At 73.7% G+C, this 227,798-nt stretch carries 200 protein-coding genes, 4 pseudogenes and 3 riboswitches (1 of these 207 running past the window's edge); of the genes and pseudogenes, 126 read left to right on the top strand and 78 right to left on the bottom strand.

Annotated elements, in window-relative coordinates; translation table 11 throughout:
* Positions 1-400 precede the first annotated feature (400 nt).
* Together AB0Q99_RS08965 and AB0Q99_RS08970 are read left to right on the top strand one after the other, a co-directional pair.
* Positions 401-2,164, top strand: a complete 1,764-nt coding sequence (locus AB0Q99_RS08965) for a carbohydrate-binding module family 20 domain-containing protein (RefSeq protein ID WP_363569646.1) — start codon at positions 401-403, stop codon at positions 2,162-2,164.
* Positions 2,165-2,323: 159 nt separating this feature from the next.
* Complete coding sequence (locus AB0Q99_RS08970; protein WP_363569647.1) at positions 2,324-2,545, top strand: hypothetical protein; 222 nt, start codon at positions 2,324-2,326, stop codon at positions 2,543-2,545.
* A gap of 31 nt (positions 2,546-2,576) precedes the next feature.
* Here AB0Q99_RS08970 and AB0Q99_RS08975 read toward each other — a convergent pair whose 3' ends face one another.
* Positions 2,577-3,320, bottom strand: coding sequence for an SDR family oxidoreductase (locus tag AB0Q99_RS08975; RefSeq protein ID WP_363569648.1), 744 nt, complete (start codon positions 3,318-3,320; stop codon positions 2,577-2,579).
* A gap of 469 nt (positions 3,321-3,789) precedes the next feature.
* Between AB0Q99_RS08975 and AB0Q99_RS08980 the strand changes: the two genes are divergently transcribed.
* Positions 3,790-4,839, top strand: coding sequence for an alpha/beta hydrolase-fold protein (locus AB0Q99_RS08980; protein WP_363569649.1), 1,050 nt, complete (start codon positions 3,790-3,792; stop codon positions 4,837-4,839).
* 105 nt (positions 4,840-4,944) lie between these two features.
* On the opposite strand, the gene AB0Q99_RS08985 is transcribed toward AB0Q99_RS08980, so the two are convergent.
* Positions 4,945-5,874, bottom strand: coding sequence for a hypothetical protein (locus tag AB0Q99_RS08985; protein ID WP_363569650.1), 930 nt, complete (start codon positions 5,872-5,874; stop codon positions 4,945-4,947).
* 150 nt (positions 5,875-6,024) lie between these two features.
* Positions 6,025-6,546 (bottom strand): SigE family RNA polymerase sigma factor, encoded by a 522-nt coding sequence (locus AB0Q99_RS08990; protein ID WP_363569651.1) that lies wholly within the window; start codon positions 6,544-6,546, stop codon positions 6,025-6,027.
* 224 nt (positions 6,547-6,770) lie between these two features.
* Between AB0Q99_RS08990 and AB0Q99_RS08995 the strand changes: the two genes are divergently transcribed.
* The 3 genes from AB0Q99_RS08995 (at position 6,771) to AB0Q99_RS09005 (ending at position 9,375) form a co-directional block, all read left to right on the top strand.
* On the top strand, positions 6,771-7,601 hold the full coding sequence (locus AB0Q99_RS08995) for a hemerythrin domain-containing protein (RefSeq protein ID WP_363569652.1): 831 nt from the start codon (positions 6,771-6,773) through the stop codon (positions 7,599-7,601).
* Between the two features lie 236 nt (positions 7,602-7,837).
* On the top strand, positions 7,838-8,275 hold the full coding sequence (locus tag AB0Q99_RS09000) for a hypothetical protein (protein ID WP_363569653.1): 438 nt from the start codon (positions 7,838-7,840) through the stop codon (positions 8,273-8,275).
* A 137-nt stretch (positions 8,276-8,412) separates the two neighbouring features.
* Entirely contained in the window at positions 8,413-9,375 is a 963-nt protein-coding gene (locus AB0Q99_RS09005; RefSeq protein WP_363569654.1) for a DUF1152 domain-containing protein, read from the top strand.
* Between the two features lie 90 nt (positions 9,376-9,465).
* Here the strand turns inward: AB0Q99_RS09005 and AB0Q99_RS09010 are convergent, their stop codons facing one another.
* Together AB0Q99_RS09010 and AB0Q99_RS09015 are read right to left on the bottom strand one after the other, a co-directional pair.
* Positions 9,466-10,011, bottom strand: coding sequence for a DUF1707 and FHA domain-containing protein (locus tag AB0Q99_RS09010; protein WP_363569655.1), 546 nt, complete (start codon positions 10,009-10,011; stop codon positions 9,466-9,468).
* A 156-nt stretch (positions 10,012-10,167) separates the two neighbouring features.
* Positions 10,168-10,728, bottom strand: coding sequence for a DUF1697 domain-containing protein (locus AB0Q99_RS09015; protein ID WP_363569656.1), 561 nt, complete (start codon positions 10,726-10,728; stop codon positions 10,168-10,170).
* 86 nt (positions 10,729-10,814) lie between these two features.
* Between AB0Q99_RS09015 and AB0Q99_RS09020 the strand changes: the two genes are divergently transcribed.
* A complete protein-coding gene (locus AB0Q99_RS09020) occupies positions 10,815-11,285 on the top strand; it encodes a pyridoxamine 5'-phosphate oxidase family protein (protein WP_363569657.1) in 471 nt (156 codons plus the stop codon).
* 60 nt (positions 11,286-11,345) lie between these two features.
* Here the strand turns inward: AB0Q99_RS09020 and AB0Q99_RS09025 are convergent, their stop codons facing one another.
* On the bottom strand, positions 11,346-11,702 hold the full coding sequence (locus tag AB0Q99_RS09025) for an arsenate reductase family protein (protein WP_363569658.1): 357 nt from the start codon (positions 11,700-11,702) through the stop codon (positions 11,346-11,348).
* Between the two features lie 176 nt (positions 11,703-11,878).
* On the opposite strand from AB0Q99_RS09025, the gene AB0Q99_RS09030 reads away from it, so the two are divergent.
* Together AB0Q99_RS09030 and AB0Q99_RS09035 are read left to right on the top strand one after the other, a co-directional pair.
* The gene (locus AB0Q99_RS09030; RefSeq protein ID WP_363569659.1) at positions 11,879-13,096 is read left to right on the top strand and encodes a cytochrome P450; all 1,218 of its coding nucleotides are present in this window, start codon (positions 11,879-11,881) and stop codon (positions 13,094-13,096) included.
* A gap of 203 nt (positions 13,097-13,299) precedes the next feature.
* On the top strand, positions 13,300-14,397 hold the full coding sequence (locus tag AB0Q99_RS09035; RefSeq protein WP_363569660.1) for a PP2C family protein-serine/threonine phosphatase: 1,098 nt from the start codon (positions 13,300-13,302) through the stop codon (positions 14,395-14,397).
* A 75-nt stretch (positions 14,398-14,472) separates the two neighbouring features.
* On the opposite strand, the gene AB0Q99_RS09040 is transcribed toward AB0Q99_RS09035, so the two are convergent.
* Complete coding sequence (locus tag AB0Q99_RS09040; RefSeq protein WP_363570028.1) at positions 14,473-17,481, bottom strand: AAA family ATPase; 3,009 nt, start codon at positions 17,479-17,481, stop codon at positions 14,473-14,475.
* 274 nt (positions 17,482-17,755) lie between these two features.
* Between AB0Q99_RS09040 and AB0Q99_RS09045 the strand changes: the two genes are divergently transcribed.
* Entirely contained in the window at positions 17,756-18,562 is an 807-nt protein-coding gene (locus AB0Q99_RS09045; RefSeq protein WP_363569661.1) for a helix-turn-helix transcriptional regulator, read from the top strand.
* Between the two features lie 110 nt (positions 18,563-18,672).
* Here the strand turns inward: AB0Q99_RS09045 and AB0Q99_RS09050 are convergent, their stop codons facing one another.
* From AB0Q99_RS09050 to AB0Q99_RS09090, 9 genes are all read right to left on the bottom strand, one after another.
* Positions 18,673-19,431 carry an ABC transporter permease gene (locus AB0Q99_RS09050; RefSeq protein ID WP_363569662.1) on the bottom strand — a complete coding sequence of 253 codons (759 nt, stop codon included), beginning with the start codon at positions 19,429-19,431 and terminating at the stop codon, positions 18,673-18,675.
* On the bottom strand, positions 19,428-20,402 hold the full coding sequence (locus AB0Q99_RS09055) for an ABC transporter ATP-binding protein (protein WP_363569663.1): 975 nt from the start codon (positions 20,400-20,402) through the stop codon (positions 19,428-19,430). Before AB0Q99_RS09055 ends, AB0Q99_RS09050 begins: the two co-directional genes overlap by 4 nt.
* On the bottom strand, positions 20,399-21,424 hold the full coding sequence (locus tag AB0Q99_RS09060; protein ID WP_363569664.1) for a thiopeptide-type bacteriocin biosynthesis protein: 1,026 nt from the start codon (positions 21,422-21,424) through the stop codon (positions 20,399-20,401). Before AB0Q99_RS09060 ends, AB0Q99_RS09055 begins: the two co-directional genes overlap by 4 nt.
* Positions 21,421-22,980 carry a hypothetical protein gene (locus tag AB0Q99_RS09065; protein ID WP_363569665.1) on the bottom strand — a complete coding sequence of 520 codons (1,560 nt, stop codon included), beginning with the start codon at positions 22,978-22,980 and terminating at the stop codon, positions 21,421-21,423. The genes AB0Q99_RS09060 and AB0Q99_RS09065 overlap by 4 nt, the downstream gene beginning before the upstream one ends.
* Positions 22,981-23,001: 21 nt before the next feature.
* The gene (locus tag AB0Q99_RS09070; RefSeq protein WP_363569666.1) at positions 23,002-25,041 is read right to left on the bottom strand and encodes a YcaO-like family protein; all 2,040 of its coding nucleotides are present in this window, start codon (positions 25,039-25,041) and stop codon (positions 23,002-23,004) included.
* The gene (locus AB0Q99_RS09075; protein WP_363569667.1) at positions 25,038-26,792 is read right to left on the bottom strand and encodes a hypothetical protein; all 1,755 of its coding nucleotides are present in this window, start codon (positions 26,790-26,792) and stop codon (positions 25,038-25,040) included. Before AB0Q99_RS09075 ends, AB0Q99_RS09070 begins: the two co-directional genes overlap by 4 nt.
* Positions 26,789-29,476 (bottom strand): lantibiotic dehydratase, encoded by a 2,688-nt coding sequence (locus AB0Q99_RS09080; protein ID WP_363569668.1) that lies wholly within the window; start codon positions 29,474-29,476, stop codon positions 26,789-26,791. The genes AB0Q99_RS09075 and AB0Q99_RS09080 overlap by 4 nt, the downstream gene beginning before the upstream one ends.
* Before the next feature lies 1 nt (position 29,477).
* Positions 29,478-30,506, bottom strand: coding sequence for a hypothetical protein (locus tag AB0Q99_RS09085; RefSeq protein WP_363569669.1), 1,029 nt, complete (start codon positions 30,504-30,506; stop codon positions 29,478-29,480).
* Positions 30,507-30,734: 228 nt separating this feature from the next.
* Positions 30,735-30,932, bottom strand: coding sequence for a hypothetical protein (locus AB0Q99_RS09090; RefSeq protein WP_363569670.1), 198 nt, complete (start codon positions 30,930-30,932; stop codon positions 30,735-30,737).
* A gap of 273 nt (positions 30,933-31,205) precedes the next feature.
* On the opposite strand from AB0Q99_RS09090, the pseudogene AB0Q99_RS09095 reads away from it, so the two are divergent.
* The 12 genes and pseudogenes from AB0Q99_RS09095 to AB0Q99_RS09150 form a co-directional block, all read left to right on the top strand.
* A pseudogene (locus AB0Q99_RS09095) lies at positions 31,206-31,829 on the top strand (ATP-binding cassette domain-containing protein); the annotation flags it as partial.
* 6 nt (positions 31,830-31,835) lie between these two features.
* A pseudogene (locus AB0Q99_RS09100) lies at positions 31,836-32,237 on the top strand (DUF4162 domain-containing protein); the annotation flags it as partial.
* Positions 32,234-32,995 (top strand): ABC transporter permease, encoded by a 762-nt coding sequence (locus AB0Q99_RS09105; protein WP_363569671.1) that lies wholly within the window; start codon positions 32,234-32,236, stop codon positions 32,993-32,995. The pseudogene AB0Q99_RS09100 and the gene AB0Q99_RS09105, both read left to right, overlap by 4 nt.
* Positions 32,992-34,350: a pitrilysin family protein gene (locus AB0Q99_RS09110; RefSeq protein ID WP_363569672.1), complete on the top strand. Its 1,359-nt coding sequence runs from the start codon at positions 32,992-32,994 to the stop codon at positions 34,348-34,350. The genes AB0Q99_RS09105 and AB0Q99_RS09110 overlap by 4 nt, the downstream gene beginning before the upstream one ends.
* Positions 34,350-35,642, top strand: coding sequence for an insulinase family protein (locus AB0Q99_RS09115; RefSeq protein ID WP_363569673.1), 1,293 nt, complete (start codon positions 34,350-34,352; stop codon positions 35,640-35,642). Before AB0Q99_RS09110 ends, AB0Q99_RS09115 begins: the two co-directional genes overlap by 1 nt.
* Before the next feature lie 15 nt (positions 35,643-35,657).
* Positions 35,658-36,773 (top strand): LLM class flavin-dependent oxidoreductase, encoded by a 1,116-nt coding sequence (locus AB0Q99_RS09120; protein WP_363569674.1) that lies wholly within the window; start codon positions 35,658-35,660, stop codon positions 36,771-36,773.
* On the top strand, positions 36,770-39,232 hold the full coding sequence (locus AB0Q99_RS09125; protein WP_363569675.1) for a hypothetical protein: 2,463 nt from the start codon (positions 36,770-36,772) through the stop codon (positions 39,230-39,232). The genes AB0Q99_RS09120 and AB0Q99_RS09125 overlap by 4 nt, the downstream gene beginning before the upstream one ends.
* On the top strand, positions 39,229-41,025 hold the full coding sequence (locus AB0Q99_RS09130; RefSeq protein WP_363569676.1) for a hypothetical protein: 1,797 nt from the start codon (positions 39,229-39,231) through the stop codon (positions 41,023-41,025). Before AB0Q99_RS09125 ends, AB0Q99_RS09130 begins: the two co-directional genes overlap by 4 nt.
* Positions 41,022-42,572 (top strand): hypothetical protein, encoded by a 1,551-nt coding sequence (locus AB0Q99_RS09135; RefSeq protein WP_363569677.1) that lies wholly within the window; start codon positions 41,022-41,024, stop codon positions 42,570-42,572. The genes AB0Q99_RS09130 and AB0Q99_RS09135 overlap by 4 nt, the downstream gene beginning before the upstream one ends.
* Before the next feature lie 663 nt (positions 42,573-43,235).
* The gene (locus tag AB0Q99_RS09140; protein WP_363569678.1) at positions 43,236-43,481 is read left to right on the top strand and encodes a hypothetical protein; all 246 of its coding nucleotides are present in this window, start codon (positions 43,236-43,238) and stop codon (positions 43,479-43,481) included.
* Between the two features lie 292 nt (positions 43,482-43,773).
* Positions 43,774-45,015, top strand: coding sequence for a 2-isopropylmalate synthase (locus AB0Q99_RS09145; RefSeq protein ID WP_363569679.1), 1,242 nt, complete (start codon positions 43,774-43,776; stop codon positions 45,013-45,015).
* Positions 45,016-45,029: 14 nt separating this feature from the next.
* Entirely contained in the window at positions 45,030-45,692 is a 663-nt protein-coding gene (locus AB0Q99_RS09150; RefSeq protein ID WP_363569680.1) for a hypothetical protein, read from the top strand.
* Positions 45,693-46,378: 686 nt separating this feature from the next.
* On the opposite strand, the gene AB0Q99_RS09155 is transcribed toward AB0Q99_RS09150, so the two are convergent.
* Positions 46,379-47,266 (bottom strand): LysR family transcriptional regulator, encoded by an 888-nt coding sequence (locus AB0Q99_RS09155; RefSeq protein ID WP_363569681.1) that lies wholly within the window; start codon positions 47,264-47,266, stop codon positions 46,379-46,381.
* A gap of 94 nt (positions 47,267-47,360) precedes the next feature.
* Between AB0Q99_RS09155 and AB0Q99_RS09160 the strand changes: the two genes are divergently transcribed.
* From AB0Q99_RS09160 to AB0Q99_RS09175, 4 genes and pseudogenes are all read left to right on the top strand, one after another.
* Positions 47,361-48,086: a hemerythrin domain-containing protein gene (locus tag AB0Q99_RS09160; protein WP_363569682.1), complete on the top strand. Its 726-nt coding sequence runs from the start codon at positions 47,361-47,363 to the stop codon at positions 48,084-48,086.
* Complete coding sequence (locus AB0Q99_RS09165) at positions 48,083-48,427, top strand: GNAT family N-acetyltransferase (protein ID WP_363569683.1); 345 nt, start codon at positions 48,083-48,085, stop codon at positions 48,425-48,427. The genes AB0Q99_RS09160 and AB0Q99_RS09165 overlap by 4 nt, the downstream gene beginning before the upstream one ends.
* 36 nt (positions 48,428-48,463) lie before the next feature.
* Positions 48,464-49,060, top strand: a complete 597-nt coding sequence (locus AB0Q99_RS09170; RefSeq protein ID WP_363569684.1) for a dihydrofolate reductase family protein — start codon at positions 48,464-48,466, stop codon at positions 49,058-49,060.
* A gap of 329 nt (positions 49,061-49,389) precedes the next feature.
* Positions 49,390-50,537: pseudogene (locus AB0Q99_RS09175) on the top strand (hypothetical protein).
* 246 nt (positions 50,538-50,783) lie between these two features.
* Here the strand turns inward: AB0Q99_RS09175 and glnA are convergent.
* Positions 50,784-52,196, bottom strand: a complete 1,413-nt coding sequence (gene glnA / locus AB0Q99_RS09180; RefSeq protein ID WP_363569685.1) for a type I glutamate--ammonia ligase — start codon at positions 52,194-52,196, stop codon at positions 50,784-50,786.
* Positions 52,197-52,483: 287 nt separating this feature from the next.
* Here glnA and AB0Q99_RS09185 point away from each other — a divergent pair, with 287 nt between their 5' ends.
* Positions 52,484-52,951 carry an RDD family protein gene (locus tag AB0Q99_RS09185; RefSeq protein WP_363569686.1) on the top strand — a complete coding sequence of 156 codons (468 nt, stop codon included), beginning with the start codon at positions 52,484-52,486 and terminating at the stop codon, positions 52,949-52,951.
* Between the two features lie 219 nt (positions 52,952-53,170).
* Here AB0Q99_RS09185 and AB0Q99_RS09190 read toward each other — a convergent pair whose 3' ends face one another.
* The 7 genes from AB0Q99_RS09190 to AB0Q99_RS09220 form a co-directional block, all read right to left on the bottom strand.
* Positions 53,171-53,860: a DUF4191 domain-containing protein gene (locus AB0Q99_RS09190; protein ID WP_363569687.1), complete on the bottom strand. Its 690-nt coding sequence runs from the start codon at positions 53,858-53,860 to the stop codon at positions 53,171-53,173.
* Positions 53,861-53,952: 92 nt separating this feature from the next.
* Complete coding sequence (locus tag AB0Q99_RS09195) at positions 53,953-54,183, bottom strand: hypothetical protein (protein ID WP_363569688.1); 231 nt, start codon at positions 54,181-54,183, stop codon at positions 53,953-53,955.
* 165 nt (positions 54,184-54,348) lie between these two features.
* On the bottom strand, positions 54,349-55,302 hold the full coding sequence (gene lipA / locus AB0Q99_RS09200; protein ID WP_363569689.1) for a lipoyl synthase: 954 nt from the start codon (positions 55,300-55,302) through the stop codon (positions 54,349-54,351).
* A 247-nt stretch (positions 55,303-55,549) separates the two neighbouring features.
* Entirely contained in the window at positions 55,550-56,347 is a 798-nt protein-coding gene (gene lipB, locus AB0Q99_RS09205; RefSeq protein WP_363569690.1) for a lipoyl(octanoyl) transferase LipB, read from the bottom strand.
* 68 nt (positions 56,348-56,415) lie between these two features.
* Positions 56,416-58,416: a GAF domain-containing protein gene (locus AB0Q99_RS09210; RefSeq protein WP_363569691.1), complete on the bottom strand. Its 2,001-nt coding sequence runs from the start codon at positions 58,414-58,416 to the stop codon at positions 56,416-56,418.
* A 130-nt stretch (positions 58,417-58,546) separates the two neighbouring features.
* A complete protein-coding gene (locus AB0Q99_RS09215) occupies positions 58,547-59,935 on the bottom strand; it encodes an MFS transporter (protein ID WP_363569692.1) in 1,389 nt (462 codons plus the stop codon).
* A gap of 240 nt (positions 59,936-60,175) precedes the next feature.
* Positions 60,176-60,937 carry a 3-hydroxybutyrate dehydrogenase gene (locus AB0Q99_RS09220; RefSeq protein ID WP_363569693.1) on the bottom strand — a complete coding sequence of 254 codons (762 nt, stop codon included), beginning with the start codon at positions 60,935-60,937 and terminating at the stop codon, positions 60,176-60,178.
* Positions 60,938-61,246: 309 nt separating this feature from the next.
* On the opposite strand from AB0Q99_RS09220, the gene AB0Q99_RS09225 reads away from it, so the two are divergent.
* A complete protein-coding gene (locus tag AB0Q99_RS09225) occupies positions 61,247-63,145 on the top strand; it encodes a tetratricopeptide repeat protein (protein WP_363569694.1) in 1,899 nt (632 codons plus the stop codon).
* Between the two features lie 333 nt (positions 63,146-63,478).
* On the opposite strand, the gene AB0Q99_RS09230 is transcribed toward AB0Q99_RS09225, so the two are convergent.
* Together AB0Q99_RS09230 and AB0Q99_RS09235 are read right to left on the bottom strand one after the other, a co-directional pair.
* Positions 63,479-64,810, bottom strand: coding sequence for an NAD(P)/FAD-dependent oxidoreductase (locus AB0Q99_RS09230; RefSeq protein ID WP_363569695.1), 1,332 nt, complete (start codon positions 64,808-64,810; stop codon positions 63,479-63,481).
* 357 nt (positions 64,811-65,167) lie between these two features.
* Positions 65,168-66,073, bottom strand: a complete 906-nt coding sequence (locus AB0Q99_RS09235) for a TIGR01777 family oxidoreductase (protein ID WP_363569698.1) — start codon at positions 66,071-66,073, stop codon at positions 65,168-65,170.
* 136 nt (positions 66,074-66,209) lie between these two features.
* On the opposite strand from AB0Q99_RS09235, the gene AB0Q99_RS09240 reads away from it, so the two are divergent.
* Together AB0Q99_RS09240 and AB0Q99_RS09245 are read left to right on the top strand one after the other, a co-directional pair.
* On the top strand, positions 66,210-66,707 hold the full coding sequence (locus AB0Q99_RS09240) for a GNAT family N-acetyltransferase (RefSeq protein ID WP_363569700.1): 498 nt from the start codon (positions 66,210-66,212) through the stop codon (positions 66,705-66,707).
* A 197-nt stretch (positions 66,708-66,904) separates the two neighbouring features.
* Positions 66,905-68,002, top strand: a complete 1,098-nt coding sequence (locus tag AB0Q99_RS09245) for a DUF2510 domain-containing protein (RefSeq protein WP_363569702.1) — start codon at positions 66,905-66,907, stop codon at positions 68,000-68,002.
* Between the two features lie 86 nt (positions 68,003-68,088).
* Here the strand turns inward: AB0Q99_RS09245 and AB0Q99_RS09250 are convergent, their stop codons facing one another.
* The 7 genes and pseudogenes from AB0Q99_RS09250 to cobU all read right to left on the bottom strand — a co-directional run.
* Complete coding sequence (locus tag AB0Q99_RS09250; protein ID WP_363569704.1) at positions 68,089-68,604, bottom strand: DUF4240 domain-containing protein; 516 nt, start codon at positions 68,602-68,604, stop codon at positions 68,089-68,091.
* 125 nt (positions 68,605-68,729) lie between these two features.
* Positions 68,730-70,538, bottom strand: coding sequence for a 2-oxoglutarate dehydrogenase, E2 component, dihydrolipoamide succinyltransferase (gene sucB / locus AB0Q99_RS09255; RefSeq protein ID WP_363569706.1), 1,809 nt, complete (start codon positions 70,536-70,538; stop codon positions 68,730-68,732).
* 81 nt (positions 70,539-70,619) lie between these two features.
* Positions 70,620-72,026, bottom strand: a complete 1,407-nt coding sequence (gene lpdA, locus AB0Q99_RS09260; protein ID WP_360207530.1) for a dihydrolipoyl dehydrogenase — start codon at positions 72,024-72,026, stop codon at positions 70,620-70,622.
* A 379-nt stretch (positions 72,027-72,405) separates the two neighbouring features.
* Positions 72,406-73,908, bottom strand: a complete 1,503-nt coding sequence (locus AB0Q99_RS09265; RefSeq protein ID WP_363569708.1) for a leucyl aminopeptidase — start codon at positions 73,906-73,908, stop codon at positions 72,406-72,408.
* A 257-nt stretch (positions 73,909-74,165) separates the two neighbouring features.
* Entirely contained in the window at positions 74,166-74,957 is a 792-nt protein-coding gene (locus AB0Q99_RS09270; RefSeq protein WP_363569710.1) for an adenosylcobinamide-GDP ribazoletransferase, read from the bottom strand.
* A 133-nt stretch (positions 74,958-75,090) separates the two neighbouring features.
* Positions 75,091-76,206: a nicotinate-nucleotide--dimethylbenzimidazole phosphoribosyltransferase gene (locus AB0Q99_RS09275; RefSeq protein WP_363569712.1), complete on the bottom strand. Its 1,116-nt coding sequence runs from the start codon at positions 76,204-76,206 to the stop codon at positions 75,091-75,093.
* Positions 76,207-76,234: 28 nt separating this feature from the next.
* A pseudogene (cobU, locus tag AB0Q99_RS09280) lies at positions 76,235-76,798 on the bottom strand (bifunctional adenosylcobinamide kinase/adenosylcobinamide-phosphate guanylyltransferase); the annotation flags it as partial.
* A gap of 106 nt (positions 76,799-76,904) precedes the next feature.
* On the opposite strand from cobU, the gene AB0Q99_RS09285 reads away from it, so the two are divergent.
* Positions 76,905-77,105, top strand: coding sequence for a hypothetical protein (locus tag AB0Q99_RS09285; RefSeq protein WP_363569713.1), 201 nt, complete (start codon positions 76,905-76,907; stop codon positions 77,103-77,105).
* Positions 77,106-77,206: 101 nt separating this feature from the next.
* Here the strand turns inward: AB0Q99_RS09285 and AB0Q99_RS09290 are convergent, their stop codons facing one another.
* Positions 77,207-77,947, bottom strand: a complete 741-nt coding sequence (locus AB0Q99_RS09290; protein ID WP_363570030.1) for a methyltransferase domain-containing protein — start codon at positions 77,945-77,947, stop codon at positions 77,207-77,209.
* A gap of 158 nt (positions 77,948-78,105) precedes the next feature.
* Positions 78,106-78,705: a DUF3043 domain-containing protein gene (locus AB0Q99_RS09295; protein ID WP_363569715.1), complete on the bottom strand. Its 600-nt coding sequence runs from the start codon at positions 78,703-78,705 to the stop codon at positions 78,106-78,108.
* 301 nt (positions 78,706-79,006) lie between these two features.
* On the opposite strand from AB0Q99_RS09295, the gene AB0Q99_RS09300 reads away from it, so the two are divergent.
* Together AB0Q99_RS09300 and AB0Q99_RS09305 are read left to right on the top strand one after the other, a co-directional pair.
* Positions 79,007-79,810, top strand: a complete 804-nt coding sequence (locus AB0Q99_RS09300; protein ID WP_363569717.1) for a PspA/IM30 family protein — start codon at positions 79,007-79,009, stop codon at positions 79,808-79,810.
* 38 nt (positions 79,811-79,848) lie between these two features.
* Entirely contained in the window at positions 79,849-80,142 is a 294-nt protein-coding gene (locus AB0Q99_RS09305; RefSeq protein ID WP_363569719.1) for a hypothetical protein, read from the top strand.
* Positions 80,143-80,224: 82 nt separating this feature from the next.
* Here AB0Q99_RS09305 and nadA read toward each other — a convergent pair whose 3' ends face one another.
* A complete protein-coding gene (nadA, locus tag AB0Q99_RS09310; RefSeq protein WP_363569721.1) occupies positions 80,225-81,409 on the bottom strand; it encodes a quinolinate synthase NadA in 1,185 nt (394 codons plus the stop codon).
* A gap of 219 nt (positions 81,410-81,628) precedes the next feature.
* On the opposite strand from nadA, the gene AB0Q99_RS09315 reads away from it, so the two are divergent.
* The 3 genes from AB0Q99_RS09315 (at position 81,629) to AB0Q99_RS09325 (ending at position 84,731) form a co-directional block, all read left to right on the top strand.
* Positions 81,629-82,552: an NADP-dependent oxidoreductase gene (locus tag AB0Q99_RS09315; protein WP_363569723.1), complete on the top strand. Its 924-nt coding sequence runs from the start codon at positions 81,629-81,631 to the stop codon at positions 82,550-82,552.
* Between the two features lie 151 nt (positions 82,553-82,703).
* Positions 82,704-83,168, top strand: a complete 465-nt coding sequence (locus tag AB0Q99_RS09320; RefSeq protein WP_350585565.1) for an Lrp/AsnC family transcriptional regulator — start codon at positions 82,704-82,706, stop codon at positions 83,166-83,168.
* 195 nt (positions 83,169-83,363) lie between these two features.
* Positions 83,364-84,731, top strand: coding sequence for a pyridoxal-dependent decarboxylase (locus AB0Q99_RS09325; RefSeq protein ID WP_363569725.1), 1,368 nt, complete (start codon positions 83,364-83,366; stop codon positions 84,729-84,731).
* A gap of 101 nt (positions 84,732-84,832) precedes the next feature.
* Here the strand turns inward: AB0Q99_RS09325 and AB0Q99_RS09330 are convergent, their stop codons facing one another.
* Entirely contained in the window at positions 84,833-85,693 is an 861-nt protein-coding gene (locus AB0Q99_RS09330; RefSeq protein ID WP_363569727.1) for a GNAT family N-acetyltransferase, read from the bottom strand.
* Between the two features lie 245 nt (positions 85,694-85,938).
* Between AB0Q99_RS09330 and erpA the strand changes: the two genes are divergently transcribed.
* Positions 85,939-86,292: an iron-sulfur cluster insertion protein ErpA gene (gene erpA / locus AB0Q99_RS09335; protein WP_049651846.1), complete on the top strand. Its 354-nt coding sequence runs from the start codon at positions 85,939-85,941 to the stop codon at positions 86,290-86,292.
* 74 nt (positions 86,293-86,366) lie between these two features.
* Here the strand turns inward: erpA and AB0Q99_RS09340 are convergent, their stop codons facing one another.
* Both AB0Q99_RS09340 and AB0Q99_RS09345 read right to left on the bottom strand, forming a co-directional pair.
* Complete coding sequence (locus AB0Q99_RS09340) at positions 86,367-87,056, bottom strand: hypothetical protein (RefSeq protein ID WP_363569729.1); 690 nt, start codon at positions 87,054-87,056, stop codon at positions 86,367-86,369.
* 103 nt (positions 87,057-87,159) lie between these two features.
* Entirely contained in the window at positions 87,160-87,366 is a 207-nt protein-coding gene (locus AB0Q99_RS09345; protein WP_363569731.1) for a hypothetical protein, read from the bottom strand.
* 278 nt (positions 87,367-87,644) lie between these two features.
* Here AB0Q99_RS09345 and AB0Q99_RS09350 point away from each other — a divergent pair, with 278 nt between their 5' ends.
* Positions 87,645-88,622 (top strand): carbohydrate kinase family protein, encoded by a 978-nt coding sequence (locus tag AB0Q99_RS09350; protein WP_363569733.1) that lies wholly within the window; start codon positions 87,645-87,647, stop codon positions 88,620-88,622.
* Here the strand turns inward: AB0Q99_RS09350 and AB0Q99_RS09355 are convergent.
* Positions 88,615-90,024, bottom strand: a complete 1,410-nt coding sequence (locus AB0Q99_RS09355; RefSeq protein WP_363569735.1) for an aminotransferase class V-fold PLP-dependent enzyme — start codon at positions 90,022-90,024, stop codon at positions 88,615-88,617. The genes AB0Q99_RS09350 and AB0Q99_RS09355 overlap by 8 nt on opposite strands.
* A 370-nt stretch (positions 90,025-90,394) precedes the next feature.
* Between AB0Q99_RS09355 and coxB the strand changes: the two genes are divergently transcribed.
* From coxB to AB0Q99_RS09375, 4 genes are all read left to right on the top strand, one after another.
* The gene (gene coxB, locus AB0Q99_RS09360; RefSeq protein WP_363569737.1) at positions 90,395-91,249 is read left to right on the top strand and encodes a cytochrome c oxidase subunit II; all 855 of its coding nucleotides are present in this window, start codon (positions 90,395-90,397) and stop codon (positions 91,247-91,249) included.
* A complete protein-coding gene (gene ctaD / locus AB0Q99_RS09365) occupies positions 91,246-93,021 on the top strand; it encodes a cytochrome c oxidase subunit I (protein ID WP_363569739.1) in 1,776 nt (591 codons plus the stop codon). Before coxB ends, ctaD begins: the two co-directional genes overlap by 4 nt.
* Complete coding sequence (locus AB0Q99_RS09370; RefSeq protein WP_355673330.1) at positions 93,021-93,437, top strand: cytochrome c oxidase subunit 4; 417 nt, start codon at positions 93,021-93,023, stop codon at positions 93,435-93,437. Before ctaD ends, AB0Q99_RS09370 begins: the two co-directional genes overlap by 1 nt.
* 170 nt (positions 93,438-93,607) lie before the next feature.
* Entirely contained in the window at positions 93,608-94,864 is a 1,257-nt protein-coding gene (locus AB0Q99_RS09375; RefSeq protein ID WP_363569742.1) for an Ig-like domain-containing protein, read from the top strand.
* Between the two features lie 29 nt (positions 94,865-94,893).
* Here the strand turns inward: AB0Q99_RS09375 and AB0Q99_RS09380 are convergent, their stop codons facing one another.
* From AB0Q99_RS09380 to AB0Q99_RS09400, 5 genes are all read right to left on the bottom strand, one after another.
* Positions 94,894-95,265, bottom strand: coding sequence for a GntR family transcriptional regulator (locus AB0Q99_RS09380; RefSeq protein ID WP_363569744.1), 372 nt, complete (start codon positions 95,263-95,265; stop codon positions 94,894-94,896).
* 129 nt (positions 95,266-95,394) lie between these two features.
* Positions 95,395-97,053 carry a cytochrome bc complex cytochrome b subunit gene (locus AB0Q99_RS09385; protein WP_363569746.1) on the bottom strand — a complete coding sequence of 553 codons (1,659 nt, stop codon included), beginning with the start codon at positions 97,051-97,053 and terminating at the stop codon, positions 95,395-95,397.
* The gene (locus AB0Q99_RS09390; protein WP_363569748.1) at positions 97,050-98,102 is read right to left on the bottom strand and encodes a Rieske 2Fe-2S domain-containing protein; all 1,053 of its coding nucleotides are present in this window, start codon (positions 98,100-98,102) and stop codon (positions 97,050-97,052) included. Before AB0Q99_RS09390 ends, AB0Q99_RS09385 begins: the two co-directional genes overlap by 4 nt.
* A gap of 8 nt (positions 98,103-98,110) precedes the next feature.
* Positions 98,111-98,920, bottom strand: a complete 810-nt coding sequence (locus AB0Q99_RS09395) for a c-type cytochrome (protein ID WP_363569750.1) — start codon at positions 98,918-98,920, stop codon at positions 98,111-98,113.
* A gap of 187 nt (positions 98,921-99,107) precedes the next feature.
* The gene (locus AB0Q99_RS09400) at positions 99,108-99,728 is read right to left on the bottom strand and encodes a heme-copper oxidase subunit III (protein WP_030240071.1); all 621 of its coding nucleotides are present in this window, start codon (positions 99,726-99,728) and stop codon (positions 99,108-99,110) included.
* A 396-nt stretch (positions 99,729-100,124) separates the two neighbouring features.
* Between AB0Q99_RS09400 and AB0Q99_RS09405 the strand changes: the two genes are divergently transcribed.
* From AB0Q99_RS09405 to AB0Q99_RS09415, 3 genes are all read left to right on the top strand, one after another.
* Positions 100,125-100,550, top strand: coding sequence for a hypothetical protein (locus AB0Q99_RS09405; protein WP_363569752.1), 426 nt, complete (start codon positions 100,125-100,127; stop codon positions 100,548-100,550).
* A gap of 122 nt (positions 100,551-100,672) precedes the next feature.
* The gene (trpD, locus tag AB0Q99_RS09410; RefSeq protein ID WP_363569754.1) at positions 100,673-101,749 is read left to right on the top strand and encodes an anthranilate phosphoribosyltransferase; all 1,077 of its coding nucleotides are present in this window, start codon (positions 100,673-100,675) and stop codon (positions 101,747-101,749) included.
* 143 nt (positions 101,750-101,892) lie between these two features.
* A riboswitch (SAM riboswitch) is annotated at positions 101,893-102,011 on the top strand.
* 51 nt (positions 102,012-102,062) lie between these two features.
* Positions 102,063-103,454, top strand: a complete 1,392-nt coding sequence (locus AB0Q99_RS09415) for an aminotransferase class V-fold PLP-dependent enzyme (RefSeq protein WP_363569756.1) — start codon at positions 102,063-102,065, stop codon at positions 103,452-103,454.
* Positions 103,455-103,467: 13 nt separating this feature from the next.
* On the opposite strand, the gene AB0Q99_RS09420 is transcribed toward AB0Q99_RS09415, so the two are convergent.
* Both AB0Q99_RS09420 and AB0Q99_RS09425 read right to left on the bottom strand, forming a co-directional pair.
* Positions 103,468-103,749 carry an Lrp/AsnC ligand binding domain-containing protein gene (locus tag AB0Q99_RS09420; RefSeq protein ID WP_189915153.1) on the bottom strand — a complete coding sequence of 94 codons (282 nt, stop codon included), beginning with the start codon at positions 103,747-103,749 and terminating at the stop codon, positions 103,468-103,470.
* Between the two features lie 41 nt (positions 103,750-103,790).
* Complete coding sequence (locus tag AB0Q99_RS09425; RefSeq protein ID WP_363569757.1) at positions 103,791-104,573, bottom strand: rhomboid family intramembrane serine protease; 783 nt, start codon at positions 104,571-104,573, stop codon at positions 103,791-103,793.
* Positions 104,574-104,774: 201 nt separating this feature from the next.
* Here AB0Q99_RS09425 and AB0Q99_RS09430 point away from each other — a divergent pair, with 201 nt between their 5' ends.
* The 6 genes from AB0Q99_RS09430 to AB0Q99_RS09455 all read left to right on the top strand — a co-directional run bounded on the left by AB0Q99_RS09430 (position 104,775) and on the right by AB0Q99_RS09455 (position 112,093).
* Entirely contained in the window at positions 104,775-105,038 is a 264-nt protein-coding gene (locus AB0Q99_RS09430; RefSeq protein WP_363569759.1) for a hypothetical protein, read from the top strand.
* A gap of 417 nt (positions 105,039-105,455) precedes the next feature.
* Positions 105,456-106,757, top strand: coding sequence for an NYN domain-containing protein (locus AB0Q99_RS09435; protein WP_363570032.1), 1,302 nt, complete (start codon positions 105,456-105,458; stop codon positions 106,755-106,757).
* 199 nt (positions 106,758-106,956) lie between these two features.
* Positions 106,957-107,994, top strand: coding sequence for an NlpC/P60 family protein (locus AB0Q99_RS09440; protein ID WP_363569761.1), 1,038 nt, complete (start codon positions 106,957-106,959; stop codon positions 107,992-107,994).
* A gap of 338 nt (positions 107,995-108,332) precedes the next feature.
* Positions 108,333-108,486: riboswitch (cyclic di-AMP (ydaO/yuaA leader) on the top strand.
* Between the two features lie 10 nt (positions 108,487-108,496).
* Positions 108,497-109,618 (top strand): NlpC/P60 family protein, encoded by a 1,122-nt coding sequence (locus AB0Q99_RS09445; RefSeq protein WP_363569763.1) that lies wholly within the window; start codon positions 108,497-108,499, stop codon positions 109,616-109,618.
* A gap of 226 nt (positions 109,619-109,844) precedes the next feature.
* Positions 109,845-110,891 carry an NlpC/P60 family protein gene (locus AB0Q99_RS09450; protein WP_363569765.1) on the top strand — a complete coding sequence of 349 codons (1,047 nt, stop codon included), beginning with the start codon at positions 109,845-109,847 and terminating at the stop codon, positions 110,889-110,891.
* A gap of 179 nt (positions 110,892-111,070) precedes the next feature.
* On the top strand, positions 111,071-112,093 hold the full coding sequence (locus AB0Q99_RS09455; RefSeq protein ID WP_363569767.1) for a hypothetical protein: 1,023 nt from the start codon (positions 111,071-111,073) through the stop codon (positions 112,091-112,093).
* Positions 112,094-112,128: 35 nt separating this feature from the next.
* Here the strand turns inward: AB0Q99_RS09455 and AB0Q99_RS09460 are convergent, their stop codons facing one another.
* Positions 112,129-113,499: a glycosyltransferase family 87 protein gene (locus tag AB0Q99_RS09460; RefSeq protein WP_363569769.1), complete on the bottom strand. Its 1,371-nt coding sequence runs from the start codon at positions 113,497-113,499 to the stop codon at positions 112,129-112,131.
* 233 nt (positions 113,500-113,732) lie between these two features.
* Here AB0Q99_RS09460 and AB0Q99_RS09465 point away from each other — a divergent pair, with 233 nt between their 5' ends.
* On the top strand, positions 113,733-114,869 hold the full coding sequence (locus AB0Q99_RS09465) for a glycosyltransferase family 4 protein (RefSeq protein WP_363569771.1): 1,137 nt from the start codon (positions 113,733-113,735) through the stop codon (positions 114,867-114,869).
* Between the two features lie 96 nt (positions 114,870-114,965).
* On the opposite strand, the gene AB0Q99_RS09470 is transcribed toward AB0Q99_RS09465, so the two are convergent.
* Positions 114,966-116,759 (bottom strand): long-chain fatty acid--CoA ligase, encoded by a 1,794-nt coding sequence (locus AB0Q99_RS09470; protein ID WP_363569773.1) that lies wholly within the window; start codon positions 116,757-116,759, stop codon positions 114,966-114,968.
* A 336-nt stretch (positions 116,760-117,095) separates the two neighbouring features.
* Here AB0Q99_RS09470 and AB0Q99_RS09475 point away from each other — a divergent pair, with 336 nt between their 5' ends.
* The 5 genes from AB0Q99_RS09475 to AB0Q99_RS09495 all read left to right on the top strand — a co-directional run bounded on the left by AB0Q99_RS09475 (position 117,096) and on the right by AB0Q99_RS09495 (position 121,474).
* A complete protein-coding gene (locus AB0Q99_RS09475) occupies positions 117,096-117,557 on the top strand; it encodes an SRPBCC family protein (RefSeq protein ID WP_363569775.1) in 462 nt (153 codons plus the stop codon).
* A 24-nt stretch (positions 117,558-117,581) separates the two neighbouring features.
* Entirely contained in the window at positions 117,582-118,754 is a 1,173-nt protein-coding gene (locus AB0Q99_RS09480) for an ArsA-related P-loop ATPase (RefSeq protein ID WP_363569777.1), read from the top strand.
* Between the two features lie 140 nt (positions 118,755-118,894).
* On the top strand, positions 118,895-119,326 hold the full coding sequence (locus AB0Q99_RS09485) for a DUF5304 family protein (protein WP_363569779.1): 432 nt from the start codon (positions 118,895-118,897) through the stop codon (positions 119,324-119,326).
* Positions 119,327-119,518: 192 nt separating this feature from the next.
* A complete protein-coding gene (locus AB0Q99_RS09490; protein WP_363569781.1) occupies positions 119,519-120,466 on the top strand; it encodes an ROK family glucokinase in 948 nt (315 codons plus the stop codon).
* Between the two features lie 234 nt (positions 120,467-120,700).
* Complete coding sequence (locus AB0Q99_RS09495) at positions 120,701-121,474, top strand: endonuclease/exonuclease/phosphatase family protein (RefSeq protein WP_363569783.1); 774 nt, start codon at positions 120,701-120,703, stop codon at positions 121,472-121,474.
* A gap of 95 nt (positions 121,475-121,569) precedes the next feature.
* On the opposite strand, the gene AB0Q99_RS09500 is transcribed toward AB0Q99_RS09495, so the two are convergent.
* Positions 121,570-122,064 (bottom strand): hypothetical protein, encoded by a 495-nt coding sequence (locus AB0Q99_RS09500; RefSeq protein ID WP_363570033.1) that lies wholly within the window; start codon positions 122,062-122,064, stop codon positions 121,570-121,572.
* Between the two features lie 304 nt (positions 122,065-122,368).
* The gene (locus AB0Q99_RS09505) at positions 122,369-123,163 is read right to left on the bottom strand and encodes an alpha/beta fold hydrolase (RefSeq protein ID WP_363569785.1); all 795 of its coding nucleotides are present in this window, start codon (positions 123,161-123,163) and stop codon (positions 122,369-122,371) included.
* A 222-nt stretch (positions 123,164-123,385) separates the two neighbouring features.
* Here AB0Q99_RS09505 and AB0Q99_RS09510 point away from each other — a divergent pair, with 222 nt between their 5' ends.
* From AB0Q99_RS09510 to AB0Q99_RS09520, 3 genes are read left to right on the top strand one after another with little or no spacing between them, the layout of a single operon-like run.
* The gene (locus AB0Q99_RS09510; protein ID WP_363570035.1) at positions 123,386-124,210 is read left to right on the top strand and encodes a lysophospholipid acyltransferase family protein; all 825 of its coding nucleotides are present in this window, start codon (positions 123,386-123,388) and stop codon (positions 124,208-124,210) included.
* Positions 124,211-124,240: 30 nt separating this feature from the next.
* A complete protein-coding gene (locus AB0Q99_RS09515) occupies positions 124,241-125,473 on the top strand; it encodes a DUF5931 domain-containing protein (protein ID WP_363569786.1) in 1,233 nt (410 codons plus the stop codon).
* 11 nt (positions 125,474-125,484) lie between these two features.
* Entirely contained in the window at positions 125,485-126,165 is a 681-nt protein-coding gene (locus AB0Q99_RS09520; RefSeq protein WP_363570037.1) for a response regulator transcription factor, read from the top strand.
* A gap of 51 nt (positions 126,166-126,216) precedes the next feature.
* On the opposite strand, the gene AB0Q99_RS09525 is transcribed toward AB0Q99_RS09520, so the two are convergent.
* The gene (locus AB0Q99_RS09525; RefSeq protein WP_363569788.1) at positions 126,217-128,154 is read right to left on the bottom strand and encodes an anthranilate synthase family protein; all 1,938 of its coding nucleotides are present in this window, start codon (positions 128,152-128,154) and stop codon (positions 126,217-126,219) included.
* Between the two features lie 299 nt (positions 128,155-128,453).
* Here AB0Q99_RS09525 and AB0Q99_RS09530 point away from each other — a divergent pair, with 299 nt between their 5' ends.
* Together AB0Q99_RS09530 and AB0Q99_RS09535 are read left to right on the top strand one after the other, a co-directional pair.
* Entirely contained in the window at positions 128,454-129,803 is a 1,350-nt protein-coding gene (locus AB0Q99_RS09530; protein ID WP_363569790.1) for a class II 3-deoxy-7-phosphoheptulonate synthase, read from the top strand.
* Between the two features lie 177 nt (positions 129,804-129,980).
* On the top strand, positions 129,981-130,283 hold the full coding sequence (locus AB0Q99_RS09535) for a (2Fe-2S)-binding protein (RefSeq protein ID WP_363569792.1): 303 nt from the start codon (positions 129,981-129,983) through the stop codon (positions 130,281-130,283).
* 4 nt (positions 130,284-130,287) lie between these two features.
* On the opposite strand, the gene bfr is transcribed toward AB0Q99_RS09535, so the two are convergent.
* Positions 130,288-130,767 (bottom strand): bacterioferritin, encoded by a 480-nt coding sequence (bfr, locus tag AB0Q99_RS09540; RefSeq protein WP_363569794.1) that lies wholly within the window; start codon positions 130,765-130,767, stop codon positions 130,288-130,290.
* A 228-nt stretch (positions 130,768-130,995) separates the two neighbouring features.
* On the opposite strand from bfr, the gene AB0Q99_RS09545 reads away from it, so the two are divergent.
* The gene (locus AB0Q99_RS09545; protein ID WP_363569795.1) at positions 130,996-131,625 is read left to right on the top strand and encodes a sulfite oxidase-like oxidoreductase; all 630 of its coding nucleotides are present in this window, start codon (positions 130,996-130,998) and stop codon (positions 131,623-131,625) included.
* 37 nt (positions 131,626-131,662) lie between these two features.
* Here AB0Q99_RS09545 and pknB read toward each other — a convergent pair whose 3' ends face one another.
* From pknB to thiO, 4 genes are all read right to left on the bottom strand, one after another.
* On the bottom strand, positions 131,663-133,441 hold the full coding sequence (gene pknB / locus AB0Q99_RS09550) for a Stk1 family PASTA domain-containing Ser/Thr kinase (protein WP_363570039.1): 1,779 nt from the start codon (positions 133,439-133,441) through the stop codon (positions 131,663-131,665).
* Positions 133,442-133,543: 102 nt separating this feature from the next.
* Positions 133,544-134,341, bottom strand: coding sequence for a thiazole synthase (locus AB0Q99_RS09555; protein ID WP_363569797.1), 798 nt, complete (start codon positions 134,339-134,341; stop codon positions 133,544-133,546).
* A gap of 1 nt (position 134,342) precedes the next feature.
* Positions 134,343-134,627 (bottom strand): sulfur carrier protein ThiS, encoded by a 285-nt coding sequence (gene thiS, locus AB0Q99_RS09560; RefSeq protein WP_363569799.1) that lies wholly within the window; start codon positions 134,625-134,627, stop codon positions 134,343-134,345.
* On the bottom strand, positions 134,624-135,805 hold the full coding sequence (thiO, locus tag AB0Q99_RS09565) for a glycine oxidase ThiO (RefSeq protein WP_363569800.1): 1,182 nt from the start codon (positions 135,803-135,805) through the stop codon (positions 134,624-134,626). The genes thiS and thiO overlap by 4 nt, the downstream gene beginning before the upstream one ends.
* Positions 135,800-135,912: riboswitch (TPP riboswitch) on the bottom strand. Its footprint overlaps the gene before it by 6 nt.
* A 105-nt stretch (positions 135,913-136,017) precedes the next feature.
* Here thiO and AB0Q99_RS09570 point away from each other — a divergent pair.
* The 3 genes from AB0Q99_RS09570 to thiE are packed head-to-tail and all read left to right on the top strand — an operon-like array spanning position 136,018 to position 138,284.
* Positions 136,018-137,226 carry an FAD-dependent oxidoreductase gene (locus AB0Q99_RS09570; RefSeq protein WP_363569802.1) on the top strand — a complete coding sequence of 403 codons (1,209 nt, stop codon included), beginning with the start codon at positions 136,018-136,020 and terminating at the stop codon, positions 137,224-137,226.
* 42 nt (positions 137,227-137,268) lie between these two features.
* Entirely contained in the window at positions 137,269-137,634 is a 366-nt protein-coding gene (locus AB0Q99_RS09575) for an Rv2175c family DNA-binding protein (protein WP_363569804.1), read from the top strand.
* A complete protein-coding gene (thiE, locus tag AB0Q99_RS09580; protein WP_363569806.1) occupies positions 137,634-138,284 on the top strand; it encodes a thiamine phosphate synthase in 651 nt (216 codons plus the stop codon). The genes AB0Q99_RS09575 and thiE overlap by 1 nt, the downstream gene beginning before the upstream one ends.
* Positions 138,285-138,355: 71 nt before the next feature.
* On the opposite strand, the gene AB0Q99_RS09585 is transcribed toward thiE, so the two are convergent.
* Positions 138,356-139,462 carry a polyprenyl synthetase family protein gene (locus AB0Q99_RS09585; protein ID WP_363569808.1) on the bottom strand — a complete coding sequence of 369 codons (1,107 nt, stop codon included), beginning with the start codon at positions 139,460-139,462 and terminating at the stop codon, positions 138,356-138,358.
* 228 nt (positions 139,463-139,690) lie between these two features.
* Here AB0Q99_RS09585 and metF point away from each other — a divergent pair, with 228 nt between their 5' ends.
* Together metF and AB0Q99_RS09595 are read left to right on the top strand one after the other, a co-directional pair.
* Positions 139,691-140,605: a methylenetetrahydrofolate reductase [NAD(P)H] gene (metF, locus tag AB0Q99_RS09590; protein ID WP_363569809.1), complete on the top strand. Its 915-nt coding sequence runs from the start codon at positions 139,691-139,693 to the stop codon at positions 140,603-140,605.
* Positions 140,606-140,873: 268 nt separating this feature from the next.
* Positions 140,874-141,770 (top strand): hypothetical protein, encoded by an 897-nt coding sequence (locus tag AB0Q99_RS09595; protein ID WP_363569811.1) that lies wholly within the window; start codon positions 140,874-140,876, stop codon positions 141,768-141,770.
* Positions 141,771-141,797: 27 nt separating this feature from the next.
* Here the strand turns inward: AB0Q99_RS09595 and AB0Q99_RS09600 are convergent, their stop codons facing one another.
* Together AB0Q99_RS09600 and AB0Q99_RS09605 are read right to left on the bottom strand one after the other, a co-directional pair.
* Positions 141,798-143,291 (bottom strand): FAD-dependent oxidoreductase, encoded by a 1,494-nt coding sequence (locus AB0Q99_RS09600; RefSeq protein WP_363569813.1) that lies wholly within the window; start codon positions 143,289-143,291, stop codon positions 141,798-141,800.
* A 77-nt stretch (positions 143,292-143,368) separates the two neighbouring features.
* Complete coding sequence (locus AB0Q99_RS09605) at positions 143,369-143,989, bottom strand: DUF4126 domain-containing protein (RefSeq protein ID WP_363569815.1); 621 nt, start codon at positions 143,987-143,989, stop codon at positions 143,369-143,371.
* 569 nt (positions 143,990-144,558) lie between these two features.
* On the opposite strand from AB0Q99_RS09605, the gene AB0Q99_RS09610 reads away from it, so the two are divergent.
* The 3 genes from AB0Q99_RS09610 (at position 144,559) to AB0Q99_RS09620 (ending at position 146,875) form a co-directional block, all read left to right on the top strand.
* Positions 144,559-145,140 (top strand): SAV_6107 family HEPN domain-containing protein, encoded by a 582-nt coding sequence (locus AB0Q99_RS09610; protein WP_363569817.1) that lies wholly within the window; start codon positions 144,559-144,561, stop codon positions 145,138-145,140.
* A 45-nt stretch (positions 145,141-145,185) separates the two neighbouring features.
* Positions 145,186-145,938 (top strand): methyltransferase domain-containing protein, encoded by a 753-nt coding sequence (locus tag AB0Q99_RS09615; RefSeq protein WP_363569819.1) that lies wholly within the window; start codon positions 145,186-145,188, stop codon positions 145,936-145,938.
* Between the two features lie 547 nt (positions 145,939-146,485).
* A complete protein-coding gene (locus AB0Q99_RS09620) occupies positions 146,486-146,875 on the top strand; it encodes a DUF3040 domain-containing protein (protein ID WP_363569821.1) in 390 nt (129 codons plus the stop codon).
* A 103-nt stretch (positions 146,876-146,978) separates the two neighbouring features.
* On the opposite strand, the gene AB0Q99_RS09625 is transcribed toward AB0Q99_RS09620, so the two are convergent.
* The 4 genes from AB0Q99_RS09625 to AB0Q99_RS09640 form a co-directional block, all read right to left on the bottom strand.
* Positions 146,979-149,474 (bottom strand): DUF3488 and transglutaminase-like domain-containing protein, encoded by a 2,496-nt coding sequence (locus tag AB0Q99_RS09625; protein ID WP_363569822.1) that lies wholly within the window; start codon positions 149,472-149,474, stop codon positions 146,979-146,981.
* The gene (locus AB0Q99_RS09630; protein WP_363569824.1) at positions 149,471-150,793 is read right to left on the bottom strand and encodes a DUF58 domain-containing protein; all 1,323 of its coding nucleotides are present in this window, start codon (positions 150,791-150,793) and stop codon (positions 149,471-149,473) included. The genes AB0Q99_RS09625 and AB0Q99_RS09630 overlap by 4 nt, the downstream gene beginning before the upstream one ends.
* 1 nt (position 150,794) lies before the next feature.
* The gene (locus AB0Q99_RS09635) at positions 150,795-151,742 is read right to left on the bottom strand and encodes a MoxR family ATPase (protein ID WP_363570041.1); all 948 of its coding nucleotides are present in this window, start codon (positions 151,740-151,742) and stop codon (positions 150,795-150,797) included.
* A gap of 434 nt (positions 151,743-152,176) precedes the next feature.
* Positions 152,177-152,719: a carbonic anhydrase gene (locus AB0Q99_RS09640; RefSeq protein WP_363569826.1), complete on the bottom strand. Its 543-nt coding sequence runs from the start codon at positions 152,717-152,719 to the stop codon at positions 152,177-152,179.
* A 539-nt stretch (positions 152,720-153,258) separates the two neighbouring features.
* On the opposite strand from AB0Q99_RS09640, the gene rsmH reads away from it, so the two are divergent.
* The 16 genes from rsmH (at position 153,259) to AB0Q99_RS09720 (ending at position 171,923) form a co-directional block, all read left to right on the top strand.
* Positions 153,259-154,233, top strand: a complete 975-nt coding sequence (gene rsmH / locus AB0Q99_RS09645; protein WP_363569828.1) for a 16S rRNA (cytosine(1402)-N(4))-methyltransferase RsmH — start codon at positions 153,259-153,261, stop codon at positions 154,231-154,233.
* A 106-nt stretch (positions 154,234-154,339) separates the two neighbouring features.
* Entirely contained in the window at positions 154,340-154,897 is a 558-nt protein-coding gene (locus AB0Q99_RS09650; RefSeq protein WP_363570043.1) for a cell division protein FtsL, read from the top strand.
* A complete protein-coding gene (locus AB0Q99_RS09655; RefSeq protein ID WP_363569830.1) occupies positions 154,894-157,161 on the top strand; it encodes a penicillin-binding transpeptidase domain-containing protein in 2,268 nt (755 codons plus the stop codon). The genes AB0Q99_RS09650 and AB0Q99_RS09655 overlap by 4 nt, the downstream gene beginning before the upstream one ends.
* 93 nt (positions 157,162-157,254) lie before the next feature.
* Complete coding sequence (locus AB0Q99_RS09660; protein ID WP_363569832.1) at positions 157,255-158,820, top strand: UDP-N-acetylmuramoyl-L-alanyl-D-glutamate--2,6-diaminopimelate ligase; 1,566 nt, start codon at positions 157,255-157,257, stop codon at positions 158,818-158,820.
* Positions 158,817-160,220, top strand: a complete 1,404-nt coding sequence (murF, locus tag AB0Q99_RS09665) for a UDP-N-acetylmuramoyl-tripeptide--D-alanyl-D-alanine ligase (protein WP_363569833.1) — start codon at positions 158,817-158,819, stop codon at positions 160,218-160,220. Before AB0Q99_RS09660 ends, murF begins: the two co-directional genes overlap by 4 nt.
* On the top strand, positions 160,217-161,281 hold the full coding sequence (gene mraY / locus AB0Q99_RS09670; RefSeq protein WP_363569835.1) for a phospho-N-acetylmuramoyl-pentapeptide-transferase: 1,065 nt from the start codon (positions 160,217-160,219) through the stop codon (positions 161,279-161,281). Before murF ends, mraY begins: the two co-directional genes overlap by 4 nt.
* On the top strand, positions 161,278-162,726 hold the full coding sequence (gene murD, locus AB0Q99_RS09675; protein ID WP_363569837.1) for a UDP-N-acetylmuramoyl-L-alanine--D-glutamate ligase: 1,449 nt from the start codon (positions 161,278-161,280) through the stop codon (positions 162,724-162,726). Before mraY ends, murD begins: the two co-directional genes overlap by 4 nt.
* Before the next feature lie 134 nt (positions 162,727-162,860).
* The gene (ftsW, locus tag AB0Q99_RS09680; protein ID WP_363569839.1) at positions 162,861-164,168 is read left to right on the top strand and encodes a putative lipid II flippase FtsW; all 1,308 of its coding nucleotides are present in this window, start codon (positions 162,861-162,863) and stop codon (positions 164,166-164,168) included.
* A gap of 6 nt (positions 164,169-164,174) precedes the next feature.
* Positions 164,175-165,281, top strand: coding sequence for an undecaprenyldiphospho-muramoylpentapeptide beta-N-acetylglucosaminyltransferase (gene murG / locus AB0Q99_RS09685; protein WP_363569841.1), 1,107 nt, complete (start codon positions 164,175-164,177; stop codon positions 165,279-165,281).
* Positions 165,274-166,050, top strand: coding sequence for an FtsQ-type POTRA domain-containing protein (locus AB0Q99_RS09690; RefSeq protein WP_363569842.1), 777 nt, complete (start codon positions 165,274-165,276; stop codon positions 166,048-166,050). The genes murG and AB0Q99_RS09690 overlap by 8 nt, the downstream gene beginning before the upstream one ends.
* Before the next feature lie 363 nt (positions 166,051-166,413).
* Positions 166,414-167,640, top strand: a complete 1,227-nt coding sequence (gene ftsZ, locus AB0Q99_RS09695; RefSeq protein WP_363569844.1) for a cell division protein FtsZ — start codon at positions 166,414-166,416, stop codon at positions 167,638-167,640.
* Positions 167,640-168,368, top strand: coding sequence for a peptidoglycan editing factor PgeF (gene pgeF, locus AB0Q99_RS09700; RefSeq protein WP_363570045.1), 729 nt, complete (start codon positions 167,640-167,642; stop codon positions 168,366-168,368). Before ftsZ ends, pgeF begins: the two co-directional genes overlap by 1 nt.
* Positions 168,368-169,156 (top strand): YggS family pyridoxal phosphate-dependent enzyme, encoded by a 789-nt coding sequence (locus tag AB0Q99_RS09705; RefSeq protein ID WP_363569846.1) that lies wholly within the window; start codon positions 168,368-168,370, stop codon positions 169,154-169,156. Before pgeF ends, AB0Q99_RS09705 begins: the two co-directional genes overlap by 1 nt.
* Positions 169,157-169,463: 307 nt before the next feature.
* Positions 169,464-170,078, top strand: coding sequence for a cell division protein SepF (sepF, locus tag AB0Q99_RS09710; protein WP_030060144.1), 615 nt, complete (start codon positions 169,464-169,466; stop codon positions 170,076-170,078).
* 100 nt (positions 170,079-170,178) lie between these two features.
* Entirely contained in the window at positions 170,179-170,460 is a 282-nt protein-coding gene (locus tag AB0Q99_RS09715) for a YggT family protein (RefSeq protein ID WP_030060143.1), read from the top strand.
* 59 nt (positions 170,461-170,519) lie between these two features.
* Positions 170,520-171,923: a DivIVA domain-containing protein gene (locus tag AB0Q99_RS09720; RefSeq protein ID WP_363569848.1), complete on the top strand. Its 1,404-nt coding sequence runs from the start codon at positions 170,520-170,522 to the stop codon at positions 171,921-171,923.
* A gap of 173 nt (positions 171,924-172,096) precedes the next feature.
* Here the strand turns inward: AB0Q99_RS09720 and ileS are convergent, their stop codons facing one another.
* A complete protein-coding gene (gene ileS, locus AB0Q99_RS09725) occupies positions 172,097-175,297 on the bottom strand; it encodes an isoleucine--tRNA ligase (RefSeq protein ID WP_363569850.1) in 3,201 nt (1,066 codons plus the stop codon).
* A 652-nt stretch (positions 175,298-175,949) separates the two neighbouring features.
* On the opposite strand from ileS, the gene AB0Q99_RS09730 reads away from it, so the two are divergent.
* The 10 genes from AB0Q99_RS09730 (at position 175,950) to AB0Q99_RS09775 (ending at position 187,719) form a co-directional block, all read left to right on the top strand.
* Positions 175,950-176,411 (top strand): TraR/DksA family transcriptional regulator, encoded by a 462-nt coding sequence (locus tag AB0Q99_RS09730; RefSeq protein ID WP_363569851.1) that lies wholly within the window; start codon positions 175,950-175,952, stop codon positions 176,409-176,411.
* Between the two features lie 252 nt (positions 176,412-176,663).
* On the top strand, positions 176,664-177,230 hold the full coding sequence (gene lspA, locus AB0Q99_RS09735) for a signal peptidase II (protein ID WP_363570047.1): 567 nt from the start codon (positions 176,664-176,666) through the stop codon (positions 177,228-177,230).
* Between the two features lie 61 nt (positions 177,231-177,291).
* Entirely contained in the window at positions 177,292-178,230 is a 939-nt protein-coding gene (locus AB0Q99_RS09740) for an RluA family pseudouridine synthase (RefSeq protein ID WP_363569853.1), read from the top strand.
* A 1-nt stretch (position 178,231) separates the two neighbouring features.
* Positions 178,232-178,717, top strand: a complete 486-nt coding sequence (locus AB0Q99_RS09745) for a GNAT family N-acetyltransferase (RefSeq protein WP_363569855.1) — start codon at positions 178,232-178,234, stop codon at positions 178,715-178,717.
* A 334-nt stretch (positions 178,718-179,051) separates the two neighbouring features.
* Positions 179,052-181,844 carry an alpha/beta fold hydrolase gene (locus AB0Q99_RS09750; protein WP_363569857.1) on the top strand — a complete coding sequence of 931 codons (2,793 nt, stop codon included), beginning with the start codon at positions 179,052-179,054 and terminating at the stop codon, positions 181,842-181,844.
* Positions 181,841-182,713, top strand: coding sequence for an ABC transporter permease (locus tag AB0Q99_RS09755; protein ID WP_363569859.1), 873 nt, complete (start codon positions 181,841-181,843; stop codon positions 182,711-182,713). Before AB0Q99_RS09750 ends, AB0Q99_RS09755 begins: the two co-directional genes overlap by 4 nt.
* A 118-nt stretch (positions 182,714-182,831) precedes the next feature.
* Positions 182,832-183,419: a dienelactone hydrolase family protein gene (locus tag AB0Q99_RS09760; protein WP_363569861.1), complete on the top strand. Its 588-nt coding sequence runs from the start codon at positions 182,832-182,834 to the stop codon at positions 183,417-183,419.
* 492 nt (positions 183,420-183,911) lie between these two features.
* Positions 183,912-185,639: a carbamoyltransferase C-terminal domain-containing protein gene (locus tag AB0Q99_RS09765; RefSeq protein WP_363569863.1), complete on the top strand. Its 1,728-nt coding sequence runs from the start codon at positions 183,912-183,914 to the stop codon at positions 185,637-185,639.
* 114 nt (positions 185,640-185,753) lie between these two features.
* A complete protein-coding gene (locus tag AB0Q99_RS09770) occupies positions 185,754-186,482 on the top strand; it encodes an HAD family phosphatase (protein WP_363569865.1) in 729 nt (242 codons plus the stop codon).
* Between the two features lie 115 nt (positions 186,483-186,597).
* Positions 186,598-187,719, top strand: a complete 1,122-nt coding sequence (locus AB0Q99_RS09775; protein WP_363569867.1) for an MFS transporter — start codon at positions 186,598-186,600, stop codon at positions 187,717-187,719.
* Between the two features lie 111 nt (positions 187,720-187,830).
* On the opposite strand, the gene AB0Q99_RS09780 is transcribed toward AB0Q99_RS09775, so the two are convergent.
* Both AB0Q99_RS09780 and AB0Q99_RS09785 read right to left on the bottom strand, forming a co-directional pair.
* Entirely contained in the window at positions 187,831-188,373 is a 543-nt protein-coding gene (locus AB0Q99_RS09780) for a HEAT repeat domain-containing protein (protein ID WP_363569869.1), read from the bottom strand.
* 147 nt (positions 188,374-188,520) lie between these two features.
* Entirely contained in the window at positions 188,521-189,300 is a 780-nt protein-coding gene (locus AB0Q99_RS09785; protein ID WP_363569871.1) for a VOC family protein, read from the bottom strand.
* A gap of 160 nt (positions 189,301-189,460) precedes the next feature.
* Between AB0Q99_RS09785 and AB0Q99_RS09790 the strand changes: the two genes are divergently transcribed.
* Complete coding sequence (locus AB0Q99_RS09790) at positions 189,461-190,639, top strand: GyrI-like domain-containing protein (protein ID WP_363569873.1); 1,179 nt, start codon at positions 189,461-189,463, stop codon at positions 190,637-190,639.
* Between the two features lie 83 nt (positions 190,640-190,722).
* Here the strand turns inward: AB0Q99_RS09790 and AB0Q99_RS09795 are convergent, their stop codons facing one another.
* A complete protein-coding gene (locus AB0Q99_RS09795; protein WP_363569874.1) occupies positions 190,723-191,487 on the bottom strand; it encodes an anti-sigma factor antagonist in 765 nt (254 codons plus the stop codon).
* Between the two features lie 453 nt (positions 191,488-191,940).
* On the opposite strand from AB0Q99_RS09795, the gene AB0Q99_RS09800 reads away from it, so the two are divergent.
* Both AB0Q99_RS09800 and dnaE read left to right on the top strand, forming a co-directional pair.
* Positions 191,941-192,843: a hypothetical protein gene (locus AB0Q99_RS09800; protein WP_363569876.1), complete on the top strand. Its 903-nt coding sequence runs from the start codon at positions 191,941-191,943 to the stop codon at positions 192,841-192,843.
* A 134-nt stretch (positions 192,844-192,977) separates the two neighbouring features.
* On the top strand, positions 192,978-196,511 hold the full coding sequence (dnaE, locus tag AB0Q99_RS09805; protein ID WP_363569878.1) for a DNA polymerase III subunit alpha: 3,534 nt from the start codon (positions 192,978-192,980) through the stop codon (positions 196,509-196,511).
* Between the two features lie 116 nt (positions 196,512-196,627).
* Here dnaE and AB0Q99_RS09810 read toward each other — a convergent pair whose 3' ends face one another.
* Positions 196,628-197,515 (bottom strand): LysR family transcriptional regulator, encoded by an 888-nt coding sequence (locus AB0Q99_RS09810; RefSeq protein WP_363569880.1) that lies wholly within the window; start codon positions 197,513-197,515, stop codon positions 196,628-196,630.
* Positions 197,516-197,586: 71 nt separating this feature from the next.
* Here AB0Q99_RS09810 and AB0Q99_RS09815 point away from each other — a divergent pair, with 71 nt between their 5' ends.
* The 6 genes from AB0Q99_RS09815 (at position 197,587) to AB0Q99_RS09840 (ending at position 204,109) form a co-directional block, all read left to right on the top strand.
* Entirely contained in the window at positions 197,587-198,477 is an 891-nt protein-coding gene (locus AB0Q99_RS09815) for a dihydrodipicolinate synthase family protein (RefSeq protein WP_363570049.1), read from the top strand.
* Between the two features lie 135 nt (positions 198,478-198,612).
* Positions 198,613-199,641, top strand: coding sequence for an aspartate-semialdehyde dehydrogenase (locus tag AB0Q99_RS09820; RefSeq protein ID WP_363569882.1), 1,029 nt, complete (start codon positions 198,613-198,615; stop codon positions 199,639-199,641).
* A gap of 354 nt (positions 199,642-199,995) precedes the next feature.
* Positions 199,996-201,360 carry an NYN domain-containing protein gene (locus AB0Q99_RS09825; protein WP_363569884.1) on the top strand — a complete coding sequence of 455 codons (1,365 nt, stop codon included), beginning with the start codon at positions 199,996-199,998 and terminating at the stop codon, positions 201,358-201,360.
* 179 nt (positions 201,361-201,539) lie between these two features.
* Positions 201,540-202,487: an ABC transporter ATP-binding protein gene (locus tag AB0Q99_RS09830; protein WP_363570051.1), complete on the top strand. Its 948-nt coding sequence runs from the start codon at positions 201,540-201,542 to the stop codon at positions 202,485-202,487.
* Positions 202,484-203,293: an ABC transporter permease gene (locus AB0Q99_RS09835; protein ID WP_363569886.1), complete on the top strand. Its 810-nt coding sequence runs from the start codon at positions 202,484-202,486 to the stop codon at positions 203,291-203,293. Before AB0Q99_RS09830 ends, AB0Q99_RS09835 begins: the two co-directional genes overlap by 4 nt.
* A 54-nt stretch (positions 203,294-203,347) precedes the next feature.
* Positions 203,348-204,109, top strand: coding sequence for a hypothetical protein (locus tag AB0Q99_RS09840; RefSeq protein WP_363569888.1), 762 nt, complete (start codon positions 203,348-203,350; stop codon positions 204,107-204,109).
* Positions 204,110-204,242: 133 nt separating this feature from the next.
* On the opposite strand, the gene ybaK is transcribed toward AB0Q99_RS09840, so the two are convergent.
* The 3 genes from ybaK to AB0Q99_RS09855 form a co-directional block, all read right to left on the bottom strand.
* Positions 204,243-204,737: a Cys-tRNA(Pro) deacylase gene (gene ybaK / locus AB0Q99_RS09845; protein WP_363569890.1), complete on the bottom strand. Its 495-nt coding sequence runs from the start codon at positions 204,735-204,737 to the stop codon at positions 204,243-204,245.
* A gap of 19 nt (positions 204,738-204,756) precedes the next feature.
* On the bottom strand, positions 204,757-205,485 hold the full coding sequence (locus AB0Q99_RS09850; protein ID WP_363569891.1) for an LON peptidase substrate-binding domain-containing protein: 729 nt from the start codon (positions 205,483-205,485) through the stop codon (positions 204,757-204,759).
* 101 nt (positions 205,486-205,586) lie between these two features.
* Positions 205,587-207,167, bottom strand: coding sequence for an oxidoreductase (locus AB0Q99_RS09855; protein WP_363569893.1), 1,581 nt, complete (start codon positions 207,165-207,167; stop codon positions 205,587-205,589).
* A gap of 90 nt (positions 207,168-207,257) precedes the next feature.
* On the opposite strand from AB0Q99_RS09855, the gene hisD reads away from it, so the two are divergent.
* The 8 genes from hisD to hisF all read left to right on the top strand — a co-directional run bounded on the left by hisD (position 207,258) and on the right by hisF (position 213,111).
* Entirely contained in the window at positions 207,258-208,592 is a 1,335-nt protein-coding gene (hisD, locus tag AB0Q99_RS09860; RefSeq protein ID WP_363569895.1) for a histidinol dehydrogenase, read from the top strand.
* Positions 208,589-209,689 (top strand): histidinol-phosphate transaminase, encoded by a 1,101-nt coding sequence (locus AB0Q99_RS09865; RefSeq protein WP_363569897.1) that lies wholly within the window; start codon positions 208,589-208,591, stop codon positions 209,687-209,689. Before hisD ends, AB0Q99_RS09865 begins: the two co-directional genes overlap by 4 nt.
* Before the next feature lie 5 nt (positions 209,690-209,694).
* Complete coding sequence (gene hisB, locus AB0Q99_RS09870) at positions 209,695-210,288, top strand: imidazoleglycerol-phosphate dehydratase HisB (protein WP_363569898.1); 594 nt, start codon at positions 209,695-209,697, stop codon at positions 210,286-210,288.
* On the top strand, positions 210,285-210,437 hold the full coding sequence (locus AB0Q99_RS09875; RefSeq protein WP_363569900.1) for a hypothetical protein: 153 nt from the start codon (positions 210,285-210,287) through the stop codon (positions 210,435-210,437). Before hisB ends, AB0Q99_RS09875 begins: the two co-directional genes overlap by 4 nt.
* A gap of 65 nt (positions 210,438-210,502) precedes the next feature.
* Complete coding sequence (gene hisH, locus AB0Q99_RS09880; protein WP_363569902.1) at positions 210,503-211,138, top strand: imidazole glycerol phosphate synthase subunit HisH; 636 nt, start codon at positions 210,503-210,505, stop codon at positions 211,136-211,138.
* Between the two features lie 19 nt (positions 211,139-211,157).
* Positions 211,158-211,883: a bifunctional 1-(5-phosphoribosyl)-5-((5-phosphoribosylamino)methylideneamino)imidazole-4-carboxamide isomerase/phosphoribosylanthranilate isomerase PriA gene (gene priA, locus AB0Q99_RS09885; RefSeq protein WP_363569904.1), complete on the top strand. Its 726-nt coding sequence runs from the start codon at positions 211,158-211,160 to the stop codon at positions 211,881-211,883.
* Positions 211,880-212,344 carry a RidA family protein gene (locus tag AB0Q99_RS09890; RefSeq protein ID WP_363569905.1) on the top strand — a complete coding sequence of 155 codons (465 nt, stop codon included), beginning with the start codon at positions 211,880-211,882 and terminating at the stop codon, positions 212,342-212,344. The genes priA and AB0Q99_RS09890 overlap by 4 nt, the downstream gene beginning before the upstream one ends.
* On the top strand, positions 212,341-213,111 hold the full coding sequence (gene hisF, locus AB0Q99_RS09895) for an imidazole glycerol phosphate synthase subunit HisF (RefSeq protein WP_363569907.1): 771 nt from the start codon (positions 212,341-212,343) through the stop codon (positions 213,109-213,111). Before AB0Q99_RS09890 ends, hisF begins: the two co-directional genes overlap by 4 nt.
* Positions 213,112-213,183: 72 nt before the next feature.
* Here the strand turns inward: hisF and AB0Q99_RS09900 are convergent, their stop codons facing one another.
* The 3 genes from AB0Q99_RS09900 to AB0Q99_RS09910 all read right to left on the bottom strand — a co-directional run bounded on the left by AB0Q99_RS09900 (position 213,184) and on the right by AB0Q99_RS09910 (position 215,787).
* Positions 213,184-213,963 carry a VOC family protein gene (locus AB0Q99_RS09900; RefSeq protein ID WP_363569909.1) on the bottom strand — a complete coding sequence of 260 codons (780 nt, stop codon included), beginning with the start codon at positions 213,961-213,963 and terminating at the stop codon, positions 213,184-213,186.
* 350 nt (positions 213,964-214,313) lie between these two features.
* Complete coding sequence (locus AB0Q99_RS09905; protein WP_363569911.1) at positions 214,314-215,303, bottom strand: radical SAM protein; 990 nt, start codon at positions 215,301-215,303, stop codon at positions 214,314-214,316.
* A 25-nt stretch (positions 215,304-215,328) separates the two neighbouring features.
* Positions 215,329-215,787 (bottom strand): ATP-binding protein, encoded by a 459-nt coding sequence (locus AB0Q99_RS09910; RefSeq protein WP_363569913.1) that lies wholly within the window; start codon positions 215,785-215,787, stop codon positions 215,329-215,331.
* A gap of 192 nt (positions 215,788-215,979) precedes the next feature.
* On the opposite strand from AB0Q99_RS09910, the gene AB0Q99_RS09915 reads away from it, so the two are divergent.
* Positions 215,980-217,332, top strand: a complete 1,353-nt coding sequence (locus AB0Q99_RS09915) for a tetratricopeptide repeat protein (RefSeq protein ID WP_363569915.1) — start codon at positions 215,980-215,982, stop codon at positions 217,330-217,332.
* A 30-nt stretch (positions 217,333-217,362) separates the two neighbouring features.
* Positions 217,363-217,890 (top strand): NUDIX domain-containing protein, encoded by a 528-nt coding sequence (locus tag AB0Q99_RS09920; RefSeq protein WP_363569917.1) that lies wholly within the window; start codon positions 217,363-217,365, stop codon positions 217,888-217,890.
* A 328-nt stretch (positions 217,891-218,218) separates the two neighbouring features.
* On the opposite strand, the gene AB0Q99_RS09925 is transcribed toward AB0Q99_RS09920, so the two are convergent.
* Both AB0Q99_RS09925 and AB0Q99_RS09930 read right to left on the bottom strand, forming a co-directional pair.
* The gene (locus tag AB0Q99_RS09925) at positions 218,219-218,863 is read right to left on the bottom strand and encodes a TIGR03085 family metal-binding protein (RefSeq protein ID WP_363569919.1); all 645 of its coding nucleotides are present in this window, start codon (positions 218,861-218,863) and stop codon (positions 218,219-218,221) included.
* A gap of 22 nt (positions 218,864-218,885) precedes the next feature.
* Positions 218,886-219,455: a hypothetical protein gene (locus AB0Q99_RS09930; RefSeq protein WP_363569921.1), complete on the bottom strand. Its 570-nt coding sequence runs from the start codon at positions 219,453-219,455 to the stop codon at positions 218,886-218,888.
* A 134-nt stretch (positions 219,456-219,589) separates the two neighbouring features.
* Here AB0Q99_RS09930 and hisI point away from each other — a divergent pair, with 134 nt between their 5' ends.
* From hisI to AB0Q99_RS09980, 10 genes are all read left to right on the top strand, one after another.
* Entirely contained in the window at positions 219,590-219,961 is a 372-nt protein-coding gene (hisI, locus tag AB0Q99_RS09935) for a phosphoribosyl-AMP cyclohydrolase (RefSeq protein ID WP_363569923.1), read from the top strand.
* Between the two features lie 49 nt (positions 219,962-220,010).
* Complete coding sequence (locus AB0Q99_RS09940; RefSeq protein WP_363569925.1) at positions 220,011-221,534, top strand: anthranilate synthase component I; 1,524 nt, start codon at positions 220,011-220,013, stop codon at positions 221,532-221,534.
* A gap of 21 nt (positions 221,535-221,555) precedes the next feature.
* Positions 221,556-222,134, top strand: coding sequence for a Uma2 family endonuclease (locus tag AB0Q99_RS09945; RefSeq protein ID WP_363569927.1), 579 nt, complete (start codon positions 221,556-221,558; stop codon positions 222,132-222,134).
* Positions 222,131-222,718: a TIGR02234 family membrane protein gene (locus tag AB0Q99_RS09950; RefSeq protein ID WP_363569929.1), complete on the top strand. Its 588-nt coding sequence runs from the start codon at positions 222,131-222,133 to the stop codon at positions 222,716-222,718. Before AB0Q99_RS09945 ends, AB0Q99_RS09950 begins: the two co-directional genes overlap by 4 nt.
* Before the next feature lie 208 nt (positions 222,719-222,926).
* Positions 222,927-223,196, top strand: a complete 270-nt coding sequence (locus tag AB0Q99_RS09955; RefSeq protein WP_363569931.1) for an HGxxPAAW family protein — start codon at positions 222,927-222,929, stop codon at positions 223,194-223,196.
* Positions 223,197-223,369: 173 nt separating this feature from the next.
* Entirely contained in the window at positions 223,370-223,771 is a 402-nt protein-coding gene (locus tag AB0Q99_RS09960) for a DUF2752 domain-containing protein (RefSeq protein WP_363570053.1), read from the top strand.
* A gap of 198 nt (positions 223,772-223,969) precedes the next feature.
* Complete coding sequence (gene trpC, locus AB0Q99_RS09965; protein ID WP_363569933.1) at positions 223,970-224,776, top strand: indole-3-glycerol phosphate synthase TrpC; 807 nt, start codon at positions 223,970-223,972, stop codon at positions 224,774-224,776.
* Between the two features lie 243 nt (positions 224,777-225,019).
* The gene (trpB, locus tag AB0Q99_RS09970; protein ID WP_363569935.1) at positions 225,020-226,300 is read left to right on the top strand and encodes a tryptophan synthase subunit beta; all 1,281 of its coding nucleotides are present in this window, start codon (positions 225,020-225,022) and stop codon (positions 226,298-226,300) included.
* A gap of 2 nt (positions 226,301-226,302) precedes the next feature.
* Complete coding sequence (trpA, locus tag AB0Q99_RS09975; RefSeq protein WP_363569937.1) at positions 226,303-227,112, top strand: tryptophan synthase subunit alpha; 810 nt, start codon at positions 226,303-226,305, stop codon at positions 227,110-227,112.
* 613 nt (positions 227,113-227,725) lie between these two features.
* A protein-coding gene (locus AB0Q99_RS09980; RefSeq protein WP_363569939.1) for a MauE/DoxX family redox-associated membrane protein crosses the window boundary here: on the top strand, positions 227,726-227,798 show its 5' end (the start). It continues 446 nt past the right edge of the window; 73 of the gene's 519 nt are visible here — the first part of the coding sequence; it begins with the start codon at positions 227,726-227,728; the stop codon falls past the right edge of the window.

The following is a 227,798-nucleotide window of genomic DNA, read 5'->3' on the forward strand; positions in this document are numbered from 1 at the left end:
CGGGCCAGACGGTCACCGTGAAGTTCACCGGCACCGAGGACTCCTCGCTGCAGACGAGCTTCGTGATCGACGACACCTCCGTCCAGACCGGCTGAGCCCGGGCCGGCTCCCGCTGAGGGACCGGTGAACCAGGACAGGTGAGGGGCCCGGCGGCTACGGCTGCCGGGCCCTTGTCGTGCTGAGCCCTTGTCGTGCCGGGCCCTTGTCGTGCCGGGCCCCGCTCCGGCGAGGCGGGAACGGTGGGGTGGGAACGGCGATGCAGAAACGTATCTGCGCAGGGTCTTGACGGTCTCTCCGGGTGACCCTAGGTTCAGCGCTGCAAGTTTCCGGCAAGTTACAGAAACTTCCTGCAGGCTTCATTCCCTGGCTGCCCCACCCCAGCCACCCCCCAGGAGACGACGTGGTCACCACCGCCCCCACCCTCCCCCGGCCTTCGGCCGGCGGGACCCCCAGGCGTGCCCGCACGGCCGGCGCTCTCGCCGCCTCGACGGCGCTCGCGCTCTCGCTCGGCACCACCCTCGGCGCCCCCGCCGCCCAGGCCGCCCCGCCCGCGAACAACGGCAAGGACGTCACCGCGACCCTCTTCGAGTGGCGCTTCGACTCCGTCGCCCAGGCCTGCACCTCGACGCTCGGCCCGAAGGGCTACGGCTTCGTCGAGGTCTCGCCGCCCCAGGAGCACATCCAGGGTCCGCAGTGGTGGACCTCCTACCAGCCGGTCAGCTACCGGATCGCCGGGCGGCTCGGTGACCGCACGTCCTTCAAGAACATGGTCGACACCTGCCACGCGGCCGGGGTCAAGGTGATCGCCGACGCGGTGGTCAACCACATGTCGGCCGGTTCCGGCACCGGCACCGGCGGCACCGCGTACAGCAAGTACACCTACCCGGGCACCTACCAGGACCAGGACTTCCACTCCTGCCGTCAGCCGATCAGCACCTACCAGGACCGCTCGAACGTCCAGAACTGCGAGCTGGTGAACCTCGCCGACCTGGACACCGGCAGCGCGTACGTCCAGAGCACCATCGCGCACTACCTGGACGACCTCGGTTCGCTCGGCGTGGACGGCTACCGGATCGACGCGGCCAAGCACATCGCCGCCGCCGACCTCGCCGCGATCAAGGCCAGGACGGCCAACCCCGGCGCCTACTGGGTCCAGGAGGTCATCTACGGCGCGGGCGAGCCGATCCAGCCCACCGAGTACACCGGCAACGGCGACGTGGACGAGTTCCGGGTCGGCACCGACCTCAAACGCGTCTTCGCGGGCGGCAAGCTCGCCGACCTCAACGGCTGGGGCGCCTCCTGGGGCTACCTGCCGAGCGGTCAGGCGCGCAGCTTCCTCGACAACTGGGACACCGAGCGCAACGGCTCCACCCTCAACTACACCTACGGCAACACCTACACGCTGGCCAACGTCTTCCTGCTGGCCTCCACGTACGGCTCGCCGAACATCTACTCCGGGTACGGCTTCACCAACAAGGACGACGGCCCGCCCAACGGCGGCACCGTCAACGCCTGCTACCAGGACGGCTGGAACTGCACCCACGCCTGGCGGCAGATCGCCAACATGGTCGGCTTCCGCAACGCCGTCGCGGGCACCGGGGTCACCGACTGGTGGTCCGACGGCAACAACGCGATCGCCTTCGGCCGCGGCAACAAGGGCTACGTCGCGCTGAACCACGAGAGCGGCGCGATCACCCGGACCTTCCAGACCGGGCTGCCGGCCGGCAGCTACTGCGACGTCCAGCACGGCGACCCGCAGCCGGGCGGCGGCTGCACCGGCCCGACCTACCAGGTCGGCGCGAACGGGCAGTTCACCGCGACGGTCGGCGCGGGCGACGCGGTCGCGCTGTACGTCCAGCCGGGGGCGAGCGTCTCCGGCGCCTCGTTCAACGTCAACGCGACCACCGTGTACGGCCAGGACGTCTACGTGGTCGGCGACGCCGCGGCGCTCGGCGGCTGGGACCCGGCGAAGGCGCTGCCGCTGTCCTCCGCCGGCTACCCGGTCTGGTCGCTCGCCCTCTCGCTGCCGGCCGGGACCTCCGTCCAGTACAAGTACCTCCGCAAGGACGCGAGCGGCGCGGTGACCTGGGAGTCCGGCGCCAACCGGACGGCCACCGTGCCGGCCGGCGGGGTCGTCACGCTGAACGACACCTGGCGGCCGTAGCCCGTCCCGGCCCACCTCGCCGTGATCGTGTCGCGTCCCCGTCGCGTCCCCGTCGCGTCCCCGGGAACCCCGTCAGCCTGGCCTGACGGGGTTCCCTCGTGCGGGTGGCCGTGCCGATTCAAACCTCGTCGGACGGACGGGCACTGGCACCATCGCGGCATGAGAACCACCCCCCTCGTCCTGGACCTCGAACTGTGCGGCGGCCGCTGGGACGGCCACCGCAAGCGCGTCAAGGCCGCCGCCCCGCCGCCCGCCCTGCGGATGGCGCTCCGCGCCGAGCTGCCCGCCGCCGAGAGCGGCGAGTACTGGCCCACCACCAGCGTCTACCGGCTGGACGAGGACGGCGGGGCGCTGCGCTACCGGCACTCGCACGACGAGTGACCGGCCGGGGACCGACCGGCCGGGGGTGGGGTCAGCCGCGCCCGATGTACGGCATGGCCGTCGCCATCACGGTGACGAACTGCACATTCGCCTCCGGCGGCAGCTCCGCCATGTGCCGCACGGTCCGGGCGACGTCGGCCACGTCCATGACCGGCTCGGGGGCGATCCGGCCGTCCGCCTGCCGGACGCCCGCGCCCATCGCCGCCGTCAGGTCCGTCGCCGCGTTGCCGATGTCGATCTGCCCGCAGGCGATCCGGTAGGGGCGGCCGTCCAGGGACAGCGACTTGGTCAGGCCGGTGACCGCGTGCTTGGTCGCGGTGTAGGCGATCGAGTGCGGGCGCGGGACGTGCGCGGCGATCGAGCCGTTGTTGACGATCCGGCCGCCCTGCGGGTCCTGGGCCTTCATCTGCCGGAACGCCGCCCGGGCGCAGAGGAAGGCACCGGTCAGGTTGAGGTCGACCACGGCCCGCCAGTCCTCGACCGCCAGCTCCTCCACCGGGACGGCCGGGCCGAAGCCGCCGGCGTTGTTGAACAGCAGGTCCACCCGGCCGTGGCGCTCGGCGGTCGCGGCGAACAGCGCGTCCACGGCGGCCGGGTCGGTGACGTCGGTCGGCACCACGTCGGCCGGGGCGCCGCAGAGCCGGGCGGTCTCGTGCAGCGGCCCGGGCCGCCGGCCGGCCAGCACGGGCAGCCAGCCGGCCGCGGCCAGCTCCACCGCCACGGCGCGGCCGACGCCGCTCCCGGCTCCGGTGACGACGGCGATCTGCTGGGGCATGGGGCTCTCCTCGGGGGTGGTGTCGCGGTGGTGCCGGTGCCGGTGCCGGTGTCGGTGTCAGTGGTGCTGCGGTGGTGCGGGTGCCGGTGGTGCCGTGGCTTGGTCGGTTCTTGGGCTTCGAGGAGATCGTTCCGGATCCGCAGGCCGACGTCACCGGTCGGAAGCACCCGAAATCCGGTGCCCGGACGGGGTCGTGGCGGTGACCCCCCGCCGCCCGGCCCCCGCCGTCCGGCGGGCGAGGTGAAGGGTTTTACCTGATCGCGAACAAACATTGGATTTCCGGTGGCCGACGCGCAACCGGGCCACCCCGGGCCACGTCATAAGATCGCAGGAAGGCGCGCCCCCGCGAGGGACGGCGGGCCACCGCTCCGGGGGCCGTACCAGCACCGTGTCCCCGGGTCTGTCCGGCCCCACCGGGGGGCCGCCGCCCGGTCAGACGGACCGGGCGCGACATGGTCGGAGAGTCCCCGTGCTTAGGCAGTCGTCCCGTTCCCGTGCCGTCCTGTCCGGCGCCGCCGTGCTCGCCCTGGCCGCCGCGCTCGCGGCCTGCGGCAGTTCCGGTGGTGGGAAGGGGGACAGCGCCACGTCGGGCGCCTCCCCGGCCGCGACCGGCGGTGCCGCGGGCACCCCGACGGCCGGCGGTTCGGCCACCCCGGACGGCGCGGCGCCCACGCCCGGCAAGGTGCTGATGCCGACCGGCCCGAACGCCAACCTCACCAAGGCCCGGGACACCGCGGCCGGACCGATCTTCCTGACCACCGTGACCGGCGCCAAGTCCGGCGTCTCCGGCAAGGTCTGGGTCTGGCTGCCGCCCGAGTACAACGACCCCAAGTTCGCCAAGACCGGCTTCCCGGTGCTCACCCTCTTCGCGGGCGGCCAGAGCAACGGCTACAACACCTGGACCGACAACCAGCTGCCGATCCAGGAGGAGAACGAGCGGCTGGTCAAGGAGGGCAAGGCCCACCCGTTCATCATGGTCATGCCGGTGCAGAACTTCAACGGCGACGAGAAGAACGCGCTGGACTGCTCCGACATCCCGGGCCAGCCCAAGATGGGCACCTGGATGGCCCAGGACATCCCGGACTTCGTCCGGGCCAACTTCCGCACCGTGCAGGGCCGCGACGGCTGGGGTGTGATGGGCGCCTCCACCGGCGGCTTCTGCAGCGCCAAGCTCGCCCTGCAGCACCCGGACGTCTACAAGGCCGCGGTGCCGATCGACGGCTACTTCATCCCGGACTCGGGCCTGTGGAAGGGCCACGACGCCGAGCGCGCGGCCAACAACCCCGACCTGCTGGTCGCCGAGGGCAAGGCCGACGTGAAGATGCTGGTCACCGCGGGCGGGGCCAACCCGTACGAGACCAAGGTGGTCAAGTCCTGGGTGGCCAAGGCCGCCGCGCCGGTGGGCATCACGTACTACGAGCAGCCCGGGGGCAAGCACCTGACCTCGGACTTCAAGAAGATGATCCCGGACACCCTGGAGTGGCTGAGCAAGAACCTGGCGGGGCCGGCGAACGACTGACGCCGGTCCGGGGCCGTACGGTCCGGTCCGGGCCGTCCGGAGCCGTCCGGGGCCGTGGGGGCGGCGCCCCCTGCGGCGGCCGGACCGCCCGGCGGCCGCGGGCGGTCAGGGGGTCGGCGACGGGGTGGAGGTCGCCGCCGGGCCGGAGGTCCCGGCGGGGCCGGTGATCGTGTCCCCCCAGCCGTCCCGGAGCGCCTGCAGGAACCCCGGCTGCCCGGCCAGGACCAGCAGCTGCGGCAGCGCCAGGGTCGGATCGTCCGGCCGCGGGTACGGCTGGGTCTCGGCCCGGACGAACAGCAGGGCGTACACCAGGCCGTCCGGGGCGACGACCCGGACCTCGGCCTCCTGGCCGCGCGCGGCGACCGACAGCGGGTGCAACGCCCAGACCACCGAGCCGTCCGGCAGCTTCGTGCCCACGCAGTCCTTGCCCTCCGGGCTCCTCGGGCCCCGGGTGCCCGAGCGCGGTCCGCACGGCGAGCCGGTGCCGCCGAGCGGTCCGGAGGGTCCCTCCAGGCGTCGGCTCACCCGGACCGTGCCGCCGTCCTTCCTGGTCAGCAGGAGGCTCTCCGGAGCGACGCCTCTGGCGACCGTCCAGATCTCCTCGGGCGGGTAGGCGCGCAGCAGGGCGAGCAGGCCCCGGCTGCCCTCCTGGGCCGTTCCGGTCGGGGTCGGGCCACCCGTCGCGTCGGCCGTTCCGCCGGCCGTCGGGGACGGCGCGGCCGAGGGCGAGGACGTCCCGGACGGGCTCGGCGCCGCGACCGGTACGCCGGGAGCGCCCGCCGCCGGGAGGAGCGCCCGGCCGGAGTCCTCCGCCGGGGTCCGCCCGCGGACCGCCCAGCCCGCCGTGGCCAGCAGGCCCACCGCGGTCGCGGTCGCGACCGTCGCCAGCAGGTGGCGCCGGCGGCGCAGCCGGGCGCCCGAGCGGCGGACCTCCGGCAGCAGTTCCGGGGGAGCGGCCGGCTCCGGCTGGTCCAGGACCGCGCGGAACAGCGCCCCCATGTCGTCGGCGTCGAACGCCGGATCGTCCCCGTTCAAACCCGCCTCCCTCTCGTCTCTCGTTCGTGCCGGGCGGCGGCCCGTGCCGCCCCGGTGTCCGGGTCCGGCGGGCTGCGCCCGGTTCGGTCCGTGCGTTCGGCCGGTCCCTGCTGCCCCCGCCGGTGCGTCCGGCCGGGCGTCCGCCCGGGCTCAGCTTGCCGCGATCTCCAGCAGCGAGTCGCCGAGGATCACGCGCAGTTGGGCCAGGCCCCGGCTGGTGTTGGACTTCACCGTGCCGGGGCTCTGCCGCAGGGCCGCCGCCGTCGCCTCGACCGACTGGTCCTCCCAGAACCGCAGCACCAGCGCCGCCCGGTAGGCCGGGCTGACCTGCGCCAGCGCGGCCAGCAGGGCCAGCCGGCGGGCCGGGTCGGCCGGGGCCGCGGCGCGCGGCCCGGTCGCCGGCGGCTCCGGGAGGTCCGGCGACGGCAGTTCGTGCGAGCGGCGCAGGCGCCGGGTGTCGATGTAGGTGCGGACCAGCGTGGTCCGGGCGTATCCGGCCGCGGACTCCGGATCGCGCAGGCGGTTCCAGCGCGCGTACAGCTTCACCAGTGTGGTCTGCGCCAGGTCCTCGGCGAGGTGCCAGTCGCCGCAGAGCAGGTAGCCGGTGCGGCGCAGCGCGGCGTACCGCCCCGAGACGAACTCGTCGAACGACTGCTCCTGCTCCGGTGACATGCGGCCTCGCTGTTCCCCTGGACTGCCCGGCGCGCCCGGTGCGCGCGCCCTCACCCGGTACCACGGGACGGTCGCCGGGGAGCGTTGCGTCCGCCGCGATAAACGCTCTGACCTGCGCGTCAATCGGACATTGATTCGCTCCTGATCGACTGCGGGCACCTTGGCTGGGGTGGTCCTCACCGGCCGCCACCACCCGTCCTGCCCCAAGCCGTGAAGAGAGTGCCATGCCGATCCACCTGCTGCCCCCGCCCGCCCCCGTCGTGCCCCCGCAGGGGCAGTCCGGCGCCGTCACCCGTGGCGCCGACGCGTGCGGGCGGACCGCGGACGACGACCCGGCCACCGTGCGGTTCGCCGGGCTGCGGCTGGTGCACGCCGCGCTGCGCCGCGACCTCGCCCGGCTGCCCAACGCGCTGCGGCTGCTCCAGCCCGACGAGGAGGACAAGGGGGAGGCGCTGCTGCGGCACTGGACCTTCCTGACCGCGATGCTGACCTGCCACCACGAGCAGCAGGACACCCGGATCTGGCCGATCGTGCGCCGCTTCGCGCCCGAGCTGCGGCTGCTGCTCAACTGGCTGGAGGCCGACCACCACAACCTCGACCACTCGTTCACCCGGGTCACCACGCTGGTCCGGATCGCCAGCCGGGACACCGGCAGCGCCTGGCCGGTCGCGTACGCGATGGAGGACCTGGCGGCCCGGCTGGAGACCCACCTGCGGATCGAGGAGCGCCAGTTGCTGCCCCGGATGGACCGGGTGGTCGCCGACGGATCCCGGCTCGGCGGCCTCGGTGAGCTGCTGGACCTGCTGCGCGTGGCGGACGGCCCCGGTACGGCGGACGCGCTGGCCTGGCTGCTGGACGGCGTCGAGCCCGCCGTGGTGGAGCGGCTGCTGGCCGAGTGCGACGACGATGTCGCCCGCAACTGGCCGCACTGGCAGGCCACGTACCAGCGCTGCACCGCGCCGCTGTGGGGGCCGGGCGACGGCGCGGCGGGCGGCGGGGGGAACCGCCTCGGGGGCGGCTTCGGCGGCGACGACCTGGGGAGCATCACCGACTGACCGCGGGCGTTTTCGCGGGCCGTCGATCTACGCGCGTGGCATGTGCCTCCGGCATCTGCGGGAGGCGTACCGGAGGCGTGGCGAACGGCCGGTCCGTCGGACAACTCCCTTGTGAACCTAGGGGATTCGACCCATCGTCCTCGGGTTCGACCGCCCGGCCGATCCGGGCCGCACCAGGGCAGTCCTCCCGTCGACGGTCGATGGCGGGGCATGCCCTGCTCACTACCGTTCGAGGCATGACCACGCCGAGCAGCACTGCCCAGGCCCACCGCGCCCGCTTCCGCACCGGCCCCCCGGCCCGCTTCCGGACCCGCTTCCGGACCCGCTTCCGGTTCGGCTCGACGATCCTCGCCGCCGGTGCCGTCCTGACGCTCGGCGCCGGACTGACCGCCTGTGAGGGCGGCGTGGCGCAATGCCTCGACGGCCACCAGTGCACCGTCGGCATCAGGACCGACGGCGCGGACGCCTCCACGACCGTCAGGGTCTTCGGCGGCGACAGCCCGCTGACGATGACGGTCGGTCACATCACCGACAGGTACGCCGAGGTGACCATCGGCGACACCGGGAAGACGGTCGACAAGGAGTCCGAGACCGCCGTCGGCAACGTCAAGGTCACCGTCCGCAAGGCGGACGAGGACGAGCACTTCGCCGAGATCCACGTCGAGCGCGGCTGACCCCCTTCCCCGGCGCCCACCCGTCGCCCTCGGCCCTTCCCGGCGCAGCCCCCGGATGCCTGTTCCCGCACGGCGGTCGAGCCACGTCGGCGGAGCGGACCCGGTCCGCTCGGTCCGCCCGGTGCTACCGTCCGCCGGTGACCTCACTGCTGCAACCCCCGCTGATCACCCGGCTGCTGGCCGCCGAGAGCATCCTGATCGCCGGAGCCGGCGGCGGATTCGACGTGTACGCCGGGCTGCCGATCGCCCTCGCCCTGCGCGCCGCGGGCAAGGAGGTGCACCTGGCCAACTTCTCCTTCACCCACCTCTACGGCCTGCCGCTGGAGGTGTGGGCGGATCCCGACGTGGCCGAGATCCGGCCGGACACCCCGGGCCCCGAGGGCTACTTCCCGGAGCGCACGCTGGCCCGCTGGCTGCACCGGCACGGGATGCCCGACACCGTGTGGGCCTTCCCGTCGGTGGGCGTGCAGCCGCTGCGCGACGGCTACCGCGCCCTCGTCGCCCGGCTGGGCATCGACGCCGTCCTGCTGGTGGACGGCGGCACCGACATCCTGATGCGCGGCGACGAAGCCGGACTCGGCACCCCCGAGGAGGACATGGCCAGCCTGGCGGCGGTGGCCGGGCTCACCGAGGTGTCCGAGCGGCTGGTCGCCTGCCTGGGCTTCGGCATCGACGCCTTCCACGGTGTCAACCACACGCTGGTGCTGGAGAACCTCGCCGCGCTGGACCGGGCCGGCGGCTACCTCGGCGCCTTCTCCATCCCGCGCGACAGCCGGGAGGGGGCGCTCTACCTGGACGCCGTCGAGCACGCCCGGGCCGCCTTCCCCGAGCACCCGAGCATCGTCAACGGCTCGGTGGCGGCGGCCCTGCGCGGCGAGTTCGGCGACGTCCGGTTCACCGACCGGACCAAGGGCAGCGACCTGTTCGTCAATCCGCTGATGGCGATCTACTTCGGGGTCACCGTCGAGGCGTTGGCCGCCGAACACCGCTACCTGGACCGGCTGGAGCGGACCGTGGTGACCCGCCAGATCGCCACCACCATCGCGGAGTTCCAGGACGAGCTGCCCCGGCAGCGGCCGCCCCGGCAGTTCCCGCACTGACCGGACGGGAAAGGCGGGGGCCGGGCGTCCGCCGGGCGTTCGTGCGGCGGCGGCTCAGCGGGTGACCCAGCGGGTGGCTCAGCGGGTGGCTCAAGGGGTGGCGAGCCGGAACTCCAGGTTCCCGAAGCGCACCTGGTCGCCCGGCCGGACCCGGACGCCGCCCGCGATCCGGCGCCCGTTGACGTGCGTGCCGTTGGTCGAGCCGAGGTCGTACAGCACCCAACCGCCGTCCTCCTGCCGGAGTTCGGCGTGCCGCCGGGAGACCGAGGCGTCGTGCAGCCGCAGCCCCGAGCCGGGGATCCGGCCGATCGTCAGCAGTGCCGCACCGGCCTGCGGCAGGCTCAGCCCGGGCAGCCGCTCGGTGCGCCAGGCCCGGTTCAGCCGGTCGCCGAAGCCGGAGACCCGGCCGACCGTGCGCAGGACGAACCGTTCGACCGGCCCACCGGTCGGCAGCCCGTCGACCGCCGCGTCCAACTCGCCGCGGCTGGTGGCCCGCAGGACGATGTCCATCCGACCGAGGAAGGTGTCGTGCGAGAGCCGCCCGCTGCCCGCGCCGTCCTTCAACACCCCGAGCGCCTGGTCCCGTTCGGCGTCGGAGGGCCGGACCCTGCCGGTCGGGAGCTCAGGTGTCGTCATGGCCGAATTGTCGGCTCGGCCGGCTCGGGCTGTCCAGATCACGCCGGGTGCGGGCGCGTGGTTCGTACGTCACGGCAGTCCAGACGTCCCCTCCGGCCACGCGGTTCCGCGTCGTTCCGCGTGGGTTCGCTCGGTTCCCGCAGGCCGTCCGGGCCGTCAGGCCTTGCGGGCGGCGGCCAGGATCTTCTCGGTGGTGTGCAGGAACCGGGAGGTGACCGAACCCCGGTAGGCCTTGCCGAACAGGTCCTTGCCGACCCACTTGCCGTCCCGCAGGTGGATCACGACGTAAGCGGCCCCCGGACCGGCGCCGAGCACCTCGACGTCGCCCTTCGGCGAGCGGTGCGGACGGGCGAGCTCGGCGGGCAGCGGCTCGGAGAGGAAGGCGACCAGCAGTCGGACGTCCGGGGTCACCTCGACGCCCCGGAACGGCTCGGCGGCGAGCAGGTCGGCGACCTCGTCCACCGTCCGCAGCATCACCGGCACCGGGTACCCGAGCGCCTGCTCCAGGTGCGCCTCGATCCGCCCGGTCAGCGCGGCGCGCTCGGGCCGGCCGGCGGGCCCGTCGGTGGTGAAGAAGACGTTGCCGCTCTGGATGTACGAGCGGACGCCCGTCAGCCCCAGCTCGGCGAAGAGCGCCCGCAACCGCTCCATCCTGACCGTCCGGCCGCCGACGTTGATGGCCCGCAGGAACGCGATGTACGTGGTCGTGGTGGTCACCCCGCCAGTGTGGCACCGACCTCTGACACCGGTCGTGCGGCGTCGTGCGGACGGCGCTCGTCAGTGCCCGGTGCCAGACTGGCGCCATGGCTACCTGGCAGGATTTCGAGCAGCAGGCTCCCGAGCTGGCACCCCTGGTACGGGCCCGGTTCGAGGCCGACAAGCACCACGTCCTGGCGACGCTGCGCAAGGACGGTTCGCCCCGGGTCAGCGGGACGGAGGTGGAGTTCGTCGGCGACGACCTGTGGATCGGGTCGATGTACGGCGCGGTCAAGGCGCGCGACCTCCAGCGCGACGCCCGCTTCGCCCTGCACGCGCACCCGGGGGACGAGACCATGGCCGGCGGGGACTCCAAGGTCGCCGGCCGGGCCTTCGAGATCACCGACGAGGCCGAACTCGCCGCGTTCGCCGCCGATCTGCCCGAGCCGCCGCCCACCCCGTTCCACGCCTTCCGGCTGGAGCTGGACCAGGTGGTGCACACCGCCGTCGAGGGCGAGCACCTGCTGGTCCGCAACTGGCACCCCGGCCTTCCGGTGGAGACGATCCGGGTGCACTGACGGCCGGCCTCACCGGGCGCCCGACCGGCCGACCGGTGGAGTCGGCCGGTCGGGCGGGGCCTACGGCAGGACGGACCTGAGGGCCTCGGGGGTGCGGGCCACGACGGCGTGCCCGTCGTCCGAGGTGATGATCGGGCGCTGGATCAGGATCGGGTGCTCGGCCATCGCCGCGATCCAGCGGGCCCGCTCGCCCGCCTCCCGGGGCCAGCCCTTCATCCCCAGGTCCTTCGCGGCCTGCTCGTCGATGCGGGTGATGTCCCACGGCTCCAGGCCCAGACGCTCCAGCACCTGCTCCAGCTCGGCCGCGGTCGGCGGGTCCTCCAGGTAGCGCCGCACGGTGTACTCGACGCCGGCGGCGGTCAGCCCGCCGAGCGCGGCCCGGCACTTGCCGCAGCGCGGGTTGATCCAGATCTCCATGCCGGCCAGCCTACCGAGCCGGTCCCGCCCGGCCCCGAACCCGCCTCGGCCCGCACCGGTCCGCACCGGTCGGCAGGTCGGCCGGGACCGCCCGTCCCGCGCGGGAACTCCGGCGCGCCCGCCGGTGGTTCACGAACCAGGACGGGCGATTCCGTCATCCGGGAGGGGAGAACCGCATGGACGGCGCGACGATCATCGAGCTGCTGACGGAGACCGCCGTGAAGGCCGACCCGTACCCGCTCTACGCGAAGGCACGCGAGCTGGGCCCGGTGGCTCCGGCCGGAGGCGGGGTGTTCGTGGTCAGCGGCTACGCGGCGGTCAACCGGGTGCTGCGCACGCCCGCCTTCGGCGTCGCCACCGCCGACATGATGGCGGGCCTGACCCCGGAGTTCCTCGCGCACCCCTCGATCGCCCTCTTCGGCCGCTCGATCCTGCAGCGCAACGCCCCCGACCAGCCCCGGGTCCGCTCGCTGATCGCCTCGGTGTTCACCGCCCGCCGGGTCGCCGCGCTGCGCCCCGCCGTGGAGGCGTCGGTGGCCCGGCTGCTGGACGGGATGGCCGAGCGGGGCGCCGACGGCTCGCCGGTGGACTTCATGGACGCCTTCGCCTACCGGCTGCCGGTCGGCGTGATCTGCGAGCTGCTCGGCGTGCCCGAGCGGGACCGCCACCGCTTCCGCGGCCTCGCCTCCGACCTGACCGCCGTCCTGGAGCTCAGCGGGGACCTCGGCGAACTGACCGAGGCCGACCGGGCGGCGGACGAGCTGTCCGGGTACTTCACCGAGCTGGCCGCCGAGCGGCTGGCCCGCCCGCAGGACGACCTGGTCAGCGACCTGGCCCGGGTCGCCGCCGAGGACAGCGGGCGGCTCTCCGCCGAGGAGCTGCTGGCCAACCTGGTGCTGCTGCTGGTGGCCGGCTTCGAGACCACCACCAACCTGCTCGGCAACGGCCTCGCCCTGCTGTTCCGCCACCCCGGGGCGGCCGCCGGGCTGCGCAACGGCGCGGTCACCCCGGCCGGCTTCGCCGACGAGGTGCTGCGCTTCGACTCCCCGGTGCAGGTCACCGGGCGGGTCGCGCTGGCGGAGGGCCTGGCCGTCGACGGGCTGCCCGTCCCGTTCGGCAGCCAGGTGACCCTGCTGATCGGTGCGGCCAACCGCGACCCGGCCCGGTACCAGCGCCCCGACGACTTCGACCCGACCCGCACCGACAGCCAGCCGCTCAGCTTCGGCGGCGGCCAGCACTTCTGCCTGGGCTCCCAGCTGGCCCGGCTGGAGGCGGAGGTCGCCGTGCCCGCCCTGCTCGACCGCTTCCCGCGGCTCGCCCCCGGCGGCGTCGCCACCCGGCGGGACCGGCTGGTCCTGCGCGGGTACGAGACCCTGCCGGTGACCGTGCGCTGACCTCGCTGACCCGTCCGGGGCGGGTCGGTCCGGTCTCGGGGCCGGGTCCGTCCGGTCCTTCGGAGGACGGTCCGGCGGGCGGTTCGGAGGACGGGACGTTCGGCCGTTCGTGACGGGGCCGTTCGTGGGAGAGCATGGAGGGGCGAAACCGGTCGTTCCGGGCCGATCCGCCCCGGAGCGGCCGCCGGTCAGGAGGTCCCGCCGTGCCCACAGCGCCCCGCCCGTCGCGCCCCGCCGCGCTGGAGCCCCGGGTGCCGCGCTGGGTCCTGTGGCTCCCGCTCGTGCTGCTGGCGCTGGACCTGATCGCGGAGGCCGTCGTCCCGGACGCCGTCGCCGCCGGCTTCCTGCTGACCGCGCTGCCCGTGGTGGCCGCGTTCAGCTACGGCCCGGTGCTGACCGCCACCACCACCGTCGGCTCCCTGGCCCTCCAGCTGGTCCTGGCCCTGCGCGCCGGCCACATCAACGAGCAGCACCACGTCTGGGTCTACATCGCCACCCTGCTCTCCGGGGTGATGGGCACCGCCCTGTCCTGGCAGCGCACCCGGCAGAACCGCAACCTGCTGCAGGCCAGGACCGTCGCCGAGACCCTGCAGCGGACGGTGCTGCGGCCGGTGCCCGAGCGGGCCGGCGGACTGCGGGTGGCCGGCGTCTACCGCTCGGCCCAGGCCGAGGTGCTGGTCGGCGGCGACCTGTACGAGGTGTGCGACACCCGCTTCGGCGTGCGGGTGCTGCTCGGCGACGTCCGCGGCAAGGGCCTCGGCGCGGTCCGGACCGTCGCCGACGTGCTCGGCGCGTTCCGGGCGGCCGCGTACGACACCCCGGGGCTGGTCGAGCTCGCCGACCAGCTGGACCGGGCGGTCCTGCGTGACGCCGCCGACCGCGGCGACGACGAGCTGTTCGCCACGGCCGTCCTGCTGCAGTACCGGCCGGGCTCCGACTGCGTGGAGATCGTCAACCGCGGCCACACCACCCCGCTGCTGCTGACCGGGCGCGGGATATCCCCGGTGCCCTGCGCGGACGAGCTGCCGCTGGGCCTCGGCCACCTCGGGCCCGTCGAGGAGCGCGGCAAGCCGATCGCCGTCGCCCTGCCCCCGGGCCACACCGTGGTGCTCTACACCGACGGCGTCAGCGAGGCCCGGGACGCCGACGGCGCGTTCTACCCGCTGGCGGCGCGCCTCGCGGCCCTCGGCACCACCGCGCCGGACCGGCTGGTCGCGTTCCTGGCCGAGGACGTCCACCAGTACGCCGGCCTGCTCGCCGACGACCTCGCCGTCCTCGCCCTCACCCCGGACGTCCCGTAGTCCGGACGTCCCGTAGTCCGGACGTCCCGTAGCCCGGACGCGCCTTGGCCGGGGTGTCCCGTGGCCCGGGCCGGTTCAGTCGGCCCGGCGGCTGTGTTCCAGGTTCAGCGCCGCCGCCAGCGCGGTGCGGGAGGCGACCCCGAGCTTCCGGTAGACCTTGGCCAGGTGGCTCTCCACGGTGCGCGGGCTGAGGAACAGGTCGGTCGCGATGTCCCGGGTCCGGGAGCCGGTGCGGACCAGTTCGGCGATCTGCCGCTCCCGGGTGGTGAGCGACTTGAGGATCTCGTCCACGGCGGAGGCGGCGCGGTCCTCCGCGGCCTCCTGCCGGACGGCCCCGACCCGCTCGCGGACCCGTTCCGCCCCGGTCTCGGCCGCCAGCGCGGCGGCCCGGCGCAGCCAGTGCTCGGCGTCGGCGGACCGGCCCAGGGCGTGGTGGAGCGGCGCGCCCAGCGCCAGCGTCCAGGCCTGCTGCACCCGGAACCCGGCGGCCCGCATCCGGTCGGCCGCGCGGGTGAACAGGAGCAGCGCCTCGGCGTGGTCGCCCCGGGCGGCCAGCAGCTCGGCGCGGGCCCGCTCCGCGAAGCCGAGCTGGGAGCCGATGGCGGTCCGCTCGGCCTCGACCAGCGCCCGGTCCGACCAGCGGGCCGCGGCGGGCAGGTCGCCGTCGCCCACGGCCGCGGCGGAGAGCGTGGCGAGCGCCCCGGGCAGCAGCACGGTGCCGATCCGGGAGAGGTCCTCGCCGCCGCCGTACTCCACGACCGTGCGACGGCACTCGGCGAACCGGCCGGCCGCGAGCAGGGTCTGGGACAGCACCATGGCGGCGCTGCAGTGCCACCAGGTGCGCGGGTACTCCCCGGCCCGGACGGCCAGGGTGGCGAGGTCGACGGCGAGGTCGGCGTCCCGGACGCCGTGCTGCCACTGCGCCGCCCCCGCCTCCAGGGCCAGCGCCAGGCCGAGCAGGTCCCGGTTGTCCAGCGTGCGGGCCGCGGCGGCGGCCTCCCGCGCCGCCGTCGCCGCCGCGACGAGGCTGCCGGTCCACAGCAGCCGGAAGCCCTCGCCGAGGACGAGGTGCGGCAGCAGGTGGCTCTGCCCGGAACGGCGGGCCAGGTCGAGCCCGCGCCGGAGGTGGCGGGCGGCGTCGGCGGGACGGTCGGTGAGCACCTCGGCCCAGCCGAGCTGGGCGAGCACCTCGACGTGCGGCACGAGGTCGGCGTCGGAGAGCCCGTCGACCAGGGCCGCGCCGCGGTCGAGCGAGCGCAGGGCGCCGCGGCCGTCGCCGGTCTGGGCGCGGCCGAGGCCGTCGAGGGCGCGCAGCGCGGCCTCGGTCGGGTGGTCGCCCAGCCGTCGGGCCTCCTCGGCGGCGGTGTCGATCCGGGCCGCGGCGGCCGGGTAGTCGCCGCTCAGCAGTGCGACGGTGCCGTACTCGTGCAGGAACTCGGCGTCGTCGGGCACGGCGGTCGGCCCCGGACCGGACGGCTCGGGACCGGACGGCCCCGGGCCGGACAGCTCGGCGATCAGGGCGGCGGCCTCCGCGTACCGGCCGAGCAGGCGCTCGGTGCGGGCGGTGAGGGTGACGCCCTCGGTGCGCAGCGCGCCGGGCTGCCGGGGGATCCGGCGCAGGGCGTCGTGCAGCAGCGCGCGGGCCTCGGGGAGCCGGCCGCAGGCGGTGAGGGCGCGGGCGCGCAGCAGCACCAGGCGCAGCCGCTGCTCGCGGGTGGACGGCCAGTCGGGCAGGCCCCGGTCGGCGGCCTCCAGCCAGCCGAGGACGCGTCGCGGCGTGTGGTGGAGGTACTCGGCGGCGGCCTGTTCGAGGAGGCGGACGGCGTCGTCGTCGGGGCCGCCGAGGCAGAGCGCGGCGTGCCGGGCGCGGTTGGCCAGCGGGCCGCCGGCCCGGGTGAGGCCGTCGAGGGCGCGGCGGTGGGCGCCGAGCCGCCAGACGGGTTCGGTGTGCTCGTGGACGATCCGGGCGAGCAGCGGGTGGCGCAGCTCGAAGAGCCCGGTGTCGGGGACGGGCCGCAGCAGGTCGCGGCGGACCAGGTCGGCGGTGGCGTGCCGGACCGGGTCGGGCCGGAGTCCGGCGACCAGGCCGAGGGTCTCCAGGCCGGTGCGGTCGCCGATCACGGCGGCGGCGTCGAGGACCAGGCGGGCGGAGCGGTCCAGCCCGGCGATCTCGCCGAGCAGGCCGCTGGTGATCGGTTCGGGCGGCCGGTCGGCGTGTTGGCCCGGGTGCAGCGGGTCGGTGTGCCGGGCGGCGGCGGCCAGGGCCAGCAGCAGGAGCGGGTTGCCGCCGCTCTGCCGGTGCAGCCGGTCCGCGTCGGCGTCGGTGGGCGCGGGGGTGTGGGCGGCGGTGAGCAGGTCGGCGCAGGCGCAGCGGTCGAGCGGGGCGAGCGGCAGCCGGACGACGGTCCCGGCGGTGGCGCCGTCGGCGAGCGCGCCGAGCAGCCGCAGCGGCGACTGGCGCGGCCGGTGGGCGAGCAGCAGGACGAAGGGCGCGGCGACCGGGTGCCGGATCAGGTAGTCGGTGAGTGCGGCGGAGGCGGGGTCGGCCCAGTGCATGTCGTCCAGGACGAGCACGGTGGGCTGCAGCCGGGCCGTCCGGTAGAGCAGTCGCCGTACCGCGCCGTACTGCTGGGCCCGGCCGTCGGGCTGTCCGTGGGGTTCGGGCCGCTCGTGGGGCGCGGTCGGGTGCGGGGTCGCGCCGGCCGGGGGCGCCGGCCGGCCGTCGGCCGGGTCGAGGTGGCCCGGCCCGAGCGCGGCCGCGAGTAACCGTCCTTCGCCGGCCGGGAGGTGCCGGTCGGTGCGGTCGAGGCGCCCGCTCAGCGCGTCCTGGTAGACGTGCAGGGGGACGGCCGACTCGGCTTCCGCGGCGCGCCCGGAGAGCACCCGGATCCCCCGGCGGGCCGCGCGCGAGACGAACTCGGCGATCAGCCGGGTCTTGCCGATGCCCGGGTCTCCCGGGACCTCGACGACCTGCCCGCGGACGGTGAGGCGGTCGAGCACGTCGTCCCACCGCCGGACCTCGATGCGCCGTCCGACCAGTCCGGTCGGTGCCGGTCGCCGTTCGGATTCCCACTTCCCGCTCAGCTCGCACCCCGCCTCAACACCCGCCGGTCATCGGCGGAGGCTGCCCCCGATCGGGACCGACCATACGGGGCGACACCGTTTCTGCGTAAGACCGTTTCAGTACTTCTACGGATACCCAGCGATCTTGGACGCGCATAGATTCCGGATCCGCGGATACTTCCGACCGCTCGTCAAGACCTTTCGCCTATGGGTCGATCCGATCTCCACCGCTTCACCACCGCACGCTACGAGCGGGGTCGGACAGCAGGCCTCACCGAGCCAAGGGGCAGAGCCAGTGACGTACGGATACCGTGAAGCCACCAGCTGGCAGCACGCGTTGGACACGACGATGGACCAACTGGCGGGACTGCTCCCGCTCCTGCAGGTCCTGCGGCAGGAACCGGCCGCGGCGCCGCCGGGCGGTGAGGGCCGGGGCGGCGTCGGCACGGTCGTCGAGGTGGCCGGGACGGAGGCGGTGCGCGGACTGCTGGGCAGCCTGGCCGCGCACGCCCGCTCCCAGGTCTCCTGGCTGAGCTCGATCGGGCAGGCCCCGGAGGAGTTCTTCCCGCTGCTGGCCAGATCCGCCGGCCTGCTCGCGCCGGGCGTGGGGTTACTGGCGGTGCTGGACCAGGGGCCCGGGGCGTCCCCCGCCGCCGGGCGGATCTTCCGGCTGTGCGACTCCGGTGGCGCGCGGGTGCGGGTCTCCGGGTCCCGGGTGCGGGACCTCCTGCTGGTCGACGGCGACGCGGTGGTCCTGCCGGACCGCACGCCCGGCGGGGAACTGCGGGTGACGGTCAGCCGGGATCCGGTGACCGTCGGGCTGGCGCAGCAGCTCTTCGAGGCGGTGTGGGTCCGGGCAGCCCCACCCCGCCGGGAGCCGGGCGCCGAGCCGTCGCCGCTGGTCGAGGACCGGGTGAAGCGCGAGATCCTGGCGCTGCTCGCGGCGGGCGCCAAGGACGAGCAGATCGCCCGGCGGACCGGCCTCTCGCTGCGGACCTGTCGCCGGCACGTGGCCGCGATCCTCCAGGAGCTGGGCGCGGTCAGCCGGTTCCAGGCGGGCGTGCAGGCGGTCGGGCTGGGGCTGGTCCGGCCGGAGTGCTGACCGGCCGGGGTGGCTGACCGGCCGGGCCGGGCCGCGGGAAGGAGCGGAAGGGCCCGACGGCCGCGGGGCGGTGTCCCGTGGCCGTCGGGCCCTTCAGGGTCCGGCGCGGATCAGGCCCGGACGGTGTCCCGGCGGTGCAGCCAGGCCGCTCCGACGGTGAACGCCGCCGTCCACAGCACGGCGTTGGCCACCGCGCCGAGCGACACCTCCCCGGTCAGCGGGGCGCGGGCCAGCTGCCCGACGCCGTACAGCGGGGTCAGGGCGGCGACCGTCCGCACGCCGTCCGGGAGCAGCGGCAGGGGGACGAACAGGCCGCCGAGCAGCGCGAGCAGGGCCAGCGCCGGGCCGACGAACTGCATCACGTTCTCCGACGGCAGCAGGTAGCCGACGAACAGTCCGAGCGCGGCGAAGGCGGCCGACCCGAGCCAGCCGATCAGCCCGGACAGCAGCCACACCCGCAGCGGCATCCGCACGCCGGAGGCGGCGCCGAGCAGGTACTGCACCACCACCGCCAGCAGCGCGATCGCCATGGCGGTGACCACCTTGACCGCGACGTACGCGATCGGCAGCAGCGGGGTGAGCCGCAGCTGACGGGTCCAGCCGACGCCGCGCTCCAGGGCGACCCCCGCCCCGCAGGAGGTGGCGGCGAGCATCGCCGCGTAGACGCCCATGTTGATCACGGTGAGCGGCAGCACGGCGATCCGGCCGGCCTGCCGCCCGCCGTTGGGCAGGCCGAAGCTGAGCAGGAACAGGGCGGGCATGGCCACGGTGAACAGGACGGTCCGGCGGTTGCGCAGGACGCGGCGGATCTCCAGGCGGACGGCGACCGGGTTCAGGCCGCCGAGGCGGGGCAGCGCGGGGGCGGTCATGAGGCGCTCCCGGCCGGCACGGCCTCCGCTGCGGCCGAGGCACCCGCTGCGGCGGAGGCGGCCGTGGCGGTGGAGCCGGTGAGGGCGAGGAAGGCGGTCTCCAGGCTCTGGCCGCTGATCTCCACGTCCCGGGCGGCCGTGGCGGTGAGCAGGTGCCGGGCCAGCGCGTCCGAGTCACGGGTGGTCACCAGCAGGGTGGGTCCGCGCAGTTCGGCGGACTCCACGCCGCGGAAGGCCCGCAGCGCCGCCAGATCGGCAGCGGGGTGGTGGGCGCGCACCAGACGGCCCGAGGCGAGGTTCTTCAGGGCGCCGGCCGGGCCGTCGGCGATCACCCGGCCGTGCGCCACCAGCACGATCCGGTCGGCGAACCGGTCCGCCTCGTCGAGGTAGTGGGTGGCGAACAGCACCGAACGGCCGGCGTCGGCGTCACGGCGGACGGCGGACCAGAACTCGTGGCGGCCCTCGACGTCCAGTCCGGCGGTCGGCTCGTCCAGCACGAGCAGCCGCGGCCGGGCGAGCAGGGCGAGCGCGAAGCGCAGCCGCTGCTGCTGGCCGCCGGAGCAGTCGCCGACCCGCCGGTCGGCCAGCGCGGTCAGGCCGGCCCGCTCCAGCACCCGGGCGGGCGGCGGAGCCTGCGGGTGGAGCGAGGCGATGAACTCGACGGTCTCGGCGACCGTGAAGTCGCGCAGCAGCCCGCCGCTCTGCAGCACGGCGGCCACCTCGCCGCGCCGGACGGCGGCGACCGGGCTCCGCCCGCACACCCGGACGGTGCCGGAGTCCGGCCGGTTGAGGCCCAGCACCAGGTCGATGGTGGTCGACTTGCCCGCCCCGTTCGGGCCGAGGAAGGCGACCATCTCGCCCGGACCGACCCGCAGCGACAGGCCGTCGACGGCGGTCACCTGGCCGAACGCCTTGCGGACGTCGGTCAGTTCGAGTACGGGCGGGTCGTCCGGGGCGGTCCCGAGGGTCACACTGCCGTCCTTTCGGCGAGGAGGTGGAGCAGGACGGCGGCGAGGAAGCCCTCGCGTCCGCCGCCGACCCCGAGCCGGTTCTGGGTCATGTGGAGGTGCGAGCCGAGGATCCGGGCGGCGCGGGCGGTGCCGTGCCGTTCGGTCCAGACCGGTACGGCGGCCCGTAGCCGGTCCGTCCAGGGTGACCACCGGCTGGGCGCGCCCTCCAGGACGGCCCGCAGCGCGTCGGCGGCCGGCCGGAGGCGTTCGGCCTGGGTGGCGGCGGCCCGCTCGAAGCGCTCGGCGGCGAGGTCGGCGGTGCCCCGGTCTTCGGTGGCGGGGTCGGCGGTGGCCCGGCGTTCGGTGGCCCGGTCTTCGGCGCCCGGGGTGCCGGCCGAGGCCGCCCAGGCCTGCCAGGAGTTCCGTACGGCGCGCAGCAGTTCGGCGCGGTCGCCGGGCCAGGTGCCGATGCCGGCCGCCATCGCCTCGACCCCGTCGGTGAGGTTGCGGCCGTGGCCGGCTCGGGCGCGGCAGGCGCGCAGCGCGACGACGCTGGAGGCGTGGAAGAGCTCCTCGCCGGCCGTCATGAACTCCTCGCCGCCGTAGCGCCGGTACTCCGGCTCGTACCGGGCCGGGTGGACGCCGTCCGCCCGCAGCGGCTCGATCGCCATCGGCCCGTCCGCCTCGCCGCGCCGGGCGATCGGGGCGGCGGTGGCCCGGTAGGCCTCGGGCGTGAACCGCTGCCCGTCCGGGACGGCGGAGCAGACGGCCGCCGTCCGGTCGGCGAGCGAGCCGGTCACCCACGTGGCCTGACGTTCCGTCAAGCCTGATATGCGCAACCGCAGATGGGGGCCGCCCTGCCAGTAGCGGAGGAAGAACCAGGGGCGGGGCGGCAGTCGGTGTTCCGCGTCCTCGTCCAGGAGCTGTCGGACGGTCGGGGCGGCGGCGGTGAGCAGCAGGTCCTCCAGGGCCTGCGGGTCGGGCGAGGCCACGTGCAGGTGCCAGCTGCGCCAGCCGCGGGCGTCGGGCACGGGGACGCTCATGACCGCAGGTCCAGGCTGGGGGCGGGGTGGCGGGCGGTGCCGCAGACCGTCATGAACACGGGGATGTCCTTTCGCTGGAGGCCGAACAGCGGCTGCACGTGGTGCTCGTCGAAGGAGCGGGCCGGGCGGGCGGCCAGACCGTGGGCGGAGGCGGCCAGGCACAGCCCGTGCATCGCCCAGCCCAGGCCGAGGTGGAGCAGGGCGAACGCGGCCGGGCCGTGGTCGGCCAGCAGGGCGTCCAGGTCGACCGAGAACAGCCAGGCGGAGGAGGCGTGCCGCACCCCGTTGTCGGTGTTGGGCGACGGCTGCTGGCCGAAGCCGGTCTGCAGCGCCGCCGGCAGCCGGGGCGCGGCCCGCCGCAGGACCACCCGGCCGTCCTCGACGGCGTACAGGCCCGTCGGGAGGCCGGCGACGCCGTCCAGCGCCACGGTGAGCCGCAGCCGGGCGACGACCTCGGCGAGCAGCGGGTGCGGCGGCGGTGTGAGCGTCCAGTCGAGCAGGTCCCGCAGTGCCTCGGCGGGGACCTCGGACGGCCGGAAGGCGAAGCCGTACCGCTGGTCGGGCATCCGGCCGGACGAGCGCCGCCACAGCACCTCGGCCCAGGTCGTGCCGGTGGCGGCGGACCGCGCGGGGCGCGTGAGGCGTGCCGGGCGCGCGGGAGCCGGGCGGGGCGGGGCGGCGGGCAGGCCGAGCCGTTCGGCGCTGACCGCCGCGGCCTCGGCCGTCCACGGGTCGTCCCGGTGCAGCAGCGCGTCCTGTTCGGCGGGGACGGCCGTGCCGGCGTCGGGCAGCGGGACGGAGGGCAGCGGGGTGAACGGGAGCGAGGCCGCGGGGGAGTCGGCGGCGCCGAGCCGGACCGGTACCGGGGCCGACCAGCGGCCCGCCCCGGCCGACCGGACCAGCGCGGCCCCGGCCGCGCAGGCGGCGCCGGACAGGTCGACGGCGGCCGGCACCCCGAACAGCTCGGCGGCCAGGCACAGCGCCCGCAGGTTGAAGCCGAGTTCGGTCTCGCACACCGCCCAGGTGAGCCGTCCGTACGCGGCGGGCAGGTCCTGGTAGCGGGCGGCCAGCACGACCGTGGTGCCCCCGGCCGCGTCGGCGGTCGGGTCCGCGCCCGGGGCCGGGAGGTCCGGGGCCGGGTCCGGGACGTCCAGGTCGACCAGGGCGTGCCGGTGCAGGTCGAGGTAGCGCGCGGGGCCCGCCCCGGCGAGGAACGCGTGCACCGGGAACCGGGCCCGGCCGGACGCGGCGACCCGGTGGTCGTTGTGCCGGTTGCCGGGCTCGCGCCGCTGCAGCCCGAAGGCGGTGAGCAGCAGGTGCCCGAGCGGGTCGTACCCGGGCCCGGGCGTGGTGGGCGGTGGCGTGCCCGGGTACGGGGTGCCGGCCAGCAGGGCGTGGGTGCCGAGCGGCAGCGGCCGCCCGTGCAGCGTCCGGGCGTGCGGCGGCGGCACGTTGGTGGTGGTCGGCTCGGCGTCGTCGACCAGGCGGCGCTCGCCCAGGCGGTGCCGGCCCACCCCCTGGAGGTAGGCGAAGCGCCGGATGTCGGTGGTGGTCATCGGGGTGTCCTCGGCGGGGAGTCAGGGGAACGGGTGCGGGTCCCGCAGCAGTTGGTCGGGGTCCGCGCCGGCGGTGGCGGCGGCGAGCCGCGGCAGCCCGGCGAGGCGCTGGTGGGCCAGCCCGAAGCAGACCGGCACGATGCCCGGCACCACGCACTTCACCACCGCGGTGCCGAGCGCCCGGTGGTCCGGGGTGGACTGGTCGACGGCGAGGATCCCGGTCAGCCCGGCGCGGCGGTAGAGCTCGACGACGAACTCCAGGGCCCCGGTGACGTCCCCGCCCGCGGCCTCGGTCAGCGGGCGCGGCCAGTCGCCGAAGCACTCGCTGAGCGGGCGGACCGGCCCGCCGAGCACCCGCTCCACCCGGGGCAGCAGTTCGGGGAAGGTGAACCGCCGCCAGTGGTGGGCGATCGACTCGACCAGCCACGGGTCCTCGACCATCGGCCGCAGCGGCTCCGGGTCCCAGGCGAGACCGGCCGCCACCAGCTGGGAGAGCTCCCAGAGCGCGGAGCGGACGGCCGCCTCCGGGTCGGGGTGGCAGCCGGCGGTGCTGAAGGAGGCGGGCAGCGCGCGGTCCGGGCGCACCGCGAGCGCCCAGACCACCGGGACGGCCAGGTCGGCGGTCGCGACCAGCAGGTGGACCCGGTAGCCGCGGTCCGAGGCCAGCCGCAGCATGGCGCGGGAGTCCGGGTCGCGGACCGAGGCGGGGTCGATCTCGGGCAGCGGCCGGGCCCCGTGCCAGGCCAGCAGGAAGGCGTCCCGCTCGGCGAGTTCGAGCAGCGAGTGCAGCGCCGCCTCCTCGAAGCTGTTGCCCAGCGCGCTGCCGCTGGAGGACTCCAGGAGGCAGCGGCGCGGCGGTTCCCGACCGGGTTCGGCGCGCAGCCCGTAGCCGTAGCGGTAGAAGCCGGCCTCGGCCGGGACCAGCACCGGCGGACCGCCGTCGAGCGGGCGCGACCACGTCCAGTCCAGCGCGGTGTCCTCGGTCCACGGGCGGACGCGGCTGGTGGCGGCGGCGTACTGACGGTCCGTGTGGACGCCCAGCCGGCGGACGTCCAGGGCCGGGACGCCGAGTTCGGTGAGCCGGCGGCGGGAGACCCCGGGCACGATCGGGGCGGTGTGCGGGTAGCCGCCGAACCGTTCCAGCGCCTCGTACATCCCGATCGCCTCGGCCTCGCGGAAGCGGCTGCCGCGGCCGATGCCCGGCGGCGTCCCGGCCAGCAGCTCGACCTCGGTCATCGGGTACGCCCCGGCCGAGTTGCGGGTCATCCGGACCACCGGTCCGAACCGGGCGTCGGCGATGGTGCGCCGCATCAGCTCGGCGTCGCCGTCGAAGGGGGCGCCCTGGCGGGTCGGCACGGCGGCCCGGGTGGGGCGGCGGGCCAGGGTGAGCGGGGGCGGTCCCGGATCGCCGGGCGCGGCGAGCAGCGGTGCGGCCTCCGGCGCGCACAGGCGGCAGCGGAAGGTCCGGGTGATCCGGTGGCGGGTGACCGCGCCGTCCGCCGAGACGCGGACCAGCTCGCCGGGGGCGAGCGGGGCGCTCGGGTCGAGCAGGGCGCCGACGGCCTCGCCCAGCCACGGCGGGAAGGCCGCCGCGCCGCTGCCGGAGCCGGAGCCGGTCTTGGTGCCGGTGCCGGTGGCGGAGTCGGAGCCGGTCCTGGTGTCGGTACCTGTGCCGGTGGCGCCGGTTCGGAGGGCCGGGCCGCCGGAACGCTCCCGGGCCGCGCGGTCCTGCTCGGGGCGCTGCTCGGCGGGGCCGCGCCGCTGGTCGGCGGCCGCCTGGACGCAGCCGGGGCAGGCCGACCGGCCGTCGACCGGCCACAGCGGGCCGATCTGGGCCTCGGTGGCGAACACCCGGACGGACAGCAGCGGGAGCCGCGCGGTACGGGCGGCGGCCATGGCCCGCCGCTCCCAGCCGTGGTCGAGGTCGGCGCGGGCGGCCAGCAGCAGGCCGGGCCGGGCGGCGGCCCAGCGCTGCCAGGGCCAGTCCGGGGCGCCGGGGCCGATCAGCGCGGCGGGTGCGGGGACGGCGGCGGACTCGGTGGCGGGCGCGGGGGCCGTCATGACAGCCGTACCGGGCCGAGGAACAGGGGGAGTTCGCCGAGCACGCCGTCGTGGCGCAGCCGCTCGCCGCGCAGCGCGCCGCCGCGGTCGGCGGCGGCCCGGCTCAGCTCCGCCGCCAGGGAGCGGACGGCGCCGCCGGGCGCCAGGGCGAGTTCGGCGGTGCCGACGGCCGGACCGACCGGACCTGCGGGGTCGGCGGGCCCGGCCAGCAGCGCCCGGGTCGCCGGATCGGCCTGGGCCTGGGCGACGGCGGCGGCGAGCGCGGTGCGGGTAGCGGCGGTGGGGGAGGGCCCCCACTCGGCCGCCCGGACCTCCCCGTCGGCGTCGGTGACCGCGGTCAACACCCAGGACAGGCCGGGCAGTCGGTGCCGGACCGCCCGTACGTTCCGCCCGAAGTACTCGTCGAGCAGGCTCCACAGGGTGCGCTGCTCGGCGGAGTCCAGGTCCGTCCAGCCGAGGACGGCCTCGGGGGCGAGGGCCAGGGCCTCGGGGCCGAGGACGCGCAGGGCGCCGTCGAGCAGCCAGTGGTCGCGGGTGGCGCCGGCCGCGGGGACGCCGGCGGTCGGGTCCCGGTGGAGGGCGGCGACCCGACGGGCGGCGGCGAGCATGGTGCTCAGCGAGGCCGACGGGCGGTCGGTGCCCCAGCCGGCCACCCGGACCGGCTGCTGCCCGGTGCGGGTACCGACCACGGTCGCGGTGGCCAGCGGGACCGGCACCTGCGGCAGGTCGAGGTCGCGGCCGCGCAGCCACAGGCCGCGGCGCGGGGCCTCCAGCGGCGCCCAGGCCGCGGTGAGCCGCTCGGCGGTGAGCGGCTCCTCGGCGGTCACGGCCCCGGTCGGAGCGGTGACGGCCCCCGTCGGAGCGGTGACGGCCCCGGTCGCGGCGGTGACGGCCTCCCAGCGGGGCAGCGGCGGGTCGGCGGGCGGTGCCAGCGCGGCGCTGCGGGCCTCGCGCCCGTACACGGCGGCCGGCGCGCGGCCCCGGTCCAGGCCGGACAGCTCCCCGAGCGCGGTGTGCGCGGCCAGCGCACCGGCCAGCAGCGCGCTCAGCGGTCGCGGCGCGGCGGACTCCGGGTCGGCTGCGGCCCACCCGGCGGCGCGGTGGACGGCGGCCGCGAAGGCGCCCGTCCCGGCCCCGGCCGCCGTCACGGCGCCGACCACGGCGGTTCGGGCACCCGCGTGGACCGGCAGGACGGCGGCGTCGGAGGGCAGGCCGGCGAGCGCCGCGTCGAGGTCCAGCGGCCGGTCGGCGTCGTCGACCAGCACCGTCAGGGCGTCCGCCGCCCCGCCGGAATCGGCGCGCACCCGCCCGATCCCGTACGCGGCGAGGCTGCGGGTCAGCACCTCCGCCGCCGGGCCGGCGCCGAGCACGGCCACCGTCGCGGCCCGCAGCTCGGCGAGCACCCGGTAGGGGTCGTCGCTGCGCGCCTCCAGGTAGCCGATCACCTCGGCGTGCCGGGCGGCGGCCGCCGGGTCGGGCTCGGGCACGGTGAGCGCGTCGAGGTCGAGCAGCACGTCCTGCGCGAGCAGGGTGCGCAGCACGTGCTCGACCACCGGCCGGGCCGGCTCGCCGCCCAGCGCGGCGATCAGGGCCTCGCTGTCGGTGCCCGCGTCGAGCAGGTCGATGCGGCTGTCCAGGAGCCGGTAGAGGGTGGGCGGGCCGGCCAGGACGAAGGCCTTCCCGGCGCGGGCGAAGTGCACGCCCTGCCGGACGGGCGCGAAGTGCGTGCCGGGGCGGAGCTTGACCCTCACTCGGCACCCCCGAGGCCGGAACCGGCGGCGGACCCGGGTCCGCCCCCCGGGCCGTGCCGCGGATCGCCTTCCGGATCGGGCCGCAGGTCGTACTCCAGCGCCCACTCGAAGGCGTGCACGCCGCCGCGCACCCCGGGCAGCGCCTCCTCCAGGTAGCCGGCCCCGCGCCGCTCCAGGAACCGGGGCAGCACCCGCACCATCAGGGCGCTGGCCAGGTCGACGTACTGCGGCTTCTCCAGCTTGCGGGCCTTGAGGTAGCGGCCGAGCCGGCTGTTGACGTCGTCGTCGCCGGCGCTGCGGCCGGACGGCAGCCCGAGCGGGGTCTTGAGCACGACCTCCTCCGGCACGCCGTGCGCGGCCCGCCAGGCGGTGAGGGCGAGCAACTGCTCGGCGTCGTCGGCCGGTTCGGCGGTCGGCAGGTCGGGTCCGGGGTACCAGCGGCGGCGCTGCAGGACGACGTCGCCGGCCAGCAACCGGGGGTAGGCCGTGGTGGCGTCGGTGCCGCCGAGCGCGGCGTGCAGCTGCCCGACCGGGTCGAAGGCGACCCGGCCGGTGTCGTACAGCCAGACGGCGAGGGTGAGCGGCGCGGGCTGGAGCTCGATCCACTTCATGCCGGTGGAGAGCACCCGCAGCGGGGTGCCGTCCCGGTCGAGCAGGCCGAGGCTGTCCGTCGCGGGGTCGTGGACCAGGCTGACGCCGGTCCACTCGTCCGGGGTGATCACCTCGTCGAGCAGCGGCATCCGGTGGTTGATGTTGGAGCGGTGCAGCCCGCGGTCCTCGGCGAGCCGCAGGCCGTCCGCGCCGAGCAGGTGGCGCAGCCGGGCGGCGACGTGCGCGGGGGCGTCCCCGCCGAGGGCGGCCTGGGCGCCGAGGAAGCGGGTGGCGAGCTGGCCGTGGCCGGTGTAGCAGGCGTTGAGCACCAGCCGGCCGTCGACCGGCTGGACCAGCAGGCCGTACGAGGCGGCGCGCAGCCGGAAGCGTTCGGGCAGGCCGTCGGCGAAGGAGGCCAGCCAGGCGGGGTCGAGGACGGTCTCCTCGCCGGTGGTGTCCCGGATCCGGCGGGCGATCCCGGCGAGGGCGTCCCGGCGGCGTTCCAGCAGCTCGCGCAGCGAGCCGTCGGCCGGGCCCCACGCGGCGGCGCGGTCCCGGGTGAGGTCCAGCTCCCGGGCGCGGACCAGGCCGACCAGCTCCTCGGCGTGGTCGAGCAGGTCGGCCCGGCCGCCGGGGCCGAAGCGGTCGGTGAAGGCGCGGACGAGCAGCGCCCGGATCTCGTGGTGGCGGTCGAAGAGGGACTGGAAGCGGGCGACCCGGCCGAGGTCGGCCAGGGCGTCGCGGTAGCCGTCGGGGGAGACGGTGGCGGGCGGCAGCAGGTAGTCCTCGTTGACGTGGCTGCGGGCGGGGCAGCTGCTCAGCTCGTTCAGCGCCTGCTCGACGGCCCGCACCCGGTGCAGGGCCGCCTGGCGGCCGGCCAGGTTCTCGTGCTCGACCCGGTGCAGCGCGGCGGCCAGCTCGTCGACCAGTTCGGCGGCGCGCGGGTGTCCGGCGCGCAGCAGCTCGGCGGCGGCGGGCAGCGGGTCGGCGCTCTGCTCGTCCAGGGCCGGCGCGGCGACCAGCGCCTGGGCCCGGACCAGCGCGTCGACCACCTCGCGGGCGGCGGCCGGCGGCACGTCGAGGCGGCGGGCGAGCTCGGCGACGAGCACCTCGGTGGAGACCGGCCCGAGGGCGGTGAGGCGCAGGACCGCGTCGAGCCGTTCGTCCACGGCGGTGGCGAGCATCCGGCGGGTGCCGCCGGCGCTGTGGCTGAACCGGACGGTGCCGCCGTCCCGGCGCAGCATCGGGTTGCGCTGGACGGCGGCGGGCGAGGGGGTGCCGTCCGGGGGCAGCAGGATGCCGTTCAGCAGGCCGGAGAGGAGCGCGCGGTCGGGGGTGGCGACGGAGACGGCGCGGCGGCGGTCGAACGGCGGGCGGTCCAGCCGGGGCCCGTCCTCGGACCAGGCGGCGAAGCCGACGGCGGTGAGCCGGGAGAGCGGGCTGACCCGGACCTGGGCCCGGGCGAAGTGCTGGAGGATGCCGCGCTCGGACTTGCGCTGGCGGGTGCCGGGGCGGCCGGGGACGGCCCGGTAGCGCTGGACGGCGTCCAGCACCTGGGGGGAGTTGAGGGCCAGTGAGAGCAGGAACGGTTCGGAGCCGGTCAGTTCGGCGAGCAGGGTGCGTTCCTCGGCGAGGAAGGTGTCCATCCCGGTGCGGATCGCGGTGCGGGCCAGCAGGCTGCGCTCCTGGGCGGCCAGCCAGGCGGCGGCGGTGGGCGGCAGCGCTCCGGGGAGGTCGGCGGGCTCGGGGTCGCGCCGGTTGAACACGGCGCGGCGCAGGGCGATCAGCCGTCGGCGTTCCTTGCCGGCGGCGGTGCCGATGAGCGCGTACAGCTCGTCGCCGGCGGCCTCGGCGAGTGCGGCGCGCTGCTGTTCGGCGCCGTGGAGCGCGCGCAGCGCGGTGCGCAGGGCGGGGCCGGCCAGCCGCCGGCCGGGGGTGGGGTTGATCCGGACCATGGGGTGGTCGGCGAGGACGAACGCGCCCTCCGGGCCGGTCGGCTCGGGGCCGGCGGCGGTCCGGAGGAGGTCCGCCGCGGGCCGGGCGGGGCCGGTGGCGGTCCCGGCGGCGGACCGGGTGAGGTCGGCGAGCGTCATGTCAGGCCAGCTCCCTGCTGAAGTCGCGGAGGCGTTCCACGGACGACTGTCCGGTGATCAGATCGGTCGCCTCGCCGAGTCCGTAGCAGAGGTAGTAGCGCTGCACGGGGGTGATGCCGAAGCAGGTGAGCGAGGTGTACAGCACGTTGAGGACGACGCGGTGCGCGATGTGCCGGTAGGAGGGGCGGAACAGCAGCCCGCTGTCCAGCACTTCGGCGATGAAGGGGCTGCGCACGGGGGTGCCCAGCGGCGGCTCCGAGACGTCCCCGGCCGCGCCCTGCAGGGTGCGTTCGTCGATCAGGCCGCTCGCGGTCAGCGCCTCGGCGACACCCCAGGCGTAGTACAGGGCGCGCTGCCACAGCAGCAGCGTCCCGTTGGTGACGGGCGCGGTCAGCGCGTCCTCGAAGAGCGCGCGGTCGGCGGCGAAGCGCTCGGCGAAGCGGGCCCGCAGGTCGACGTGGTTGCCGGTGGCCGAGGCGATGCCCTCGGCGTGCGAGCGGTACGGCAGCGCGCCGGCGCTGATGCCGCGCGGGTGGGCCCGGGCCAGCAGCGCCATCACCCGGGCGAGGTGCGGCAGCAGGTCGCCGTCGGGGGTGTGCGCGGAGGCGAGCACGGGCTCCAGGAAGCGGCCGGCGATCTGGTCGACGGCCTGGGCGAGAGCGGCCGGGTCGGGCTTGGGCCGGTGCGGGGCGATCTCGACGTGGCCCTGCCGGTACCGGGGCAGCAGCTCGGCCGAGACGTTCTCCCAGCGGGCGAGCTGCTCGGCGCGCCGCAGGTACGCGGCCTCGTCGGGGGCCTCGGCCCCCAGGGCGAGCGCCCGCCGGCCGGCTTCGGCGGCGAACCCGGCGGGTTCGACCGGCCGTTCGCCGTAGGGGCGGGCGACCACCTGCAGGTGGGAGCCGTTCAGCCAGCCCCGGCGGAGGTGGACCACGGGCAGCTGCTGCGAGTCCCTCAGCGCGGCCAGTGGCCCGCCGATCTCCCGCAGCAGCGCCCGCGGATTCTCCGAGTAGTCGAATATGCGAATGGCCACGCCCGGATCGATTGTTCTCATGACGACTCCAGGAATTACACGATTCGATTCACCAGCTGAAGCTGGATCGGCGCCCGTCGCTGGCCTCGGGGATTGTCACCGGAATGTTCTCCGACGTCTGGCTGTGAGCCGCCGAGACGGTTGTTCAGCCGGCTTTGGGGCCGGTTTTCGAGCTGGTTCTCGGGCCGGTCGTGAAACCGGTCGTGAAACCGGTCGCGGGACCGGCTGTCAGCAGCAGGAGGACGACGTCGACAGCGAGCCGCTGCCGTTGAGCGAGTCCTCGGTCAGGATCTCCTCGCCGTCCTCGGTGTACAGGACGACGACGACGAACGACGCGCCCATGTCGGGCAGCGCGACGGCGTCGTTGGCGTCCAGGACGCTGAGCTCGTTGATGTCGAAGGAACCGAAGTCGACCGCAGTGGCCATGGTTTTTCTCCTGTCGGATCTCGGTGTGGTGTCCGGTGACGAGCCATGAGCATGGTGGCCGCAACGGCCCCGCCGCAAGGGTTTCCGGGCGGCAGCAAAGTGCCGTGCCGGCCGCGCTGGCAGCTTCGTGTCAGGGCCCGGGAATTTGCTTTCCCGCTCTGGACCGGGGCTCCTCCGGTCGGGCAGCGTGAGGGCGTTTTCCGAGCCCGAGATCGGAGGGACAGTGTGATCAGCGCGCAGGGCCTCGCCCGCTCGTACCGCACCAGGACCGGCATGGTGGAGGCCGTCAAGGGCGTCGACCTCGACGTGGCCGAGGGGGAGGTGGTGGCCTTCCTGGGGCCGAACGGCGCCGGCAAGACGACCACCGTCCGGATGCTCACCACGCTGCTCGGACCCACCGCCGGCACCGCCCGGGTCGCGGGCCACGACGTGGTCTCCGAGCGCGCCGCGGTGCGGCGGCGGATCGGCTACGTCCCGCAGTCCACCGCGCCGAGCGACCACCGCATCCTGGACGAACTGGTCGTCCAGGGCCGGCTGCACGGCCTGACGGCCGCCCGGGCCGCGGCCCGGGCCGGGGAACTGGCCGAGACCTTCGAGCTCACCGCTTTCCTCGACCGCAGCCCGGCCAAGCTGTCCGGCGGCCAGCGGCGGCGCTTCGAGCTCGCGCTCGGCCTGGTCAACGATCCGGCGGTGCTCTTCCTGGACGAGCCCACCGCGGGCCTGGACCCGCAGAGCCGCGCCAACCTCTGGGACCACGTCCGCGCACTGCGTGCCGCCCACGGCACCACCGTGTTCCTGAGCACCCACTACCTGGACGAGGCGGACGTGCTCGCCGACCGGATCATCGTGCTGGACGGCGGCCGGGTGATCGCCTCGGACACCGCCGAAGCGCTCAAGGGCGGCCTCGGCGGCGACGTGGTCGTCCTGGAGACCGAGCAGATCAGCGACACGGCGGGTGTGGTCGCCCGGGTGGTGCCCGGCTCGGACCTCGACACCCGGCCCGGTGCGGTGCAGTTCCACGTCGCCCACGCGCAGCGGCTGCTGCCCGAACTGATGCGCGAACTCGACCGGGCCGGCGTCGAGTTGCAGTCGGTCGCGGTCAAGCGGCCGAGCCTGGACGACGTCTTCCTGCGGCTGACCGGGCGTTCGCTGCGCGAGGAGGGCCTGCCCGCGGGCGGGCCGGCCGAGGAGGCCCCGTCCGGCGCGACCGCCGCGTCCGGAGCGACCGCCGAGACCACCGAGACCGCCGAGACCCCCGCGCCCGCCGCGACCGACCCGCGCCCCACCGAGGTGACCTCCGCATGACCACCGCCGCCACCACCTGGATCATCTTCCGCCGCTCGATGCGCCACACCCTGCGCAACCCCGCCTGGGTCGTCTTCGGGCTGATGCAACCGCTGCTCTACCTGGTGCTGTTCGGCCCGCTGCTCACCCGGCTCGGCGGCGCCCCCGGCTTCGGCGGCGGCAACAGCTGGCGGATCTTCGTTCCCGGCCTGCTGGTCCAGCAGTGCATGTTCGCCGCCGTCTTCGTGGGCTTCGGGATCATCTCCGAGATCCGCTCCGGCGCGATCGACCGGATGAAGGTCACCGCGGCCGGTGAACTCGGCCTGCTGCTGGGCCGGATGGTCCGCGACACCGTGGTGCTCACCGTCCAGGCGGCCCTGCTGGTGTCCGGCGCGCTGCTGGCCGGGCTGCGTGCCTCCTTCGGCGGCGTGCTGCTCGCCTTCGCCCTGCTGGCCGTCCTCGGACTGGCCGTCTCCGGGCTCGCCTACGGTCTGGCGCTGCTGCTGAAGTCCGAGGAGGCGTACGGCCAGACGCTGAACACCCTGATGCTGCCCACCCTGCTGCTCTCCGGGGTGCTGCTGCCGCTGGCGCTCGCCCCGGGCTGGCTGGCGGGCCTGGCGAAGGCCAACCCGCTCTCCCACGTGGTCACCGCCGAACGCGCGCTGTTCGCCGGGGAGTTGACCTCCTCCGACACCGTGGTGGGCGCCCTGGTGGCGCTCGCCCTGGCCGGCCTGACCACCTGGTTCGGCCTCAAGGCCATCCGGAGCAACGGGTCATGACGGCACCCACCGCGGGCCTGACGGCGGAACCCACCGCGGACCTCGCCGCGGACACAGCCGCGGACACCACCTCGCTGCCCGTCGCACCGCCCGTCGCCCGCCCGGTGCGGTACCGGCTCGGCAACGGCCTGCGCCTGGTGGCCCTGCACGACCCGGGCAGCCGGGCCGTGGGCGTCGCCGTGGCGTACGGGGTCGGCTACCGCTCGGAGACCCGCTCCGGCTTCGCCCACCTCTTCGAGCACATGATGTTCCAGGGCGGCGCCCGGCTGCCCGCCCAGGCCCACGCCAGGCTGGTGCAGTCCCGGGGCGGGGCGTTCAACGGCACCACCTACCGCGACCACACCGCGTACTACCAGGCCCTGCCCGCCGAGGAGACGGAGCTCGGCCTGTTCCTGGAGGCGGACCGGATGGCCGCCCCGGCACTCACCGCCGAGAAGCTCGCCCGCCAGGTCGAGGTGATCGGCGAGGAGATCCGCCGCACCGTCCACAACCGCCCCTACGGCGGCTTCCCCACCTTCCAGCTGCCGGCCGCCGCCTTCGACCGCTTCGCCAACTCCCACGACGGCTTCGGCGACACCGCGTCGCTGGGCGAGGCCACGGTCGAGGACTGCGCCGCCTTCTTCGACACCCACTACGCGCCCGGCAACGCGGTGCTCGCGGTCTGCGGCCCGGTCCCGCCGGAGCGGGTCGCCGAACTCGCCGAGCGGCACTTCGGCCCGATCGCCGCCCGGCCGGTCCCGCCCCGGCCGGACCTGTCCGAGCCCGCGTGGACGGCCGACCGCACCGTCGAACGCACCGACCGGCTCGCCCCCGTCCCCGCCCTGGCCCTCGGCTGGCGGCTCCCGCCGGCCGGCGGCCGGGCGCACCTGGCGGCGGTGCTGCTGGCCGGGCTGCTCGGCGACGCGGACGCCGGCCGGCTGCGCCGACGGCTGGTCCGGGAGCGGCGGATGGCCGGCCAGGCCATCGCGATGGCCGGTCTGACCGGCCCGTTCGAGTCCGCGGACCCGGACCTCTTCCTGGTCAACGCGGTCTGCACGCCCGGCGTCCCGGTCGCCGCGGTCGAGGAGGCCGCCGCCGAGGAGCTCTCCGCGCTCGCCGCCGACGGGCCGGACGAGCAGGAACTGCGGCGCGCCGTCCGCAAGTTGTCGGCGGCCTGGTACCGCGACACCGACTCGGCCGGCTCCCGGGCCCGCCGCCTGGCCGGGTACGAACTGCTGCACGACGACGCCGCACTGGTGGCGGAGGCCCCGGACCGGCTCGCCTCGGTCACCGCCGAGGAGGTGCGCGCGGTCGCCGACACGATGGTCCGCGGCCACCGGACGTCCCTGCACCTGCTGCCCGCCACGGAGTCCTGATGACCGTCGAGACCCTGCCGCCGCTCCCGGCGCCGGGCCCGCCCCCGCCGATCGCCGAACCGGACCTCGTCGACGTCGAACTGCCCACCGGGCTGCGCCTGGTCGCCGTCCGCCGGCCGACCGTCCCGCTGGTGCAGCTGCGCCTCGGGGTGCCCTTCGGCGGGGCGACGCCCGCCCACACCGCCGCCGCCGAACTGCTCGCCGCCACCCTGACGGCCGGCACGGCAGCGCGCGACCGGGCCGCGCTGGACGGCCGACTGGCCGACAGCGGAGGCACGTTGCGCACCGTCGTCGGCCCGGAGACGCTCCGGGTCAGCGGCCAGGCGCTCGCCGCGGCCCTGCCCGGGCTGCTCGCCGTGCTCGCCGACTGCCTGGCCGGCGCCGCCTACCCCGCCGCCGTGGTGGAGGCCGAACGGGCCCGGCTGCTCGACCGGGTCCGGATCACCGAGGCGATGCCCGCCCGCGCGGCCCGCACCGCCCTGCTGCGGCACTGCTTCGGCGACCACCCGGCCACCCGGGAGACCCCGGCCGCGGCGGAGGTGGCCGCCGTCCGGGCGGACGACCTGGCCGCGCTGCACCGCAGCCACCTGGTGCCCCGGGGCTCCGTCCTGGTCCTGGTCGGCGACCTCGACCCGGCCGCCACCGCCGAGCTGGCCGCCCGGCTGTTCGACGGCTGGCGGGCACCCGGCCCGGTCAGCCGCCCCGAGCCGCTGCCGCCGGTCAAGGGCGACGGCGAGCCCGTCGTCGTCCACCGCCCGGGCCTGCGCCAGTGCGAGGCCCGGTTCGCCACCGACGGCCTGCCCCCGGACCACCCCGGACGCGCCGCCCTGCACCTCGCCGAACAGGTCTTCGGCGGCTCGTTCTCCGCCCGGCTGACCCAGCACCTGCGCGAACGCCGGGGCTGGATCTACAGCGGGCACTCCGCCGTCGAACCGCGCCTGAGCTCCACCCTGGTCACCCTGCAGTTCGCCAGCGGCCCGCAGCACGCCCGGGCCGCCGTCGAGGAGACCCTCGACGAACTCGGCCGGCTGTCCGGTGACCGGCCGCCCACCGCCGAGGAGATCGCCGACGCCCGCGGCCACGCCGCCGGCCTCGCCGCCATCACCGCCTCCACCCAGGCGGGCCTCGCCGACGCGCTGCACACCGCCGTACTCGCCGGGCTCGGCCCGCACTGGCCCGCCCACCACGCGGACCGCCTGCGCACCGTCCCCGACGACGAGGTGCGCGCGGCCGCCGCCCGTCTGCGCCCCGAATCCTTCGCCGTCGTCCTGCTCGCCCCCGAGCCGGCCTGAACCCACGGAGCTCCCATGCGCTTCGGCGTCTCCTTCCTGCCCGACGCCTCCCCCGAGACCAAGTCGCCCGGCGACTACTACGCCGAGGTGTTCGCGCTCTGCCGCACCGCCGACCTGGCCGGTCTCGACTACGTCAAGATGACCGAGCACTACCTGCACCCGTACGGCGGCTACTGCCCCAGCCCGCTCACCTTCCTGGCCGCGGTCGCCGCCCAGACCACCGACATCCGGCTGATCACCGGCTGCACCCTGCCGGTCTTCCACCACCCGGTGAAGCTCGCCTCGTACATCGCCATGGTCGACGCGATCAGCCGCGGCCGGCTGGAGGTCGGCTTCGCCCGCGCCTACCTGCCGCACGAGTTCGAGACCTTCCAGATCCCGATGGACGGCAGCCGCGAACGCTTCGAGGCCACCATCGCCGCCGTCCACCGGCTGCTCACCGAGGAGCGGGTCACCGAGGACACCCCGTACTTCCGCTTCCGCGACGCCACCGTCCTGCCCCGGCCCACCCAGGCCCCCCGCCCGCCGTTCTGGGTCGCGGCCGTGCAGACCCCGGCCAGCTTCCAGCGCATCGGCGAACTCGGGCACGGCCTGCTGATCACGCCGACCGGGCGGCACTTCGACACCTCGCTGGTCGACCGCTACCGCGAGTCCTTCGCCGCCCACCACCCCGGCGAGCGGCCGCGGGTGATGGCCAGCCTGCCGCTGCTGGTCGCCGAGACCGACCAGAAGGCCCGGGAGATCGCCGACCCGTACCTCGACCAGTACCTCCGGGTCTGGGGCTCCGCGCTGGACACCTGGGACGACACCGTCTCCACCGACTACGCCCAGTACACCGGGCTCGGCAGCGTGGTGCGCACCATGACGGCCAAGGACCTGCGCTCCACCGACACCGCCTTCGTCGGCTCGCCCGAGCACATCGCCGACCTGGTCGGGCGGTTCGACGAGCGGATCGGGCTGGACGGCATCCTGTGGCAGGTCGACTTCGGCGGGCTCGGCGGCGCGGACGCCGAGCGGAGCCTCGACCTGTTCGTCGAGCGGGTGCGGCCGCAGTTCACCGGGGCGGTCGCTTCGGTCGGTGCCCCCGCGGGAGTCGCCGGAACTGCGGGAGTCGCCGGGGTCGCGGGATGAGCGGCGCCCTCGCCCCCGCGTCGACGGCCCGGCCGTCCGTGCTCGCCGACCCGCTCGTGGTCCTGACCGACCGGCTGCCGGCCCGCCGGATCTCCGCCCGCCGTCTGCGTGCCGCGCTGCGCGCGCTGGCCCTGGCCGCCGTCCCGAACGGCGTTCCGGGCGGAACACCCGACGGTGTCCCGGGCGGTGCCCCCGACGGCGCCGCCCGCGCCGAACGCGCCGTGCTGGACCGGTACGGCGCCGCGCTCGACGCCGAACGCGAAGCCGTGCGCCGTGCCGCCGCCGACGAGCGCTTCCGCGCCCCCGCCGCGTTCGACCCGGACGGCACCGCGCAGGCCGTCGCCGCCTGTCTGGCCGGCGACGCCGCGGGGGAGGAGCGGCTGGCCGAGGCCATCGCCCGCGCCCTGCACCGCGGCGGCCCGCCCACCGGGCACACCGCGCTGGCCCTCGGGCACTGGGCCGCCGACACCGAGGCCGACGCCGACGCCGACGCCGACGCCGAGGCCGGCACCGACACCGACACCGACACCGCCGTACCCGGCCCGGATCCGGACGGCGGCCGGTCCGCGCTCGGCCTCGACCGCACCCTGGTGTCGCTGGCCGCCAGCACCCTGCTCCACCCCCCGACCGGCACCGCCCTGCCCCCGACCCTGCGCCCCAACTGGACCCTGCGCCAGGTCCGCGCCCAGGCCCGCTTCCACCGCCGGGACGGAGAGCAACTGCGCCTGGTCGCCGTCCCGGTCACCCGGCGGATCCGGCTGCTGCTGACCCTGCTGGAGTCCGGCGCGCTGCCCACCGGCCGTCTGATCGCCGAACTCACCGCCCGCCTGGACGGCGACGCGGCGGGCGCCGAGCAGACCGTCCATGACGCCGTCCGGGCCCAACTGCTCGTCGCCGGACCGGTGTTCGACGAACAGGCCGCCGATCCGCTGGCCGAGGCCACCGCCCTCGCCGCCGACCGGGACCACCCCGCCGCCCCGGTGCTGGCCGCGATCCGGGCCGAACTCGACGCCGCCCGCGCCGCCGACTCCGTCCGCCGGGCCGAGGCCGTCCAGCACCTCAAGCCGCTCCAGGCGCGGTTGAACCGGCTGCTGACCCACCCGATCCGCCTGCACGCCGTCGAGGAGCACACCCTCCCACCGGTCGCCGTCGCCCCCGGCCGCTACCGGGACGCCCTCGCCGACCTCGCCGCCATCACCGCCTGGGCCGCCCTCTTCGACCGGGTGCACGAGGCCCGGGCGATGCTCACCACGGCCTTCGTGGACCGCTTCGGCCCCGGCGCGCACGTCCCCCTCGTCGACCACGCAGCCGACCTGGTCACCATGGTCGGCCGCCGCGCACTCCTGCTGGACGAGCGGAACGCCGCCGACTTCGGCCCCGCCGACGGCTCGCTCGCCGAGCTGCTGCGGCTGCGCGCCGACTCCCTCCGGCACGTCACCGCCGGCATCCTCGCCGCCGACGGCGAGGCCCGCCTCGCCCCCGGCCCGCTCGCCGCCCATGCCGAGCGGCTGCCCGAGCGCTTCCGCCGCCCGACCGCCGACTACGCGGTGCTCGTCCGCCCCGGCGGCGCCGGGCTGCTCACCGTCGAGGCGATCCACCCGGCCGAGGCGTCCCCCGCCCTCCGGCTGGCCGACCGGGCCGGGCTGGAGCGCACCGGCGCCCGGCTCGCCGCCCGGGCGGCCGCCCACGGCACCGTCCTGGTGGAGGACCGCGGCCTGCACGGCGTCGGCCACCACCACCGCCCCGCCGTCCCGGGCGCCGCCCCCTTCGGTGCCGAGGACTGGCTGCACGTCACCCTGGCCCACCGCCGGGACACCGACGAACTGGAGCTGCTGGACCGTTCCGGCCGGCCGGTCCAGGTGCTGTCCGCCGCCCACGCCCAGCCCGAGCGGTTGCCCGCCCCGCTGAAGATCGCCCTCTGGCTGCACGGCGCCGGCCGCCCCGCGCTCGACCCGCTGGGCACGGCCGCCGCCGTCCTGCGCGAGCGCGGCGCCACCGACACCCTCGCCCTGCCCCGGCTGCGGGTCGGCCGGGTGGTCCTGCAACCCGCCCGCTGGTACCCCGGTGCGGACCTGCCGCAGCCCGCCGGACCGGTCGCCGGGCCCGCCGACCTCACCGCCCTCGCCCGCTGGCGCGGACGGCACGGGGTGCCGGACGAACTGGTCGCGGTCGGCCCGCTGCCCGAGGAGGCGGGCGACCCGGGCGTGCCCGGCTTCTCGCCCGCCGACCAGGCCCCGCCGCGCCGCCGCCGCTACGTCGACCTGGCGAGCGCCCTGCTGGCGTCCGGCGTCTCCGTCGTCGGCGCTGGGGCGGCGAACACCGCGGGCTGGCTGGAGGAGGCCCTTCCGGGCGTCGGCCCCGGCCACGGCACCGCCTGGATGCTGGAGTACCGGTCCTGGTCCGACGGACCGGACCGGGGCGAGGGACCGGACCGGACCGACCGGACGGAGCGGGGATGAGGGCACGACTGCGCCCGGGCACCCACTTCCTCCCCACCACCAAGGGCCTGCGCTGCCTGCGCGGGGAGCACTCCGTCCTGCTGGCCGGTCCGCCCGCCCTCCACCGGCTGGTGGACGGCCTGCTGGCCGAGCTCTGCGACGGCGCCGACACCGACACCCTGGTCGCCCGCCTCGGCGACGAGTCCGCCCGGCCGGTGCTCGACCGTCTGCTGCACGCGCTGGTCGAGCACGGCCTGATGTTCGACCTCGACGCGGGCGGCCCGGTGCCCGACCCGGCCACCGCGGCCCGCTTCGAGGACGTGCTGGCGCACCTGGAGGAGCACTGCGCCGATCCGTACGCGGCCTTCGCCCGGTTGCGCCGCGCCGGCGTCCGGGTGCTCGGCGACACCCCGGAGGGCGCACCCGCCGTCGCGAGCGCCGTCCGCTCCCTGGCGGCCCACGCGATCGGCGCCGGTGAGCCTGGTGCCGATGCGATCGGCACCGACGAGCCAGGCACCGACGAGCCCGGCACCGACGAGCCCGAGCCGCTTCCGGACGCGGCGATCGCCGTCGTCCGCGACCCGGCCGACCTCCCCGCCCAGCTCGCCGCGCTCCCGCCCGGCACCCCGTACGTCCCCGTGCTGACCGCACCCGGCCGGATCCTGGTCGGCCCGGTCCTGCCCGCCGGCGAGCGGGCGGAGCGCTTCGAGCACGCCGTCGCCCGGGCCGACGCCTGGCGCGAACTCGACCCGCTCGGCCCGCCGCCGGCGCGGCTCGGCGCGGCCCTGGCCGGCGCCCTCGCCGCCCGCCGCCTGCTGGACCTGCTGGCCGGTACCGGCCGGGACGACGGCGCGCTCCTGCTGGTCCACGGCCGTACGGCGGAGACCACCCGGATCGACCTCGCCCCCGCCCCCGCTCAGGCCGCCACCGAAGTCGACCTGACGATCCATCAACTCCTCGATGTGGAAACCCATCCGGACCCGACCGCGGAAAGCCTGGCCGTCGCCGCGGAGCGCCTCACCACCCCCTGGACCGGCCTCGCCCGCGGCCCCGAACCCGGCGACACCCCGGTCCTCCCCTTCCACCTCGCGGCCTTCCACCCCCTCGCACCCCCGGCCGCCGGGCCGCTCACCGGCTGGGGCACCGACCCTGCGGAGGCCAGGACCGACGGCCTGCTGCGGGTCCTGCGCCACACCGTCGCCGCCGACCCGCTCGCCGCCCGCCCGCCCGCCGCCGACCCGCCCGCCGCGCCCTGGAGCCCCGGTGCCGGCACCGGCGCACACCGCTGGCTGCTCGATGGCCTGCTGCGCCTGATCGGCCGTGAACTGACCCTCGCCCACGCCGGTTCGGCACTCTCCTGGGAGCAGCTGCCGCCCGCCGCCCGCGGCCGCTGGCGCGCCCTGGACGACTGGTACGACCGACCGTCGGTGCTGCTGGGTCACACCGCGCCCGGCCTCGACTGGTGCGTGGTCTCGGTGCGCGCGGCCGACGGCGAGGTGCTGGCCGCCGAGTGGGGTCCGTCACCCGCCACCGCCGCCCACCACGCCCTCGGCGAAGCCCTCGCCGGCCTCCAGCGGGGCGCCAAGCCTGGCCCGCCCGGCGCCGCGTTCCCGGTCACCGGCACCCGGGCGCTCGAACACACGGCGGCCGACCGCCTGGGCGGCCTGTTCGACCGGCTGACCGGGTCGAGCCCGCTGGCCGGGCGAACCGTCGCCGCCCGCCGCCTGTCGGCCGACCCGGCCGCCGGCCCGCTGCCCGACGCCCTGGCCTGCGGCCGGGTGTGGCTCGCCGAACCCCCGCGGAGGACCCCGTGACGACCTCGACCGACGTGCTGCGCTTCGCCCTCCGCCAGGGCCCGCTGCGCGGCCTGCTGCACACCCCCGTCGAGGTCGACGAACGCGTCCCGACCACGGCCCTGCTGCCGCCCGCCGCCGCCAGGACCGACCGGGGCCGCCCGCTGCCGTCCACCGCCCACACCCTGTCGGCCGGGGCCGAGTACCCGGCCGGCCGGCTCTCCCCGGACGGCCCTGACCTCCTCGGCCGCGTCCTCGCCACCGCCTTCGGCGTGCTGCGCCGCGAACCCTCCAACCCGGCCAACGACCACCGGGTGACGGCCTCGGTGCGCAGCAAGTTCCCGGTCCACGTCCTGGTGGTCCCGCCCGGCGCCGACCACCCGGGCTACCTCGACCCGTACCGCCACGCGCTGGTCGACCTCGCGCTCGACGCCCCGGTCCTGGCCGGCCCGGTGGCCGCCCTCCGCCCGGCCGCCGGCGACGCCGTCGTCCTGCTCGCCGCCCGCCACACCGACCTCCCGACGGCGTACGGCGCCCTGCGCTGCGCACTCGGGGACCTGGAGACGGGCATCCAGCTGCGCAGCCTGCTGGTCACGGCGGAACTGTTCGGCGTCCGGGCGAGCGTGGCCACCACCGGCCCGGCGGTGTCAGCGGCGGCCGAGCTCAACGCGGCTACCGGCCCCGGCAGTTGGGGCGCTCCGGTGGTGGTCGTCCTGCACGGCGTCGGCGCCCCGGCCGGGTCGGCCGACCTCGACCCGGCCGGCGGCGGCGCGGACGCCGCGGGCGACGAACGGCTGCGCGTCGAGTCGCTCCACCCCTCGCTCGCCGAGTGCGCGGTGGCCATCCGCCCCCGCCTGGAACGCCCCCGCCCGGAACGTCCGCACGGCCTGGGTCCGGGCCCGGCCGAGACCACCGGCCCGGCGATCCCCGCCCTCCCCGCGCCCCCCGGCGGCGGCCCCGGCTGGGAGCGGGTCTGGTGGAACCGCTCCGCCGGCCGCGTCCCGGCCCCCCTGAGCGGCTTCTCGGCCCGCCCGGTCACCCGGGGCGAGGACTGCCTGCGCGACCTGCTCGCCTGGTCCGCCGTCCCCGCCCCCGACGGCCCGCTGCGCGAGGTCGCCGAACGCGTCCGGCTCACCCTGGTCCCGCAGGGACTGGCCGGCCTGCCGGTCGGCCGCTACGGCGTCTCCGACGGCCGCCTCACCGCGCGGGCACTCGACCCGACCCTCCCGCGCCGCATCGAGCAGGGCTTCGGCTACCCGCTGTCCGCCACCAACGACTGCGGCGTCCGGCACGCCCTCGCCGTCCTGGTGCTCTCCGCCGACCTCGGCTCGATCGTCCGCGACCTCGGCCCGGCCGCCTGGGGCCTGCTCCAGGTCTGGTGCGGCTGGGCCGCCCACGGCGTCAGCCTCGCCGCCGCCGCCCACGACCTCTTCGCCCGCCCCGCCCGCTCCTACGACGAGCACCACCTCTCCGCCCTCCTCGACCTCCCCCGCCAGGAGTCCCCGGTCCTCCTCCTCGTCTGCGGCAAGTCCCGCTACACCGAACCCGCCCTCGACCTCCGCACCTGACACCACCCACCCCACGACCCCGAAGCCCCTGGCCCCGGCCACCAGGAGCCCCCGCCACCCGCAGCCGGTTCGACCGACATCGGCAAGACCGGTGCGACCTACCAGCCCCCGCCGTCCCGGGCAGCCCGGGAAGACAGGTCCCATCGGTGCTTGAGGCCGTCTTCCGAGGGCACCTCGCCTTCATCGTCACCGCACTCGTCATCACCGCCGCGCGGGCGCCGTCGCAGCCCGGCTCGCCCGGGCGCGGTCCGACCGGCCGACCCTGATCGCGACGCGATCGACATCGCAACCGCCTATGTCCGTCAGCACTTTCCCGCAGACCTGTCCGGCCGAGCTGCCCGGCGTCACGGTCCCGCGCGACACCGCCGGCAGGACCGCGTCGAGCCTCCTCCCGCTGTGCCGCGAGGCAGAGGTCGGCGAACTCCTCGCCGTCCGCCACGACGCCGCCTGGAGGCCCGTCTGGCGAACCGTCGTCACCTGTGCCGACACCAGCGAAGATCACCATCGACGCCGCCTCGGGTGCGGTCGAGTCACGCCAGACCTTCCGCGCACCCCCGAGGCCCCCAGCACCCGCGACAACCGGAAGCACTTCCCCCACCCCCCAACAGGCCGGTGAGCGGCGGGCGCTGACGGTCGCGACCGCCCGTGCGTCTCATCCGGCGGATGACGACGTACATCCAGACCTTGCACGACGTTGACGACTTCTCCTACGGCAACGGGTTGCTCAACGCGCTGCACTGGATGCTGCAGGGCCACCGTCACACTGCACGGAAGCTGGCCGGTCAGTGGCGTCGTGGGCCGGTGTACGTGACCGATGCCCGCGATCCGAGTATCGCCGCCGCCACCGCGCCCGACGCGCAGGATGTGGACCTGGACCCCGTCGAACCGAGCCCGGCGGCCTGCTGCTGACGCAACCGCGGCTTGCGTCAACCGCGAGCGGAGGGCCTGTTCGATCCGCCGGCGGGCCGGGGTCACGCTCACAGGGCTCCACGGCAGATCACCGGCTTCGACCGGCCGGCACGTGGATCACTTGAGGCGGCGGTAACGGGTGCCGCCGCCGGCAGGGCGCTGCTGTCAGGTCGGCGCGGGGTGATGCCGTGTCATCGCCGTTATCCCGGACCTGGTCTACGATCCGCCCGAGTAGATCTTGACGTATCGCGGTGCGCGGATGCCGTGCCGTGCCGGGACAGGGGCTGGGGCGTTGTCGCCGATAGACGTGGTACGGGAGTCGGCCCGGGCCGGGCGGGTCGTGCTGTTCGAGGAGTCGGCGCGGGACGGTGCTCAGGCCAAGACGTTGATGAGTGCCGACTTCCGGGTCCGGCTGGCGCGGGAGCAGGGGGCGGTGTTCGGGGCGGACGGGCCTCGGCACGTGGTGTTCGCGGCCGGGTTCCCCGCGGTGTGCGGGCAGGAGTTCGAGGCGACGCGTCAGGTCGCCCTGGAGGCACAGGACTCGGTCAGTCCGTCGGCGATCTGCCGGGGCACGGTGACGGACGTGCGGCTGGCGCTGAGCGCGGTGCGGGGCGCGGCGCACGCGCGGGTCATGGTGATCGTGGCCGCTTCCGAGGCCACCGCCCGCGCCCTGGTGCACAGCGGCGCCCGCCAGGCCCTGGACGCCGGTCTGGACGTGGTCAAGGAAGCGGTGGGTCTGGCGGACGGCATCGCGGTGGATGTGTGCCTGGTGGACGTGCCCCGCGCGGACCACGCCCTGGTGGCCGAGTACGCCGGCGCGATGACCGGCCAGGGGGCGGGGACGATCGTGCTGGCCGACACGGTCGGCGACCTGCTGCCCGGCCAGACCCGGGAGTTGTTCCAGCGGGTCGCCGCCGGCGCGGGGCCCGAGGCGGTCCTGGTCTCGCACCTGCACAACGACCTCGGCCTCGGGCTGGCCAACACCCTGGCCGCCCTGGAGAGCGGGGTACGGGTGGCGGCGTGCTCGTGGCTGGGCATGGCCGAGCGAAGCGGCATGACCGCCACCGAGCAGCTGCTCTTCCTCCTCGCGTACGACCGGGCCAAGGCCGAGCAGGTCCTGGGGCCCGGCTGCGAGCCGTGGTGGACGCAGCCGGACCTGACCCGGCTGCCGGGGATCGCGCGGATGGTGTCCGCCGAGACCGGGGTGCCGCTCACCGTCACCACCCCCATCGTGGGCACCGGCGTCGCCACCATCTCCACCGGCACCCCCTTCACACACCCCCAGACCTTCCAGCCCTACGACCCCCGACAGCACCTCGGCCTGGCACCGACCGTGGTCCTCACCCACCTCGCCAGCCACCGCGTGCTACGCGCGGTCGCCGAGCGACTCGGCCACCATCTGGACCCGGCCCAGACCCGCACCGCACTGGCCTGGGTCAAGGACCGCGCCTACCGCCAGAGCCACGCCGTCGTCGCCGACGCGGACTTCGCCGCCTACCTCGACGGCCTGACCGCCGCCACGCCCGGATCATGAACGGACCCGCCCCCATGCCGGCCACCACCTCGCTCGACACCAGTGCCGCCACCCGCGCCCTGACGGCCGGACGGGCCGTCATCCTGCCCAACCCCAGCCCCCTGACCTACGTCGTCACCGCCACCACCCCCCAGGCCGTCAACAACGCCAAGGGCCGCCCCACCGACCAGGAAGTCGCCCTGTGGGTCCACGACGACACCACCTGGACCGGCCTCACCACACAACTCGACCTGGCACCGGCCGCCCTGCGCACCGCGCTCACCCTGCTGCGCGACCACCTGGTCACCCTCCTGGTACCGGTACGCACCGACACCCCGCCACCGGGCTGGACCACCCCCGCCCTCCGCGACGGACACCTCCTGCTCTTCGGCGCCCGCTGGCAACCCCTGACCCCGCTGCTCACGCTCTTCCCACGCCTGTACGTCAGCAGCGCCAACCGCACCGGACACCCACCCGCCGCCACCGCCCCCCAGGCAACCGCCATGTTCGGACCCGACACCCCCGTCACCGACGCCGACACCCTGCGCCACACCGACACCCCCCACGCCGCCACCACCATGCTGCGCATCACCCCCGACGGGGACCTGGCCCACATCCGCCACGGAGCCCAGGACCAGGCCCACGACTCGGACCCCAGCCGCTACCTGGCACACCTGCGCACGGCGACAGCCTGTTGAGATCCCCGACCCCCGCCACAGGGGCACGCTTCCCCCCGTCGTGGTTTCGTGACCTCCGCCGGGGCGCAGTGCCGTCCGGCGGGGAGCACGGGCCCCGGTCAATCCGGCGGCCAAGTCCTCGGTGCCTTCGATCGGGCCGATGCGCGCTAGTCACGGGGCCCGACGGTCGATAGGGAGAGTGGCTGGCGAGCGGTGGTTCCGCCGGATCGAGGTGGCCAACCGAGCGGACGACGATCTGGGCCCCGTCGCTCGGTGTAGCTGGAGCGACGGGGCCCAGATGGCGAACCCCTACTGATGACCCGTCAGTCCAGGTCGGGCCCGGTGCACGACGGGTGCACACGAGGACGAGGACGGACGAGAATCGCCGAGAGCTCATGAGAGGCGTTTTCGCAGCTCAGAGGACGTGTGACGATGGTTTGTCGAGCAGGGCCAACAGCCTCGATCTAGAGGTCGTAGTAGTACTCGAACATGCCTCTGAGCTGCGGAAATGATGGGCTCATGGAAGGTCATTTCACAACCAGTGCACACGCGGCGGCCTCAACGGATGAAGTGCGCTGAGAAGGACCGAGCAGTGACGAGGGATTGCGTCGGTTGGTCGCTGTAGGGCGCTACGCAGTGCTACCGAGCGAGGCTGTCCCAGGACGAGGCAGCCGACTGACCGCCAGAGCCCTAAGCCTCCGTTCGCGTCAGAATCGGAACACGCCGAGATCTCGCACCGTGTCGGCCAGGGCGCGGATGAGGTCGTTCTCGGATTCGGTCCGCCAGACCAGGGCGAAGGTCATGGTCGTCAGGTCGGGGACGGGAAGCCATCGGATGTTCGACAGACCCCAGTACCTGGTGACATGGCCTGGGAAGCCGTGGATGATCTCGCCCATGCCGACCAGGTTGATCAGCTCGTCGGCATGGTCCGCGGACGCGATGCGCTCGATCGGCCGGCCTCGTGGGGTGTGGAAGGGCAGGTAACTGTCCTCCCAGTAGTCCGGCATGCCGAGGGCAGTGCCGTGCGGGAAGTCGGCGAACAGCTCCAGTGGCACGGAGTCCCGTCCCGCGAGCCGGTGGTCGGCGGCCACGGCAAGGATCCGGGAGTCGGTGCACAGGGCCGGCCCGACGGTGAAGTCCGGCTCTTCCACAGGCAGCCAGGGGACAACGACGTCGGTGGCACCGTTGCGGAGCTGGCCGAACACGTCGGTGAAGGTTGCCTGGCGGATCTGGAGTCCCCATTGCGGGTACCGCGCGCGGAACGCCTTCCAGTAGGGGTGCAGATCGACGAGGTTGAAGGGCAGCAGGCTGACGCGGAGCCGTGCGGTGATGCCGTGGGCTGCCAGCCGGGCGCGCTCCAGGGATTCGTGCAGGCCCGCGTAGACCGGTTGCAGATCGTCGCGGAACTGCCGGCCGACCTCGGTCAGGCGCACCGTGCGGCTGGTGCGGGTGAAGAGCTCGGCGCCGATGCGCCGCTCCTGCTGCTTGATGGCCTGACTCACACGTGCCGCGGAGACGTGCAGCCGCTGTGCGGTCCGTCCGAAATGCAGTTCCTCGGCCAGTACCAGGAAGATCTCGATGTCCCGCAGCTCCACCGGCTCCCCAGCCCTCCATCGTTAACCCGGCGGTTATCGAACAGCGCGGAACTCTACCTTGATCACCGTCGCGAGTCGCACGAGGGTTGAGGGCATGAAATCCGACCGGCGTGATGCGATCGATCTGACCGTGGTGCGGGCGATGCACGATGCCCTGCGCCGGGAACTGGCCCACCTTGACCGGATCACAACCGCCGCGGACCGTGACACACAGGGTGTACTGACCGCCGCTGCCGGATGGCAGATGTTCAAGCAGGCCCTCCACGCCCACCACTCCGCCGAGGACGACGCCCTGTGGCCCGCGCTGCGCCGAAGCCTGGTCGGCCGCCCGAAGGAGCTGGCTCTCCTGGAGGCTTTGGAGGCCGAACACGCCGCCATCCGACCGCTGATCGAGGCCATCGACACCGCGCTGGCCGACCCGCAGGTGGACTCGCTGCGGTTGGGTGACTTGACCGACGCGCTGGCCACCGGCCTGGCCGGACACCTCGAACACGAGGAGGACGGGGCTCTGCCGTTGATCCAGCAGGCGTTGACGGCCGAGCAGTGGGGCCGATTCGCCAACGTCCATGCGCAGCGCATCGCCCGGGGCGCACCAGTTCTGCTGCCGTGGCTGCAGGACGGGGCCGACGAAGCGACGGTGGCGAAGCTGCTCGCCCCACTGCCTGCCGCCACGCGCGCCGCTTTCACCGACGAGTGGCTACCGGCTTACATCGCTCTGGACCGTTGGAGTCCCGGTACCGCGAACCAGTTGACCTGGGTGGCCACCGGGGCGGACGGCGTCCCGGTCGCAGTCGCGGGGCCGACCCCGTCCGCGCCATGACCGCGGTGGTCGCTGACCGCGGGGACACCCTGCTGATCGTCGCCGCCGTCCACGACGACGGCACCATGGCCGGCTACACCGAGATCGTCCTGCCCCACGGCGCCTCGCCGCGGGCGCAGCAGTACGACACGGCGGTCGTGCCCGCGCACCGCGGGTCCGGCCTCGGGCTGTGGGCCAAAGCCGCCATGGTGCGCCGGCTGCGCGCCGAGCACCCGGGTGTGGCCGAGATCGAGACGGACAACGCCCACGACAACGTCCACATGGTGGCGGTCAACCACGCACTTGGCTTCCGCTCCTGCCGGCGCACACACGAATTCCAGCTCGACGTGCCCGCAGCCTGACCCACAACCTCATCCTCCTCACAGAATCGACAGTCCATGCGCAAGCTGACCTATTACGTCGCCACCACGCTCGATGGCTTCATCGCGGGCCCGGACGGTGGTGACCCCACCGGTCCGAACGGCTTCTGGCCCATATCGGAGGACTACATCCAGCACCTCGTGGCCGAGTACCCGGAGACGCTGCCCGTCCAGGCCCGGCAGGCACTGTCCGTCACGGCGGAGGGCACGCACTTCGACACTGTGCTCGAGGGGCGGCGCAGCTACGAGATCGGTCTCGCGGCCGGCATCACCGACGCCTACCCCCACCTGCGTCACCTGGTGTTCTCCCGGACCCTGACCGAGAGCCCGGACCCGGCCGTCGAACTGGTCGCCGACGACCCGGTGGCAACCGTGCGCGAGCTCAAGCAGCAGGACGGCAAGGACATCTGGCTGGTCGGCGGCGCCGAGCTCGCGGGCTCCCTGTACGCCGAGATCGACACGCTGATCCTCAAGGTCGGCCCGCTGACCATCGGCGACGGGCTCCCGCTGTTCTCCCACAAGGCCGTCTTCGACCCGCGCAACTGGACACTCGCAGACCACACCGTTCTCAAGAGCGGCGCTGTGATCCTCACCTACACACGCGTCAGCAGCTGAGTGACCCGGGCGGGCGGCACTCGCGGAGGCCGGGCGCGGACGCGCTCAGAGGGCTACGCAGGCGCCGCCTGCTCCGGTACCGAGGCATGCTGGACCGGTTCGAAGCCGCCAGCAGTGACCCCAACATCGCTCCGCGATTCCCGTTCGGCAGTCCGCATCCGGACGTCACCCAGCTTGCAAATCCTCCGATGCGGCGCTGCCGATCTCACAAGCAGAAATCGACGGTGTGGCGTGGGCGCCGAGCTGGGGTCGCAGGACGTCGAAGGAGACCCCTGTTGTCGAAAACGAATGATCCCGCTGTGCGTGCGGTCGAATCGGAGCGGGATTATGTGTCCTCCTTGTACGAGTTGCTCACTGGGCGGCTTTCCGAGGCGCGAGTGCACCGGGCGAGGGTGCTGAAGGCCCCGGCGGGCAGCGCCGGTGAGGCATACGAGGGAGAAATCGCCACCGAGCGTCTGGCCAAGGAAATCGGCCGGCTGGAGGGCGCCGAAAAGGGGCTGGTCTTCGGGCGCATCGACTGGACGGATGGCACGGCGCTGCGCATCGGGCAGATCGGACTGCAGACGGAGGAGGACGACCTGCCTCTGCTCGTGGACTGGCGCGCGAACGCGGCGCGGTCCTTCTACGAGGCGACACCGGTCCACCCGATGGACCTGCGGCGGCGCCGGCACCTGCGCCTCGAGGAGCGCACGGTCATCTCGGTGAGCGACGAACTGCTGGACGGGACCGCCCTGACCGACGAGGACGTCGTGGGGGACGGCCCGCTGACCGAGGCTCTGTCGCCGAGCGCCTGCCCCACCTGACCGCGCAGGAGCGGTCCCTTCTGCTGCGCGCTCCGGACGACCCGTGGACCGATGCCGATGTGCCGTTGCTGGACGAGGCGCAGGAACTGACCGCCATGCAGTGGCGGATGATCGTCCGCCGCTGCCCGGCAAGGTCGATGACGCTGGTGGGCGACTTCGCCCAGGCAGGCCCGGTCGCGACGGCACGCGACTGGAAGGAAGCACTGAGCCCCCACGTCGGACCGCGGTTCAAACTGCACGACCTGACCGTCAGCTACCGCACCACGCAGGAGGTCCTGGAGAGCGTTCGGGACCTGCTTACGCGGATCGCTCCGGACCAGAAGCCCACACGGTCACTGCGAAGCGGTGAGGGCCCTCACACCGTGACCACACCTCCGGACGGGTTGGCCACCGCCGTCGCTCAGGAACTCCGCGCCCAGAGCACCGCGCACCCGGGCGAGCTCCTGGGAGTGATCTGCGCGGACCCCAGGGTGAGCGAGCTGACGGCCCAGGGTACCGCTCACCACGCACGCATCGTGCCGGCGCCCGAAGCACGCGGCCTGGAATTCGACGGGGTCGTCGTCATGAACCCCGAGGAAATCATCACGGCCCGCCCCGGTGGGGAAAGGGACCTGTACGTAGCCCTGACCCGGGCCACCAAGCGCCTCTGCACCATCACCGCCCGGCCCGTTTGACGACTCGGCGCCCGCGTCGTCGCCGCGGGCGCACCCGGCACGGTACAGACACCGGCCCGCGCGGTGGTGGTTCAGGTCGCTGAGAGGTCTCGTGCCGAGATCGAACTCAGTGCACTCCCATTTCACATCGCGAGCCCCAAAGCCTTCGGAGCGAGTCGGCCACGCGCCGTTTCCGCAGGTCAAAGACGTGCTGACCTGCGGAAACGAGGAGAGATCGAACTGCGTTTCCGCAGGTCGGAGTACCTACTACAGGTCGTAGTACAGCTCGAACTCGTGCGGGTGCGGGCGCAGGGCGATGGGGGCGATCTCGTTGGTGCGCTTGAAGTCGATCCAGGTCTCGATCAGGTCCGGGGTGAAGACGTTGCCCGCGAGCAGGTACTCGTGGTCGGCTTCCAGGGCTTCCAGGACGGCCGGGAGCGAGGAGGGCACCTGCGGAACGTTGGCGTGCTCCTCGGGGGCCAGCTCGTAGAGGTCCTTGTCGACCGGCTGCAGCGGCTCGATCTTGTTGCGGATGCCGTCGAGGCCGGCCATCAGCATGGCGGAGAAAGCCAGGTACGGGTTGGAGGACGGGTCCGGCGCGCGGAACTCGATGCGCTTGGCCTTGGCGTTGGAGCCGGTGATCGGGATGCGGATCGCGGCCGAGCGGTTGCGCTGCGAGTAGACCAGGTTGACCGGGGCCTCGAAGCCCGGCACCAGGCGGTGGTAGGAGTTCACCGAGGGGTTGGTGAACGCCAGCAGTGAGGGGGCGTGCCGCAGCAGGCCGCCGATGTAGTAGCGGGCGGTGTCGGAGAGGCCGGCGTAGCCCTGCTCGTCGTAGAAGAGCGGGGAGCCGTCGGTCCACAGCGACTGGTGGACGTGCATGCCCGAGCCGTTGTCGCCGAAGATCGGCTTCGGCATGAAGGTGGCGGTCTTGCCGTTCCGCCAGGCGACGTTCTTGATGATGTACTTGAACAGCATCAGGTCGTCGGCGGCGTGCAGCAGGGTGTTGAACTTGTAGTTGATCTCCGCCTGGCCGGCCGTGCCGACCTCGTGGTGCTGGCGCTCGACCTCCAGCCCGGCCTTGGCGAGTTCCAGCGACATCTCGGCACGCAGGTCGGCGAAGTGGTCGACCGGCGGGACGGGGAAGTAGCCGCCCTTGTACTTGACCTTGTAGCCGCGCGCGTCGCCCTCGGCGGCGCCGGTGTTCCAGGCGCCGGCCTCCGAGTCGATGTGGTAGAAGGAGGCGTTGGCGCTGGTCTCGAAGCGGACCGAGTCGAAGACGTAGAACTCGGCCTCGGGCCCGAAGAACGCGGTGTCGGCGATGCCGGAGGAGGCGAGGTAGGCCTCGGCCTTCTTGGCGACGTTGCGCGGGTCGCGGCTGTAGGCCTCGCCGGTGACCGGGTCCTGGATGAAGAAGTTGATGTTGAGGTGCTTCTCGGCCCGGAAGGGGTCGAGCCGGGCCGTGGCGAGGTCCGGGACCAGGGCCATGTCGGACTCGTGGATGGCCTGGAAACCGCGGATCGACGAGCCGTCGAACATCAGGATCTCGGACGGATCGAAGGTCGCCGCAGGTACGGAGAAGTGCTGCAAGACGCCCGGCAGGTCGCAGAACCGGACATCGACGAACTTCACGTCGTTGTCCTGAATGAACTGCTTCACTTCGGCGGCGTTGTTGAACATCCATCCTCCTCGGCGTGCGAATGGGGCTCACCCTAGGAACGGGTCGTTTCCAGTCGGTGACCCGCTCGTTTCCTAGATGTTAACCGCGTCCCCCGCGGGGGCGGCAAAGCCGTACGGGATCGGGCAAATCGCCTCGCCGACCTGGGCGTCCTTCCGTAAGTGGTCTGGACCACTGGGGAAGCTGCCGGAAAGGCCTCCGGAGCCGGATTCACCCGGTCGGGGACCCGCGCCCCGCCCGGAGGGGTGCCGGTGACGGTGCGGGCCGTCAGCCCGGTTAGTGTGGATTCGTGGACACCAGAGAAGCGTTGGGATCGTGGATCGACGGCCCTAAGGCGGCCGCCGAGAAGATGGGCGCCGACTTCGGCCACCGCGGCGAGCGCCTCGGGCTGCCCGCGGAGGGCCCCGGCTCGATCGCCGGCCCCGGCCGCCGGATCGGCGCCCTGTTCGTGGACGGCTGGCTGGTCGCCCTGATCTCCTACGGCCTGATCGCCCGCGGTGACCAGGCCGAGGCCAACCTGTGGACCAGCCCGCTCTACTTCGTGGTCGCGGCCGTGCTGCTCGCCACGACCGGCACGACGGTCGGCAAGCGGCTGTTCGGTCTCCGGGTGATCCGCCTGGACGGTGGCCGCGCGACCATCCCGCAGATCCTGCTGCGCACCCTGCTGCTCTGCCTGGTGGTGCCCCCGCTGGTCTGGGACCGCGACACCCGCGGCCTGCACGACAAGGCGGTCGGCACCGTCGAGGTCCGGATCTAGGGCGGATCCCGGGCCGGTCCCGACGGCCGGCCACGGCGCCCGGCCCGCGACTCCCCGCGCGCGACTCCTCGGGCACGACTCCCGACGCACGACGCGAGACGCAACAGCGCGAGGCGCGGGGCGCACGACGCGACACCGGAACGACCGACACACCGAAACGGCCCCGCCGCGGAGCTTCCGCGGCGGGGCCGTTCTCGTGTCGTCAGGGGCGGGGGAGGGTCAGCGGGCCTGGCCGCCCTTGGGCATCCGGGCGCCCTTGGGCATCGGGCCCTTGGGGATCGGCGCCTTGGAGAGCAGGTCGCCCAGCGCGCGCAGGCGGTCGTTGGTCTCGGTGACCTGGGCGGCGGTGATGGCGCGGGGCAGGCGCATGAGGTGGACCTGCAGCTTCTTCAGCGGGATCTCGCCCTCGCCGTTGCCCACCACGATGTCGTGCACCGGCACGTCGCCGACCACACGGGCCATCTTCTTCTTCTCGGAGGCCAGCAGCTGGCGCACCCGGTTCGGATTGCCCTCACCGATCAGCGCGATGCCGGCCCGGCCCACCGCGCGGTAGACCGCGTCCTGGTTGCGGGTGACCGCGACCGGGGTGGTGTTGGAGCTCCAGCCGCGCCGGATGTTGTTCAGCACCGCCGCGACGGCCCCCGGCTGCCCCTCCATCTGTCCGAACGCGGCGCGCTCGGCCCGGCGCCCGAAGACGATCGCCATGGCCAGCACGGCCACGATGAAGCCCAGGATGCCCAGGTAGACGGGGTGGTCGATTGCGAAGCCGATGGCGAGGAACACGCCGAAGGTCAGCAGGCCGACGCCGGCGATGATCAGGCCGATCTTGGTGTCGACCTTCTTGGTCATGGTGTACGCCAGGCGGATCTGCTTCAGTCGCCCGGGGTTCTCGGATGTTTCCCTCGCCATAACGCTCATGGTACGTGGCACCGGTAGGGGATATCCAAGCCCGGGTACCCGTTCGCCCGAACCGTGACCCGTGTGCCCGTACGCCGTCGCGCTCAGCGACGTCCGGGCGCACCCGCCGTACCCGCCGTCCCCGCCGTGCCGACCGTCCCCGCCGCACCCGCGGCCTCCACCGCCACCGCGTCGTGCCGGCGGTCCGCCGCGTGCTGGCGGTTCTCGCACACCGACGCCCAGGCGTTGCGGCGCGCGTGCTGCTGGCCGGGCGCCAGCAGGACGCTCTCGGCGAACCGCAGCGCCACCCTCACCGACCTGATCCGCATTGCCATCCCGAACAGCTCCTCTCGTGGCTGAGAAGAATCGAACGCTCGCTGGGCGTCCATCGTCCCCACCCCGTGTTACCAGCCCGTGACCAGGCAGTCAAAGCGTGGTGAAACCCGGAAGGGCGGAGCCGCGGCTCCGCCCTTCCAATGGCTCAAACCTGACGCGACCGGTCAGACCGCGGCCTGTTCGCGCCGCTCCAGCGCCTGCCGGTACAGCCGGCCGGCGCGGTACGACGAACGCACCAGCGGGCCCGACATGACGCCCGCGAAGCCCAGCTCCTCGGCCTCCTGCTGGAGCTCGACGAACTCGTGCGGCTTCACCCAGCGCTCCACCGGGTGGTGGCGCAGCGAGGGGCGCAGGTACTGGGTGATGGTGATGAGCTCGCAGCCGGCGCCGACCAGGTCGGCGAGCGCCTGGCTGACCTCCTCGCGGGTCTCGCCCATGCCCAGGATCAGGTTGGACTTGGTGACCAGTCCGGCCGCGCGGGCCTGGGTGATGACGTCCAGCGAACGCTCGTAGCGGAACGCGGGGCGGATCCGCTTGAAGATCCGCGGCACCGTCTCGACGTTGTGCGCGAGCACCTCGGGGCGGGAGGAGAAGACCTCGGCCAGCTGCTCGGGCACCGCGTTGAAGTCGGGGATGAGCAGCTCGACGCCGGTGCGGCCGCTCTCGCGGTCGGCGGTCATCGCGTGCACCTGGCGCACGGTCTCGGCGTACAGCCAGGCGCCGCCGTCCGCCAGGTCGTCGCGGGCGACGCCGGTGATGGTGGCGTAGTTGAGGTCCATGGTGACGATGGACTCGGCGACCCGGCGCGGCTCGTCGCGGTCGAACTCGGCGGGCTTGCCGGTGTCGATCTGACAGAAGTCGCAGCGGCGGGTGCACTGGTCACCGCCGATGAGGAAGGTCGCCTCGCGGTCCTCCCAGCACTCGAAGATGTTGGGGCAGCCGGCCTCCTGGCAGACCGTGTGCAGCCCCTCCTTCTTCACCAGCGACTGGAGGGCGTTGTACTCCGGGCCCATCTTCGCGCGGGTCTTGATCCACTCGGGCTTCCGCTCGATGGGGGTCTCGCTGTTGCGGACCTCCAGGCGGAGAAGCTTCCTGCCGTCGGGTGCGACAGCGGACACGTGCGACTCCTAGAACTAGACGGGGTACCCCCAGGGTACGCCTGTGGTTGTACGGCCTTCGCCGGGCCTGCCGCCCTGCAATCGCAGGGCAACACGACTACCGGTGAGTAGATTCCCAGTGCTCGGGGGTTTCCCGTGGCAGCGTCCGCCGGTTCGGCGGCCGAGCACCGACCGGGGCCACCTGCCGACCGCCGATCGGGTCACCGACCGAGCGTCGACCGGGGTCACCGACCGGACGCCGGTCGGGTCAGCGGCTGAGTGCGGGTTCGGGCAGCTCGGCGAAGAGCTCCGCCAGGTGCCGCTCGACCACCGGCGCCGCCTCGGCGACCGGGAGCCCGCGCTTCAGCTCGCCGGAGAGCGAGGCCACGCCCGCGTCCCGGATGCCGCACGGCACGATCTTGTCGAACCAGGTCATGTCCGGGTCGCAGTTCAGCGCGAAGCCGTGCATGGTCACCCCGCGGGCGACCCGCACGCCGATCGCGGCGAGCTTGCGGTCGTCGCCGCGCTGCCCGGCGTTGGAGGGCGCGTACTCGGGGCCGGCCAGGCGCGGGTCGATGCCCAGCGGCAGGCCCATCCGCAGGGTCAGCTTGCCGATGTCCACCACCTGGGCCGGGTCGACCACGGCGTCCGGGAGGGAATCGCCCAGCACCCAGACCCCGCTGCGGCCCTCGACCCGGGTGGTGTCGACGCCGAACTCGGCGGCGGCGCGGATCAGCGCCTCCTCCAGCCGGCGGACGTAGGCGATGACGTCGATCGGGTCGGGCAGCTTGACGATCGGGTAGCCGACCAGCTGGCCGGGGCCGTGCCAGGTGATCTCGCCGCCCCGGTTGACCTCGACCACCGGGGTGCCGTCCAGCGGCAGGTCGGCGGGGTTGGTGCGCTTGCCCATGGTGTACACGGACTGGTGCTCCAGCAGGAGGACGGTGTCGGGGATCTCGTCCGCGACCCGCAGCGCGTGCAGCCGCTGCTGCTCCTCCCACGCCTCCGGATAGGACACGGTGCGCTCACCTATGCCCATGTGAACAAAACGCACGTTCTCGCTCACCGCTTTGAGCTCCTTGCCAGGCGTTCGAGACCAACCTCGCCACTGTACGCCCCGGCCCGGTCGAATCCTCAGCCTCCCGCCAGCAGCTGCAGCCGCAGCGCGAGCTGGAGTTCCAGGGACCGCTCCGGGTGGTTCCAGTCCGGCCCGAGCAGCGCCTCGACCCGGTCCAGCCGCTGGACCACCGTGTTCACGTGGACGTGCAGCTCGTCCTTGGCCCTGGTGAGGCTGCCGCCGCAGTCGAAGTAGGCGCGCAGGGTGCGGACCAGCTCGGTGCCGCGCCGGGCGTCGTACGTGAGCAGCGGGCCGAGCGTCGCGCCGACGAAGCCGTCCACGTCGTGGCCGTCGCCGAGCAGCACGCCGAGGAAGCCGAGCGCGCGGGCCGAGGAGCCCTCCCCGGCGCGGCCGAGCACCCGCAGCGCCCGTACGCAGCGCAGACCCTCGGCGTGGGCGGCGGCCAGCGCGGTGGGGCCGGCGGACGGGCGGCCGACGCCGACGGTGACCGGGAACCCGGCCAGCCGGGCCAGCCGTTCGGCGGCCTGCCGGGCGGTCTCCTCGGGGTGGCCGGGATGGCCGGGATGGCCGGGATGGCCGGGCTGCCCGGGACCGTCAGGACCTTCCGGGCCCCCGGGCTGCTCGGCGGCGCCGGTCTCGACGGGCACCAGCAGCACCACCGCCTCGCCGTGCTCGGCGCTGACGCCCCGTGAGCCGAACAGGTACCGCCGGGCCGCGCCCGCCAGCCGTCCCCGGTCGGTGCCGGTCGACCCGGCGGAACCGGCCGGCCCGGCCGGTTCCGCGACCAGCACCAGGTGCGGTCGGGCGAGGTCGACGCCGAGCCGGCGGCCGCGCGCGGTGAGCCCGGCGGGGTCGCGCTCGGGCGCGGTCAGCAGGTCGGTGAGCAGCTCGCCGCGGATCCGGTTCTCCGTCTCGGCCACCGAGCGGCGCAGCAGCAGGAGCAGCGCGGTCACCACGCTGGCCCGTTCGAAGAGCCGCCGGTCGGCGTCGTCGAGGTCGGGCCGTCCGCGCAGCACCATGGTGCCGAGCGCGTCGTGCCCGGCCAGCACCGCGCAGACCCACAGGTCGCCGTGGCGCGCGGACCGGCCCTCGGCGCGGGAGGCGGCGACCGCCCCGGCCAGTTCGGCGGCGGGTGCGGACCGGCCGGCCAGCGGCTCGCCCTCGGCGTCGAGGACCGCTATCTCGCCGTCCAGCAGTGCCGCGACGGCGGCGGCGACGTCCGGCACCTCGGCGCCGCGCAGCACCAGGTCGGTGAGCCGGTCGTGGGCCTGCTCGGCGCGCTGTACGGCGGCGGAGTGCGCCCGGACCAGCTCGTTGGCGGCGTTCAGCTCGGCGAGCGCGGCCCGGGTGTCGGCCAGCGACTTGGCGGTGTCCAGGGCGATCGCGGCGTGCGCGGCCAGCGTGCAGAGCAGCGCGACCTCGTCGGGGGAGAAGGCGCGCGGCGAGCGGTCGGCGGCGAACAGGACGCCGATGACCTGCCCGCCGAGCAGCAGCGGCACTCCGATGATCGCGACCAGGCCCTCGTCCAGCACGCCCGCGTCGATCGTGCCGGTGTGGTGGAAGCGTTCGTCGGTGCGGTAGTCGGGGGTCGCGTACGGGCGGGCGGTCTGCGCGACCAGCCCGCCCAGGCCGTCGCCGAGGCTGAGCCGCAGGGTCTGGAACAGGACGGAGACCGAGCCGTCGGTGACCCGCATGTAGGTGTCGCCCGCGGCCTCGTCCGGCAGGGTCAGGTACGCGGTGTCGGTGCCGAGCAGCATCCGGGCCCGGCGGACGATCGCCTGGAGCACGGTGTCCAGCTCCCGGGAGCCGGCCAGGTCTCCGGCGGTGTCGAAGAGCGCGGTCAACTCGGCTTCCCGGCGCCGGTGCTGACGGAGCGTCCGGTGGACCCGCAGGGCCTGCCAGGTGGCGTCGTCGATCTCGGCGAGGACGGCGGCCGGCGCCCCGCGGCGGCGGGCGTCGGCCAGTACGTCGGCGAAGTCCTCGGTGGCGGCGCCCGAGGCGAGCAGGTCGAGCAGCCGCCGCAGCGCGGGCGCGGCGCCCTCGTGAGGATGGGTCATGGGTGCGTGCCGCCAATCGGCGTCGGTCCGTCGATTCCGGGAATCGCGATGGTAGCGGCTCGGCCCTCGGGCGGCGGCGGGCCTTCCGGCCGCCGACCGCGGGCCACGGCGGGTTTTCCGGCCACGAACCTCAGGCGACGGCGGGCTTCCCGGCCGCCGAGGCGTCCGCCGGCTGTCCCTCCTGCCCGGGCTGCCCCTCCTGCCGCGCGGCCTCGGTGAGGTCCTGCCCCCTGGTCTCCCGCCCGCAGAGCACCGCGAGGATCGTGATCGCCGCCGCGATGGCGATGTACACCGAGATGGGGGTGGCGCTGCCGTAGTCCTTGAGCAGCGCGGTGGCGATCAGCGGCGCCGGGGCGCCGGCCGCCACGGAGGCGAACTGGGCCCCGATCGAGGCGCCCGAGTACCGCATCCGGGTGGCGAACATCTCGGAGAAGAACGCGGCCTGGGGCGCGTACATCGCGCTGTGGAAGACCAGCCCGATGGTCACCGCGAGGACCAGCGACCCGAACGAGTGGGTGTCCACCATCCCGAAGAAGACGAACGCCCAGATCCCGACCCCGGTCGCGCCCACCAGGTACACCGGCTTGCGCCCGACCCGGTCGGACAGCGCGCCGAACAGCGGGATCAGCGCGAACTGGACCGCGGACGCGATCAGGACGGCGTTCAGCGCGCTCTGCTTGGCGAAGTGCGCGTGCGTGACGGCGTAGGTCAGCACGAAGGTCGTCATCACGTAGTACGAGATGTTCTCCGCCATCCGCGCGCCCATCGCCACCAGCACCTCCCGCCAGTGGTGCTTCAACACGCCGACCAGCGGCGGCTGTTCGACGACCGGCCGGTTCCGCTGCGCCGCCAGCGCGGCCTGGAACAGCGGCGACTCGTCCACCGCGAGCCGGATCCACATCCCGATCCCGACCAGCACCGCGGACAGCAGGAACGGCACCCGCCACCCCCAGGCCAGGAACGTCGACTCCGACTGCACGGAGGTCATCAGCGACAGCACCCCCGCCGCCAGCAGGTTCCCGGCCGGGGCCCCGCCCTGCGGCCAGGAGGCCCAGAAGCCCCGGCGTCGTTGGTCCCCGTGCTCCGACACCAGCAGCACGGCCCCGCCCCACTCACCGCCGAGCGCGAAGCCCTGCACCAGCCGCAGCGCCGTCAGCAGCACCGGCGCCGCGACCCCGATCGAGTCGTACGTCGGCAGCAGGCCGATCGCCGTGGTCGACCCGCCCATCAGCAGCAGGCTCAGCACCAGCAGCTTCTTGCGCCCCACCCGGTCCCCGAAGTGACCGAACACCAGGGCCCCGATCGGCCGCGCCGCGAACCCGATCGCGTAGGTGAGGAAGGACAGCAGCGTCCCGGTCAGCGGGTCGCTGTGCGGGAAGAACAGCTTCCCGAACACCAGCGCCGCGGCCGTGCCGTACAGAAAGTAGTCGTACCACTCGATGGTCGTGCCGATCAGGCTGGCGGCCACCACTCTCGGGAGTGAGGTGCGCGCAGCCGTACCGCTTGCAGAGGCGTTCATGTGCCACCACTTCCAGGGCCGGGGGAGTCGATGTCGCCACAAGGTAGGAACCGCCCGGCCCGGGGACTATGTGACCGACGCACATAGTCCCCGGAGTGGCTATGAGTGACGACTCCATAACCACCGCGGCTGCTGATCGCTGTCCGTCGCAGTCCGTCGCTGCCCGTCGCCGTTCCGGCACGGCCGGAACGGCGGCGTCGCGCACGGTGGCGTCGCGCACGGCGATGTCGCACGCGGAGCTCAGTGCGCCGTCCAGCCGCCGTCGACCGGGAGGCTGGCGCCGGTGATGTAGGAGGCGGTGGGGGAGCAGAGCCAGAGGGCGAACTGGGCGACCTCGTCGGGTTCGATCAGGCGCTTCACGGCGGTGCGGTCGAGCATGATCTGCTCGACCACCTCGTCCTCGTGGATGCCGTGGGCGAGCGCCTGGGCGGCGATCTGCTTCTCCACCAGGGGGGTCCGGACGTAGCCGGGGTTGATGCAGTTGCTGGTGACGCCGTACGGCGCGCCCTCCAGGGCGACCGTCTTGCTCAGGCCCTCCAGGGCGTGCTTCGCGGTGACGTACGCGGACTTGAAGGGGCTGGCCCGCAGGCCGTGGACGGAGGAGATGTTGACGACCCGTCCCCACTCCCGCTCGTACATGTGCGGCAGGGTCCGGCGCAGGATGCGGAACGGTGCCTCGACCATCACGCGTTGGATGAGGGTGAACCGGTCGGGCGGGAACTCGTGCACGGGCGCGACGTGTTGGAGCCCGGCGTTGTTGACCACGATGTCGGCGTCGTCCGGCAGGGCGTCCACGGCCTCGGGGTCGGAGAGGTCGGTGACGATCGCGTGCCCGCCGATCCGCTCGGCGAGCTCCTCGGCCGGGCCCGCCGAGAGGTCGACGACGTAGACCCGGGCGCCGGCCCCGGCGAAGGCCTCGGCACAGGCCCGGCCGATGCCCGAGGCGGCTCCGGTGACCAGGGCCGTCCGACCGTCGAGCGGGCGGGCTGTAGTGGTGTCCATGGCCGAGAACGGTAGGAATCCGGCGCCCCGGCTCCCATGTGGCGGGCCACCACAGCATCCCGCCGGGCTGTGGCGGCAACCACTACGACCATCGCTCGACGGTTCGACCGCGGAAGGCCAAACCCATGATGACCCCGCTTCCCCACAATGGGCGCGGTTGCTTCACCCGTTCGGAGGATTGCTCGGTCAGATCCGCCCATAGCGCCCGAATGCTCGCTACATTCACGCCGATTCCCGACAGGGGGCGCCGCCCCAGGCCGCCGAAGTGCTGGTAGAGCCCGGTGCGACGTCCGAGAGGTGTTGACAGACATGCCCCAACGGCCTGCAACCGACAGCCCGGCGTACGGACCGCTCGACCCGCTCGGCCAGCACCGAGGTCCGGTCGACCGGACCCTTCCGGACGCCCCCGACGCCCTGGACCCCGACGCCCTGACGGGCGACACGCTGACGGGCGACACGCTGACCGCCGACGACTCGACCGCCGACGACCTGAGGCTGCCCGCGCAGGCCACACCCGACCGGCACGAGGGCCCCGTCGCCCCCGCGCCCGCGCGGAGCACCGGCCACTCCGGCCCGGCCCCGCAGAACGGCCAGCTCGCCGCGCTGATCGAGGAGGCCGGCTTCTCGCACGCCGGACTGGCCCGCCGGGTCGACCAACTCGGCCTGGAGCACGGCCTCGACCTGCGCTACGACAAGACCTCGGTCACCCGCTGGCTGCGCGGCCAGCAGCCCCGCGGCGCCACCCCGGCCCTGATCGCCGAGGTCTTCACCCGTCGCCTGGGCCGCCGCCTGACCGCCCAGGACCTCGGCCTGGACGCCTGCGCCCCGGTCTACGCGGGCCTGGAGTTCGCCGAGACCCCGCAGGAGGCGGTGGACATCGTGGCGAGCATGTGGCGCAAGGACAACGGCCCGCAGTCCGAGCTGCGCCGGATCGCCTTCACCCCGGCCGGTCTGGTGGTGCCCAGCCGGGACTGGCTGATCGGCCGCACCGACGAGCGGGTCGCCCGGGACGGCTCCACCCTGAGCCGCCAGGACACCGCCACCGGCCCGCCGGCCGCCGGCTCCGGCCCGGTCCCCGGCTCGGGCCCGGTCCCCGGCTCCGGCGCGGGCCCCGTGAGCCCGGCGCGCGCCCCGGCCGTCGGCCCGCCCGTCGGCCTCTCCGGCGCGTCCGTCACCCGCGGCACCGCCGGGACGACCGGCACCGCCCCCACCATCGGCCGGGTGCCCACCCAGAGCCGCCGGCCACCGGTCGCCGTCGAGCCGCCGTACACCGACCCGGCCCGCGAGTCCCGCCCCGCCCTGCGGGTCGGCCGCGGCGACATCGCCGCCATCCGCGCCGTCGGCGACCTCTTCCGCGCGCTCGACCACGCCTACGGCGGCGGCCACGCCCGGCAGGCACTGGTCCGCTACCTGGAGAGCGAGGCCGAGCCGATGCTGCGCGGCCGCTACGGCGAGCAGATCGGCCGGGCCCTGTTCGGCGCGGTCGCCGACCTGACCCGGCTGGCGGGCTGGACGTCCTTCGACATCGCCGCGCACGGCCTCGCCCAGCGCTACTTCGTCCAGGCGCTGCGCCTGTCCCAGGCCGCGGGCGACCGCGCGCTCGGCGGCTACGTGCTGGTGACGATGAGCCAGCAGGCCGTCCACCTCGGCCACGGCCGGGAGGCGGTCCAGCTCGCCCGGGTCGCCCAGCAGGGGGTGGGCACCGCCGTCCCGCCGGTGGTCCAGTCGCTGATGCACGCCGCCGAGGCCCGCGGGCACGGCCTGCTGGGCGACGTCCGGTCCTGCACCACCGCGCTGGTGCGCGCCGAGCGGGCCCTGGCGGCGGCCCGCATCGGCGACGAACTGCCCGCCTGGGCACGGTACTTCGACGAGGCGCAGCTCTCCGACGAGTTCGCCCACTGCTACCGCGACCTGCAGCAGTGGCGCACGGCCGCGCAGCACGCCGAGAAGTCGCTGCGGCTGCGCTCGCCCGCCTACGCGCGCAGCCGGATCTTCTGCCGGCTGGTGCTGGCCACCGCCCGGCTCGGCATGGGGGACCTCGACGAGGCCTGCACCATGGCGACCGACGCGCTGCGGGCGGCGGGGGAGATGCGTTCGGCCCGCTCGCTGGAGTACGTCCGGGACTTCCACCGCCGGCTCACCCCCTACCGCGGCAGCCCGGTGGCCCGTGCTTTCGAGGAGACGGCCCGCCAGGCAGGGGTGATCTGACCGGCGCGAGGTCCGGATCGGGCTCCGGATCGGGCTCCGGATCGGGCGCCGGGCCGAGGTCCGGGTCGGGTCCGGCGGGCCGGGCTCGCACCGGTTCCCGGCCCGCCGCCTTCGGCCGGACCTTCGCCCGCCGCCGTCGCCGCCCACGTCGCCGCCGCCACCGCCTGCAGCCCGCCATCGCCACCACTGCCCGCCACCGCCGGCCGCGGAGGACCGGCGGGTCCGGGTCGAGCGTGGTGGTGCCGGTGAGCACCGGCCCGGCGAAGGCGCCGCCCGGCGGCCGGCGGCCCCGAGGCCCCGCCGGCGGCCCCGAGGGCCCGGAACGCGGGGCCCTCAGGCCGCCGCCTCCACCTCCCGCGTGTCGGCCGGCACGCCGAGGTCGCGCAGCACCGCCCGGGCCGCCCGCCGCCCGGAGACCAGCGCGCCCTGCACGGTGCTGGTGTCCCGGTGGTCCCCGGCGACGTACAGCCCGGCCAGCAGGCGCACCGGGCGCCGGGTGTTGTGCGGCGGCGGCATCGCCGGCAGCGCGTCCGGGACGTGTCGCACGCTGAGGAACTGCCAGCCCGTCGTCGAGGTGCCGTACAGCTCGGCGAGCCGGGCCCGGACGGCCGGTTCGAGCCCGGCCGGGCCGCCCGCGTCGAAGGCGCGCCGGCCGAGCACGGTGGTGGCGACCAGGGCCTGTCCGGCCGGCGCGTACGAGGGGTGCAGCTCGCTGAGCACCACCGAGTGCGAGACCAGCGGCGGGTGCCCGTTCGGCCGGTCGCCGTCGAGCAGCAGCACGGCCTCGCCCACCGGGGCGCGGTCGGCCGCGTGGTAGAAGGTCGTGACGGGGTGGAAGTCCGGCAGCCGTAGCCCGGGCAGCAGCTCGGCCGCCGAGCGGGCGTCGGTGGCGACCACGACGGCCTGGGCGCCGATCCGCCCGTGGTGCAGGGTCTCCACGCCGTCCGCGCTGATCGAGGTGACCTGCACCCCGGTGCGGACGGTGCCGGCGGGCAGGGCGGTGGCCAGCTGGGCGGGCACCGCCGCGATCCCGCCGGCGGGCAGACAGAGCCGTCCGCGGGCGTACGAGCGCAGCACCAGGTCGGCGACCCGGCTGCTGGTGCCGAGCGCCGGATCGCTGAGCAGGGCGCTGAGCAGTGGGCGCAGGAAGCCGTCGACGGTGCGCGGGGCGAGTCCGTGGCCGGCCAGCGCGCGGGCGGCGGTGGTCTCGGGCCGGGCCTGCAGCCGGCCGATCGGGGCGGTGGCGAGCCGGCCGAGCCAGCTGCCCAGCCGGGCCTTGTCCAGCGGGCTGCCGAGCGGGGCCCGGACGGCGGCCTGCCGGGCGGTGGTGAGCTGCGGGTCCCCGGCGCGGTACCGGCGGCCGCCGCTGTGCACCAGTACGCCGGGCGCGAGCGGGCGCAGGTCGAGGCGGTCGAGGTCGAACGTGCGGCGCAGCTCGGGGAAGGCGGTGTTCAGCAGGTGACTGCCGGCGTCGAGCCGGAATCCGTCCAGTTCGCGGGTGGCCATCCGGCCGCCGATCCGGTCGCTGCTTTCGAGGACCTGGACGGTGAGGCCGTGGCCGGTGAGCGCGCGGGCGGCGGCCAGGCCCGCGAGTCCGGCACCGACCACGACGACGTCCGGGTCGGACGGCCGACGGGCGCGGCGGGTGAAGTCGTACGTGGGCACTGGGGTGCTCCCTCCCTGGTCCCGGGGCTCCGGCCGACGCAGGCAGCGGGGTGCCGGGACACGGTCCGAGGAGGGTGATGCCCCGTCAGTGTGAGCATCAGACAAGCGCATCGAGCCGGATTCGAAGGCCGGCCGGGGTTGTCCGCCATCGGGCGGGGGCGCGGTCACGGACAGTGCGCCGTGGCGGCCGGGTTCGGGGGTCGGCGGGCGCGTACGGTCACCGGGGGCGTGCGACGCGCCCGCCATGTGCTCCCGTGCGCCCCCTCCCGGAGCCCCGTCCGACCCCCGCCCGGCATATGCCCCTGGTCAGGGTGCATGCCGTAGTCGGGGCTACGCACGGGGCCCGGCGCGAGTACGTCAGAGCGCCGCGAGCACCGCCGAGTAGACGTCCGGGTGCGTGAAGCGGAAGCCCGCGTCCGAGAGCCGCCGCGGCACCACCCGGTGACTGCCGACCACCTCGACCGCCAGCTCGCCCAGCACCACCTTGAGCACCGCCTCCGGCACCGGGAACGGCGTCGGCCGCCGCAGCGCCCGCCCGAGCGCGGCGGTCAGCTCGGCGTTGGTCGCCGGGTTCGGTGCCGTCAGGTTGAAGGCGCCGGACAGGTCGTCGTGGTCGATCAGGAAGCGCAGCGCGGCCACCTCGTCGTGCAGCGAGATGAAGCTCCAGTACTGCCGCCCGCTGCCGAGCCGGCCGCCCAGGCCCAGCCGGAACAGCGGGAACATCCGCCCGCCGGCCCCGCCGGCCGAGGAGAGCACCATGCCGGTGCGCGGGTGGACGACCCGGATCCCGGCCCGCTCGGCCGGCCTGGCCGCGGCCTCCCACTCCAGGCAGACCTCGGCCAGGAAGTCGTCACCGGCGGGGGAGTCCTCGTCGATCACCCGGTCGCCGGTCTGCCCGTACCAGCCGACCGCCGAGGCGCTCACGAACACCCGTGGCGGCTCGGGGAGTTCGGCCAGCGCGACGGCCAGCGTCTCGGTGCCGTAGACCCGGCTCTCCCTGATCTCCCGCTTGTAGGCGTCCGTCCAGCGATGGTCGCCGACCCCGGCCCCGGCCAGGTGCACCACCGCCTGGACGCCGACCAGCCCGTCCCGCTCGACCTCACCCAGCAGCGGGTTCCAGCCGATCGCCGTGCTGCCGTCGGGCTGCGGGCCCGTCCTGGAGCGGTGCCGGACCAGCCGGACCACCTCGTGGCCGTCCGCCAGCAGGGAGCGGACGAGCGCCGAACCGATCAATCCCGTGGAACCCGTGACAGCGATGCGCATGCGCCCATCCTCGCAGTTCCCGGGTGTCCCCGGCCTCCCGGCCGTGCCGACCGTGCCGACCGTCCCGCCGTCCCCACCCGTCCCGGCCGTCCCGACCGCCTGTCACGTGCGCATGCGCCTCACTAGCATGACGCGCATGCCCGACGACGATCTGATCATCCGTCCGGCGCAGCCCGAGGACGAGCATGAGCTCGCCGCTCTCGACCGCGCCAGTCGGTCCACCCTGTCCGACGTCTCCCCGGAACCGCCCGCCGGGGCCGGGGTCTTCGACGAACGCCACACCCCCGGGCAGTACCTGCTGGCCGTCCTGGGCGGCCGGATCGTCGGCTACGTCCGCCAGGTCCCGCCGACCCCGCTGGCCGCCAACCGCCACGTCCGTCAGATCCAGGGCCTGGCCGTCGACGGCGCGGTCCGCGGCCGGGGCGTCGGCCGCCGCCTGGTCGAGGCGGCCTGCGAGGCGGCCCGGGCCGAGGGCGCCCGGCGGATGACGCTGCGGGTGCTCGGCTGGAACGCCCCGGCCCGCCGCCTCTACGAGAGCTGCGGCTTCGTCGTCGAGGGCTCGCTGGCCGAGGAGTTCCTGATCGACGGGTCCTACGTGGACGACGTCCTGATGGCCCGCCGACTGCTCGGCTGAGCCAGGATCCCCGGCGGCCGTCCACACCCCGGCGGGCGCGCGGACGCCACCCCGGAAGCGGAGTGGACGCGGAATCGAAGCGGAGTCGAAGCGGCACGGAGGCGGCGTGGAGGCGGCGCTGAGACGGCGCGGAGGCGGTGCAGAGTCGTGACACGCCCGCCCTGTCTGGACCGCCGCGACGCGGGTACCGTACGGCCGTGAGCAACTCGACGCCTCCCGGGTGGTACCCGGTCCAGGGTGCGGACGGCACCCCCGGTCACGAGCGCTGGTGGGACGGCAACGCCTGGACCAACGAGGTCAGGCCGCTCCAAGGCGGTGCCGGACAGCTCGCCGAGGCCCCGACGCAGACCTGGCAGCCCACCGACCAGAAGCCCGGCTACGGCTACCCGGGCGCCGCCGCGCCCCCGGCCTACGGCTACCCCGGGCAGGACGGCTCCCCGGCGGCCGGCTACGGCTACCCCGGGCAGGACGCGTACCAGGGCCAGCCCGGGTACCCGGGCCAGCCGGGCTACCCGCCGGCCCAGGGCGCGGGCTACGGCTACCCGGGGCCGGGCTACCCGCCGCAGGCCCCCGCCAAGAACAGGGCCGGCGTGGCCGTCGGCATCTCCGTCGGGGTGCTGGCCGTGGGCGGGATCATCGCCGCGCTCGTGGTGAACTCCGGAGGCGGCGACCCGAAGGCGGACCCGACCCCGGCTCCCACCGTCACCGTCACCCAGAGCAACAGCCCGTCGCCGAGCCCCACCCCGACCCGGCCCGCCGTCACCCCCACGGTGCCGGCCCCCAAACCGGCGCCGGTCCTGAAGAGCACCATCCCCGACCCGCAGCACGCGATCACCGTCCCGGTCTTCGACGGCTGGGACGGCGGGACCAACTCCGCGCACTCGACGGTCTACCTCGGCAGCGGCCGCTACACCTGCCCGGACGGCAACTCCTGCATCCGCGGCCAGTTCTCGGTCGAGAAGGACACCGTCCAGGGCACCACCCCCAAGTCGGCCGCCGACGCCACGATGCCCACCTACGCCGGGCAGATCTTCACCGGGATCACCTCGCACACCGACTCCGGCTCCGGCTACGTCAGCGTCGCCGGTGTGCTCGGCTACGCCACGCGCTGGCACATCCGGACCTCGGACGGCACCCAGGGGTACGTCCTGCTGGCGGCCGTCCCGGCGAAGGGCGGCGGCTACGTGGTCTTCGAGGGCGGCGTGGACGACGACCCGGTCGCGCCGGACCCCTCGGTGCTGGACCAGATCCTCAAGGGCGTCCAGCAGGACGGCTCGTCCGGCAGCTCCACCTGAGCACCCGGTCCACCCGAGCACTCGATCCAGCCGCGCACCGGGCCGGCCCCGCGCACGGGGCCGGCCCGGCCGAGCAGCCGTACCGCTCAGTCCCCGTACCGCTCCCACACCTTGGGGAAGCGTTTCGCCATCACGTCCGGGTCGTCGAAGTCCAGCGCCGCCCCGGACGGTCGTCCGGCCTGCCGCCCGCCCACCTCGGGCAGCGGCAGCCCGGTCAGCCGCTCGTACGCCTCGTCGGCGGCGTAGCCGATGTCCTCGGCCTCGCCGTCCTCCTCCTCGTCGAACTCGGGCAGCAGGTCGGCCAGGTCGTCCGGTTCGGCCAGCCCGCCCTCGAAGACCTCCCGGCCCTGGGCGATGAGCCAGCAGCGGAAGTAGTCGAAGGTGTCCTCGGAGGCGCCGTCCAGCAGCAGGTAGGCGGCGCCCCACAGGTCGTACCGGTAGGCGCGCTGGAACCGGGCCTCGAAGAGCCGGGCGAAGTCGATCACGTCGTCCGGGGTCAGCCGGACGAGCCGCTCCACCAGCCGGTCGGCCTGCTCGTCGGGATCGCCGTCGGCGGCGTCCCGGGTCTCGTCGATGATCTGCCAGAAGTCCGTCTCGTCCATCACCGCTCCAGCATCCCCGTTCGCCCGCGTCCGCGCATGCCACGACCCGGCGTGGCCCGGGCCGGGAACGGCGGAACCCCGCGCCGTCCGGGGACGACGCGGGGTTCCGCAGGACCGTGGAGGGGTCAGAGGCCGAGCTCGACCTCGAACTCGCCGGCCTCCAGGATCTCCTTGACCGCGACCAGGTAGCGGGCGGCGTCGGCGCCGTCCACCAGGCGGTGGTCGTAGGAGAGCGAGAGGTAGGTCATGTCACGGATGCCGATGGCGGTGCCGCCGTCGGCCTCGATGACCACCGGGCGCTTGACGGTGGCGCCGATGCCCAGGATGGCGGCCTGGTTCGGCGGCACGATCACGGTGTCGAACAGCGCACCGCGCGAGCCGGTGTTGCTGATGGTGAAGGTGGCGCCGGACAGCTCGTCCGGGGTGATCTTGCTGTCGCGGACCTTGCCGGCCAGCTCGGCGGTCTTCTTCGAGATGCCGGCGATGTTGAGGTCGCCCGCACCCTTGATGACCGGGGTCATCAGACCCTTCTCGGAGTCCACCGCGATACCGATGTTCTCGGTGTCGAAGTAGGTGATGGTGCCCTCGGCCTCGTTGATCCGGGCGTTGACGACCGCGTGGGCCTTCAGCGCCTGGGCGGCGGCCTTGACGAAGAACGGCATCGGGGACAGCTTCACGCCCTCGCGGGCGAGGAAGGAGTCCTTGGCCTTGCCGCGCAGCGACATGATCCGGGTGACGTCCACCTCGACCACGCTGGTCAGCTGGGCCTGCTCGTGCAGGGCCTTCATCATGTTGTCGCCGATGACCTTGCGCATGCGGGTCATCTTGACGGTCTGGCCGCGCAGGGCGGACGGCGCGGCGGCGGCCTTCGGCGCGGCGGCCGGGGCGGCAGCGGCGGCGGGGGCCGGAACGGCCTTGGCGGCCTCCGCGGCGGCGATGACGTCCTGCTTGCGGATGCGGCCGCCGACGCCGGTACCGGCGACGGAGGACAGCGCGACACCGTGCTCGGCGGCGAGCTTGCGCACCAGCGGGGTGACGTAGGCGTCACCGTTGTCGGCAGCCGGGGCGACCGGGGCAGCCGGGGCGGCGACCGGGGCGACCGGAGCCGGAGCGGCGGCGACCGGCGCGGGAGCGGCAACCGGAGCCGGGGCAGCCGGGGCGACCGGAGCCGGGGCGGCGACGGGGGCCGGGGCGGCAACCGGAGCGGGAGCGGCAACCGGAGCGGGAGCGGCAACCGGGGCCGGAGCGGCGACCGGAGCCGGGGCGGCGACCGGGGCCGGAGCGGCGGCGACGGCACCCGCGGCGCCGATCAGCGCGAGCTGGGCGCCGACCTCGGCGGTCTCGTCCTCGCCGACCAGGATCTTCACCAGGGTGCCGGCGATCGGCGACGGGATCTCGGTGTCGACCTTGTCGGTGGAGACCTCCAGCAGCGGCTCGTCGACCTCGACCGTCTCACCCTCGGCCTTCAGCCAGCGGGTGACGGTGCCCTCGGTGACGGACTCGCCCAGGGCCGGCAGCAGCACCGGGGTGGCGTCGCCGGCCGGAGCGGCCGGAGCGGCCGGAGCGGCCGGAGCGGCGGCCGGGGCCTCGGCGACGGGGGCCGGGGCGGCGACCGGAGCCGGAGCAGCGACCGGGGCCGGGGCGGCGACGGGCGCGGCCTCGACGACCGGCGCCGGAGCGGCAGCCGGGGCGCCGGAGCCGTCGTCGATGATCGCCAGCTCGGCGCCGACCTCGACGGTCTCGTCCTCGCCGACCTTGATCGAGGAGAGGATGCCGGAAGCCGGGGCCGGGATCTCGGTGTCGACCTTGTCGGTCGAGACCTCGAGCAGCGGCTCGTCGACCTCGACACGCTCACCCTCGGCCTTCAGCCAACGGGTGACGGTGCCCTCGGAAACGCTCTCGCCCAGCGCGGGCAGTGTTACTGAGACCGCCATGGTTTCAGCGACTCCTATCAAGTCTTGCGTACGGGGAGTACATGCGTACGGGAAGTACCGGAAAAGGGGGGTGGGGCGCGATCAGTCGTGCGCGTGCAGCGCCTTGCCGGCCAGCGCCAGGTGCGCCTCGCCCAGGGCCTCGGACTGGGTCGGGTGCGCGTGGATGAGCTGCGCGACCTCGGCCGGCAGGGCCTCCCAGTTGTAGATCAGCTGGGCTTCGCCGACCTGCTCGCCCATGCGGGCGCCGACCATGTGGACACCGACCACGGCGCCGTCCTTGACCTGGACGAGCTTGATCTCGCCGGCGGTCTTCAGGATCTTGCTCTTGCCGTTGCCGGCCAGGTTGTACTTGAGGGTGACGACCTTCTCCTTGCCGTACAGCTCGACGGCCTTGGCCTCGGAGATGCCGACCGAGGCGACCTCGGGGTTGGAGTAGGTCACGCGCGGGACGCCGTCGTAGTCGATCGGCACCGGCTTGAGGCCGGCCAGCCGCTCGGCGACCAGGATGCCCTCGGCGAAGCCGACGTGGGCCAGCTGCAGGGTCGGGGCGAGGTCGCCGACGGCGGAGATGGTGGGCACGTTGGTGCGCATGTACTCGTCGACGAGGACGTAGCCGCGGTCCATCGCGACGCCGTTCTCCTCGTAGCCGAGGCCGGCCGAGACCGGGCCGCGGCCGATGGCGACGAGCAGCAGGTCGGCGTCGATCTGCTTGCCGTTCTCGGTGGAGACGCGGACACCGGTCTCGGTGTACTCGACGCCGGAGAACCGGGCCTTCAGCTCGAACTTGATGCCGCGCTTGCGGAACGCGCGCTCCAGCAGCTTGGAGGAGTTCTCGTCCTCCAGCGGCACGAGGTGCGGCAGGGCCTCGACGATGGTGACCTCGACGCCGAAGGACTTCCAGACCGAGGCGAACTCGACGCCGATCACGCCGCCGCCGAGGATGACGGCCGACTTCGGGATGCGGTCGAGCTTGAGGGCGTGGTCCGAGGAGATCACGCGGTTGCCGTCGATCTCCAGGCCCGGGATCGAGCGCGGCACGGAACCGGTGGCCAGCACGATGTGGCGGCCTTCGATGCGCTGGCCGTTGACGTCCACGGAGGTCTGCGAGGAGAGCTTGCCCTCGCCCTGGACGAAGGTGACCTTGCGGGACGCCACCAGGCCCTGCAGGCCCTTGTACAGGCCGGCGATGACGTCGTCCTTGTACTTGTGGACGCCGTTGATGTCGATGCCCTGGAAGGTGGCCAGCACGCCGAACTCGGCGGCCTCCTTCGTCTCGTCCGCGATCTCGGCGGCGTGCAGCAGCGCCTTGGTCGGGATGCAGCCGCGGTGCAGGCAGGTGCCGCCCAGCTCACCCTTCTCGACCAGGGCGACGCTCAGGCCCAGCTGAGCGGCGCGGAGCGCCGCGGCGTAACCGCCGCTTCCGCCTCCGAGAATGACTACGTCGAAAACGGTGCTGGCGTCGTTCGCCACGTCACGTCCTCCATGCAATGGGGTGGGTCGCCGGGCCGGTACGGTCCGGTGGGTCGGAAGCCTTTGTGAGGCGCCCAGTCGTGCCGGAAATACATCTTCGCACTTGTTCGCGGTGGCTGATGTCCGGGTCCACCCCGCAGGTGTGCCGTGGAGTGGTCACCGGGGCGGGAATACCCCCCACGGATGGGCATCATCGCAGCTCAGCGCGGTATTGACAGCCGCCGGACGGGGGGCTTCCGCGGCGCCCGCGACGGTCTCTTCCGCACTGTGGAACAAAGTTTCGCCCGCAGCGAACAAGGGTGCGGCCCGGTGTTCCGCGCTACTCGCAGGTAACCGGACCGGAACGCCGACGGGGCCCGGCGCGCACGCGCCGGGCCCCGTCGCAGCGGGTGGCTGGTCAGGCCTTGCCGTTCGCCGTCCGCTCGGCGAAGCGGACCAGGGTGCGCACCGCGACCGCGGTGCCGCCCTTCGGGGTGTAGCCGAACGGGGCGCCCTCGTGGAACGCCGGGCCGGCGATGTCCAGGTGCGCCCAGTCGATGCCCTCGGCGACGAACTCCTTCAGGAACAGACCGGCCACCAGGCCGCCGCCCATCCGCTCGCCCATGTTGGCCAGGTCGGCGATGGTCGACTCGGTCATGCCCTTGCGCAGGTCGGCGGGCAGCGGCATCGGCCAGGACGGCTCGCCCACCTCGCCCGCGACGGCGTGCAGGTCGTCGCGCAGCTCGTCGTTGTTGGCCATCACGCCGAAGGTGCGGTTGCCCAGGGCCAGCACCATGGCGCCGGTCAGGGTGGCCACGTCGACGATGACGTCCGGGTTCTCCTCGCCGGCCCGCACGATGGCGTCGGCCAGCACCAGCCGGCCCTCGGCGTCGGTGTTCAGCACCTCGACGGTCTTGCCGCCGTACATCCGCAGCACGTCGCCGGGGCGGGTGGCGGAGCCGGACGGCATGTTCTCGGCCAGCGCCAGCCAGCCGGTCACGTTGACGGCCAGGCCCAGGCGCTTGGCGGCCACCACGGCGGCGAACACGGCGGCGGCGCCGGCCATGTCGCACTTCATGGTCTCGTTGTGGCCGGCCGGCTTCAGCGAGATGCCGCCCGAGTCGTAGGTGATGCCCTTGCCCACGAACGCCAGGGTGGCCTTGGCCTTCGGGTGGGTGTAGGCCACCTTCACCAGGCGGGGCGGGTTGGTCGAGCCGACGCCGACACCCAGCAGGCCGCCGAAGCCGCCCTTGGTCAGCGCCTTCTCGTCCAGCACCTCGACCTTGAGGCCGTGCTCCTTGCCGGCCGCCTGGGCGATCGCGGCGAAGCTCTTCGGGTTCAGGTCGTTCGGCGCGGTGTTGACCAGGTCGCGGGCGCGGTTCATCTCCTCGCCGAGCGCGGCGGCGCGCTCCACGGCGGCCTTGGCGTCCTTGCTGCCCTTGCGGGGGGCCAGCAGGACCAGCTCGCCGACCGGCTCCTTGCCGTTGCCGTTGCCCTTGTAGGTGCCGAAGGCGTACGAGCCGAGCAGACCGCCCAGCGCGACGGCCTCGATCTCCGCGGCGGACTCGGCGGGCAGGGCCAGCGCGGCCTTCTTGGCACCGGCCAGGGTGCGGGCGGCGACACCGCCGGCGCGGCGCAGCGCCTCCAGCTCGTAGCCCTCCTCGCCGGCCTCGCCGAGGCCGACCGCGAGCACGAGCGCGGCCTTCAGGCCGGCCGGGGAGTGGACCTTCACGGCCTCGCCCTCGGCGCCGGTCGCGCCCAGGGTGCCGAGGATCTCGGCCAGCTTGCCCTCGAACGCCTCGTTCACGGCCTCGGCGCCGGGGGCCAGCACGATGCCCTTCGGGCCCTTGGCGACACCGACCACCAGGGCGTCCGCGCGCAGCGAGGCGGCGGAGGAGGTGCTCACAGACAATGCAGTCACGTAATGCGTCCTGTTCTTTCGCGGTCCACGGCCGGTCACGGCGAGGCTGCCGCACCGGCGCAGCCCGCCGTCGCAGGCCGCCCGCCGGCGGGCCTCCGGGTCCGGGCCCCCTGGCTGCGCGCACCCACCGGAGCGGGCGCGCGCACCGGAGGCCCCGGCTCCTCGGTACGCGCCGGGCGGGCAGGACCTGCCACGGTGCAGGGCTGCGGTGCTTCACGCATGGTAGTCCGCATGCTGGGATCACGCGCCGCCCGGTGTCAGCCGAGCAACGCCAGGGCGAACAGCGTCCCCGTCGCGGCGGTCTCGGCCATCGCCCCGAGCACGTCCCCGGTGATTCCGCCGAAGCGCCGCACGCACCGCGCCAGCAGCAGCCGGGCGCAGCCGATCCCGCAGACAAGGGCCAGTGGGAGAAGGAGAGTTGACCAGCCGTCGAACAGTCCGAGCACGGCCAGGGCGAGGGCCGCGCCGGCCGTCCCGGCGGCCGCCCCGGCGGGCGTCACGGTGCTCGCCACCACGGCGCCCAGCCCGCCCGGGCGGGCGGCCGGCACCGACCGCAGGCAGCCCCAGGCGAGCGCGCACCGGGCGGCCGTCGCCGAGGCGAGCACCGCGAGCGCCCCGCGCAGCGGTGAGTGACCGAACTGTCCGGCGAGTGCGGCGGTCTGGGCCAGCAGGACGAGGACCAGGGTCAGCACGCCGAACGGGCCGATGTCGGACTGCTTCATGATGCGCAGCGCGTCCTCGGCCGGCTTCCCGCTGCCCAGCCCGTCGGCGACGTCCGCCAGGCCGTCCAGGTGCAGCCCCCGGGTCAGTCCGGCGAGCACCCCCACCGCGGTCACCGCCCCGAGCGGCCCGCCCGCGCGCCAGGTCACCAGCGCCCCCGCCCCGGCGGCCAGCGCCCCCAGGACCAGCCCGACCAGCGGAGCCGCCGCCATCGCCCGGGCCCCCGCCGCCCGGTCCCACCGTTCCACCCGCACCCGCAGCACGGACAGCGTCCCGAAGCCGAACCGCAGCCCGTCCTCCCAGGTGGCCCGAGCACCGCGGTCCGTCATCGACACGTTCCTCTCAAGCGAGAACGCCCCCGCGCGGGGGCGTTCTCCGGATTGCGGGGCCGTCCACCCGGGGGCGCGGGAAACCGCACGGGACGGCGGGCTCCGGCGCCGCCGCGCCGGGCGCGCCCGGCGCCTACAGCTTCCGCAGCAGGTCCGCCGCCGAGGGCAGCCTCGGCTGCTCCTTCGGCGCCGCCGGCACGTACGGCTTCGGGGCCTCGTCCGCGAGCGCGTCCCCCGCCGCCTGCAGCAGCGGCAGCGCCAGCAGCGCGCCGACGCCCTCGCCCATGGTGATCCCCTGGTCCTGCAGCGGCGTCAGGGTCAGTCGGTCGTACGCCTTCGCCTGGGCCGGCTCGCCGCTGGACTGCCCGGCCCGCCACCACTCGGGCGCCCGGAAGGCGATCCGCTGCGCGACCAGTGCGCAGGCCGCCGCGACCACGCCGTCCAGCACCACCGGCAGCCGTCGTACGGCCGCCTGCAGCAGGAAGCCGGTGATCGCCGCGAAGTCGGCCCCGCCGGTGGCGCCGAGGAGTGCCAGCTGGTCGCCGAGCACCGGCCGGGCCCGCCGCAGCGAGTCCCGGATGGTGGCGCACTTGACCATCCACACCCGGTCGTCGATCCCCGAGCCGCGGCCGGTGACCGCCGCGGCGTCCGTCCCGCACAGCGCGCCGACCAGGACGCCGGCCACCGTGGTGGAGCCGACCCCGAGGTCGCCGAGCAGCACCAGGTCGGTGCCGGCGTCGGCCTCCTCGTCGGCGACGGCCATGCCGGCCCGGAAGGCCCGGGCGGTCTCCTCCGGGGTGAGCGCGTCCTCGACGTCGATCCGTCCGGAGCCGCGCCGGATCCGGTGGGTGACCACCTCGTCCGGGAAGTCGGCCGGGTCGGTGTCCACCGCGACGTCGACGACCCGCACCTCGGCGCCGTAGCGCGCGGCCAGCTTGGCCACCGGCGCGGTGCCGTCCAGCACGGCCCGCACCCGGGCCGCGGTGCCGCCCGCGGCGGGCATCCGGGAGACGCCGAGCGCCGCCACGCCGTGATCGGCGGCGAACAGCAGCACCTTGGGGGCCGAGACCGGCCGCACCGGGGAGCGTCCCTGCACGGAGGCCAGCCAGCTGCCCAGCTCCTCCAACCGGCCGAGCCCGCCGCGCGGGCGGTCGGCCGCCTGCCAGCGCTCCTCGGCGGCCCGCCGGGCGCTCTCGTCGGGGCGCTCGACGAGCGAGGAGAACGTATCGAGATCCACGGTCGTGTCCATCGTCCGGAAGGCTACACGCCGCAGATGTTCAGCCGGCGGCTGGCTTGACGGTCAGCACCTGCCCGGCCACGACCAGCAGGACCCGCTCCGAGGCGTCCGCCACGGCCATGTTGAGCCGGCCCAGGGTGTCGCGGAAGCGCCGCCCGGCGGCGGTGGCGGGGACGACGCCCATGCCGACCTCGTTGCTCACGGCGACGACCGTCCGCCCGGTGGCCGCCCAGGCCCGCGCCAGCGCCTCGCAGCGCCGCTGCACGGCGGCCTCGCCCCCGTCGTCCCAGGCCCGGTCGTCCCAGGCGTCGCACTCGTCCATCACGGCGGTCAGCCAGAGCGCCAGGCAGTCGACCAGCACCGGCGCCGGGTCGGCGGTGTCGGCCAGTACGGCCTCCAGCTCGCAGGTCTCGGCGGTGCGCCAGCTCGCCGGCCGCCGCTCGCGGTGCAGCGCGACCCGCCGGGCCCACTCGGCGTCGCCGTCCCGGGTGCCGCCGGTGGCCACGTACAGGACGTCCGGGTGGTCGGCGAGGAGTTGCTCGGCCCGGGTGGACTTGCCGGAGCGGGCTCCGCCGAGCAGCAGCGTGCGGGGGAGCGGGGGGAGGGTCGCCATGCCGCCCATCCTGCCGGACGAGGCATACGGAAGATCCGGCCGGGCAAGCTAAGGTGCGCAGCAACACAGGCAGCGTCGTCGGTGGGAGGAGCCGGGCATGGCGTGGACGTGGCGGTACGAGAAGGCGGACGGCAGCGCGGTGACGCCCGGCGGCAGCCAGGAGGAGTTCGCCGGCCAGGGGGACGCCGAGACCTGGATCGGCGAGGCGTGGAAGCAGCTCGCCGAGGACGGCGTCGACACCGCGGTGCTCCTGGAGGACGACCGGGTCGTCTACGCGATGAGCCTGCACGAGGAGTAGGCCGCGGCCCGGTCGCAGGCCTCGACCGGGAAACGGGTCGAGACCGGGAAGTGGGCCGAGCCGGGAAGCGGGTCGCGATCGGGGAGGGGCCCGCGGGCGCCCTACTTCGCCCCGATCACGTGCAGCAGCGCGGCGACCTGCCGGTACGGGTCGGTGCGGCCGGCCCGGTCCTCGGCTTCCAGCAGCTGGGCCAGCTGCCGCCCGTCGACCGGCGGGGCGGCGTCGTCCGGGGCGCTGTCGGTGAAGACCCGCACGCCGTACCAGTGCCGGAGCGGCACCGCCACCTCGGAGAGGGTGACGGAGAGGTCGGCGAGCCGATCGGCCCGGGCGGCCAGCCCGAGCCGGTTGTAGTACCGGTCGCTCTCGAAGGCGTGCAGCGCGGCCCGCCAGTCCCCGGCGGCGGCGGGCCGCAGGGCGAGCGCGTCCCGGTTGCGGACCAGCAGCGAGAGCAGTCCGCCGGGCGCCAGCAGCCGGGCCAGCGAGGCGATCATCGGGTCCGGGTCGGGCAGGTACATCAGGACGCCGTGGCAGAGCACCACGTCGAAGCTGCGCGGGCCGAACCAGCGCCCGCACTGGTGGCCGTCGCCGCTGAGCAGCTGCATCCGGCCGCGGACCTCGGCCGGTTCCTCGGCGAGCGCCCCCTGGGCGACGCCGAGCGCGACCGGGTCGGAGTCGATCCCGGTGACGTAGTGGCCGGCACGGGCCAGCCGCAGGGCCTGGGTGCCCTGGCCGCAGCCGATGTCCAGGACCCGCTGCGCGCTGCGGCCGGTCAGCTGTTCGGCGAGCTGGCGGGAGACGAGTTCCTGGCGGACGAAGTTGCGCAGTCCGCCGAGCCGGTCCAGCCAGGCGGCGGTGCCGCCGGCGAAGGACCCGCTGCGCGAGGGCAGCCGGCGTTCCTGGGCCAGCCGGTCGTGACCGCCCTGGCCCTGGCCCGGCAACGCGTACAGGCCGGGCCCCTCCCAGGAAGGCGGGGCCCAGCCGGAGTCGACCGGTTCGGCGGTCAGGGCTTCTCCCCGCGCCGCACCTGCGGCTTGGGCAGTCGCAGGCGGCGCATCTGCAGGGTGCGCATGATGCCGTAGGCGATCGCGCCGCGGGTGTTCTCGTTCGGGAAGCGCTCGGCGAGCTGCTTGCGCAGACCGAGGCCGAGGCGCCCGAAGTCCAGGATCACGAAGACGAAGAACAGCAGGAACAGCAGGGTGGAGAGCACCTGGATCTGCTGGACCTTGATGATGCTGAGCACCAGGATGACCACGGCGGCCGGCAGGAAGAACTCGGCGAGCGACCAGCGGGCGTCCACATAGTCGCGGGCGAACTTGCGCACCGGGCCCTTGTCGCGGGCCGGCAGGTGCCGCTCGTCGCCGCTCATCAGCGCCTGGCGCTGCTTCTCGCGCTCGCCCCGCATCCGGTCGCGGGCCTGGCGGCTGGCCTCCTTGCGGTCCTTGGGCACCGTCACCCGGGTACGCCGGTAGGCCTCGGCCTCGTTGCGCTTGGGGGTGGGGCGGCCCTTCTTGGCCTCCGGGTGGCGGGCCTGGGTCATCTCGTCCTGCTTCTCCAGCACGGCGGCGGAGGCGGCGGCATCATCTGAACGGCGTCGGAACACACCACCAGCGTACGGGGTGCGGAGCCGCTTCCACGGGTGCCGTCGGACCCAAACGCATATCGATACCGCAGGGCAGTCGCCCGAACCGGGTTTCCCGGGGGCTTCCCGTAGGGGATCAGTCGGATGGACGATGGGGGGGATGAGGGGCGGATCCACCCGGGGGAGGAGGAAACGCGCCTGGTCGCTGTAGCAGTCTTGTTGCAGGCAGGTGCACTGCGGCGATGGGCTCGCTGCACATACACTCGTCGTGTCTGGTAACGAGATAGAGACCGCAGGCCGGAGAAGGGGGCACCCGAGGCCCATGAGCGACGGAATCATGAAGCGTATGGGGTTGATCTTCCGCTCCAAGGCGAACAAGGCCTTGGACCGAGCGGAGGATCCCCGTGAGACGCTCGACTACTCCTACCAGAAGCAGCTGGAACTGCTGCAGAAGGTACGGCGTGGTGTCGCGGACGTCGCGACCTCGCGCAAGCGCCTCGAACTTCAGCTGACCCAGCTCCAGCAGCAGTCGGCCAAGTACGAGGACCAGGGCCGCAAGGCGCTGTCCCTCGGCCGCGAGGACCTCGCCCGCGAGGCGCTGACCCGCAAGGCCAACATGCAGTCCCAGATCACCGATCTGGAGACGCAGTACCAGCAGCTGCAGGCCGAGGAGGAGAAGCTCACCCTCGCCTCCCAGCGGCTGCAGGCCAAGGTGGACGCCTTCCGCACCAAGAAGGAGACCATCAAGGCGACGTACACCGCCGCGCAGGCGCAGACCCGCATCGCCGAGTCCTTCTCCGGGATCTCGGAGGAGATGGGCGACGTCGGCCTGGCCATCCAGCGCGCCGAGGACAAGACCGCCCAGATGCAGGCCCGGGCCGGTGCCATCGACGAGCTGCTCGCCTCCGGCGCGCTCGACGACGCCAGCGGTCTCGGCCGCAAGGACGACATCGAGGCCGAGCTGGAGCGCGTGGCCGGCGGGTCGGACGTCGAGCTGGAGCTGGCCCGGATGAAGGCCGAGCTGTCCGGCGGTCCCGCCACCGGCCCGGCCGCGATCGAGCAGGGCAAGCCCGAGGCCCAGCCGCAGCAGCAGCAGGACACCCCGCGCATCAACTACAACAAGTGAACTGAGCTCGACCCCCACGAACCAGGGAGACGCACGGCATGATCATGAGGGTCATGGGTGAAGGGCAGTTCGAGCTGGGTGAGGACCACCTGAACCTGCTCAACGAGCTCGACGCCGAGCTCGTCACCGCGGTGGATTCCGGGGACGAGGAGCTCTTCCGCCGGGCCTACGGCAAGCTGCTGGAGGCGGTGAAGCAGTACGGCACCCCGGTGCCGCTGGATTCGCTGGAGCCGTCCGAGCTGATCCTGCCGAGTGCCGACGCGACGATCGACGAGGTCCGCGAGCTGCTGATGTCCGACGGCGAGGGCGTGATCCCGGGCTTCCCCGAGTAGCGCTGCGGCTGCTGCCAGACGCAAGGGCGGGTCCCCTCCACACGGAGGGGACCCGCCCTGAGTCTGTTGTGCGCCTCGCCCGCTACGGCAGGGCCAGCATCCGGTCCAGCGCCGCCTTGGCGTGCTTCTCGGTCTCCGGGTCGACGCTGATCACGTTCGGCACCCGGCCCTCGACCAGCGACTCCAGCGTCCAGACCAGGTGCGGCAGGTCGATCCGGTTCATGGTCGAGCAGAAGCAGACCGTGCGGTCCAGGAAGACGATCTCCTTGTCCGGGTGCGCCTTGGCCAGGCGGCGGACCAGGTTCAGCTCGGTGCCGATGGCCCACGTGGAGCCGGGCTCGGCGGCGTCCAGGGCCTTGATGATGTACTCGGTCGAGCCCACCATGTCGGCGGCCGCGACGACCTCGTGCTTGCACTCGGGGTGCACCAGCACGGTCACGCCGGGGATCCGCTCGCGGACGTCGTTCACCGAGTCCAGGCTGAACCGGCCGTGCACCGAGCAGTGGCCGCGCCAGAGGATCATCTTCGCGTTCCGCAGCTGCTCGGCGGTCAGGCCGCCGTTCGGCTTGTGCGGGTTGTACAGGACGCAGTCGTCCAGCGAGAAGCCCATCTCGCGCACCGCGGTGTTGCGGCCGAGGTGCTGGTCGGGCAGGAAGAGCACCTTCTCGCCCTGCTCGTACGCCCACTCCAGGGCGCGCTTGGCGTTGGAGGAGGTGCAGATGGTGCCGCCGTGCCGGCCCGTGAAGGCCTTGATGTCGGCGGAGGAGTTCATGTACGAGACCGGGACGGTCACGTCGGCTATGCCGGCGTCGGCCAGCACGTCCCAGCACTCGGCGACCTGCTCGGCGGTGGCCATGTCGGCCATCGAGCAGCCGGCCGCGAGGTCCGGCAGGACGACCTGCTGGGCCTCGGTGGTGAGGATGTCCGCGGACTCGGCCATGAAGTGCACACCGCAGAAGACGATGTACTCGGCCTCGGGGCGGGCCGCCGCGTCGCGGGCGAGCTTGAAGGAGTCGCCGGTGACGTCGGCGAACTCGATCACCTCGTCGCGCTGGTAGTGGTGGCCGAGGATGAAGACGCGGTCGCCGAGCGCGGCCTTGGCCGCCCGGGCGCGCTCGACGAGGTGGGGGTCGGAGGCCGGGGGGAGGTCACCGGGGCACTCGACGCCGCGCTCGCTGTTCGGGTCGGCCTCGCGGCCGAGCAGCAGCAGAGCGAGCGGCGTCGGAGTGGGGTCGACGCCGGAGGTCTCGGTGATGGTGGTGGTCACGGGCGGGTGCCCTTCTGTGCGGCCGATCGAGCGGTGAAGCCTTTTCGTCTAACTGACGCTATCTATGATAACCGGTTGGTGTCGGAGTGACGATGGCCATCCTGTCGATGTGACGAGAACCGCTTGCCGAATCGGACTCTCGACGGAGTCGATTGACCGGTTTGGGGGGTAACGGTGTGGCCGAATCGATATTTCCAAGCCTCCGGGTATGGCTGAGCCATGAAAGCAATCGCGATCCATCGCTACGGCGGCCCCGAGGTGGTCGAGTACACCGATCTGCCCGACCCCAAGGTCGGGCCGGACTCGGTCCTGGTGGAGGTCCGGGCGGCCGGGGTGAACCCGGTGGACTGGAAGGTCCGGGACGGCGCCCTGGACGGCGTGCTCGACGTGCACTTCCCGTTGGTCATGGGCTGGGACGCGGCCGGCGTGGTCCGCGCGGTCGGCGGCGGGGTCTCCGAGTTCGCCCCGGGCGACGAGGTGTACGGCTACGTCCGCAAGGACGCCGTCGAGCACGGCACCTACGCCGAACTGGTCTCCGCCCCGGTGCGCACCCTCGCCCGCAAGCCCGCCGCGCTGGACTGGGCGCAGGCCGGCGGCCTGCCGCTGGCCGGGCTCACCGCGCTGCAGGCCCTGAAGGCGCTGCGGCTCGCCGAGGGGGAGACCGTCCTGGTGCACGCCGCGGCCGGCGGGGTCGGCCACCTGGCGGTGCAGCTGGCCCGGGTCTCCGGCGCCCGGGTGATCGGCACCGCGGCCGAGCGCAACCACGACTACCTGCGCGGCCTCGGCGCCGAGCCGGTTCGCTACGGCGAGGGCCTGGCCGAGCGGGTCCGCGCGCTCGCCCCCGACGGGGTGGACGCGGCCCTCGACCTGGTCGGCCGCGGCGCCGTCCAGGTCTCGGCGGGCCTGGTGGCCGACCCGGGCCGGATCGCCTCGGTCGCCGACTTCGGGGTCAAGGCCCTCGGCGGTCACTACGTCTGGGTCCGCCCGGACGCCGACGGCCTCGCCGAACTGGCCGCGCTCGCCGACGACGGCCGGCTCACCGTGACCGTCGCCTCCACCTTCCCGCTGGCCCAGGCCGCCTCCGCCCAGGCGCTCAGCGCCGAGGGCCGCACCCGCGGCAAGATCGTCCTGTTGGTGGAGTGACGGCCTCCTGCCCGTCATCCGTCGGCGGTGAACTCGTCCAGGTCATCCGCCAGAATGGGTGGCGAACCGTTTCGGCAGACCGCTCCGGGGGAGACAGCCGCCGCCGCGACGCACCGCCGAACCCCCGCACGACCCGTGGAGCCCCGCACCGATGAGCAGCAGCCGAGCGCACGAGGTGGTCGGGGCCGACCTGGACGAGACCGACCGGCTCCTGCTCGCCCGGCTCGGCAGCGACGGCCGCGCCTCGTACGCCGAGATCGGCCTCCAGGTGAACCTCTCCGCCACCGCCGTCCGCCGCCGGATCGACCGGCTGCGGGCGCGCGGCGTGGTGCGGGGCTTCACCGTGGTGCTCGACCCCGCCGTCCTCGGTTGGCAGACCGAGGCCTTCGTCGAGGTCTACTGCCGCGAACGCACCGCCCCCGAGGAGATCCTCGCCAGCCTGCGCCAGTTCCCCGAGGTCGTCGCCGCCTGGACGGTCACCGGCGACCCGGACGCCCTGGTCCACCTGCGGGCGGCCGACATGCGCCACCTGGAGGCCGTCATCGAGCGGATCCGGCGCGAGCCCGGGGTCCAGCGCAGCCGCTCCTCGGTGGTCCTCTCCCAGCTGATCGGCTGACGCCCCCGGCGGTACGCAGGAATCCTGCGCGGACCGGCCCGAAGACGCCCGAAACCTGCCTGACCAGCCGCGTTCCGACGCGCGGCGGAGCACTCCGGCTGCCTACGCTGATCACGTCCGGTCGTCGCGGTGAAGCCTCCCGCCGACCGGGCCGGATCCTCACCCCCGACACCCCACAGCCGAGAGGGACCCGCCGTGTCCGCAGCCCCCGACCGCATGCACCGGCCCGACAACGAACTGGTCGACCTGGTTTTCGACTACATGCGGGAGCGGCTGCAGTACGACCCCGTCCCGCTCGACCACCCCGGTGACGGCGAGCACCTGCGCGCCCAGCTGGCCGGCCTGCTGAACCAGGACGGCAACAACCCGGCCGACGTGCTCAAGCTCTACGACCACGAGCTGTCCCGCGCGGTCATCTCCGCCGACAGCCCGCGCTACCTGTCCTTCATCCCGTGCGCCCCCACCAAGGCCGCGCTGCTGTTCGACATGGTGGTCTCCTGCGCCTCGCTGCAGGGCATCTCCTGGCTGGAGGCGGCCGGCGCGATCGCCGCCGAGAACCAGGTGCTGCGCCTGATCGCCGACCGCGCGGGCATGCCCGGGACGGCCGGCGGCACCTTCGTCTCCGGCGGCTCGGCGGGCAACCTCTCCGCCCTCGTGGTCGCCCGCGACACCGCCCGCCGCCGCCTCGGCGTCGGCCCGGAGGCGCGGCTGCGGATAGCCGTCGCCGACCAGGTGCACTCCTCGGTCAAGAACACCTTCAACATCATCGGCGTCGAGGCCTTCAAGGTCCCGACCGTGAACCGGCGGTTCACCGGCGAGGCGCTGCGCGCCGCGCTGGCCGCCGACCCGAACCCCGAGACGGTCATCGCGGTCGTCGGCACCGGCGGCACCACCAACGAGGGCATCGTCGACGACCTCGCGGGCCTGGCCGAGGTCGCCCGCGAGCGCGACCTGTGGTTCCACGTGGACGGCGCCTACGGCGGCGCGGGCCTCTTCGCCCCCTCGGTGCGCGAGCGCTACAACGGCATCGAGCACGCCGACTCCTTCGTGGTCGACCCGCACAAGTGGCTGTTCGCCCCCTTCGACTGCGCGGCGCTGATCTACCGCAACCCGCAGCTCGCCCGGGCCGTGCACACCCAGGACGCCTCGTACCTGGACGTCCTGCACACCGAGGGCGACGAGTGGAACCCCACCGACTACGCGTACCACCTGACCCGGCGCGCCCGCGGCCTGCCGCTCTGGTTCTCGCTGGCCGTGCACGGCGTCCAGGCCTACACCGACGCCATCGAGGCCGGTCTCACGCTCGCCCGGGACACCGCGCAGCTGATCCGCGAGACCGAGCACCTGGAGCTGCTGTTCGACCCGCAGCTCTCGGCGGTCTGCTTCAAGCGCAAGGGCTGGACCAACGACGACTACTACCGGTGGTCGCAGCAGCTGCTCGCGGACCAGATCGGCTTCGTCACCCCCACCGGCTGGGACGGCGAGACGGTCGCCCGCTTCGCCTTCCTGCACCCGGGCACCACCATGGACATGGTCCGGGAGATCCTGGACACCATGGCCTGATCCGGCCCGCGCTCGTACGGCCCCACCGGCTCCCGGTGGGGCCGTCGGCGTCCGGCGGGCACCAGCCGTCCGCGCCGGCGGTCCCCAGCCGTCGGCGGGCCCTACAGGAACGCCCCGCTCGGCAGGTACGGCGCCGGCGGCCGCATCCCGCGCACCCCGACGAAGCCGCCCGCCCCCGGCGTCAGGCCGACTTCCAGCCCGACGTCCAGCGCCCACTCCTGCTCGGCGGTCAGGAAGTCCACCCGCGCCTCGACCCCGTCCGGCACCCGGGCCAGCGCCTCGCGCAGCAGCCGGGCCGCGATCCGCTTGCTGGTGGCCGCCAGCAGCCGCACCGCGCCGCCGTCCCGGTAGCAGTAGCCGCTGCCGGCCAGCGCGTCGGCGATCAGCAGCTCCTCGAAGTGGCCCAGCATCAGCTCGTGGTCGGGCCCGTGCGCGGACCCGCGCAGCCGCCGGTCCACCGAGTCCAGCAGGTGCAGGTGGCTGGCGTTGCCGCGGTGCACCGGGATGTCCCCGGGGTCGATCAGCCCGTCCCGGTCCACCCGCCCGGCCAGCCGCATCGCCGGGTGCAGGGTGAACCCCGCCAGCCGGTAGCGGCGCACCGCCGCGGGGGAGTCCGGGGCGCAGACCATCCCGCGCAGACAGCCCCGCGCGTGCGTCACCGCCCGCTCCAGCAGCAGCCGCCCGACGCCCTTGCCCCGGGCGGACGGCCGGACCGCGAACAGGGACGGTGCCCACAGGCCCTCGCGGCGCATCGACAGCACCACCCCGACCGGCTCCCCGTCGACCGCGGCCAGCCAGCAGCCCCCGGCGTCGGTGCGCGCCAGGTGCCTGGCCCCGGCCAGCCGCAGCGGCGTCGGCAGCGGTGCCGGACCGGCCCCGGCGGGGTCGGCGAGCGCGGCGGCGGACAGCTCCTGGACGGCCTCCGCGTCCGCGGCGGTGTCCCTGACCGGGCGAAGGATCATGGCCACCATCCTGGCGTCCGGCGGGCCCCGGCGGGGCCGGTTCACCCGGATCCACGGTTCCGGCGGTGACCGCTCCTCCAGGGTTGTGCGAGCATGGGGAGCGTAGGGGCACGGGTGGCACACCCGGCCCACGGAGACCAACTGCACGACAGGCCGTAGAAATCCATCGCCGCCCGGGAAATGAATCCGGACAGCCGTTGGTTGGCACTGGCGGTAGACCGTCGTCAAAGACCGGGAGAAAGCAGATGACCGTCCAGGACGAGACCACCGTCGAGAGTGGCATCCTCCTCACCGATGCCGCCGCGGCCAAGGTCAAGGCCCTGCTGGAGCAGGAAGGCCGCGAGGACCTCGCGCTGCGCGTCGCCGTCCAGCCCGGCGGCTGCTCCGGCCTGCGTTACCAGCTGTTCTTCGACGAGCGCTCGCTCGACGGCGACGTGATCAAGGACTTCGACGGTGTGAAGGTCGTCACCGACCGGATGAGCGCCCCGTACCTGGGCGGCGCCACCGTCGACTTCGTCGACACCATCGAGAAGCAGGGCTTCACGATCGACAACCCGAACGCCACCGGCTCCTGCGCCTGCGGCGACTCGTTCAGCTAAGCCTGCTGCGCGAAGGCGGCCCCGGGGAGCTCCCCGGGGCCGCCTTCGCGTTCGTCCGGCACTTCGGCGGGCCGCTACCGGCCGGCGACGTCCGGGGCCACCGGGTCCGGCCCGGCGTGCGGGTCGGCGTCCAGCGGCACCTCCTGGCCGCTGGTCCGGTCGACCACCGTCCGCCCGGCCAGCGGCGAGCGCAGGTCGGCCGACACCGACTGCCGCTTGGCCAGCGCGTTGCAGACCTGCCCGGGCTGCATCGCCGGCCGGCCCGGCACGACCACGACGTCCACCCGGCCCGGCTGGGACTCGTCCGCCTTCAGCGCGTACGTCGTGCAGACCCCGCCGAAGAAGTAGACGGTCAGCTTGGTGGTGCCGTCCACCCGGTAGGACACCGCCGGATGCGCGGGCGCGCCCGAGCCGTTCGGGTTCGGCTCACCCGGCGCGATCCCGTTGGTCGGCGGAGTGCCGGGCAGCGGCTGCCCGGGAGCCGGCGAGGCCGGGGTGGGGAGGAAATCGGTCGGCGGCGCCGCGGGCGGCCGGCCGGCCTCCGAGGGGCTCCCCGTCGGAGCCGCGGAGGCGCTGTCGGAGGGCGCCGGGGCCTGCGGGGAAGCGCTCGCCGAGGCGGAACCGGTGGTCGCGCCGCCCGCCGCCGAGTCCGAGGCGGTCTTGCCGCCCCCGTCGCACCCGGCCACCGTCACCACCGCCGCCAGCATTAGGGCCGCCAGGGCCACCGCCCGCCGACCACGCCGGGGCATCGTCTCCAGATCCATCTGCACATCCTCCCGAGAGCTCAACGGCGCCGCCTCCTCGGCCGCTCCGCGCGGATGTGACGTGCCCCGGACGGATCCGGTTCCGCGCCGGTCCGGGAGCGGCTCAGAGGCCGTACTCGGCCATCCCGGCGACCAGCCGCTGCGCCCCGGACGGGACGCGGAAACCGGCGGACGCGGGAGCGGTGGGCTCCGGGCCGGCCGCCAGCAGCGGCCAGAACCGGCGCAGCCGCCGGGAGGAGTCCACCAGGGCGTCGAGGGTCTCGCCGTCCTCGGCGCGCAGGCCGGGCAGCGGGGAGTGGTCGGTCTTCATCGGGCATCGCTCCGATCCGGAGCCGCGGCGACACTGCCGCGGTCGACGTCGGGGCCCGCCCGCACGGCGGGCCTCCTGGGGCCGACCCTAGGCCGGGCCTCGTCCCGCCCACCAGTGCTACCGGGAGGTAGTACACGTTCGACGGCGCCGGGTGCCACCCTGGCCGTGCGGATGGGAACTTGCGGGACTTTTGCCGGGGCACGCCCCGGGGCCGGTACCGTGAGTGGGTTCGACCCCGCCTGTCCGCTGGCCCAGTAGCCACCTTGAGGAGACCTTCCGTGCGTATCGCCGTCGCCGGCTCGATCGCCACCGACCACCTGATGAACTTCCCCGGCCGGTTCGCAGACCAGCTCGTCGCCGAGCAGCTGCACACCGTGTCGCTGTCCTTCCTGGTCGACACCCTGGACATCCGCCGGGGCGGGGTCGCCCCGAACATCGCCTTCGGCATGGGTGTGCTCGGGCTCCGCCCGGTCCTGGTCGGCGCCGCCGGCGCGGACTTCGCCGAGTACCGCAGCTGGCTGGAGCGCAACAACGTGGACTGCGAGTCCGTCCACATCTCCGAGACCCGGCACACGGCCCGCTTCATGTGCACCACGGACGAGGACCACAACCAGATCGCCTCGTTCTACACCGGCGCGATGGCCGAGGCCCGCAACATCGAGCTGAAGCCGATCGCCGACCGCGTCGACGGCCTGGACCTCGTCCTGATCGGCGCCGACGACCCGCAGGCGATGGTCCGCCACACCCAGGAGTGCCGCACCCGCGGTTACGCCTTCGCCGCCGACCCCTCCCAGCAGCTGGCCCGCCTGGAGGGCGACGACATCCGCGAGATCGTCGACGGCGCCGCGTACCTCTTCACCAACGAGTACGAGGCCGCGCTGATCGAGAGCAAGACCGGCTGGGGCGCCGAGGAGCTGCTCACCCGCGTCGGCACCCGGATCACCACCCTCGGCAGCAAGGGCGTGCGGATCGAGCGCAAGGGCGAGGCGCCGATCGTGGTCGGCTGCGCCCAGGAGGAGGCCAAGGTCGACCCGACCGGTGTCGGCGACGCCTTCCGGGCCGGCTTCCTGGCCGGCCTGTCCTGGGACCTCGAACTGGAGCGCGCCGCCCAGCTCGGCTGCATGCTGGCCACCCTGGTCATCGAGACCGTCGGCACCCAGGAGTACGAGCTGCGCCCGGCCGCCTTCCTGCAGCGCTTCGAGGACAGCTACGGCGCCGAGGCGACCGCCGAGATCCGCGCGCACCTGGTCAAGTAGTCCGCCGCACGACGAGGTAGGCCGAGCCCCGGTCGCCGCCGTACTCGGCGGCCGGGGCCTCGCCCGCGTAGTCCTGTCCGCGCATCGCGCACCAGGCCGGGATGTCCAGCCGGGCCGCCTCGTCGTCCGCCAGCACGGCGACCGTGCCGCCCGGTGACACCTCGCCGATCCGCTTCGCCAGCTCGATCACCGGCAGCGGGCACCGCTTGCCCAGCGCGTCGATCACCAGCAGCGACGGCGAGGCCGCGGCCGCGGTCGTGGCCCCCGGCGCCGGCAGGTCCAGCCCGAGCGGCGCCCGGACCCCGGCCACCAGCTCCGGCAGCACCGCGAGGAAACGCTCCACGTCCGCCTCGGCCGTCCCGTACGGCAGCGAGACCCGGACGTTGCCCTCGGTGAGCACCCCCATCGCCGCCAGCACGTGACTGGGCGTCAGGGTGGAGGAGGTGCAGGAGGAGCCGGAGGAGACCGCGAAGCCGGCCCGGTCCAGCTCGGTCAGCAGCACCTCGCCGTCCACGTACAGGCAGGAGAAGGTGACGATGTGCGGCAGCCGCCGCACCGGGTCGCCGACCACCTCGACCTCGGGCACCAGCTGAGGCACCCGGGCCCGGATCCGCTCGACCAGCCCGTGCAGCCGGGCGTTCTCCCGCTCGGCCTCGGCCCGTACCGCGCGCAGCGAGGCGGCGGCGGCCACGATCGCCGGGACGTTGACGTAGCCGGGCACCCGGCCGCCCTCGCGCTCGTCGGTCGGCAAGGGCGAGGCGTACCGGACGCCCTTGCGCACGGCCAGCACCCCGACCCCGGGCGGGCCGCCCCACTTGTGCGCGCTCGCGGTCAGCAGGGACCAGCCCGCCGGGACGTCCACCCGCCCGGCGCTCTGCGCCGCGTCCACCAGCAGCGGGACACCGGCCGCGGCGCACAGCTCGGCGACCTCGCCGACCGGCTGGACCGTCCCCACCTCGTGGTTGGCGCTCTGCAGCGCGGCCACCGCGGTGTCCGGGCGCAGCAGCGCGCCGAAGGCCGCCGGGTCGACCCGGCCGCCCCGGTCCACCGGCACCACCGAGACCTCGCCCCCCGTGCCCTCGTGGCGCTCGGCGACGTGCAGCACGCCGGAGTGCTCCACCGCGGAGTGCACCAGGTGGCCGCCGCGCCGCCGGTTCCCGGCCAGGGCGCCGAGCAGGCCGAGCTGGACGGCCTGCGTCCCGCTCGCGGTGAAGGCGATCTCGTCGGCCCGCGCGCCCAGGACCGCGGCGACCGTCTCGCGGGCGGCGTCCAGCAGCATCCGGGCCTGCCGGCCGGAGCGGTACAGTCGGGCCGGGTCGGCCCAGCCCTCGTCCAGGGCGGCGATCAGCGCCTGCCGGGCGACGGGGTGCAGGGGGGCCGTCGAGGCCGCGTCGAAGTACACGGTCACATTTAACGACACACCCGGTACGTCGTTCCGGTCCGCTCGCCGGGTTCACCGATCGTCAGTCGATCACCCGAAATGTCCGATTCATCCGCATCCGACGGGTCGTCACGGACGTTGTCCGAGGTCATCCCCCGATCGGGCGTACGGACCTCGAATGCCTACGATGACCTGCGGCGCAGCCCTTGCCGGGCCTGATCGGGCGACCGGGCGGCGCGTTACCGGGGGCTGCCCGTCAGGAGCGCATAAGGCTGGAGTAGGGTTTGGCCCGCATAAGCATTCAAACCGTGCCCGTGGACGGGTCGCCGGGGAGGCTCACAATCCTCCCCGGGGCGACGCGAAGGCGGGCGAGACTTCGGGAAGGCGCTACGTGAGTCCCAACGGCTCCGACCGCTCGCCGCGGCGCACGATGCGGCGGAAGCTGCCTCAGGCGCTGGCACTGGGCCTCGTCATCGCGACCGCCACCGGCTGCTCGGCCAACGACCTCCCCAGGCTTGGCCTCCCGAGCCCCGTCACCGCGGAAGGGCCCCTGGTCCTCCACATGTGGCAGGGGTCCTGGATCGCGGCGCTGGTGGTCGGTGCTCTGATGTGGGGTCTGATCCTCTGGAGCGTGATCTTCCACCGGCGCAAGCGCACCGGCGTGGAGATCCCCCCGCAGACCCGGTACAACGTGCCCATCGAGGCGCTCTACACCGCGGTCCCCATCATCATCGTGTCGGTGCTCTTCTACTTCGTCGCCCGCGACGAAGCGACGCTCACCTCCACCTCCGCGAAGCCGCAGCACTACGTCAACGTGGTCGGCTTCCAGTGGAACTGGGCGTTCAACTACGAGAACACCGAGATCCCCGACCCGGCCAACAAGGACGCCGCGTACGAGGTCGGGACCCCCAAGGAGGTCCCGACGCTCTGGCTGCCGGTCAACGAGTCGGTGCAGTTCCGTCTCACCTCGCGGGACGTGATCCACGACTTCTGGCCCGTCAACTTCTTGATGAAGATGGACGTCGTCCCGGGCGTGGTGAACAAGTTCGAGGTCACCCCGACCGTCAAGGGCGAGTACATGGGCAAGTGTGCCGAGCTGTGTGGCTACGACCACTCGCGCATGCTGTTCAACGTCAAGGTCGTCGACCGTGCCGACTACGACAAGCACCTGGCCGAGCTTCGCGCCAAGGGCCAGAACGGTGCGGTGCCCTCTGGCCTCATCTCCATGGGAAGTGAAGAGAAGTGACCATCCTCAACGAGCCCGCCGCGGCCGGCGGGGGCGCCGAGGCCGTCACGGTCGGGGCGCAGCGGACCCGGAAGCCGGGTTCGACCATCATCAAGTGGTTGACCACCACTGACCACAAGACGATCGGCACGCTGTACCTGGGCACGTCGTTCGCCTTCTTCCTGATCGGTGGCATCCTCGCCCTGGTCATGCGCGCCGAGCTGGCTCGTCCGGGGACCCAGATCCTGTCGAACGAGCAGTTCAACCAGGCGTTCACGATGCACGGCACGATCATGCTGCTGATGTTCGCGACGCCGCTGTTCGCGGGCTTCGCGAACTGGATCATGCCGCTGCAGATCGGCGCCCCGGACGTGGCGTTCCCGCGTCTGAACATGTTCGCGTACTGGCTGTACCTCTTCGGTTCGACCATCGCGGTGGCGGGCTTCGTGACCCCGAACGGCGCCGCCGACTTCGGCTGGTTCGCCTACTCCCCGCTGTCGGACGCGGTGCACTCGCCCGGCGTCGGCGGCGACATGTGGATCATGGGTCTGGCCTTCTCCGGCTTCGGCACGATCCTCGGTGCGGTCAACTTCATCACCACGATCATCTGCATGCGCGCCCCGGGCATGACGATGTTCCGGATGTCGATCTTCGTCTGGAACGTCCTGCTGACCTCGGTGCTGGTCCTGCTGGCCTTCCCGGTCCTGGCCGCCGCGCTGTTCGCGCTGGAGGCCGACCGCAAGTTCGGTGCCCACGTGTTCGACCCGGCCAACGGCGGGGCGCTGCTCTGGCAGCACCTGTTCTGGTTCTTCGGCCACCCCGAGGTGTACATCATCGCGCTGCCGTTCTTCGGCATCGTGTCGGAGATCATCCCGGTCTTCAGCCGCAAGCCGATGTTCGGCTACTCCGGCCTGATCGCGGCCACCATCGCGATCGCCGGTCTGTCCGTGACGGTGTGGGCGCACCACATGTACGTCACCGGACAGGTGCTGCTGCCGTTCTTCTCCTTCATGACCTTCCTGATCGCGGTCCCGACCGGTGTGAAGTTCTTCAACTGGGTCGGCACCATGTGGAAGGGCTCGCTGAGCTTCGAGACCCCGATGCTCTGGACGGTCGGCTTCCTGGTCACCTTCCTCTTCGGTGGTCTGACCGGTGTCCTGCTGGCCTCCCCGCCGATCGACTTCCACGTCTCGGACTCGTACTTCGTCGTCGCCCACTTCCACTACGTGGTCTTCGGCACCGTCGTCTTCGCGATGTTCGCCGGCTTCCACTTCTGGTGGCCGAAGATGACCGGCAAGATGCTGGACGAGCGCCTCGGCCGGATCACCTTCTGGACGCTGTTCTTCGGCTTCCACACCACCTTCCTGGTGCAGCACTGGCTCGGCGCGGAGGGCATGCCCCGCCGCTACGCCGACTACCTGGCCTCGGACGGGTTCACCACCCTGAACACCGTCTCGACCATCGGCTCCTTCGTGCTCGGCCTGTCGATCCTGCCGTTCCTCTACAACGTCTGGAAGACCGCCAAGTACGGCGAGAAGGTCACCGTGGACGACCCGTGGGGCTTCGGCCGCTCCCTGGAGTGGGCGACCTCCTGCCCGCCGCCGCGGCACAACTTCCTCACGCTGCCCCGGATCCGCTCCGAATCCCCGGCCTTCGACCTCCACCACCCGGAGATCGCCGCGCTGGACTACCTGGAGAACCACGGCGAGCCGGCCAAGCACCTCGCCGGTGTGACCCCGGCGAAGTACGACGCCCCGAAGCTGGGCAAGGGCAAGCAGGAGGGTGACGCCTGATGAAGGAACAGGGAAAGATCTTCCTGGGTCTGTCGGTCTTCGTGCTGGCCATGGCCATCACCTACGGCCTGTGGACCAACAACTCGGGCCCGGGTCTGGAGGCGGCCGGTACCACCGCGCTGTTCCTGGCCTTCGCCCTCTGCGCCTTCATCGGCTACTACCTGGCCTTCACCGCCCGCCGGGTGGACAGCGGCGCGGGTGACAACCCCGAGGCCGAGGTCGCGGACGACGCCGGTGAGCTGGGCTTCTTCGCCCCGCACAGCTGGCAGCCGCTCTCGCTGGCGCTCGGTGGCGCGCTTGCCTTCCTGGGCGTGATCTTCGGCTGGTGGCTGATGTTCTGGGCCGCTCCGATCATCCTGATCGGCATCTTCGGATGGGTCTTCGAGTTCTACCGGGGCGAGAACCAGAACCAGTAGGGTTCCGCCTCCGACACCAGGGCCGGTCCTCCCGCACGGGAGGACCGGCCCTGGTGCGTCTCCGGGGTGACGGCCTCACTCAGCCGGGTGAACGCGGGGTCCCTCGGATGTCGCTCGGCCAGCATGCGTTCCTACGATCTGATCAATCGTTCGAACCATCGGAGGCGGTCATGGCCGACAGGCGCGGAACCGCAGGTATCGGCAGCATCTCCCTGGCCCTCGCAGTACTGGCCCCGCTGGCCGCCTGCTCGTCCGGTGGCGGGGAGTCCGCCGGGCCGCACCGGATCGACGCGGCGCCCCTGGTCCACCTCTCGGCGGACGGCAAGGTCGATCCCTCCCAGCCGGTCACCGTGACCGCCGTGCAGGGCAGCCGGCTCACCGACGTCACGGTGGTGGGCCCGGACGGCCGGGTGGTCGCGGGCAAGCTCGCCGACGACCAGCGCAGCTGGCAGACCACCGGCCGGCTGAAGGCCGCCACCGACTACTCCGTCCGCATCTCCGCGGACGACGGCAAGGGCGGTCGCGGCGACACCACCGCGGGCTTCAGCACCCTCGCCGCGCAGCGCCTGCTCACCGCCAAGCTCGGCCCGGACTCCTCCGGCACCGGCGTCTACGGGGTCGGCCAGCCGCTCACCGTGCAGCTCTCCGAGGCGGTGAAGGACCCGCAGGCCCGCCAGGAGGTCGAGCACGCCCTGACCGTCACCTCCCAGCCCGCCGTCACCGGCGCCTGGTACTGGGTGGACGACAAGAACCTGCACTTCCGTCCGGAGGATTACTGGCCGGCCGGGACGACCGTCGCGCTGGCCTTCGACAGCACCGGCAGCCGGATCGAGGACGGCCTCTACGGCGGCGACCGCAGCTCGCTGAGGCTGCGGATCGGCGAGCGGGTCGAGACGGTGGTCGACGCGGCCGCCCACGAGCTCACCCTGAAGCGTGACGGCGAGGTCCTGCGGACCATCCCGGTCACCACCGGCAAGCCCGGCTTCGACACCCGCAACGGCATCAAGGTGGTGCTCGGCCAGGAGCGGTCGGTCCGGATGAGCGGCGAGACCATCGGCATAGCCGCCGGCAGCGCGGAGTCCTACGACCTCGACGTGCAGTGGGCCACCCGGGTGACGTGGAGCGGCGAGTACGTCCACGCGGCGCCCTGGTCGGTCGGCTCGCAGGGCGTGGAGAACGTCAGCCACGGCTGTACCGGCATGAGCACCGAGAACGCCAAGTGGTTCTACCAGAACACCCGGGTGGGGGACCTGGTGACGGTGGTGAACAGCCGGGGCGCCGCGATGGAGGCGTTCGGCAACGGCTTCGGGGACTGGAACGTGTCCTGGACGGACTGGGTCAAGCACAGTGCCGTCGGACAGCCCCTCAGCACCACCCTCCCGCCCGCCCAGGCCCCGGCCGCGGGGATGATCCGCCCGGAGGTCTGACCCCCGGGCAGGACCCCCGCCGGGCCCCGCTAGGCCTCGGGGTAGGCCAGCCCCAGGGCGGTGACCACCGCGGCCAGGGCGTCCGGATGGGAGAGCCCGAGCCGCTTCGCGCGCTCGGCGTACTCGGTGGCCGCCGCGGCGGCCAGCCGGTGCGCGGTGTCCCCGGCGGCGGCGATCAGCGTGCCGCGCCGGCCGTGGGTCTCCACCACGCCGTCCGCCTCCAGCTCCTTGTACGCCCGGGCGACGGTGCCGGCGGCCAGCCCCAGCTCCTCGGCCAGGGCCCGTACGGTGGGCAGCCGCAGCCCGGTGGGCAGGTCCCCGGTGCGGGCCCGCTCGGCGATCTGGGCCCGGATCTGCTCGTACGGGGGAGTGACGGAGTCGGGGTCGACGGAGAGCTGCACGGGAGGCTCCTGGGGCGCGGACGGGTACGGGACCGGGCGGACACGGCACCGGCGGACAGGGGAAAGGCCGAGGGCCGCCGACCAGATGAACTCTGGTCAGCGGCCCTCGGGGTGACGCGGGGTACGGGATCAGTGGTGGCCGTGGCCGCTGGTGATCTCGTGGTGCTCCTCGGCGGTCGGCTTGGGGATCTGGCTGCCCTCGCCGTAGAAGCCGCGGGAGAGCTTGGCCCGGGTGCGGGTGAGCGCGCCGGCCTTGCGGGCCACGCCGTTCTCGTCCGTCTGGGCCGGCAGCTCGACCGGCTGGTTCTGCTCGTGCGAGGTGAGCTTGAACAGGTCCTTCTGCGGGAGCTGGGCGTGCACCTCGACGAACTCGCCGTGCGGCAGGCGCTTGATGACGCCGGTCTCGCGGCCGTGCAGCACCTTCTCCTTGTCACGGCGCTGGAGGCCGAGGCACCAGCGCTTGGTGATGATGAAGGTGATCACCGGGACCGCGAAGAAGCCGACGCGGACGAAGTAGGTGATCGAGTTGATCGACAGGTGCAGGTGGGTGGCGAACAGGTCGTTGCCACCGCCGACCAGCAGCACCAGGTACAGGCTGATCCAGGCGGCACCCAGGGCGGTGCGGACCGGGGCGTTGCGCGGGCGGTCCAGGATGTGGTGCTCGCGCTTGTCGCCGGTGACCCAGCCCTCGATGAACGGGTAGACCGCGATCGAGACCAGGACCAGCGGGAAGATCATCAGAGGGACGAACACACCCAGGTTCAGGGTGTGGCCCCACAGGCCGATCTCCCAGCCCGGCATGACGCGGATCAGACCCTCGGAGAAGCCCATGTACCAGTCGGGCTGGGCGTCCGTGGAGACCTGGTCCGGACGGTACGGGCCGTACGCCCAGATCGGGTTGATCGTGGCGATCGCCGAGATGGCGGCGATCAGACCGAACACCAGGAAGAAGAAGCCACCGGCCTTGGCCATGTAGACCGGCATCAGCGGCATGCCGACGACGTTCTTCTCGGTCTTGCCCGGGCCCGCCCACTGGGTGTGCTTGTGGTAGAAGACCAGGATCAGGTGCGCCACCAGCAGGCCGAGCATGATGCCCGGGATCAGCAGCACGTGGATGGTGAAGAACCGCGGCACGATGTCGTGGCCGGGGAACTCGCCCCCGAACAGGAACATCTGGACGTAGGTGCCCACCAGCGGGACGGCGAGGATCGCGCCTTCCATGAAGCGGATACCGGTGCCCGACAGCAGGTCGTCCGGCAGCGAGTAGCCGAAGAAGCCGTCGAACATGCCCAGGATCAGCAGCAGGAAGCCGAAGACCCAGTTGATCTCACGGGGCTTGCGGAACGCGCCGGTGAAGAACACGCGCATCATGTGCACGAGCATCGCGGCCACGAACACCAGCGCGGCCCAGTGGTGGATCTGCCGGATCAGCAGACCGCCGCGGACCTCGAAGCTGATGTCCACCGTCGAGGCGTAGGCCTCGGACATCCCGATGCCCTTGAGGGGCACGTACGAGCCGTTGTAGACGACCTCGGCCATCGACGGCTTGAAGAACAGCGTCAGGTAGACGCCGGTCAGGATGATGATGACGAAGGTGTAGAGGCAGATCTCGCCCAGCATGAAGGACCAGTGGTCCGGGAAGATCTTCCGCAGGTTGGCCTTGGCGAGGGAGTAGATCCCCAGCCGGCCGTCCGTCCAGTCAGCCGCGGCTTCCCACTTGTTGGCGGGCTTGGCACGCGTGCTGGAGGGCTTGGCGGCACCGGTCGTGGTGCTGCTCGCGCTACTCATCGAGCACGCTCCCAGAAGCTCGGGCCGACAGGCTCGGCGAAGTCGCCGGTGGCGACCAGGTTGCCCTTGTCGTCAGTGGTGATCTTCAGCTGCGGCAGCGGGTGGCCGGCCGGGCCGAAGATGACGCGCGCGCCGTCCGCCAGGTCGAAGGTCGACTGGTGGCAGGGGCAGAGCGCGTGGTGGGTCTGCTGCTCGTACAGGCTGATCGGGCAACCGACGTGGGTGCAGATCTTGGAGTAGGCGAGGATGCCCTCGAAACCCAGCTCCTTGGACTTGTCGTCCTTGATGTCCTCCGGCGCGATGCGCACCAGCATCAGGGCGTCCTTGGCGATCTGCTGCTGGAAGTCCTCGCTGTGCGTGGACAGGCCCTCCGGCATGGCGAAGGTCAGCGAGCCGACGGAGATGTCCTCGGGCTTCATCGGCAGCATGGTGTTCATGTTGATGAGCGCCAGCGGCTTGGCCTCCGTCGCCTCCTTCCAGCCGGTGTGCTGGAGCTTGTCCTCCGGGAGCGGGCCGAGGTCGCGGAGCAGGACCACGCCGGAGAGCGGGACCAGCGCCATCGAACCGATGAGGGTGTTGCGGATCATCTTGCGGCGGCCGAAGCCGGACTCGGCGGCACCGGTCTTGAACTGCCCGATGACGTCCGCGCGGACCTCGTCGTCGGCCTCGATCGGGTGACGCTCGGCCGGCAGCTCGACGTCCGACATCAGGGTGCGGGCCCAGTGGACCGCACCCGCGCCGATCATGAAGAGGGCGACGCCGAGGGTCAGGCCCAGCGCGAAGTTCAGCGCGCTGATGTTGCCCAGCGGGAAGATGTAGACGATCTTGTCCGGGTCGATGGCCACGTACGAGGCGATGAAGCCGATGGTGGCGAGCATCGAGATCACGAACATCAGCGAGACCTGGCGCTCGGCGCGCTGGGCGGCCCGCTCGTCGATGTCGGTGCGACGGGGCTCGTGGGCCGGCAGGCCCGGGTCGGCGAAGGGGTTGCCGTGGTCGGCCACCTCACCGGCGGAGCCGTGCGACTCCGGGAGCTTCTCTTCTGGCATGTCGTGGCTCATGACTTCTTGGCCTTGGTGGTGTGGGCGGCGACCCAGATCGCGACCGCGATGAGCGCGCCAAGACCGAAGATCCAGCCGAACAGGCCCTCGGTCACCGGACCGAGGCTGCCGAGCGTGAGACCACCGGGGTTGGGCTCTTCGCTGGTGGTGTGGCGGACGAAGGCCACGATCTGCTTCTTCTGCTCCTCGGGCATGGTGCCGTCCGGGAACGACGGCATGTTCTGCGGGCCGGTCTGCATGGCCTCGTAGATGTGCTTGGCGTCAACGCCCTCCAGCGACGGGGCGTACTTGCCCTTGGTGAGGGCACCGCCCTGGCCGGCGAAGTTGTGGCACTGGGCGCAGTTGGTGCGGAACAGCTCGCCGCCCTTGGAGATGTCCTCCGGGTTGGTCGAGGTGTACTGCTCCTTCGTCGGGGTCACCGGGCCGGGGCCGAGGGAGGCGACGAAGGCGGAGAGCTGGTCGATCTCGGCCTGCGTGTAGATGACCTTCTTGCGCGGCACCTGGGCGCCGGGCTGCTGGGCCGGCATGCGGCCGGTGCCGACCTGGAAGTCGACGGCGGCGGAGCCGACGCCGACCAGGCTCGGACCGTCACTGCCGCCCTGGCCGTTCAGGCCGTGGCAGGAGGAGCAACCGACGGCGAAGAGCTTCTTGCCCTCATCGATCGCGAGCGACTGCGCGGCGACGTCGGCCTGCGCCTTGTCGGCGGGCGCGAACGCGGCGTACAGCCCCCCGGTTGCCGCCAGGGCGAGAAGTAGGACGACCAGCGCCGCCAATGGGTGGCGCCGTCGTGCGGAGAGCTTTTTCACGGAATAACCCCGGTGTCAGGATCTGGTCGACTGGTGGGTGCACCCGGCGGCCGGTCTGGCCGGCACGAGGCTGCCTGTCTAGGGCTGCGCGCGCGGTCGGTCGGTGGGAGCGTCGGCACCGGCAGAAGCGGCCCGTCGCCGGTGAGGGCGGGGGCCGCAGCCGGTGGCCAGCGACCTGATCAGCTGGTTACTTGATCAGGTAGATGGTCGCGAACAGGCCGATCCACACGACGTCGACGAAGTGCCAGTAGTACGACACGACGATCGCGGCGGTGGCCTGCTCGTGCGTGAAGCGCTTGGCTGCGTACGTCCGTCCCAGGACCAGCAGGAAGGCGATCAGACCACCCGTCACGTGCAGGCCGTGGAAGCCGGTGGTCAGGTAGAACACCGTGCCGTACGGGTCGGAGGACAGCGACAGGCCGTCCTTCTTGACCAGCTCGGTGTACTCGTAGACCTGGCCGCCGATGAAGACCGCGCCCATCATGAACGTGATGATGAACCACATGCGGAGCTTCTTCACGTCACCGCGTTCGGCGGCGAACACGCCGAGCTGGCAGGTGAGCGAGGAGAGCACCAGGACGGTGGTGTTGACCGAGGAGAACGGCACGTTGAGGGCGTGGGCCTTCTCGGTCCAGAACTCGGCTCCCTTGACGGAGCGGAGCGTGAAGTACATCGCGAAGAGGGCCGCGAAGAACATCAACTCGGAACTGAGCCAGACGATCGTTCCGACGCTGACCATGTTCGGCCGGTTGACCGATCCGTGCGCGTGCCCGGTTTCTACTGCTGTTGCTGTCGCCACGACGGACATTATGTCGGTCCCTTATTCCGTCTTCACGCCGGGGGGTGTCCCTCGGAGTGTCCGGTGCGTGCGGTATGCCCGCTTGGGGGGCGGCGGGGTGCCCGGACGGGGGCTGAGCAGCGGCGTGTCCCTTTTCTGACGGTTCCTCGGAGCGGCCCGCGACCCCGTTGCCCGGCGCGTCGCTGCACGGTCGGAGCAGCCGCGGGAGGTAGGGGGGAACGGCCCGGGTCGGCCGTACGGGTGGACCGGGCGGTCCAGGGTGACGGGACGTCCTCCAGGCGGGTGAGTCCAGGGCGCGGCGGCTTGAGGGGGAACGTGCGCGAGGGGCACTCGGCGGAGGGTGATCGGGAGTAGCATCCGGATCAGGCGAACGTGGTCCGGATCACACTTGAGGGAGCAGGGCCCATGGCGTACACGACCGATGAGACGCTCACCGTTCTCGTCTACAGCGACGACCGCAACACCCGCGAACAGGTGCTGACGGCGCTCGGCCGCCGGCCCGCCGAGGATCTTCCGCAGCTGTCCTACCTGGAGTGCGCGACCACCCCCGCGGTGCTCAAGGCGCTGGAGAAGGGCGGCGTGGACCTCTGCGTGCTGGACGGCGAGGCCGTCCCGGCCGGCGGGCTGGGGCTCGGGCGGCAGCTGAAGGACGAGATCTACGGCTGCCCGCCGGTGCTGGTGCTGATCGGCCGGCCGCAGGACTCCTGGCTCGCCGCCTGGAGCCGGGCCGACGCCGCGATCTCCCACCCGGTGGACCCGGTGGCGCTGGCCGAGGCGGTCGCCACCCTGCTGCGGGCGCGGCTGGCGAAGCGGGCTCCGGCCGCCCGCTGAGCGGTGCCGTCTCAGAAGGAGAGAAGAGGGGACCACGGGCACCCCGCCGCTCGATAGGCTGGCTCCATCCGTACGGACGCCCCCCGGAGCCGCGGGGGAACCGACAACAGCTGGAGTCAGCCATGGTGAACGTGAACCCTGCGAACGGCGGTAGCGACCCCGCGCAGGTGGTCCGCTCCTGGCCGGACCTCCTGTCGGCGCTGTTGAAGGGGGAGGACCTCGACCGCTCGTCCACCGCGTGGGCGATGGACCGGATCATGAGCGGCGAGGCGTCCCCCGCCCAGGTGGCCGGCTTCATGATCGCGCTGCGGGCCAAGGGCGAGACGGTCGACGAGATCAGCGGTCTGGTGGACGCGATGTACGCGCACGCCGAACCGCTGCACGTCCCCGGCCCGGCGGTGGACATCGTCGGCACCGGCGGGGACCGGGCGAAGACCGTCAACATCTCCACGATGTCGGCGATCGTCGCGGCGGCGGCCGGTGCCAGGGTGGTCAAGCACGGCAACCGGGCCGCCTCCTCGTCCAGCGGGTCCTCGGACGTGCTGGAGAAGCTCGGCGTGGCGCTGGACCTGTCCGCCCGGCGGGTCGCCGAGGTGGTCGAGGAGGTCGGGCTCACCTTCTGCTTCGCGGCGAAGTTCCACCCCTCGATGCGGCACGCCGCCACCGCCCGGCGCGACCTCGGGGTGCCGACCGCCTTCAACATCCTCGGCCCGCTGACCAACCCGGCCAAGGTCACCTCGCACGCCATCGGCTGTTTCGACACCCGGCTGGCCGGGCTGATCGCCGGGGTGCTCGCCCGGCGCGGTTCGACCGCCCTGGTCTTCCGCGGTGACGACGGACTGGACGAACTGACCATCACCACCACCTCGCGGGTGTGGGTGGTGCGCGACGGGGTGGTCACCGAGACCTCCTTCGACCCGCGCGAGGTCGGCATCGAGCTGGTCGGCATCGAGGCGCTGCGCGGCGGGGACCCGGCGTACAACGCCGAGGTCGCGCGCCGGATGCTGGCCGGGGAGCGCGGGCCGGTGCGGGACGCCGTCCTGCTGAACACGGCGGCGGCGCTGGTCGCGCTCGACCTGGGCGACGCGCCGCTGACGGAGCAGCTCGCGGCGGGCATGGTCCGGGCGGCGGAGGCGATCGACTCGGGCGCGGCGGAGGAGCTGCTGCGGCGCTGGTCGGAGGCCACCAGCCGGAGCTGAAGCGGTAGTCGGGAGCCCGTGCCGGTACGCCGGCGCGGGCTCCCCGGCGTTCCGGCGGTGGGCGGGTGAGGCGGCGGGAGCGGTGTCCGGATCGTGGATGCCCGTTTGACCACCCCGCCGGACGCGACCTAGAGTCGACGGCAGGTCATGAGTGACAGCGTCAAGCCCCAGCTTGCTGTCCGGCAACCCTCCGTCCGTGGCGGGGTGCCCTGGGTGAGGACCGGGTCGTCACGGCAAACCGTCCGTGCGGCAAGCGCGGACGCCCGACGAGCAGCACTCCGGGGGTCCCCATACCCCGAAGGAGTGCATCCTCATGTCCCTCGCCACCGACATCTGCGCCCCCCTCGCCGTGCTGGGCGCCGACGTCCAGGTCCCGCTCGCCAGTGGTGAGAAGGTCGGCTACGCGGCGCTCGACTACGCGGCCAGCGCGCCGGCGCTGCAGCGGGTCTGGGACGACGTCGCCGCCTACGCGCCGTACTACGGCAGCGTGCACCGCGGGGCCGGCTACCTCTCGCAGCTGTCCACCGACCTCTTCGAGCAGAGCCGCCGTACCGTCGCCGACTTCCTCGACCTGCGCGAGGGCGACCAGGTGGTCTTCACCCGGGCCACCACCGACTCGCTCAACCTGCTGGCCGCCGCCGTTCCGGCCGGGACCCGGGTGTTCGCCTTCGAGACCGAGCACCACGCCTCGCTGCTGCCCTGGGCGCACGCCGGACTGGGCGTCACCTACCTGCGCGCGCCGCGCTCGTGGGCCGAGGCGGTCGCCGCGCTGGACGCCGCGCTCGCCGAGGCGCCCGAGGGCCCGAAGCTGCTCTGCGTCACCGGCGCCTCCAACGTGACCGGCGAGCTGTGGCCGGTCGCCGAGCTGACCCGGACCGCGCACCGGCACGGCGCGCGGGTCGTGCTGGACGCCGCCCAGCTGGCTCCGCACCACCGGGTCTCGGTGCGCGAGCTGGACGTCGACTGGATCGCCTTCTCCGGCCACAAGATCTACGCGCCGTTCGGCGCGGGGGTGCTGGCCGGCCGGGCGGACTGGCTGGACGCGGCCGAGCCGTACCTGGCCGGCGGCGGCGCGACCCGGACGGTGGCCCGGGAGACGGACGGCTCGGTGGCCGTGCAGTGGCACACTGGCCCGGCCCGGCACGAGGCCGGTTCGCCGAACGTCATCGGCGCCTACGCGATCGCCTCGGCCTGCCGGGCGCTGAGCGAGGCCGGCTTCGACGCGCTGGAGGCCCGGGAGCGGCAGCTGGTCGACCGGCTGACGGCGGGACTGGCGGAGATTCCGCAGGTCAAGGTGCTGAACTTGTTCGGCGCCGACTCGGCGCGGGTCGGCGTGCTGTCCTTCGTGGTCCGGGGCTGGAACAGCTCGCACTTCTCGGCCGCGCTGTCCGCCGAGTACGGCATCGGGGTGCGCGACGGTCTGTTCTGCGCGCACCCGCTGGTGCGCACCTTGCTGGGCGACGAGTCGGGCGTCGCGCCCAGTCCGGTCTCGGAGTGCGGTGCGCCGGAGCCCTCGCTGCCGGGTGAGCGCAGCCTGAACGCGATCCGGGTCAGCTTCGGCGCCGGGACGCCGGACGAGCACGTCGAGCGCCTCCTGACCGCCGTCCGCGAGCTGGTCACGGACGGCGCGGCCTGGAACTACCGCAACGAGGGCGGGCGTTGCGTCGCGACGGTGCAGGTCGACCGGGGCCGCCGGGAGGGCTGAGCCGGCCGCCCCGCTACTCGTCCAGGCCGAGGGCGAAGGCCGCCTCCAGGTCGTGCTGGGAGTAGGTGCGGAAGGCGATCTGGGTCTCGGTGTGCGCCACGCCCGGGACCTTGTTGAGCCGGCCCGGGATGACCTCGGCCAGGTCGTCGTGACGGCGCACCCGGACCATCGCCACCAGGTCGTACCCGCCGGTCACCGAGTAGACCTCGCTGACGCCCTCGATCGAGGCGATGGCCTCGGCGATCTCCGGGATGCGGTCGACACTGGTCTTGATCAGGACGATGGCGGTGATCACTGTTCGGGCTCCTTTGTGGGGTGGCGCCAGCGTATCGGGCGTCAGCCCGGTCGTCGCGGGGGGTGGCGGACCACGGTGCAGGCGTAGAGGAACCCGGCCGAGAAGCCGATCACGTGGACCAGGTAGGCCACCCCCGGGCCCGCCGAGTGCACCGACCACCACTGCAGGGCGAACCAGAGGCCGAGCACCAGCCAGGCCGGGAAGCGCAGCGGCAGGAAGAACAGCAGCGGGACGAGGGTGGTCACCCGGGCGCGCGGGTGGAAGCGCAGGTAGGCGCCCAGGACGGCGGAGATCGCGCCGGAGGCTCCGATGAGGACCCGGGTGGAGTCCGGCGAGTGCGCCTCGGCGAGCGCGAAGCCGTACGTGGCCAGGCTGCCGGCGGCCAGGTAGAAGAGGGCGTGGCGGGCCCGACCCAGTCGCCGTTCGACGGTGGGGCCGAAGACGTGCAGGAAGAGCAGGTTGCCCAGCAGGTGGAGCCAGCCGGCGTGCAGGAAGAGGCCCGTGAGGGCGGACAGCGCCGGGTGCTTGCCCGGGGTCGGGGCGGCGGGGCAGCCGGGGACCGGGTCGGGGGCCTCGGCCAGCTGTGCGGCGGTCAGCGGCCGTCCGGTCAGCAGTTCGGCGGGGACGGCGCCCCAGCGCTGCTCGTACCGCTGCTCCGCGCAGACCCGGTCCTGGCCGGTGCCGTACAGCGGATTGAGACCGGCGGCCGGGCCGAGCAGGAAGACCAGGGTGTTGACCGCGATCAGGGCGTAGGTGACCGCCGGGGCGGCCGCCTCCGGCCGGTCGCCCCGCGCGGCGGTGTGGTCGGGGGCCGCGAGCGCCATGCGGCCAAGCATCCCTCCGGGCGCGGCCGGTGACACGGCGGTTTACGGCAGGTGGACCAGTCCTGCCATTCCGCTGACCGGTGGTCGCGATGGTTGCCCCAGGCAATAGGCTTGGCGCGGGCATTCCCGCCTCCCGCCGCCGACGCCGGGGCTCCGGGGGGAGCGCCTAGCCCACGCAGGGACCACCCGAGAGGACCCCCGATGACCGTCCCCGCCCTGACCGCCGAGACGCGCTGGCGCTGCACCCTGTGCGGCAACCTCACCCGCTTCGACGTGACCCGCACCGCGCGGGTGACCGAGTTCCTGCACTTCGACCTGGCCGGCGACTCCGAGGTCGAGGAGACCGAGGTGCTGAGCGAGACCATCGAGTCGGTGCGCTGCCGCTGGTGCAACGCGGTGGACCAGGTCGAGCTGGTGGCCCGCCCGGGTGCCGAGGGCGCGGAGGCCCCGACCGAGCAGGGCTGATCACCGCCGGTGCGGTGGGCGGTGCGCGGCGCGCCCGTCCGCCGCACGGGACAATACAGACAGGACACACGGAGCGTGACGACAGGGGGCAGTCGCGGCCGTAGCCAGCCGGAGAACAGGATCGGAGCCGAGGACGTGGTGGACGCAGCGAAGGAGCCCGGCGAAGCGCAGGGGCTTCGGCCCGCTGCGCAGGCGCAGGCGCCGGGCGCCGGGACGGGACCGGCGGAGAGCGCCGAGCCCGGAGCCGTCGAGCCCGGGGGCGTCGAGCCCGGAGCCGTGGAGGTGGAGGGCGTCGAGGTGGAGGGCGCCTGGTCCGGTGCCGCCGAGCCGGCCGACTCCCCGGACCCCGGCGAGCCCGCCGAGCCTGCGGATCCCGCCGACTCCGCCGACGCCGCGGCGGAGCGGGCCGTCGAGAAGCTGGACCGGCCGCTGCCCGAGGGCGTGCGCCGGCGGGTGGTCGGGCTGGCCTCGGACGCGCTGGGCGGACTGCCGCCGGGTGAGCTCCCGCAGAGCCTGCGTCAGTACGTGAAGTTCACCCCCGCGCGGCGGGCGAAGTACGCGGCCACCGCGCTGGCGGCCGCGCTGGAGGCGGAGCCGGCCTTCCGGGTGCGGATAGCGGAGCGGCTGCGGCTGGGGCAGCCGGACCTGGTGCGGGCGCTGGAGTCGGGCAGTGTCCCCGGCGCCGCCGATCCGATGGACGTCGCGGCCGCCGCCTACCTGGTGCGCTCGGCGGGCTGGAGCCGGCTGGTCGCCGAGGCGGGCGAGGAGGCCGAGCGGGCCGGTGCCGAGGACGCGGCCGCCGAGGCCTCCCGGCTGGTGGAGAAGCTGCAGGCGGAGCTGGCCGAGGTGCGGGCCGCGGCGCGGGCGGACCTGGAGCGGCAGCGCGCGGAGTCCGAGGCCGTCCGACGGGAGGCCGAGTCGCTGCGCAAGAAGGTGCGGTCGCTGGAGAGCGACACCCGCCGGGCGCAGGCGGAGACCCGCCGGGTCTCCGGGGAGCTGGAGGCCCTGAAGGCCCAGGGCGCGGCCGAGCGCGGCGCGGCCGAGACCGAGGCGCGCCGGCTCAAGCACCGGGTCTCCGAGCTGGAGACCGCGGCCGAGCAGGGCCGCCGCTCGGCCCGCGAGGGGCGCAGCGTCGAGGACATGCGGCTGCGGCTGCTGCTGGACACCGTGCTGCAGTCGGCCCAGGGGCTGCAGCGGGAGCTGGCGCTGCCGGTCTCCCAGATCCGCCCGGCGGATCTGGTGGAGGCGGTGGTGCCGGGGTCGGCCTCGCCGCACGACGTGGCGCGGCGCGGCCTGGCCGAGGACGACCCGGCGCTGCTGGACCAGCTGCTGGCGATCCCGCAGGTGCACCTGGTGGTGGACGGCTACAACGTGACCAAGACCGGCTACCCGACGCTGCCGCTGGAGCAGCAGCGGATCCGGCTGCTGGGCGGGCTGGCGATGCTGGCGCAGCGCACGCAGGCGGAGGTCACCTGTGTGTTCGACGGGCAGGACCTGGACGTTCCGGTGATGATGGCGCCGCCGCGCGGGGTCCGGGTGCGGTTCAGCCGGACCGGGGAGACCGCGGACGAGCTGATCCGCCGTCTGGTGCGGGCCGAGCCGCAGGGCCGTCCGGTGGTGGTGGTGTCCGCCGACCGGGAGGTCGCGGAGGGCGTGCGGAAGGCGGGCGCGCGCCCGGTGGCCTCGGTGCTGCTGCTGAACCGGCTGGCCCGGCCCTGAGTCCGGGCCGGGCGGATGACGCCTGGTCAGCGCCGGTCGCGCGGCGGTGTGTGGGTCCGGTGGAGTCGATGGGGGAAACGGAGTTCACGCCTTCGGGGGAGTGGCAAAACGGGTAGATCCGCACTAGGGTCTGGCGTCAAACCTATTTTCCGGATTCTCATCCGATCGGGTGAGTCCGTTGGAAGAAGGAGCCGGTCTCTTGGCCTCCCACCGCCGTCCCAAGCAGCCGAGCCGCGCGCGGGTCTCCGTGCTCACCGCTGCCGCGGCGACCGCGGTCGCCCTCTCCGCCCAGGTGGCCGCGCACGCCGCGCCGCAGCCGAACAAGACGGACGTGAAGGCGCAGATCGACCAGCTCCAGGAGGAGCAGGAGCAGGCGGCGGAGAAGTACAACGGCGCCAAGGAGCGGGCCGACCAGCTGCGCAAGCAGGCCGACCAGCTGCAGGACCAGGTGGCCCGCGGCCAGGAGCAGATGACGCAGCTGCAGGGCGGTCTGGCCCAGGTCGCGGGGGAGCAGTACCGCACCAACGGCATCGACCCCTCGGTCCAGCTGATGCTCTCCTCCGACCCGTCCGGCTACCTGCAGAAGGCGTCCACCGTCGAGCAGGCCAGCGCCAGCCAGGCCGAGGCGCTCAAGGCGCTGCTGGACCAGCAGCGCCGGCTGGACCAGGAGAAGGCCGAGGCGGCCGCCGTGCTGGCCTCGCTCGACACCACCACCAAGGACCTGAACCAGGCCAAGGCGGACGTCAACGCCAAGCTGAAGGACGCCCAGGACCTGCTGAACTCGCTCAGCGCCTCCGACCGCGCCGCGCTGAAGGCCCAGCAGGCGCAGGACGACCGGGCCTCGCGCGGCAGCGACCGGGTCGACCTGAGCAACCTGCCGCCGGCCAGCGGCTACGCGGCGGTGGCCGTGGCCAAGGCGATGAGCAAGCAGGGTTCGCCGTACGTCTGGGGCGCCACCGGGCCGGGCACCTTCGACTGCTCCGGCCTGATGCTCTGGGCGTACGGCCAGGCGGGCGTCTCGCTGCCGCGCACCTCGCAGGAGCAGGGCCACTACGGCACCGCGGTGCCCGGGCTGGCCGCGGCGCAGCCCGGCGACCTCGTCATCTACGGCGGCGACATGCACCACGTCGGGATGTACATCGGCAACGGCATGGTGGTCCACGCGCCGCACACCGGTGACGTGGTGAAGGTGATGAAGGCCGACGCGATGCCGATCAACACCATCCGCCGGGTCTGACGGCCCGACACGCCGGAGAGGTTCGTCCGGGCCGTGTGATCCGCACCACCCTCGTACCGGGGGTGGTGTTCGGGTTTTCGAGCGTTTCGCGACCAGTCGGTGAGATCTGATCAGCCTTGCGTGCGGCGGCGATCACCATCGGTCATTTTCACAAAAGAACTTGGGTAATCTTCCGTCTTTTTTCTGACAAGGATTTGAACCGATCACGGTTCAGTTACTAGGGTCATGCCCCAGACCACTGCAGTGTCGATCACCCAGCCAGGGTGGCGGTGGTGGTCACCGCCGAGTTCGCGAGGCAGCGGGGCAGGTCGGAACGACTGCCCGACAGGGGAGCCCAGTAACCGCGGGCGCTGCGGAGCGGAGCCGGGGAACCACGTTCCTCCGGGGTGAATCGGCGCCAGGTCGGCCGGTGGAACGGCCGTGAGGCGTCGTAGGGCATCCTTCCGGCCCGAACCCGTCAGCTCACCCGGTAGGCGGACGTAGGAAGAAGGAGTCCGCCTTCGTGGCGTCCCATCGTCGTCCCAAGCCCGCAGGCCGCACCCGGGTCTCGATCATGACCGGTGTCGCCGCCGCAGCCGTCGCCCTCTCCGCGCAGTCCGGCGCGCACGCCGACCCGCAGCCGACCAAGGACCAGGTCAAGGCGCAGGTCGACCAGCTCAACGAGCAGGCCGAGGTGGCGACCGAGCAGTACAACGCCGCCCAGGAGAAGCAGCAGGAGCTGGAGAAGCAGGTCTCGGGCCTGCAGGACCAGGTGGCCCGTCAGCAGGCGCAGGTGACCGACCTGCAGGGCGGCCTCGCCCAGATCGCCGGGGAGCAGTACCGCAACGGCGGCATATCCCCGACCGTCCAGCTGATGTTCTCGTCCAGCCCGGACAACTTCCTCTCCCAGGCCGGCACGCTCAACCAGGCCGGTGACACCCAGAAGAACCAGCTGAAGCAGCTCCAGGAGCAGCAGCGCAAGCTTGACCAGGACCGCGCCGAGGCCCAGGGCAAGCTCGCCGAGCTGGAGTCCACCACCCAGCAGCTGAAGGCCTCCAAGGACGAGGTCCAGAACAAGCTGAAGGCCGCCCAGGACCTGCTCAACACGCTCACCGACCAGGAGCGCCAGGCGCTGCGCGCGGCCGAGGAGAAGGCCGCCGCCGACGCCAAGGCCCAGGCCGACGCCGCGAAGGCGCAGCAGCAGGCCGCCGACCGCGCCTCGCGCGACACCAGCCGCACCGACCTCTCCACGCCCTCGTCCACGCCGGCCGGCAAGCTGCCCTCCCCCGGCAGCTCGCGCGGTGCCGCCGCGCTGTCCGCCGCCGCCTCCAAGGTCGGCAGCCCGTACGTGTGGGGCGCCACCGGCCCGGGCTCCTTCGACTGCTCCGGCCTGATGGTCTGGGCGTTCAACCAGGTCGGCGTCTCGCTGCCGCGCACCTCGCAGGAGCAGGCGCACGCCGGCACCCGGATCGGCTCCGACCTGTCCCAGGCCCAGCCCGGCGACCTGTTGATCTTCTTCGGGGACGCCCACCACGTCGGCATCTACGCCGGCAACGGCCAGGTGCTGCACGCGCCCAAGCCGGGTGCCTCGGTCCGCTACGAGGCCGTCAGCAACATGCCGCTGAGCAGCATCGTGCGGGTCTGACCCGCCCTCGGCGCCTCCGGGCCCGGTCTTCCGCCACGGAAGGCCGGGCCTGCGGCTTTTCCGACGGGCCGACCTGATGTCCGATTACGGGTCAAATATTCGGGTCCGGAGGGGTTTGGACTCGCTTGCCCGGACTCGCTAACGTCTGCCACCGGACTCCCGCTCGACGACCGCCCGCACCGGGGCGGCGGCGGGGCCGCGCCGCCGGATTGGAGCCGTTGCCGCCATGCCCGTGCACCGCCGTTCCCACCTGCTCGCCCGGGCGCTGGTCCTGACGGCGGCCGCCACCACCGCGCTCGGCGTGGCGACCGGCGGCAGCGCCCAGGCTGCCCCCGGCAGTCCGGACCCGGCCGACCGCAAGGACGTCAAGGCGCAGGTCGAGCAGCTCTACGACGAGGCCGAGCAGGCGTCGGAGAAGTACAACGCGGCGCAGGAGACCCAGCGGCGCCTCCAGGGCGAGACGACGATCCTGCAGGGCGAGCTCGCCGTCGCCCAGGACCAGCTCAACGAGCTGCGCGGCGGCCTGGCGACCGTGGCCGGGGCCGAGTACCGCGGCGGCGGGATGACCCAGACCGCCCAGTTGATGCTGTCCCCCGACCCGGAGGGCTACCTCTCCCTGGCCCGGACCATGGGCCAGGCGGCGCAGCGGCAACAGGAGAGGCTGCACGAGCTGGTCACCCGCCAGCGCCGGCTCGACCAGCGGCGCACCGAGGCGACCGCCAAGCTCGCCGAGCTGGACGAGGCCCGCCGCTCGCTCGCCGACACCAAGCAGCAGATCCAGCAGCGGCTGGCCGCCGCGCAGAAGCTGCTCAACGGCCTGGGCAGCGGCGAACGGGCCAGGATGGCCGCCCAGGACGCCAGGGAGGCCGAGCAGCGCGCCACCCGCGGCACCGACCGGTTGGACCTCGGCTCCACCCCGCCCGCCTCCGAGCGCGGGGCGGCCGCGTTGGCCGCCGCGGTGCGGATGGTCGGATCGCCGTACGTCTACGGGGCCACCGGGCCCCGCGCGTTCGACTGCTCCGGTCTGATGTACTACAGCTGGCGGCAGGCCGGAGTGACCCTGCCGCGGACCTCGCAGGCCCAGGCGTACGCCGGCCGGCGGATCAACCTCTCCGAAGCGCGACCGGGAGACCTGGTGATCTTCTACCGGGACATGCACCACGTCGGCATGTACGCCGGCGGCGGGGTGATCGTGCACGCCCCCTACCCGGGCGCCAGGGTCCGCTACGAGAGCGTCAACGCCATGCCGGTCTCGGGGGTGGTCCGGCTCTGAGCGCGTCGCCCGGCGGCCCCTACGGCTCCGCTCCGACAGCCCGGCCCCGTCACGCACTGTCGCGGCGGGGTGCGCTGCTGCTCGCGGTCGGCGGGCTGGCCCAGCTGTCGCTGCCGCCGCTCGCCCCGGCCGCGGCACCGGCCCGGTCGGCGGCCGACCCGCACGGCGAGGTGGCGGCGGTGCTGGCGGAGCGGGCCCGCTCGCTGCCGGCCCGGTCGGGGCTTCCGGTGGCCGGGGCGGCGTACCGCAACCTGGTGTTCGCCGCGGGCGACGGGCCGGACCGGCTGACCGCCGCGGCCGACCTGGCCGTGCGGATCGCCGGGTACGACGACGACCCCGTGGTGTACCCGCGCCGGATCGCCCTGGCCCGGACCGGGGACGGCTGGCGGGTCGAGCGCGAGGAGAGCGCGAGCGGGCCGCCGGCGCTCTGGGACTTCGGCCCCGGACGGTCGGCGCCGGGCGCGCGCTGCCTGGTGCTCGGCTCGACCGACGGCCCCGACCCGGTCGGGCTGGTCGCGGTGGGGGACCGGGCGGTGCCGGCCGTCGAGGAGGTCTGGGGCAGCGCCGGGCCCGGCCGGCTGCTGCTCGAACTGCCCGCCACCGAGGAGCAGTTCGCCCGGCTGCTGGAGGTCGACCCGGCGGGCTGGGCGGGCATGGCGGCGGTCACCGTGGCCGCCCCCGGCGCGCCCCGGCACACCCCGGCGGACCGGGTGCTGGTCAACCCCGAGGCGTACGGGCGGCTGAGCGACTTCGGCCGGCAGGTGGTCATCACGCACGAGGCCACCCACGTCGCGACCAGGTCCGACACCCGGGCCTGGACGCCGCTGTGGCTCTCCGAGGGCGTCGCCGACTGGACCGCCTACCGCGACTGCGGCCGCGGCCCGCAGCAGATCGCCCCCGAGCTGACCCGGGACGTCGTCGCCGGGCGGCTGCCCGTCGGCCTGCCCGAGGACCGGGACTTCGCCGCCGGTGCCACCGGCATCGCCCAGGCCTACGAACAGTCCTGGCTGGCCTGCGAGTCGATCGCCCGCCGCTACGGGCCGCAGCGGCTGGTCGCCTTCTACCGGGCGGTCGGCGCGGCCGACGGGACGGGCGAGGACCGCGAGCACCGTATCGACCGGCTGCTGCGCGCCGAACTGGGCGTCGGCCTGGCCGAGTTCACCCGGTTCTGGCTGGACGGGCTGGCGGCGCTGAAGGGCTGAAGCCGGGGCTTCGGGGGCCCGGCACGCCGTCCGGCTCAGCGTCGCTGCTCGGCCGGCGCGCCCGGGTGGTCGATGCCGTCCAGCAGGTCCTGCTCGTACGCGATGCCCGGGCGCACCGGGTAGCCCGCGACCGGCAGTTCGGCGGGCTCGCGGTCCAGCACCACGGTCGGCGGCAGCGGTGCCTCGCCCCGGGTGGCGCGCCACAGCCGGACGCAGGAGAGCAGGGCGGCGGCCACCAGCAGCAGGTTGCGCAGGGCCAGCACGGTGATCGCGCCCGGGTCGCTGGCCAGGACCTGGGTGAACATCGTCGGGAACTCGACCAGCGTCAGCGGGCAGGCGATCAGGATCAGCAGCGCCACCGGCCGCTGGCTGGTGCCGCGCACGGTCAGGCAGACCGCCGCGACGCCGATCAGCCAGACCAGGTACTGCGGGCTGATCACCCGGCTGGTCACCACGAAGATCAGCAGCGCGCACAGCGCCGCGTCGTACATGGTGGCCGCGTTGCGGCGCTTGGAGGTGAAGCGCCACAGCAGCAGCCAGAGGAAGCCCAGCACGGTGCCGGCCATCATCACCTTGCTGATCACGCCGACCCACGGTCCGAGCATCTCGGGGGAGCCGTAGTTCATGGTGACCCTGCCGTCCCAGCTCCCGGCGATCCGGGCGAGGTGCAGCGGCAGCGCGCCGACCGACTCGACCTCGATGCCGCGGTCCTTCTGGAAGGCCAGGAAGTCGAAGGCGCCGTTCATGCCGGCCGCCAGCAGGAAGCCGATCGAGACGGCGGTGGCGCCCGCCAGCGTCCAGGAACGGCGGGTCCGGCGGCCGGAGGGGGTGCCGATCAGGCCGAGCAGCGGCCAGATCTTGACGATGCCGCCCAGGCCCAGCAGCAGCCCGCCGACCGCGGGGCGGCGGATCAGCGCCAGCAGGCCGGCCAGGGTGACCGCGGTGACGATGATGTCGAAGCGGTTGTAGATCATCGGGCCGAGCAGCGGGACGCCCGCCACCCACATCCAGGCGCCGGTCAGCGCCCGGACCCGGCGCAGGCCGGTGCGGACCAGCAGCGCGGCCGCGGCGGCGTCGGCGATCCCGCAGATCACCCAGAACGAGACCAGGTACGACCAGGGCAGCAGCCCCGGCAGCAGGATCACCAGGGCGGCGCCCGGCGGGTACTGCCAGGTCACGTCGTCGAACGGGAAGGTGCCGGTCTGCAGCACGCCGTACCAGGCGTGGTAGATCATCCACACGTCGGCGGTGACGTCGCCGCCGGGTGACTTCAGCACGCCGGTGATCAGCAGCACCAGCAGGGCGCGGGTGGCCACCCAGGTCGCGCCGAGCGCGGCCAGCGCCCCGAGCGGGCGGCCGAGCCGGCCGCGCGAAGAACCGGACTCGGTGGCCGGGGCCAATTCCACTGCGCTCCCTCGTTCGTCTCGGACGTCCTCACCGGAGGCGTCGTGCTGACGGACGCCCGGTCCGCCGTGCCCGCGGCCCCGGGGCCGACCTCCGGACCCACGTACTAGGACTGACCCGGGGGTCAAACGGTTGCCGTGCGCGGTTCCGTTCCCGGCGGGTCATGGTGTTGACCTATCGTACGGATCACCCAGCGGTACACCGCGCACCCCCCGACCGAGCGAGCCGTGGCCTGATGCACAGAACCTTGATCGTCACCAATGACTTCCCGCCCCGCCCGGGGGGCATCCAGGCCTTCGTCCACAACATGGCCGTCCGTCAGCCCGCAGGGAGCGTCGTGGTGTACGCCTCGACCTGGCGGGACGGCAGCGAGGTGCGGCGCTTCGACGCCGAGCAGCCGTTCCCGGTGATCCGGGACCGGACGAAGGTGATGGTTCCCACACCCCGGGTCACCCGGCGGGCCGCCGAGATCCTGCGCGCCGAGCGGTGCGACTCGGTCTGGTTCGGCGCCGCCGCCCCGCTCGGCCTGATGGCGCCCACGCTGCGCCGGGCCGGGGCCGGGCGGCTGCTCGGCATGACCCACGGGCACGAGGCCGCCTGGGCCCAGCTGCCGGGCTCCCGGCAGTTGCTGCGCCGGATCGGCGCGGGCACCGACGTGCTGACCTACCTGGGCGAGTACACCCGCTCCCGGATCGCCGCCGCGGTCGGGCCGCGGGCCGCGGCCCGGATGGTGCAGCTGCCCCCGGGCGTGGACGAGACCACCTTCCACCCGGGCTCCGGGGGCGCCGAGGTCCGCCGCCGGCTCGGGCTGGCGGACCGGCCGGTGGTGGTCTGCGTCTCCCGGCTGGTGCCGCGCAAGGGCCAGGACACCCTGATCGAGGCGATGCCGCAGATCCTGGCCGACGTGCCGGACGCGGTGCTGCTGATCGTCGGCGGCGGCCCGTACCGGGCGGACCTGGAGAAGCTCGCGGACGCCAAGGGCGTACGGGACTCGGTGCGGTTCACCGGTTCGGTGCCGTGGGAGGAGCTGCCCGCCCACTTCGGGGCCGGGGACGTCTTCGCGATGCCCTGCCGGACCCGGCGCGGGGGGCTGGACGTCGAGGGCCTGGGCATCGTCTACCTGGAGGCCTCGGCGACCGGCCTGCCGGTGGTCGCCGGGGACTCCGGCGGCGCACCGGACGCGGTGCTGGAGGGCGAGACCGGCTACGTGGTGCCCGGCGGCTCGGCCGCGGCGTCGGCCGAGCGGATCGTGCGGCTGCTGCGGGACGAGGAGCTGCGGCGACGGATGGGCGAGGCCGGGCGGCGGTGGGTGGAGCGCTCCTGGCGCTGGGACCTGCTGGCCGGGCGGCTGACCACGCTGCTGGCGGCGTAGGGCCGGTCTCCGGACGGCGTCGGGCCCCGCCTCCTTCCGGGAAGCGGGGCCCGACGCCGTCCGCGGCCTCACGTGGCCGCGGCCACGCCTGCGCGGCTACTTCTGGTAGAGCGCCTCGACATCGGCCGCGAAGTCCTTCAGCACGAGGTTGCGCTTGAGCTTCAGCGAGGGCGTCAGGTGGCCGCTCTCCTCGGAGAACTCGGTGTCCAGCAGGCGGAACTTCTTGACCGCCTCGGCGTGCGAGACGGCCGCGTTGCCGTCGTCCACCGCGGCCTGCAGGGCGGCCAGCAGATCCGGGTCCCCGGCGAGGTCGGCGACGGTGGCGGCGGCGGGCTTGCCGTTGAGCTCCTTCCACTTGGGGAAGAAGTCCGGGTCGACGGTGATCAGGCAGGCGATGAAGGGCTTGCGGTCGCCGACCACCATGACCTCGCCGACCAGGGCGTGCGCGCGGATCCGGTCCTCGATCACGGCCGGGGCGACGTTCTTGCCGCCGGCCGTGACGATGATCTCCTTCTTGCGGCCGGTGATGGTCAGGTAGCCCTCGGAGTCCAGCGAGCCGAGGTCGCCGGTGGCCATCCAGCCGTCCTTGAGGGTGTCGGCCGTGGCCTGCGGGTTGTTCCAGTAGCCGGTGAAGACGTGCGGGCCCTTGAAGAACACCTCGCCGTCCTCGCCGATCCGGACCGAGGCGCCGGGCACCGGCTGGCCGACCGTGCCGATCTTCGGCTTGTCCCACGGGTTGAAGGCGGTGGCGGCGCAGGTCTCGGTCAGGCCGTAGCCCTCCAGGACGGTGAAGCCGATGCCCCGGTAGAAGTGGCCCAGGCGCTCGCCGAGCGGCGCGCCGCCGGAGATGGCGTGGGTGGCGCGGCCGCCGAGCGCGGCGCGCAGCTTGCTGTAGACCAGCTTGTCGAAGACCGCGTGCTTGAGCCGCAGGAACAGGCCGGCGCCGCCGGCGTCCAGCGCCCGGCTGTAGGCGATCGCGGTCTCGGCGGCCTTGTCGAAGATCTTGCCCTTGCCGTCGGCCTGGGCCTTGGCGCGGGCCGTGTTGTAGACCTTCTCGAAGACTCTGGGCACGCCCAGGATCAGGGTCGGCTTGAAGGCCGCCAGCTCGGCGGTGACGTCCTTGATGTCGGAGACGTGACCGAGCTTGATCGGGGCCATCGCCGGGGCGATCTCGGCGATCCGGCCGAGCACGTGCGCCAGCGGCAGGAAGAGCAGGACGGAGCTCTCGCCGGTGCGGAACAGCGGGGCCAGCCGCTCGACCACGTTGCCGCACTCGGCGAGGAAGTTGCCGTGCGTCAGCTGACAGCCCTTCGGGCGGCCGGTGGTGCCCGAGGTGTAGACGATGGTCGCGATCGAGTCGGAGTCGGCGCTCCCGCGGTGCTCGGCGACGGTCTCGTCGGAGACCTCGCGGCCCGCCTCGGCCAGCGCGGCGACCGCGCCCTGCTCGATCTGCCAGGTGTGCTTCAGCTCGGGGAGACGGCCCCGGACCTCCTCGACCACCTTGCGGTGCTGGTCGGTCTCGGTGAGCACGGCGACCGCGCCGGAGTCGCCGAGGATCCACTCCACCTGCTCGGGGGAGGAGGTCTCGTACACCGGCACGGTGATGGCACCGGCCGACCAGATCGCGAAGTCCAGCAGCGTCCACTCGTACCGGGTACGGGACATGATGCCCACGCGGTCGCCGGGGCGGATGCCGGTGGCGATCAGACCCTTCGCGGCGGCCCGCACCTCGACCAGGAACTGGGCGGCGGTCAACTCCTGCCACCGGCCGTCCACCTTGCGGCTGAGGACCACGACGTCCGGGTGCCGCTCGGCGTTCCGGTGCACGAGGTCGGAGAGGTTACCGCCGCTCGGTACCTGGTAGAGGGCCGGAAGGCTGAAGTCGAGCAAGACTGCTCCTCGTTCGCGACGCTGCGGGACGGCAGGACGTTACTGCCCGGTAGGCAGCTTCGACCAGGGGGGTCGGCCCCGGTGTTCGAAGTGTCACACCCGGCCGGGTCCGACCAGGCCGTGACCAGGTCGTTCGAATGGCACCCTACGGCAGCCCGATGGTGACCGGCCGGTAGCATGCCCCGCCGCCCGGCGCCCGCCGGGTCGCGGCCGCCCGCGGAACACCGCCCGCGCCGCTGACCGGATCGCCGGTCGCGATAGCCTGCTCCGGGCGGACCGGGCCGAGCGCGCCCCGGCCGGACCGGCAGGCAGAGGGACGACGCGGAGGGCCATTCCATGGCGGAGCACACCAGGTCGAGCATCACCATCGACGCGACCCCGGCCACGGTCATGGCCGTGATCGCCGACTTCGCCGCCTACCCGGCCTGGACCGGCGAGGTCAAGGAGATCGAGGTCCTGGAGACCGGCGAGAACGGCCGCGCCGCCAAGGTCCGGCTGCTGCTCGACGCCGGCGCCATCCGCGACGAGCACGTCCTCGCCTACACCTGGGACGGCGACCGCGAGGTCGGCTGGACCCTCGTCCGCAGCCAGATGCTCCGCTCGCTGGACGGCTCGTACACCCTCGCCCCGCTGGCCGGCGGCCGCACCGAGGTGACCTACCAGCTCGCCGTGGACGTCAAGATCCCGATGCTCGGCATGATCAAGCGCAAGGCCGAGAAGGTCATCATCGACCGCGCGCTGGCCGGACTGAAGAAGCGCGTCGAGGACGCCGACGGCACGCCGCGCTCCGAGGGCTGACACGGCGGAACGGGGGCCGACGGCATGACGGCGAGACGCACCATCCTGGTCAGCGGCGACGCGGGCGCACCCGCGGTGGCCGCCGCCACCGCCCTGCACGCCGCCCGGCGCGGACACCGCACCTGGCTGCTGGCGGCCGACGACCCGCACCGGGCGCTCGACTCCGCCCTCGGCACCCGGCTGGAGCCCGAACCGCTCGGCTACGCACCGGGCCTGACCGTCTCCCGGATCGACGAGCAGGCCGCCTTCCGCTACGCCGTCGGCGAGCTCACCGGCCGGCTCAAGCCCGCCCTGGACCTGCTCGGCGCCGAACAGCTCGACCCCGAGGAGCTCACCGCCCTCCCCGGCATCGCCCGGCTCGCCCTGCTGCGCGCCCTGCCCGCCGCCGACCAGGACGTCCTGGTCGTGCTCGCCCCGCCGCCCGCCGAGCTGATCGCCACCCTCGCCCTGCCCGAGCAGCTGGCCCGCTACCTCGACCGGCTCGTCCCCGAGCAGCGGCAGGCCGCCCGGGCGCTGCGCCCGCTGCTGGCCGGACTGGCCGGCGTCCCGATGCCCGCCGACTGGCTGTACGAGGGGCGCGGCAAGGCCGCCGCGGCGCTCGCCGAGTCCCGCGCCGCGATCACCGACCCCGGCACCAGCGTCCGCCTGGTCGTCCCGGCCGACGGCCACCCGTACCAGGAACTGCGCCGGATCCGGGCCGGGCTCGCGCTCTACGGGCACCGGCCGGACGCCGTGGTCGTGCACGGCGCGCTGCCCGGGGCCGCGCTCTCCTCGCCCGACCCCTGGCTGGCCGCGCTGGCCCGCCGGCGGCAGGAGGAGCTGGCCGGGCTCGCCGCCGGGACCGACGCCCCGGTGCTGGTCACCGGCCTCGCCGACGCCAGCCTGGAGGTCGTCGCGGACCGCCTGTACGGGGACGGCCCCGGCCCCGAGCGGCTCGACCCGGCGCCCTGGACGGTCGAGGACCGGCTCGCCGCGGACGGCCTGCTGCTCTGGCACCTCGACCTGCCCGGCGCCGACCGGGCCGAACTGGACCTGGTCCGCCGGGGCGACGACCTGGTGGTCGGCCTCGGCGCCCACCGCCGGGTGCTCGTCCTGCCCTCCGCGCTGCGCCGCTGCACCGTGGCCGGGGCCGGGCTGCAGGACGGGGTGCTCACCGTGCGGTTCGCGCCCGACCCTTCGCTCTGGCCGCAGGGCTGACGGGCCGTCCGGGCCGCCGTCCGGACACCGCCCGGGCCACCCGCTGGGCCGCCGTCCGGCCTTTCCGGGGGGTACGGCCGGTCGGGTAGCGTCGGGCCGGAGGGCCGCGGGGTGCGGCCACGGCTGAGGAGGCGCCCGCGATGACCAGCACCGACGACCACACCGAGCCCGTCGACGACCGCACCGGGCCGGTCGGCGACGGTGGCGAGCGGGCCGACGGGCGGGCGGGGGCTCGGGCCGACGAGCAGGCTCACCCGTTCGGACCGGAGCTGGGCCCACTGGTGGAAGAGGTGCGCCGGTTCGCCACCGTGCTCGGCGAGAAGGCCCAGGAGACCAGTGCCACCACCCTGATCACCCTCGCCGGCCTGGCCGACCGCCTGCGCACCCAGCAGCCGGAGGTCTACACCCACCTCGCCGCCGCCGGCTCCGGGATCGCCGCCGCGGGTGCCGAGCTGCTGGCCGCCTACCGCGCCGCCGTGGCCGGGCACGAGAGCCGCTGGACCGCCGGGCAGGGCGCGGCCGCCGAGAAGATCGACCTCGACGGGCCTGACGAGCCGTCCGCCAAGCAATGAAACCGTGACTTTCGGAGGGTGACTGCGTTGTTCTCGTACGTCACGAAGAAGGAGATTAGATACGACTTTTGAAGCATCATGGCCCGGTCGTCCCGAAATTGCCTTCGGTTAATGTATGCGAGGCTGTGTACGGGGGCAGGGTTGGGCGGTACCGTTCCGTCCAGCGGGAACGAGTGAATAGCTGAGGGACACATGGCTCTGACCATCGGCGTCGATGTCGGCGGGACCAAGATCGCGGCAGGCGTGGTCGACGAGGCGGGCGCGATCCTGGCCCGGACCAGGGTGCCCACCCCGGCCGACCCTCAGTGGGCGGTCGATGCCATCGCGCAGGCCGTGCGCGAACTCAAGGAGCAGCACCCCGACGTCACCGCGGTCGGCGTCGGCGCCCCCGGCTTCGTCGACAGCAACCGCTCCACGGTGATCTTCGCGCCCAACATCGACTGGGAGAACGAGCCGCTGCGCGGCCGGATCGAAGAGCTCACCGGCCTGTCCGCGGTGATCGAGAACGACGCCAACTGCGCCGCCTGGGCCGAGTTCCGCTTCGGCGCGGCCGCCGAGCACCAGGACATGGTGCTGATCACCGTCGGCACCGGCATCGGCGGCGGCATCGTCCTGGACGGCCGACTGCACCGCGGCCGCTTCGGCGTGGCCGGCGAGATCGGCCACCTCAACATGGTCCCGGACGGCCTGCAGTGCGGCTGCGGCGGCAAGGGCTGCTGGGAGCAGTACGGCTCCGGGCGGGCGCTGCGCCGCTACGGCCGGGAGAAGGCGGCGGCCGACCCGGTGCGCGGCCGGCGGATGCTGGAGCTCAACGACGGCGTCGCCGAGACCATCCGCGGCATCCACATCACCGAGGCGGCCGAGGACGGCGACCCGCTCGCCCTGGAGTGCTACGCCGAGCTGGCCGACTGGCTGGGCCGCGGCATGGCGGACCTCGCCGCGCTGTTCGACCCGGCCGTCTTCGTGCTCGGCGGCGGGGTCTCCGACTCCGGCCGCCTGCTGCTCGACCCGGTCGCCAAGGCCTTCGAGCACTACCTGACCGGCGGCGTGCACCGCCCGCGCGCCGAGGTCGTGCTGGCCTCGATGGGTTCCGCGGCCGGCATCGTCGGTGCGGCGGACCTGGCCCGCACCCCCGCGTAGCCGCTCCACCCCCTTCGCCTTTCCTTCGGTACCCGCGCTCCCCTCGGTTCAGGGGGAGCGCCCCTTCCGAGCCCGCCGGCGGCGGTGCGACCGGGCCCCGACCGCTCCCGGACGCGCCGCCGCCGTCGCACGTCCCGCCGTCGCACGTCCCGGCGGAGCCGCGTACGGTCGGAGTCGGCGACGGCGCGCCCGGCGCCGACGTGCCGACGACGTACCGACGTACCGGGGAGGGCCATGACCGCCGTGACCGAGACAGCCACCGGCGCCGCGACCGCCGATCCGTTGCCGCCCTCCGGTCCGCGCCGGCTGCGCCTGCTCAGCTACAACATCCGTTCGCTGCGGGACGACCGGCGGGCGCTGGCCCGGGTGATCCGGGCGTGCGCGCCCGACCTGGTCTGCGTCCAGGAGTCACCGCGCTACTGGCGCCCCGAGGGCCAGGCCGCCCGGCTGGCCCGGCGCACCGGGACGGCCGTCCTGGCCGGCGGCGGTCGCACCGCGGCCGGTCCGCTGCTGCTCGGCCGGCCCGGCGCGGCGGAGCTGCTGGGCGTGTACGACCGGCTGCTGCCCAAGACCCGGGGCCTGCACGCCCGGGGCTTCGCCACCGCCCTGCTGCGGCTGCCCGGCTCGGCGCCCTTCACCCTCACCAGCTGCCACCTGAGCCTGCGGCCCGAGGAGCGGTACGGGCAGTTCGAGCTGCTGCTCGACCAGCTCGCGATCGCCGAACACGGCGTCGTGGCAGGGGACTTCAACGAGCACCCGGACGGGCCGGGCTGGCGGCTGCTGGCCTCCCGGCTGCAGGACGGGTACCCGACCGCGCCCTGGGGCGGCGAGTTCACGTCCGTACCGGAACGCCCGTACCAGCGGATCGACGCCGTCTTCGCCACCCCGGGGATCACCGTCCTCGGCTGCGGGGTGCCGCACGGGCTGCCCGGCGTCACCGAGGCCGATCTGCGGGCCGCCACCGACCACCTGCCGGTGCTGGCGGTCCTGGAGATCCCGGCAGGCTAGGGCCCACCCGGGGCCCGGCCACGGCAGACCCGGACCCGGACCCGGACCCAGGGCTCACCCGCCGGGCGGGCGACGGGAGTTCGCGGACCGGGGCGCTACACGACCGCGCCGTGGTCCGGGTCCTCCGGCTCGTCCTCGTCGCGGTCCCGCATCCGGGCCACCAGGGTGACGAAGCCGCCGAGGAAGGCGGTGATCCCGACCCAGGCGGGCCAGCCGGAGATCTCCCGCCAGACCACCGCGTCGATCAGCAGCAGCGCCGGGCCGCCGAGCACGGCGAGCCAGGCGAACTTGGCGGTCACGTCGGCCTCGGGCAGCGGCGGGGGCTCCGGCGGGACGAAGTGGCCCTCGTCGGTCTCCTCGGCCAGCTCGAAGTCGCGCGGACCGGAACCGGCGGCCGGCAGCACCGGCCGACCGGAGCGGGGGCGGGGCTGCGGGGCGAGGTCGGAGAGGTCGTCAGGTCCGACGGCGCCGCGGCCGTCCTTGTAGCCGCCCTTGAGCTCGTTCTGGGCCCGGAGGTTCTCGACCTCGGGCCAGTCGGGGTTGTTGAGGTCGACCGGGTCGTCGAACTGGGCGACCAGGGCGGCGAAGATCTCGTCCTGCTCGGCCTGGCTGCGCTCGCGCGCCCGGCGCGGCCCGGCGGGGGCCTCCGGGCCGGCGGCGTCCCCGGCGGTGTCCTTCGCGGGTGCCGGCGCGGGCGTGGGCTCGGGCGGCGCGGGCATGGGTGCGGTCGCGGGCGTCACGGCGCCGTCCGGACCGGTACGGTCCGTCGGCGCACCGCCCGGGGCGGCGTCCTTCGCCCCGCCGTTCCCCGCCCCGCCGTCCTTCGTCGCGCCGTCCTCGCGGGGAGTCTCGTCCCCGCCGCCCGCCGTGCTGCTCTCGTGCACTTCCGGCCCTTCAGCCATGGTGATCGTCGGATTCGTCCCGGTTCGCGCCCGCCGCGTGCGCGGGGGCCAGCCGTCGGATGAAGTCCTGGCTGGCCGCGAATATTTCCGCCGCGTCGTGGTCCAGCGTCGCGACGTGGAAGCTGCGTTGGCACAGCCGTTCCGTCACGTCGGACGAGGATATCCGGGCCAGCACCAGTTCCGAGTTGGCCGGCGAGACGACGTGGTCCTGCGGGCTGTGGAAGAGCAGGACCGGCTGGGTCACCTCCGGCAGCCGCTGCTGGACCTCCCGCCAGAGCCGGCTCAGCGACCAGGCGGCGTGCAACGGCGTCCGCTCGTAGCCGAGCTCGGTCACGCCGGCCCTGGCGATGTCGTCGGTGATCCCGGGCACGCTCGGGACGAGGTGGCGCAGCACCGGCAGCAGCACACTCGCGGGGGTGTCCGAGCGCACCGACGGGTTGACCAGCACCAGCCCGGAGACCTTCGGGCCGTGCAACGCGGCGAGCCGCAGCGCCAGCCCGCCGCCCATCGACAGCGCGCAGACGAAGACCTGCTCGCAGGTGTCGGCGAGGGCCAGCAGCTCGCGCTCGACCTCGGCGTACCAGTCCTCCCAGCGGGTGAGCTGCATGTCCTGCCAGCGGGTGCCGTGCCCCGGCAGCAGCGGCAGCGAGACGGTGAACCCGGCCGCGGCCAGGTCCTCGGCCCACGGCCGCAGCGACTGCGGGGACCCGGTGAAGCCGTGGCAGAGCAGCACGCCCACCGGTCCGCCGTGGTGGCGGTACGGTTCGGCACCGGGCAGCAACGGCATGGCGGACTCCTTCGCGGGCGGGTGGCGCTGGGGGAGGGACGCTGGGCGGGGCGCTGGAGGGGAGCTGCAGGAATTCGCATCGTCCCACGCCCCGCGCCGGGCCGTACACCCCCTCAGGCGGGGCCGGGCGCCCCTTCGGCGGGGCCGGGCACAGCCGACGGCCGCGGGGCATTAGGATCGACCGGTCCGCATAACAGGAGGCCCGGGTTGTTCTACCGACTGATGAAGATGATCGTCGCGCCACTGCTTCGGATCTTCTTCCGGCCGTGGATCGAGGGTGAGGAGAACATCCCCACCGAGGGTGCGGCGATCATCGCCAGCAACCACCTCTCCTTCTCGGACTCGTTCTTCTTCCCCGCGCTGATCAAGCGCCGGGTGACCTTCATCGCGAAGGCCGAGTACTTCAACACCCCGGGCCTCAAGGGCCGGCTGACCGCCGCGTTCTTCAAGGGCGTCGGTCAGCTGCCGGTGGACCGCTCGGGCGTGCGCGGCGCCGGCGAGGCCGCGATCCGCAGCGCCATCGCGGTGCTGGAGCGCGGCGAGCTGTTCGGCGTCTACCCCGAGGGCACCCGGTCGCCCGACGGCAAGCTGTACCGCGGCAAGGTCGGCGGCCTGGCCCGCGTCGCGCTGGCCACCGGCGCCCCGGTGATCCCGGTCGCCATGATCGACACCGAGAAGGTGCAGCCGCCCGGCCAGGTGGTCCCGAACTTCGGCATCCGCCCCGGCATCCGGATCGGCCGCCCGCTGGACTTCTCCCGCTACCACGGCATGGAGAACGACCGCTTCATCCTCCGTTCGGTGACGGACGAGGTGATGTACGAGATCATGCGGCTCTCCGGCCAGGAGTACGTGGACATCTACGCCACCGCCGCCAAGCGGCAGATCTCCGAGGAGAAGAAGAAGGCCGACGCCGAGCGCCGCGCGGCGGCCAAGGCCGAGAAGGCGGAGGCCGCCGAAGTCGAGAAGGCCGAGAAGGCCGCCGAGGCGGAGAAGGCTGCCGAGGCCGAGAAGGCCGCGGAGGCGGACAAGGAGACCGGCTCGGCCTGACGGCCCGGCCGGGCCCGGGGGAGGAGCGGGATGACGGACGGCGGCAGAGCCGGCGCGGTGGGCGGTACGGTGGCGGCCGGCGGCATGTCCGTCGAACTCCCGCTGTGGCGGGCCATCTCCTACTTCCGGGTGCTGGCGCTGATCTACGCCCTGCTCCGGTACTTCAACTCGTACCTGCACTTCCTGCACCCGGTGGCGGGCTGGATCTTCCTCGGCGCACTCACCCTCTGGACCCTCGCCACCACCCGGGCCTTCGCCGACCCGCAGCGCTGCTCCTGGTACGTCCTGGGCTTCGACCTCACCCTCGCCGTCACCGGCATCGTGATGAGCGGCCTGACCGACGCCCCGGCCCGGATCAGCCACGGCGCGCCCACCCTGCCCACCATCTGGGCCGCCGGTACGGTGCTCGGCTGCGCCGCCAAGGGCGGCTGGCGGCCGGCGGCGGCCACCGGTTCGGTGATCGGCGTCGCCAACATCCTCGGCCACGGCGGGCCGACCGGCGACAACATCCACAACATCGTGCTGCTGATGGTCGCCGGGTGCGCGATCGGCTACGTGATCGAGCTGGCCCGGGCCAGTGAGGCCACACTCACCCGGGCGCTCCAGGTCGAGGCGGCCACCCGGGAGCGCGAGCGGCTCTCCCGGGACATCCACGACGGCGTGCTGCAGGTGCTGGCGCTGGTCCAGCGGCGCGGCTCGGAGCTGGGCGGGGCGACGGGCGGCGGCGGCACCGGTGGGGGCTCCGGCGGCGGCGCGGACTTCGCCGAGCTGGGCCGCCTGGCCGGTGAACAGGAGCGCGCGCTGCGGACCCTGATGACCGGCGGCCCGATCCCGGCCCAGCGCCGGCCGCGGCCGGACGCCGCCGAACCGCGCGACCTCACCGCGCTGCTGCGTCCGTACGCCGACGAGCGGATCACCCTCTCCGCCCCCGGCACCCCGGTGCTGCTGGCCGCCCCGGCGGCCGGCGAGGTCGCCGCGGCGGTCGGCGCGGCCGTGGACAACGTCCGCCGGCACGCCGGGGCGCGGGCCCGGGCCTGGATCCTGGTCGAGGACGAGCCGGAGGCCGTCACGGTCAGCATCCGTGACGACGGCCCCGGCTTCGCCCCCGGCCGGCTCGGCGAGGCGGAACTGGCCGGACGGCTCGGCGTCTCCCAGTCCATCCGCGGCCGGCTGCTGGACCTCGGCGGCACGGCCGAGCTGTACTCGGCGCCCGGTGAGGGCGTCGAGGTCGAACTGCGCGTCCCGAGGAAGGCCACTCGATGACCGACCAGCCGATGACCGATCAGCCGACCACCGACCGGCCGGTGCGGGTGATGGTGGTGGACGACCACCCGATGTGGCGGGACGCCGTCTCGCGCGACCTCGCCGAGGCCGGGCTGGACGTGGTGGCCACGGCGGGCGACGGCGAGGAGGCCGTCCGCCGCGCCCGTGCCTGCTCGCCGCAGGTCGTCGTGCTGGACCTCAACCTGCCCGCGCTGCCCGGCGTCGAGGTGTGCCGCCAGGTGGTCGCGCACGACCCGGCGGTCCGGGTGCTGGTGCTGTCGGCCAGCGGGGAGCACCAGGACGTGCTGGAGGCGGTGAAGTCCGGCGCGACCGGGTACCTGGTGAAGTCGGCCGGGCGGGAGGAACTGCTGGACGCGGTGCGCCGGACGGCCGTCGGCGACGCGGTCTTCACCCCGGGCCTGGCCGGCCTGGTGCTCGGCGAGTTCCGCCGGCTGGCCGCCGAGCCGGCCCCGGCCTCGTCGCCGGCCGCCCCGCAGCTGACCACCCGGGAGACCGAGGTGCTGCGGCTGGTGGCGAAGGGCCTGTCGTACCGCCAGATCGCCGACCGGTTGGTGCTGTCGCACCGGACGGTGCAGAACCACGTGCAGAACACGCTCGGGAAGCTGCAGCTGCACAACCGGGTGGAGCTGGTCCGGTACGCGATCGAGCAGGGCCTGGACGACGAGATCTGACGGCGCCCGGGCGGGTGCGCACCCGCCCGGGCGCCGTCGGTCGCCCGATCCTCAGCGCCGGACCGGCGCCGCCTCGCGCAGCAGACCCGCCACGATGTCCACGCCCTCGCGGGTGAGCACCGACTCGGGGTGGAACTGGAGGCCGGCGAAGCCGGGCCCGCGCAGGGCGTGGACGTCACCGGTGGCGGTGTCCCGGGCGACCTCGATGCCCTCGGCGGCGAGCCGGGCCGCGTCGGCGTCCGAGCAGCGCGCGGTGAAGGTGTTGTAGAAGCCGACCATCCGCTTGGTGCCGAACAGGTCGATGCTCTCCTGCGCCCCCTGGTACGGGACGGCCTTGCGGCCCAGCGTCAGCCCGAGTTCGGCGGAGAGCAGCTGGTGGCTGAGACAGACCGCGAGCAGCGGCGCGGTCCGGGCGCCGGAGCGGGCGGCGGCCAGGGAGTCCGCGACGATCGGCCGCAGCACGGCCATCTTGGGGTCGTCGGCGAGCGCCGGGTCGCCGGGGCCGGGGCCGAGCACCAGCGGGCCGGGGTGCGCCGCGACCAGCGCGCGCAGCTCCGGCTGGTCGTAGCGGGCGACCGTCACCCGGTGGCCGAGCGAGCCGAGCAGGTGCGCGAGCATCGAGGTGAAGGTGTCCTCGCCGTCCACCACCAGGGTCCGTTCGGTCTCGGTGACCCGGGCCGGCGTCTGCATCCGCAGCCAGAACGGCGCGAGGCCGGCCCGGCGGGCGTCGAGCGCGGCCTGCACCCGGTGGTCGTCGGCGAGCCGGGGGCCGGTGGGGTGGGGCAGCTTGGCCGGCGCGGGCCGGGCGCCGATCGCGGTGAGCACCCCGGCCGCCTTGGCGTGGGTCTCGGCGACCTCCGACTCCGGGACGGAGTGGCGCACCAGGGTCGCGCCGACCCGGACGACGAGCCGGCCGGTGGCCGGGTCGATGTCGGCGGTGCGGATGCAGATCGGCGAGTCCAGCAGCTGCCCGCCGCTGGCGGAGCGTCCGATCAGGGCGAGCGCGCCGGAGTAGTAGCCGCGCCCGCTGGGCTCGTACCGGTTGATGACCCGGGTGGCGTTCTCGACCGGGCTGCCGGTGACGGTGGCGGCGAACATCGTCTCGCGGAGGACGTCGCGGACGTCCAGCGAGGTACGGCCGCGCAGCTCGTACTCGGTGTGGGCGAGGTGGGCCATCTCCTTGAGCCGGGGTCCGAGCACCTGGCCGCCGAGGTCGCCGACCGTGCACATCATCTTGAGCTCCTCGTCCACGACCATGGTGAGCTCCTCCAACTCCTTGGGGTCGTGCAGGAACTGGAGCAACGAGTCGAGGTCGGAGCCGCCCGCCGGGTAGCGGTAGGTGCCGGAGATCGGGTTCATCACGACGGTGCCGCCGCTCTGCCGGACGTGCACCTCGGGGGAGGCGCCGACCAGGACCCGGTCGCCGGTGTGCACCAGGAAGGTCCAGTAGGCGCCGCGCTCCTGCTCCAGCAGCCGCCGGAACAGCGTCAGCGCGAGAGCGGGGCCGAAGTCGTCGAGCGTGGCGTGGAAGTCGCGCCGGATCACGAAGTTGGCGCCCTCGCCGTTGCCGATCTCGTCCTCGATCACCCGGCGGACGATCGAGGCGTACGAATCGTCGTCCACGTCGAACGCGCCACCGGTCAGTGACACCGGCAACTGCGGCAGCGCCGAGGTGAATTCGGCCAACGGGAGAACGTGCTGCTCGGCCACCGCGAGGGCCTGCAGCGGGGTGCCGTCGTCGTGCGCCGCGAAACCGCGCTCGCGGATCTGCCGGTACGGGACGAGCGCGAGCAGGTCGTGCACCGGGCCGCCGTCGGCCGGGGCGCCGTCGCGCACCGGGAGGTCGGCGAGGCGCTGGTAGCTGTCGACGGTGCCCAGCAGCACCTCGACGGTGTCCGGGGCGAGCCGGGGGGTGCGGCGGTGCAGCAGGGCGAAGGCGGGGGCGCCGGGGGCGGTGAGACGGGTGAGCAGGTCGGTGACGGTGGTCACGGTGCGGCTTCCTTCCGGGTGATGGCGAGGGCGGTGCTGGGTTCCGCTCCCGGAGGGCCGTCTGCTCAGACGCCGACGGCCGCCCCGAGGGGCGGCCGTCGTGTTCGTCTAGGAACGCGCGATCGGTGGGCCACCCTCGGGGGAGGCCCACCACCAGGAGTGGTTGTGGGGCGCGTGCATGGGTCGAGCGTAGCGGATCAGGTAGGACGGGTGAGCGCGGTCACGCCTTTGTCCGAGATGTGTCTCACCCCTCGGGCAATGGTCACGGATCGCTCGTGCCACCCCGTAGCCTTGGCCGTGTGACCGCTACGACTGAGACATCGAGGGCTGCCCACTCCTGGCAGTCCCTGCCCGCGGCGCAGCAGCCTGAATGGCCGGACCAAGAGGCTCTGCGCAAGACCCTTGCCGAGCTCGCCTCGTATCCGCCGCTCGTCTTCGCCGGCGAGTGCGACCAGCTGCGCGCCCGGCTCGGAGCCGTGGCGCGCGGGGAGGCCTTCCTCCTCCAGGGCGGTGACTGTGCCGAGGCCTTCGACGGCGTCTCGGCGGAGCACATCCGCAACAAGCTGAAGACCCTGCTCCAGATGGCCGCCGTGCTGACGTACGCGGCCTCGGTGCCGGTGGTGAAGGTCGGTCGGATCGCCGGCCAGTACTCCAAGCCGCGCTCCAAGTCGACCGAGACCCGCAACGGTGTGACCCTGCCGGTCTACCGCGGCGACTCGGTGAACGGCTTCGAGTTCACCCCCGAGTCCCGCAACCCGGACCCGGAGCGCCTGAAGCGGATGTACAACGCGTCCGCCGCGACGCTCAACCTGGTGCGCGCGTTCACCACCGGTGGTTACGCCGACCTGCGTCAGGTGCACGCCTGGAACCAGGACTTCGTCCGCAACTCGCCGGCCGGTCAGCGCTACGAGCAGCTCGCCCGGGAGATCGACAACGCGCTGGCGTTCATGAACGCCTGTGGTGTCGCGCCGGAGGAGTTCAAGACGGTCGAGTTCTTCTCCTCGCACGAGGCGCTGATCCTCGACTACGAGACCGCGCTGACCCGCGTGGACTCGCGGACCGGCGAGCTGTACGACGTTTCCGGCCACATGGTGTGGATCGGTGAGCGCACCCGGCAGCTGGACCACGCGCACATCGAGTTCGCCTCGAAGGTCCGCAACCCGATCGGCGTCAAGCTCGGCCCGACCACCTCGGTGGACGAGGCGCTCGCCCTGATCGAGAAGCTGGACCCGGAGCGCGAGCCCGGCCGCCTGACCTTCATCACCCGGATGGGCGCGGGCAAGATCCGCGAGCACCTGCCCACCCTGGTGGAGAAGGTCACCGCCTCCGGCGCCAAGCCGGTGTGGATCTGCGACCCGATGCACGGCAACACCTTCGAGGCCTCCAGCGGCCACAAGACCCGCCGCTTCGACGACGTCCTGGACGAGGTCAAGGGCTTCTTCGAGGTGCACCGCGCGCTCGGCACCCACCCGGGCGGCATCCACGTGGAGCTGACCGGCGACGACGTCACCGAGTGCGTCGGCGGTGGCGACGAGGTCCTGGTGGACGACCTGCACCAGCGCTACGAGACGGCCTGCGACCCGCGGCTCAACCGCAGCCAGTCGCTGGACCTGGCGTTCCTCGTCGCGGAGATGTACCGGGGACAGTGAGCCCCGAGCGCATCCGCCCGCCGAGCGGGGGCCGGATGTGACGAAGGCCCCTCCGGATTCGGGATTCCCGAGCCCGGAGGGGCTTTTTCGTACCCGGATCGCCGGGTAAGGTGAGGCTTAGTGAACTAAGGCAAGCCTTAGTCAAGATCCAGTCGCTTCGCCCCGGGAGATACCGCGATGTACGTGTGCATGTGCCATGCGGTCACCGAGGACCAGGTGAAGAAGGCGATCGACGGGGGTGCCAATTCCCCTCGGCAGATAGCGAAGGGCTGCAAGGCCGGCACCGACTGCGGGTCCTGCGTGCGCCGGATCCAGGCGCTGCTCGGCGAGCACGGCGCCCGGCCCTGCCCGACCGCCCGGCTGGCCGTGAAGCTCGGCCTCGCCGAAGCGGAGCCCCAGCCGGGGGAAACGGCGGCGGCCCCGGCCGCGGCGGCTCCGACGGCACCGACCGCCCCGGTGCTCCCGCTGCGCGTGGCCTGAGGCCTCAGGACTCCGGCTGCTCGATGAGCTGGGCGAGGTAGAGCGCCTCGCCGAGCTTCTCCAGGAGTTCCAGCTGGGTGTCCAGGTAGTCGATGTGGTGCTCCTCGTCGGCCAGGATGTCCTCGAAGATGTTCGCCGAGGTGATGTCGTTCTTGGCCCGCATCACCACGATCCCGCGCTTGAGCCGGTCGATCGCCTCGACCTCGACCTGGCGGTCGGCCTCGAACATCTCCTTGACCGTCTGGCCGATCCGGACGTGGAACAGCCGCTGGTAGTTGGGCAACCCCTCCAGGAACAGGATCCGGTCGGTGAGCGTCTCGGCGTGCTTCATCTCGTCGAAGGACTCGTGCCGGGTGTACGTGGCGAGCTTCGTCCAGCCGAAGTTCTCCTGCATCTTGGCGTGCAGGAAGTACTGGTTGATCGCGGTCAGCTCGGCGGTGAGCTGCTCGTTGAGGAACTCGATGACCTCGGGATCGCCCTGCATGGCGGTGCCTCCTGCGCTCGTCCTGGGGTGGGTCCTGCGCTGGGCATCCTGGCACCGGAAAGGGACGGAATTCCAGTAAGTTCACACTCACTGTGACATGTGGCGGAATATCCGATTCGGGGGGAATCCGCTCGGCGGGCGTTCGACTGTTGGCCCGTACGAGCGGGGCGTGAACCCGCCCCAAGGGGCGCGCGTCGAGGCCCGTCCGCCGTCTGTCACCATGGATCCATGGGTCAGTCCAATCACGAACCGCTGCCGCCGTCTGACCCGAGGCTCCCCCCGGGCCAGCGCGTGCAGCGCGGCTGGCCCGCCCTGCACTACGGCCCGGTGCCCCGCTTCAAGCCGCTGACCTGGGACCTCCAGGTGTTCGGGGCCACCGCCTCGGCGGAGAAGCACAGCTGGGACTTCGAGGCCTTCAGCGCCCTGCCGCGCGCCACCGTCGTCGCGGACCTGCACTGCGTGACCAAGTTCTCCGTGCTCGGCAACGAGTGGACGGGCGTGTCGGCCGCCGCCGTGCTCGACCTGGTGCCCCCGGCGCCCGGCGTCACCCACGTGATGGTCTGGGCGGAGTACGGCTACAGCGCCAACCTGCGGCTGGCCGACTTCGCCGACCCGCGCACCCTGCTGGCCACCCACCGCAACGGCGAGGCGCTGACCGCCGAGCACGGCTTCCCGGTCCGGCTGGTGGTGCCGCAGCTGTACGCCTGGAAGGGCCCCAAGTGGGTCCGCGCGGTGGAGTACATGCGGGCCGACCGGCGCGGCTTCTGGGAGGAGCGCGGCTACCACAACCTCGCCGACCCCTGGCGCGAGCAGCGCTACTCCTACCAGGAGGAGCCGGGCGAGGGCCCGCTGCGCTGAGCCCGGCCGGAGGGGGCGGGGGCCGGAGCCGGAACGGCTAGAACAGCGAGAACCTGACCGTCACCGCGCTGTGCTGCGGCCGCCGCTCGCCGGCCGCCGGGGACTGGCCGTTCACCTTGACCGCGCCGAACACGTCCCAGCCGGTGGTCTGCATGGTGAAGCCCGCCGCCTGCAGGGCCTTCTGCGCGTCGTCCTTGGTCATCCCGGTGACGTTCGGGACCGGCACCATGCCCTTGCTGACCACCAGCGAGACCGCGGCGTTCTCCTGCAGCTGCTGCCCGGCCGGCGGCGAGCTGCTGATCACCGAACCCTCCGGGACGGTGTCGTCGTAGGTCTCGGTCACGCTGCCCCTGGTCAGCTGGGCACCGGCCAGGGCCGCGGCGGCGTCGGCGGCGCTCCTGCCGACGAGGTCCGGCACCGCGGTCCGCTTGGGGCCCTTGGACACGGTGATGGTGATGGAGTCGCTCCGGCGGGTGCGCGCGCCCACCCCGGGATCGGTGGAGATCACCTGCCCGGTCGGCACGGACTCGCTGAACGCCTCGACGAACCTGCCGTGCAGGCCCTCCTTGTCCAGGATCCGCTGCGCCTCGGCCCGGTCCTTGCCGAGCACCCCGGGCACCGCGCCGTACAGCCCCTCGGACAGGCCGTAGGTCGCGCCGCCGACCGCCAGGACCAGCGCGGTCAGCGCGGCGGCCCAGATCAGCGCCCTGCGGGGGACCCTGCGCAGCAGGCCGGGCCGGCGCTCGCGCACCGGGGTCGGCTCGTCGTACGGGCGCGGCTCGGTGAGTAGCTGGTCCATCAGCTCCGGTGGCACGTCCAGCACGCTGGTGCGCTCCGTCGGCGGGGCGTCGGCGGGCCGCGGCAGCGGCTGGATCACCGAGGTCGGCTCGCTGGTCGGGTAGCGCGGGCCGGGCCGGGTGGAGGCCGGCGGCTCGGCGTCCAGCTCGGCCGGGGTGAGGGTGCGGCGGACCCGCTGGACCGCGGCGAGCAGTTCGACCGCGTCGTACGGGCGGGCGTCGGCGGCCCGGGCGCAGGCGCCGGCCACGAGGGCGTCCAACTCGGGGCCGACCGCGGGGGCGATCAGGGACGGGGCGGGGACGTCCTCGTGCAGGTGCTTGTACATGACCTGGACGGGATTGTCGCCGGTGTGCGGGCGGCGGCCGGTGAGCATCTCGTACAGCAGGATGCCGGCCGCGTAGACGTCGACCCGCTGGTCGGTGGGGGCGTCCGGGAGGATCTGCTCGGGGGCGAGGTAGGAGACGGTGCCCAGGACCGTGCCGCCGGTGGCGGTGCTGGTCGAGGTGGGCGCACCGTCGGCGGTGCCGAGCACCCGGACCAGGCCGAAGTCGGCGACCTTGACCAGGCCGCCCTCGGTGATCAGCACGTTCTCCGGCTTGACGTCGCGGTGGACCAGCCCGGCCCGGTGGGCGGCGCCGAGGGCGGCGAGCACCGGCTCCAGGACGTCCAGGGCGGCCCGGACGGAGAGCGCGCCGCGGTCGCGCAGCAGGTCGCGCAGGGTACGGCCGGGGACGTACTCCATGGCGAGGAAGACGTGCCCGCCGTCCGCGCCCTGGTCGAAGACGTTGACCACATTGGGGTGGGTGAGCTTGGCGACCGCCTTGGCCTCGCGGATGAAGCGGGAGGTGAAGCCCTCGTCCCCGGCCAGCGCGGGGTGCATCACCTTGAGGGCGACCACCCGGTCCAGCCGGGTGTCGGTGCCCTGGTAGACGGTGGACATCCCGCCGGTGGCGATGCGCTGCCCGACCCGGTACCGGTTGTCGAGCAGGGTGCCGATCAGGGGGTCGTGCAGTGCCATGTCCACTCGGGCGATTCTAGTGCCGGGCCCGTCGGCCGGACCCGGAGGACACCGCCCCCGGGCCCGGCTGTGCCCGGCTTGTGACACGCCGGGGGCCCGGCGCTAGAACGCGGGCCGCTCCCGGGTGTCCAGGTCGGCCCGGCCGGCCATCGCGGAGGAGGCCTCGGCGTGGAAGCGGCGCGGGATGCGGCCGGCCCGGTGGGCGAGTCGGCCCGCCTCGGCGGCGTGCCGCATCGCCTCGGCCATCAGCACCGGCTCCTGAGCCCGGGTCACCGCGGAGGCCAGCATCACGGCGGAGCAGCCGAGTTCCATTGCCAGCGCGACGTCGGAGGCGGTGCCGGCGCCCGCGTCCAGGATCACCGGGACGCCCGCGCTCTCCACGATCAGCTGGAAGTTGTGCGGGTTGCGGATGCCGAGGCCGGAGCCGATCGGCGAGCCGAGCGGCATGATCGCGGCGCAGCCGACGCCCTCCAACTTGCGGGCCAGCACCGGGTCGTCGTTGGTGTACGGCAGCACCGTGAAGCCGTCGTCGACCAGGGTCTCGGCGGCGTCCAGCAGCTCGATCGGGTCCGGCAGGAGGGTCCGCTCGTCGGCGATCACCTCCAGCTTCACCCAGTCGGTGCCGAGCGCCTCGCGGGCCAGCCGGGCGGTCAGCACGGCCTCGCCGGCGGTGAAGCAGCCGGCCGTGTTGGGCAGGACGCGGATGCCGTTGCGGGTCAGCACGTCCAGGACGGAGCCCTGGGTGCCGGCGTCGACCCGGCGCATCGCGACGGTGGTCAGCTCGGTGCCGGAGGCGAGCAGCGCGCGCTCCAGGACCTCCAGGCTCGGCGCGCCGCCGGTGCCCATGATCAGTCGGGAGGAGAAGGTCGTCCCGGCGATGGTCAGCAGGTCGTCGGCCATCTCAGCCTCCCTGGACGGCGGTGAGGATCTCGATCCGGTCGCCCGCGCCGAGCGGCGTCCCGGACCACGAACTGCGCGGGACCACGGCCTCGTTGAGGGCGGCGGCGACGCCGGTGTTGGCCCGGCTCACGGTGGCGACCAGCTCGGCGAGGGTGGTCGTGGGGGCCACCGCGCGGGGTTCGCCGTTGACGGTCAGCGCGATCTCGGCCGGCGTGGCTTCGGCCCGGGAGGCTTCGGCCCGCGGGGCTCCGGTCGGCGTGGTCTCGGTCGGTGTGGTCTCGGTCATGCCAGGGCCTTCGTGGTGGAGCGGTCGGGGGAGAACCGGGTCGGGGTGAACGGCTGCGCCAGCGCCGGGAGTTCGCCGGTCGCCAGGTACTCGGCGAGCAGGTCGGCGGTCACCGGGGCGAGCAGCACGCCGTTGCGGTGGTGGCCGGTGGCGGCGACCAGCCCGGGCAGTGCGGTCGGGCCGAGCAGCGGCGCGTTGTCGGGCGAGCCGGGGCGCAGGCCCGCGGAGGTCTCCACCAGCGGGAGTTCGGTGATGCCCGGGACCAATTCGTGGGCGTCGCGCAGGAGTTCGTACACCCCACCGGCGGTGACGGTGGTGTCGTAGCCCTGTTCCTCGGTGGTCGCGCCGATCACCAGCTCGCCGTTCGCCCGGGGCACCAGGTAGAGGTGCCCGCCGCGCACCACGGCGCGGACGTTGCGGGAGAGGAACGGCCGGTAGGCGGCGGGGATGTGAAGGCGCAGCACCTGCCCCTTCACCGGGCGGATCGCGGGCAGCACGCCCTCGGGCAGGCCGGCCAGCCGGTGGCTGTGCGGGCCGGCGGCGAGCACGACCCGGTCGGCGGTCACGCCCTCCCCGGTGCCCAGCCGGGCGCCGACCGCGCGGCCGCCCTCGACCAGCAGCTCCACCGCCTCGGCGCGCCGGACGACGACGCCCGCGCGCTCCCCGGCCGAGCACAGCGCGGTCAGCATCCGCCGGCCGTCCACCTGGTGGTCGTCCGCGACGTGCAGGCCGCCGCGCACACCGGGGGCGAGCATCGGCTCCAGCTTGCGGGCCTCCCGGCCGGTCAGCCAGGTCGAGTCCAGGCCCAGCCGCTGGTGGAAGGCGTGCAGTTCGCGCAGTTCCTCGCGGTCGTCGGAGTCCAGCGCGACGGCGATCGTGCCGCAGGCGCGGTAGCCGGTGTCCTGGCCGCCGCTCGCCTCGGTGAGCTCGGCGGCGAAGTCCGCGTAGCGTTCGTTGGAGGCCAGACCGAGGCGCAGCAACGGCTCCTCGCCGTACTGGAGCTCGGTGACCGGGGCGAGCATCCCGGCCGCGACCGTGGCCGCCCCGCCGCCCGGTGAGGGGTCGACCACGACGGTCCGCAAGCCGCGCTGCGTCGCCCGCCAGGCGACGGCGAGGCCGATGATGCCCCCGCCGATCACCAGGACGTCGGCGTGGGCGCCCGATGGCACGCGTGTCAAAGCTGCTCCTCTCCCTTCGCCGGTATGACCCGGATCAGGTTCGGACGGTCGCGGGCCGTGTCAGCCCGCCTCTCAGCCCGGTTCGCCGGGCTCCCGCGATGGTGCCCCCACCATAACGCCGGGGCCCGGCCCGGCCGAAGGGGCCGCCCGGCCCCGGGCCCCGGCCGGGGAGGGGCGGACGGCCCGGGAACGGCCGGGCGGCGCTGAGTACAGTGACGGGCGTGGCAGAGCTGAGCGGAACGGATCGGGTGGTCGTCGTCGGGGCCGGGCTGGCCGGGGCGCAATGCGCCCTCAAGCTGCGGCAGGGCGGCCGGCAGGGGCGGATCACCCTGGTCGGCGAGGAGCCGCACGTGCCGTACGACCGGCCGCCGCTCTCCAAGGACGTGCTGCTCGGCAAGAGCGACAGCACCACCCTGGACATCGACTTCGCGGACCTCGACATCGAGCTGCTCACCGGCCGCCGGGCCACCGGCCTGACCCCCGGCGTCCTGCACACCGACGGCGGCGACCTCCCCTACGGCACGCTGGTGATCGCCACCGGCGCCGTCCCGCGCGTCCTGCCCGGCGCCGAGCGGGCGCACCTGCTGCACACCCTGGACGACGCCCTGGCGCTGCGCGCGCTGCTGCGCCCCGGCCTGCGGCTGGTGCTGGTCGGGGCGGGCTGGATCGGCGCCGAGGTGTCCACCGCGGCCCGCGCGGCGGGCTGCGAGGTGACCGTGGTCGAGGCGGGCCCGGCGCCGCTGCCCGGCGCGCTGCCGACCGCGATCGGCTCGGCGATGGCCGCCTGGTACGCCGAGGCCGGCGTCGACCTGCGCTGCGGGGTCGGGGTGGCCGCCGTCGAGCCCGGCGCGGTGCTGCTGGCCGACGGCTCGCACCTGCCCGCCGACGAGGTGGTGGTCGGGGTCGGGGCCCGGCCCGCGACCGGCTGGCTGGCCGGCTCCGGGATCGAGCTGGACGGTGCCGGCGCCGTCGTGGTGGACGCGCGGCTGCGCACCTCGCTGCCCGGCGTCCTCGCGGCCGGCGACTGCGTCAGCTACCCCTCGGCCCGGGCCGGCGCCCGGCTGGCCGTCCAGCACTGGGACCACGCGCTGCGGTCCGGCGAGGCGGCGGCCGCCGCCGTCCTCGGCGCGGACGAGCCGCCGTACGACCCGGTGCCGTACTTCTGGTCGGAGCAGTTCGGGCGGATGGTCCAGTACGCCGGCCGGCACGCCGAGGGCGACGAGGTGCTCTGGCGCGGCGGCCCGCGGGACGCCTCGTGGACGGTGCTCTGGCTGCGCGACGGGGTGCCGAGCGCGCTGCTGACCGTGGACCGGCCGCGCGACCTCACCCAGGGACGGAAGCTGATCGAGCACGGCACGGCGCTGGACCCGGCCCGCGCGGCGGACCCGGCGGTGCCGCTGAAGTCGGCGGTCGCGGGGTAGCGGCTGGTGCGCGACGGGCCGCGGAGGTGGCAGTCTGGTGGCGTGAGTGAGATCGAAAGCAAGATTGAAGCCCTGGTCCCCGAGTGGATGTACCTCCCCGACATCTCGGAGCAGTGGGGGGTGCGGGTCACCGAGGTGCGTGACCTGGTCCGCAACGGCGAGCTGATCGCCGTCCGCCGGGGCCCGAACAAGTCGCTGCAGGTCCCTGCGGCGTTCATCGACGGCACCGGGCTGGTCAAGCACCTCTCCGGCACCCTGACCGTGCTGCGCGACTGCGGGTACAACGACGTGGAGATCCTGGAGTGGCTCTTCACCGAGGACCCGTCGCTGCCCGGCAGCCCGATCCAGGCACTGCGGGAGAACCGCGGCACCGAGGTCAAGCGGCGTGCCCAGGCGATGCTGATCTGATGGCGGCGGACCCGCTGCGCGCCCGCCTCGCGGACGCCCGCCTCTACCTGTGCACCGACGCCCGTCGCGAACAGGGCGACCTCGCCGAGTTCCTCGACGCGGCGCTGGCGGGTGGGGTGGACATCGTCCAGCTGCGCGACAAGGGACTGGAGGCCAAGCAGGAGCTGGCGGCCCTGGAGGTCTTCGCCGACGCCTGCCGCCGGCACGGCAAGCTGCTGGCCGTCAACGACCGCGCCGACGTCGCGCACGCGGCCCGGCCGGACGTGCTGCACCTCGGCCAGGACGACCTGCCGGTGCCGGCCGCCCGGGCGATCCTCGGCGAGGACGTCCTGATCGGCCGGTCCTGCCACGCCGAGTCCGAGGTGGACGCGGCGGCCGTCGAGCCCGGAGTGGACTACTTCTGCACCGGACCGGTCTGGCCGACCCCGACCAAGCCGGGCCGCCCGGCGCCGGGCCTCGGCCTGGTCTCGTACGCGGCGGAGCGGGCCGGGGACCGGCCGTGGTTCGCCATCGGCGGGATCGACCTCGGCAACCTGGACGAGGTGCTGGCCGCCGGGGCCCGCCGGATCGTCGTGGTCCGGGCCGTCACGGCCGCGGCCGACCCGGGGGCGGCGGCCGCCGAGCTGTCCCGCCGGGTGCGTTCCAGCTGATCCCGGGGCCTGGTTCCGGGAGCCGCTGATCCAGCGCCCTGGTTCCCGGGGCCGCCGTCGTCCGTCAGTGCTCAGTACTTGCGGACGGTGGCGGCCTCGGCCAGCGCCAGCAGCACCCCGCGGGCCCGCTCGTCCACCAGCGGCGCTGCCGCCAGCGCGCCCAGCGACTGCCGCATCAGCTCCTCGATCCGGTGCTCCACCAGCTCGGGCGCACCGCTGCGGGCGACCAGCTCGCGCAGCCCGGCGACCTCCTCGGGCGCCAGGTCCGGTGCGCCGAGCCGCTCGTCCAGGTGCCGGGCGTCGGCGGCGGGCAGGCCGCGCATCGCGTGCGCGACCAGCAGGGTGCGCTTGCCCTCGCGCAGGTCGTCGCCGGCCGGCTTGCCGGTGACGGCCGGATCCCCGAAGACGCCGAGCAGGTCGTCCCGCAGCTGGAAGGCCTCGCCCAGCGGCAGTCCGAACGCCCCGAGGGCCTCGACCAGCTCCGGCCCGGCCCCGGCCAGCAGGGCGCCGACCTGCAGGGGTCGCTCGATCGTGTACTTCGCGGACTTGTAGTGCAGCACGGTCCGCGCCCGGTCCAGCGCGCCCTCGTCCGTCGAGTCGCCGGCCACCGGCTCCAGCACGTCCAGGTACTGGCCGAGCATGACCTCGGTGCGCATCAGGTCGAACACCGGCTTGGCGGCCAGGACGGCGGCCGGCTCGAGGCCCGAGCGCAGGAACAGCTCGTCGCACCAGATCAGCAGCAGGTCGCCGAGCAGCACGGCGGCCGAGGCGCCGTACTGCTCGCGGTCGCCGCGCCAGCCGTTGTCGCGGTGCAGCGCCTCGAAGCGGCGGTGGACCGAGGGCAGACCGCGGCGGGTGTCGCTGCGGTCCATCAGGTCGTCGTGCACCAGGGCGCTCGCCTGGAGCAGTTCCAGGGCGGCGGCCGCGTTGGCGATCCCCTCGCCGCCGACCGGGCCGCCGGCGGCGCGCCAGCCCCAGTAGCAGAAGGCCGGACGCAGCCGCTTTCCGCCGTCCAGCAGGAAGTCGCGCAGCGCGTCGGCGGCGGGGACCAACTGGGGCGAGATCGTGCCGAGCAGCGCGGACTGGCCGTCCATGAACGCGGCGAGCGCGGCGTTGACGCGTATGCGGACGTCCTCCACGTCAATGGGGTTGGCCGGCCGGGTGCTGGACGAGATCACGATGGGGCTCCGCTGGTTCTCTGGGGTGCAGCAAGCGTAGCGGGGCGGCTGGGAACGGGCGTGCGAGCGGCCCCTCGGGGGTGGCCCGCGGGCGCCGCGGAGTCGCCGGGGGAGTCGTCCGGGCGTTGTGGGGAGTCGCGCGGGGCCAAGCGGAATGCCGTCCACCGCTTGTCTCAATCTGTGGAACCGGGTTGTCCAGCCTCCGCGAAGGCCCGATAGCCTGCAAACATGGCACTGGGCATCGCTTCCACGAGAACGGATCGCGCACTCACGGTGCGCGAGCTCCTGGCGGCCGGCAAGCGTTCCTTCTCCTTCGAGTTCATGCCGCCGCGCACCGAAGTCGGCGAGCAGAAGCTCTGGGACGCCATCCGTCGGCTGGAGCCGCTCGACCCGAACTTCGTCTGCATGACGTACGGCGCCGGCGGCTCCTCGCGCGAGCGCACGGTCAACATGGTCGGCCGGATCGCCACCGAGACCACGCTGACCCCGGTCGCCCACCTGACCGCCGTCGACCACTCGATCGCGGAGCTGCGCAACATCATCGGCCAGTACGCGGACCAGGGCGTGCGCAACGTCCTCGCCGTCCGGGGCGACCCGCCCGGCGACCCGATGGGCGAGTGGGTCAGCCACCCCGAGGGCGTCACCTACGCCTACGAGCTGGTGGAGCTGATCAAGGGCATCGGCGACTTCTGCGTCGGCGTCGCCGCCTCGCCGAACATGCACCCGCGCTCCACGGACTGGGACGACGACATCCGGCACTTCGTGGCGAAGATCCGCTCGGGTGCCGACTACGCGATCACCCAGATGTTCTTCGAGGTGGACGACTACCTGCGGCTGCGCGACCGGGTGACGGCCTCCGGCTGCGAGACGCCGATCATCCCGGAGATCATGCCGGTCACCAACGCCAAGCAGCTGGAGCGCTTCCCGCAGCTCAGCGGCTCGGCCTTCCCCGCCGACCTGGAGGCCCGCCTGCGAGCCGCCGTCGCCGACCCGGCGGCGCTGCGCGCCATCGGCATGGAGCACGCCACGACGATGGCCGAACGCCTCCTCGCCGAGGGCGTGCCCGGTCTGCACTTCATCACGCTGAACCACTCGACGGCGACGCTGGAGATCTACCAGAACCTGGGACTGCACCAGCGCTGAGCAGGCGCGGGGGCGGGTCGCGCCGGTGGGCGCTCCGGTCGGCGTTCAGGTCGGAGGGGTGTCCGGCCGACGAGTGGTCCTGCCGATCGCCGTGCTGACGCCGGGTGTTCACGAGTCCGTCACCGCACCGACGGTGACGGGCTCGGTCGTGTGCGGCCGGTGTCGGGTGCGGCGGGAACGCGATGCGGTGCCCCGGCCGTTGAACCGGTACAGTCGCCGGACACGCGCGGCGTGGACGCGCGGGCACGCGACTGGAGGTAGCGGGCGGATGGGCATCGGATACCTGCTGCTGTACGCCGCGTTGGCGGTGGTGGCGCTCTGGCTGATCGCCGAGGTGTTGCTGCAGAACCGGGCGCCGCTGCACTGGCGGGTCCTGGCCCTGGTCGGCTTCCTGGGCGTGGCCGCCGGGATGAGCCTCGGGTCGATCGTGGTGATCGGGGCCGGTGCGGCGCTGTTCGCCGTCGGCCAGACCTTCGTCACGCTCTCGGTCAAGCGCGGCTACCGCACCGGCTGGTCCCTGCGGAACGCCGACGGCAGCCTGCCGGGCCCGCTCGCCAAGGTGCCGCTGCTCGGCGCCCTCACCGGCGGCGCGGCCGCGGTGGCGGCCGTCGCGGTCGCCGAGGAGCGGATCGGCGAGGTCAGCGCCGTCGAGGAGGCCCCCGCGGCGCTGCCGACGCCGCCGTCCGTGCCGGTGGCGGCAGCGGTGTCGGAGGAGGTGCCGGAGGTCGAGCAGACCGCCGCCTTCGAGATGCAGGAGCTCACCCAGGACGGCGTCTACGCCCCCTCGTACTACGAACAGCAGCCGCAGCAGCAGCCCCAGGACCCGTACGCCGCCGCCTACCAGGGCGGCTACGACCAGCAGCAGTGGCAGACCCAGCAGCAGCCCGCCTACGCCTACGACCAGTCCTACGGCACCTACCCGCAGCAGCAGGACCAGCAGCAGGACCCGTACGGCGGCTACCAGCAGCAGGCCCAGCAGCAGGACCAGTACGCGGGCTACCAGCAGCACCAGCAGCCCTGGGACCCGAACGCCCAGGGCTACCAGCAGCAGCCCCAGGAGCAGTGGCAGCCCCAGCCCGACCCGCAGGCCCAGGGCATCCCGCAGCAGCCGGGGTACGACCAGACCTACGGCTACCAGCAGCAGAACACCTGGCACCAGGGCTGACGCCCGCCCGGGCGCCCGGCCGGCGGCCTAGGCCGGGCCGACCAGGCCGGCGGTGATGCAGGCCGACATGCCGACGCGGGCGAGTCCGCCGCCGGGGTGGGCGGTGCCGCCGATGAGGTAGAGGCCGGGGACGGGGGTCTCGTTGGCGGCTTTCAGCCAGTCGCCGTCGGCTCCGGCGAGGACGGGCAGGGCGACCGAGCCGCCCGGGGCGCCGGTCTCCCGGCGGGTGTCCTCCGGGGTGCGCACGACCCGCCACAGCAGCCGCTCGCGCAGGCCCAGGCCGGCCGCGTCGACGTGGGCGAGCAGCAGGTCGGCGTAGCGGTCGGCGGCGCCGGGGGCGGTCCAGTCGACCTCGCCCTGGGCCGGGACGGTCGCGGTCAGCACCACGCTCTCGTGCGCGTCGTCGGGTCGCAGCGCCGGGTCGTCCGGGCGCAGCACCTGCACGGTGGGGCGCTCGCAGAGCGGGCCCGCACCGGTCAGCGCCCGCTCCTCGGCGGCGAGGTCGGGCGCGTGCACCACCGTGCGGTGCGCGGTGCCCTCCGGCCGGGGGCCGCGCAGGGCGAGCAGCACGCTGAACCGGCCGGGCGCCCCCGACGGGCGCCACGCCTCGGCCGGCTTCCCCGGCCACGGCGCCAGGCCGCCGCCGAACAACGCGCCGGCGTCCATCGCCGAGAGCACCAGGTCGGCGTCGATCCGGCCGTCCGACGTCTCGACGCCGCGCGCCCGGCCGTCCTCCACGACGACCCGGGTGACGGGCGTGTCGAAGCGGAACTCGGCCCCGCGCAGCTCGCAGCGCCGGAACACCGCCGCCGCCAGGGCGCGCAGGCCGCCCCGGACGTACCAGACGCCGAAGGACTGCTCCATGTACGGCAGCACGGTGGCCCCGGCGGGGGCCCGGCCCGGGGCGAAGCCGTAGCGGACCGCGGACTCGAACAGCAGCGCGGTCAGGCCCGGGTGGCCGTCCAGTTGGCGCGCCGCCACGTCGTGCAGGGTCCACGGGACGGCGCGGCGCAGCCGGGCCAGGCCGGTGCGCGGCGGGACGGGGTACGGGTCGGTGCCCAGGAAGGCCCGGTCCGTCGGGAGCGGCTCCTCCAGCAGCGGGCGGCGGGTGGCCTCCCAGACCGTCCGGCCGTGGTTCATCACCGCGCTCCAGCGGGCTCCCGAGCCGGCCCCGAAGGCCGCGTCCAGGGCCTGGCCGACGCCGCCGCGGGAGGCGTTGGGCAGCGTGACGGCGGTGCCGTCGGCGAAGAGGTGCCGGCTCTCCGGATCGACCGGTGCCAGCTCGACCAGCTGCTCCAGCGGCTCCTTGCCGGTCTTCAGCGCGAGGTCGCGGTAGACGGCGGGGAGGGCGAGCAGCCCGGGCCCGGTGTCGAAGGCGAAGCCGTCCCGCTCGTGGCGGCCGACCATGCCCCCGTACGTGCCGCCCGCCTCGCAGACCGTCACCCGGTGGCCGAGCGTCGCCAGCCGGGAGGCCGCCGCGAGCCCGCTCATTCCTGCGCCGATGATGACGATCCGTGCCATGGGAACTGATCCTAGGTCCCCGGCGGCGGCCGTCAGGCCCCGGCTGTCCGGCTGCCCCGCTGCCGGGCCGCCCGCCGTCAGGCCCCCGGCTGTCCGGCGTACGCGCCGGCGGCGGTCCGGGCGGCCCTGCGCTCGCGGCGGCGGGCCCGGAAGGCGCGGATCCTGCCGATCACCAGCCGGACCAGCAGCAGCCCGGCGGCCAGGACCACCGCGGCGATCGAGGCGGCCACCCACGGGTGGAAGATCGCCAGGGTGACCAGGCCGGCCACCGAGAGGTCCTCGGCCAGGCTGACCACGATGGTGCTGGCCGGCTCGGGGGAGGTGTTGACGGCCATCCGCAGCGAGGCCTTCACCAGGTGGCTGACCAGCGCCGTGGTGCCGCCCATCGCGCCGGCCACGACCTCGTTGAGCGAACCGGGGTCGTTGCCCGCGATCAGCACGGCCACGGTGGCGCCGGCGATCGGCCGGATCACGGTGTGCACGACGTCCCAGACGCTGTCCAGGTACGGGATTTTGTCGGCCACCGCCTCCACCGCGAACAGCACGGCGGCCGCGATCAGCACGTCCGTGCGCTCCAGCGCGTGCGGCACCGTTTCCGCGCCGGCGAACCGGCCCAGCAGCCCGAGCAGCAGCACCACCGCGTAGGCGTTGATGCCGCTGGCCAGTCCGCTGGTGAAGATCAGCGGCAGGATCGTCATGGCCTCCCCCTCCTCGCGAGGACCCGGCCGGTTCCGCCCGGCCCCGCCGTACCGTACCCGGAGCGGGACGCCGTGCGGGCCCTCGCCGGTTCCGGCGCGGGGACTGAGTACGGATACTCAGTTCCCCGGTTGAGTACGTCAGCGGATGGCCTCCGACCTGCGGAGACGGGAGAGTGGTGGCACCCGGGAGGAACGGCGCGTCGGGCGCCGGTTCACCCGGGTGGCGGATCCCTCCGCCCCTCCGGCCGCACAGGCCGGGGGCGGCGGCGGAAGATCCGCGACGGGGCTGGTCACGGTCCCCGCACCGCCGGCACGGGGCGGCGGAGCGGGCCGGGGGGAGACCGGCCACGGGGGAGGTTCGCGACCGTCGTCCGTGGGGGGAACGGCGGGAGCGACGGCATACGGCGGCGGCGCGGACCGGGGGAGGGTCCGCGCCCGCCGCCGATCTGCTTCCCGGGCTGTCGGGGCCGGGGCCTCCGGTCCGGAGCGGACGGATTGTCAGTGCTGCCGGTCACGATGGAGGGGCACGGACCACCCGGTCCGCGCGCTGCCTCGGAACGGGGGAGACCATGACCATCAGCCGTCCTGAGCCCGTCACCGCCCGCCTCCACTCCGCCGCCCTCCCGCACACCCCGGACGCGTCGGGCGGCCGCCCCGCCGGCCGGGACGTCCACCCCGTGCTGCGCCGGACCGCCGCGCCGCCGGCCGCCCTCGACCTGCTCGCCGACGCCCACCGCACCCTCGTCCGCGCCCGCGCCCTGGAGGACCCGCTGGAGCGGTACGCCACCGCGCACCTCGCCGCGCTGCGCACGGTGGCGGCCGTCCTGGCGGTGCGCGGCCGCCCGGAGAAGAACCCGCGGCGGCGCAAGGCCATCCGCAGCGCCTGGGAGGTGCTGCCCGAGGTGGCCCCGGAGCTCGCCGAGTGGGCGCTCTACTACGGCGCCGGCGCCCGCCGCCGGGCCGCCGCCGAGGCCGGGATCCGGGGCGCCGCGTCGGCCCGCGACGCCGATGACCTGATCCGCAACTCCGCCCTGTTCCTGCGCCTGGTCGAGCGGCTGCTGGGCCTGCGGGCGGTCCCGCCCGCGCCGCGGCTGCCGCTGGACGACGAGCAGCCGCCGGGCGCGAGCGACCCGGCCACCCGCCAGGCTTAAGGTGGAGGCATCCTGATCGAACTGCACGTGCCAAGGAGCCCCACCGTGTACCCGACGCGTCCCCGCAGTGCCCTGCGTACCGCCGTGGTGTGGGAGGTGGTGCGGGCAGCCCTGGAGAAGCGGGCGGCCGAGCTGGACCAGCCGGTGCTCGACGTGGTCGACACCGGCGGCGGCACGGGCAACTTCGCCGTGCCGGTGGCCAAGCTCGGCCACCGGGTGACCGTGGTCGACCCGAGTCCGGACGCGCTGTTCGCCCTGGAGCGGCGGGCCGCCGAGGCCGGGGTGACGGACCTGGTCCGCGCCGTCCAGGGCGACACCCAGACGCTGCCCGAGCTGATCGCCCCCGGCACCGTGGACGCGGTGCTCTGCCACGGCGTGCTGGAGGTCGTGGACGACCCGGCGGAGGCGCTCGGCAGCCTGGCCGGCACCCTGCGCAAGGGCGGCCTGGTCAGCCTGCTGGCCGCCAACCGCAACGGCGCCGTACTGGCCCGCGCGCTGGCCGGACACTTCAACGAGGCCCGGACGGTGCTCTCCGCCACCGACGGGCGTTGGGGCGAGCAGGACCCGATGCCGCGCCGCTTCACCGGCGAGGAGCTGGGCCGGCTCGCCGCGGACGCGGGCCTGCGGGTGGAGTCGGTGCACGGGGTGCGCGTCTTCGCCGACCTGGTCCCCGGGGTGCTGGTGGACACCGAGCCGGGCGCGCTGGAGGCGCTGCTGAAGCTGGAGGAGGCCGCCGCCGAGCAGCCCGCCTTCCACGCCGTGGCGACCCAGCTGCACCTGCTGGCCACCCTCGCCTGAGCCCGAGCTGAGCCCGAGCTGAGCCCGGCCGGAGCCGGGCCTTCGCGAAGCCTTCGCGATACCTTCGCCGTCGTACGGTTCGCACACCGTACGGCGGCGGTTCGCGTCCCGGACGCCCGCCCGTTCCCCGCCCCGGCTCCGCCCGTTCCCCGCCCCGGCTCCGCCCGTTCCCCGCCCCGGCTCCGCCCGTTCCCCGCCCCGGCCGGGCGGTCGGTTTCCGTTCTCCTGCGGCGAAGCTCCCCAGCTCCGGACCGATTCCATCGGATCGGGCACTTGTCCGGGGCGTGGCGCGTTGACACCGGTGCGGCCGTGCCCGGTCGAAGTGGCCCGGCCCACGCGGCGCAGACCACCCCGTAACGGGCCCACGGACCGTATGATCTGGGTAAAGCCGGAAAGCATGACAGCCGGATGCGTGGGGCATATGGACGACACGGGCCGGGTCCCCCGCACGGGCGTCCGACCGTGTGCCCCACGGCTGATTGGACTTGCCTCCCCGACCGGGGTGGGCGGACCGGTCGCACCCGCGACCGACGAGTAGGAGGACTCCGTGCCGCTCTCGGAGCACGAGCAGCAACTGCTCGACCAGATGGAGCGAGCGCTGTATGCCGAAGATCCCAAATTCGCGTCGGCGCTCGAGGGAACCGGGCTGCGCACCTACACCCGTCGGCGGGTCTACCTGGCCGTCGCCGGATTCGTGGTGGGGATCGGCCTCTTGATGGGTGGCATGGTCGTCCCGAACCAGATCTGGGTCAGCATCGTGGGCTTCCTGGTGATGCTCGGGTGCGCGGTGTTCGCCGTGACCGGCTGGCGCCGCGGGCCCGCGAGCCAGGGCTCCGGGCCCCGCCAGGCCGCCGCCCCGCGCCGCAAGGCCGGGATGATGGACCGGGTCGAGCAGCGCTGGCAGCGCCGCCGGGACGAGCAGACCGGGGGCTTCTGAGCCACCGGCCCGGGCCGGACGGCCGGGACACCGACCGAAGACGCCGGGGGCGGGCAGTCGACCGACTGCCCGCCCCCGGCGTCTGCCGTGTCCGGCCCGGAGCTCAGGACTCCGCGCCGCCCGACCCGGGGGCATCCGACCCGGGGGCGTCCGGCCCGGGCCGCCGGGTGAAGACCCGTCGGACCGGAGCGGAGAGCCGCCGGACCGGGGCGGCGACCGCCTCGCCGGCCCGGGCCGTCCTGCTGCCGACGGCCGCCTGGGCCGCCCGCACCGCGTCGGACATCCGCCACCACAGCTGCGCCGAGGACGGCGGCAGCAGCAGCGCCCTGGTCCGCCCGGCCCGGCCGGCGCTCGCCCGCAGGCCACGCCGGGCGGTGTGGACGTCGGCGGCCAGCGGCGCCGTGGTGACCTGGCCGGGCGGGGCGTACAGCACCCGCTCGGTGGCCAGCGCCAGCCGGCCGGCGGCGGCCGCCGAGTCCGCGTCCAGCTCCGCCGTCTCGGCGATCCGTCGCGCGGCCGCACGCGGGGTGCGCGACTCGTCCGGGGGGATTCCGAGGTCCCAAGCGGAGTCGACCAGCTCGTCCCAGGCGGCCAGCACCTGGGCGTCGGTCAGCTCGCCGGGGCCGGGCCCGCCGGGGCGACGGCGTCCGCCGCCGCCGAGCCGGCGACGGCGGACGGCCGTGCGCCAGAACATCGGGGCGAGCAGCAGCGCGATCAGTGCCAGCACCACGGCGAGGGTGCCGAGCACCTGCCCGGACAGCAGCCAGGACTCCTCGGCGGCGTGGGCCGCGGCCTTGCCCTTCGGGCCGCACTCACCCAGCTGGCGCTGCTTGGCGTCACAGGCGGAGCTCGCGGACGGCGCCGGGGCGGCCGACGTGGTCTGCGGCGCGGTGGTCGGGTGCTGGGTCGGCGCGGTGGTCGGGGCGTTGGCTGCCTCGGTGTAGTGGGTCGGGACGCCGCGGCTGGGGGTCGGCTCGAAGCGCATCCAGCCGTAGCCCGCGAAGTAGAGCTCGGGCCAGGCGTGGTACATCCGGCCGCTCACCGAGTAGACGTTGCCGCCCTTGTTGTCGCCGGGGGTGAAGCCGACGGCGACCCGGGCCGGGATCTTCAGCGATCGGGCCATCGCCGCCATGGTGGAGGCGAAGTGCACGCAGAAGCCCCGGCGGTCGCGCAGGAAGACCGCGATGGCGTTGCTGCCGGTGCCGGCGGCGACCGTGGTGTCGTACGTGAAGTCCGGGCCGTTGAACCAGCTCACCAGGGCCATCGCCCGGTCGTAGTCGTTCTGCGCGCCGCCGGTGACCTGCCGGGCCTTCTCGGCGACCACGCCCGGCAGGTCGGCCGGGACGGCGGTGTAGCGGTCCCGGACGTCCTGCGGCGCGGCGGGTGCCAGGCGCAGCTCGTTGGCGGTGGGCCGCAGGTCCAGGGCGCTGACGTGGTAGTGCAGGCCGCGGATCGCCTTGTCGGTGACCGGCACGACGGTGCGGGTCAGCGGGTCGAGCTTCCAGTCGTTGCGGTTGGGGACCCGCACGGAGGCGGCCGGGTAGGGCATCGGCAGCCAGCTCTTCGCCAGCCCGTCGCCGACCTGGAAGTCGCCCTCGATGCGCGGGACGTCGGCGTTGCGCAGGCCCTCGGGGTTGGGCAGCGACTCCGGGAGGTCGTTGAACGTGGTGCTGCTGAGCCGCCAGTTGGTGCCGTCGAACTGGTCCAGCGAGCCGGTCCGCAGGTAGGTCTGGTCGGCCTGCTCGCTGTCCAGGGTGTAGCTGAGCAGCTCGGCGTCGGTGGGCCTGGTGATCGCGGCCTCCAGGCTGACCATCGGGTCGAGGCTGGTCGCCACGCTCCCGCCGGCGCCCTTGCCGACGCTCCCGGTGGAGTCGGAGTGCAGCAGCCCGGAGCTCCAGTGCGGCAGCACGGCCGGGAGCAGCATCGCGACGGCCAGGGCCAGGATGCCGACCTGCTGACCGCCCGGGCTGACCGTGCCGGAGCCCACGGTGCCACGGGCGGTGCCGCGGAAGACCCGGCCCCAGCGGGAGACCCGGTCCTGGCCCTCGGCGAAGAGCAGCAGCAGGTAGCCGGCCGCGGCGACCGCGAACCAGAACCAGCTGCCGTGGTCCCCGGCCAGGCCGTTGCCGATCGAGTAGAGCGCCAGCAGCGGCAGCCCGGCCAGCGCCGAGCGGCGGTAGGTCACCGCGACGGTGTCCACCGCGACGGCGATCAGGCCGACCGCGGAGACCAGGATCAGCCGCAGGCCGGCGGTGGGCGGCGCCGGGATCGCGTACTGCTGGATGTCGTCCAGGCCGGCGGCGAAGACCTGGTCCAGGACCCGCATCGAGGACGGCCCGGGCAGCACGCCGCCGAGCAGCCCGCCGGCTCCGGCGAAGCCGATGAGGAGCAGCAGGAACAGCACCAGCAGCTGTCCGACCGGCACCGTCCAGCGGTACAGCGGGGAGCGGCGCAGGCCGGCGCCGACCGCGGCGAGGACGGCGACCACCAGGACGGCATGGGTCAGCCAGCTGCGCGTGGTGAGCAGCGGGATCATGCAGAGCGAGGCGAGGGCGGTGGCCAGCGCCGCGTAGACGGTCAGTTTGGCCCGGGTGGTCACGCGCCGGCCTCTTCTCGGTTGGGGGCGGTCGTCCTGGCACCTTCGGCGGCCCGCCACAGGTCCGGCACGGAATCGCCGGCGCGCACCGTGATGACCGTCCAGCCGGCCTCGCGCAGCTTCCGGGCCCGGGCCCGGAACTCCTCGCCGCCGGTGTCCGGGGCGAGCATCCGCAGGCCGGCCCAGGTGCCGGTGTCCAGCAGGAAGGCGATCGCCCCGCCGGTGCGGCTGCGCAGCCGACCCAGCCGGGCGGTCTGCGTGTCGTCCAGCTCGCCGAGGACGGCGACCAGCAGGCCCTCGCCGCCGGTGCGCAGCGGCTCCTCGGCGCGCGAGAGGGTGCCGCCGTCGGACAGCTCGGCGATCGCGAGGGCGTCCAGGATCAGCCCGGTGGTGTCGGCGGCGTGGTGGTGGCCGCCCGCGCCGGGCCCGGGCACCGCGAGGCCGGTGTCGGTGAGCAGCTGGGTCTGGTAGCCGCGCTCCAGCAGGTGCGCGGCGACCGAGGCGGCGCAGCTGACCGACCACTCGAAGGAGGAGGCGGGGCCGCTGCCCCGGTGGCCGATCTCGCGGGTGTCCAGCAGGACGGTGGCCCGGGCCCGCTGCGGCTGCTCCTCGCGGCGCACCATCAACTCGCCGTACTTGGCGCTGGAGCGCCAGTGCACCCGGCGCAGGTCGTCGCCGGGCCGGTACTCGCGCAGGATCACGTCGTCGTCGCCGGCCAGCGCGAGGGTGCGGCTGTGGCTCTCGCCCTGGCCGGGCCATTCGCCGCTGAGCCGGATCGCCGGCAGGGCCTGGACCAGGGGGACGACGGTGAGGACGTCGGCGGCGGTGAAGGCGCGGGTCACCTCGCACATTCCGAACGGGTCGGACAGCCGCAGCTGCAGCGGCCCGAGCGGGTAGCGTCCGCGCAGGTCGGAGCGGACCCGGTAGGACACCTCGCGGTGGCCGCGCGGCTCGACCCGGTCCAGCACGAAGCGCGGGCGCGGCCCGAGCACGTACGGGACCTTGTCCTCCAGGAGCAGCAGGCCGGTGGGCACCCGGGAGACGTTGTCGAGCCGCAGGTGGACCCGCGCCTCCTGGCCGGCGACCGCCCGGCGCGGGCTCAGCCGGCGGCCGCTGGCCACCCGGTAGCGGGTGTTGGCGACGACCGCCACGGCGACCAGCGGGAGCGCGGCGAGCAGCACGCCGACGCGCAGCAGGGCGTCCTGGTCGAGCAGGTAGGAGCAGACCACCGCGGTGAGCCCGGCGGCGAGGAAGGACCGGCCCCGGGTGGTGAGGCCGCGGAACCCGGCCCGCAGCCCCGACGCCGTGTCGGACTGGGCCACCTCAGCCCCTCCGGACGGCCGGGCCGCCCTGCGGGCGCGGCAGCGGCAGCCGGGCGACCAGGTCGGTCACGATCTGCTCCGAGGTGCGGCGGCTGAGCTGGGTCTCGGCGGTCGGCATCAGCCGGTGCGCGAGCACCGGGACGGCGAGCCGCTGGATGTCGTCCGGGGTGACGTAGTCGCGCCCGTCCAGCGCGGCGGCGGCGCGGGCGGCCCGGACCAGGTGCAGGGTGGCGCGCGGCGAGGCTCCCAGCCGCAGCTCGTGGCTGGTGCGGGTGGCGCCGACCAGGTCGACGGCGTAGCGGCGGACCGGGTCGGCGATGTGCACGGTGCGGACCAGGTCGATCAGCTTGAGGAGGTCGGAGGCGTGCGCGACCGGCTGGAGGTCCTCCAGCGGGCTGGCGCCGGCGTGCACGTCCAGCATCGCGAGCTCGGCCTCGGGGCTGGGGTAGCCGATCGAGATCCGGGCCATGAAGCGGTCGCGCTGGGCCTCCGGGAGGGCGTAGGTGCCCTCCATCTCGACCGGGTTCTGGGTGGCCACGACCATGAACGGCGAGGGCAGCTCGTAGCTGGTGCCGTCGATGGTGACCTGGCGCTCCTCCATGGACTCCAGCAGCGCGGACTGGGTCTTGGGCGAGGCGCGGTTGATCTCGTCGCCGACCACGATCTGGGCGAAGATCGCGCCCGGGCGGAACTCGAAGTCGTGCTGCTGCTGGTCGTAGATGGTGGTGCCGGTGACGTCCGAGGGCAGCAGGTCGGGCGTGAACTGGATGCGGCGCACCGTGCAGTCGACCGAGCGGGCGAGCGCCTTGGCCAGCATGGTCTTGCCGACGCCGGGCACGTCCTCCAGCAGCAGGTGGCCCTCGGCGAGGAGGACGGTCAGGGCGATCCGGACGGCCTCCGGCTTGCCCTCGATCACGCTCTCGATGTTGGCGCGGACCCGGTCCACCACCGCGGCGAGTTCGGGGAGCCCGACCTGCCGGTACCCGTTCGTCCTCTGCTCGCCCCCCGCAGGACCGCCGAGACCGGCCTGATCGTTGTAGCTCGTCACCCGTTTACGCTCCCTGGCACCCTGTGCCCGCCCCGTCCCGAGGCCGGACCCCACCCCATGCTTGACGCGGCCGTCCCGGGGACGGTTCCGATGGCGGATCCGGCGTCGGGGAGGCGGCCTGCGGCCCGGCCGCCCCAGGTGGTTCGGGGTCCGACCGGCAGGCGCATTCTCCCCTGTGAGGTGGCCAGAAGTCACCATTCGGCCGAGCCCGAATGCCCGGGCCCGGTCGGCCCGGAGGCGGTGCGGGGAGGTCCGGCGGGACACGAAGGAGCCCCGAGGGGGCCCGAGGGGGCCGGAGGGGGCACGGGGCCCGGCCGGGCCGGGGCGGACCGGGGCTAGTGGATCTCGCGGAGCAGGCCGGTGTGGACGTCGAAGACGAAGCCGCGGACGTCGTCGGTGTGCAGCAGGAAGGGCGAGGTGCGGACGCGCTGCATGGACTGGCGGACGTCGCCGTCCAGGTCGACGAAGGCCTCCACCGCCCACTGCGGGCGCTGGCCGACCTCCAGCTCCAGCTCGCGGCGGAAGTCCTCGGTGAGCCCGAGCAGACCGCAGCCGGTGTGGTGGATGAGCGCGATCGAGCGGGTGCCGAGGGCGCGCTGGCTGATGGTCAGGGAGCGGATGGTGTCGTCGGTGACGACGCCGCCGGCGTTGCGGATGACGTGCGCGTCGCCGAGTTCGAGGCCGAGGGCCGCGAACAGGTCGAGGCGGGCGTCCATGCAGGCCACCACGGCGATCTTCTGCACCGGGCGGGCGTCCATGCCGCCGTCCCGGAAGGTCACCGCGTACTCGCGGTTGGCGGAGACGAAGCGGTCGATGACGGTGGGTCGGGCGGGTTCGGCAGCGGCGGTCGGCGTGGGCCGGTCGGGAGTCACTGTCATGCGGGCGACGTTAGTGCGGATCCGGCGTCCGCGGTGGGGTCGGGAAGCTACAGAACCCGCGGCCGTGAGCGAGCGCATCGCCACAACCGGACGGTCCGTCCGGGCCGGTCGGGGACGGGTCGTACGCGGTCGCGGGGTGGGGGCGCGCGACGGTTTCCGAGGGCCCCCGGATCGGGCCGCCGCAGGGCCACCCCGACGGCCGCGACCTGCGGTGATCCGTACCGCCGCCCGGGTGGTGCGCCGGAGCGGACCATTGACTGCAAGGACCCGCGCGATAGAGTTTGCGGCGCAGTGGAGCACACCCGCCGGAGCCCGTCAACCGGGCCTTCCCGGCCGGTGCGGCCGGTCGACGCGGCCCGTGGCCTCCACCCGCTCCGTGCCCACCTGGCGCACCTTCCCCGGCGCCGGGCGGTCACGATCTTCCCCTTCGAGCGGGCGGGGACCACGGGCCGCTTCGTCGTGCCGGTGGGCGGTGGGCGAGAATGGTCGCAGCTCCCGGACGTCGGGCTGCTCCGCACCGAGGAAGGGCGCCACCGCGCATGACCACCAACGAACCGGGCCCCAAGCACGTTCCGGTGATGCTGCAGCGGTGCATGGACGCCCTGGCGCCGGCCATCTCGCGCCCCGGTGCCGTGGTGGTGGACGCCACCCTCGGCCTCGGCGGGCACAGCGAGGCGCTGCTCACCCAGTTCCCCGAGGTCCGGCTGGTCGCCGTGGACCGCGATCCGCAGGCGCTGAAGCTCTCCGCCGAGCGGCTGGCCCCGTTCGGCGACCGGGCGACCCTGGTGCACGCCGTCTACGACGAGATCCCCGAGGTGCTGGAGCGCCTGGGCATCGACCGGGTGGACGGCGTCCTGTTCGACCTCGGCGTCTCCTCGATGCAGCTGGACGAGGCGGACCGCGGCTTCGCGTACGCGCAGGACGCGCCGCTGGACATGCGGATGGACCAGACCCGGGGAATCAGCGCGGCGGAGGTGCTGAACACCTACAGCCACGGTGAGCTGGCCCGGATCCTCAAGTTCTACGGCGAGGAGCGGTTCGCCGGGAAGATCGCCTCGGTGATCGTGCGGGAGCGGGCGAAGGAACCGTTCAGCACCAGCGCGCGTCTGGTCGATTTGGTGCGCAACGCCATTCCGGCGGCGACCCGCCGCACCGGTGGGAACCCGGCCAAGCGGACGTTCCAGGCGCTGCGGATCGAGGTCAACGGCGAGCTGGAGGTCCTGGACCGGGCGATCCCGGGGGCGCTGGAGGCCCTGACGATCGGCGGTCGGATCGTCGTGATGTCCTACCAGTCGCTGGAGGACCGCCTGGTGAAGCAGTACCTCGCCGCCGGGGCGACCAACACCGCTCCGCCGGGGCTGCCGTTCATCCCGGAGGAGCACCAGCCCTGGCTCAGACTGATCACCCGCGGTGCCGAGCTGGCCACCGAGGAGGAGATCGAGGAGAACCGGCGCGCCGCGCCCGTACGGCTGCGGGTGGCGGAGAGGATCAGGGACCGAAGCAAGCGGGGCTGACGAAGCGGGCCCGGCGGGGTCCGAAGGGCGGAGGAAGGCAGTGGGGCCGGTGGCCGGTGAGGTCCGGGCGGGGCGGGGAGGACTCCCCGGACAGGGCAGGGCACGCATCACGGTCCGGCCGGGGAAGCGCCCGGTCCGGGGGCGCACGCCGTTCGCGGTACTCGTCGTGGTGCTGCTGGCGGCGGGGCTGCTCGGGCTGCTGGCGCTGAACACCGCGCTCAACGAGGGCTCCTTCGAGCTGTCCCGGCTGCAGAAGCAGACCACCGTGGCGACCGACGAGCAGCAGAGCCTGCAGCACCAGATCGACCAGAGCTCGGCCCCGGACGCGCTGGCCAGGCGGGCCGCCGAGCTGGGCATGGTCCCGGCCGGCGGGATGGCGTTCCTGGACGTCCCGAACGGAGGCAAGGTGATCGGCACGCCCGGCCCGGCGCAGGACACCCCGCCGGTCAAGCGCTCGACGGCCGAACCCTGGCCGACCAAGCCGCTGCCGAACGGCGCCCAGCCCACGGCCGGTCAGCCGGGCGCCGGGCAGTCGCCGGCCGCCCAGCCGTCGGTCCCGCCGGCCGCGCCCGCCACCCCGACGACGGCGGCCTCGGCCGGTGACTCGGTCATCCAGCTCAACCCGGCCGCGCCCGCGAAGCCGAGCGGGGGTGCCGGTCGATGACCACGCCCCGTCAGCCCTCCGGGGGCTCCGGGTCCGGCTCCGGCAACGGCCGCCGCCCGGTACCCAGGGGCGCCGCGCCGCGCGGCCAGTCCGCCACCGGCCGTCCGCCGTCCGCCAAGGCGCAGCCCGTCAAGGGACAGCCCGTCAAGGGCCAGCCGGCGAAGGCACAGCCGGCCAAGGGCCAGCCCGCCCGCGGCCAGTCCGCGAAGGCGCAGCCCGCGAAGGTCCAGCCCGCCAAGGCGCAGCCCGGCCGGGACGCCGCCGCCCGGACGACCCCGCGGACGCCGCAGCAGCGCCGCCCCGAGAGCCGCCCGCCGGCCCGCAGCCAGGCCGCGGTGCGGCCGCGCCCGAAGAGCCGGCCGCCGCAGCGCCCCAAGGCGCTCCGGCTGGCCGAGCCGAAGCGCCGGCTGCGGGTGATCACCATCGTGATGTCGCTGGTGTTCTCGGTCTTCGCGGGCCGTCTGATCCAGCTCCAGCTGGTCGACTCGGACGCGCTGGCCGCCGACGCCAACACCAACCGCTACCTGAACATCCCGATCACCGCCGAGCGCGGCTCGATAACGTCCGCCGACGGGGTGGCGCTGGCCGCCACCGTCGACGCGTACGACATCACCGCCGACCCGGCGATGTTCACCCCGGGGGCGACCGGCATCCCGGACGCGCCGGAGCAGGCGGCCGCGCTGCTGTCGCCGATCCTCGGCGTGTCCAAGGAGAGGATCGCCGCGGACCTGCACACCCCGAAAACCCGCTACAAGCGGCTCGCCGCCCAGCAGACCCCGGCCGCCAAGAACCAGATCAGCGACCTCAAGTCGAGCCTGGAGAAGCAGGCCGGTTCGCGCGCCTGCCAGGCCCAGAAGAAGCTGCTCGGCAAGCCCGCCGACCAGGGCGGGCGCACCCGGGTGGACAACGAGTGCGCCAACCCGCTGGCCGGGGTGTTCAACCGGGAGACCCAGAAGCGCGTCTACCCCGCCGACGGCCTGGCCGCCAACCTGGTCGGCTTCGTCAACGGCGAGGGCACCGGCGCGGGCGGCCTGGAGCTGCAGTACCAGCAGCAGCTGGCGGGCAAGGACGGCCACAGCAGCTACGCCCAGTCGGGCGGGCGGCTGGTGCCCACCGCCGGCGGCTCGTTGGACCCGGCCGTGCCCGGCAGCGACGTGAAGCTGACGATCAACCGGGACATTCAGTGGGCCGCCCAGCGGGCGATCACCGACCAGGTGGCCAACTCCGGCGCGGAGAAGGGCTACGTGGTGGTCCAGGACGTGAAGACCGGGCAGGTCCTCGCGATGGCCACCGCGCCCGGCTTCAACCCGAACGACCTGAGCCTGTCCAAGCAGGCCCAGCTGGGCAACCCCGCCCTGGTCGACGCGTACGAGCCGGGCAGCACCGCCAAGCTGATGAGCCTGGCCGCCGTCCTGGACTCCGGCAAGGCGACCTGGGACACCAAGGTCACCGTGCCCAACCGGCTGGTCCGGGCCGGGCAGCAGTTCAAGGACGACGTCAACCACGACCCCTGGTACCTGACCTTGGCCGGGGTGCTGGCCAAGTCCTCCAACATCGGCACCATCGAGGCGATCGAGACCCTCGGCGGCGGGGACCAGCTCCAGGCCAACAAGGTGCTGGACGGCTACCTGCGCAAGTTCGGCGTCGCCCAGCCGACCGGTCTGAACTTCCCCGGGGAGGCCACCGGGATGCTCAAGAAGCCGGAGGACCTGGTCGCCTCGGAGAAGTACAACATCTCCTTCGGCCAGGGCCCGCTGCAGATGAACGCGCTGCAGGCGACCTCGGTCTACTCGACCATCGCCAACGGCGGGGTGCGGGTCGCGCCCAGCATCGTCCAGGGCATCACCGGCCCGGACGGCAAGTACACCGCGACGCCGCCGGGGGAGCAGACCCGGGTGGTCAGCCCGGAGACCGCCAAGACCCTCACCTCGATGCTGGAGTCGGTCGTCGACGACGAGCAGGGCACCGGCGGCAAGGCCGCGATCCCCGGCTACCGGGTCGCGGGCAAGACCGGCACGGCCGACCGCGGGGCCGCCAACGGCGTCGGCTACGACGGCTACACCGCCTCCTTCATCGGCTTCGCCCCCGCCGACGCCCCCCGGGTCACCGTCTCCTGCACCCTCCAGGGCCCGGTCAACGGCCACTTCGGCGGCCAGCTGTGCGGCCCGGTGTTCAAGCAGGTGATGGAGTTCACCCTGAAGACCCTGCAGGTCCCGCCGAGCGGCAGCCAGGCACCGAACCTGCCCGTCGAGTGGAAGCCGTGAGCGAGCATGAGCAACGAGCGGGCCGGGCTGGACGACGGCGCGGCGCAGGGCCGGTTTGGCCCTGGACACCCTTCGGCGGATAGCCTTCCCGCCGTGCCGAAACCCGATCAAACCACCGTGAGTCCGCCCCGCCCGACCGGGACCGCCGCTCTGCCGCTCGCCGAACTGGCCACCCGCCTGGGTCTCGCGCCCGTCGAGGGCGGTGCCGTCACCGGCGTCACCCACGACTCCCGCGCGGTCCGCCCGGGCGATGTGTACGTGGCCTTCCCGGGCGCCAACCACCACGGCGCGGCCTTCACGGCCAAGGCCGCCGAGTCCGGTGCGGTGGCCGTGCTCACCGACCGGGCCGGTGCCGAGCTGGCGGCCGACACCGGTCTGCCGCTGCTGGTCGTGGACCGTCCGCGGGCCGTCATGGGCGAGCTCGCCGCGATCGTCTACGGCCGCCCCTCCGAGCGGCTGCTGATGATCGGGCTGACCGGTACTAACGGCAAGACCACCACCTCCTACCTGGTCGAGGGCGGCCTGCGCGGCGCCGGGCGGACCCCGGGCGTGATCGGGACCGTCGAGATGCGGGTCGGCGACGAGCGGATCAAGAGCGAGCGCACCACCCCCGAGGCCACCGACCTGCACGCGATCCTCGGCGTGATGGCCGAGCGCGGCGCCGACGCGGTGACCATGGAGGTCTCCAGCCACGCCCTGGTCTTCGGCCGCACCGACGGCGTCGCGTACGACGTCGCGCTGTTCAACAACCTCACGCCCGAGCACCTCGACTTCCACCCGGACATGGAGGACTACTTCCAGGCGAAGGCCCGGCTCTTCCAGCCCGGCAAGTCCCGCCACGGCGTGGTCAACCTGGACGACGAGTACGGCCGCAGGCTCGCCGCCGAGGCCAAGATCCCGGTGACCACCTTCTCCGCCACCGGCGCCCCGGAGGCCGACTGGCGGGCCGTGGACGTCCAGCTCGGCCCGGTCGGCTCCACCTTCCGGGTGCTCGGCCCGGACGGCGCCGAGGCCGATGCCGCCGTCCCGCTGCCCGGCCCGTTCAACGTCGCCAACGCGCTCGCCGCGATCACCCTGCTGGTCGCCGCCGGGCTGCCGCTGGAGCGGGTCGTGGCCGGCGTCGCCGCCGTCCCGGGCGTGCCCGGCCGGCTGGAGCGGGTGGACGCGGGCCAGCCGTTCGTGGCCGTCGTGGACTACGCGCACAAGCCGGACGCCCTGCGGGCCGTCCTCGCCTCGCTGCGCGAGGTCACCAAGGGCCGGCTGCACGTCGTCGTCGGCTGCGGCGGCGACCGCGACCCGCACAAGCGCGGCCCGATGGGCGCCATCGCCGCCCGCCTCGCCGACACCGCCCTGCTGACCAGCGACAACCCGCGCAGCGAGGACCCGCTGACGATCCTCGCCACTATGCTGACCGGCGCCGCCGCGGTGCCCGAGGCCGAGCGCGGGGCCGTCCTGGTCGTCCCCGACCGGGCCGAGGCGATCCGGCTCGCGGTCGCCCGCGCCCAGGCCGGGGACACCGTGTTGGTGGCCGGCAAGGGCCACGAGCTCGGCCAGTACGTACGAGACGAGATCCGCCCCTTCGACGACCGGGAGGTGCTGCGCGAGTCCATCGCGCGGACCACGGCCGTGCGGGGCGACCGAGGAGTAGAGCAGCAGTGATCGCACTGACCCTCGCCGAGGTGGCCGCCGCAGTCGGAGGCACCCTGGACGGCGCGGACCCGGACGCCCTGGTCACCGGCCCGGTCGAGGTCGACTCGCGGAAGGTGAGCCCCGGCGGCCTGTTCGCGGCCTTCGTCGGCGAGCACGTCGACGGCCACGACTACGCGGCCACGGCGGTCGCGGCCGGCGCCGTCGCGGTGCTGGCCTCCCGGCCGGTCGGCGTGCCCGCCGTCCTGGTCGACAGTGTGGTGGAGGCGCTCGGCCGGCTGGCCCGTACCGTGGTCGCCCGCGCCGAGGGCACCGTCGTGGTCGCGCTGACCGGCTCGGCCGGCAAGACCAGCACCAAGGACCTGATCGCCCAGCTGCTCCAGCACCACGGCGAGACCGTCTACCCGCCCGGCTCGCTCAACAACGAGATCGGCCACCCGATGACCGCGCTGCGGGTCGAGGCCGGCACCCGGCACCTGGTGATGGAGATGGGCGCCCGGCACAAGGGCGACATCGAGTACCTCACCTCGGTCACCCCGCCCCGGGTCGGCGTGGTGCTGAACGTCGGCACCGCCCACGTCGGCGAGTTCGGCTCCAAGGAGGCGATCGCCGAGGCCAAGGGCGAGCTGGTCGAGGCGCTGCCCGCGGACGGCGCCGCGATCCTCAACGCGGACGACCGGCTGGTGCGCGCCATGGCCTCCCGCACGAAGGCGAAGGTGGTCCTGTTCGGGGAGTCCCCGGACGCCCACGTCCGGGCGACGGACGTTCGCCTGGACGCCACCGGACGGCCATCCTTCACGCTCACCACCCCGGCCGGTTCCGCGCCCGTGCAGCTGCGCCTGTACGGTGAGCACCACGTCTCGAACGCCCTCGCCGCCGCCGCGGTGGCGGTGGAGCTCGGGATGTCCGTCGACGACACCGCCGCGGCCCTGGGCGAGGCGGGTGCGCTGTCCCGCTGGCGCATGGAGGTCGTCGACCGGGCCGATGGTGTCACCGTCGTCAACGACGCCTACAACGCGAACCCCGACTCGATGCGGGCCGCGCTGCGGGCGCTGGTCTCGATCGGGGGGCGCGGCCCGGAGCGCCGCCGCACCTGGGCGGTGCTCGGCGAGATGCGGGAGCTCGGCGAGGACAGCCTGGCCGAGCACGACGCCATCGGACGGCTCGCCGTCCGGCTGGACGTCACCAAGCTGGTGGCGGTCGGCGGACGCGAGGCGGCCTGCATGGAACTCGGCGCGAGGAACGAAGGTTCGTGGGGTGAGGAGTCGGTGCTGGTGTCCGACGCGGACGCGGCGGTCGAGCTGCTGCGCAGTCAGCTGCGACCGGGGGATGTGGTCCTGGTGAAGGCGTCCCGTTCGGTGGGGCTGGAGAAGGTGGCCGCGGCCCTCCTGGCGGACGGTGCCGCCCGATGATGAAGCAGATCCTCATCTCCGGGATGATCGGCCTGATCCTCTCGCTGGTCGGCACGCCCGCCCTGATCAAGCTGCTCGCCCGGCAGGGCTACGGCCAGTACATCCGCGACGACGGCCCCAAGGCGCACCACAGCAAGAAGGGCACGCCCACCATGGGCGGCATCGCCTTCATCCTGGCGACCCTGATCGCGTACTTCGGCACCAAGGCGATAACGGGCGAGCCCCCGACCGCCTCCGGGCTGCTGGTGCTCTTCCTGACCGCGGGCCTCGGCCTGGTCGGCTTCCTGGACGACTACATCAAGGTGGTCAAGCGCCGCTCGCTGGGCCTGCGGGCCAAGGCGAAGCTGGCCGGACAGTCCATCATCGGACTCGTCTTCGCGGTCCTGGCACTGCAGTTCCACGACGACCGGGGGCTCAGCCCGGCCTCGCAGTCGCTGTCCTTCGTGCGCGACTTCAAGTGGTCGATCGGCCCCGTGCTGTTCGTCATCTTCGCGTACTTCATGATCGCGGCGACCTCCAACGGCGTGAACCTGACGGACGGTCTGGACGGCCTCGCCACCGGCGCCTCGGTGATGGCCTTCGGCGCCTACACCTTCATCGGCGTCTGGGAGTACGGCCAGAGCTGCGCCTACTTCCTCTCCGCCACCAACGCCTGCTACGACGTCCGCGACCCGCTGGACCTCGCGGTGGTCGCGGCCGCCCTGATGGGCTCCTGCTTCGGCTTCCTGTGGTGGAACACCTCGCCCGCCAAGATCTTCATGGGTGACACCGGCTCGCTCGCCCTCGGCGGCGCCCTGGCCGGTCTGGCGATCTGCTCCCGCACCGAGCTGCTGCTCATCCTGCTCGGCGGCCTGTTCATGATCATCACCCTGTCGGTGATCATCCAGGTCGGCTCCTTCCGGATGACCGGCAAGCGCGTCTTCAAGATGGCACCACTGCAGCACCACTTCGAACTCAAGGGCTGGAGCGAAGTCCTGGTCGTGGTCCGCTTCTGGATCATCCAGGGCCTCTGCGTGGCCGTCGGCCTCGGCCTCTTCTACGCGGGATACCGAACCGGATGACGAACCCCCAGTTGACCGATCCGCACTTCTCCGACCTGCCCGTCGTCGTCGCCGGACTCGGCGTCTCGGGCATCAGCGCCGCGCGCGTCCTGCACGGCCTCGGCGCCCGCGTCACCGTCGTGGACGGTGGCAGCGGGCCGGGCCTGGCCGCCCGGGCCGCCGAGCTGGAGGCGCAGGGCATCACCGTGCGCCTCGGCGACGGCGCGAGCCTGCCCGAGGGCACCGAGCTGATCGTCACCTCGCCCGGCTGGGCGCCGGACAGCCCGCTGTTCGCCGCCGCCGCGGCGGCCGCGGTGCCGGTCTGGGGCGACGTCGAGCTCGCCTGGCGGCTGCGCAAGCCGCTGCCGGGCACCGGCGAGCCCGCCCCCTGGCTGGCCGTCACCGGCACCAACGGCAAGACCACGACCGTCCAGATGCTCGCCTCGATCCTGGCCGCCGCCGGCAAGCGCACCGCCGCCGTCGGCAACGTCGGGGTCTCGGTGCTGGACGCGGTGCTCGCCGAGGAGCCGTACGACGTGCTCGCCGTCGAGCTCTCCAGCTACCAGCTGCACTGGGCGCCTTCGCTGCGCCCGTACTCGGCGGCCGTGCTCAACCTGGCGCCCGACCACCTCGACTGGCACGGCTCGATGGAGGCGTACGCCGCCGACAAGGGCCGGATCTACGAGGGCAACGTCGTCGCGTGCGTGTACAACCTGGCCGACCCGGCCACCGAGGCGCTGGTCCGCGAGGCCGACGTCGAGGAGGGCTGCCGGGCGATCGGTTTCGGCCTCGGCGCGCCGAGCCCGTCGAACTTCGGCGTGGTGGACGGGCTGCTGGTGGACCGGGCCTTCATCGAGGACCGGACCAAGAACGCGGCCGAGCTGGGCTCCGTCGAGGACGTCAACCCGCCGGCCCCGCACAACATCGCCAACGCGCTCGCCGCGGCGGCGCTGGCCCGGGCGTACGGCGTCGAGCCGAAGGCCGTCCGGGAGGGCCTGCGGGCCTTCCGCCCGGACGCCCACCGGATCGCCGAGGTCGGCGTGGTCCGCGAGGTCACGTACATCGACGACTCCAAGGCCACCAACACCCACGCCGCGGCCGCCTCGCTGGCCGCCTACCGTCCGATCGTCTGGATCGCCGGGGGCCTCGCCAAGGGCGCGACCTTCGACGACCTGGTGCAGGGCGCGGCCGAGCGGCTGCGCGCGGTGGTGCTGATCGGCCAGGACCGGGCGCTGATCCGGGAGGCGCTGGAGCGACACGCTCCGGATGTACCGGTGATCGAGGCGGCCGAGGGCCAGACTGGCGCGGTGGCGATGGCCGAGGTCGTCCGCACGGCCGCGTCGCTCGCCCGATCGGGTGACACGGTGCTGCTGGCCCCGGCCTGCGCCTCGATGGACATGTTCACCAACTACGGCGAGCGCGGCGACCTGTTCGCGGCGGCCGTCCGGGAGCTGGCGAGCGAGTAGCGGGCGGCGCGCCGACGTCGTGCGTGCCGTACGCGCCGTACGCGTCGTACGGAGAGAGTGAGCGGGGAGCGGTGGCGGGGCAGGGCAGGGCGGATTCCGGCGTTGGCAAGCAGGACGCCGCCGAGCCGTGGCGAGTGATCTCCGCCACCACGACCAAGTACAAGTCGGCCGGTCCGCTGGCCCGCGTCCAGGCCCTCCGGGCCCGGGTGCGGTACTGGCTGGACCGGCCGCTCACGCCGTACCTGCTGGTCGTCGGCAGCACGCTGCTGCTGGTCGTGCTTGGTCTGATGATGGTCTTCTCGGCCTCGCAGATCCTCGCCCTGAACCAGCACCACTCGGCCCAGTACTACTTCCTCAAGCAACTGATCGCGGCCATCCTCGGCCTCGTCCTGCTGATCGGCTTCGCCTCCGTCCCGGTGGCGGTGCTGCGGGTGATCGTCTACCCGGTGATGTTCGGGGTGATCGGCGCGCTCACGCTGGTCGCCGTGCCCGGCATCGGGGTGCGGATCAACGGCAACCAGAACTGGCTGGATTTCGGCTTCTTCCAGTTCCAGCCGTCCGAGTTCGCCAAGCTCGCGCTGGTGCTCTGGGGCGCCGACCTGCTCGCCCGGAAGCAGAAGGCCGGCACCCTGAACTCGTGGAAGCACCTGCTGGTGCCGCTGGTGCCGGGGGCCCTGCTGCTGCTCGCGCTGATCATGTTCGGCGGCGACATGGGCACCTCGATGATCCTGGTGGCGATGGTGTTCGCCCTGCTGTGGATGGTCGGGGCGCCGCTGCGGCTGTTCGTGGCCACCGTCGGGGTGGCCGTGGTGGTCTGCACCGCCCTGGTCGTCACCGTCCCGCACCGGGCGGAGCGCCTGGGCTGCATCGGCGTCACCAAGCTCGACCCCGAGGGCGCCTGCTTCCAGGCCCTGCACGGCGTCTTCGCGTTCGCGAACGGCGGCGGCTTCGGCACCGGCCTCGGCGCCGGCGTGGAGAAATGGGGCCAGTTGCCCGAGGCACACACCGACTTCATCTTCGCCGCGACCGGTGAGGAACTCGGACTGGTGGGGACGCTGTCGGTGATCGGACTCTTCGCGGCACTAGGCTACGCGGGTATCCGTGTGGCCATCGGCACGAAGGATCCCTTCGTCAGGTACGCCGCGGGAGCCGCCACCACCTGGATCATGGCGCAGGCCATGATCAACCTGGGGTCGGCGCTGGGACTGCTGCCCATTGCGGGCGTCCCGCTCCCGCTGTTCTCCTACGGCGGTTCCGCCATGCTGTCGGCCATGTCCGCGATCGGTGTGCTGCTGTGCCTGGCACGGAGCACCTCCGGCGCGAAGGCGGCCCTGGCCGCCCGGAGCAAGAACTCCCGGATCAGGAAGCGACTGGCCCGGGTGCTGCCACGACGACGAACCACAGCGCGCCCGGCCCCAGGGCCGGCACGCAGGGAGCGGTGAATTTCGGTGCATGTCGTACTCGCCGGCGGGGGGACCGCCGGTCACATCGAACCGGCCATGGCCCTCGCGGACGCCCTCCGCAGGCACGACCCGTCCATCGGGATCACCGCCCTGGGCACCGAGCGCGGTCTGGAGACCCGGCTGGTACCCGAGCGCGGCTACCAGCTGGAGCTCATCCCGGCCGTCCCGCTGCCCCGCAAGCCCACCCCGGAGCTGATCACCGTCCCCGGCCGGCTGCGCGGCACCGTGCGGGCCGCCCAGGAGATCATCGAGCGGGTCAACGCGGACGCCGTGGTCGGCTTCGGCGGCTACGTCGCGATGCCCGCCTACCTGGCCGCCAAGCGGGCCGGTGTGCCGATCGTGGTGCACGAGGCGAACGCCCGCCCGGGCCTGGCCAACAAGATCGGCGCCCGCTACAGCGACTTCGTGGCCGTCTCCACGCCCGACAGCAAGCTGCGCGACTCCCGGTACATCGGCATCCCGCTGCGCCGGACCATCGCCACCCTGGACCGCAACGCGGCCCGCCCGGAGGCCCGGCAGTACTTCGGCCTGGACCAGCGGCTGCCCACCCTGCTGGTCTCCGGCGGCTCCCAGGGCGCCCGCCGGCTCAACGAGGTGGTCACCGCGATCGCCCCGCGGCTGCAGCAGTACGGCGTGCAGATCCTGCACGCGGTCGGCCCGAAGAACGAGCTGCCGCAGGTCGCGGACGTCCCCGGGATGCCGCCGTACCGCCCGGTGCCGTACCTGGACCGGATGGACCTCGCCTACGCGGCGGCCGACATGATGCTCTGCCGGGCCGGCGCCATGACGGTGGCGGAGCTGGCGGCCGTCGGCCTGCCCGCCGCCTTCGTCCCGCTGCCGATCGGCAACGGCGAGCAGCGGCTGAACGCCCAGCCGATGGTCAAGGCCGGCGGCGGCCTGCTGGTGGACGACGCCGAGCTGACCTCGGACTGGGTGCTGCAGAACGTGCTGCCGGTGCTCACCGACCCGCAGCGGCTGTGGGACATGAGCCGGGCCGCGGCCGAATTCGGCCGTCGCGACGCCGACGACCTGCTGGTCGGCATGGTCTACGAGGCCATCCAGGCCCATCGCGGCGGTCGCCGCCGTGGCTGACGGCCGGCCCGCCGACCCGCTCGAAGCGGAGCTGGAGGACGAGGAGTCCGCTCCTCGCCTCCGGCTCTCCCGGCGGGGCGTCGTGGTGCTGAGCGTGCTCGGCGCCGTGGTGCTGGGCGGGCTGGCCTGGCTGGTGTTCTACTCGTCCGTGCTGGACGTGCGCAGCGTCGCCGTCCAGGGCACGACCGACGACAGACTGACGGCGGTCCAGGTCCGCGGCGCGATCGGCGGGCTCGGCGACGGCCCGCTGGCCCGGGTGGACCTGGACGACGTCAGACACCGGGTGGAGGCGATCCCCCGGGTGGCCAAGGCCGAGGTGTGGCGGGGCTGGCCGCACACGCTGCAGGTGAAGGTCGTCCAGCGCACGGCGGTGGCCGCCGTCAAGGGGGAGGACGGCCGGTTCACCCAGGTGGATGCCGCCGGCGTGAGCTTCGCCACCGAGGCGGCCCCGCCGGAGGGTGTGCCGGTGGTGGAGCTGCGGCTCAGTCAGCAGGCGAACGACGTGGACGGCGTGATCTCCCGCCCGCAGTTGGTCCAGGGTGCGGTGGCGGTGGCCGCCGGGCTGCCGCCGGAGGTCGCCAAGCGGGCCGGGGCGGTGCTGGTGCACTCGTACGACGACATCGAGTTGCAGCTCACCGGGGGTGCGACGGTGCGTTGGGGGAGCCCGGAGCAAATTGACCGAAAAGCCCGGGTGCTGGTGGCACTGATGAATCAGAAGGGTACGAACTTCGACGTGACGGCGCCGGAGGCGCCGGCGGTGTCCGGATGATCCGGTAGGTTCTGTGCCTGAGGGAGGGGTTGACGCCTCGAAGTGTCGGCCCGACCCTTGGTGGTCACCCCGGTTTCCTAAGCCGGCTGATGATCACATAGGCTCAAAAGAAAAAGGGAAGCTCGGCGTGTTCGTTGAAACACGTGCCCGGGGCGACCTAGTGTCCTGTGTCACCAGACTGTGTCAGTTGGTGATGTGACGGAGACACAGGACTAACCCTAAAGGTCAAGTTTAGGGTTGGGGTCGGCGGTCGGCATTTCGGACATTCAGTCAGAAACCAGGCTCCCTACCCATCGACATCCGTCGGAACGGACCCTCGCCGGGCCGGGCCGACCCGGAAATTCGAGGCGAGAGGCCTTCGACGTGGCAGCACCGCAGAACTACCTCGCAGTCATCAAGGTCGTCGGTATCGGCGGCGGTGGTGTCAACGCCATCAACCGGATGATCGAGGTCGGTCTCAAGGGCGTCGAGTTCATCGCGATCAACACCGATGCGCAGGCCCTCCTCATGAGCGACGCCGACGTCAAGCTCGATGTGGGCCGTGAACTCACCCGGGGCCTCGGCGCCGGCGCCAACCCCGAGGTCGGCCGCAAGGCGGCCGAGGACCACCGCGAGGAGATCGAGGAGGTCCTCAAGGGGGCCGACATGGTCTTCGTGACCGCCGGTGAGGGCGGTGGCACGGGCACGGGCGGCGCGCCCGTCGTCGCCAACATCGCGCGCTCGCTGGGCGCCCTGACCATCGGTGTGGTCACCCGCCCCTTCACCTTCGAGGGCCGGCGCCGGGCGAACCAGGCCGAGGACGGCATCGCGAGCCTGCGCGAAGAGGTCGACACCCTCATCGTGATCCCCAACGACCGGCTGCTGTCCATCTCGGACCGCCAGGTCAGCGTGCTCGACGCGTTCCGCTCGGCCGACCAGGTCCTGCTCTCCGGCGTCCAGGGCATCACCGACCTGATCACCACCCCGGGTCTGATCAACCTCGACTTCGCGGACGTCAAGTCCGTCATGTCGGAGGCCGGTTCGGCGCTCATGGGCATCGGCTCGGCCCGCGGCGAGGACCGCGCCAAGGCCGCCGCGGTGATGGCGATCTCCTCGCCGCTGCTGGAGGCCTCGATCGACGGCGCCCGCGGCGTGCTGCTGTCCATCTCGGGCGGCTCCGACCTCGGTCTGTTCGAGATCAACGAGTCGGCCCAGCTGGTCAGCGAGGCCGCCCACCCCGAGGCCAACATCATCTTCGGTGCGGTGATCGACGACGCGCTCGGCGACGAGGTGCGGGTCACCGTCATCGCGGCCGGCTTCGACGGCGGACAGCCGCCGGCGATCGTCCGCGACCCGGTGGTCAAGTCCACCGCCCCGGAGCGCCCGGCCACGCCGCCGGCCGCCCCGGAGCGCCCGGCCGGCCGGCCGTCGTACGGGAGCATCGGCTCGGTGACGTCCCGCTCGGAGGAGGCCCCGGCCGCGTCGACCCGGTCGGCGGAGACCCCGGCCACCACGACCGCCGCCCCGGTGCCGCCGCAGGTGCAGCCGGTCCGGCAGCCCTACGTGGAGAGCCCGGCCGAGGAGCTCGACGTCCCGGATTTCCTTAAGTGATCGATCACGCGGTCCACGCGGGTGCTCACTTCGCCTTCACCGACCGGTGGGGCGGGGTGAGCACTTCGCCGTACGGGGAGCTCAACCTCGGCGGCGCGGTGGGGGACGACCCGGAGGCCGTCCGGGAGAACCGGGCGCTGGCCGCCCGGGAGCTGGGGATCGAACCGGCCGACGTGGTCTGGATGAACCAGGTGCACGGCGCCGAGGTCGCCGTGGTGACGGAGCGCCAGCCGTCCGGGGAGGCCCCGACGGTGGACGCGGTGGTCACCGACCGGCCGCTCGTGCTGGCGGTGCTGACCGCCGACTGCACGCCGGTGCTGCTGGCCGACCCGGTGGCGGGCGTCGTGGGCGCGGCCCACGCGGGCCGGCCCGGACTGGCGGCCGGAGTGGTGCCCGCGGTGGTCCGGGCGATGCTCGGACTGGGGGCCGAGCCGGGGCGGATCACCGCCTCCATCGGCCCCGCGGTCTGCGGTCGCTGCTACGAGGTGCCGGCCGGGCTGCGGGCCGAGGTCGCCGCCGCGGTGCCGGAGGCCTTCGCCGAGACCTCCTGGGGGACCCCGGCCCTGGACGTGCCGGCGGGGGTGGCGGCCCAGCTGGCCGCGCTGGGGGTCGGCGAACCGGTGCGATCACCGGTCTGCACCCTCGAATCCGCCGATCACTACTCCTACCGCCGCGAGCAGCGCACGGGCCGGCTCGCGAGCTACGTCTGGTTGGGCTCTGATCACTGATGACGAACGACATCTACGGACCGTTCCCGGGCAGTCCCGACTTCCTCGCGGGGCTGACCGAGGGCCAGCGGGGCCGGTACGAGGAACTCGGGACCAATCTCGAGGTGGTCGAGCGCCGGATCGCGGCCGCCTGCGCGGCGGCCGGGCGGGCGCGGGACGAGGTCACCCTGATCGTCGTCACCAAGACCTACCCCGCGGAGGACACCGCGCTGCTGGCCGGGCTGGGTGTGACGGACGTCGCGGAGAACCGCGACCAGGACGCCGCACCCAAGGCGGAACAGTGCAGAAACCTTCCTCTTGACTGGCACTTCGTCGGACAGCTGCAGACCAACAAGGTCCGCTCGGTCGTCGGGTACGCGAACCACGTGCACTCGGTCGACCGGCTGCGGCTGGTCGAGTCGCTCTCCGCGGCCGTGCTCAAGTCGGAGCGCCCCGACCTGGGTTGCCTGGTGCAGGTGGCGCTCGACAAGGAGCACGGGGAGGGCGCGCACCGGGCCGGGGTCGCGCCGGAGGACGTCGCGCTACTGGCCGACGCGATCGCGGACACGCCCGGGCTGCGGCTCGAGGGTGTGATGACCGTCGCTCCGCTGGCCGGTCCGCTGGCCGCGGATCCGGCCCGGGCCTTCGATCGGCTGACGGAAATCGCAACCGCAGTACGGACGGCCCATCCGGCTGCCACCATGGTCTCCGCAGGGATGAGCGGTGACCTTGAGCAGGCGATTGCCGCCGGGGCGACACATGTGCGCGTCGGAACGGCGGTACTCGGAGTGAGGTCACCCCTCAGGTAACGTCACCGAGTAAGTAGATCAGACTGCAGGACAAAATAGGACAGAATCTAGCAGCTCCCCGGAGCGCTAGCGAACCGTGGATCGCAGCTCCGCGGCCCCCACTCCACGAACCCTGACAGGCCGTCGGCCTGACGCGCCGTCGTGGAGGTACCGCGGAATCCGTGGGCCGGGCCGTCGGCCCCGGGCCGCCGGGAGACGGAGCCGGTCCCACGGAGTGAGCGAAGCGAGCGACCATCGGAAGGGGCGCGGCTTCGCGAGGCAGCCGCCGAGCGTCAGCGAGGTGGCCATGAGCGGAGGAGACAGGAGCATGGCCGGCGCAATGCGCAAGATGGCGGTCTACCTCGGCCTCGTGGAGGACGAGACGTACGACGGCCAGGGGTACGACCCCGACGACGACTACGACGCGGACCCCGAGCCGATCCGGACGGGACAGCGGACCGAGGACATCCCCCGGCCGGCCGCCGCGGCTGCCGCCACGCCCGCCCCGGTCTCCTCGATCACCCCGCAGCCGGTGCCGGCGGCGGTGCCGATCCGGCAGGAGACCCCGAGGATGGCCCCCGTGTCGTCCATCACACCCGAACGCCGCCACAACCTGGAGAAGAGCGCCCCGGTGATCATGCCCAAGGTAGTGAACGAACGAGAGCCCTACCGCATCACCACGCTGCACCCGCGGACCTACAACGAGGCCCGTACCATCGGGGAACAGTTCCGCGGCGGCACTCCTGTGATCATGAATCTGACGGAGATGGACGACACGGACGCGAAGCGGCTCGTAGACTTCGCGGCTGGACTGGTCTTCGGTCTGCACGGCAGTATCGAGCGCGTGACACAGAAGGTGTTCCTGCTGTCGCCTGCTAACGTCGATGTCACGGCGGAGGACAAGGCTCGGATCGCCGAGGGTGGGTTCTTCAACCAGAGCTGACCCGGCCACGACTTTACGTGTGGATCTGATCAACAGTGGGTTAGCGACAGGTGACGAGCGGCGGGCCCGAGGGCTCGGGACCGGGGAGAGGGAAAACGCGATGGACATCGTGTGGGCGGTGCTCTACTACGCCCTGACCGTCTTCCTGGTGTTCCTGCTCGTGCGGCTGGTCATGGACTGGGTCTTCCAGTTCGCGCGTTCGTGGCGGCCCGGCAAGGCCATGGTCCTGGTCCTGGAGGCCACGTACACTGTCACGGATCCGCCGCTCAAGCTTCTTCGGCGGCTCATTCCGCCGTTGCGTTTCGGGGGCGTGGCGCTCGACCTGTCCTTCTTCGTACTGATGATCATTGTGTATGTCCTGATCTCGCTTGTGCACCCCTAGTCGTAGGTGAGCGATGCGACAGGATGCCGGTGTGCCGACGATCACGTTGAGGTGAAGAGATGCCATTGACCCCCGAGGACGTTCGGAACAAGCAGTTCACGACCGTCCGCCTGCGTGAAGGCTATGACGAGGACGAGGTCGATGCCTTCCTCGACGAGGTCGAGGCGGAGCTGACCCGCCTCCTCCGGGAGAACGAGGACCTGCGCGCCAAGCTGGCCGCCGCGACTCGTGCCGCCGCGCAGAACCAGGCCAACCTGCGCAAGGAGCCGGCGCAGGACGCCCCCCGCCAGGGTGGCGCCCCGGTGCCGGCCGCCATATCCGGCCCGCCGGTCCCCGGCCAGCAGGGCCCGGGCGGCCCGCAGCAGATGGGCCCCGGCGGTCCGCAGCAGATGGGTCCGGGTGGTCCGCAGCAGATGGGCCCCGGTGGCCCCCAGCAGCAGATGGGCAACCAGCCGCTCGGCCTGCCCGCCGGCTCCGCGCCGCAGCTCCCGCCGGCCGGTGGTCCGCAGCAGATGAACCAGACCATGGGCGGCCAGCAGCAGCTGGTGCAGCCGATGGGCGGTCAGATGCTCCAGCCCATGGGCGGCCCCGGTGGCCCGCAGCAGATGGGCAACCCGATGGGCCAGGGCATGGGCCAGGGTATGGGCCAGGGCATGGGTCAGCAGCAGATGCAGCAGATGGGCGGCCCCATGGGCGGTCCGCAGCAGATGGGCCCCGGCGGCCAGCAGATGGGTGGCCCGCAGCAGATGGGTGGCCCCATGGGCGCCCCGATGCAGCAGCAGGGCCCCGGTGGCGACAGCGCCGCCCGTGTGCTCGCGCTCGCCCAGCAGACCGCCGACCAGGCGATCTCCGAGGCCCGCTCCGAGGCCAACAAGATCGTCGGCGAGGCGCGCAGCCGGGCCGAGGGTCTGGAGCGCGACGCCCGTGCCAAGGCCGACGCCCTGGAGCGGGACGCGCAGGAGAAGCACCGCGTCGCGATGGGCTCGCTGGAGTCCGCGCGGGCCACGCTGGAGCGCAAGGTCGAGGACCTGCGGGCGTTCGAGCGTGAGTACCGCACGCGTCTGAAGTCGTACCTGGAGACCCAGCTGCGTCAGCTGGAGTCGCAGGCCGACGACTCGCTCGCCCCGCCGCGGATCCCCGCCACCGCGTCGCTGCCGCCGGCGGCCTCGTCGATGACGCCGGCCGGTGCCGGTGGGATGGGCAGTGCGCCGAGCTTCGGTGGCAACCAGCCGTCCTTCGGGGGCAGCTCGCCGTCCTTCGGCGGGAACAGCTCCTTCGGTGGCAGCTCCTCGGCGCCGAGCTTCGGCGGGCAGTCGACCGGCGGCAACAGCGGGGCTCCGCAGATGCAGCCGGCCGGGATGACCCAGCCGATGGCGGCCGTCCGGCCGCAGCCGCCGCAGCCGATGCAGCAGGCTCCGGCGCCGATGCGGGGCTTCCTGATCGACGAGGACGGCGACAACTGAGGTTGTAGCAGAGCCTTTTGAGGGCGTCCCCTCTTCGACCTCCGGGTCGGGGAGGGGACGCCTTTTCGCGTTGGTGGGGGTGGGGAGGGGAACAGGGGAGGGCCGGATCGGGCGCGGGGGTGGGTACGGCGAAGCCGCCGTCACCTCGGGGGTGACGGCGGCTTCGGCGGGGGTCAGGCCTTCCGGAGCTGGAAGGCGAGGCCCAGGGATTCGTCGGTGAAGGTCTCGGACTCCCAGTCGGCCGCGCCGGCGGCGAAGTCGGTGGCGAGGACCTCCTCGGCGACGAGGGGGCCGTGCTCGGCGATGGCCTCGGCGGTCTCCTCGGTGGTGGCGCGCCAGCGGAGGACGATGCGGTCGGCGACGTCCAGGCCGGAGTTCTTGCGGGCCTCCTGGATCTGGCGGATGGCGTCGCGGGCGACGCCGAGGCGCTTGAGCTCCGGAGTGATGGCCAGGTCGAGGGCGACGGTGGCACCGGACTCGTTGGCGACGGCCCAGCCCTCGCGCGGGGTCTCGGTGATGATCACCTCGTCCGGAGAGAGGGTGATCCGCTCGCCGTCGAGCTCGACGGAGGTCTCGCCGTCGGCGCGCAGCTCGGCGGCCAGGCGGGCGGCGTCGGTGGCGGCGACCGCCTTGGCGACGTCCTGCACGCCCTTGCCGAAGCGCTTGCCCAGCGCGCGGAAGTTGGCCTTGGCGCTGGTGTCGACCAGTGAACTGCCGCCCGCCCCGGATGGGGACGACGCCGTGAGCGACTCCAGGGTGGAGACGTTGAGTTCCTCGGCGATCTGCGCGCGCAGGTCGGCGGGCAGCTCCTCCCAGCCCTGGGCGGCGACCAGCGCGCGGGAGAGCGGCTGACGGGTCTTCATCCCGGACTCGGCGCGGGTGGCCCGGCCGAGCTCGACCAGGCGGCGGACCAGCGCCATGTGCCGGGAGAGGTCGGCGTCGATCAGCGACTCGTCCGCCTGCGGCCAGCCGGCCAGGTGGACCGAGGCCGGGGCGTCCGGGACGACCGGGACGATCAGGTCCTGCCAGACCCGCTCGGTGATGAACGGGGTGAGCGGGGCCATCAGCCGGGTGACCGTCTCCAGCGCCTCGTGCAGGGTGGCCAGCGCGGCGGCGTCGCCCTGCCAGAAGCGGCGGCGGCCGCGGCGGACGTACCAGTTGGACAGGTCGTCGACGAAGCCGGAGAGCAGCTTGCCGGCGCGCTGGGTGTCGTACGCCTCGAAGGCCGCGTCGACCTCGCGGACCAGAGTGTTCAGCTCGGAGAGCACCCAGCGGTCCAGCTGCGGGCGGTCGGCCGGGGCCGGGTCGTTCGCGGACGGCGCCCAGTTCGAGGTGCGGGCGTACAGGGCCTGGAAGGCGACGGTGTTCCAGTAGGTGAGGAGGGTCTTGCGGACCACCTCCTGGATGGTGCCGTGGCCGACCCGGCGGGCCGACCAGGGCGAGCCGCCGGCCGCCATGAACCAGCGGACGGCGTCGGCGCCGTGCTGGTCCATCAGCGGGATCGGCTGCAGGATGTTGCCCAGGTGCTTGGACATCTTGCGGCCGTCCTCGGCCAGGATGTGGCCCAGGCAGACCACGTTCTCGTAGCTGTTCTTGTCGAACACCAGGGTGCCGACGGCCATCAGCGTGTAGAACCAGCCGCGGGTCTGGTCGATCGCCTCGGAGATGAACTGCGCCGGGTAGCGCTTCTCGAACAGCTCCTTGTTCCGGTACGGGTAGCCGTACTGGGCGAAGGGCATCGAGCCCGAGTCGTACCAGGCGTCGATGACCTCGGGCACCCGGGTGGAGGTGCCGCCGCACTCGCGGCAGGCGAAGGTCACGTCGTCGATGTACGGGCGGTGCGGGTCGAGGCCACTCTGGTCGGTGCCGGTGAGCTCGGTGAGCTCGGCCAGCGAGCCGACGCAGGTGAGGTGGTTCTCCTCGCAGCGCCAGATCGGCAGCGGGGTGCCCCAGTAGCGGTTGCGGCTGAGCGCCCAGTCGATGTTGTTGTTCAGCCAGTCGCCGAAGCGGCCGTGCTTGACCGTCTCGGGGAACCAGTTGGTGGCCTCGTTCTCGCGGATCAGCGCGTCCTTGACGGCGGTGGTCCGGATGTACCAGGACGGCTGCGCGTAGTAGAGCAGCGCGGTGTGGCAGCGCCAGCAGTGCGGGTAGCTGTGCTCGTACGGCAGGTGGCGGAAGAGCAGGCCGCGCTCCTTGAGATCCGCGACCAGGGCCTCGTCGGCCTTCTTGAAGAACTGGCCGCCGACCAGCGGGACCTCGGGGGCGAAGGTGCCGTCGGCGAGCACCGGGTTGACCACCGGCAGGCCGTACTTGCGGCAGGTCGCGAGGTCGTCCGCGCCGAAGGCGGGGGACTGGTGGACGATGCCGGTGCCGTCCTCGGTGGTGACGTAGTCGGCGTTGAGGACGTAGTGCGCGTTCTCGATCTCGACCAGGTCGAAGGGGCGGCGGTAGGCCCAGCGCTCCATCTCGGCGCCGGTGAAGGACTCGCCGGTGGCCTCCCAGCCCTCGCCGAGCGCCTTGGCGAGCAGCGGCTCGGCGACGACCAGCTGCTCGTCGCCGTCGGTGGCCACCACGTAGGTGACCCCGGGGTGGACGGCGGCGGCGGTGTTGGAGACCAGGGTCCACGGGGTGGTGGTCCAGACCAGCAGGGCGGCCCGGTCGGCCAGCGGGCCGCTGGTCAGCGGGAAGCGGACGAAGACCGACGGGTCGACCACGGTCTCGTAGCCCTGGGCCAGCTCGTGGTCGGACAGGCCGGTGCCGCAGCGCGGGCACCAGGGGGCGACCCGGTGGTCCTGGACCAGCAGGCCCTTGTCGAAGATCTGCTTGAGCGACCACCAGACGGACTGGACGTACGACGGGTCCATCGTCCGGTAGGCCTCGTCCAGGTCGACCCAGTACCCCATGCGGGTGGTCAGCTCGGCGAAGGCGTCGGTGTGGCGGGTCACCGAGTCGCGGCACTTGGCGTTGAACTCGGCGATGCCGTACGCCTCGATGTCCTGCTTGCCGGAGAAGCCCAGCTCCTTCTCGACGGCCAGCTCCACCGGGAGGCCGTGGCAGTCCCAGCCGGCCTTGCGGGCGACGTGGTAGCCCTTCATGGTCCGGTAGCGGGGGAAGACGTCCTTGAAGACGCGGGCCTCGATGTGGTGGGCGCCGGGCATGCCGTTGGCGGTCGGCGGGCCCTCGTAGAAGACCCACTCGGGGCGGCCCTCGGACTGCTCCAGGCTGCGCTGGAAGATCTTGTTGTCCTGCCAGAACGACAGGATCCGGTGCTCCAGGGCGGGCAGGTCCACCTGCGCGGGGACGGGGTGGTACAGCGGGGCCGCGCGCAGGGCGTCGTCGGAAGGGTGGTGGTGGGGGACGGGTTGGGAGCTCATCGCGGGCGTCTACCTCCGGCGGATGCTGGGACTGGATCCTCCGGAGGGACGAGACGGCCCGGCCGCCCCGCGGTACCACCCTCCTTGGCCGCGGTGCTGCGTTGCGGCCCTCTTGTTTGGGCTTGCTGCCGGGTCTAGTGGGCCGCTGCGGGCTTCGCGGCGGCCGTTCTTCCGGCGGCTCCGGGGTGATCTTCCCGTCGTGCACACCCCCGGGCTCGCACCGTCCCCGGATCGCTGGTGGCTGCGTACGTCGGTACTCGTCCCATCTGCGCCTTGCAGGGTCAGTGTATCGGCCGGGCAAGTCGGTTTGTCCAAACCGTTTCGGGAGGGCGGCGCCCGGGAGGGGCGGCGGGGCTGGTCAGAGCGGTCGCCGGGGGGTGGTTAGGCCGGGGTGAGGTGGGCACAACCCTGTCAGCGCGCGGGGCGTGGCGGTTGGGGCGGCTGCCTGGGTGGGATCGTCGTGAGGCGTCGGTATGTCATGTTGTGACCGGTTTTGATCGGGATTATCGTTCCGGCACTGGGAGCCGCCGGGAACCGGCGGCTCGATTCGTTCGTAGATGGGGTCGAAGCCATGGCTGAGAAGGGAACCGGCGCGGGTACCGCCACCAAGCGGGCACGCAAGGCCGTGGCGGTCGATCCAGGGGAGGGGACCGTGACCACTACCGCACCGAAGACCAGCACCGACACCGTCACGCCGCGCGGGGCCGAGTCGGTGGACCCGGCCACGCTGCCGGTCCGGCCCGGCGAGGACGCGTGGACCACCGAGGAGGTCCACGAGCTGCACAACGAGCTGATCAGCGAGCTGGAGCGGCTGCAGAACGAGATCGACGCCGCCGAGGCGGCCATCTCCGGCCTGATGCGCGACTCCAACGACGGGGCCGGCGACGACCAGGTGGACGCCGGGACGAAGAACATCTCGCGGGAGAGCGAACTGGCACTGGCCAACAACGCGCGCGACAGCCTCGCCCAGACCCAGCGCGCCCTGGACCGGCTGGAGGGCGTCGGCTTCGGCACCTGCGAGTCCTGCGGGCAGGCCATCGGCAAGGCCCGGATGCAGGCTTTCCCGCGGGCGACGCTCTGCGTGCAGTGCAAGGCCAAGCAGGAACGCCGCTGAACCGCCGCCGGCCCGGCCGCCGAACCGGGCGGCCGGAGCGACGCGGGGGGTCGGGCTTGCCGTACGCTCGACTCCGTAACGTCGCCTGACGCGTCCGCAACGCCTGTGGACGCGTCCAGGTCGTCACCGGCCCACCACCCTCCCCCTCCTACGGCCGGGGGAGCTCCATCGGCAGCGGAGCGGATCATCAGTACGCAAGGTTCCCCCCAGACCCGGGACGACGCCGTCCCGTCCCCCGCCGATGCCGTGGAGGTGCCCGTGGCCGAGCCGTCCGGGGCGGCATCCGTGGACGAACCGGCGGTGGCGGAGAAGCCCAGGGGTCCGCGGCGGATCGGGGTGCTGCTGGTCATCGCGCTGCTGGCGTTCCTGATCGACCTCGGCAGCAAGCTGCTGGTGGTCGCGAGGCTGGAGAACCACGCGGCGATCAAGGTGATCGGGGACGTCGTCACCTTCCAGGTGATCCGCAACTCCGGCGCGGCCTTCGGGATGGGGCAGGCGCTGACCGTCGTCTTCACGATGATCGCCTCCGCCGTGATCGTGGTGATCTGGCGGATCGCCCGCAGGCTGTACAGCCTGCCGTGGGCGATCGCGCTCGGACTGCTGCTCGGTGGGGCGCTCGGCAACCTCACCGACCGGCTGTTCCGCGCGCCGGGCGTCTTCCGCGGGCACGTCGTGGACTTCATCTCGGTCCAGCACTTCGCGGTCTTCAACCTCGCCGACTCGGCGATCGTCTGCGGCGGGATCCTGGTCGTGCTGCTCTCGTTCCGGGGCAGCAACCCGGACGGGACCGTGCACCAGCAGGGCGCCAAGGGGGAGTAGTCCCGGCGGGCGGGGAACGCGGCGCGCGGGAGCGGGCCGTGTTTCCGGCATACTCGTACGGGTGAGTACCGCAGCGCAGATCCGCAGCCTCCCCGTTCCCGACGGCCTGGAGGGCGAACGCCTCGACGCCGCCCTGTCCCGGATGTTCGGCTTCTCCCGGACCAAGGCCGCCGAACTGGCCGCCGACGGCAAGGTGACGCTCGACGGCGCCGCGGCCGGCAAGTCGGACCGGGTGACCGCCGGCTCCTGGCTGGAGGTCGAGATCCCCGCCCCGGCCGCCCCGGTGCAGATCGTCGCCGAACACGTCGAGGGCATGCGGATCGTCCACGACGACGAGGACATCGTGCTGGTCGACAAGCCGGTCGGCGTCGCCGCGCACCCGAGCCCCGGCTGGACCGGCCCCACCGTGATCGGCGGGCTCGCCGCGGCCGGGTACCGGATCTCCACCTCCGGCGCGGCCGAGCGGCAGGGCATCGTGCACCGGCTGGACGTCGGCACCTCGGGCCTGATGGTCGTCGCCAAGTCCGAGCGCGCCTACACCGACCTCAAGCGGCAGTTCCACGACCGGGTCACCGACAAGCGGTACCACACGCTGGTGCAGGGCCACCCGGACCCGATGAGCGGCACGGTGGACGCGCCGATCGGGCGGCACCCCAGCTCGGACTGGAAGTGGGCGGTGACCCGGGACGGCAAGCCGTCCGTCACGCACTACGACCTGATCGAGGCGTACCGGGCCGCGTCGCTGCTGGCGATCAAGCTGGAGACCGGGCGCACCCACCAGATCCGCGTCCACATGTCCGCGCTGCGGCACCCGTGCGTGGGCGACCTGACGTACGGCGCCGACCCGACGCTGGCCAAGCGGCTCGGGCTGACCCGGCAGTGGCTGCACGCGGTGTCGCTCGGGTTCGAGCACCCGGCGGACGGGCAGTGGGTCGAGTTCTCCAGCGAGTACCCGGCGGACCTGCAGAAGGCGCTGGACGTCATCGCGGCGGAGAGCTGAGGTGGGCGCCGGTTCGGGTGTCGGCTCGGGCGTCGTGGTCCGGGTCGCCGAGGGCGATGCCGAGCTGGCGCTGGTGCGGGCCGTCCGGTGGGAGGTCTTCGTCGTCGAGCAGAACGTGCCGGAGGAGCTGGAGTACGACGAGTACGACCGGACCTCGGTGCACCTGCTGGCGGTGGGTGCCGACGGGGCCGCGCTCGGGACCGGGCGGCTGATCCACGGCGACCAGGCCCGGGAGCTGACCGGGGGCGTCGAGGGGCGGGCGCTGCTCGGGCGGCTCGCGGTGCTGTCGGCGGCCCGGGGGACCGGGCTGGGAGCGGAGCTCGTGCGGGCGATCGAGGCCGCGGCGGCGGAGCGCGGGGCCACGGAGGTGGAGCTGCACGCGCAGGTGCAGGCGCTCGGGTTCTACGAGCGGCTGGGGTACGTGGCGCAGGGGCCGGTGTACGACGACGCCGGGATTCCGCACCGGACGATGACGCGGGTGCTGTAGGTCTGTTTCGCGGGGGGGGGGGCTCCCCGTGCCCCGCTCGGGGTGCGGGGAGCCTTTTCGTCGGGCCGGATCGGGTGGTGCCGGGTGCCGGGTGCCGGGTGCCGGGTGCCGGGTGCCGGGTGCCGGTGGGGCGGGCGGGGCGGTCGTGGCGGCCTGGACGAACGGTCGAGGCGGAGCGCTGCGGCGGCGGTCGGCGGAGGCCGGCGGGCGGGGCACGGGCCGGACGGCAGTCGGGCACAGTGGGGCGAACCGGGCGTACCGGGCGAAGCGGTGCGGTGGCTCCTGGGGTGGCCTTATCGGGCGCCTACCCGGACGGCGGATACGATCAGCGGCCATGGAGTTCGGTGGGGCATGGCGTCGTTGGCGCAGCCGGAGTACGACGATCGGACGCAGGGTGCTGGCCGGTGCGGTGGCGCTGGTCGCGGTGGCCGGGGTCGGTACCGCGGTGGCGGCGTCCGGCGGTGAGCAGGCGGTCCGCGAGGAGGACCGTTTCCTCAGCATGCCGGAGACGCCCGGCAGCGCGCAGCAGGTCCAGCTGGACACCTCGTTCTTCACCGCCGGCAGCGGGCCGCGGCCGGCGGTGCTGCTCGCGCACGGCTTCGGCGGGTCCAAGGAGGGCGAGCGCGAGCGCGCCCAGCAGCTCGCCCGGCAGGGGTACGCGGTGCTGACCTGGTCGGCCCGCGGGTTCGGGCGCTCGGGCGGCAAGATCGGCCTCAACGCGCCGGACCGCGAGGTCGAGGACGTCCGGCACCTGGTGGACTGGCTGGCCCAGCGGCCCGAGGTGCAGCTCGACGCGCCCGGCGACCCGAAGGTCGGCATCACCGGCGCCTCGTACGGCGGGGCGATCTCGCTGCTGGCCTCCGCGTACGACCACCGGATCGACGCGGTGGCGACCCAGATCACCTGGTGGAACCTGGCGGACGCGCTGTTCCCGCAGGGGGTGCAGGGCTCGGGCGCGGCGGACGGCGTGTTCAAGAAGCTGTGGGCCGGGATCTTCTTCACCACCGGTTCGGCCGCCCCCGGTTCGGCGGGCGGTCTCGGGCCGTCCGGCGGCGCGCCGCGCGAGGGCGGCGAGCCGAAGCCGGTGGCGGACGGGCAGGTCGGGTGCGGGCGGTTCCTGGAGTCGCTCTGCCAGATGTACGACCGGGTCGCGACCGCCGGGCACGCCGACCCGGAGGCCGTCGCGCTGCTGGACCGCTCCAGCCCGTCCTCGGTGGCCGCGCAGCTGAAGGCGCCCACGCTGGTGGTGCAGGGGCAGCAGGACTCGCTGTTCCCGCTCGACCAGGGCGACCGGATCGCGCAGGCGGTCGCGGCGAACGGCGCACCGGTGGCCGTGGACTGGTTCGCGGGCGGTCACGACGGCGGGACGGACACCAGCGCACGGGTCGACGACCGGGTGACGGCCTGGTTCGACCACTACCTGCGGGGACGCGGGAACGACACCGGGGCGGCGTTCCGGGTGACCCGGACCGGCGGGGTGGACTCGACCGGCTTCCAGGCCGTGCTGCGCGGGGCCACCGCCGGGCGGTACCCGGGGATCGGCGGGACGGGCTCGCGGGCCGTGCCGGTGGCGGGCGGGGAGAAGACCCTCGCCAATCCGCCCGGCGGGGCGCCGCCGGGGATCTCGACGCTGCCGGGCATCGGCGCGCTCAGCCAGGCGGCCTCGCTGGGCGCCGGGCTGTCACTCGACTTCCCCGGGCAGAACGCCGCCTTCGACTCGGTGCCGCTGGACGCGCCGCTGCACCTGACCGGGCAGCCGACCGTGCCGGTGCGGGTGACGGCGGACCGGCCGGACGCGGTGTTGTTCGCGAAGCTGTACGACGTCGGGCCGGACGGTACGTCGGTGCTGCCGCAGCAGCTCGCCGCGCCGCTGCGGGTCACCGGCGCGGACGCGGGACGGACCGTCACGGTGGCGCTGCCGACGGTCGACCACACCTTCCCGGCCGGACACCGGGTGCGGCTGGTGCTGGCCGCCACCGACCTCGCGTACGCCTCGCCCGTCGAGCCGGCCACCTATCGGGTCGCACCGGCGGGGCCGATCACCGTGCCGACCGTCGAGGAGCTGGTCACCGAGGCGGCGCCGCTGCCCGCGCGGACCTGGCTGCTGCCGCTGGGCGCCGTGGTGGTGGCCGCGGGTCTGGTGCTGGTGCCGCGGCTGCGGCGCCGACGGGCGGCCGGCGGACCGGACTTCGATCCGGAGCTGGCCGCCGTGCCGCTGCGGATCAGCGGGCTGAGCAAGCGCTACAAGGGCTCCCAGGACCGTTACGCAGTACGGGAGTTGGGCTTCCGGGTGGAGCAGGGCCAGGTGCTCGGACTGCTCGGGCCGAACGGCGCGGGCAAGACCACCACGCTGCGGATGCTGATGGGACTGATCCGGCCGGACGCCGGGGAGATCCGGATCTTCGGGCACCTGGTGCGGCCCGGTGCGCCGGTGCTGTCGCGGGTCGGGGCGTTCGTGGAGGGCGCGGGCTTCCTGCCGCACCTCACCGGGCGGGCCAACCTGCGGCTGTACTGGCAGGCGACCGGGCGGCCGGAGGCCGACGCGTGCTTCGACGAGGCGCTGGCCATCGCGGGGCTCGGGGAGGCGCTGGACCGCGCGGTGCGGACGTACTCGCAGGGCATGCGGCAGCGGCTGGCGATCGCGCAGGCCATGCTCGGGATGCCGGACCTGCTGATCCTGGACGAGCCGACCAACGGGCTGGACCCGCCGCAGATCCGGGAGATGCGTGAGGTGATGATCCGGTACGCGGCGGGCGGGCGGACGGTGATCGTGTCGAGCCACCTGCTCTCCGAGGTCGAGCAGAGCTGCACGGACCTGGTCGTGATGGACCGCGGGCAGCTGGTGACGGCGGGCCCGGTCGGCGAGATCGTCGGCGCCGGCGAGCTGCTGATGATCGGCGTCGCCGGGTCGTACGACCCGGAGGCGGCGGCCGGGAAGGTGGCCGCGCTGGCCGGGGTCGGCTCGGCCGAAGCCGTTCCGGGCGGGCTGCTGGTGCGGCTGGACGGGCTGGCGGCGAGCGAACTGCTCGCCGAGCTGGTGCGGCTGGGGGTGCCGGTGGAGAGCGCCGGGCCGCAGCGGCGGTTGGAGGACGCGTTCCTGTCGTTGATCGGAGGTGGTGCGGGGTGAGTTCGGTCTCTGAGGTCTCCGCAGTTTCGGCGGACCACGCGGAGGGCTACCGGGCGAGCCGGACGCTGCCGCTGCGGGTGGAGGCGATGCGGCAGCTGCGCCGCCGCCGCACCCTGGTGATCGGCGGGGTGCTGGCCGCCATGCCGTTCGTGATCCTGGCCGCGTTCCAGATCGGTGGCACCCCGGGCCGTCCGGACCGGACCACCTTCATCGAGTTGGCCACCGCCTCGGGGGCCAACTTCGCGGTCACCATGCTGTTCGTCGGCACCGGCTTCATGCTGGTGATCCCGGTCGCGCTGTTCTGCGGGGACACCGTCGCCTCGGAGGCCAGCTGGTCCTCGCTGCGGTACCTGCTGGCCGCGCCGGTATCCCGGGCCCGGCTGCTGGCGCGCAAGTTCGCGGTCGGGCTGGCCTTCTCGGCGGTCGCGGTGATCATGCTGCCCGCGATCGGACTGCTCGTCGGCACGACCGCCTACGGGTGGGGCGACCTCAAGCTGCCCGCCGGGGTCAGCCTGCCGGCCGGGGAGGCACTGCCCCGGATCGCGATCGCGGTGGCCTTCGTCCTGCTGAGCGAGATCGTGATCGCGGCCCTCGCCTTCTGGCTGTCCACGGCGACGGACGCGCCGCTGGGCGCGGTGGGCGGCGCGGTGTTCGTGTCGATCATCACCGGGGTGCTGGACGCCGTCACCGCGCTCGGCGACCTGCGGGAGTGGCTGCCCGCGCACTGGCAGTACGCCTGGGCGGACGCGCTGCAGCCGCACCTGGAGTGGGGCGGGATGGTGCAGGGCGTCTCGCTGTCGCTCTCGTACGCGGCGGTGCTGCTGGCGCTGGCGTTCCGGGGGTTCGCGCGCAAGGACGTGGTGTCGTAGCGGCGCGGTGGTGGTCGCCGCGGTGCGCCGTGGTGGTGGCGTGGGTCGTCGTGGGGGCCGGCCGGGCATGGGGGATCATGGGTGGGTAGCTGACCTCCGCAGGTGAAGGACCCGAACCGTGGCCCAGATCGTCCTCTTCCACTCCGCCTACGGGCTGCGCCCCGCGGTGCGCGACGCCGCCGAGCGGCTGCGCGCCGCCGGGCACACCGTGCACACGCCGGACCTGTTCGAGGGGCGGACCTTCGACTCGATCGAGGACGGGCAGGCGTACCAGGAGGCCGCCGGGGGCAGCGAGGAACTGCTGCGCCGGGCGGTGACGGCGGCCGCGCCGCTGTCCGAGGGCGGGCTGGTGTACGCGGGCTTCTCGCTCGGCGGCGCGATCGCGCAGAACCTGGCGCTGGCCGACGAGAAGGCGCGCGGGCTGCTGCTCCTGCACGGCACCTCGGACCTGCGGGAGGACGCCGCCACCTCGATCCCGGTCCAGCTGCACATCGCGGAGCCGGACCCGTTCGAGCCGGAGGACTGGCTGAACGCCTGGTACCTGCGGATGCGGCGGGCCGGGGCCGAGGTGGAGGTGCACCGCTACCGCGGCGCCGGGCACCTGTTCACCGACCCGGAGCTGCCGGACCACGACGCGGAGGCGGCGGAGCGGGCCTGGGCGGCGTCGCTGGACTTCCTGGCGGAGTTGGACGGGCAGGAGGACTGACCGGCCGGTCGGTGGTCGGGAAGGCCGGGTCGGGGCGGAAGCCCTGGTCCGGCCTTCGGCGTTTCCGGGGCCCGGTGCCGCCGCGGCCGGGTGTGACCGATGGGGCGGAAGACGGCCGGCGGTGCCGGTGTGACGAGGCATCAGGGGGACGGCCGGGCGGCGGCGGAAGTGCCGGTCGGGTGCCGGTCGTGGGCCGGAAGGACTGTTTCCGGACAGCTACCCTCAGTGATCAACGAGGTAGTGGTCCAGACCTCTTGTCGGGCATGTGCCACCCTGCCAGCAGGGATGATCGAACTACGAACTGTTGTTAACCGGGCGGCCGTCCCGGCGTCACGGTGAGACCTGCCGCCAGGTTGACCGGATTCCCCACGGGGTCGTTGATCTCCCGGGAAACCTCTCCATAGAGTCGCAGCGCACCCCGATCTCCCAGCTGTTCAAATCCGTGGAAATGCCGTCGGGCAATTTCCCGCGACTCAAGCATCGGAGCGGCACATGCTTGTTCTCGGAATCACCAACAACGACCTGGCCGGCGCCTGCCTGGTTCAGGACGGAACGGTCGTCGCGGCCGTCAGCGAGGAACGATTCTCCCGGGTCAAGGACCACAAGACCTGGCCGGAGCAGTCGATCGACTACGTTCTGAAGGAAGCCGGGATCACTCTTTCCGAGGTCGACCGGGTGGCCTACGGGTGGCAGGCGGGATTCAGCGCCGAAAAGCACCTGCTGCTCTACGTGGACCGCATTTCGGAGGAGGCCCGACTGCGCCCCGAGGCGCTTCCGCACCTCCGCAAGCGGATATCCGACGAAATAGAGAACGACCGTGCGAAGCGCGGTGAGTTCGATGCCTTCATCGAAGAGAACGGATTGCGCGGCAAGGTGGTTCACGTCGACCACCACGAGTCGCACGGCCTGGGTGCCTTCCTCTGCTCCCCGTTCGACGACGCCCTCGTGGTCACCTGCGACGGCCGCGGGGACTTCCAGTCCCTGACCGTCACGCACTACTTCCCCGGCGGCGAGGAGGTGCTCCAGCGCGAGACCTCGATCGACAGCCTGGGCTACTTCTACGGCCGGATCACCAAGCTGCTCGGCTTCCGCCCCAACCGCCACGAGGGCAAGATCACCGGCCTGGCCGCCAACGGCGACCCGGAGAAGCTCCTCCCGCTGATGCGGCGGATGATCGACGTCGAGGAGAACGGCGCGGTCCGCGCCCGCTGCGGCGACTGGTACCAGCCGTCCTACGAGGGCTACTCCGAGGAGCTGCTGGCCGAGATCGCCACCCACGAGCCCGCCGACGTCGCGGCGGCGGCCCAGCGGCACGTGGAGGACCTGCTGACCGCCGTGGTGGCGCGGCACATCGGCCGGGTGACCAGCGGCAACGTCTGCCTGTCCGGCGGCGTGTTCGCCAACGTCAAGCTCAACCAGCGGATCTTCGAGACCGCGGGCGTGCGGAACATCTACGTGCTGCCGCCGATGGGCGACGGCGGGCTGCCGCTGCAGACCGCCGTGATCGTGGCCCACCGGGAGACCGGCGAGCGCCCGCGGGTGCCCTCGATGGCGCTCGGGCCGGACGCCGCGATCTCCGAGGGCCGGCTGGAGGAGATCCTGCGGGACTACCCCGACCTGCGCTTCCGGCGGATCGGCGAGGACATGCGGGAGGTCCTGCTCGGCGCGCTGGAGGCGGACCAGGTCATCGGCACCTACCGGGGCCGGATGGAGTTCGGCCCGCGCGCGCTCGGCCGGCGCAGCGTCATCTACGGCACCGCCGACGTGACCATGAACGACTGGCTCAACAAGCGCCTGAACCGTACCGAGTTCATGCCCTTCGCGCCGATCACCGCCGAGGACCTGGCGGCCGAGTGCTACGTGGGCTGGGAGCCGGAGCAGCCGTCGGCGCTGTTCATGACCATCACCTACGACTGCCACGAAGCGTTCGCCAAGGCCTGCCCGGCGGTCGTGCACGTCGACAACACCGCGCGGCCGCAGATCGTCCGGGCCCAGGACGACCCGTTCCTGCACGGCCTGCTGATGGCCTGGTACGACCGCAGCGGGCAGGCGGCGCTGGTGAACACCTCCTTCAACAAGCACGAGGAGCCGATCGTCGGGTCGCACCGCGACGCGCTGGACCCGCTGGCCGACGAGGTGATCGACCTGCTCCTGGTCGACGACGTGTACCTGGTCTGGAAGGACTCCGCCGACGGCTACATGGCGCGGCAGGCCGGCTAGGCCGGTTGTCCGGTCGGGCGGTCCGTTGGTGAGGTCTAGTCCAGTTGACCGCCCGGCCGATCTGATTTGAAATATCGTCAGAACGTATGGCGTAAGCGCCGAGTGAGGAGACCGATGCAGCCGCAAGCGGGAACGCGGTACGAGGTCGAGGCCGTCGTCTTCGACATGGACGGGGTCCTGATCGACTCCAGGCCCGTGATCGAGGAGGCGTGGCGGTCGGTGGCCCGGCGCCACGGCCGGGTGCTGGCCGACCCGGAGGTCGAGGAGTACGTCCACGGGCGGACCGGTGACCAGACGGTGCGGCTGATCTTCCCGGACCACTCGGACGCCGACCGGAAGGCGATCTGGGCCGAGGTGGACACCGTCGAGGAGGAGGCCCCGTACCGGGCCGTTCCGGGCGCGGACGGCCTCGCCACCCGGCTCTGGCGCGCGGGCGTGCCGATCGGCCTGGCCACCAGCAGCTGGACCCGGAAGATCGACAACGCGCTGGGCGGGCTCGACCTGCTCGACGTCTTCCGGGTGCGGGTCACCCGGGACGACGTCGAGCGCGGCAAGCCGCACCCGGACCCGTACCTGGCGGCCTGCCGGGGCCTCGGCATCCGGCCGCAGCGCGCGCTGGTGTTCGAGGACTCGGTCAGCGGGGTGCGCTCGGCGGTCACCGCGGGGGCGGTGTGCGTCGGGATCGGCGGGCCCGCCCTGGTCGAGGCCGGCGCGGTGGTCGCGGTGCCGGACTTCACGGCGCTGGTGGTGGGCGGGACGGCCGGCGGTGCCGGGGTGATCACGCTGACCGACCCGGACGGGCGGGTCACCGTGGCGCTCGCGCTCGGGCCCGTCGGTGGCTGAGGCGGGCCGGGCCGCGTCCGAACCTGCGCTGGTCGAGCCCGGGCCGGAGGCGTCGACGGCGTCGGCTGCGCCGGCGGCGACGACAGGACCGGAGGCCGCGCCGGAGGGGCCGGTGATGGTTCGGTCGGCGGCGGTGTCGGCGTTCGGCGTCTTCCTCGTCCTGGGCGTGCTCACCGCCTCGCTCGGCGCCTCGCTCCCCTTCCTGCGGGAGCGGTTCGGCGCGGAGCACGAGGTCGGGCGGGTGGTCTCCGCGTACAACCTCGGCGCGCTCGCGGCCACCGTCGGCATCGGGCTGCTCGGGCGGCGGCTGAACGTCCGGGCGGCTCCGCCCGTCCTGCTCGCGGTCTTCGCGGCGGGCGCGGCCGGGATGGCGGCCAGCCCCGGCTGGACCGCCTACCTCGGCTGCGCGGCCGTCACCGGCATCGGGTACGGCGGGCTGGCGCTCACCCTCAACACCGCGTTCGCGCGCGGGTTCGCCGGGAACAGCGTGGTGATGGTCAACCGGCTGAACGCGGTCTTCGGGATCGGCGCGATGCTGGGCCCGCTGGCCGCGGGGGCCGTCGGGCACACCGACATCCGGCTGCTGGCCCTGGCGGCGGCGGTGTGCGCGCTGCCGTGTTTCCTGGTCGGACGGGCCGGGGCGGTGCTCGCGGCCGCACCGGCGAAGGCCGACGCGGGCCCACGGGACGGCCGACGCGCGCGGATCGGGCTGGAGCTGCTCCCGTTCCTGCTGGTGGGCCTGGTGTACGCGGGCATGGAGACCAGCATCGGCACCTGGCAGTCGACCCAGCTGGTCCGCGACGGCTGGAGCACCCAGGCCGCCACGACGGCGGCCGCGGGGTTCTGGGCCGGGATGGCCGTCGGGCGCCTGGTCGTCCCGCAGTTGACCAGGCGGATTCCGGGCCGGACCACCCTGCCGGCCTACCTGGCGGCCGGGCTCGGCGCGTTGGCGCTGGCGGCCGTGCCGCACCTCGCGGTGGTCGCCTACCCGCTGGCCGGGCTGGCGCTGGCGCCGGTGCTGCCGACGCTGATCGCCTGGGTCTCCGGCGTGGCGGAGGTGCCGCAGCAGGCGACCTCCGTGCTCACCCTCTGCTGCATGCTCGGCAACGCCGTCGTGCCGGCGGTGGTCGGGGCGCTCGGCGGGTCGGGCGGGGCGACGGTGATCCCGCTGGTGCTGGCCGGGGCGTGCCTGCTCTGCCTCGGGCTCGCGGTGTGGCTGCGGGCCGCTCGGCGGTAGGCAGGCGCTGCGGTCGCGGCGCGGTCGGGTTCGTTGGTGCGCGGGTGCGCAGGAAGTCGGACGGGCCGACTTCCTGCGCACGGCCGTGGGCGCGGGCGAGGGGCGTGGGGCTCAGCCGAGCGCCGAGCGGGCGGTGCGGCGGTGGATCGGGCCTCCCGGGGCGTACCACCCGGACTTCTTGCGGACCGCCGGGCTCGGGTCCCCGGCGCGGGAGGCCTCCAGGGCGGCGCGGGCCCGGTGATCGGTGTGGACGAACTTGCCGACCAGTTCGGCGGCCCGCATGCGGACCTGCGGGTCGGGGTCGTCCGCCAGGTGCCGCAGGCCGGGATCGAGCACCCGGTCCGCGCCCGGGGCGCAGGTGTCGCCCTTGCACCGGTCGCAGGCCAGGGCGTGGAAGGCGGCGATCCGCACGCGGGCGTCGGGGTCGTCGGCCATGGCGACGAGCCGGTCCATCGAGTCGGTGTCGACCAGGTGGTCGAGGAGGCGGCAGCAGCCCTCCCGGACCGCCGGGTCGGGGTGGGAGAGGCCCGCGCGGATGGCGTCGAGCGCGTCCGCCGCGCGGTGCAGCAGCTCACGGTAGGCCGCCACGGTGCGTTGTGGGTCGCCCAGGCAGGAGACCAGGGCTTCGTCGTCGGTCCGGGTGAATCCGAGCATGGGGTGAGTGTCCGGCCGAACGGGCCCCGGGGCAAAGGGATTTGTGAGACGCGTCAGGGTCGCGGGCGCCGCTGCGGAGGCCGGGGCCGGAACGGGACCGCCCGCCCGGAGGGTCCGGGCGGGCGGGCTCGTGGGTGGTCCGGGGGGTTACATCGGGACGGGCTTGATGATGGCGAAGGGGGCGCCCTGGGGGTCGGCGACGACGGCCATCCGGCCGGCCACCATGTCGAAGGCCGGGGCGAGGACGGTGCCGTTGCGCTTGACCAGGGCGTCCACGGTGGAGTCGACGTCGTCGACGGCGAAGTAGGTCAGCCAGTGCGCCGGGGTGCCGGGCGGGTCGTTGGCGAGGAGGGTGGCGCCGCCGACCGCCCGGCCGCCGATGCGCAGTTCCCAGTAGGAGTCCGCGCCCTCCATGGGCTCGATCTCGATGCCGAACGCCTCGCCGTAGAAGGCGGTGGCGGCCGGGATGTCGCTGGTGTGCAGCTCGTTCCAGGTCAGCGCGCCGGCCTCGTTGACCACCTGGGCGCCGGAGAACTCGCCGGGCTGCCAGACGCCGAACACCGCGCCCTGCGGGTCGGCGGCGATCAGCATCCGGCCGAGGGGGCCGACGTCCGCGACCGGGACGATCAGGGTGCCGCCGGCGGCGACGATCGCGTCCTGGGTGGCCTGGGCGTCGGTGGTGGCCAGGTAGCTGTTCCAGACGGTGGGCGGCTCGGGCATCCCCTCGGGGGCCATCGCCGGGCCGATGCCGGCCACGGCCCGGCCGTTGAGCTCGCAGACCGCGTAACCGCCGAACTCGGCGGGGCCGGGCAGGCCCTGCCAGCCGAGGAGGTCGCGGTAGAAGTCCAGTGCGGCCTGCTGGTCCTTCGCCATCAGGTCGACCCAGCAGGGGGTGCCGGTCGGGTAGGGAGTGGTGACCTCGGGCATTGTGACCCTTTCCGGTGGGGTTTGCTGCCGGTCACGATTTCGTCGCGGACGGTGATTCGCCACTCGACACGCCGCCGTGGCGGTGGGCCGCCGCCGAGCGGCCGCGGGGCGTGGAGGGCGGGCGTGATGCGGGTTGCTATTCTAGCGCTAGGATAATGACATGGACTCAGGGCTGACCGCTGCCGAACTGACGCTGCTGGGGCTCCTCGTGGAGCAGCCCCGGCACGGGTACGAGCTGGAGAGGGTGATCGCCGAGCGCGGGATGCGGGAGTGGACGGAGATCGGGTTCAGCTCGATCTACTACCTGCTCACCAAGCTCCGGCAGCGCGGACTGATCGACCGGACCGCGGAATCGCCGGCCGGGGGCGGCAAGGCGCGCAAGGTGTACGCGGCGACGCCGGAGGGGCGCGCCGCGTGCGCGGCGGCCGCCGTCGAAGCGATCGCGGAACCGCATCCGCTCTTCCCGCGCGTGCTGGTGGGGCTGGCCAACCAGCCGGCCGTCGAGCACGAGGAACTGCTCGCCGCCCTCGACCGGCGGTCGCGGGCGCTGGCCGACCGCGCCGAAGAGGTGCGCCGGGCGGCGGAGGCTTCGGACGGCCCTGGGTTCGTGCGCGCGATCTTCGACTACAGCATGGGCCAACTGGCAGCCGAGCAGGCCTGGTTGGCCAGTTACCGGGCGTCGCTCGACGGCGCCCGCCGACCGGGGAGGAGCACGGCAGTGGCACCGTACGACGTGAAGCGGGAGCGGAAGGAGTTCTACGCTCCCAGGAACACCGCGTGGAACCTGGTGGACGTGCCCGAGCAGCAGTTCATCGGGGTCGACGGCCACGGGAACCCGAACACCGCACCCGCGTACGCGGCCGCGGTCGAGGCGCTCTACTCGGTGGCGTACACCCTGAAGTTCGCGAGCAAGGGGACGGGCGGAGGCGACTTCGTCGTCGGCCCGCTGGAGGGCCTGTGGTGGTCGGACCGGCCGGAGGTCTTCACCACGCGGGAGAAGGACGCCTGGAACTGGACCATGCTCATCAGCCTGCCCGAGTGGATCACGCCGGAGGCGATCGAGGAGGCGAAGCGGACGGCGCTGGCGAAGAAGAAGCTTCCGACGGTGGGGGAGGTGCGGCGGCTGGTCCTGGCGGAGGGGTTGAGCGCGCAGGTGCTGCACGTCGGCCCGTACGACGACGAGGCGCCGGTGCTGGAGGAACTGCATGGGGTCTTCCTGGAGGCGAACGGGCTGCGGCTCTCGGGCCTGCACCACGAGGTCTACCTCGGTGATCCGCGGAGGACGGCGCCCGAGAAGCTGAAAACGGTGGTGCGCCAGCCGGTCGAGCGGATCGGCTGACGGCGGCTGCGAAGGGCCTGAACGGGAAGTCGGACGGGCCGACTTCTCGCGCAGGCCCTTCCCGTGCGGGGCGCGCCGTGAGGTCACGTGAAGCTGGCGAGTGCCTCCTTCTCGGTGTCGTAGACCTCGAAGTGGGTGAGCAGCTTGGTGATCATCATGAGGTCCTGGACCTGCTTGGAGGCGTTGAGGAGTTTGAGCCGGCCGTTCCGCTTCTCGGTGGTGGTGTGGCAGGCGAGCAGTTCGCCGATGCCGGCGCTGTCGGCGTACGTCACTTCGGAGAGGTCGAGCAGGAGGTTGCGGCGGCCGGAGTCGAGCGCGCGGGCGACGGCCTCGCGCAGGGTCACGTTGCCTTCGCCGATCGTGATCCTGCCCTTCAGGTCGATGACGGTGACATCGCCTACTTCGCGCTCGGAGACGGAGAGGGCTGGCATGGGGGTGTCCTTCCTGAGGTGTTTCACCAGGACGACGTCGCATCCTGAGGGCGGGCCGCTACGCCGGGTGACGTGGAGGCCGTCGACGCAGTGCTCGATGAGCGTCAGCCCCCGGCCCGAGGGGGTGAGGTTCAGGGCCCCGGTCGGCTGGGGTCCGGGGGTGAAGCCCGGCCCTTCGTCGCTGACGGTCACGGTGAGTCGGGTGGCGTCGTGGCGGGCGGACAGGCGGACCTGCTTGTCCGGCGAGAAGCGGTTGCCGTGGATCACGGCGTTCGCCACGGCCTCGTGAACGGCCAGGCCGAGCCGGTCGCGGCCGTCCTCGTCCAGGCCGAGTTCGTCGGCCAGGCGGCAGACGAACTCCTCGGCGGCCGCGATGCTGGCCAGGACGGACGGCAACTGCAGGACGCCGTACTCCAAGGCACTGCCTCCACTTCTCGCCCGGCTGCCCTCGGCTCCCGATGGCGGAGCAGCCAGGGGCACAGACTGGCAGCGGCCGGTCGGGGCGGACACGATGTTGCTCCGGGCGCGGCGTGTCGTAGGCCTGACCGGCCCTGGAGGGATGGGGAGTTGGACCCGTGCGCGGGCGGGGAGCACGGCCGGTGAGGGCGGTGCCGACGCTGATGACGTGGAGGCAGGAGCCGGCGGCGGCATGGCGGCTGTCGGTCCTTCCGTGTGCGGCGGAGTGCATGACAGATGTATGGGGCGGGCGGGGCAAGGGAGTTGGGGTCGGGTGGTGTTCACCCGATCGGACTACGGCTGCGCCCCCGCGCCGGGGCGGGCGCCTGACCGCCTCGCCTGCCCCGGCCGGCCAGGGCGGCCCCCGTCGGCCCCCGCCGCCCCCGCGCCGGGGGCTGCGGCACGATGGACCCCATGCCACCCCAGAGAGACGACCGCTACGCACCGCCGGCCACCCTCCCCGGCCTCCTGCAACGCGGGCGCGGGCAGGGCGCGCTGCTCGCCGCCGAGGACCCGGCTTCGGCCGCCGCCCTGGTCCACGGCTGCATCCGCTGGGAGTGGCGCTGGGACCCCCAGGTCGACGACCGGTCCCGCTACCTCGCCCGGCTGATCCGGGACCTGCAGCTGCCGATCGGTCCGGTGGTGGACCTCCTGGCCGGGGACGAGGACACCCGCGACCGGGCCACCGGCGTCCTGGAACTGCTGGTGCTCGCCGGCTCGGCGGAAGCCCGGCAGGCGCTCCCGGAGTTCCGCCCGGAACGGAACGCGCCGACCACCCGCAGCCCCTCGAAGCCGGAGGACCATCCGGCCTCGGCACCGGCGTGCCCCGGCCGGACGGGCCTCGCGGTCCTGGCCGCGCACGGGGGCGAGAGCGACGTGCCGGCCCTGGTCGCCGCCCTGGAGCGGCAGTGGGTGGACACGTCCTGGTGCGGCCCCGGCACGCTCGCGCGCGGCCTGGCCCGGTTCGGGCCCGCGGCCGTCGGCGCGGCCTCGCTGCTGCGCCGCTTCTGGCTCTACACCCCGCACTCCCACGAGCGCCCCGCCTACCTGGAGGCGCTGGCCGCGATCGGGGCTCCGGGCACCGCGGAGGCGTTCGCCGAGTCGCTGTGGGACTGCGAGGCGGGCGCCCGCCTGCTCGGCGTCGGGAGTGCCCCCGACCGGCCGTCCGTGCGGCGCAGGCTCGCCGACCTCCGCGACGACCCGCTGGAGGAACCCGAGGTCCGCGAAGCCGCCGCGGCGCGACTCGCCGGGCCGGACCGGGGCGCCTCGTCCGGCCGAGCGGCAAAGCCGTTCGAGGGAGCTAGAGTGGACGCGTGAACGTGTGAGTGATGGTCCGGACCCCGCGAGGTGATCCGGGCCACATCCATTTCCAGGGCGTTTTCCCGTCCTCCCTGTGACCCGCGCGTTCGCCGGCCCACCAGACCAGCACCAGAGCCTCCGGAGGCCCCGCCTTGAGCGACCAGCCGTTCGCGCATCTGCACGTCCACACCGAGTACTCGATGCTGGACGGTGCCGCCCGGCTGAAGCAGATGTTCAAGGAGGTGGAGCGCCTCGGTCAGACCCACGTCGCGATGACCGACCACGGCAACATGTACGGTGCCGCCGAGTTCCACAAGCAGGCCACCGCCGCCGGCATCACCCCCGTCATCGGCATCGAGGCGTACGTCGCCCCCGAGTCCCGCTCCAACACCAAGCGCATCCTGTGGGGCCAGCCGCACCAGAAGCGGGACGACGTCTCCGCGTCCGGCGCGTACACCCACAAGACCATCTGGGCCCGGAACAAGGAGGGCCTGCACAACCTCTTCAAGCTGACCTCGCGCTCCTACGCCGAGGGCTGGCTCGTGAAGTGGCCCCGGATGGACAAGGAGCTGATCTCCGACCTGGCCGGCGGCCTGATGGCCACCACCGGCTGCCCCTCCGGCGAGGTGCAGACCCGCCTGCGCCTCGGCCAGTTCGACGAGGCCGTCAAGTCCGCCGCCGACTACCAGGACATCTTCGGCAAGGAGAACTACTTCCTGGAGCTGATGGACCACGGCCTCGACATCGAGAAGCGGGTCCGCGACGGGCTGCTGGAGATCAGCAAGAAGCTGAACATCCCTCCGGTCGTCACCAACGACTCGCACTACACCACCGAGGCCGACGCCGGCGCGCACGACCTGCTGCTCTGCGTCCAGACCGGCAAGAACCTCTCCGACCCGGACCGCTTCCGCTTCGACGGCACCGGCTACTACATCAAGTCCGCCGCCGAGATGTACGCGCTGGACTCCTCGGACGCCTGGCAGGAGGGCTGCCGCAACAGCCAGCTCCTCGTCGCCTCCCGCGTCGACACCGAGGGCATGTTCACGTTCAAGAACCTCATGCCCCGCTTCCCGATCCCGGAGGGCTTCGAGTCCGAGGCGGACTTCTTCAAGTCCAAGGTCTGGGAGGGCATGGACTGGCGCTTCCCGGACGGGTACGACGAGGAGCACAAGAAGCTCGCCGAGTACGAGATGGACACCATCATCCAGATGGGGTTCCCGGCGTACTTCCTCGTGGTCGCAGACTTCATCATGTGGGCCAAGAGCCAGGGCATCGCGGTGGGCCCCGGCCGTGGCTCGGCGGCCGGTTCGCTGGTCGCGTACGCGATGGGCATCACCGACCTCGACCCCATCCCGCACGGCCTGATCTTCGAGCGCTTCCTCAACCCCGAGCGCATCTCCATGCCCGATGTCGACATCGACTTCGACGAGCGCCGGCGCGGCGACGTGATCCGCTACGTGACCGAGAAGTGGGGATCCGACAAGGTCGCCATGATCGTCACGTACGGCACCATCAAGGCGAAGGCCGCCATCAAGGACTCCTCGCGAGTCCTCGGCTACCCCTACGCGATGGGCGACCGGATCACCAAGGCGATGCCGCCGGACGTCATGGGCAAGGGCATCCCGCTGTCCGGCATCACCGACCCCAGCCACCCGCGCTACGGCGAGGCCGGCGAGATCCGCGGCCTCTACGAGACCGACCCGGACGTCAGGAAGGTCATCGACACCGCGCGCGGCATCGAGGGCCTGATCCGCCAGCCCGGCGTGCACGCCGCCGGCGTCATCATGTCCGCCGAGCCGCTGACCGACCACATCCCGGTCTGGACCCGGCACACCGACGGCGTCACCATCACGCAGTTCGACTACCCGACTTGCGAAGGCCTCGGCCTCCTCAAGATGGACTTCCTCGGCCTGCGCAACCTGACGATCATGGACGACGCCGTCAAGGCGATCGAGAAGAACAAGGGCGAGAAGATCGAGCTGCTCAAGCTGCCGCTCGACGACAAGCCGACCTACGAACTCCTCGCCCGCGGTGACACCCTCGGCGTCTTCCAGCTCGACGGCGGCCCCATGCGCTCGCTGCTGCGCCTGATGAAGCCCGACAACTTCGAGGACATCTCGGCCGTACTGGCGCTGTACCGGCCGGGCCCTATGGGCGTCAACTCCCACACCAACTACGCCCTGCGCAAGAACGGCCAGCAGGAGATCACCCCGATCCACCCGGAGCTGGAGAAGCCCCTGGAGGAGGTGCTCCGGCCGACGTACGGCCTGATCGTCTACCAGGAGCAGGTGCAGAAGGCCGCGCAGATCCTCGCCGGCTACTCGCTCGGCCAGGCCGACCTGCTGCGCCGCGCGATGGGCAAGAAGAAGAAGGAGATCCTGGAGGCGGAGTTCGTCCCCTTCCAGAAGGGCTGCCGCGAGCGCGGCTACTCCGACGCGGCCATCCAGGCGGTGTGGGACGTCCTCGTCCCCTTCTCCGGCTACGCGTTCAACAAGGCGCACACCGCCGGCTACGGGCTGGTCTCGTACTGGACCGCCTACCTCAAGGCCAACTACCCGGCCGAGTACATGTCCGGCCTGCTCACGTCCGTCAAGGACGACAAGGACAAGTCGGCGGTCTACCTCAACGAGTGCCGCAAGATGGGCATCAACGTCCTTCCGCCGGACGTCAACGAGTCGGACTCGGACTTCACCCCGCACGGTGACGACACCGTTCGGTTCGGCCTCACCGCCATCCGCAACGTCGGCGGGCCGGTGGTCGAGTCGATGATCCGGACCCGGAAGACCAAGGGGAAGTTCTCCTCCTTCCCCGACTTCCTGGACAAGGTGGAGTCGGTGGTCTGCAACAAGCGGACCGTCGAATCGCTGATCAAGGCCGGCGCCTTCGACTCGCTCGGCCACACCCGCAAGGGCCTCAGCGCCCAGTTCGAGCCGATGATCGACAACGTCGTCGGCGTGAAGCGGAAGGAGGCCGAGGGGCAGTTCGACCTGTTCGGCGGCGACGCCGAGGCGGACGAACCGAGCTTCGGGCTCGACGTGGTCTTCTCCGAGGAGGAGTGGGAGAAGTCCTTCCTGCTCACCCAGGAGCGGGAGATGCTCGGCCTGTACGTCTCCTCGCACCCGCTGCACGGCATCGAGCACGTCCTCGCCGACAAGTCCGACTGCGCGGTCGCCGACCTCGCGGAACGGCCGGACGGGACGATCGTCACCATCGGCGGCATCATCTCGGGCCTCCAGCGGAAGATGACCAAGCAGGGCAACGCCTGGGCCATCGCCACCGTCGAGGACCTGGCCGGCTCGATCGACTGCATGTTCTTCCCGGCCAGCTACCAGCTGGTGTCCTCGCAACTGGTCGAGGACGCCGTGGTGTTCGTGCGGGGCAAGCTCGACAAGCGGGAGGACGTGCCGCGGCTGATGGGGATGGAGCTGTCCGTCCCCGACCTGTCGAACGCGCACGCCGAGGCGCCGATCACCATCAACATCCCGAGCGGGAAGGTCACGCCGCCGCTGATCGCCCGGCTCAGCGAGGTGCTGACCCACCACAAGGGCACGACCGAGGTGCGGGTGCGGCTGGAGGGGCGCAACAAGACGACCGTGCTGCGGCTGGACCGGCACCGGGTGAAGTCGGACCCGGCGCTGTTCGGGGACCTGAAGCAGTTGCTCGGGCCGAGCTGTCTGGCGGTGTGAGGCGGGCGACTGCCGATGCCCGAGTGCGGGGGTGACCTTCCGCCGCGCGCAGTTCCCCGTGCCCCTCCCGGGCGCGGGGAACTTCCGTTCGGGGGAGGAAGGGAGCGGGGCGGGGGTCAGGAGCCGCTGCCGAGGCCCGGGGGGACGGCGGTGTGGAGGGCGGAGACGAAGGCGGAGATGGCCGGGTGGGAGCCGGCGCCGGCGCGGAACGCGGCGCGGGTGCGGCGGTACATCGGGAGGCGGGTGAGGACGACGCCGGGCGGGGGCTGGGCGGCGCCGAGGTGGGGGACGAGGGCGACGCCCTGGCCGGCGGCGACCAGGGCGAGGACGGTGGTGAAGTCGTCGATCTGGTGGCGGATCCGCGGGGCGAAGCCCGCGGACTCGCAGGCGCGGACGGCCATGGTGTGGCAGAGGGTGCCGGGCGGGGACATGATCCACGGCGCGCCGCGCTGTTCGGCGATCGTGCCCGGGGTGCGGGCGGCCAGGTACATGGGCTCGGTGAAGACCGGGCGGGTCGCCGCGAGGCCGGGCTCCGGGTCGGCCGGGACGAGGTCGTACTCGTGCACCAGGGCCACGTCCAGTTCGCCCGCGCGCAGGGCCGCGCCGACGGCCACCGGGTCGACCTCGGTCACCATCGGCTCCAGCCCCGGGTGCCAGGCGGCCAGTTCGGCGAGCACCGCGGGGATGATCGCGCGGGCCGCCGAGGGGTAGGTGCCGATCCGCAGTGGACCGGCCAACCCCCGCCTGGCGTGGGCGAGTTCGGCGCCCGCTTGCTCCAGCAGGGCGAGCACCGACTCGGCGTGCCGGACCAGGTTGCGCCCGGCCGGGGTGAGGGTGACCCGCCGGCCGGTGCGCTCCAGCAGCGGGACGCCCGCCTCCTTCTCCAGTACGGACAGCTGCTGGGACACCGCCGAAGGGCTGAAGGACAGCGCCTCGGCGACGGCCGCGATGGTGCCGAGGTGGGCGAGTTCGCGCAGCAGGCGCAGGCGTCGGACGTCGAGCATCGGCTCAGCTTACGAGAAGCGTCGGAAATGTGAACTGGACCTGCGGTGACGGCGGCCGCAGGATCGTGGGCATGGAACTCAAGGGCATCCACGTCCCTCTCGTCACCCCCTTCGCCGCCGACGGTTCGGTCGCCCTGGACGCGCTGGAGAAGCTCGCGCACGAGCTGCTCGACGCCGGTGCGGCCGGGCTGGTCGCGCTCGGCACCACCGGCGAGCCGGCCGCGCTGACCGCCGCGGAGCGGGACGCCGTGGTGGACATCGCCGCGGCCGCCTGCGCCGCGCGCGGGGCGCGGCTGATCGTCGGCGCGCACGGCGGGGACACCCGGGCGACCGCCGAGTCGCTGGCCGCGCTCGGTGCGCGGGTGCCGCAGGCGGCGGCCGCGCTGGTCACCGTCCCGTCGTTCGTCCGGCCGGGCGAGGCGGGGACGGTCGCGCACTTCCGGGCGCTGGCCGTGAGCAGCCCGCTGCCGCTGGTCGTCTACCACATCCCCTACCGCACCGGGCAGCAGCTGTCGGCCGCCGCGCTGCGCGAACTCGCCGCGATCGACGGCGTGGTGGGCGTGAAGTACGCGACCGGCGGGCTGGACCAGACGGCCGCCGAACTGCTCGCGGACACCCCGGAGGGGTTCGCGTTCCTCACCGGGGAGGACGCCTTCCTGGCGCCGATGCTGGCGCTCGGCGCGGCCGGGGGCATCCTCGCCTCCGCGCACCTGGCCACCGGCCGGTTCGTGGAGCTGGCGCAGGCCTGGGAGGCCGGGGACGTCGAGCGGGCGCGGGCGCTCGGGCACCGGCTGACCGGGCTGGCGGTGGCCGCCTTCGCGGCGCCGAACCCGGCGGTCACCAAGGGCGTGCTGCACGCCCTGGGGCGGATCCCGACCCCGGACGTGCGGCTGCCGCTGCTGCCGGCCGGGGCGGCCGAGGTGGACGCCGCGCTGGCGCTGGTGAATGGTCTGGACCACTAGGGTCCGTCGGGAGGTCTGCCCCGGGCGCGTCCGGGGCCCTCTCACACCGTGGAATACCAGGTCGCCCAGCCCGCGTGACAAGGCATGATGGGCAGAGTGCGGCTGTGAACAGCACCATTCAGAGGAGTAGTCGGAATGAAGATCGGCATTGTCGGTGCCACCGGCCAGGTCGGCGGCGTGGTCCGCGAGATCCTGGCGGAGCGCAACTTCCCGGTGGAGCAGCTGCGGCTGTTCGCCTCGGCCCGCTCGGCCGGGCGCACCCTGCCCTGGCAGGGCACCGAGGTCACCGTCGAGGACGCGGCCACGGCCGACTACACGGGCCTGGACATCGTGATCTTCTCGGCCGGCGGCTCCACCTCCAAGGCCCTCGCCCCCAAGGCCGCCGCAGCCGGTGCCGTCGTCATCGACAACTCCTCCGCCTGGCGCCGCGACCCCGAGGTCCCGCTGGTCGTCTCCGAGGTCAACCCCGAGGCCATCGCGGACCGCCCCAAGGGCATCATCGCCAACCCGAACTGCACCACCATGGCCGCCATGCCCGTGCTGCGCCCGCTGCACGAGGAGGCCGGCCTGGCCGCCCTGGTCGTCTCCACCTACCAGGCCGTCTCCGGCAGCGGTGTCGCCGGCGTCGCCGAGCTGCACGGCCAGGCCGTCCAGGTCATCGACGGCGCCGCCGCGCTCGCCCACGACGGCACCGCGGTCGAGTTCCCCGAGCCCAAGGTCTACAAGCGCCCGATCGCCTTCAACGTGCTGCCGCTGGCCGGCTCCATCGTCGAGGACGGCTCCAACGAGACCGACGAGGAGCAGAAGCTCCGCCACGAGAGCCGCAAGATCCTCGGCATCCCCGCACTGAAGGTCGCCGGCACCTGCGTGCGCGTCCCGGTCTTCTCCGGCCACTCGCTGCAGATCAACGCCCGCTTCGAGCGCCCGATCAGCCCCGAGCGCGCCGTCGAGCTGCTCGCCGGCGCCCCCGGCGTCGAGCTGTCCGACATCCCCACCCCGCTGCAGGCCGCGGGCCGGGACCCCAGCTACGTCGGGCGCATCCGGGCGGACGAGACGGTGGAGAACGGCCTGTCGCTGTTCGTCTCGAACGACAACCTGCGCAAGGGCGCCGCGCTCAACGCCGTCCAGCTGGCCGAGCTGGTCGCCGCCGAGCTCAAGGGCTGATCCCCCGGGATCCCCGGGCCGGACTCCACGGCCCCAGGCCTGCCGTCAAGGCCCACGGGCCGGACTCCACGGCCCACCGGCCCGCTCGCGGGCCGGCGACACCGCTGCGTGACCTCGGGCGGGCTCCGTCGTTGAACGGGGCCCGCCTTCGCGTTCGCCACGTTCCGCCGGGGCGGCTGTTGCGGTACCGGGACATCCGGCAAGGTTCGGCAGACGAACCCCGGGTAAAAGGTGACCCAACGCTCGGGCGACGACGGGGGCCCCTCACCTCGGCACGCCCGGACGGAGGGCGGACCGCCCACCCCGAACGATCCACCCGACCGATGTCCGAGGGCGAGCGAAAAGAGGTGCGCGATGGACCGCTGTGTCGTCCTGGTGGACGCCGGATACCTGCTGGGCGCCGCCGCCAGCCTGCTCGCGGGGGATCCCTCCCGGTCCAAGGTCACCGTGGACCACACGGCCCTGATCGCCGCGCTGCGCGAGCGCGCCGAAGCCGAGACCGGGCTGCCGCTGCTGCGCATCTACTGGTTCGACGCCGCCCCCGACCGGCGCCCGATGCCCGAGCACCGGCGGCTGCGCGTCCTGCCCCGGGTCACCGTCCGGCTCGGCGCGCTCACCCGGGCCGAGGGGCGCTGGGTGCAGAAGGGCGTCGACGCCGCGATGCACGCCGAGCTCTCCGAACTCGCCCGCAACCGGGCCTGCGCCGACGTCGTGCTGATCACCGGGGACGGCGACCTGCTGCCCGGCATGATGACCGCCAAGGAGCACGGCGTCGCCGTCCACCTGTGGGCACTGCAGGCCGCCGACGGTGACTTCAACCAGTCCGAGGACCTGGTCGGCGAGGCGGACGAGCGCCGGGTGCTGGACCGGGAGTGGATCGAGGCCTCGTTCTCGCTGCGGGACAGCGCCAGCCTCTTCCCGGCGCCCGGGGCCCGGCAGGAGATCGCCAAGATCCTCGCCGCCCCACCGGCCGCTCCGCCGGCCGCCCTGCCCGGCGTGGTGCCGCCGGTGGTCCGCCCGGCGGCCGCTGCCGCGGGGGGCGCCGCCGCCCCCGCCGCCAACGGGCGGCCGCAGCCGGCCGCGGCCGCGCTCAAGGTCGTCCCGACCCCCAAGGACCTGGCCGGGCGGGCCCCCGCCGTCACGCCGATCACCCCGGTGGCGAGCGGGCACGCGGCGAACGGGCACGGGACGGTCGGGCACGCGGCCAACGGGCACGGCGCGAACGGGCACGCGGCGAGCGGACACGGTGCTGCGAACGGACACGGTGCGAACGGGCACGGCGCCGCCGCCCAGACCGGGCCGGTGCTGCGGTGGTCCTCCGACCGGGGCTGGGTCGACCGGCCCGCCCCGGAACCCGCCGCCACCGCCGGCGACAGCCTGCCCACGCTCGCCCAGCTCACCACCTCCGAACAGCGCTGGGCCGACCGCGAGGAGGACATCACCACCATCGGCGGCGACGCCCACGAGGTCGGGCAGGTCTTCGCCCGCCGCTGGAGCGACCGGGTCGGGGACGCCGAACGGCTCACCGTGCTGTGGCCCGACTACCCGCGCATCCCGCACCGCGTCGACGGCGAACTGCTCCGCTACGCCGCCCGCTTCGGACTGCTCGCGCACAAGGACGACCAGATCGACGAGCACGACCGCTACGCCATCCGGGCCGGATTCTGGAAGGAGCTGGCCGCGCGGGTGCCGGGCGGGTCGATGGTCGTCGACGACTGAGACGGGCCCGGGCAGGCGCCCGGCAGCCGGTCCGCACGCGTTCGGCAGGCGGCCCGGGACGGTCGGGGTTTCCGGTGATCAGGCCCCCTTGTCCGGTTCGCCCGCATGAGCGCGTAGAGTCTTCGGTCGTGACTGAGACGGCCGGGCGAGCACCCGAGGAAACCCCGCCGTGCATCGCCGTGCGCGACCTGGTCAGGACCTACCGCAGCGGGCGCGGCACGGCCGCCACCGAGGTCCGGGCCAACGACGGCATCAGCCTCACCGTCCGGCAGGGCGAGATCTTCGGGCTGCTCGGGCCCAACGGCGCCGGCAAGTCGACGCTGGTCCGCCAGCTCACCGGGCTGCTGCGCCCCGACTCCGGATCGATCGAACTCCTCGGCCACGACATCGTCCGCCACCCCGAGCGGGCCGCCCGGCTGCTCGGGTACCTCGGGCAGGAATCCACCGCGCTGGACGAGCTGACCGTCGCGCTCGCCGCCGAGACCACCGGACGCCTGCGCGGGCTCGGCCGGGCGCAGGCCCGGAGCGCCGCCGCGGACGTCCTGGACGAGCTCGGGCTGACGGCCATCGCCGCGCGGCCGCTCGCCAAGCTGTCCGGCGGGCAGCGGCGGCTCGCCTGCTTCGCGGCCGCCCTGGTGGGGGAGCGGCCGCTGCTGGTCCTCGACGAGCCGACCACCGGCATGGACCCCGTCGCCCGGCGGGCCGTGTGGCGCGCCGTCGACCGGCGGCGCGCCGAGCACGGCACGACCGTTCTGCTGGTCACCCACAACGTGATCGAGGCGGAGACCGTCCTCGACCGGGTCGCCGTGGTGGACGACGGCCGGGTGATCGCCTGCGACACGCCCGGCGGGCTCAAGGCGCTCGTGGACGGCGACGTCCGGCTCGACCTGGTCTGGCGCGACGAGGCGCCGCTCGGCGTCCCCGCCGTCGCCGCGCTGAGCGAACGGGCCGAGCGCACCGGGCGCCGCTGGACCGTCCGGACCACGCCCGAGCAGGCCCGCGAACTGGTCGCCGCCGTCACCACCGGCCCGGCCTTCGCCGCGCTCGACGACTTCACCCTCGCCACCACGAGCCTTGAGGACGCCTACCTCAAGCTGGGCGGCCGCCACGGAGGACTCGCCAAGTGACCCTGCTCTCGGCGCCGCCCCGGACCGACCGGACCACGGCCGGACCCGCCCCGCTCGCCCCCGCGGCCCGGCTGCTGCCGGCCCTCGCCGCCGTGTACCGGGCGCAGCTCGCCCGGGCGCGGGTCGCGCGGATCCCGCTGCTGTTCGTCGCGACCTTCCAGTCCGTCGGCATCCTGGTGATGATGCGGGGCGTCGTGGAGGCCGGGCAGTCCTCGGCGGCGCGGTCGGTGGTCGCCGGGTCGAGCGTGCTGGTGGTGGCGTTCGTCGCGCTGAACCTGCTCGCCCAGTACTTCGGGAAGCTGCGGGCCACCGGCGGCCTCGACCACTACGCGACGCTGCCGGTGCCGGCCGCCTCGGTGGTGCTGGGGACGGCCGCCGCGTACGCCTCGTTCACGCTGCCCGGGACGGTCGCCACGGCGGCCGTCGGGGCCGTCATGTTCGGGCTGCCGCTCGGACAGCTCTGGGTGCTGCTGGCGGTCGTCCCGCTGGCCGGGGCCGCGCTGTCCGGGCTGGGGGCGGCCTGCGGGCTGCTGGCACCCCGGCAGGAGATCGCGACCATGCTCGGGCAGCTCGGGATGTCCGCGGCGCTGCTGCTCGGCGTGCTGCCGGTCGACCACCTGCCGCAGCCGGTGCTGTGGCTGCGGGACCTGCTGCCCTCGACGTACGGGGTGGAGGCCTTCGCGCGGACCTTCGCGCCGGACCCGGACTGGGCGATGGTGCTCGTGGACCTGGGGGTGTGCGCCGGGGTGGGCGTGCTGTCGCTGGGCGTGGCCACCTGGGCGTACCGGCGGGCCGTCGCGCGGTAGGGGCCGCCCGGGTGGTGGGGCCGTTCCGGGGGTCGTCGTGAAACGATGGGGCCTGTGACCGTACCGAACACACCTCCGGATCCCGCCCACACCGAAGTGCGGGCGGTGCCGGACGACGCCGTGCCCGGCACCGCGCCCGACCAGTACGCACACGACCCGTACGCGCCCGCGCAGGAGGAGTCCGTCGAGTCCGACGGGCCGGGGACCTCGTTGGTGCAGCGGCTGCTGCCGGAGGTGCGGATCGGGGCCGGGGTCGTCGTCACCTGCGTGGTCGTCGGGCTGGTGATGGCCGCGCTGTGGGCGTGGCTGGCGCCGAAGGTGCCGCTGGTGGTGGACGGGGACCGGATCCTCTACCTGGACCCCGAGGGCGAGCAGCGGGCCGGGGCGGACGCGCTGTTCGCGATCATCGGCCTGGGCGCCGGGATCCTGACCGCGCTGGGCGCCTTCCTGGTGACCCGGCGGCGCGGCGGCGGCATCGCGGTCGCGGTGGGGCTGGCCGTCGGCGGGCTGCTCGGATCGCTGGGGGCCTGGCGGATCGGCCGGTGGCTCGGGCCGAGCGGCGACCTCATCGGGGAGGCCCGACGGGTCGGCAACGGCGGGCACTTCGACGCGGGCATCGACCTCGGGGCGATGGGGGCGCTGCTGGTGTGGCCGATGGCGGCGATGGTGGTGCTGCTCGCGCTGTCGGCGGCGTTCGGCAAGCGGGAGGAGGACCCGCCGCCGTACTGGGCGCCTGCGGCGCAGGCTCCGGCGGGGCCTCCGGCGGGGCCTCCGGCCGGGCCGGGTGCGGGGTCGGAGGACGGCGGCGGGCGCTGACCGTTGTCGGGTGTGGGGCGGGGGGCTTCCGGTGCGCGCGGTTCCTCGGGCCCCTGAGGTGGATGCTTTCGGATGAGGCTGTGCGGCCTCGGGCGGGCGTTTCCGGGGTGGGGTGGCTCGGGGGGCTGGTCGGTCAGCGGGCGATGGGGGCGGTGACGGCCTGGGTGAGGGTGATCAGGTCGGCCGGGGCGAGTTCCACTTCCAGGCCCCGGCGGCCCGCCGAGACGTAGACGGTGGGGTGGTCGAGGGCGCTCGCGTCGATGACGGTGCGCAGTGGGCGGCGCTGGCCCAGGGGGGAGATGCCGCCGCGGACGTAGCCGCTGCTGCGCTCGGCGGCGGCCGGGTCGGCCATGGCGGCGCGCTTGCCGCCGACGGCCGAGGCGAGGGCCTTGAGGTCGAGCAGGCCGGCGACCGGGACGACGCCGACGGTGAGGGTGCCGTCCACGTCGGCCACCAGGGTCTTGAAGACGCGCTCGGCGGCCACGCCGAGGACCTCGGCCGCCTCGCCGCCGTAGGAGGCCGCGGCCGGGTCGTGGTCGTAGGCGTGCACGGTGAACGGCACGGCGGCGGATTCCAGGGCGACGGTGGCCGGGGTGCCCTGGCCGCCCTTCTTGGTCTTCTTGGCCATGCGGGCCCGGGCTCCTCGGTCAGTTGGGGCTGAAGGACTGGCGGGTGAGGTCGACGGCGGGCAGCGAGGGCAGCCAGGTCAGGACGGCGGTCTCGCGGCGCAGCAGGTCGAGCTCGGTGCGCAGGCGCTGGGCCGTGTCCGGGCAGGCCAGCAGTTGCTGCTTGACCGGGGTCTCGAACACCGAGGCGGCGGCGACCAGGTAGGAGAGCACCTGCGGGTCGTCGGGGAGGTCCTGGCGGCCGACGGTGCTGGCCTCGCGGGCGCCGGCGAGGCGCTTCTGGTAGACCCGGAACGCCCGCTCGACCTCGGCGGCCAGGGCGCCGGAGCCCTCGCCGGGGCGCTCCTCGATCGGCTCGATCTCGCCGGTCAGGTACGGACCGGTGACGTCCACCGGGCCGAGCCGGAACCGGGTGGTGCCGGTGACCAGGAGCTCGTAGCGGCCGTCCGGCTGGTGCTGGGCGGAGGCGACGTCGGCGACGCAGCCGACCGGGAAGACCGCCTCCAGCGGGTCCCCGGTGACGGTGCCGAGGCCGTCGAGCGGCCCGGCCGGGCCCTCCTCGGCGCGGACCGGGGCGACCTCGCGGCCGTCCTTGATCGCGAGCACGCCGAAGCGCCGGGGGGCGTCCTCGGGCTGGTCGAGCAGATCGGCGACGAGACGGCGGTAACGCTCCTCGAAGACGTTCAGGGGCAGCACCAGGCCCGGGTAGAGCACGGTGTTCAGCGGGAAGAGCGGAAGCCGTTCTGTCACGGCGGACAGCGTAGTTCCCCGAACGGGTCGCTTGTCGCGCGGTCGAGGTGCCCGGCCGCGGCGGGGCGTCCGGGTGGCGCCGGCCACGACGGTCGTGGTAGTCAGCCGCGCTGGAGCATCCGGGTGGCGCCGGCGACGACCGTCGAGGCGAGCAGCCAGCCGATGACCACCAGGGCGGCGGAGATCCACTGGGCGAGGCCGCCCGGGTTCCAGCCGCCCTGGTTGAGGTCCACGATCGGCAGCAGCTGGTTGAGGGTGTAGAGCACCGGGTTCCAGTGCGGGCGCTCGTCGGCCTTGAGCGGTTCCAGCGGGTGGGTGGCGAACCAGAGGCTGCCGAGGACCCAGGCGAGCAGCAGCCACAGGCCCGCCCGGCCGGGGCGGTAGCCGTAGCCGACGGTGACGTCCTGGACCGCGCCCCAGACCCGGGAGGGCAACGGCAGGGTCCGCCGGCGGCGGCGCTGCTTGGCGTACAGCACCTCGCGGGCGTCGTCGTCGGCGCCGTCGCGGCGCAGGGCGGCGGCCAGCTGCTCGTAGGACTCCGGCTGGAAGTCGACCGAGGAGCCCTCCAGCCAGGCGATCCGCTCGTGCAGCGGGAAGGGCCGGTTCGGGCGCAGGTTCTCGTAGACGAAGCCGGTGAGGCCCAGGTGCTTGCCGAGCGGCCAGGCGTCCGGCGCGTCGACCAGGTTGCCGACCCGGGCGCGGGAGAGCGAGACGGTGCCGGTGGGGCGGAACCTGCAGGTGAAGCGGAGTTCGGGGGTGTGGATGCGGCGCAGCGAGAGCTCGTCGTCGTCCCCCAGGCGGAACTCGCCGGAGATCAGGCAGGCGCCGTCGAAGCGGCTGTCGGACAGCCGCACCCGGCCGAACGCGCGGAACGGGGTCACCGGGCCGTCGGGCGGCGGGTTCTCGCCGTAGCCGGAGCCGTAGTAGCCGCGGGAGCCGGCCCAGCCGCGGTCGGCGGAGCCGGTGAGGTAGAGGGTGTGGCCGACGGTGACCCGGACGGCGTTGAGGCACGTCCGGTTGTGGTCCCGGTCGGCGCGCAGCTGGGCGCCGCGGAGCGAGAGCCGGCCGCCTATCCGGGCCGTCCGTATGCTCAACTCGCCCTCGGTCTCCAGGCGTTCGGCCTCGAAGTCCTGGTTGACGGTGATCCCGTCGGCGGAGACGGCGCGGCCGAAGCGGTCGCCGCCGACGACGGTCTGGTTGAGCAGCAGGTCGGTGCCGATCCGGGCGTCGGTCAGCCGGAGGCCCTCGGGGAGGCGGCAGCGGGCCAGGTGGAGGTCGCCGGTGGTGGAGAGCCGGGAGGCCTCCAGGCGGGGGATCAGGCAGGTCACGAAGCGCAGCGTGGACGCCGCCGCCTCGGAGATGAGGACCTTGTGCTCGAAGCGGCAACCCTGGAGCTCGACGTAGTCGCCGATGGCGCCGCCGGCCAGGTCGAGCGCGCCGGTGACCAGCACGCCGCTGACGCGCAGCGAGGCGACCCGCCCCGGGGCGGGCGCCGGGCCGGCCAGCAGCAGGTGGGCGACCACCTCGGCGCGGACGGTGCGCCCGGGGCCCCAGACGGCGTCGCCGAAGGGGTCGTCGGTGTCGGCTTCGCCACTGCGGAGGTCCAGCACCTCCCCCTGGCGGTAGGCGTTCCAGAGCTCCCGCTCGGTATCGGTCCAGTCGTCCGGAGCGCGCTCCGCCATGGTTTCCCCCGTCCCCCGGTCGTCTCGCCTTTCGTATCACGGACTGAAATGCGGGACCAGCGCTTCCGGCCACTCCTTACACTGGGTGGCGTGATCTCTCGAATCGACCTCCGCGGCTCGCTGGACGACCCGCGTGACCTGCTGCCCCGTGCCGAGTTCGACGTCGCGGCCGCCCTGGAGAAGGTGCGCCCGATCGCCGAGGACGTGCACCATCGCGGGGTCGCGGCGCTGATCGAGATCACCGAGCGCTTCGACGGCGTCCGCCTGGAGTCCACCCGGGTGCCGGCCGAGCAGCTGACCGAGGCCCTGGAGACGCTCGACCCGAAGGTGCGCGCCGCGCTGGAGGAGTCGATCCGCCGGGCCCGCGCTGTGCACGCCGACCAGCGCCGCACCGGACACACCACCCAGGTGGTGCCGGGCGGCACGGTCACCCAGCGCTGGGTGCCGGTCGAGCGGGTCGGCCTGTACGTGCCGGGCGGGCTGGCGGTCTACCCGTCCTCCGTGGTGATGAACGTGGTGCCGGCCCAGGAGGCGGGCGTCCCGGGCATCGCCGTCACCTCCCCGCCGCAGCGGGCGTTCGGCGGCCGCGTCCACCCGACCATCCTGGCCGCCTGCGCGCTGCTCGGCGTGGACGAGGTCTACTCCGTCGGCGGGGCCCAGGCCGTCGCGATGTTCGCCCTCGGCACCGAGGAGTGCGAGCCGGTCACCATGGTCACCGGCCCGGGCAACATCTACGTGGCCGCCGCCAAGCGCTACTTCGCCGGCCGGATCGGCATCGACTCCGAGGCCGGCCCGACCGAGATCGCCGTCCTCGCCGACGACAGCGCGCTGCCCTCCGACGTCGCCGCCGACCTGATCAGCCAGGCCGAGCACGGCCCGACCTCCGGCTCGGTGCTGGTCACCGACTCCCCGGCGCTGGCCGACGCGGTCGAGGCCGAACTCGCCGTCCAGGTCGCCGGGACCAAGCACAGCGAGCGGGTCGCCGAGGCGCTCGGCGGCAAGCAGTCCGGCATCATCCTGGTCGACGACCTGACCCAGGGCCTCGCCGTGGTCAACGCCTACGCGGCCGAGCACCTGGAGATCCAGACCCGCGACCCGCACGCGGTGGCGGCCCGGGTCGTCAACGCGGGCGCGATCTTCATCGGCCGCTGGACCCCGGTCTCGCTGGGCGACTACGCGGCCGGCTCCAACCACGTGCTGCCCACCGGCGGCTGCGCCTGCCACTCCTCCGGACTCTCGGTGCAGACCTTCCTGCGCGGCATCCAGGTCGTCGAGTACGACCGGGACGCGCTCGCGGACGTCGCCGCGCACGTGGTCAACCTGGCGAACGCCGAGGACCTGCCCGGGCACGGGGACGCGATCAAGGCGCGTTTCGTGGGAGACGAACAGATCTGGCAGAGCGAGTGGACGGTGCCGGGCGCGTGACGACCATCGACGACCTCCCCATCCGGGACGAGCTGCGCGGCCAGTCCCCGTACGGCGCACCGCAGTTGGACGTCCCCGTCCAGCTGAACACCAACGAGAACCCGTACCGGCTCCCCGAGGAGCTGGTGGCCCGGATCGCCGAGCGGGTCGCCGAGGCCGCCCGCACCCTCAACCGCTACCCCGACCGGGACGCGGTCGAGCTGCGCGAGGGCCTGGCCGCCTACCTGACCCGCACCACCGGCTTCCCGGTCGCGCGCGAGCAGGTGTGGGCCGCCAACGGCTCCAACGAGGTGCTCCAGCAGCTGCTGCAGACCTTCGGCGGCCCCGGCCGCAGCGCGCTCGGCTTCGAGCCCTCGTACTCGATGCACGCGCTGATCTCCCGGGGCACCGGCACCGACTGGATCTCCGGCCCGCGCAACGACGACTTCACCATCGACGTCGACGCCGCCCTCGCCGCGATCGCCGAGCACCGGCCGAACGTCCTCTTCGTCTGCTCGCCGAACAACCCCACCGGCACCGCCGTCGGGGCCGACACCGTGCTGCGGCTGTACGACGCCGCCCAGGCCGCCCGGCCCAGCCTGGTCGTCGTCGACGAGGCGTACGTCGAGTTCTCGCACGGCTCCTCGCTGCTGCCGCTGATCGAGGGCCGCCCCAACCTCGTGGTCAGCCGCACCATGTCCAAGGCCTTCGGCGCGGCCGGGCTGCGGCTGGGCTACCTGGCCGCCGACCGGGCGGTGGTCGACGCCGTCCAGCTGGTCCGCCTGCCGTACCACCTGTCCGCCGTCACCCAGGCCACCGCGCTGGCCTGCCTGGAGCACACCGACACCCTGCTCGGGTACGTCGGCCGGCTCAAGGAGGAGCGCGACCGGCTGGTCGACGCGCTGCGCGGGATGGGCCTCGAAGTGACCGACTCGGACGCCAACTTCGTCCAGTTCGGCCGCTTCGCCGACACCCACGCCGTCTGGCAGGCCATCCTCGACCAGGGCGTCCTGGTCCGCGACAACGGCGTGCCCGGGTGGCTGCGCGTCACCGCCGGCACGCCCGCCGAGAACGACGCCTTCCTGGACGCCGTCCGTAGAGCCACCAAGGAGCTGTAACCCGTATGTCCCGCATCGGACGCGTCGAGCGCACCACCAAGGAGACCTCCGTCCTGGTCGAGATCGACCTCGACGGCACCGGCAAGACCGACATCTCGACGGGCGTCGGGTTCTACGACCACATGCTCGACCAGCTCGGCCGGCACGGTCTGTTCGACCTCACCGTCAAGACCGACGGCGACCTGCACATCGACACCCACCACACCATCGAGGACACCGCCCTCGCGCTCGGCGCCGCCTTCCGGCAGGCGCTCGGCGACAAGGTCGGCATCTACCGCTTCGGCAACTGCACGGTGCCGCTCGACGAGTCGCTCGCCCAGGTCACCGTCGACCTCTCCGGCCGGCCGTACCTGGTGCACACCGAGCCCGAGCGCATGGCGCCGATGATCGGCAGCTACGACACCACCATGACCCGGCACATCCTGGAGTCCTTCGTGGCCCAGGCGCAGATCGCCCTGCACGTCCACGTGCCGTACGGGCGCAACGCCCACCACATCGTGGAGTGCCAGTTCAAGGCGCTGGCCCGGGCGCTGCGCTACGCCGCCGAGCGCGACCCGCGCGCGGCCGGCATCCTCCCCTCGACCAAGGGTGCGCTGTGAACAACACCGCGATGATCCTCATCTTCGTCGGCCTCTTCCTGGCCGGCGGGGTGATCTCCTTCTGGAAGCAGAAGCAGTCGAAGGGCGTCATCCTGGTGCTGGTCTTCGGTGCCGTGATGTGCCTGGCCTCCGGCCTCATGCGCCTGTAGACCCCGCCCGGGCCTCATGCGCCTGTGGACCCCGCCCCGCCGTAAAGAGACTGGACACCTGAACAATGGGCAAGAACGTCGTCGTCCTCGACTACGGCTCCGGCAACCTCCGCTCCGCGCAGCGCGCGCTGGAGCGGACCGGGGCGAACGTCACGGTCAGCTCCGACTACGACACCGCGATGGCCGCGGACGGCCTGCTCGTCCCCGGCGTGGGCGCCTTCGAGGCCTGCATGCGCGGGCTGAAGTCGGTCCGCGGGGACTGGATCATCGGCCGCCGGCTCGCCGGGGGCCGCCCGGTCATGGGCATCTGCGTCGGCATGCAGATCCTCTTCGAGAAGGGGGTCGAGCACGGCGTGGAGACGGCCGGCTGCGACGAGTGGCCGGGCACCGTCGAACCGCTGGAGGCCCCGGTCGTCCCGCACATGGGCTGGAACACCGTGGACGTGCCCGAGGGCAGCCGGATGTTCGCCGGCCTCGACCCCGAGACCCGCTTCTACTTCGTGCACTCCTACGGGGTGCGGCACTGGGAACTGGAGGCCCACAGCGCGCGGATCAACCCGCCGCTGGTCACCTGGGCCACGCACGGGCAGCCGTTCGTCGCGGCCGTCGAGAACGGCCCGCTGTGGGCCACCCAGTTCCACCCCGAGAAGTCCGGCGACGCCGGCGCCGCCCTGCTGACCAACTGGGTCAACACCCTCTGACGAGCTGAAAGTTGTCATGATGAGTAGCCTCGAACTGCTTCCCGCCGTCGACGTCCGCGACGGCCAGGCCGTCCGCCTGGTCAAGGGCGCCTCCGGCACCGAGACCTCCTTCGGCGAGCCGCTGGCCGCCGCCCTCGCCTGGCAGAACGCCGGCGCCGAGTGGCTGCACCTGGTCGACCTCGACGCCGCCTTCGGCACCGGCTCCAACTACGAGCTGCTGCGCGACGTCACCGGCCGGCTGGACCTCAAGGTCGAACTGTCCGGCGGCATCCGCGACGACGAGTCGCTCGCCCGCGCCCTCGCCACCGGCTGCACCCGGGTCAACCTCGGCACCGCGGCGCTGGAGGCCCCCGAGTGGGTCGCCAAGGCCATCGCCGAGCACGGCGACAAGATCGCCGTCGGCCTGGACGTCGTCGGCACCACCCTGCGCGGCCGCGGCTGGACCCGCGACGGCGGCCAGCTCTTCGAGGTGCTGGAGCGCCTCGACCAGGAGGGCTGCGCCCGCTACGTCGTCACCGACGTCAACCGCGACGGCACCCTGACCGGCCCCAACCTGCAGCTGCTGCGCGACGTCTGCGCCGCCACCGACCGCCCGGTGGTCGCCTCGGGCGGCGTCTCCTCGCTGGACGACCTGCGGGCCATCGCCACCCTCGTCGGGGAGGGTGTCGAGGGCGCCATCGTGGGCAAGGCACTCTACGAGCAGAAGTTCACCCTCGAAGAGGCCCTGGAGGCGGTTTCAGGATGACGGAAGGTCGGATCGTGCGCGGCGACGAGGTCGTGCGGGGCGAGGTCGTGCGGGGTCGGGTCAGCGGATTCTCCCCCTGGGAGGACGAGTTCGGGTACTCCCGGGCCGTCGCCGCGGGCGACCACGTGCACGTGGCCGGCACCACCGCCTGGGTGGACGGCCGGATCGAGCACGAGGGCGACCCGTACCGGCAGACCCTCGCCGCGTTCGGCGTCGGACTCGCCGCCCTGGCCGCGTACGGTCTGACCGCCGACGACGTGATCCGTACCCGGATGTACATCACCCACGTCCGCGACGCCGAGGAGGTGGGCCGCGCCCACCGCGACCTCTTCGACGCCGCACGCCCGGTGGCCACCATGGTGGTGGTCGAGGGGCTGATCGACTCCCGGATGATGGTCGAGGTCGAGCTCGACGCGTACCGCTCCGGGCTGGCAAAGACCCTGGAAGGCCAACAGCCGTGACCCTCGCAGTACGTGTCATCCCCTGCCTCGACGTGGACGCCGGGCGGGTGGTCAAGGGCGTCAACTTCCAGAACCTGCGCGACGCCGGCGACCCGGTCGAGATGGCCAAGCTCTACGACGCCGAGGGCGCCGACGAGCTGACCTTCCTCGACATCACCGCCTCGTCGGGCGACCGGGAGACCACCTACGACGTGGTCCGCCGCACCGCCGAGCAGGTCTTCATCCCGCTCACCGTCGGCGGCGGCATCCGCGCCGTCGACGACGTCGACAAGCTGCTGCGGGCCGGCGCCGACAAGGTGGGCGTCAACACCGCCGCCATCGCCCGGCCGGAGCTGGTCCGGGAGATCGCCCGGCGGTTCGGGCGGCAGGTCCTGGTGCTCTCGGTCGACGCCCGGCGCTGCCCCCCCGGCGTGGAGACCGCCTCCGGCTACGAGGTCACCACCCACGGCGGGCGCCAGGGCACCGGCCTGGACGCCGTCGAATGGGCGGGCCGCGCGGCCGAGTTGGGGGCCGGGGAGATCCTGCTCAACTCGATGGACGCGGACGGCACCAAGGACGGCTACGACCTGGAGATGATCCGGGCCGTGCGCAAGGCCGTCTCGGTGCCGGTGATCGCCTCCGGCGGGGCTGGCAAGCTCGCCGACTTCGCCCCGGCCGTCGAGGCCGGCGCGGACGCCGTGCTGGCCGCCAGCGTCTTCCACTTCGGGGACCTGCGGATCGGCCAGGTCAAGGACGCGCTGCGGGAGGCCGGACACCCGGTGCGGTGACCGTTCCGTCCGCGTGAGGGCCCGCGGTTCCCGGGTGGTTCGCCGGGATTCGCGCGGGCCCTCCGCGCGTGCTCAGGACTCCCGCGGCTCGCCCTTGATCAGGGCGAACGGCGCACCGTTCGGATCCGCCAGCCACGCCAGCCGGCCGACGTTCTCCACGTCCGAGGCCGGCATCAGCACCGAGCCGCCGGCCGCCGTCGCCCTGGCGACCACCGCGTCCACGTCGGAGGCGGCGAAGTACGGCGTCCAGGCGGAGGGCTGCTCCGGGGACATCGTCGGGGCGATCCCGCCGAAGCCGGTGGCCTGCTGGTCCCCCTCGGCGGTGGAGACCACCCGGTAGGTCATGCCGGGGGAGGGCTCCAAGTCCTCCGTCCGCCAGCCGAACAGCGTCCGGTAGAAGGCGGCGGAGGCGTCCGGGGCGGAACTGTGCAGCTCGGACCAGACCAGCGTGCCGTCCTCGGAGACGACGTCCAGCCCCTTGGTGCCGCCCGCTTGCCAGAGCGCGAACTCGGCGCCCTGCGGATCGGTGAGGGCGGCCAGCCGGCCCGCCTGCATCACGTCCATCGGCGGCACCCGGACGGTCGCCCCGGCCTGCTCGGCGGCCTTCACGGTCGCGTCCAGGTCCTCGGTGCGGAAGTACGTCGTCCAGGCCGACCGCGCACCCTGGTCCAGGTTGCCGATCGCGCCGACGGTCTTCCCGTTCAGCTGGACGAAGCCGTACCCGCCGGTCTCGGGGACCTCCTGGAAGACCCAGCCGAAGACCTTGGCGTAGAACGCGGCGGTGGCCGGGATGTCCGGGCTGCCGAGGTCGATCCAGCAGGGCGAGCCGGCGGGGAAGTCGGTGGTCAGCATGGAATGGTGCCCCTTCGACGGAGAGTGACCGGAACGCTCCCGTCGGGCGCGCACACGCCCCCACCCCGGCCACTGCGAGTCTGCACCCGGGCACTGACATCCGCAGCCGGGACACAGCCGGCCCGGCACACCGGACCTGCCCGGAGGCAGCCGTGGTTCACCTCCGAAGACAGGGCCATTGTCGGGCTGCCCGGGCCATGCCGGCGGTCCACGGGTGCGGATCGGCTCCGGCGAAGTCGGCCCACATGCGGGCCGGAGCGCGGGAAGGCGTTCACCACCATCGGATCGCCGGCCTCCCGAGCGCGATCGGGGGCACGGGGTGCGACCGAGCCGACTGAGGACATCGCCCCTCAGCTCGGGTTGTCGTTGCTGCATCCGGGGAGCCGGTCGAGACCTTGCAGGCCTTCGGTCATCAGGTCGATCTGCTCGTCCCGGCCGACCTCGCAGATCGAAGCCTGCCCGTGTGGGTCGACATGGAGGCACGCGTGTCGGGCGCTGCAGCCCGCGAACCGTTCGAGTGGCTTCAGGTGAGCGGGCGACCGGGATGCGAGTGATTCGGCGCCGCCGTGGATCGGGGGCGGGATGTGGGTGCATTCCTTGTGCGGAAGCCCGAGTTCGTCCGCCAAGCTGAGCATCTGCTCGCGCTCGTGCGCGTTCTGCGAGGTGACGATCAATGCCAGTTGCAGGGGAAGCCCGGCCTCGATCCCGGCGGCCAGTCCGGCCGTGACCCGTTTGAAGGCACCTCGACGACGGGTGAACGAGTCGTACGTCCCGGCGGTCGCCCCATAGAGGGAGACGATGACCCTGTACGGCCTACCGGCGTTGAGCGCAGCCAGGATGTCAGGGGCCGACAGCCGGGTGCCGTTCGTCAGCACCTCGATCATCATCCCCAGGTCGTGCGCGAGTCGGCACGAAACGGCGAAGTGGGGGTCGATCAGTGCCTCGCCCCCGGTGATCCGGAGCCACAGGATCCCGGCGTCCCGCAGGGTGAGAAGCACACGGCGCTTGCCCTTCCCGTCCAGGCCGGCGAACCGCTTCTGCCCGGGGGAACAGTGCTCCCAGGCGAGATCGCAGCCGAGGTTGATCTCCCAGCTCGCACAACTGTGCCCGAACATCGAGGCGTCGCGGACCAGGACGGCCTCATTCGTCGGCCGGGCCGCCGGCTCGATGTTCCAGCGGGCGCGGGCGGCATCCATGAGCCAGAACGGGAGGGTGGCCCCGGAGTCTCGGGCCCGTTCCAGCTCCCGGAACCGCCGTTCGGGCAGTTTGATGCCCTCCGGTCGGCCCGGTCGCAGTAGAACGAAGCTCTTGAGGAACGGACTCGCGATCAGATCGTGCATCGTGGCCTCCCTTCACTCGGTTGATTCAGGCACGGGTGACTGAGGCGAGTCCGGTGAGCCTTGCACCCCTCGTGACGGTCCGGTCGGGCGCCGTCTCGAACCACACCACCTTGCCTTCGCCCACGGGGTACCAGCCCCATGCGTGAGACAGCGCCTCGACCAGGAGGAGCCCGCGGCCGTTGGTGGCCAGGTCGTCGACGGTGCTCCGGTCCGGCAGGCGCGGCCTCGAATCCTCGACCTCGACCCGCAGTCGTTCGCCGCCCCACCGGACCGTGACCTGGCAGCGATCTCCGGTGTGTTCAACGGCGTTGGCGATCAACTCGGCGGCGCACAGTTCCACCTCGCGCAACGACTTCTCCGAGATCTCGCGCCAGGACCGGGCCACCTGTACCGCCCACTGCCGAGCGGATCGAACCGCGGCTGTCGTCGGTTGCACCTTGCGGGTCTTCGACATCGGGAGCACAGCGCACTCGTCGGTGTTCATCAGTTCTCCAGGACTGGGTCGTTGATCGGTGAGGTGGTGAGCGGCCGTACGGCGGTTCGACCTTGAGAGATGGGGCTCAGCACCTCTGGAAGCTCGAATTCAGTGAACAGGCTCAACGGCACGATCGGTAGGCGCTCCGGCACGTAGAGTGGTTTACGCGGTTTACAGCTCCTCCAGCTCAGGGGATCGATCGTGACCACACGCAGGGAGCCCAATCACCGCCTCAGAGAGGCGATCTCAGCCGACAGATGGATCTACGAGGCGTTAGCCGGAGCGGTACGGCGCATCGCTGCGGAGAACGGCGAGGCGTTGCTCACCAACAAGTCCGCCGTCGCCCACTGGGTCAACGGTGCGCAACCGGCAGGGCAAGCCGGCCAGTACATCGCCGAGGCGATGTCGCGTCGCTCCGGGCGCCCGATCACCTTGGGTGAACTCGGTTTCGCCACCCCGGAGGAGTCCTTGGCGGTGAGCAGTGATCCGGTCGAGGCGGCCGCCAATCTCGGCCGCGCGGATGTCGAGCGTCGGACATTCCTTGCCGTTGCCGCATTCACCACCACCGGTGTGGCCACGCCGTTGCTCTACGACCCCGAGCCGGTCTCGCGTCTGATGCGGGCTCGGACCGGCAAGGCTCGTGTCGGCGCCGAGGAGGTCGAGGTCGTTCGACAGATCACTGCCGTGTTCAGTGCGGCAGACGAGCGACTCGGTGGCGGGCACGGGCTGACCACCGTGACCGCCTACCTGGCCGACACTGCGGCCCCGATGCTCAATGGCCGCTTCCCTGATGAGAACACGCGGTGTCGGGCCTTTGGCGCCGTGGCCGAGCTTGCCTACCTCGCCGGGTGGAAGCACCACGACCTCGGCCAGGAGGGTGCCGCCCAGCACTACTATCAGGTCGGTTACCAACTCGCCGTGGAGGCGGATCCCTTTGGCCACGCCGGATGGATGATGCGTGCCCTCGCCCACCAGGCGCTCAGTCTCAAGCAGGCCCACCACTGTGTGGCTCTGATCGAGAACGCGCTGGCCCGAAGCGTCGGTCGTGTGGACGGGAAGACCGAAGCGCTTCTCCACATCACCCACGCCCGAGCTTTCGCTGCCGTCCGGGACAAGCCCGCCGCAGCCAAGGCGCTCCTTGCCGCAGAGCGCGCCGTCACCCGTGACGGCGACTCGCAGGCCGGCTTCTCGCTCGTCAGCGGGCCGGTGGCCGGCACGGTCGCGAGCCACACGGCCCGTACTCTCACGGACCTCGGAGACCACGCGGGAACCGAGCAGCAGCACCGTGCCGCGCTGATTCGTTGGGACGCTGAGAAGTACAAGCGCGTTCATGCCCTGACCTACGCGGATCTCGGGGACAGCTTGGCCGCTCAAGCCCGAGCGGACGAGGCGGTGGCAACGTGGGGGCGCGCGCTCGACCTCATGGCCGGCATGACCTCGGATCGGACGAGAAAGGCGATCTCCTCGATCCGCCCTTGCTTGGCGATCTACCGTAGACGTGGTGTGCCAGGAGCCGTCGACCTGGAGCGCCGCGCACGCGAGGCACTGACATGACAGCCGCACCGCAGGAAGGACCTCACTGACGTGGCTCAGCCGACCGCCGATCAGCCCACCGCTCTCAAGCCCGCCACGGAGTCGATGACGCTGCTGGTCGCCGCCGTCATCGTCCATGACCTCGAATCCAGGCGTGTCGTTCTCCTCCGGCGAGGACCCAAGGCCAAGTTCGCCCAAGGCAGGTGGGATCTGCCCGTGGGTAAGAGCGAACCCGGCGAACCGATCACGGGGACGGCAGTTCGCGAACTCAGGGAGGAGACCGGGCTCGTCGTCGCTCCCGAGGACCTGCGCCTTGCCCATGTGATCCACGGGGCCCGTGGCGTCGAGGCGCCCAATGGATTCCTGACCGTCGTCTTCGCGGCTCACCGTTGGTCCGGCGAGCTTGTGAACGGGGAGCCCGCCAAGCATGCGGAGGTTGCGTGGGTCGATGTCGACGGCGTGCCGGAGGAATTCGTTTCCACCACCAAGGAAGCGCTGGTCAGCTATCTCGACAACGGTCCGAGCGTTTCCCTCGACTCGTGGCAGGCCCAGTTCCCGCAAGACGGTTCTTGTCGGTGAGCCGTGTCATCAACGCTTCTGCCGCGGTGCCCCTTGGCTCGCCAAGGGGCACCGCGTTCGACCGGCTCTGCTGTTGTCTTCTCGGTGCAGGTGAATGAACGTTCTCCGCAACCGCCCCGGCGCGGGAAGTCGGCGGGGCCGACCTCCCGTGCACTTCCCGCTCATGAAGGGCCGGGAGCAGCGTTGCCGCTTCGGCGTCGCCGAAGCGGCAACGGGAGACCGGGGTCAGGGGATCATCCCCGACGGGATTCTTTCGGCGACGGTCCGATATTCGTGTCGATGATTTTCTGTCGACTCCTTTGTTCTTCGACACATGGGGCCAGGCGTCCTACCGCGCGGGCAGGGGGAGGACGTGGCGGAGGGCTTCGAGGGCTTCGGGGGCGCCGTCGGTGAGGAGGGTGGTGTGGGCGCCGCGGCCGTAGGTGAAGAGGATCAGTTCGCCCGGGTCGCCGGTGAGGTGGACGGTGGGGGCGCCGGCCGGGCCGATGGTGAGGGAGCGGCCGTCGGGGTGGGTCAGGACCAGGCGGACGGGGGAGCGGCGGCCGGCCTCGAAGCGGGCGATCATCGGGAGGCGGCGCCACAGGGCCTCGGCGCGGCCGGGCGGGAGGGGCTGGGGCTTCACGTCCCCGGCCGCGCGCAGGACGTCCTCGGCGTGCACGAAGTACTCGACGGTGTTCGCCGCCTCGTCCGCGCCGGGCAGGGCGAAGGGGGAGTAGAGCGGAGGGCCGGAACGGAAGAGGCGCAGCAGCTCCTCGTACGGCCGCGCGGCGTAGCCGTCCTGCACCCGCCGGGTGCGGGCGGCCAGGGCGGGGATCCGGATGCCGGCCGCCGCGTCCGGGCGGTGCTCCCGGAGCACCAGGTGGGCGGCGAGGTCCCGGGTGGTCCAGCCGGCGCAGAGGGTGGGGGCGTCCGGACCGGCGGCGGCCAGGAGTTCGGTGAGGCGATGGCGTTCGGCGAGGGCGTGGTTCGACATGGCGTCAGCCTAGAACGGGGCGTCACGGGCGCAGGTGGCCGGTGAGCTTGGGGCCGTTCTGCTTGTTGCTGCCGGTCAGGGTGCAGGTGTAATCCCGCCAGCCCTGCTGGTAGTTGACCAGGGCCGGGCCGAACTGCCGTCCGTAGTAGGTCCTGCCGTCGCCCTGCTTGGCCTTGGCGGCGGCCTCGGCCTCCTTGCAGCCGTCCCGCATGGCGAGGCCGATCGGGATCTCGCCGGTCAGGTTGTCGGCCAGCTTGAGGTCGGCGATCACCTCGCCGTCGTGGTCACCGGCGCAGGGGCGCTCCTCGGCCCTGGTGATCACCGGGCTCAGCTGCGGGTGGTCGAAGCAGGTGCCGACCGGGAAGAAGGCGTACGGCGGCTGCGGCTTGGTCGGGGTGGGTGTCGGGGTCGGGGTCGGCGTCGGGGTGGCCGTCGGGGTGGGCGGGGGCGGCGCGGCGGCCGGCTTCGGGTCGTCCGGCCAGAGCACCGCGGTGGCGACCACCGCGAGCAGGACGACCAGCACGGCGACGACGGTGAGGACCAGACCGCGGGACGGGCGGGAGGCGGCGGCGGGCGGCTGCTCGGAGGTCATGGCCACGAGGATGGCCCACGAAGGGGCCGCCCGGCAGGCGGTTGGCCGAACTCGCCCCGGACGGAGGCCCCCGACGGGATCCCCGGTCGGACGGACCCGCCTGGGCGGCCGGGCGGACTGACACAATGGGCCCCATGTCCACCACACCCGCCACCCCCGGCACCACCGCCCTGGCCTCCGAGATCGCCGCCCGCCTCAAGCGCACCGAGGACGGCCTGCTCCCGGCCATCGCGCAGCAGTACGACACCGGCGAGGTGCTGATGCTCGGCTGGATGGACGACGAGGCGCTGCACCGCACCCTCACCACCGGCCGCTGCACCTACTGGAGCCGCAGCCGCCGCGAGTACTGGGTGAAGGGCGACACCTCCGGCCACGTCCAGGCCGTCAAGTCGGTGGCCCTGGACTGCGACGGAGACACCCTGCTGGTCAAGGTCGACCAGACCGGCGCCGCCTGCCACACCGGCGACCGCACCTGCTTCGACGCCGACGTGCTCCCGCTCGCCTGATCCACCCCCCCCACCACCCACGCCAGAACTCACGAAGGTACCGCCGCGCATGGACCTCGAAGCCTTCCGCAAGCTCGCCGTCGACACCCGGGTCATCCCGGTCACCCGCAGGCTCCTCGCGGACGGCCTCACCCCGATCGGCCTCTACCGCAGCCTCGCCGGGGAACGCGCCGGCACCTTCCTGCTGGAGTCCGCCGAACAGGGCCGCAGCTGGTCCCGCTACTCCTTCGTCGGCGTGCGCAGCGCCGCCACGCTCACCGCCGACCAGGACGGCAACGCCCGCTGGCTCGGCACCCCGCCGGTCGGCATCCCCACCACCGGCGACCCGCTGCAGGTGCTGCGGGCCGCGCTGGAGACGCTGCACACCCCGCGCCACCCCGACGACGGCCTGCCGCCGCTCACCGGCGGCCTGGTCGGCTACCTCGGCTACGACGTCGTCCGCCGGCTGGAGAAGCTGCCCGACCTCAACCCGGACGACCTCGGGCTCCCCGAGCTGACCATGCTGCTGACCACCGACCTCGCGGTGCTCGACCACGCCGACGGCACGGTGCTGCTGATCGCCAACGCCGTCAACCACAACGACCTGGCCAGCGGCGTCGACGAGGCCTACGCGGACGCGGTCGGCCGGCTGGACGCGATGGAGGCCGACCTGGTCAAGCCGGTCGACCCGGGCCTGGCCACCTTCACCCCGGCCGGCCCCGGCGAGGTGCGGTCGCCGTTCGGCGGCGCGCCCTACCGCGCGGCGGTGGACGAGATCAAGGAGCGGATCCGGGCCGGCGAGGCGTTCCAGGTGGTGCCCTCGCAGCGCTTCGCGGCGCCCTGCCCGGCCTCCGCGCTGGACGTCTACCGGGTGCTGCGCACCACCAACCCCAGCCCGTACATGTACCTGTTCCGTTTCCCCGGGCCGGACGGCACCGCCGAGGGCGGCTTCGACGTGGTCGGCTCCAGCCCGGAGGCGCTGGTCAAGGTCACCGAGGGCGAGGCGATGCTGCACCCGATCGCCGGCACCCGGCACCGCGGCGCCACCCCGCACGAGGACGCGGCGCTGGCCGCCGAACTGCTCGCCGACCCCAAGGAGCGGGCCGAGCACCTGATGCTGGTGGACCTCGGCCGCAACGACCTCGGGCGGGTCTGCGAGCCGGGCAGCGTCGAGGTGGTCGACTTCATGCAGATCGAGCGCTACAGCCACGTGATGCACATCGTCTCCACCGTCACCGGCAAGGTCGCCCCCGGGCGGACCGCCTTCGACGTGCTGACCGCCTGCTTCCCGGCCGGGACCCTCTCCGGCGCCCCCAAGCCGCGGGCGATGCGGATCATCGAGGAGCTGGAGCCCACCCGCCGGGGCCTGTACGGCGGCTGCGTCGGCTACCTGGACTTCGCCGGGGACTCCGACACCGCGATCGCGATCCGGACCGCGGTGCTGCGCGACGGCACGGCGTACGTGCAGGCCGGCGCGGGCGTGGTCGCCGACTCCGACCCGCACGGCGAGGACACCGAGTGCCGCAACAAGGCGGCCGCCGTGCTGCGGGCCGTCGCCACCGCCAATACGCTGCGGAGGCCGGAACTGTCCTGAGGCGTGAGGGAGGCGGCCGGGATGCCCGAGGTGCCGTACGACGAGCTGCGCTGGGAGGTCGTGCTGAGCGCGGCCGGGCAGCTCGGCGAGCAGCCGGCGGGCCACGGGCGGGTGCTGTCCGGGGTGGCGCTCGACTTCCCGGCGGCGTCCGACTTCCCGGCGGCGTCCGGCGGCCCGGCCACCGGCGGCCCGGTCCCCGAGCAGGCGGTGCTGGTCCCGGACCTGGTCGTGCTCGCCCGGGACGCGGTGCGCGGCGGGCGGGGCCGGTTCGGCGCGGCCGGGGTGGAGGCGGTGCTGGAGGTGGCCCGGCCCGGCCTGGCGGAGGCCGGGCGGGGGTACGCGCGCAGCGGCGTGCCGCTGTACGTGGTGGTCGACCCGGCGGCGGCGGTCTGCGTGGTGCACACCGCGCCGGCGCCCGAGGGGGTGTACCGGGAGGCCGAGCGGGTGCCGTTCGGCGACGACCTGTTCCTGCCGCTGGGCGGGCGGACGGTGGTGCTGCGGACGGACCTGTTCCCCACCCCGTCCGCAGACCCGTCCCCCACCGCGTCCCCCACCCCGGGTACGGACCACGGTGTCGGCCGGGGGATAGTGGACGGGTGAGCGCTGACCAGACCCCCGCCCCCGCCGCCCCCAGCCGCCGCACGCTCGGCGTGATGCTGCTGCTGACCGTGCTGAGCGCCGTGCTGGTGCTGACCGCGGCCGGGCGGACCTGGGCCGAGGGCCGGGCCGGCACCCTGGACGTCTCCGTCACCGGCGGCGCGATCTCCGAACTGCCCGGCGGGCTGGCCCTGGTGGGCCTCGCCGCGGCCGTCGCGGTGTTCGCGGTGCGCGGCGTCGGACGGCTGGCGGTCGGCGCGCTGACCCTGCTCGCCGGGATCGGCGCGGCCGCCGCCTCGGTCTCCGGGGCGGGCGACACCGCCGCGCTGGACACCGAGGCCGCCCGCAAGCTCGCCCTGTCCGGCTCGGCGGCCACCGAGGTCTCGCACACCGCCTGGCCCTGGGTCGCGCTGGTCGGCGGCGTGCTGCTGGCCCTCGCCGGACTGCTCACCCTGCGCTACGGCCGCCGCTGGCCCGCCATGGGCAGCCGCTACGAGGCCCCGACCCGCAAGGCCCCGGCCACCACGGACACCCCGGGCGACCTGTGGAAGGCGCTGGACCGGGGCGAGGACCCCACGGCGGTCTGAGCCTGACCGCGAGCCCTTCACGACCGCCCGGCCGGGCCCCGCCACGGCCGCCCGAAGGCGCCGAACGCGCCCGGAGCGCGCATGTGACGCGATAGACCCGCCACCCGCTTTGGGGGGCCGGTATGTGGCCCGGCACAATGGAACCCGTCAACCCGCCGGCGGCCCCGCAGGCCCGGCCGGGCCCCGAGAGCCAAGGAGCACCACTCAGATGGCAGCATCAGCACACGGCCACACCCCCGCCGCCTGGACCGGCGTCGTCATCTCCTTCGTCGGTTTCGCCATCGCGGGTGTCGCGATGATCCTGCCGTCGGTGCTGCTCACCTGCGCCGGCCTGGCGGTCGTCCTGGCCGGCGGTGTGGTCGGCAAGATCATGTCGATGGCCGGCATGGGCCAGCAGCCGAGCACCAACGTCTACAAGTCGGTCGAGGAGCAGAACGCGGCCCGCGAGGCCCGCGCCGCCGTCGCCGCCGCTGCCTGACGACCGGTTCTGCGCCGGACCGCCTCCCACCCGGGAGCGCCGCCGTCCGGCCCGCCTTTCGCACAACCGAACGGCGGGCGCGCCGCGCCCGCCGTTTCGTCGTACCCGGGCCCGGGCGCGGGCACAATCGGGGCGTGAACGCCGTCCCCACCACCTCCGCCCCGCCGCCCGTGCTGCGCCGGCTGGGCCCGCCGCTGGCCGCGCTGGCGGCGGTGGCCGTCCCCGCCGCGTACGTCGCCGTGGTGGACCCCAACAGCCCCGGGCACTACCCCGACTGCCCGTTCCTGACCGCCACCGGCTGGTGGTGCCCCGGCTGCGGGGGGCTGCGCTGCGTCCACGCGCTCAGCCACGGGGACCTCACCGGGGCCCTGCACGACAACGCCGTCGCCGTCCTGCTGTTCGGCGTGCTGGGGGTGCTCTGGCTGCGCTGGGCCTGGGCCGCGCTGACCGGCGGGCCGCCGCCCCGGGTCACCGTCGGGGTCCGGCGCTGGGCGCTGATCGCGCTGCTCGTGCTGGTGTTCACCATGGTGCGGAACTCGCCGGTCGGAGCCGGGCTGGCACCGCCGCTGGTCTGAGCGCCGGGTACGCCCCGGGCCGGGGTGGAGAAGCGGTGAAGTCGCAGTTGAGGGCCGCCGGAGCGGCGGTCCGGTCCGCGAGACGCGGGCCGGGCGGATGCGCCCGTGCTCCCGGGTGCCGATACCATCGAAGTGCCGGCGGGCCACTGCCCGCCCGGCTCTCGCTGGCCAACTGGCAGAAAAGATGGGGGCTCCTGAGTGAGTGTGCTCGACTCGATCATCGAAGGGGTCCGCGAGGACCTCGCCGAGCGGCAGGCCCTGGTCTCGCTGGACGCCCTGAAGGAGCGCGCGGCCAAGGTCCCCGAGGCCAAGGACGGCGTCGCCGCCCTCAAGGGCGACGGGGTCCGGGTGATCTGCGAGGTGAAGCGCTCCAGCCCCTCCAAGGGCGCCCTGGCCTCGATCGCCGACCCGGCCGCGCTGGCGCGCGACTACGCGGCCGGCGGTGCCGCCGCGATCAGCGTGCTGACGGAGCAGCGCCGCTTCGGCGGTTCGCTGGCCGACCTGGACGCCGTCCGGGCCGCGGTGGACACCCCGCTGCTGCGCAAGGACTTCATCGTCACCTCGTACCAGCTGTGGGAGGCCCGCGCGCACGGCGCCGACCTCGCGCTGCTGATCGTCGCGGCGCTCGACCAGCCGGCCCTGGAGTCGCTGATCGAGCGCGCCGGGTCGATCGGCCTCACCCCGCTGGTCGAGGTGCACGACGAGGAGGAGATCAAGCGCGCGGTGGACGCCGGGGCGCGGATCATCGGCGTCAACGCCCGCAACCTGAAGACCCTCGAAGTGGACCGCAACACCTTCGAGAACGTCGCCCACGCCATCCCGGACGGCATCGTCAAGATCGCCGAGTCCGGTGTGCGCGGCCCGCTGGACGTGATCAACTACGCCAACCTCGGCGCCGACGCGGTGCTGGTCGGCGAGTCCCTGGTGACCGGCAAGGACCCGCGTGCCGCGGTCGCCGACCTGGTCGCCGCCGGGGCCCACCCCGCCGTCCGGCACAAGGACTGACCCCGCCCGATGAAGATCGCCGCCCGACTCGCCCCCGGTTGCCGCCCGCGCGGCTGCCGCGCTCCCGCACGCCGGGTGCTGGGGCGTCGGGTGCGGTACGTGATCGGCTGCGAGCCCGGGCAGGTGCCCGGACGGCGATGGCGCGTGACGCGCGGCTGAGACCGGCGGGACCGCCGAGCGCGGCGGATCGCCGGGGAAGGCCGAACAGACGTCACTGTCGTCCACCTCCCCAAGGGAAACCACATGTCCGAGAAGGACTACCTGCCCGGTGCCCAGGTGCCGGACGCGCGCGGATACTTCGGCGCGTACGGCGGCCGCTTCATCCCCGAGGCGCTGGTCGCCGCGGTCGAGCAGGTCGCCGAGGAGTACGAGAAGGCCAAGGCCGACCCTGCCTTCGCCGCCGAGCTCGACGCGCTGCTCAAGGACTACACCGGGCGCCCGAGCCCGCTGACCGACGTGCGCCGCTTCTCCGCCGAGGCGGGCGGCGCGCGCGTCCTGCTCAAGCGCGAGGACCTCAACCACACCGGCTCGCACAAGATCAACAACGTGCTGGGCCAGGCCCTGCTCACCAGGCGGATGGGCAAGACCCGGATCATCGCCGAGACCGGCGCCGGCCAGCACGGCGTGGCCACCGCCACCGCCTGCGCGCTGTTCGGCTTCGACTGCACCATCTACATGGGCGAGGTCGACACCCAGCGCCAGGCGCTGAACGTCGCCCGGATGCGGATGCTCGGCGCCGAGGTGATCGCCGTCACCTCCGGCAGCCGGACCCTGAAGGACGCCATCAACGAGGCGTTCCGCGACTGGGTCGCCAACGTGGACTCCACCCACTACCTGTTCGGCACCGTCGCCGGGCCGCACCCGTTCCCGATGATGGTCCGTGACTTCCACCGGATCATCGGCGTCGAGGCGCGGCAGCAGGTCCTCGACCGGACCGGGCGGCTGCCCGACGCCGTCGTCGCCTGCGTCGGCGGCGGCTCCAACGCGATGGGGATCTTCCACGAGTTCATCCCGGACGCCGGCGTGCGCCTGATCGGCTGCGAGGCGGCCGGCGAGGGCGCCGAGACGCCCCGGCACGCGGCGACGCTGACCAAGGGCGACCCGGGGGTGCTGCACGGCTCCCGGACGTACGTCCTGCAGGACGAGGACGGGCAGACGATCGAGTCGCACTCGATCTCGGCGGGCCTCGACTACCCGGGCGTCGGCCCCGAGCACGCCTGGCTGAAGGACACCGGACGGGCCGAGTACCGGCCGGTCACCGACGACGCCGCGATGCAGGCGCTGCGGCTGCTGTCCCGCACCGAGGGCATCATCCCGGCCATCGAGAGCGCCCACGCGCTCGCCGGGGCCCTGGAGCTCGGCCGCGAACTCGGGCCGGAGGCCACCATCCTGGTCTCGCTCTCCGGGCGCGGCGACAAGGACATGCACACCGCCGCCGAGTACTTCGGCCTGTACGACGAGCCGGGGGCCGGCTCCGCCGGTGGCACCGGGACCGGCACCGGCACCGCCCAGGGGGGTAAGTGATCATGGCTTCGAAGCTGAGCGGGATCCTGGCGGCGGCCAGGGCCGAGGACCGCGCCGCGCTGATCGGCTACCTGCCGGCCGGCTTCCCGACCGTCGACGGCGGGGTGCGGGCGATCAACGCGCTGATCGAGGGCGGCTGCGACGTGGTCGAGGTCGGTCTGCCGCACTCCGACCCGGTGCTGGACGGCGCCGTCATCCAGACCGCCGACGACATCGCGCTGCGCGGCGGCGTGCGGATCAAGGACGTGCTGCGCACCGTCCAGGAGGTCGCGTCCGCGCACCCCGGGGCGGCGGTGCTGGTCATGACGTACTGGAACCCGGTCGACCGCTACGGCGTGGCGCGGTTCGCGGCCGACCTGGCGGCCGCGGGCGGGGCCGGCTGCATCCTGCCGGACCTGCCGGTGGAGGAGTCCGAGGAGTGGCGCAAGGCGGCGGACGCGCACGGGCTGGACACCGTGTTCGTGGTCGCCCCCAGCAGCAAGGACGCGCGGCTGGCGGAGGTCACGGCGGCGGGCAGCGGGTTCGTGTACGCGGCGGCGGTGATGGGGGTGACCGGTACCCGGTCGGCCGTCGGGTCGCTGGCCGAGGACCTGGTCGCGCGCACCCGGGCCACCACGGACCTGCCGGTCTGCGTGGGGCTGGGGGTCTCCGACGCCCGGCAGGCGGCCGAGGTCGCGCGGTTCGCGGACGGGGTGATCGTGGGGTCGGCGTTCGTGAAGCGGATCCTGGAGGCCGGTGCGGACGAGACGGCGGCGCTGGACGCGGTGCGGGCGTTGGCGGGGGAGTTGGCGGGGGGCGTGCGGAGGCGCTGACGCGCGGTAGGAACGGGGTTCATCGGCGGCCCGCCACCTCCTCTTCGGGGGGTGGCGGGCTGTTGGCTCTCCGGGGGTGGGCGCTTCGGGGTGGGTGGGGGTGCGTGGGCGTGTTGACCCGGGGGTGGCCCCGTACGGGTGAAGCGGGGTGGCGACACGCATCAGTGGGGGTTGACCGGCGTTGAGTGGAGGGACGTCTGCACGGATGTGTCGGGTGCGTGGGTGGCGGGGCGAGGGAAAGGGGTGAGCCGGTGCGGGGTCTTCATCGGGCCGTTCTGTTGCGGGCGGCGGCTGCCGCGCTGGCGTTGGGGGCCGCGGTCGGGGCGCACGCGGAGGTGGGGCAGGCGTTGGCCAGGCGGGGGGCGGAGCGGGCGGAACGGGAGGCGGTGGCCTGTGCCGAGGCGGCGCGGTGGGACGCCGCCGAGCGGGGGGAGCGCGGGTACCGGGAGTTGTTCGATCCGGGGCGGTTGCCGGGGTGTCACTGACGTACGGGTGTTCGGTGGATTCGGACGGAACGTCACTCTTCCGGCTTAAATGCTGAATGTGGAGGAACCGGCCTTCGTTCCTCGCGGTTCGTCAGGGAGTGAACGAGTATCCCGAGGGGGGTTCCCTGATGGCCGGCCCGGCAGCGCAGCCCGGTGATCCGGCGCCCGTGCCGGCGGCGCGGCGGCCGGTGCCGGGCTGGA

It is taken from the genome of Kitasatospora sp. NPDC086791 (assembly GCF_040685975.1).
Taxonomy (GTDB): domain Bacteria; phylum Actinomycetota; class Actinomycetes; order Streptomycetales; family Streptomycetaceae; genus Kitasatospora.

Excerpts from the sequence above, each read along its gene's own strand:
- AB0Q99_RS08970 (WP_363569647.1), top strand. The coding sequence starts at position 2,324 with ATGAGAACCACCCCCCTCGTCCTGGACCTCGAACTGTGCGGCGGCCGC.
- AB0Q99_RS08975 (WP_363569648.1), bottom strand. The coding sequence starts at position 3,320 with ATGCCCCAGCAGATCGCCGTCGTCACCGGAGCCGGGAGCGGCGTCGGC.
- AB0Q99_RS08990 (WP_363569651.1), bottom strand. The coding sequence starts at position 6,546 with ATGTCACCGGAGCAGGAGCAGTCGTTCGACGAGTTCGTCTCGGGGCGG.
- AB0Q99_RS08995 (WP_363569652.1), top strand. The coding sequence starts at position 6,771 with ATGCCGATCCACCTGCTGCCCCCGCCCGCCCCCGTCGTGCCCCCGCAG.
- AB0Q99_RS09000 (WP_363569653.1), top strand. The coding sequence starts at position 7,838 with ATGACCACGCCGAGCAGCACTGCCCAGGCCCACCGCGCCCGCTTCCGC.
- AB0Q99_RS09010 (WP_363569655.1), bottom strand. The coding sequence starts at position 10,011 with ATGACGACACCTGAGCTCCCGACCGGCAGGGTCCGGCCCTCCGACGCC.
- AB0Q99_RS09020 (WP_363569657.1), top strand. The coding sequence starts at position 10,815 with ATGGCTACCTGGCAGGATTTCGAGCAGCAGGCTCCCGAGCTGGCACCC.
- AB0Q99_RS09025 (WP_363569658.1), bottom strand. The coding sequence starts at position 11,702 with ATGGAGATCTGGATCAACCCGCGCTGCGGCAAGTGCCGGGCCGCGCTC.
- AB0Q99_RS09030 (WP_363569659.1), top strand. The coding sequence starts at position 11,879 with ATGGACGGCGCGACGATCATCGAGCTGCTGACGGAGACCGCCGTGAAG.
- AB0Q99_RS09050 (WP_363569662.1), bottom strand. The coding sequence starts at position 19,431 with ATGACCGCCCCCGCGCTGCCCCGCCTCGGCGGCCTGAACCCGGTCGCC.
- AB0Q99_RS09060 (WP_363569664.1), bottom strand. The coding sequence starts at position 21,424 with ATGAGCGTCCCCGTGCCCGACGCCCGCGGCTGGCGCAGCTGGCACCTG.
- AB0Q99_RS09065 (WP_363569665.1), bottom strand. The coding sequence starts at position 22,980 with ATGACCACCACCGACATCCGGCGCTTCGCCTACCTCCAGGGGGTGGGC.
- AB0Q99_RS09070 (WP_363569666.1), bottom strand. The coding sequence starts at position 25,041 with ATGACGGCCCCCGCGCCCGCCACCGAGTCCGCCGCCGTCCCCGCACCC.
- AB0Q99_RS09080 (WP_363569668.1), bottom strand. The coding sequence starts at position 29,476 with ATGACGCTCGCCGACCTCACCCGGTCCGCCGCCGGGACCGCCACCGGC.
- AB0Q99_RS09090 (WP_363569670.1), bottom strand. The coding sequence starts at position 30,932 with ATGGCCACTGCGGTCGACTTCGGTTCCTTCGACATCAACGAGCTCAGC.
- AB0Q99_RS09105 (WP_363569671.1), top strand. The coding sequence starts at position 32,234 with ATGACCACCGCCGCCACCACCTGGATCATCTTCCGCCGCTCGATGCGC.
- AB0Q99_RS09110 (WP_363569672.1), top strand. The coding sequence starts at position 32,992 with ATGACGGCACCCACCGCGGGCCTGACGGCGGAACCCACCGCGGACCTC.
- AB0Q99_RS09115 (WP_363569673.1), top strand. The coding sequence starts at position 34,350 with ATGACCGTCGAGACCCTGCCGCCGCTCCCGGCGCCGGGCCCGCCCCCG.
- AB0Q99_RS09120 (WP_363569674.1), top strand. The coding sequence starts at position 35,658 with ATGCGCTTCGGCGTCTCCTTCCTGCCCGACGCCTCCCCCGAGACCAAG.
- AB0Q99_RS09125 (WP_363569675.1), top strand. The coding sequence starts at position 36,770 with ATGAGCGGCGCCCTCGCCCCCGCGTCGACGGCCCGGCCGTCCGTGCTC.
- AB0Q99_RS09130 (WP_363569676.1), top strand. The coding sequence starts at position 39,229 with ATGAGGGCACGACTGCGCCCGGGCACCCACTTCCTCCCCACCACCAAG.
- AB0Q99_RS09140 (WP_363569678.1), top strand. The coding sequence starts at position 43,236 with ATGACGACGTACATCCAGACCTTGCACGACGTTGACGACTTCTCCTAC.
- AB0Q99_RS09150 (WP_363569680.1), top strand. The coding sequence starts at position 45,030 with ATGCCGGCCACCACCTCGCTCGACACCAGTGCCGCCACCCGCGCCCTG.
- AB0Q99_RS09160 (WP_363569682.1), top strand. The coding sequence starts at position 47,361 with ATGAAATCCGACCGGCGTGATGCGATCGATCTGACCGTGGTGCGGGCG.
- AB0Q99_RS09165 (WP_363569683.1), top strand. The coding sequence starts at position 48,083 with ATGACCGCGGTGGTCGCTGACCGCGGGGACACCCTGCTGATCGTCGCC.
- AB0Q99_RS09170 (WP_363569684.1), top strand. The coding sequence starts at position 48,464 with ATGCGCAAGCTGACCTATTACGTCGCCACCACGCTCGATGGCTTCATC.
- glnA (WP_363569685.1), bottom strand. The coding sequence starts at position 52,196 with ATGTTCAACAACGCCGCCGAAGTGAAGCAGTTCATTCAGGACAACGAC.
- AB0Q99_RS09190 (WP_363569687.1), bottom strand. The coding sequence starts at position 53,860 with ATGGCGAGGGAAACATCCGAGAACCCCGGGCGACTGAAGCAGATCCGC.
- AB0Q99_RS09195 (WP_363569688.1), bottom strand. The coding sequence starts at position 54,183 with ATGGCAATGCGGATCAGGTCGGTGAGGGTGGCGCTGCGGTTCGCCGAG.
- AB0Q99_RS09210 (WP_363569691.1), bottom strand. The coding sequence starts at position 58,416 with ATGACCCATCCTCACGAGGGCGCCGCGCCCGCGCTGCGGCGGCTGCTC.
- AB0Q99_RS09215 (WP_363569692.1), bottom strand. The coding sequence starts at position 59,935 with ATGAACGCCTCTGCAAGCGGTACGGCTGCGCGCACCTCACTCCCGAGA.
- AB0Q99_RS09220 (WP_363569693.1), bottom strand. The coding sequence starts at position 60,937 with ATGGACACCACTACAGCCCGCCCGCTCGACGGTCGGACGGCCCTGGTC.
- AB0Q99_RS09225 (WP_363569694.1), top strand. The coding sequence starts at position 61,247 with ATGCCCCAACGGCCTGCAACCGACAGCCCGGCGTACGGACCGCTCGAC.
- AB0Q99_RS09235 (WP_363569698.1), bottom strand. The coding sequence starts at position 66,073 with ATGCGCATCGCTGTCACGGGTTCCACGGGATTGATCGGTTCGGCGCTC.
- AB0Q99_RS09240 (WP_363569700.1), top strand. The coding sequence starts at position 66,210 with ATGCCCGACGACGATCTGATCATCCGTCCGGCGCAGCCCGAGGACGAG.
- AB0Q99_RS09250 (WP_363569704.1), bottom strand. The coding sequence starts at position 68,604 with ATGGACGAGACGGACTTCTGGCAGATCATCGACGAGACCCGGGACGCC.
- sucB (WP_363569706.1), bottom strand. The coding sequence starts at position 70,538 with ATGGCGGTCTCAGTAACACTGCCCGCGCTGGGCGAGAGCGTTTCCGAG.
- AB0Q99_RS09270 (WP_363569710.1), bottom strand. The coding sequence starts at position 74,957 with ATGACGGACCGCGGTGCTCGGGCCACCTGGGAGGACGGGCTGCGGTTC.
- AB0Q99_RS09275 (WP_363569712.1), bottom strand. The coding sequence starts at position 76,206 with ATGGACACGACCGTGGATCTCGATACGTTCTCCTCGCTCGTCGAGCGC.
- AB0Q99_RS09285 (WP_363569713.1), top strand. The coding sequence starts at position 76,905 with ATGGCGTGGACGTGGCGGTACGAGAAGGCGGACGGCAGCGCGGTGACG.
- AB0Q99_RS09300 (WP_363569717.1), top strand. The coding sequence starts at position 79,007 with ATGAGCGACGGAATCATGAAGCGTATGGGGTTGATCTTCCGCTCCAAG.
- AB0Q99_RS09305 (WP_363569719.1), top strand. The coding sequence starts at position 79,849 with ATGATCATGAGGGTCATGGGTGAAGGGCAGTTCGAGCTGGGTGAGGAC.
- AB0Q99_RS09315 (WP_363569723.1), top strand. The coding sequence starts at position 81,629 with ATGAAAGCAATCGCGATCCATCGCTACGGCGGCCCCGAGGTGGTCGAG.
- AB0Q99_RS09320 (WP_350585565.1), top strand. The coding sequence starts at position 82,704 with ATGAGCAGCAGCCGAGCGCACGAGGTGGTCGGGGCCGACCTGGACGAG.
- AB0Q99_RS09330 (WP_363569727.1), bottom strand. The coding sequence starts at position 85,693 with ATGATCCTTCGCCCGGTCAGGGACACCGCCGCGGACGCGGAGGCCGTC.
- erpA (WP_049651846.1), top strand. The coding sequence starts at position 85,939 with ATGACCGTCCAGGACGAGACCACCGTCGAGAGTGGCATCCTCCTCACC.
- AB0Q99_RS09340 (WP_363569729.1), bottom strand. The coding sequence starts at position 87,056 with ATGGATCTGGAGACGATGCCCCGGCGTGGTCGGCGGGCGGTGGCCCTG.
- AB0Q99_RS09345 (WP_363569731.1), bottom strand. The coding sequence starts at position 87,366 with ATGAAGACCGACCACTCCCCGCTGCCCGGCCTGCGCGCCGAGGACGGC.
- AB0Q99_RS09370 (WP_355673330.1), top strand. The coding sequence starts at position 93,021 with ATGAAGGAACAGGGAAAGATCTTCCTGGGTCTGTCGGTCTTCGTGCTG.
- AB0Q99_RS09375 (WP_363569742.1), top strand. The coding sequence starts at position 93,608 with ATGGCCGACAGGCGCGGAACCGCAGGTATCGGCAGCATCTCCCTGGCC.
- AB0Q99_RS09385 (WP_363569746.1), bottom strand. The coding sequence starts at position 97,053 with ATGAGTAGCGCGAGCAGCACCACGACCGGTGCCGCCAAGCCCTCCAGC.
- AB0Q99_RS09390 (WP_363569748.1), bottom strand. The coding sequence starts at position 98,102 with ATGCCAGAAGAGAAGCTCCCGGAGTCGCACGGCTCCGCCGGTGAGGTG.
- AB0Q99_RS09400 (WP_030240071.1), bottom strand. The coding sequence starts at position 99,728 with ATGTCCGTCGTGGCGACAGCAACAGCAGTAGAAACCGGGCACGCGCAC.
- AB0Q99_RS09405 (WP_363569752.1), top strand. The coding sequence starts at position 100,125 with ATGGCGTACACGACCGATGAGACGCTCACCGTTCTCGTCTACAGCGAC.
- trpD (WP_363569754.1), top strand. The coding sequence starts at position 100,673 with ATGGTGAACGTGAACCCTGCGAACGGCGGTAGCGACCCCGCGCAGGTG.
- AB0Q99_RS09415 (WP_363569756.1), top strand. The coding sequence starts at position 102,063 with ATGTCCCTCGCCACCGACATCTGCGCCCCCCTCGCCGTGCTGGGCGCC.
- AB0Q99_RS09425 (WP_363569757.1), bottom strand. The coding sequence starts at position 104,573 with ATGGCGCTCGCGGCCCCCGACCACACCGCCGCGCGGGGCGACCGGCCG.
- AB0Q99_RS09430 (WP_363569759.1), top strand. The coding sequence starts at position 104,775 with ATGACCGTCCCCGCCCTGACCGCCGAGACGCGCTGGCGCTGCACCCTG.
- AB0Q99_RS09450 (WP_363569765.1), top strand. The coding sequence starts at position 109,845 with ATGCCCGTGCACCGCCGTTCCCACCTGCTCGCCCGGGCGCTGGTCCTG.
- AB0Q99_RS09465 (WP_363569771.1), top strand. The coding sequence starts at position 113,733 with ATGCACAGAACCTTGATCGTCACCAATGACTTCCCGCCCCGCCCGGGG.
- AB0Q99_RS09475 (WP_363569775.1), top strand. The coding sequence starts at position 117,096 with ATGGCGGAGCACACCAGGTCGAGCATCACCATCGACGCGACCCCGGCC.
- AB0Q99_RS09480 (WP_363569777.1), top strand. The coding sequence starts at position 117,582 with ATGACGGCGAGACGCACCATCCTGGTCAGCGGCGACGCGGGCGCACCC.
- AB0Q99_RS09485 (WP_363569779.1), top strand. The coding sequence starts at position 118,895 with ATGACCAGCACCGACGACCACACCGAGCCCGTCGACGACCGCACCGGG.
- AB0Q99_RS09490 (WP_363569781.1), top strand. The coding sequence starts at position 119,519 with ATGGCTCTGACCATCGGCGTCGATGTCGGCGGGACCAAGATCGCGGCA.
- AB0Q99_RS09495 (WP_363569783.1), top strand. The coding sequence starts at position 120,701 with ATGACCGCCGTGACCGAGACAGCCACCGGCGCCGCGACCGCCGATCCG.
- AB0Q99_RS09505 (WP_363569785.1), bottom strand. The coding sequence starts at position 123,163 with ATGCCGTTGCTGCCCGGTGCCGAACCGTACCGCCACCACGGCGGACCG.
- AB0Q99_RS09510 (WP_363570035.1), top strand. The coding sequence starts at position 123,386 with ATGAAGATGATCGTCGCGCCACTGCTTCGGATCTTCTTCCGGCCGTGG.
- AB0Q99_RS09515 (WP_363569786.1), top strand. The coding sequence starts at position 124,241 with ATGACGGACGGCGGCAGAGCCGGCGCGGTGGGCGGTACGGTGGCGGCC.
- AB0Q99_RS09520 (WP_363570037.1), top strand. The coding sequence starts at position 125,485 with ATGACCGATCAGCCGACCACCGACCGGCCGGTGCGGGTGATGGTGGTG.
- AB0Q99_RS09535 (WP_363569792.1), top strand. The coding sequence starts at position 129,981 with ATGTACGTGTGCATGTGCCATGCGGTCACCGAGGACCAGGTGAAGAAG.
- bfr (WP_363569794.1), bottom strand. The coding sequence starts at position 130,767 with ATGCAGGGCGATCCCGAGGTCATCGAGTTCCTCAACGAGCAGCTCACC.
- AB0Q99_RS09545 (WP_363569795.1), top strand. The coding sequence starts at position 130,996 with ATGGGTCAGTCCAATCACGAACCGCTGCCGCCGTCTGACCCGAGGCTC.
- pknB (WP_363570039.1), bottom strand. The coding sequence starts at position 133,441 with ATGGCACTGCACGACCCCCTGATCGGCACCCTGCTCGACAACCGGTAC.
- AB0Q99_RS09555 (WP_363569797.1), bottom strand. The coding sequence starts at position 134,341 with ATGGCCGACGACCTGCTGACCATCGCCGGGACGACCTTCTCCTCCCGA.
- thiS (WP_363569799.1), bottom strand. The coding sequence starts at position 134,627 with ATGACCGAGACCACACCGACCGAGACCACGCCGACCGGAGCCCCGCGG.
- thiE (WP_363569806.1), top strand. The coding sequence starts at position 137,634 with ATGGCGGCGGACCCGCTGCGCGCCCGCCTCGCGGACGCCCGCCTCTAC.
- metF (WP_363569809.1), top strand. The coding sequence starts at position 139,691 with ATGGCACTGGGCATCGCTTCCACGAGAACGGATCGCGCACTCACGGTG.
- AB0Q99_RS09595 (WP_363569811.1), top strand. The coding sequence starts at position 140,874 with ATGGGCATCGGATACCTGCTGCTGTACGCCGCGTTGGCGGTGGTGGCG.
- AB0Q99_RS09600 (WP_363569813.1), bottom strand. The coding sequence starts at position 143,291 with ATGGCACGGATCGTCATCATCGGCGCAGGAATGAGCGGGCTCGCGGCG.
- AB0Q99_RS09605 (WP_363569815.1), bottom strand. The coding sequence starts at position 143,989 with ATGACGATCCTGCCGCTGATCTTCACCAGCGGACTGGCCAGCGGCATC.
- AB0Q99_RS09610 (WP_363569817.1), top strand. The coding sequence starts at position 144,559 with ATGACCATCAGCCGTCCTGAGCCCGTCACCGCCCGCCTCCACTCCGCC.
- AB0Q99_RS09640 (WP_363569826.1), bottom strand. The coding sequence starts at position 152,719 with ATGACAGTGACTCCCGACCGGCCCACGCCGACCGCCGCTGCCGAACCC.
- rsmH (WP_363569828.1), top strand. The coding sequence starts at position 153,259 with ATGACCACCAACGAACCGGGCCCCAAGCACGTTCCGGTGATGCTGCAG.
- AB0Q99_RS09655 (WP_363569830.1), top strand. The coding sequence starts at position 154,894 with ATGACCACGCCCCGTCAGCCCTCCGGGGGCTCCGGGTCCGGCTCCGGC.
- mraY (WP_363569835.1), top strand. The coding sequence starts at position 160,217 with ATGATGAAGCAGATCCTCATCTCCGGGATGATCGGCCTGATCCTCTCG.
- murD (WP_363569837.1), top strand. The coding sequence starts at position 161,278 with ATGACGAACCCCCAGTTGACCGATCCGCACTTCTCCGACCTGCCCGTC.
- AB0Q99_RS09705 (WP_363569846.1), top strand. The coding sequence starts at position 168,368 with ATGACGAACGACATCTACGGACCGTTCCCGGGCAGTCCCGACTTCCTC.
- sepF (WP_030060144.1), top strand. The coding sequence starts at position 169,464 with ATGGCCGGCGCAATGCGCAAGATGGCGGTCTACCTCGGCCTCGTGGAG.
- AB0Q99_RS09715 (WP_030060143.1), top strand. The coding sequence starts at position 170,179 with ATGGACATCGTGTGGGCGGTGCTCTACTACGCCCTGACCGTCTTCCTG.
- AB0Q99_RS09720 (WP_363569848.1), top strand. The coding sequence starts at position 170,520 with ATGCCATTGACCCCCGAGGACGTTCGGAACAAGCAGTTCACGACCGTC.
- ileS (WP_363569850.1), bottom strand. The coding sequence starts at position 175,297 with ATGAGCTCCCAACCCGTCCCCCACCACCACCCTTCCGACGACGCCCTG.
- AB0Q99_RS09750 (WP_363569857.1), top strand. The coding sequence starts at position 179,052 with ATGGAGTTCGGTGGGGCATGGCGTCGTTGGCGCAGCCGGAGTACGACG.
- AB0Q99_RS09765 (WP_363569863.1), top strand. The coding sequence starts at position 183,912 with ATGCTTGTTCTCGGAATCACCAACAACGACCTGGCCGGCGCCTGCCTG.
- AB0Q99_RS09770 (WP_363569865.1), top strand. The coding sequence starts at position 185,754 with ATGCAGCCGCAAGCGGGAACGCGGTACGAGGTCGAGGCCGTCGTCTTC.
- AB0Q99_RS09775 (WP_363569867.1), top strand. The coding sequence starts at position 186,598 with ATGGTTCGGTCGGCGGCGGTGTCGGCGTTCGGCGTCTTCCTCGTCCTG.
- AB0Q99_RS09780 (WP_363569869.1), bottom strand. The coding sequence starts at position 188,373 with ATGCTCGGATTCACCCGGACCGACGACGAAGCCCTGGTCTCCTGCCTG.
- AB0Q99_RS09785 (WP_363569871.1), bottom strand. The coding sequence starts at position 189,300 with ATGCCCGAGGTCACCACTCCCTACCCGACCGGCACCCCCTGCTGGGTC.
- AB0Q99_RS09790 (WP_363569873.1), top strand. The coding sequence starts at position 189,461 with ATGGACTCAGGGCTGACCGCTGCCGAACTGACGCTGCTGGGGCTCCTC.
- AB0Q99_RS09800 (WP_363569876.1), top strand. The coding sequence starts at position 191,941 with ATGCCACCCCAGAGAGACGACCGCTACGCACCGCCGGCCACCCTCCCC.
- AB0Q99_RS09810 (WP_363569880.1), bottom strand. The coding sequence starts at position 197,515 with ATGCTCGACGTCCGACGCCTGCGCCTGCTGCGCGAACTCGCCCACCTC.
- AB0Q99_RS09815 (WP_363570049.1), top strand. The coding sequence starts at position 197,587 with ATGGAACTCAAGGGCATCCACGTCCCTCTCGTCACCCCCTTCGCCGCC.
- AB0Q99_RS09820 (WP_363569882.1), top strand. The coding sequence starts at position 198,613 with ATGAAGATCGGCATTGTCGGTGCCACCGGCCAGGTCGGCGGCGTGGTC.
- AB0Q99_RS09825 (WP_363569884.1), top strand. The coding sequence starts at position 199,996 with ATGGACCGCTGTGTCGTCCTGGTGGACGCCGGATACCTGCTGGGCGCC.
- ybaK (WP_363569890.1), bottom strand. The coding sequence starts at position 204,737 with ATGGCCAAGAAGACCAAGAAGGGCGGCCAGGGCACCCCGGCCACCGTC.
- AB0Q99_RS09855 (WP_363569893.1), bottom strand. The coding sequence starts at position 207,167 with ATGGCGGAGCGCGCTCCGGACGACTGGACCGATACCGAGCGGGAGCTC.
- hisB (WP_363569898.1), top strand. The coding sequence starts at position 209,695 with ATGTCCCGCATCGGACGCGTCGAGCGCACCACCAAGGAGACCTCCGTC.
- hisH (WP_363569902.1), top strand. The coding sequence starts at position 210,503 with ATGGGCAAGAACGTCGTCGTCCTCGACTACGGCTCCGGCAACCTCCGC.
- priA (WP_363569904.1), top strand. The coding sequence starts at position 211,158 with ATGAGTAGCCTCGAACTGCTTCCCGCCGTCGACGTCCGCGACGGCCAG.
- AB0Q99_RS09890 (WP_363569905.1), top strand. The coding sequence starts at position 211,880 with ATGACGGAAGGTCGGATCGTGCGCGGCGACGAGGTCGTGCGGGGCGAG.
- AB0Q99_RS09900 (WP_363569909.1), bottom strand. The coding sequence starts at position 213,963 with ATGCTGACCACCGACTTCCCCGCCGGCTCGCCCTGCTGGATCGACCTC.
- AB0Q99_RS09905 (WP_363569911.1), bottom strand. The coding sequence starts at position 215,303 with ATGCACGATCTGATCGCGAGTCCGTTCCTCAAGAGCTTCGTTCTACTG.
- AB0Q99_RS09910 (WP_363569913.1), bottom strand. The coding sequence starts at position 215,787 with ATGAACACCGACGAGTGCGCTGTGCTCCCGATGTCGAAGACCCGCAAG.
- AB0Q99_RS09925 (WP_363569919.1), bottom strand. The coding sequence starts at position 218,863 with ATGTCGAACCACGCCCTCGCCGAACGCCATCGCCTCACCGAACTCCTG.
- AB0Q99_RS09930 (WP_363569921.1), bottom strand. The coding sequence starts at position 219,455 with ATGACCTCCGAGCAGCCGCCCGCCGCCGCCTCCCGCCCGTCCCGCGGT.
- hisI (WP_363569923.1), top strand. The coding sequence starts at position 219,590 with ATGTCCACCACACCCGCCACCCCCGGCACCACCGCCCTGGCCTCCGAG.
- AB0Q99_RS09940 (WP_363569925.1), top strand. The coding sequence starts at position 220,011 with ATGGACCTCGAAGCCTTCCGCAAGCTCGCCGTCGACACCCGGGTCATC.
- AB0Q99_RS09945 (WP_363569927.1), top strand. The coding sequence starts at position 221,556 with ATGCCCGAGGTGCCGTACGACGAGCTGCGCTGGGAGGTCGTGCTGAGC.
- AB0Q99_RS09955 (WP_363569931.1), top strand. The coding sequence starts at position 222,927 with ATGGCAGCATCAGCACACGGCCACACCCCCGCCGCCTGGACCGGCGTC.
- trpB (WP_363569935.1), top strand. The coding sequence starts at position 225,020 with ATGTCCGAGAAGGACTACCTGCCCGGTGCCCAGGTGCCGGACGCGCGC.
- trpA (WP_363569937.1), top strand. The coding sequence starts at position 226,303 with ATGGCTTCGAAGCTGAGCGGGATCCTGGCGGCGGCCAGGGCCGAGGAC.